The sequence below is a fragment of the Microbacterium sp. USTB-Y genome (genome assembly GCF_023703415.1).
Lineage (GTDB): Bacteria > Actinomycetota > Actinomycetes > Actinomycetales > Microbacteriaceae > Microbacterium.
Genome location: NZ_JAGMTU010000001.1, coordinates 451,981 through 672,767, shown reverse-complemented (window position 1 = coordinate 672,767; position 220,787 = coordinate 451,981). Strand labels below are relative to the sequence as shown.

Annotated in this window: 226 protein-coding genes, 1 tRNA gene and 2 pseudogenes (2 of these 229 only partly in view); 128 read left to right on the top strand and 101 right to left on the bottom strand. The window is 71.1% G+C overall.

Going from position 1 to position 220,787, the window contains the following annotated elements; all coding sequences use genetic code 11:
* On the top strand, positions 1–775 hold the 3' portion of the coding sequence (locus J8G10_RS03150) for a Gfo/Idh/MocA family protein (protein ID WP_251439214.1). The gene continues 350 nt to the left of window position 1, outside the view; the window shows 775 of its 1,125 coding nt (coding positions 351–1,125); its start codon lies beyond the left edge, outside the window; the stop codon is at positions 773–775.
* Positions 776–1,048: 273 nt separating this feature from the next.
* On the opposite strand, the gene J8G10_RS03145 is transcribed toward J8G10_RS03150, so the two are convergent.
* Positions 1,049–1,660 carry a TetR/AcrR family transcriptional regulator gene (locus J8G10_RS03145; protein ID WP_251439212.1) on the bottom strand — a complete coding sequence of 204 codons (612 nt, stop codon included), beginning with the start codon at positions 1,658–1,660 and terminating at the stop codon, positions 1,049–1,051.
* A 154-nt stretch (positions 1,661–1,814) separates the two neighbouring features.
* Between J8G10_RS03145 and J8G10_RS03140 the strand changes: the two genes are divergently transcribed.
* From J8G10_RS03140 to J8G10_RS03130, 3 genes are all read left to right on the top strand, one after another.
* Complete coding sequence (locus J8G10_RS03140) at positions 1,815–2,024, top strand: DUF1653 domain-containing protein (protein WP_251439210.1); 210 nt, start codon at positions 1,815–1,817, stop codon at positions 2,022–2,024.
* Between the two features lie 62 nt (positions 2,025–2,086).
* Complete coding sequence (locus J8G10_RS03135) at positions 2,087–2,500, top strand: DUF1801 domain-containing protein (protein ID WP_251439208.1); 414 nt, start codon at positions 2,087–2,089, stop codon at positions 2,498–2,500.
* Between the two features lie 10 nt (positions 2,501–2,510).
* A complete protein-coding gene (locus J8G10_RS03130) occupies positions 2,511–3,317 on the top strand; it encodes an isocitrate lyase/phosphoenolpyruvate mutase family protein (protein ID WP_251439206.1) in 807 nt (268 codons plus the stop codon).
* Between the two features lie 21 nt (positions 3,318–3,338).
* Here the strand turns inward: J8G10_RS03130 and J8G10_RS03125 are convergent, their stop codons facing one another.
* The 3 genes from J8G10_RS03125 to J8G10_RS03115 are packed head-to-tail and all read right to left on the bottom strand — an operon-like array spanning position 3,339 to position 5,127.
* Positions 3,339–4,307, bottom strand: a complete 969-nt coding sequence (locus tag J8G10_RS03125) for an aldo/keto reductase (RefSeq protein WP_251439204.1) — start codon at positions 4,305–4,307, stop codon at positions 3,339–3,341.
* Positions 4,304–4,681, bottom strand: a complete 378-nt coding sequence (locus tag J8G10_RS03120) for a MerR family transcriptional regulator (protein WP_251439202.1) — start codon at positions 4,679–4,681, stop codon at positions 4,304–4,306. The genes J8G10_RS03125 and J8G10_RS03120 overlap by 4 nt, the downstream gene beginning before the upstream one ends.
* 50 nt (positions 4,682–4,731) lie before the next feature.
* A complete protein-coding gene (locus J8G10_RS03115; RefSeq protein WP_251439200.1) occupies positions 4,732–5,127 on the bottom strand; it encodes a VOC family protein in 396 nt (131 codons plus the stop codon).
* A gap of 162 nt (positions 5,128–5,289) precedes the next feature.
* On the opposite strand from J8G10_RS03115, the gene J8G10_RS03110 reads away from it, so the two are divergent.
* Positions 5,290–6,378: an FUSC family protein gene (locus J8G10_RS03110; RefSeq protein ID WP_251439198.1), complete on the top strand. Its 1,089-nt coding sequence runs from the start codon at positions 5,290–5,292 to the stop codon at positions 6,376–6,378.
* Positions 6,379–6,394: 16 nt separating this feature from the next.
* Here the strand turns inward: J8G10_RS03110 and J8G10_RS03105 are convergent, their stop codons facing one another.
* Positions 6,395–7,414: a hydroxyacid dehydrogenase gene (locus J8G10_RS03105; protein ID WP_251439196.1), complete on the bottom strand. Its 1,020-nt coding sequence runs from the start codon at positions 7,412–7,414 to the stop codon at positions 6,395–6,397.
* A 55-nt stretch (positions 7,415–7,469) separates the two neighbouring features.
* Here J8G10_RS03105 and J8G10_RS03100 point away from each other — a divergent pair, with 55 nt between their 5' ends.
* Positions 7,470–9,470, top strand: coding sequence for a DUF2264 domain-containing protein (locus tag J8G10_RS03100; protein ID WP_251439194.1), 2,001 nt, complete (start codon positions 7,470–7,472; stop codon positions 9,468–9,470).
* 27 nt (positions 9,471–9,497) lie between these two features.
* Here J8G10_RS03100 and J8G10_RS03095 read toward each other — a convergent pair whose 3' ends face one another.
* The 3 genes from J8G10_RS03095 to J8G10_RS03085 form a co-directional block, all read right to left on the bottom strand.
* Positions 9,498–10,328 carry a VOC family protein gene (locus J8G10_RS03095; RefSeq protein WP_251439384.1) on the bottom strand — a complete coding sequence of 277 codons (831 nt, stop codon included), beginning with the start codon at positions 10,326–10,328 and terminating at the stop codon, positions 9,498–9,500.
* 94 nt (positions 10,329–10,422) lie between these two features.
* Complete coding sequence (locus J8G10_RS03090) at positions 10,423–11,697, bottom strand: alpha/beta fold hydrolase (protein ID WP_251439191.1); 1,275 nt, start codon at positions 11,695–11,697, stop codon at positions 10,423–10,425.
* A gap of 78 nt (positions 11,698–11,775) precedes the next feature.
* Complete coding sequence (locus J8G10_RS03085) at positions 11,776–12,513, bottom strand: FadR/GntR family transcriptional regulator (RefSeq protein ID WP_251439189.1); 738 nt, start codon at positions 12,511–12,513, stop codon at positions 11,776–11,778.
* A 136-nt stretch (positions 12,514–12,649) separates the two neighbouring features.
* Between J8G10_RS03085 and J8G10_RS03080 the strand changes: the two genes are divergently transcribed.
* The 3 genes from J8G10_RS03080 to J8G10_RS03070 all read left to right on the top strand — a co-directional run bounded on the left by J8G10_RS03080 (position 12,650) and on the right by J8G10_RS03070 (position 15,523).
* On the top strand, positions 12,650–14,110 hold the full coding sequence (locus J8G10_RS03080) for a GntP family permease (protein WP_251439187.1): 1,461 nt from the start codon (positions 12,650–12,652) through the stop codon (positions 14,108–14,110).
* Positions 14,111–14,124: 14 nt separating this feature from the next.
* Entirely contained in the window at positions 14,125–14,655 is a 531-nt protein-coding gene (locus J8G10_RS03075; protein WP_251439184.1) for a gluconokinase, read from the top strand.
* Between the two features lie 103 nt (positions 14,656–14,758).
* Positions 14,759–15,523: a GntR family transcriptional regulator gene (locus J8G10_RS03070; protein ID WP_251439182.1), complete on the top strand. Its 765-nt coding sequence runs from the start codon at positions 14,759–14,761 to the stop codon at positions 15,521–15,523.
* Between the two features lie 10 nt (positions 15,524–15,533).
* On the opposite strand, the gene J8G10_RS03065 is transcribed toward J8G10_RS03070, so the two are convergent.
* A complete protein-coding gene (locus J8G10_RS03065) occupies positions 15,534–16,385 on the bottom strand; it encodes an SDR family oxidoreductase (protein WP_251439180.1) in 852 nt (283 codons plus the stop codon).
* A 135-nt stretch (positions 16,386–16,520) separates the two neighbouring features.
* Here J8G10_RS03065 and J8G10_RS03060 point away from each other — a divergent pair, with 135 nt between their 5' ends.
* Together J8G10_RS03060 and J8G10_RS03055 are read left to right on the top strand one after the other, a co-directional pair.
* A complete protein-coding gene (locus J8G10_RS03060; RefSeq protein WP_251439178.1) occupies positions 16,521–17,162 on the top strand; it encodes an asparagine synthase in 642 nt (213 codons plus the stop codon).
* Positions 17,163–17,276: 114 nt separating this feature from the next.
* A tRNA-Arg gene (locus J8G10_RS03055) sits at positions 17,277–17,352 on the top strand.
* Here J8G10_RS03055 and J8G10_RS19630 read toward each other — a convergent pair.
* Positions 17,315–17,617 carry a helix-turn-helix transcriptional regulator gene (locus J8G10_RS19630; RefSeq protein WP_374208752.1) on the bottom strand — a complete coding sequence of 101 codons (303 nt, stop codon included), beginning with the start codon at positions 17,615–17,617 and terminating at the stop codon, positions 17,315–17,317. The genes J8G10_RS03055 and J8G10_RS19630 overlap by 38 nt on opposite strands.
* A gap of 639 nt (positions 17,618–18,256) precedes the next feature.
* Between J8G10_RS19630 and J8G10_RS03050 the strand changes: the two genes are divergently transcribed.
* From J8G10_RS03050 to J8G10_RS02960, 19 genes are read left to right on the top strand one after another with little or no spacing between them, the layout of a single operon-like run.
* Positions 18,257–18,622 (top strand): hypothetical protein, encoded by a 366-nt coding sequence (locus tag J8G10_RS03050; RefSeq protein WP_251439170.1) that lies wholly within the window; start codon positions 18,257–18,259, stop codon positions 18,620–18,622.
* Positions 18,619–18,906 carry a hypothetical protein gene (locus J8G10_RS03045; protein WP_251439161.1) on the top strand — a complete coding sequence of 96 codons (288 nt, stop codon included), beginning with the start codon at positions 18,619–18,621 and terminating at the stop codon, positions 18,904–18,906. The genes J8G10_RS03050 and J8G10_RS03045 overlap by 4 nt, the downstream gene beginning before the upstream one ends.
* Positions 18,903–19,223, top strand: a complete 321-nt coding sequence (locus tag J8G10_RS03040; protein WP_251439158.1) for a hypothetical protein — start codon at positions 18,903–18,905, stop codon at positions 19,221–19,223. Before J8G10_RS03045 ends, J8G10_RS03040 begins: the two co-directional genes overlap by 4 nt.
* On the top strand, positions 19,211–20,932 hold the full coding sequence (locus J8G10_RS03035; RefSeq protein WP_251439156.1) for a hypothetical protein: 1,722 nt from the start codon (positions 19,211–19,213) through the stop codon (positions 20,930–20,932). Before J8G10_RS03040 ends, J8G10_RS03035 begins: the two co-directional genes overlap by 13 nt.
* Positions 20,933–20,991: 59 nt before the next feature.
* Positions 20,992–22,074 (top strand): hypothetical protein, encoded by a 1,083-nt coding sequence (locus tag J8G10_RS03030; protein ID WP_251439155.1) that lies wholly within the window; start codon positions 20,992–20,994, stop codon positions 22,072–22,074.
* A complete protein-coding gene (locus tag J8G10_RS03025) occupies positions 22,071–23,669 on the top strand; it encodes a hypothetical protein (RefSeq protein ID WP_251439153.1) in 1,599 nt (532 codons plus the stop codon). Before J8G10_RS03030 ends, J8G10_RS03025 begins: the two co-directional genes overlap by 4 nt.
* A gap of 3 nt (positions 23,670–23,672) precedes the next feature.
* Positions 23,673–24,569, top strand: a complete 897-nt coding sequence (locus J8G10_RS03020) for a collagen-like protein (protein WP_251439388.1) — start codon at positions 23,673–23,675, stop codon at positions 24,567–24,569.
* A gap of 9 nt (positions 24,570–24,578) precedes the next feature.
* A complete protein-coding gene (locus J8G10_RS03015; RefSeq protein ID WP_251439151.1) occupies positions 24,579–24,758 on the top strand; it encodes a hypothetical protein in 180 nt (59 codons plus the stop codon).
* Complete coding sequence (locus J8G10_RS03010; RefSeq protein WP_251439149.1) at positions 24,758–24,952, top strand: hypothetical protein; 195 nt, start codon at positions 24,758–24,760, stop codon at positions 24,950–24,952. The genes J8G10_RS03015 and J8G10_RS03010 overlap by 1 nt, the downstream gene beginning before the upstream one ends.
* Positions 24,949–25,305, top strand: coding sequence for a hypothetical protein (locus J8G10_RS03005; protein ID WP_251439148.1), 357 nt, complete (start codon positions 24,949–24,951; stop codon positions 25,303–25,305). Before J8G10_RS03010 ends, J8G10_RS03005 begins: the two co-directional genes overlap by 4 nt.
* Positions 25,306–25,307: 2 nt before the next feature.
* On the top strand, positions 25,308–25,730 hold the full coding sequence (locus tag J8G10_RS03000) for a hypothetical protein (RefSeq protein WP_251439146.1): 423 nt from the start codon (positions 25,308–25,310) through the stop codon (positions 25,728–25,730).
* Between the two features lie 47 nt (positions 25,731–25,777).
* The gene (locus J8G10_RS02995; protein WP_251439144.1) at positions 25,778–26,284 is read left to right on the top strand and encodes a hypothetical protein; all 507 of its coding nucleotides are present in this window, start codon (positions 25,778–25,780) and stop codon (positions 26,282–26,284) included.
* A gap of 5 nt (positions 26,285–26,289) precedes the next feature.
* On the top strand, positions 26,290–27,558 hold the full coding sequence (locus J8G10_RS02990; RefSeq protein ID WP_251439142.1) for a hypothetical protein: 1,269 nt from the start codon (positions 26,290–26,292) through the stop codon (positions 27,556–27,558).
* Entirely contained in the window at positions 27,555–27,914 is a 360-nt protein-coding gene (locus J8G10_RS02985) for a hypothetical protein (protein ID WP_251439140.1), read from the top strand. Before J8G10_RS02990 ends, J8G10_RS02985 begins: the two co-directional genes overlap by 4 nt.
* Complete coding sequence (locus J8G10_RS02980; RefSeq protein WP_251439138.1) at positions 27,911–29,587, top strand: hypothetical protein; 1,677 nt, start codon at positions 27,911–27,913, stop codon at positions 29,585–29,587. The genes J8G10_RS02985 and J8G10_RS02980 overlap by 4 nt, the downstream gene beginning before the upstream one ends.
* A gap of 14 nt (positions 29,588–29,601) precedes the next feature.
* A complete protein-coding gene (locus J8G10_RS02975; RefSeq protein WP_251439136.1) occupies positions 29,602–29,928 on the top strand; it encodes a hypothetical protein in 327 nt (108 codons plus the stop codon).
* A 1-nt stretch (position 29,929) separates the two neighbouring features.
* Complete coding sequence (locus tag J8G10_RS02970; RefSeq protein ID WP_251439135.1) at positions 29,930–30,601, top strand: hypothetical protein; 672 nt, start codon at positions 29,930–29,932, stop codon at positions 30,599–30,601.
* Entirely contained in the window at positions 30,598–30,810 is a 213-nt protein-coding gene (locus J8G10_RS02965; RefSeq protein WP_251439133.1) for a hypothetical protein, read from the top strand. The genes J8G10_RS02970 and J8G10_RS02965 overlap by 4 nt, the downstream gene beginning before the upstream one ends.
* On the top strand, positions 30,807–31,019 hold the full coding sequence (locus tag J8G10_RS02960; protein WP_251439131.1) for a hypothetical protein: 213 nt from the start codon (positions 30,807–30,809) through the stop codon (positions 31,017–31,019). Before J8G10_RS02965 ends, J8G10_RS02960 begins: the two co-directional genes overlap by 4 nt.
* Here the strand turns inward: J8G10_RS02960 and J8G10_RS02955 are convergent.
* The 7 genes from J8G10_RS02955 to J8G10_RS02925 form a co-directional block, all read right to left on the bottom strand.
* Positions 31,016–31,309, bottom strand: a complete 294-nt coding sequence (locus J8G10_RS02955) for a hypothetical protein (RefSeq protein WP_251439129.1) — start codon at positions 31,307–31,309, stop codon at positions 31,016–31,018. The two genes, J8G10_RS02960 and J8G10_RS02955, sit on opposite strands and share 4 nt — an antisense overlap.
* Positions 31,306–32,031 (bottom strand): tyrosine recombinase XerC, encoded by a 726-nt coding sequence (xerC, locus tag J8G10_RS02950; RefSeq protein ID WP_251439127.1) that lies wholly within the window; start codon positions 32,029–32,031, stop codon positions 31,306–31,308. Before xerC ends, J8G10_RS02955 begins: the two co-directional genes overlap by 4 nt.
* Before the next feature lie 453 nt (positions 32,032–32,484).
* Entirely contained in the window at positions 32,485–32,736 is a 252-nt protein-coding gene (locus J8G10_RS02945) for a hypothetical protein (protein ID WP_251439125.1), read from the bottom strand.
* A 318-nt stretch (positions 32,737–33,054) separates the two neighbouring features.
* Positions 33,055–33,282 carry a hypothetical protein gene (locus J8G10_RS02940; RefSeq protein WP_251439123.1) on the bottom strand — a complete coding sequence of 76 codons (228 nt, stop codon included), beginning with the start codon at positions 33,280–33,282 and terminating at the stop codon, positions 33,055–33,057.
* Positions 33,279–33,539: a hypothetical protein gene (locus J8G10_RS02935; protein ID WP_251439121.1), complete on the bottom strand. Its 261-nt coding sequence runs from the start codon at positions 33,537–33,539 to the stop codon at positions 33,279–33,281. The genes J8G10_RS02940 and J8G10_RS02935 overlap by 4 nt, the downstream gene beginning before the upstream one ends.
* A 244-nt stretch (positions 33,540–33,783) precedes the next feature.
* Positions 33,784–34,176, bottom strand: coding sequence for a hypothetical protein (locus J8G10_RS02930; protein ID WP_251439118.1), 393 nt, complete (start codon positions 34,174–34,176; stop codon positions 33,784–33,786).
* A 58-nt stretch (positions 34,177–34,234) separates the two neighbouring features.
* Positions 34,235–35,113, bottom strand: a complete 879-nt coding sequence (locus tag J8G10_RS02925; protein ID WP_251439116.1) for a LysR family transcriptional regulator — start codon at positions 35,111–35,113, stop codon at positions 34,235–34,237.
* A 102-nt stretch (positions 35,114–35,215) separates the two neighbouring features.
* Here J8G10_RS02925 and J8G10_RS02920 point away from each other — a divergent pair, with 102 nt between their 5' ends.
* The 5 genes from J8G10_RS02920 to J8G10_RS02900 all read left to right on the top strand — a co-directional run bounded on the left by J8G10_RS02920 (position 35,216) and on the right by J8G10_RS02900 (position 42,221).
* Positions 35,216–36,496, top strand: coding sequence for an MFS transporter (locus J8G10_RS02920; RefSeq protein WP_251439114.1), 1,281 nt, complete (start codon positions 35,216–35,218; stop codon positions 36,494–36,496).
* A 72-nt stretch (positions 36,497–36,568) separates the two neighbouring features.
* Positions 36,569–37,831 carry a glycosyltransferase gene (locus J8G10_RS02915; protein WP_374208747.1) on the top strand — a complete coding sequence of 421 codons (1,263 nt, stop codon included), beginning with the start codon at positions 36,569–36,571 and terminating at the stop codon, positions 37,829–37,831.
* On the top strand, positions 37,828–39,906 hold the full coding sequence (locus J8G10_RS02910) for a glycosyltransferase family 39 protein (protein ID WP_251439111.1): 2,079 nt from the start codon (positions 37,828–37,830) through the stop codon (positions 39,904–39,906). Before J8G10_RS02915 ends, J8G10_RS02910 begins: the two co-directional genes overlap by 4 nt.
* Before the next feature lie 18 nt (positions 39,907–39,924).
* A complete protein-coding gene (locus tag J8G10_RS02905; protein ID WP_251439110.1) occupies positions 39,925–40,713 on the top strand; it encodes a response regulator transcription factor in 789 nt (262 codons plus the stop codon).
* The gene (locus tag J8G10_RS02900; protein ID WP_251439109.1) at positions 40,710–42,221 is read left to right on the top strand and encodes a HAMP domain-containing sensor histidine kinase; all 1,512 of its coding nucleotides are present in this window, start codon (positions 40,710–40,712) and stop codon (positions 42,219–42,221) included. The genes J8G10_RS02905 and J8G10_RS02900 overlap by 4 nt, the downstream gene beginning before the upstream one ends.
* 14 nt (positions 42,222–42,235) lie before the next feature.
* Here the strand turns inward: J8G10_RS02900 and J8G10_RS02895 are convergent, their stop codons facing one another.
* From J8G10_RS02895 to eda, 4 genes are read right to left on the bottom strand one after another with little or no spacing between them, the layout of a single operon-like run.
* Positions 42,236–43,387, bottom strand: a complete 1,152-nt coding sequence (locus J8G10_RS02895) for a mannitol-1-phosphate 5-dehydrogenase (protein ID WP_251439108.1) — start codon at positions 43,385–43,387, stop codon at positions 42,236–42,238.
* The gene (locus tag J8G10_RS02890; RefSeq protein ID WP_251439107.1) at positions 43,384–44,337 is read right to left on the bottom strand and encodes a phosphoglycerate dehydrogenase; all 954 of its coding nucleotides are present in this window, start codon (positions 44,335–44,337) and stop codon (positions 43,384–43,386) included. The genes J8G10_RS02895 and J8G10_RS02890 overlap by 4 nt, the downstream gene beginning before the upstream one ends.
* Before the next feature lies 1 nt (position 44,338).
* On the bottom strand, positions 44,339–45,304 hold the full coding sequence (locus J8G10_RS02885; RefSeq protein ID WP_251439105.1) for a shikimate dehydrogenase: 966 nt from the start codon (positions 45,302–45,304) through the stop codon (positions 44,339–44,341).
* A 17-nt stretch (positions 45,305–45,321) separates the two neighbouring features.
* A complete protein-coding gene (gene eda / locus J8G10_RS02880) occupies positions 45,322–45,960 on the bottom strand; it encodes a bifunctional 4-hydroxy-2-oxoglutarate aldolase/2-dehydro-3-deoxy-phosphogluconate aldolase (RefSeq protein WP_251439103.1) in 639 nt (212 codons plus the stop codon).
* Between the two features lie 238 nt (positions 45,961–46,198).
* Between eda and J8G10_RS02875 the strand changes: the two genes are divergently transcribed.
* From J8G10_RS02875 to J8G10_RS02800, 16 genes are all read left to right on the top strand, one after another.
* Positions 46,199–47,089, top strand: coding sequence for a MurR/RpiR family transcriptional regulator (locus J8G10_RS02875; protein WP_251439101.1), 891 nt, complete (start codon positions 46,199–46,201; stop codon positions 47,087–47,089).
* A 273-nt stretch (positions 47,090–47,362) separates the two neighbouring features.
* Positions 47,363–48,406 (top strand): sugar ABC transporter substrate-binding protein, encoded by a 1,044-nt coding sequence (locus J8G10_RS02870; protein ID WP_251439099.1) that lies wholly within the window; start codon positions 47,363–47,365, stop codon positions 48,404–48,406.
* Positions 48,407–48,496: 90 nt separating this feature from the next.
* On the top strand, positions 48,497–49,963 hold the full coding sequence (locus tag J8G10_RS02865; RefSeq protein WP_251439097.1) for a sugar ABC transporter ATP-binding protein: 1,467 nt from the start codon (positions 48,497–48,499) through the stop codon (positions 49,961–49,963).
* Complete coding sequence (locus J8G10_RS02860; protein WP_251439095.1) at positions 49,960–50,952, top strand: ABC transporter permease; 993 nt, start codon at positions 49,960–49,962, stop codon at positions 50,950–50,952. The genes J8G10_RS02865 and J8G10_RS02860 overlap by 4 nt, the downstream gene beginning before the upstream one ends.
* A complete protein-coding gene (locus J8G10_RS02855; protein WP_251439093.1) occupies positions 50,949–51,824 on the top strand; it encodes a sugar phosphate isomerase/epimerase family protein in 876 nt (291 codons plus the stop codon). Before J8G10_RS02860 ends, J8G10_RS02855 begins: the two co-directional genes overlap by 4 nt.
* Positions 51,817–52,701 carry a sugar phosphate isomerase/epimerase gene (locus J8G10_RS02850; RefSeq protein ID WP_251439091.1) on the top strand — a complete coding sequence of 295 codons (885 nt, stop codon included), beginning with the start codon at positions 51,817–51,819 and terminating at the stop codon, positions 52,699–52,701. Before J8G10_RS02855 ends, J8G10_RS02850 begins: the two co-directional genes overlap by 8 nt.
* Positions 52,702–52,704: 3 nt before the next feature.
* Entirely contained in the window at positions 52,705–53,493 is a 789-nt protein-coding gene (locus J8G10_RS02845) for an SDR family NAD(P)-dependent oxidoreductase (protein ID WP_251439089.1), read from the top strand.
* Positions 53,494–53,772: 279 nt separating this feature from the next.
* Positions 53,773–54,822: a substrate-binding domain-containing protein gene (locus J8G10_RS02840; protein ID WP_251439087.1), complete on the top strand. Its 1,050-nt coding sequence runs from the start codon at positions 53,773–53,775 to the stop codon at positions 54,820–54,822.
* The gene (locus J8G10_RS02835) at positions 54,819–55,901 is read left to right on the top strand and encodes an ABC transporter permease (protein WP_251439085.1); all 1,083 of its coding nucleotides are present in this window, start codon (positions 54,819–54,821) and stop codon (positions 55,899–55,901) included. The genes J8G10_RS02840 and J8G10_RS02835 overlap by 4 nt, the downstream gene beginning before the upstream one ends.
* Position 55,902: 1 nt before the next feature.
* Complete coding sequence (locus J8G10_RS02830; protein ID WP_251439383.1) at positions 55,903–56,709, top strand: ATP-binding cassette domain-containing protein; 807 nt, start codon at positions 55,903–55,905, stop codon at positions 56,707–56,709.
* Between the two features lie 195 nt (positions 56,710–56,904).
* The gene (locus J8G10_RS02825) at positions 56,905–57,519 is read left to right on the top strand and encodes a glucose-6-phosphate isomerase family protein (RefSeq protein ID WP_251439083.1); all 615 of its coding nucleotides are present in this window, start codon (positions 56,905–56,907) and stop codon (positions 57,517–57,519) included.
* A 2-nt stretch (positions 57,520–57,521) separates the two neighbouring features.
* Complete coding sequence (locus J8G10_RS02820; protein WP_251439081.1) at positions 57,522–58,577, top strand: zinc-binding dehydrogenase; 1,056 nt, start codon at positions 57,522–57,524, stop codon at positions 58,575–58,577.
* 156 nt (positions 58,578–58,733) lie between these two features.
* A complete protein-coding gene (locus J8G10_RS02815) occupies positions 58,734–59,570 on the top strand; it encodes an SDR family oxidoreductase (RefSeq protein WP_251439080.1) in 837 nt (278 codons plus the stop codon).
* Between the two features lie 2 nt (positions 59,571–59,572).
* The gene (locus tag J8G10_RS02810) at positions 59,573–60,673 is read left to right on the top strand and encodes a galactitol-1-phosphate 5-dehydrogenase (RefSeq protein WP_251439078.1); all 1,101 of its coding nucleotides are present in this window, start codon (positions 59,573–59,575) and stop codon (positions 60,671–60,673) included.
* The gene (locus J8G10_RS02805) at positions 60,670–61,713 is read left to right on the top strand and encodes a zinc-dependent dehydrogenase (protein ID WP_251439076.1); all 1,044 of its coding nucleotides are present in this window, start codon (positions 60,670–60,672) and stop codon (positions 61,711–61,713) included. Before J8G10_RS02810 ends, J8G10_RS02805 begins: the two co-directional genes overlap by 4 nt.
* Positions 61,714–61,784: 71 nt before the next feature.
* Complete coding sequence (locus J8G10_RS02800) at positions 61,785–62,684, top strand: MurR/RpiR family transcriptional regulator (RefSeq protein WP_251439074.1); 900 nt, start codon at positions 61,785–61,787, stop codon at positions 62,682–62,684.
* A 27-nt stretch (positions 62,685–62,711) separates the two neighbouring features.
* On the opposite strand, the gene glpK is transcribed toward J8G10_RS02800, so the two are convergent.
* Positions 62,712–64,211, bottom strand: a complete 1,500-nt coding sequence (gene glpK / locus J8G10_RS02795) for a glycerol kinase GlpK (protein ID WP_251439072.1) — start codon at positions 64,209–64,211, stop codon at positions 62,712–62,714.
* Positions 64,212–64,310: 99 nt separating this feature from the next.
* Between glpK and J8G10_RS02790 the strand changes: the two genes are divergently transcribed.
* Positions 64,311–65,402, top strand: coding sequence for a zinc-binding dehydrogenase (locus J8G10_RS02790; protein WP_251439071.1), 1,092 nt, complete (start codon positions 64,311–64,313; stop codon positions 65,400–65,402).
* A gap of 57 nt (positions 65,403–65,459) precedes the next feature.
* On the opposite strand, the gene J8G10_RS02785 is transcribed toward J8G10_RS02790, so the two are convergent.
* On the bottom strand, positions 65,460–66,161 hold the full coding sequence (locus J8G10_RS02785) for an SDR family NAD(P)-dependent oxidoreductase (RefSeq protein ID WP_251439069.1): 702 nt from the start codon (positions 66,159–66,161) through the stop codon (positions 65,460–65,462).
* 90 nt (positions 66,162–66,251) lie between these two features.
* Between J8G10_RS02785 and J8G10_RS02780 the strand changes: the two genes are divergently transcribed.
* From J8G10_RS02780 to J8G10_RS02735, 10 genes are all read left to right on the top strand, one after another.
* Positions 66,252–67,109: a transketolase gene (locus J8G10_RS02780; protein WP_251439067.1), complete on the top strand. Its 858-nt coding sequence runs from the start codon at positions 66,252–66,254 to the stop codon at positions 67,107–67,109.
* Positions 67,106–68,080, top strand: a complete 975-nt coding sequence (locus J8G10_RS02775; protein WP_251439066.1) for a transketolase family protein — start codon at positions 67,106–67,108, stop codon at positions 68,078–68,080. The genes J8G10_RS02780 and J8G10_RS02775 overlap by 4 nt, the downstream gene beginning before the upstream one ends.
* Positions 68,077–68,604 (top strand): hypothetical protein, encoded by a 528-nt coding sequence (locus J8G10_RS02770; RefSeq protein WP_251439064.1) that lies wholly within the window; start codon positions 68,077–68,079, stop codon positions 68,602–68,604. Before J8G10_RS02775 ends, J8G10_RS02770 begins: the two co-directional genes overlap by 4 nt.
* An 18-nt stretch (positions 68,605–68,622) precedes the next feature.
* Positions 68,623–69,465 (top strand): MBL fold metallo-hydrolase, encoded by an 843-nt coding sequence (locus J8G10_RS02765; RefSeq protein ID WP_251439062.1) that lies wholly within the window; start codon positions 68,623–68,625, stop codon positions 69,463–69,465.
* Positions 69,462–70,379 carry a shikimate dehydrogenase gene (locus tag J8G10_RS02760; RefSeq protein WP_251439061.1) on the top strand — a complete coding sequence of 306 codons (918 nt, stop codon included), beginning with the start codon at positions 69,462–69,464 and terminating at the stop codon, positions 70,377–70,379. Before J8G10_RS02765 ends, J8G10_RS02760 begins: the two co-directional genes overlap by 4 nt.
* Positions 70,380–70,464: 85 nt before the next feature.
* On the top strand, positions 70,465–71,967 hold the full coding sequence (locus tag J8G10_RS02755) for an L-serine ammonia-lyase, iron-sulfur-dependent, subunit alpha (RefSeq protein ID WP_251439059.1): 1,503 nt from the start codon (positions 70,465–70,467) through the stop codon (positions 71,965–71,967).
* A 9-nt stretch (positions 71,968–71,976) separates the two neighbouring features.
* The gene (locus tag J8G10_RS02750) at positions 71,977–72,564 is read left to right on the top strand and encodes a TetR family transcriptional regulator (RefSeq protein WP_251439057.1); all 588 of its coding nucleotides are present in this window, start codon (positions 71,977–71,979) and stop codon (positions 72,562–72,564) included.
* Between the two features lie 66 nt (positions 72,565–72,630).
* Positions 72,631–73,401 carry an ABC transporter ATP-binding protein gene (locus J8G10_RS02745; protein ID WP_251439056.1) on the top strand — a complete coding sequence of 257 codons (771 nt, stop codon included), beginning with the start codon at positions 72,631–72,633 and terminating at the stop codon, positions 73,399–73,401.
* Positions 73,398–74,132: an ABC transporter permease gene (locus J8G10_RS02740; protein WP_251439054.1), complete on the top strand. Its 735-nt coding sequence runs from the start codon at positions 73,398–73,400 to the stop codon at positions 74,130–74,132. Before J8G10_RS02745 ends, J8G10_RS02740 begins: the two co-directional genes overlap by 4 nt.
* 144 nt (positions 74,133–74,276) lie before the next feature.
* On the top strand, positions 74,277–74,966 hold the full coding sequence (locus tag J8G10_RS02735; RefSeq protein ID WP_251439052.1) for an MmpS family transport accessory protein: 690 nt from the start codon (positions 74,277–74,279) through the stop codon (positions 74,964–74,966).
* 110 nt (positions 74,967–75,076) lie between these two features.
* Here the strand turns inward: J8G10_RS02735 and hrpB are convergent, their stop codons facing one another.
* The 4 genes from hrpB to J8G10_RS02715 all read right to left on the bottom strand — a co-directional run bounded on the left by hrpB (position 75,077) and on the right by J8G10_RS02715 (position 81,364).
* Positions 75,077–77,671, bottom strand: a complete 2,595-nt coding sequence (gene hrpB / locus J8G10_RS02730; protein ID WP_251439050.1) for an ATP-dependent helicase HrpB — start codon at positions 77,669–77,671, stop codon at positions 75,077–75,079.
* Between the two features lie 74 nt (positions 77,672–77,745).
* The gene (locus J8G10_RS02725) at positions 77,746–79,329 is read right to left on the bottom strand and encodes an SPFH domain-containing protein (RefSeq protein WP_251439048.1); all 1,584 of its coding nucleotides are present in this window, start codon (positions 79,327–79,329) and stop codon (positions 77,746–77,748) included.
* Between the two features lie 137 nt (positions 79,330–79,466).
* Positions 79,467–80,813 carry an HNH endonuclease signature motif containing protein gene (locus J8G10_RS02720; protein WP_251439046.1) on the bottom strand — a complete coding sequence of 449 codons (1,347 nt, stop codon included), beginning with the start codon at positions 80,811–80,813 and terminating at the stop codon, positions 79,467–79,469.
* Between the two features lie 122 nt (positions 80,814–80,935).
* The gene (locus tag J8G10_RS02715; RefSeq protein ID WP_251439044.1) at positions 80,936–81,364 is read right to left on the bottom strand and encodes a MarR family winged helix-turn-helix transcriptional regulator; all 429 of its coding nucleotides are present in this window, start codon (positions 81,362–81,364) and stop codon (positions 80,936–80,938) included.
* A gap of 361 nt (positions 81,365–81,725) precedes the next feature.
* Between J8G10_RS02715 and J8G10_RS02710 the strand changes: the two genes are divergently transcribed.
* A complete protein-coding gene (locus tag J8G10_RS02710; protein WP_292885744.1) occupies positions 81,726–82,736 on the top strand; it encodes a LacI family DNA-binding transcriptional regulator in 1,011 nt (336 codons plus the stop codon).
* On the opposite strand, the gene J8G10_RS02705 is transcribed toward J8G10_RS02710, so the two are convergent.
* From J8G10_RS02705 to J8G10_RS02685, 5 genes are read right to left on the bottom strand one after another with little or no spacing between them, the layout of a single operon-like run.
* A complete protein-coding gene (locus J8G10_RS02705; protein WP_251439041.1) occupies positions 82,716–83,588 on the bottom strand; it encodes a ribokinase in 873 nt (290 codons plus the stop codon). The two genes, J8G10_RS02710 and J8G10_RS02705, sit on opposite strands and share 21 nt — an antisense overlap.
* A complete protein-coding gene (locus J8G10_RS02700; RefSeq protein ID WP_251439039.1) occupies positions 83,585–84,421 on the bottom strand; it encodes a carbohydrate ABC transporter permease in 837 nt (278 codons plus the stop codon). The genes J8G10_RS02705 and J8G10_RS02700 overlap by 4 nt, the downstream gene beginning before the upstream one ends.
* Positions 84,418–85,326, bottom strand: a complete 909-nt coding sequence (locus J8G10_RS02695; RefSeq protein WP_251439037.1) for a carbohydrate ABC transporter permease — start codon at positions 85,324–85,326, stop codon at positions 84,418–84,420. The genes J8G10_RS02700 and J8G10_RS02695 overlap by 4 nt, the downstream gene beginning before the upstream one ends.
* Before the next feature lie 33 nt (positions 85,327–85,359).
* Positions 85,360–86,661 (bottom strand): ABC transporter substrate-binding protein, encoded by a 1,302-nt coding sequence (locus J8G10_RS02690; RefSeq protein ID WP_251439036.1) that lies wholly within the window; start codon positions 86,659–86,661, stop codon positions 85,360–85,362.
* Between the two features lie 60 nt (positions 86,662–86,721).
* Positions 86,722–87,573, bottom strand: a complete 852-nt coding sequence (locus tag J8G10_RS02685) for a nucleoside hydrolase (protein ID WP_251439382.1) — start codon at positions 87,571–87,573, stop codon at positions 86,722–86,724.
* A 210-nt stretch (positions 87,574–87,783) separates the two neighbouring features.
* Between J8G10_RS02685 and J8G10_RS02680 the strand changes: the two genes are divergently transcribed.
* Positions 87,784–88,827, top strand: coding sequence for a hypothetical protein (locus tag J8G10_RS02680; protein WP_251439034.1), 1,044 nt, complete (start codon positions 87,784–87,786; stop codon positions 88,825–88,827).
* Positions 88,828–88,959: 132 nt separating this feature from the next.
* On the opposite strand, the gene J8G10_RS02675 is transcribed toward J8G10_RS02680, so the two are convergent.
* From J8G10_RS02675 to J8G10_RS02625, 11 genes and pseudogenes are all read right to left on the bottom strand, one after another.
* Positions 88,960–89,409: an SHOCT domain-containing protein gene (locus J8G10_RS02675; protein WP_251439032.1), complete on the bottom strand. Its 450-nt coding sequence runs from the start codon at positions 89,407–89,409 to the stop codon at positions 88,960–88,962.
* The gene (locus tag J8G10_RS02670; RefSeq protein WP_251439031.1) at positions 89,406–89,870 is read right to left on the bottom strand and encodes a universal stress protein; all 465 of its coding nucleotides are present in this window, start codon (positions 89,868–89,870) and stop codon (positions 89,406–89,408) included. The genes J8G10_RS02675 and J8G10_RS02670 overlap by 4 nt, the downstream gene beginning before the upstream one ends.
* A 182-nt stretch (positions 89,871–90,052) precedes the next feature.
* Positions 90,053–90,496 (bottom strand): universal stress protein, encoded by a 444-nt coding sequence (locus J8G10_RS02665; RefSeq protein ID WP_251439029.1) that lies wholly within the window; start codon positions 90,494–90,496, stop codon positions 90,053–90,055.
* A 45-nt stretch (positions 90,497–90,541) separates the two neighbouring features.
* Positions 90,542–91,054 carry a hypothetical protein gene (locus tag J8G10_RS02660; RefSeq protein ID WP_251439027.1) on the bottom strand — a complete coding sequence of 171 codons (513 nt, stop codon included), beginning with the start codon at positions 91,052–91,054 and terminating at the stop codon, positions 90,542–90,544.
* A gap of 33 nt (positions 91,055–91,087) precedes the next feature.
* Positions 91,088–92,035: pseudogene (locus tag J8G10_RS19625) on the bottom strand (zinc-dependent alcohol dehydrogenase); the annotation flags it as partial.
* A 294-nt stretch (positions 92,036–92,329) separates the two neighbouring features.
* A pseudogene (locus J8G10_RS19620) lies at positions 92,330–93,685 on the bottom strand (MBL fold metallo-hydrolase RNA specificity domain-containing protein); the annotation flags it as partial.
* A 63-nt stretch (positions 93,686–93,748) separates the two neighbouring features.
* The gene (locus tag J8G10_RS02645) at positions 93,749–94,657 is read right to left on the bottom strand and encodes a carbamate kinase (RefSeq protein ID WP_251439024.1); all 909 of its coding nucleotides are present in this window, start codon (positions 94,655–94,657) and stop codon (positions 93,749–93,751) included.
* On the bottom strand, positions 94,654–95,685 hold the full coding sequence (gene argF, locus J8G10_RS02640; protein ID WP_251439016.1) for an ornithine carbamoyltransferase: 1,032 nt from the start codon (positions 95,683–95,685) through the stop codon (positions 94,654–94,656). The genes J8G10_RS02645 and argF overlap by 4 nt, the downstream gene beginning before the upstream one ends.
* A complete protein-coding gene (locus J8G10_RS02635; protein WP_251439014.1) occupies positions 95,682–96,953 on the bottom strand; it encodes an arginine deiminase in 1,272 nt (423 codons plus the stop codon). Before J8G10_RS02635 ends, argF begins: the two co-directional genes overlap by 4 nt.
* Positions 96,950–98,368, bottom strand: coding sequence for an amino acid permease (locus tag J8G10_RS02630; RefSeq protein WP_251439013.1), 1,419 nt, complete (start codon positions 98,366–98,368; stop codon positions 96,950–96,952). The genes J8G10_RS02635 and J8G10_RS02630 overlap by 4 nt, the downstream gene beginning before the upstream one ends.
* Positions 98,369–98,449: 81 nt before the next feature.
* Positions 98,450–100,105, bottom strand: a complete 1,656-nt coding sequence (locus tag J8G10_RS02625; RefSeq protein WP_251439011.1) for a GAF domain-containing protein — start codon at positions 100,103–100,105, stop codon at positions 98,450–98,452.
* Positions 100,106–100,228: 123 nt separating this feature from the next.
* Here J8G10_RS02625 and J8G10_RS02620 point away from each other — a divergent pair, with 123 nt between their 5' ends.
* From J8G10_RS02620 to J8G10_RS02610, 3 genes are all read left to right on the top strand, one after another.
* Positions 100,229–100,894 carry a BON domain-containing protein gene (locus J8G10_RS02620; protein WP_251439009.1) on the top strand — a complete coding sequence of 222 codons (666 nt, stop codon included), beginning with the start codon at positions 100,229–100,231 and terminating at the stop codon, positions 100,892–100,894.
* Positions 100,895–100,959: 65 nt separating this feature from the next.
* Positions 100,960–101,595: a phosphoribosyltransferase family protein gene (locus J8G10_RS02615; RefSeq protein WP_251439007.1), complete on the top strand. Its 636-nt coding sequence runs from the start codon at positions 100,960–100,962 to the stop codon at positions 101,593–101,595.
* Complete coding sequence (locus tag J8G10_RS02610; RefSeq protein WP_251439005.1) at positions 101,592–102,887, top strand: erythromycin esterase family protein; 1,296 nt, start codon at positions 101,592–101,594, stop codon at positions 102,885–102,887. The genes J8G10_RS02615 and J8G10_RS02610 overlap by 4 nt, the downstream gene beginning before the upstream one ends.
* Positions 102,888–102,904: 17 nt before the next feature.
* Here J8G10_RS02610 and J8G10_RS02605 read toward each other — a convergent pair whose 3' ends face one another.
* The 6 genes from J8G10_RS02605 to J8G10_RS02580 form a co-directional block, all read right to left on the bottom strand.
* Positions 102,905–103,300 (bottom strand): pyridoxamine 5'-phosphate oxidase family protein, encoded by a 396-nt coding sequence (locus J8G10_RS02605; protein ID WP_251439003.1) that lies wholly within the window; start codon positions 103,298–103,300, stop codon positions 102,905–102,907.
* 107 nt (positions 103,301–103,407) lie between these two features.
* Complete coding sequence (locus J8G10_RS02600) at positions 103,408–104,445, bottom strand: zinc-dependent alcohol dehydrogenase family protein (RefSeq protein WP_251439001.1); 1,038 nt, start codon at positions 104,443–104,445, stop codon at positions 103,408–103,410.
* A gap of 15 nt (positions 104,446–104,460) precedes the next feature.
* Complete coding sequence (locus J8G10_RS02595; RefSeq protein WP_251438999.1) at positions 104,461–104,901, bottom strand: universal stress protein; 441 nt, start codon at positions 104,899–104,901, stop codon at positions 104,461–104,463.
* Positions 104,902–104,954: 53 nt separating this feature from the next.
* Positions 104,955–105,200 carry a BON domain-containing protein gene (locus J8G10_RS02590; protein ID WP_251438997.1) on the bottom strand — a complete coding sequence of 82 codons (246 nt, stop codon included), beginning with the start codon at positions 105,198–105,200 and terminating at the stop codon, positions 104,955–104,957.
* Between the two features lie 50 nt (positions 105,201–105,250).
* Positions 105,251–105,391: a hypothetical protein gene (locus tag J8G10_RS02585; RefSeq protein ID WP_251438995.1), complete on the bottom strand. Its 141-nt coding sequence runs from the start codon at positions 105,389–105,391 to the stop codon at positions 105,251–105,253.
* A complete protein-coding gene (locus tag J8G10_RS02580) occupies positions 105,388–105,858 on the bottom strand; it encodes a universal stress protein (RefSeq protein WP_251438993.1) in 471 nt (156 codons plus the stop codon). Before J8G10_RS02580 ends, J8G10_RS02585 begins: the two co-directional genes overlap by 4 nt.
* Positions 105,859–106,038: 180 nt before the next feature.
* On the opposite strand from J8G10_RS02580, the gene J8G10_RS02575 reads away from it, so the two are divergent.
* Complete coding sequence (locus J8G10_RS02575; protein WP_251438991.1) at positions 106,039–106,785, top strand: SDR family NAD(P)-dependent oxidoreductase; 747 nt, start codon at positions 106,039–106,041, stop codon at positions 106,783–106,785.
* Between the two features lie 52 nt (positions 106,786–106,837).
* On the top strand, positions 106,838–107,479 hold the full coding sequence (locus J8G10_RS02570; RefSeq protein WP_251438989.1) for a response regulator transcription factor: 642 nt from the start codon (positions 106,838–106,840) through the stop codon (positions 107,477–107,479).
* A gap of 17 nt (positions 107,480–107,496) precedes the next feature.
* Here the strand turns inward: J8G10_RS02570 and J8G10_RS02565 are convergent, their stop codons facing one another.
* Positions 107,497–107,937, bottom strand: a complete 441-nt coding sequence (locus J8G10_RS02565; protein WP_251438988.1) for a universal stress protein — start codon at positions 107,935–107,937, stop codon at positions 107,497–107,499.
* A 103-nt stretch (positions 107,938–108,040) separates the two neighbouring features.
* The gene (locus tag J8G10_RS02560; protein ID WP_251438986.1) at positions 108,041–108,682 is read right to left on the bottom strand and encodes a LysE family translocator; all 642 of its coding nucleotides are present in this window, start codon (positions 108,680–108,682) and stop codon (positions 108,041–108,043) included.
* Between the two features lie 82 nt (positions 108,683–108,764).
* Between J8G10_RS02560 and J8G10_RS02555 the strand changes: the two genes are divergently transcribed.
* The 8 genes from J8G10_RS02555 (at position 108,765) to J8G10_RS02520 (ending at position 117,819) form a co-directional block, all read left to right on the top strand.
* Positions 108,765–109,457, top strand: coding sequence for an NAD(P)-binding domain-containing protein (locus J8G10_RS02555; RefSeq protein WP_251438984.1), 693 nt, complete (start codon positions 108,765–108,767; stop codon positions 109,455–109,457).
* Between the two features lie 40 nt (positions 109,458–109,497).
* Positions 109,498–110,139, top strand: coding sequence for a response regulator (locus J8G10_RS02550; RefSeq protein ID WP_251438982.1), 642 nt, complete (start codon positions 109,498–109,500; stop codon positions 110,137–110,139).
* Entirely contained in the window at positions 110,136–111,878 is a 1,743-nt protein-coding gene (locus J8G10_RS02545; protein WP_251438980.1) for a hypothetical protein, read from the top strand. The genes J8G10_RS02550 and J8G10_RS02545 overlap by 4 nt, the downstream gene beginning before the upstream one ends.
* 63 nt (positions 111,879–111,941) lie before the next feature.
* A complete protein-coding gene (locus tag J8G10_RS02540) occupies positions 111,942–112,613 on the top strand; it encodes a GAP family protein (protein WP_251438978.1) in 672 nt (223 codons plus the stop codon).
* Between the two features lie 44 nt (positions 112,614–112,657).
* Entirely contained in the window at positions 112,658–114,244 is a 1,587-nt protein-coding gene (locus J8G10_RS02535) for a carboxylesterase/lipase family protein (protein WP_251438976.1), read from the top strand.
* An 84-nt stretch (positions 114,245–114,328) separates the two neighbouring features.
* Positions 114,329–116,065 carry an amidohydrolase gene (locus J8G10_RS02530; protein WP_251438974.1) on the top strand — a complete coding sequence of 579 codons (1,737 nt, stop codon included), beginning with the start codon at positions 114,329–114,331 and terminating at the stop codon, positions 116,063–116,065.
* Between the two features lie 26 nt (positions 116,066–116,091).
* Positions 116,092–117,615, top strand: a complete 1,524-nt coding sequence (locus tag J8G10_RS02525) for an MFS transporter (protein ID WP_251438973.1) — start codon at positions 116,092–116,094, stop codon at positions 117,613–117,615.
* Between the two features lie 81 nt (positions 117,616–117,696).
* Positions 117,697–117,819 (top strand): universal stress protein, encoded by a 123-nt coding sequence (locus J8G10_RS02520; RefSeq protein ID WP_251438971.1) that lies wholly within the window; start codon positions 117,697–117,699, stop codon positions 117,817–117,819.
* Between the two features lie 18 nt (positions 117,820–117,837).
* Here J8G10_RS02520 and J8G10_RS02515 read toward each other — a convergent pair whose 3' ends face one another.
* From J8G10_RS02515 to J8G10_RS02505, 3 genes are read right to left on the bottom strand one after another with little or no spacing between them, the layout of a single operon-like run.
* Positions 117,838–119,133, bottom strand: coding sequence for an RNA polymerase sigma factor (locus J8G10_RS02515; protein ID WP_251438969.1), 1,296 nt, complete (start codon positions 119,131–119,133; stop codon positions 117,838–117,840).
* The gene (locus tag J8G10_RS02510) at positions 119,130–119,486 is read right to left on the bottom strand and encodes a YciI family protein (RefSeq protein WP_251438967.1); all 357 of its coding nucleotides are present in this window, start codon (positions 119,484–119,486) and stop codon (positions 119,130–119,132) included. The genes J8G10_RS02515 and J8G10_RS02510 overlap by 4 nt, the downstream gene beginning before the upstream one ends.
* 14 nt (positions 119,487–119,500) lie before the next feature.
* Entirely contained in the window at positions 119,501–120,070 is a 570-nt protein-coding gene (locus J8G10_RS02505; protein ID WP_251438965.1) for a dihydrofolate reductase family protein, read from the bottom strand.
* A gap of 347 nt (positions 120,071–120,417) precedes the next feature.
* Here J8G10_RS02505 and J8G10_RS02500 point away from each other — a divergent pair, with 347 nt between their 5' ends.
* Genes J8G10_RS02500 through J8G10_RS02490 form a run of 3 tightly spaced genes read left to right on the top strand, consistent with a single transcriptional unit; the run spans position 120,418 to position 122,229 of the window.
* A complete protein-coding gene (locus J8G10_RS02500) occupies positions 120,418–120,909 on the top strand; it encodes an RNA polymerase sigma factor (protein WP_251438963.1) in 492 nt (163 codons plus the stop codon).
* Entirely contained in the window at positions 120,906–121,529 is a 624-nt protein-coding gene (locus J8G10_RS02495) for a methylated-DNA--[protein]-cysteine S-methyltransferase (protein WP_374208746.1), read from the top strand. Before J8G10_RS02500 ends, J8G10_RS02495 begins: the two co-directional genes overlap by 4 nt.
* A 28-nt stretch (positions 121,530–121,557) precedes the next feature.
* Positions 121,558–122,229: an alpha-ketoglutarate-dependent dioxygenase AlkB gene (locus tag J8G10_RS02490; protein ID WP_251438961.1), complete on the top strand. Its 672-nt coding sequence runs from the start codon at positions 121,558–121,560 to the stop codon at positions 122,227–122,229.
* 95 nt (positions 122,230–122,324) lie between these two features.
* Here the strand turns inward: J8G10_RS02490 and J8G10_RS02485 are convergent, their stop codons facing one another.
* A complete protein-coding gene (locus J8G10_RS02485; protein WP_251438959.1) occupies positions 122,325–122,975 on the bottom strand; it encodes a hypothetical protein in 651 nt (216 codons plus the stop codon).
* A 93-nt stretch (positions 122,976–123,068) separates the two neighbouring features.
* Between J8G10_RS02485 and J8G10_RS02480 the strand changes: the two genes are divergently transcribed.
* Complete coding sequence (locus J8G10_RS02480) at positions 123,069–123,596, top strand: hypothetical protein (RefSeq protein WP_251438958.1); 528 nt, start codon at positions 123,069–123,071, stop codon at positions 123,594–123,596.
* A gap of 460 nt (positions 123,597–124,056) precedes the next feature.
* Here J8G10_RS02480 and J8G10_RS02475 read toward each other — a convergent pair whose 3' ends face one another.
* The 6 genes from J8G10_RS02475 to J8G10_RS02450 all read right to left on the bottom strand — a co-directional run bounded on the left by J8G10_RS02475 (position 124,057) and on the right by J8G10_RS02450 (position 128,127).
* The gene (locus J8G10_RS02475) at positions 124,057–124,335 is read right to left on the bottom strand and encodes a type II toxin-antitoxin system RelE/ParE family toxin (RefSeq protein ID WP_251438956.1); all 279 of its coding nucleotides are present in this window, start codon (positions 124,333–124,335) and stop codon (positions 124,057–124,059) included.
* Positions 124,332–124,601 carry a type II toxin-antitoxin system Phd/YefM family antitoxin gene (locus tag J8G10_RS02470; protein WP_251438954.1) on the bottom strand — a complete coding sequence of 90 codons (270 nt, stop codon included), beginning with the start codon at positions 124,599–124,601 and terminating at the stop codon, positions 124,332–124,334. The genes J8G10_RS02475 and J8G10_RS02470 overlap by 4 nt, the downstream gene beginning before the upstream one ends.
* A gap of 78 nt (positions 124,602–124,679) precedes the next feature.
* Positions 124,680–125,717, bottom strand: coding sequence for a zinc-dependent alcohol dehydrogenase family protein (locus J8G10_RS02465; RefSeq protein ID WP_251438952.1), 1,038 nt, complete (start codon positions 125,715–125,717; stop codon positions 124,680–124,682).
* 67 nt (positions 125,718–125,784) lie between these two features.
* Positions 125,785–126,897 carry an acyl-CoA desaturase gene (locus tag J8G10_RS02460; RefSeq protein WP_251438950.1) on the bottom strand — a complete coding sequence of 371 codons (1,113 nt, stop codon included), beginning with the start codon at positions 126,895–126,897 and terminating at the stop codon, positions 125,785–125,787.
* Positions 126,898–127,027: 130 nt separating this feature from the next.
* Entirely contained in the window at positions 127,028–127,771 is a 744-nt protein-coding gene (locus tag J8G10_RS02455; protein ID WP_251439378.1) for a cation transporter, read from the bottom strand.
* The gene (locus J8G10_RS02450; protein ID WP_251438948.1) at positions 127,768–128,127 is read right to left on the bottom strand and encodes a metalloregulator ArsR/SmtB family transcription factor; all 360 of its coding nucleotides are present in this window, start codon (positions 128,125–128,127) and stop codon (positions 127,768–127,770) included. Before J8G10_RS02450 ends, J8G10_RS02455 begins: the two co-directional genes overlap by 4 nt.
* 205 nt (positions 128,128–128,332) lie before the next feature.
* On the opposite strand from J8G10_RS02450, the gene J8G10_RS02445 reads away from it, so the two are divergent.
* Positions 128,333–129,601, top strand: a complete 1,269-nt coding sequence (locus tag J8G10_RS02445; protein ID WP_251438946.1) for an ammonium transporter — start codon at positions 128,333–128,335, stop codon at positions 129,599–129,601.
* Positions 129,602–129,606: 5 nt separating this feature from the next.
* The gene (locus tag J8G10_RS02440) at positions 129,607–130,209 is read left to right on the top strand and encodes a hypothetical protein (RefSeq protein ID WP_251438945.1); all 603 of its coding nucleotides are present in this window, start codon (positions 129,607–129,609) and stop codon (positions 130,207–130,209) included.
* Between the two features lie 45 nt (positions 130,210–130,254).
* On the opposite strand, the gene J8G10_RS02435 is transcribed toward J8G10_RS02440, so the two are convergent.
* Entirely contained in the window at positions 130,255–131,199 is a 945-nt protein-coding gene (locus J8G10_RS02435) for an endonuclease/exonuclease/phosphatase family protein (protein ID WP_251438943.1), read from the bottom strand.
* Positions 131,200–131,306: 107 nt separating this feature from the next.
* Between J8G10_RS02435 and J8G10_RS02430 the strand changes: the two genes are divergently transcribed.
* Complete coding sequence (locus J8G10_RS02430; RefSeq protein ID WP_251438941.1) at positions 131,307–132,062, top strand: AAA family ATPase; 756 nt, start codon at positions 131,307–131,309, stop codon at positions 132,060–132,062.
* Between the two features lie 252 nt (positions 132,063–132,314).
* Here the strand turns inward: J8G10_RS02430 and J8G10_RS02425 are convergent, their stop codons facing one another.
* Positions 132,315–133,226 (bottom strand): sigma factor-like helix-turn-helix DNA-binding protein, encoded by a 912-nt coding sequence (locus J8G10_RS02425; protein ID WP_251438939.1) that lies wholly within the window; start codon positions 133,224–133,226, stop codon positions 132,315–132,317.
* Positions 133,227–133,260: 34 nt separating this feature from the next.
* Positions 133,261–133,719, bottom strand: a complete 459-nt coding sequence (locus tag J8G10_RS02420) for a carboxymuconolactone decarboxylase family protein (protein WP_251438937.1) — start codon at positions 133,717–133,719, stop codon at positions 133,261–133,263.
* A gap of 347 nt (positions 133,720–134,066) precedes the next feature.
* Between J8G10_RS02420 and J8G10_RS02415 the strand changes: the two genes are divergently transcribed.
* Complete coding sequence (locus J8G10_RS02415) at positions 134,067–134,582, top strand: methylated-DNA--[protein]-cysteine S-methyltransferase (protein ID WP_251438935.1); 516 nt, start codon at positions 134,067–134,069, stop codon at positions 134,580–134,582.
* A 227-nt stretch (positions 134,583–134,809) separates the two neighbouring features.
* Here the strand turns inward: J8G10_RS02415 and J8G10_RS02410 are convergent, their stop codons facing one another.
* Positions 134,810–136,354, bottom strand: coding sequence for a CitMHS family transporter (locus J8G10_RS02410; protein WP_251438933.1), 1,545 nt, complete (start codon positions 136,352–136,354; stop codon positions 134,810–134,812).
* A 147-nt stretch (positions 136,355–136,501) separates the two neighbouring features.
* On the opposite strand from J8G10_RS02410, the gene J8G10_RS02405 reads away from it, so the two are divergent.
* Positions 136,502–138,217 carry a sensor histidine kinase gene (locus J8G10_RS02405; protein WP_251438931.1) on the top strand — a complete coding sequence of 572 codons (1,716 nt, stop codon included), beginning with the start codon at positions 136,502–136,504 and terminating at the stop codon, positions 138,215–138,217.
* Positions 138,214–138,867, top strand: coding sequence for a response regulator (locus tag J8G10_RS02400; protein WP_251438929.1), 654 nt, complete (start codon positions 138,214–138,216; stop codon positions 138,865–138,867). Before J8G10_RS02405 ends, J8G10_RS02400 begins: the two co-directional genes overlap by 4 nt.
* Before the next feature lie 73 nt (positions 138,868–138,940).
* On the opposite strand, the gene J8G10_RS02395 is transcribed toward J8G10_RS02400, so the two are convergent.
* A complete protein-coding gene (locus J8G10_RS02395; protein WP_251438928.1) occupies positions 138,941–139,708 on the bottom strand; it encodes an SDR family NAD(P)-dependent oxidoreductase in 768 nt (255 codons plus the stop codon).
* A gap of 132 nt (positions 139,709–139,840) precedes the next feature.
* Here J8G10_RS02395 and J8G10_RS02390 point away from each other — a divergent pair, with 132 nt between their 5' ends.
* Positions 139,841–141,172, top strand: a complete 1,332-nt coding sequence (locus J8G10_RS02390; RefSeq protein ID WP_251438927.1) for a M20/M25/M40 family metallo-hydrolase — start codon at positions 139,841–139,843, stop codon at positions 141,170–141,172.
* An 85-nt stretch (positions 141,173–141,257) separates the two neighbouring features.
* On the top strand, positions 141,258–142,727 hold the full coding sequence (locus J8G10_RS02385; protein WP_251438926.1) for an MFS transporter: 1,470 nt from the start codon (positions 141,258–141,260) through the stop codon (positions 142,725–142,727).
* 120 nt (positions 142,728–142,847) lie between these two features.
* Here J8G10_RS02385 and J8G10_RS02380 read toward each other — a convergent pair whose 3' ends face one another.
* On the bottom strand, positions 142,848–145,016 hold the full coding sequence (locus J8G10_RS02380; RefSeq protein WP_251438925.1) for an efflux RND transporter permease subunit: 2,169 nt from the start codon (positions 145,014–145,016) through the stop codon (positions 142,848–142,850).
* Between the two features lie 95 nt (positions 145,017–145,111).
* Between J8G10_RS02380 and J8G10_RS02375 the strand changes: the two genes are divergently transcribed.
* Positions 145,112–145,741: a MarR family winged helix-turn-helix transcriptional regulator gene (locus J8G10_RS02375; protein WP_251438924.1), complete on the top strand. Its 630-nt coding sequence runs from the start codon at positions 145,112–145,114 to the stop codon at positions 145,739–145,741.
* 35 nt (positions 145,742–145,776) lie between these two features.
* On the opposite strand, the gene J8G10_RS02370 is transcribed toward J8G10_RS02375, so the two are convergent.
* The 3 genes from J8G10_RS02370 to J8G10_RS02360 form a co-directional block, all read right to left on the bottom strand.
* On the bottom strand, positions 145,777–146,193 hold the full coding sequence (locus J8G10_RS02370) for a VOC family protein (protein WP_251438923.1): 417 nt from the start codon (positions 146,191–146,193) through the stop codon (positions 145,777–145,779).
* Positions 146,194–146,426: 233 nt separating this feature from the next.
* The gene (locus tag J8G10_RS02365) at positions 146,427–146,834 is read right to left on the bottom strand and encodes a VOC family protein (RefSeq protein ID WP_251438922.1); all 408 of its coding nucleotides are present in this window, start codon (positions 146,832–146,834) and stop codon (positions 146,427–146,429) included.
* A gap of 213 nt (positions 146,835–147,047) precedes the next feature.
* Positions 147,048–147,464, bottom strand: coding sequence for a VOC family protein (locus J8G10_RS02360; protein ID WP_251438921.1), 417 nt, complete (start codon positions 147,462–147,464; stop codon positions 147,048–147,050).
* 87 nt (positions 147,465–147,551) lie between these two features.
* Between J8G10_RS02360 and J8G10_RS02355 the strand changes: the two genes are divergently transcribed.
* The gene (locus J8G10_RS02355) at positions 147,552–147,962 is read left to right on the top strand and encodes a Rid family hydrolase (RefSeq protein ID WP_251438920.1); all 411 of its coding nucleotides are present in this window, start codon (positions 147,552–147,554) and stop codon (positions 147,960–147,962) included.
* Between the two features lie 39 nt (positions 147,963–148,001).
* Here the strand turns inward: J8G10_RS02355 and J8G10_RS02350 are convergent, their stop codons facing one another.
* Positions 148,002–148,769: a siderophore-interacting protein gene (locus tag J8G10_RS02350; RefSeq protein ID WP_251438913.1), complete on the bottom strand. Its 768-nt coding sequence runs from the start codon at positions 148,767–148,769 to the stop codon at positions 148,002–148,004.
* A gap of 104 nt (positions 148,770–148,873) precedes the next feature.
* Here J8G10_RS02350 and J8G10_RS02345 point away from each other — a divergent pair, with 104 nt between their 5' ends.
* The 4 genes from J8G10_RS02345 to J8G10_RS02330 are packed head-to-tail and all read left to right on the top strand — an operon-like array spanning position 148,874 to position 152,817.
* A complete protein-coding gene (locus J8G10_RS02345) occupies positions 148,874–149,866 on the top strand; it encodes a siderophore ABC transporter substrate-binding protein (protein WP_251438911.1) in 993 nt (330 codons plus the stop codon).
* 20 nt (positions 149,867–149,886) lie between these two features.
* Positions 149,887–150,894: an ABC transporter permease gene (locus tag J8G10_RS02340; RefSeq protein ID WP_251438909.1), complete on the top strand. Its 1,008-nt coding sequence runs from the start codon at positions 149,887–149,889 to the stop codon at positions 150,892–150,894.
* Positions 150,887–151,936, top strand: coding sequence for an iron chelate uptake ABC transporter family permease subunit (locus tag J8G10_RS02335; RefSeq protein ID WP_251438908.1), 1,050 nt, complete (start codon positions 150,887–150,889; stop codon positions 151,934–151,936). Before J8G10_RS02340 ends, J8G10_RS02335 begins: the two co-directional genes overlap by 8 nt.
* On the top strand, positions 151,933–152,817 hold the full coding sequence (locus tag J8G10_RS02330; protein WP_251438906.1) for an ABC transporter ATP-binding protein: 885 nt from the start codon (positions 151,933–151,935) through the stop codon (positions 152,815–152,817). Before J8G10_RS02335 ends, J8G10_RS02330 begins: the two co-directional genes overlap by 4 nt.
* Before the next feature lie 188 nt (positions 152,818–153,005).
* On the opposite strand, the gene J8G10_RS02325 is transcribed toward J8G10_RS02330, so the two are convergent.
* Both J8G10_RS02325 and J8G10_RS02320 read right to left on the bottom strand, forming a co-directional pair.
* Positions 153,006–153,953: a DNA-3-methyladenine glycosylase gene (locus J8G10_RS02325; RefSeq protein ID WP_251438903.1), complete on the bottom strand. Its 948-nt coding sequence runs from the start codon at positions 153,951–153,953 to the stop codon at positions 153,006–153,008.
* Between the two features lie 184 nt (positions 153,954–154,137).
* Positions 154,138–154,860, bottom strand: coding sequence for a winged helix-turn-helix domain-containing protein (locus J8G10_RS02320; protein ID WP_251438901.1), 723 nt, complete (start codon positions 154,858–154,860; stop codon positions 154,138–154,140).
* Positions 154,861–155,188: 328 nt separating this feature from the next.
* Between J8G10_RS02320 and J8G10_RS02315 the strand changes: the two genes are divergently transcribed.
* From J8G10_RS02315 to J8G10_RS02305, 3 genes are all read left to right on the top strand, one after another.
* Positions 155,189–155,497 carry a GNAT family N-acetyltransferase gene (locus tag J8G10_RS02315; RefSeq protein ID WP_251438899.1) on the top strand — a complete coding sequence of 103 codons (309 nt, stop codon included), beginning with the start codon at positions 155,189–155,191 and terminating at the stop codon, positions 155,495–155,497.
* 130 nt (positions 155,498–155,627) lie between these two features.
* Entirely contained in the window at positions 155,628–156,875 is a 1,248-nt protein-coding gene (locus J8G10_RS02310; RefSeq protein ID WP_251438897.1) for an exonuclease SbcCD subunit D, read from the top strand.
* Positions 156,875–159,898: an AAA family ATPase gene (locus tag J8G10_RS02305; protein WP_251438895.1), complete on the top strand. Its 3,024-nt coding sequence runs from the start codon at positions 156,875–156,877 to the stop codon at positions 159,896–159,898. The genes J8G10_RS02310 and J8G10_RS02305 overlap by 1 nt, the downstream gene beginning before the upstream one ends.
* A 19-nt stretch (positions 159,899–159,917) precedes the next feature.
* Here J8G10_RS02305 and J8G10_RS02300 read toward each other — a convergent pair whose 3' ends face one another.
* The 4 genes from J8G10_RS02300 to J8G10_RS02285 all read right to left on the bottom strand — a co-directional run bounded on the left by J8G10_RS02300 (position 159,918) and on the right by J8G10_RS02285 (position 164,496).
* The gene (locus J8G10_RS02300; protein WP_251438893.1) at positions 159,918–161,072 is read right to left on the bottom strand and encodes a thiolase family protein; all 1,155 of its coding nucleotides are present in this window, start codon (positions 161,070–161,072) and stop codon (positions 159,918–159,920) included.
* Positions 161,073–161,142: 70 nt separating this feature from the next.
* Positions 161,143–162,963 carry a glutamine--fructose-6-phosphate transaminase (isomerizing) gene (glmS, locus tag J8G10_RS02295; RefSeq protein ID WP_251438891.1) on the bottom strand — a complete coding sequence of 607 codons (1,821 nt, stop codon included), beginning with the start codon at positions 162,961–162,963 and terminating at the stop codon, positions 161,143–161,145.
* A 40-nt stretch (positions 162,964–163,003) separates the two neighbouring features.
* Positions 163,004–163,264, bottom strand: a complete 261-nt coding sequence (locus J8G10_RS02290; RefSeq protein WP_251438890.1) for a hypothetical protein — start codon at positions 163,262–163,264, stop codon at positions 163,004–163,006.
* Between the two features lie 74 nt (positions 163,265–163,338).
* A complete protein-coding gene (locus tag J8G10_RS02285; RefSeq protein WP_251438888.1) occupies positions 163,339–164,496 on the bottom strand; it encodes an acyl-CoA dehydrogenase family protein in 1,158 nt (385 codons plus the stop codon).
* A gap of 86 nt (positions 164,497–164,582) precedes the next feature.
* On the opposite strand from J8G10_RS02285, the gene J8G10_RS02280 reads away from it, so the two are divergent.
* Positions 164,583–165,161, top strand: coding sequence for a TetR/AcrR family transcriptional regulator (locus J8G10_RS02280; protein WP_251438886.1), 579 nt, complete (start codon positions 164,583–164,585; stop codon positions 165,159–165,161).
* A 10-nt stretch (positions 165,162–165,171) separates the two neighbouring features.
* Here J8G10_RS02280 and J8G10_RS02275 read toward each other — a convergent pair whose 3' ends face one another.
* A complete protein-coding gene (locus J8G10_RS02275) occupies positions 165,172–165,786 on the bottom strand; it encodes a TetR/AcrR family transcriptional regulator (RefSeq protein ID WP_251438884.1) in 615 nt (204 codons plus the stop codon).
* A gap of 166 nt (positions 165,787–165,952) precedes the next feature.
* Between J8G10_RS02275 and J8G10_RS02270 the strand changes: the two genes are divergently transcribed.
* Both J8G10_RS02270 and J8G10_RS02265 read left to right on the top strand, forming a co-directional pair.
* Positions 165,953–167,425, top strand: a complete 1,473-nt coding sequence (locus J8G10_RS02270; RefSeq protein WP_251438882.1) for an APC family permease — start codon at positions 165,953–165,955, stop codon at positions 167,423–167,425.
* Positions 167,422–168,543 (top strand): P1 family peptidase, encoded by a 1,122-nt coding sequence (locus tag J8G10_RS02265; RefSeq protein ID WP_251438881.1) that lies wholly within the window; start codon positions 167,422–167,424, stop codon positions 168,541–168,543. The genes J8G10_RS02270 and J8G10_RS02265 overlap by 4 nt, the downstream gene beginning before the upstream one ends.
* A gap of 45 nt (positions 168,544–168,588) precedes the next feature.
* Here the strand turns inward: J8G10_RS02265 and J8G10_RS02260 are convergent, their stop codons facing one another.
* The 5 genes from J8G10_RS02260 to J8G10_RS02240 form a co-directional block, all read right to left on the bottom strand.
* On the bottom strand, positions 168,589–169,410 hold the full coding sequence (locus tag J8G10_RS02260) for a CoA ester lyase (protein ID WP_251439376.1): 822 nt from the start codon (positions 169,408–169,410) through the stop codon (positions 168,589–168,591).
* Entirely contained in the window at positions 169,410–169,892 is a 483-nt protein-coding gene (locus tag J8G10_RS02255) for a MaoC family dehydratase (protein ID WP_251438879.1), read from the bottom strand. The genes J8G10_RS02260 and J8G10_RS02255 overlap by 1 nt, the downstream gene beginning before the upstream one ends.
* A complete protein-coding gene (locus tag J8G10_RS02250; protein WP_251438877.1) occupies positions 169,889–171,943 on the bottom strand; it encodes a biotin carboxylase N-terminal domain-containing protein in 2,055 nt (684 codons plus the stop codon). The genes J8G10_RS02255 and J8G10_RS02250 overlap by 4 nt, the downstream gene beginning before the upstream one ends.
* Positions 171,944–171,948: 5 nt before the next feature.
* Positions 171,949–173,583, bottom strand: coding sequence for a carboxyl transferase domain-containing protein (locus tag J8G10_RS02245; RefSeq protein WP_374208745.1), 1,635 nt, complete (start codon positions 173,581–173,583; stop codon positions 171,949–171,951).
* A gap of 134 nt (positions 173,584–173,717) precedes the next feature.
* A complete protein-coding gene (locus J8G10_RS02240) occupies positions 173,718–174,275 on the bottom strand; it encodes a nucleoside phosphorylase (RefSeq protein ID WP_251438874.1) in 558 nt (185 codons plus the stop codon).
* 96 nt (positions 174,276–174,371) lie between these two features.
* Between J8G10_RS02240 and nadE the strand changes: the two genes are divergently transcribed.
* From nadE to J8G10_RS02225, 3 genes are all read left to right on the top strand, one after another.
* Positions 174,372–175,190 (top strand): ammonia-dependent NAD(+) synthetase, encoded by an 819-nt coding sequence (gene nadE / locus J8G10_RS02235; protein ID WP_251438872.1) that lies wholly within the window; start codon positions 174,372–174,374, stop codon positions 175,188–175,190.
* Between the two features lie 114 nt (positions 175,191–175,304).
* The gene (locus J8G10_RS02230) at positions 175,305–179,003 is read left to right on the top strand and encodes a bifunctional RecB family nuclease/DEAD/DEAH box helicase (protein WP_251438867.1); all 3,699 of its coding nucleotides are present in this window, start codon (positions 175,305–175,307) and stop codon (positions 179,001–179,003) included.
* Positions 178,993–179,760 carry a GNAT family N-acetyltransferase gene (locus tag J8G10_RS02225; protein ID WP_251438866.1) on the top strand — a complete coding sequence of 256 codons (768 nt, stop codon included), beginning with the start codon at positions 178,993–178,995 and terminating at the stop codon, positions 179,758–179,760. Before J8G10_RS02230 ends, J8G10_RS02225 begins: the two co-directional genes overlap by 11 nt.
* A 9-nt stretch (positions 179,761–179,769) precedes the next feature.
* Here the strand turns inward: J8G10_RS02225 and upp are convergent, their stop codons facing one another.
* On the bottom strand, positions 179,770–180,402 hold the full coding sequence (gene upp, locus J8G10_RS02220; protein WP_233310171.1) for a uracil phosphoribosyltransferase: 633 nt from the start codon (positions 180,400–180,402) through the stop codon (positions 179,770–179,772).
* A 99-nt stretch (positions 180,403–180,501) separates the two neighbouring features.
* Between upp and J8G10_RS02215 the strand changes: the two genes are divergently transcribed.
* A complete protein-coding gene (locus J8G10_RS02215; RefSeq protein ID WP_251438865.1) occupies positions 180,502–180,972 on the top strand; it encodes a nucleoside deaminase in 471 nt (156 codons plus the stop codon).
* A gap of 152 nt (positions 180,973–181,124) precedes the next feature.
* On the opposite strand, the gene J8G10_RS02210 is transcribed toward J8G10_RS02215, so the two are convergent.
* Together J8G10_RS02210 and J8G10_RS02205 are read right to left on the bottom strand one after the other, a co-directional pair.
* Positions 181,125–182,015, bottom strand: a complete 891-nt coding sequence (locus J8G10_RS02210; protein ID WP_251438864.1) for an alpha/beta hydrolase — start codon at positions 182,013–182,015, stop codon at positions 181,125–181,127.
* A gap of 15 nt (positions 182,016–182,030) precedes the next feature.
* On the bottom strand, positions 182,031–183,002 hold the full coding sequence (locus J8G10_RS02205; protein ID WP_251438863.1) for a cation diffusion facilitator family transporter: 972 nt from the start codon (positions 183,000–183,002) through the stop codon (positions 182,031–182,033).
* Between the two features lie 55 nt (positions 183,003–183,057).
* On the opposite strand from J8G10_RS02205, the gene proC reads away from it, so the two are divergent.
* Positions 183,058–183,894 carry a pyrroline-5-carboxylate reductase gene (gene proC / locus J8G10_RS02200; protein ID WP_251438862.1) on the top strand — a complete coding sequence of 279 codons (837 nt, stop codon included), beginning with the start codon at positions 183,058–183,060 and terminating at the stop codon, positions 183,892–183,894.
* A gap of 135 nt (positions 183,895–184,029) precedes the next feature.
* Here proC and J8G10_RS02195 read toward each other — a convergent pair whose 3' ends face one another.
* The 4 genes from J8G10_RS02195 to J8G10_RS02180 all read right to left on the bottom strand — a co-directional run bounded on the left by J8G10_RS02195 (position 184,030) and on the right by J8G10_RS02180 (position 188,829).
* On the bottom strand, positions 184,030–185,622 hold the full coding sequence (locus J8G10_RS02195) for a hypothetical protein (protein WP_251438861.1): 1,593 nt from the start codon (positions 185,620–185,622) through the stop codon (positions 184,030–184,032).
* Positions 185,604–186,389, bottom strand: a complete 786-nt coding sequence (locus J8G10_RS02190) for an ABC transporter ATP-binding protein (RefSeq protein ID WP_251438860.1) — start codon at positions 186,387–186,389, stop codon at positions 185,604–185,606. The genes J8G10_RS02195 and J8G10_RS02190 overlap by 19 nt, the downstream gene beginning before the upstream one ends.
* A gap of 345 nt (positions 186,390–186,734) precedes the next feature.
* The gene (locus J8G10_RS02185) at positions 186,735–187,406 is read right to left on the bottom strand and encodes a TrkA family potassium uptake protein (RefSeq protein ID WP_251438859.1); all 672 of its coding nucleotides are present in this window, start codon (positions 187,404–187,406) and stop codon (positions 186,735–186,737) included.
* Positions 187,399–188,829, bottom strand: coding sequence for a TrkH family potassium uptake protein (locus tag J8G10_RS02180; protein WP_251438857.1), 1,431 nt, complete (start codon positions 188,827–188,829; stop codon positions 187,399–187,401). The genes J8G10_RS02185 and J8G10_RS02180 overlap by 8 nt, the downstream gene beginning before the upstream one ends.
* Positions 188,830–188,905: 76 nt before the next feature.
* Between J8G10_RS02180 and J8G10_RS02175 the strand changes: the two genes are divergently transcribed.
* The 11 genes from J8G10_RS02175 to J8G10_RS19525 all read left to right on the top strand — a co-directional run bounded on the left by J8G10_RS02175 (position 188,906) and on the right by J8G10_RS19525 (position 197,667).
* On the top strand, positions 188,906–189,328 hold the full coding sequence (locus J8G10_RS02175) for a helix-turn-helix transcriptional regulator (RefSeq protein WP_251438856.1): 423 nt from the start codon (positions 188,906–188,908) through the stop codon (positions 189,326–189,328).
* Between the two features lie 163 nt (positions 189,329–189,491).
* Positions 189,492–189,686, top strand: a complete 195-nt coding sequence (locus J8G10_RS02170; protein ID WP_251438854.1) for a helix-turn-helix domain-containing protein — start codon at positions 189,492–189,494, stop codon at positions 189,684–189,686.
* Positions 189,687–189,819: 133 nt separating this feature from the next.
* Positions 189,820–189,918 carry a 30S ribosomal protein bS22 gene (locus J8G10_RS02165; protein WP_003792170.1) on the top strand — a complete coding sequence of 33 codons (99 nt, stop codon included), beginning with the start codon at positions 189,820–189,822 and terminating at the stop codon, positions 189,916–189,918.
* Positions 189,919–190,079: 161 nt separating this feature from the next.
* Entirely contained in the window at positions 190,080–190,394 is a 315-nt protein-coding gene (locus tag J8G10_RS02160) for a rhodanese-like domain-containing protein (protein ID WP_251438852.1), read from the top strand.
* Positions 190,391–190,660 (top strand): glutaredoxin family protein, encoded by a 270-nt coding sequence (locus J8G10_RS02155; protein WP_251438850.1) that lies wholly within the window; start codon positions 190,391–190,393, stop codon positions 190,658–190,660. The genes J8G10_RS02160 and J8G10_RS02155 overlap by 4 nt, the downstream gene beginning before the upstream one ends.
* Before the next feature lie 118 nt (positions 190,661–190,778).
* A complete protein-coding gene (locus tag J8G10_RS02150; protein WP_251438849.1) occupies positions 190,779–191,081 on the top strand; it encodes a Dabb family protein in 303 nt (100 codons plus the stop codon).
* A gap of 217 nt (positions 191,082–191,298) precedes the next feature.
* Positions 191,299–192,117, top strand: a complete 819-nt coding sequence (locus J8G10_RS02145) for a basic amino acid ABC transporter substrate-binding protein (protein WP_251438848.1) — start codon at positions 191,299–191,301, stop codon at positions 192,115–192,117.
* A 20-nt stretch (positions 192,118–192,137) separates the two neighbouring features.
* Positions 192,138–192,929, top strand: coding sequence for an amino acid ABC transporter permease (locus tag J8G10_RS02140; protein ID WP_251438847.1), 792 nt, complete (start codon positions 192,138–192,140; stop codon positions 192,927–192,929).
* Entirely contained in the window at positions 192,926–193,681 is a 756-nt protein-coding gene (locus tag J8G10_RS02135) for an amino acid ABC transporter ATP-binding protein (RefSeq protein WP_251438846.1), read from the top strand. The genes J8G10_RS02140 and J8G10_RS02135 overlap by 4 nt, the downstream gene beginning before the upstream one ends.
* A gap of 216 nt (positions 193,682–193,897) precedes the next feature.
* The gene (locus J8G10_RS02130) at positions 193,898–195,202 is read left to right on the top strand and encodes an esterase family protein (protein ID WP_251438844.1); all 1,305 of its coding nucleotides are present in this window, start codon (positions 193,898–193,900) and stop codon (positions 195,200–195,202) included.
* A gap of 8 nt (positions 195,203–195,210) precedes the next feature.
* Complete coding sequence (locus tag J8G10_RS19525; protein ID WP_251438842.1) at positions 195,211–197,667, top strand: DUF2156 domain-containing protein; 2,457 nt, start codon at positions 195,211–195,213, stop codon at positions 197,665–197,667.
* A 177-nt stretch (positions 197,668–197,844) separates the two neighbouring features.
* Here J8G10_RS19525 and J8G10_RS02120 read toward each other — a convergent pair whose 3' ends face one another.
* From J8G10_RS02120 to J8G10_RS02105, 4 genes are read right to left on the bottom strand one after another with little or no spacing between them, the layout of a single operon-like run.
* Positions 197,845–198,942, bottom strand: coding sequence for an ABC transporter ATP-binding protein (locus J8G10_RS02120; protein WP_251438841.1), 1,098 nt, complete (start codon positions 198,940–198,942; stop codon positions 197,845–197,847).
* Positions 198,939–199,739 carry an ABC transporter permease subunit gene (locus J8G10_RS02115; RefSeq protein WP_251438839.1) on the bottom strand — a complete coding sequence of 267 codons (801 nt, stop codon included), beginning with the start codon at positions 199,737–199,739 and terminating at the stop codon, positions 198,939–198,941. Before J8G10_RS02115 ends, J8G10_RS02120 begins: the two co-directional genes overlap by 4 nt.
* Complete coding sequence (locus J8G10_RS02110; protein ID WP_374208744.1) at positions 199,736–200,653, bottom strand: ABC transporter permease; 918 nt, start codon at positions 200,651–200,653, stop codon at positions 199,736–199,738. The genes J8G10_RS02115 and J8G10_RS02110 overlap by 4 nt, the downstream gene beginning before the upstream one ends.
* Positions 200,650–201,795 carry an ABC transporter substrate-binding protein gene (locus J8G10_RS02105; RefSeq protein ID WP_251438838.1) on the bottom strand — a complete coding sequence of 382 codons (1,146 nt, stop codon included), beginning with the start codon at positions 201,793–201,795 and terminating at the stop codon, positions 200,650–200,652. Before J8G10_RS02105 ends, J8G10_RS02110 begins: the two co-directional genes overlap by 4 nt.
* A gap of 175 nt (positions 201,796–201,970) precedes the next feature.
* Here J8G10_RS02105 and J8G10_RS02100 point away from each other — a divergent pair, with 175 nt between their 5' ends.
* Positions 201,971–202,423, top strand: a complete 453-nt coding sequence (locus tag J8G10_RS02100) for a hypothetical protein (protein WP_251438836.1) — start codon at positions 201,971–201,973, stop codon at positions 202,421–202,423.
* A gap of 111 nt (positions 202,424–202,534) precedes the next feature.
* On the opposite strand, the gene J8G10_RS02095 is transcribed toward J8G10_RS02100, so the two are convergent.
* The gene (locus J8G10_RS02095; RefSeq protein WP_251438834.1) at positions 202,535–203,059 is read right to left on the bottom strand and encodes a GNAT family N-acetyltransferase; all 525 of its coding nucleotides are present in this window, start codon (positions 203,057–203,059) and stop codon (positions 202,535–202,537) included.
* A 229-nt stretch (positions 203,060–203,288) separates the two neighbouring features.
* Positions 203,289–205,088, bottom strand: coding sequence for an aspartate--tRNA ligase (gene aspS / locus J8G10_RS02090; RefSeq protein ID WP_251438832.1), 1,800 nt, complete (start codon positions 205,086–205,088; stop codon positions 203,289–203,291).
* A gap of 137 nt (positions 205,089–205,225) precedes the next feature.
* Here aspS and J8G10_RS02085 point away from each other — a divergent pair, with 137 nt between their 5' ends.
* Together J8G10_RS02085 and J8G10_RS02080 are read left to right on the top strand one after the other, a co-directional pair.
* Entirely contained in the window at positions 205,226–205,621 is a 396-nt protein-coding gene (locus J8G10_RS02085; protein ID WP_251438830.1) for a DUF5684 domain-containing protein, read from the top strand.
* Positions 205,622–205,640: 19 nt separating this feature from the next.
* Complete coding sequence (locus J8G10_RS02080; RefSeq protein WP_251438828.1) at positions 205,641–206,264, top strand: histidine phosphatase family protein; 624 nt, start codon at positions 205,641–205,643, stop codon at positions 206,262–206,264.
* A 61-nt stretch (positions 206,265–206,325) separates the two neighbouring features.
* On the opposite strand, the gene J8G10_RS02075 is transcribed toward J8G10_RS02080, so the two are convergent.
* The 4 genes from J8G10_RS02075 to J8G10_RS02060 all read right to left on the bottom strand — a co-directional run bounded on the left by J8G10_RS02075 (position 206,326) and on the right by J8G10_RS02060 (position 210,787).
* Positions 206,326–207,573 carry a kynureninase gene (locus J8G10_RS02075; RefSeq protein WP_251438826.1) on the bottom strand — a complete coding sequence of 416 codons (1,248 nt, stop codon included), beginning with the start codon at positions 207,571–207,573 and terminating at the stop codon, positions 206,326–206,328.
* Complete coding sequence (locus tag J8G10_RS02070) at positions 207,570–208,457, bottom strand: hydrolase (protein ID WP_251438825.1); 888 nt, start codon at positions 208,455–208,457, stop codon at positions 207,570–207,572. Before J8G10_RS02070 ends, J8G10_RS02075 begins: the two co-directional genes overlap by 4 nt.
* Positions 208,458–208,460: 3 nt before the next feature.
* The gene (locus J8G10_RS02065) at positions 208,461–209,252 is read right to left on the bottom strand and encodes a tryptophan 2,3-dioxygenase (RefSeq protein WP_251439372.1); all 792 of its coding nucleotides are present in this window, start codon (positions 209,250–209,252) and stop codon (positions 208,461–208,463) included.
* A 236-nt stretch (positions 209,253–209,488) separates the two neighbouring features.
* Positions 209,489–210,787 (bottom strand): HNH endonuclease signature motif containing protein, encoded by a 1,299-nt coding sequence (locus tag J8G10_RS02060; RefSeq protein WP_251438824.1) that lies wholly within the window; start codon positions 210,785–210,787, stop codon positions 209,489–209,491.
* A 273-nt stretch (positions 210,788–211,060) separates the two neighbouring features.
* Here J8G10_RS02060 and J8G10_RS02055 point away from each other — a divergent pair, with 273 nt between their 5' ends.
* Complete coding sequence (locus tag J8G10_RS02055; RefSeq protein ID WP_251438823.1) at positions 211,061–211,957, top strand: EamA family transporter; 897 nt, start codon at positions 211,061–211,063, stop codon at positions 211,955–211,957.
* A 57-nt stretch (positions 211,958–212,014) separates the two neighbouring features.
* Here the strand turns inward: J8G10_RS02055 and J8G10_RS02050 are convergent, their stop codons facing one another.
* Entirely contained in the window at positions 212,015–212,761 is a 747-nt protein-coding gene (locus J8G10_RS02050; RefSeq protein ID WP_251438822.1) for a GntR family transcriptional regulator, read from the bottom strand.
* Between the two features lie 172 nt (positions 212,762–212,933).
* On the opposite strand from J8G10_RS02050, the gene J8G10_RS02045 reads away from it, so the two are divergent.
* From J8G10_RS02045 to J8G10_RS02015, 7 genes are all read left to right on the top strand, one after another.
* The gene (locus tag J8G10_RS02045; protein ID WP_251438820.1) at positions 212,934–213,860 is read left to right on the top strand and encodes a phosphate/phosphite/phosphonate ABC transporter substrate-binding protein; all 927 of its coding nucleotides are present in this window, start codon (positions 212,934–212,936) and stop codon (positions 213,858–213,860) included.
* 178 nt (positions 213,861–214,038) lie between these two features.
* Positions 214,039–214,920 (top strand): phosphonate ABC transporter ATP-binding protein, encoded by an 882-nt coding sequence (phnC, locus tag J8G10_RS02040; protein ID WP_251438818.1) that lies wholly within the window; start codon positions 214,039–214,041, stop codon positions 214,918–214,920.
* Entirely contained in the window at positions 214,917–216,656 is a 1,740-nt protein-coding gene (phnE, locus tag J8G10_RS02035; RefSeq protein ID WP_251438816.1) for a phosphonate ABC transporter, permease protein PhnE, read from the top strand. Before phnC ends, phnE begins: the two co-directional genes overlap by 4 nt.
* Complete coding sequence (locus tag J8G10_RS02030) at positions 216,653–217,918, top strand: TIGR03364 family FAD-dependent oxidoreductase (RefSeq protein WP_251438815.1); 1,266 nt, start codon at positions 216,653–216,655, stop codon at positions 217,916–217,918. The genes phnE and J8G10_RS02030 overlap by 4 nt, the downstream gene beginning before the upstream one ends.
* Complete coding sequence (locus J8G10_RS02025) at positions 217,915–218,685, top strand: phosphonatase-like hydrolase (RefSeq protein WP_251438813.1); 771 nt, start codon at positions 217,915–217,917, stop codon at positions 218,683–218,685. Before J8G10_RS02030 ends, J8G10_RS02025 begins: the two co-directional genes overlap by 4 nt.
* A gap of 1 nt (position 218,686) precedes the next feature.
* Positions 218,687–219,844, top strand: coding sequence for an alcohol dehydrogenase catalytic domain-containing protein (locus J8G10_RS02020; RefSeq protein ID WP_251438812.1), 1,158 nt, complete (start codon positions 218,687–218,689; stop codon positions 219,842–219,844).
* A 122-nt stretch (positions 219,845–219,966) separates the two neighbouring features.
* Positions 219,967–220,787: the 5' portion of a DMT family transporter gene (locus J8G10_RS02015; protein ID WP_251438811.1), read on the top strand. 112 nt of this gene lie beyond the right edge of the window; only the first 821 of its 933 coding nucleotides appear in the window; it begins with the start codon at positions 219,967–219,969; the stop codon falls past the right edge of the window.

Sequence of the window (220,787 nt, the reverse complement as noted above, 5' to 3'; positions counted from 1 at the left end):
GGTCGGCTCGGCACCGGACACGCTGCTCGGCCCAGGGTTCCAGGCCGCCCGGCGGGCGATCGAGAGCGGAGTGATCGGCCGTCCCCTGTTCGCGCAGACGGCCTTCCAGACGCAGGGCCCCGACCTGTGGCACCCGAGCCCCGCGTTCCTCTTCGCCGAGGGCGCCGGCCCGCTGCTCGACATGGGGCCGTACTACTTCTCGGCGCTCGTCAGCCTGCTCGGGCCCGTGGAGAGCGTGGCCGCGGTCGGTACCAAGGCGCGCGAGGAGCGTGAGATCCGGACGGGTCCGAACGCGGGAACCCTGTTCCCCGTGGAGGTTCCGTCGACGATCCAGATCGTCACCGCCTTCGAGCAGGGCGCGCAGGCGCAGAGCCTGCTGAGCTTCGACTCCGCGCTGGAGCGCCACGGCGTCGTCGAGATCCACGGCACCGAGGGCACCATCGTCATCCCGGACCCGAACATGTTCACCGGGCGGATCGCGTATGTGAAGCCGCTCGGCGTGCTGCGGGACGGCATGTCCTTCGAGCAGGAGTGGATCGAGATCTCGCACGAGGACATCGAGATCGGCCGAGGGCTCGGCGCGCTGGACATGGTGCGCGCGATCGCCGCGGGCCGCCCGCACGTCGCGTCGGGCGAGCTCGGCTTCCACGTGCTCGACGTGCTGCTCTCCGCCCAGGAGTCCGCGCGCACGGGCCGCACGGTCGCGGTCGAGAGCACCGTGGGCCCCGTGCCGCTGCTGCCCGAGGGCTTCGACCCGTTCGCGTCCACCCTCTGACGCGGTGGGGCGGCGTGCCGATCGCCGCCGCCCCGCCACGGCTGCCGGGATCCGGGGCTCCAGTCTGTGCGCGAGTCCCGGATCCGCCGGCCTCTGCCCGGTTCCGGTCGGCGCCGCGCGCACAATTCAGGCTGGACGACCGTCGGTGCCGGCCAGAGCCGCATGTTTCCGTGCCGACGTGCTGCCCCGGCCTGAGGGCAGCCTGAGTTGCGCACGGCGACCCGATGCGACATCGTCGGCACGGCTTCTGGATCAGCCGGTGAGACGGTCGCGTCAGCCGGTGACGCCTCCGGACAGCAGGCGGTCGAGCAGGTCGAGAGCCGCCTCGTGATCGACGGTGTCGTCGAGCAGCCACTGGGTCTGCAGGCCGTCGGATGCGGCGATCACGAGAGCGGCGACGAGATCCGGATCCAGGTCGGCGCGCAGTGCGCCCGAGGACTGGAGGATCTGCACCTGCTCCGCCATCGTCGTGCGCAGCCGGCTGAAGCGCTGCGTGATGAACTCCTGCGCGGCGCCGTGCGAGTCCTCGAGCGCCGTCGAGACGAGCGTCGAGTACAGCTGCACGAGACCGGGGATGCTGCGATTGCGCTCCGCCGCGGTGCGCATCGACCGCGCTGGACTGGCCTCCGGCGCGATCGGATGCGTCGCGTCCGTCGCGGTCTCCGAGGCGCGGTACACCTCGACCAGCAGCTCTTCCAGGGATCCGAAGTAGTGCGTCAGCGCCGCGTGCGTGACGCCGACCTCCTGCGCGATCGCGCGCAGGCTGGTCTTCTGCGAGCCCCGTCGCGCGAACACCTCGATCGCCTTGTCGAGGATCTCCTGGCGGCGGGCGATGCCCTTGCGATAGCGGCCGGTGCTGCGGGGCGCTGCGGAGGAATCGGCCATCACCCGATGATACCGACGGACCCTCCGGCCGCCCGAGCTGGTGCGGCCCGCGCCGACGTGGGAGGCTCTCTGATCGGACCTCGTGATCGCCGCCGGCGCCACGGGGAGGTCGCCGGGCGGACCGGCGCAGGACTCGGCGGAGGGATGTGCGCACATGTCGGTCGCACCGGGGATCTACCAGCACTTCAAGGGCGCCCGCTACGAGGTGATCGCCGTCGGGCGGCACAGCGAGACCGAGGAGCAGCTGGTCTTCTACCGCAAGCTCTACGACGACTACAGCCACTGGGCGCGGCCGCTCGCCATGTTCGAGGAGCACGTCGACCGCGACGGCTACAGCGGGCCGAGGTTCATGCGGATCGCCTGAGCCGCCTGCTCTGATCGTGCGACGGCCTGTGCGATGTCGGCGCCGTGCACCATGATGGCACCATGGCCGAGATCAAGACCCAGCCCACGACGGCCGACGTCACGGCGTTCCTCGAGGCGGCGACGCCCGAGCGGCGCCGCCTCGACGGCCTGGCCCTCGCCGAGATCTTCGGCGAGGCGACCGGCGCCGAGCCCGTGCTGTGGGGGCCGACCATGGTCGGCTACGGCACCTACCGCTATCGCGGCGCGAGCAGCGAGGGCGACTGGCCGAAGGTCGCGTTCTCGCCCCGCAAGGCGCAGCTCTCCCTCTACGGACTGAAGGATCTGCCCGAGGGAGCCGCGCTGCTGCCGAGCCTCGGGACCTTCACGGAGGGTCGCGGCTGCGTCTACGTGCGCAAGCTCGATGACATCGACCTCGACGTGCTGCGCCGGCTCATCGCGATCGCGTGGAGCCGTGGCGACGACCCCGAGCGCTGACGGAGACCTCATGACCGAAGACCGGGCATCCGCGTTCCTCGCCCTCCACCACGGCGACGGCTTCGTGCTGCCGAACGCCTGGGATCCGGGATCCGCGCGGATCCTCGCCCAGCTCGGCTTCGCTGCGATCGCGACCACCAGCGCGGGAATCGCCTGGTCGCTCGGCATCCCGGACGGGGGAGCGCTCGACCTCGACACGATGCTCGCCCACACGGCCGCGATCGCCGCGGCGGTCGACCTGCCCGTGTCGGCCGACCTCGAGGCGGGCTACGGGGACACCCCGGAGCAGGTGGGCCGCACCGTCGCCCTGGCTCGCGGCGCCGGAGTGGTCGGCGCCAACCTCGAGGATGCCGCGGGAGGAGCGCTGTTCGGGATCGACGAGGCGGCCGACCGGATCGCCGCGGCGCGGGACGCGGCGCCCCGGGGCGCGTTCGTGCTCAACGCCCGCACCGACGCCTACTTCGTGCCGGGCGTCCACGACCCGTTCGCCGAGACCGTCGCCCGGGCGCAGCGCTTCGTCGAGGCGGGCGCGGACTGCGTGTTCGTGCCCGGGGTAAACGACGAGGGGACCATCGGCCGTCTGGCCGCGGAGATCCCCGTCCCGCTCAACATCGTGGCGGGACTCGCCGCGCACGTCGTCCCGGTGTCGCAGCTCTTCGCCCTCGGCGTCCGGCGGGTGAGCCTGGGCGGCAGCCTCGCCCGCGCCGCCCTCACCGCCCTGGAACGCGCGGGGCGTGAGCTGCTCGACACCGGCACGCTCGGCTTCCTCGACGGAGCCCTGCCCTACGCCGAGGTGCAGCGCCGGTTCGCCGGCTGACGGCGAACCGGCGCCCGGCGCTCAGCGTCCGATGCTCGACATGTCGGCGTAGCGGTCGCCCGCGGCGGACGGAAGCGCCCCGAGTGCCGTGATCTGCTCCGGGGTGAGCACGAGCGCGTCCGCCGCGACGTTCTCCTCGAGGCGGGAGACGCGCTTCGTCCCGGGGATCGGCGCGATGTCGTCGCCCTGGGCGAGCACCCAGGCGAGGGCGACCTGGGCAGGCGTCGCATCGAGCTCGGCGGCCACCCCTTCGACGGCCTCGACGATCCGCAGGTTGGCCTCGAGGTTCTCTCCGGAGAAGCGCGGGTTGCTCCGGCGGAAGTCGCCCGCGTCCAGGGCGTCGGCGGAGCGGATCGCACCGGTGAGGAACCCCCGCCCGAGCGGCGAGTACGGCACGAGGCCGATGCCCAGCTCGCGGAGCACCGGCAGCAGCTGCTCGGCGGGCTCCCGGGTCCACAGCGAGTACTCGGTCTCCAGCGCGGTGACCGGGTGCACCGCGTGCGCACGGCGGAGCGTCTCCTCTCCGGCTTCGGAGAGCCCGTAGTGCAGGATCTTCCCCTCGGCGACGAGCTCGGCCAGAGCCCCCACGGTCTCCTCGATCGGCGTCTGCGGATCCATCCGGTGCTGATAGTAGAGATCGATCCGGTCGGTGCCGAGGCGCTGCAGCGATCCCTCGACCGAGCGGCGCACGTTCTCCGGGCGGCCGTCGAGCCGTCGGCCGCCGTCCGCCCCCGCGAGGATGCCGAACTTCGTGGCGATGACGACGCCGTCGCGCCGGCCTGCGAGCGCACGGCCGACGAGAACCTCGTTCGTGTGCGGGCCGTACATCTCCGCCGTGTCGAGCATGGTGACGCCGAGGTCGAGCGCCCGGTGGATGGTGCGGATGGACTCGGCCTCGTCCGTGTTCGCGCCGGAGTAGAAGGCCGACATCCCCATGCAGCCGAGGCCGAGCCGGCCGACGGAGAGGGTGCCGAGTGTCGCGTGCTTCATGAGAGCCTTTCGGAGTAGAGGGCGATCTTGAGGTCGATGGCGCCGAGGGCGTCGTCCAGCTCCGCTCGCCGGGCCAGCACCGTCTCACGGTGCTCGCGCAGCAGATCGAGCCGGGCCGCGCTCGTGCCGTCGCCGGCACGGGCGAGCTCGACGTAGCGGCGCAGTGTCGCGATCGGCATGGCGGTGGAGCGGAGTTTGCGGAGGAACCCGAGCCAGGCGATGTCGCCGTCGGTGTATCGGCGGCGATCGGATGACACGCGGTCGAGGGGCGTCAGCAGGAGCCCCTCGCGCTCGTAGTAGCGCAGGGTGTGCGCCGTCAGCCCGAGCTCGTGCGCGGCCTCGGAGATCGAGCGCGTCGTGATGGTTTCCGGCATGAGCCCCACGCTACGACTTCGAGTGCACTCGAAGTCAAGACGAGGCGGCGTCAGCCGGCGGCGAGCACCGACAGCACGTTGCCGGCCGGGTCGGTGAACCAGGCGATGTCCGGGCCGCGGCCGGGGGCGCCGTGCGCGATGCCCTTCGCGTCGGTGCCGAAATCCGGATCCGTGTAGATCTTGGTGACCACGCCCCGGGCGTTGAGGTCGTCCACGGCCGCCTCGACGTCATCGACGGGGAAGTTCAGGATCGTGAAGCTCGCGGGCGTGTGGTTCGGCTTGGCGTAGACCAGGATGGATCCGCCCTGCGGCAGCCGGATGTCGAGGAAGCCCATCGCGTTGGTCGTCACCTCCAGACCGAGGGTGTCGCCGTAGAAGGCGCGGGCGGCGTCGATGTCGTCGACGCTGAAGCCGCTGAACGCGTGCGTGGTCTGGAAGCCGGTCATGGCTCCAGCATGCGCCCGCACGAGTCGTGCGTCCAGGCCCGGCGTCCGTCCGCGCGGAACCGCTCCGGATCGACGACGGTCGGGCGCGGGCCGATCCGGTCCAGTACCGTGTCCTGTGTGACTTCGGGAGGATCGGCGGCGCCCGCAGAGGGTCCCGACCGGATGAGCGAGGACGAGGCGCTCTCCGAAGAAGGCCACCTCCGGGTCTGGTTCCGAAGCCTCGTGACGCTCGCGCCGGCCCCTTCGCCGCGCTGGTCGATCGCGCTGCAGGCGGCGCTCTCGATGTTCCTCCCCCTCGGGCTCTTCACCGCTCTGGGCCGCGGCGATCTCGGTCTGCAGGCTGCGGGCGGCGCCTTCGTGGCGACCTACCTCACCGCGGTGGCGCCGGCGACGAGGGCCCGTGCGCTCCCCGTTCTCGGGCTGGCGCTGGTGGCCTGCGCCGCGGCGGGCGTCGCCCTCGCCCCCGTCCCGCTTCTCGCGGCGATCGGACTGGTCGTGGTGACGCTCGTGATCTCCGTGCTGCACTTCGGCTTCCGGCTCGGAGCCCCGGGACCCGTGTTCTTCGTGCTCGCCTATGGCATCGCCACGCACGTGACGGCGGTCGTCGACGGCCGCAGGCACGCGGATCCGCTGCTGTTCCTCATCGCCCTGACGACCGGCGTCGCGATCACCTGCGCCACGGCCGCGGTCTTCGTGCTGGTGCGGCGCGTCGCACGACCGGGGTCCGAGCGGATCGGGCAGTCGATCGAGGGGAGCTTCGCCCTGGGGCCCGACTCGCGCGCGCTGCTCGTGCGCGTGATCGTGGTCGCGGCGATCGGAACGCTGCTCAGCCTGCTGCTCGTGGACGCGGAGCGCGCCTACTGGGCGGTGTGCGCCGGGGTGGCGGTGATCGGCGTGAACGCGGGGCGCCGGGTGGCGTTCATCCGCGGAAGCCAGCGCCTGGTCGGCACCGTGGTGGGAGCGGGCCTCTTCGCCGCCCTCGCCGCGCTGCCCCTGCCCGGGTTTGCGCTGCCCGTCCTGTTCGGCGCGCTGCAGTTCGGCGCCGAGCTCTTCGTGATCCGCAACTACGCGCTCGCCCTCGTCTTCATCACACCGCTCGTGCTGCTGCTGATCGTCTCCACCTCGCCCGCGGGCGGTGCCGGCACGCCCGGCGCCCTCATCGCGGAGCGGGTGGTGGACACGCTCGTCGGCGCGACGCTGGGCGCGCTCTCCGGTTTCGTGCACCCGCGGGCGGACGCCCGGCGCGGCTGAGCAGCCGCTCAGGCGCTCAGGCGCTCAGGCGCAGGCTCTCGGCCGTGATCTCCTCGTGCAGCGGCCGCCCCGCGGCGAAGCGCTCCAGCTCGTCGAGGGCCGCCTCGGTCAGCCGATGCAGCTCATTGCCGAGGGAGCCGGCCAGGTGCGGGGTGACCATGACGTTCGGCAGGCCGTACAGCCCCGAGTCCTCGGGCAGCGGCTCGGGATCGGTCACGTCGAGGATCGCATTGAGGCGGCCGGCGGCGCACTCGCGCACCAGCGCCTCCGTGTCGATGAGGCTGCCGCGGGCGGTGTTGATCACGGTGGCGTGGTCGGGCAGCGCGGACAGCTCGCGCGCGGAGATCATGCGCCGGGTCGAGGGGAGCTCGGGGGCGTGCAGGGAGAGCACGTCCACGCGGGGGAGGAGTTCCTCCAGCGGGACGGGGCGACCGCCGGCGGCGCGCACCTCGTCCGGGTCCGCGAACGGATCCGCCACGAGCACCGTGACCGCGCTGAGCTGCTGCGCCAGTGCGACGACGCGGCGCCCGATGCGGCTGAAGCCGACGACGCCGATCGTCACGCCGAAGTTGCCGAGCCCGCCGAAGCGCGTCAGCGCGGCGTCCCCGTCTCGTCGGGGATCCCTGCCCGCGGCGAGGAAGGGCGCCTTCTTCCCGGCGAGGACGATCGCGGCCAGCGTGAACTCCGCGACCGGCGCCGCGTTCACCTCGGCGACCGCCGCGACGCGGACTCCGCGGCGCCAGAGCTCCTCTGTGACGTGCGGGCGGACGGATCCCGCGCTGTGCAGCATCGCCCGCAGCCGCGGCATCCGATCCAGGCGACCCGCGGTGAGCTGCGGGGCTCCCCAGCCGGTGAGCAGCACCTCGACGCCGGCGAGGCGCTCGCCGAGCGCCGGGTCGTCCAGATCCTCGACGAAGAGCGGTTCCGGCACGCGGGCCAGCGTGCGCAGCCGGGAGAGTTGCTCTTCGCCGAACTGGTTGCCGAACGCCTCTCGGGACATGACGACGAGCGCTTCAGGACGGTGGACGTCGGGCATTCGGATCCGTTCTCTCGCCTGCCGTGGTGCGTGGGAAAGCGTATACCCTGAGCGGGTGACCGACTTCGACCCCGCCCGTCCCGTGCTGCCCCCGGAGGACCGCGTCCTGTCGCCGCACACCGGCTGGACCCGCGCGCACTGGGCGGGGGTGGCCGACCATCTGCTGCTGTCGCTGCGGCCGTACTTCACGCCGACGCGCAGTCAGGTGCGGCTGCCCGGCCCGACCAGCAGCAGCGGCGCCGACAGCGATGGCCTCGAGGGCTTCGCGCGATCGTTCCTGCTGTTCGCCTTCCGGTTCGCCGGCGAGCGCGGCACCGACCCGCACGGCTTCCTGGACTGGTACCGGGACGGACTCGTCGCCGGCACGGATCCGGCGAATCCGGAGCGGTGGATCCTGCCCGCCGCGCAGCCGCAGGCCCAGGTCGAGGCGGCCTCCATCGCCCTCGGGCTGCAGCTCACGCGCCCCTGGCTGTGGGACGCCCTCGACGCGGCGGCGCAGCAGCGCATCGTGGACTGGCTCGCGCTGAATCCGGTGCGCGGGTACCCCGACAACAACTGGCTGTGGTTCCGGATCACGGTCGAGACGTTCCTCGCCTCCGTCGACGGGCCGCACGATCCCGACCGGATCGCGGCCGATCTCGCCCGCATCGAGGACTACTTCCAGACCGACGGCTGGTGGGCCGACGGTGCTCTGCGCAACTACGACTACTACTGCGGCTGGGCGATGCACCTCTACCCGCTGCTCTGGGCCGGATCCGAGGGTTCGGCCGCGTTCGGATCCGGAGCCCTCGCGCCGGTGTTCCGCTCCCGGCTGGCCGATTTCCTCGACGACTACGTCGCGCTCATCGGGGCGGACGGCATGCCGGTGCTGCAGGGGCGCAGCCTCATCTACCGGTTCGCGACCGCGGCGCCGCTGTGGATGGGCGCTCTGTCGGGCGCCGCGCGGCAGTCTCCGGGCTTGCTGCGTCGCGCCGCCTCGGGCGAGCTGCGCGCCTTCGTCGAACGCGGGGCGATCGGCGAGCGGGGGCTGCTCACGATGGGCCTGTTCGGCGAATGGCCGGCGATGGCGCAGAGCTACTCCGGCGCGGGATCGCCCTACTGGGCGTCGAAGGGCTTCCTCGGGCTGCTGCTCCCGGCCGACCACCCGGTCTGGACCGCGGTCGAGGAGCCGCTGCCGATCGAGCAGGACGACGTGCGCCGGGTGATCCGGGCGGCGGGCTGGATCGTCAGCGGCACGGTCTCGGACGGCATCGTGCGGGTGATCAACCACGGCTCCGACCACGCCCTCGAGGGCGATCGCACGGGCGACTCGGCACTCTACGGCCGATTCGGGTACTCCAGCGCGACGCTCCCGCCGCTCACCGGGGCGACGATCGACGACCCGGCCGACAGCATGGTGGGGGCGCTCGATGCGGCGGGACGTTCGACGCACCGCACGGGTTTCGCGCGCGGGCCGATCGGCGACGACGGGACGGCGGCCTACGCCGTTTCCGTGGCCGACGCGCACTGGGTGGACTCGAGCGTCGGCGGGCCGGCGTACGACCACGGGGCGGGACGCGCGGGCCTCGTCACCGACGGCCCCCTGCTCGCGACCGCGAGCGTCGTGCGCGGCTCCTGGGAGGTGCGTGCGACCCGGCGTCTCGCCCGCAGCGGCGCGTCCGCGCAGCCGGTCCCGCTGCGGCTGAGCGGGTGGCCGCTGGCCGGGGCGACCGCCGCGACGGCGGAGATCGAGGCGGGAGCGGTAGCGGCGGAGCTCGACGGCCTGCGCTCGGAGCTGCGGATCCTGCCCTCCGCCGGAGACGATTCGACGATCGCGCGGTCGGCCGCGTCGGTGCACGTCGAGACCGGCACCTCGCCGATCGGGGAGGTCGTCACCGTTCCCCGCGTGGACGTGGCCGGGGTCGCCGAGGGCGACGTCGTCCTGGCGGCGGTGCGCCTGGGGCGCGGGGAGGACCCCGTTCCGAGCGCGGCGATCGCGCCCGCATCGGACGACGCGGTCACGGTGTGCGTGACGTGGCCGGACGGGGCGATCTCGGCGGTGCGCCTGGACGGGTGATCCGGGGCGATCGCCCCCGGCGGCGGGTCAGCCCGGGGTCGTGAGCCGGATCTCGTTCGCCCAGGGGTCTTCGAACGCGAGCGAACGGCCGTCGTCGCGCATCGCGACGCCGTAGTGCTCCATGCGCTCTGCGACGGATCCGATGTCGTCCGCGTCGGGGAGCATGATCTCGACGCGGCCGAGCCCCAGTGCCGGGGTGCGCCGTGAGGCGCCCGCGCTGTTCCAGGTGTTCATCGCCATGTGGTGGTGATAGCCGCCGGCGCTGACGAACAGGGCGGATCCGCCGAGCTCCGCCGTGGTCTCGAACCCGAGGCGCCGCACGTAGAACTCGCGGGCGGACTCGACGTCGCCCACCGAGAGGTGCACGTGCCCGACGACCGCGCCGCCGATCACCGGATCCGCGGTCGCCTCCTCGGTGAGGTGCTCGTCGAGGAAGCCGTTCGGATCCAGGTACAGCGTGTCCATCTCGACCTGACCGTGCGTCCAGCTCCACTGCGTGCGGTCGCGATCCCAGTACAGCTCGACGCCGTTGCCCTCGGGGTCGGTGAAGTAGAACGCCTGGCTCACGAGATGGTCGGCGCTGCCGGTGAACGTGCCAGGCGCACGCCGGGCGACCGAGTACAGCGCGGCGGCGAGGGCCCGCGGCGATTCGAAGAGGATCGCGGTGTGGAACAGCCCGGCCGAACGCGGTGCCGCGTGCTTCAGGGCGGGGCTGTGCTCCAGGATCACCACCGGCGTCGTGCCGCGGCCCAGCACGACCCGGTCGCCGTCGGCCGAGAGCACGCGCAGCGTCACGGCGTCGCGGTAGTAGGCGGTCATGGCGTCGAGGTCGGCGACGAGCAGCGTCACCGCGCCCATCGCGGTGTCGGCGGAGAGCAGGTCGGAGCGGGATGCGGGCACGTTGTATGCAACCGAATGGACCTGGGATCCATTCCTGCCCCGCCGGATCGGGTCACGAGCGCAGCGCGGCCTCCCAGCGGGTGCCCGCGTGGAGCAGCCGGGGCAGTCCCGCCACCAGCCCGCGCCGGGGCAGGGCGCTCATCAGCGCGCTCTCGTCGGGGAGCCGGCGCTGTTCACCGCGGCTCAGGCGCTGCAGTGCGTGCAGCAGCGCGAGCGGGTGGGACTCCAGTGCGCTGTGCCCGTTGTCGATCTCGACGAGCACCGTGTCGGGCGCCGTCTCGGCGACGCGCTGCGCGACCGCGGCCGGCGTGCGCAGGTCGCGGGTGCCGCTGAGCAGCACCGTCGGCCAGTCGAAGCCCGCGGCCGCGGACGGCAGGTCGAACGGCTCACCGGCGAAGCGCGGGAAGCGATCCGCCACGGGTGCGTAGGTGAGTGAGGGGTCGAGGGCGGAGCCGTCGGGATCCGGGCCGAAGCCGAGCTCGCGGAATGCGATCGCACCGACGAGGTCGAACTCGTAGAACCCGGGCACGTGGGCCTCCGATTCCGCCTTGTCGACGTACGCCTCCAGCGCCGCCCACACCGAGGCATGCCCCGAGCCGCCCCGGCCCGCGCGATCGCCGCGGCCCGTCCGATGCGCCCCGTGGAGCCGCTGCCGCAGCAGGGGCTCGAGCAGCTCGGTGCCGCCGAGCTCGTAGGCCGCCCGGAGCACCCCGAGCAGGAGGCGCGGATCCGATCCGTCCTCGAGCAGTTCGCGCACCGAGGCGGCGATCCGCGTGTCCGCCTCGACGAACAGGCCGCGGATCATCGCCCGCTCGGCGTCGCGATCCGCGACGGACTGCAGGGCCGAGTCGAGGAGCATGCCGGCGACACGCTCCGGATGGCGCGCCCCGAAGGCCGCGGCCACGTAGCTGCCGTAGGAGGAGCCGCTGAGGAAGGCGCGGGAGACGCCCTCCTGATCCAGCACCGCCGCCAGGTCGTCGACGACATCGACGACGTGCATCGCTGACAGCGGCAGGCTGCGCCCGTCCAGGTCGGCCCGGGAGAGCCCGACGCCGCGGTGCTCCATCATGATGACGTCGAGCCCGCGCTGCGCGGCCTCGCGCCGGAAGCGGCGGTAGGGGAGCACGGAGCCCAGCCCGGGGCCGCCGGGGATCACGACGATCGGGACGTCCGCGTGCGGGCCGCTGCGCACGTAGGCGACGTCGAAGGCCGGCGCGGCCGACGTCGCGGGCCGGCGCACCCGGCGCACGCCCCGGACCGGGGCGGCGAGCAGTCGCGGCAGCGCGCTCGCCGCGCGGTGCTGCGTGGTGCCGGCCGCTCTGGTCATGGCTCGATTATGCGCGCCCGCGGGTAGGCGGGCGCTGGCGAGCGGCTATCAGCCCGATGAAGAAGGCGCTCCGACGTCTCAGCGATCCGAGGGCCGGTGGCCGGGTGAGGCCATCGCCCCGACGGCGTCGTCGGCCTCGGCGACGATCGCTGCCATCGCCGCAGCCGCCGCGTCGGGATCGCGGGCGGTGATCGCGGCGGCGACGTCCTGGTGCAGGCGCAGGGCCGTCTGGTCCGCCTGCCGGGGCATGAGCGCATGCGCGGTCCGGCCGTGCAGGAGTGCCGCGACCACCTCGGCGAGCCCGGCGAGGTACGGGTTGCGGGAGCCGCGCAGCACGGCGGCGTGGAAGTCGACGTCATGCTGCAGGTAGGCGGACTCGTCGGCGCGGTCGCCGTGCTCGACCATGCCGAGCACGGCCTTCACGAGGGCGGCGCGCTGCGCGGGATCCGCCTGGGTCGCGGCGAGCCGGGCCGCGAGCGGCTCGATCGCGGAGCGCAGCTGGCTCAGCTCGTGCAGGGCGCGGAGCCGATCGGATCCGTCGAGTCGCCAGCGCAGCACCTCGGGGGCGTAGGCGCTCCAGCGCTCGACGGGCAGCACCTCGACGCCCGCGCGGCGCCGCACCTCGACCATGCCCATGGTCTCGAGCACGCGCACCACCTCGCGCATGGCGGAGCGGGAGACGCCGAGCTCGGCGGCGACGTCGGCGGTCAGCAGTCGCATGCCCTGCGGCAGCTCGCCCTCCACGATGCGCATGCCGATCGTGTCGAGCAGCCGGTGGTGCTGCGCGGAGGCGGCCTCGCGGGTTCCCTCACTCATGCCTCCCATTATGGCGTTCGTCGGGCAAAAGATCCGATGTCTCCGAGGAAACAGGGCATATTGCAGCAAGACTCTTGATTAAGTCCTACTTATCCCGTACGCTGAGGCGAAATCCTCCGCCAGACCAAGGAAGCTCATGGCCATGTCGACTCTGCTCGCGTCCGTTCCCGGAGCCCTCGTCTCCGCCGCCGACCCGGTGCCGCCCACGACCACCGCCCCCGAGGGGGTGCTCATCCTCGCAGCCCTGGTGGGCATCGCGACGATCGTGGTGCTCATCACCTGGGTGAAGCTGCATCCGTTCCTCTCGCTCGTGATCGGTGCGATCGTCACCGGCCTCGTCGCCGGCATGTCCGCGACGCAGACGGTCACGAGCTTCTCCAACGGCTTCGGCTCGACCGCCGGCGGCGTCGGCGTGCTCATCGCCCTCGGTGCGATCTACGGCAAGCTCCTCGCCGACTCCGGCGGGGCGGACCGCGTCGTGGACACCCTGATCTCGCGGGCGAGCACCGCGGCCCTGCCCTGGGTGATGGGCCTCGTCGGCGCCCTCATCGGCCTGCCGATGTTCTTCGAGGTCGGACTCGTGCTGCTCGTGCCCGTGATCATCCTGGTCGCGCGCCGCTCCGGGGTGTCGCTCATCAAGATCGCGATCCCCACGCTCGCCGGCCTCTCCGCGATGCACGGCCTGGTGCCCCCGCACCCCGGCCCCCTCGCCGCGATCAGCCTGATCGGCGCCAACCTCGGCCTCACGCTCGCCTTCGGCGTGCTCATCGCGATCCCCACCGTCATCATCGCCGGCCCGCTGTTCGGCCGTCTCGCCGCCCGCTGGGTGGATGTGCCGGTGCCCGCGCTGTTCCAGACCGCGGAGGACGAGGCGCAGCCCGGCGACACCGCGGCGGTCCAGGCCCGCAAGCGCCCGAGCTTCGGTGCGACGCTGTTCAGCATCCTGCTTCCGGTGTTCCTCATGCTGCTGTCCGCGATCGTCGACATCGTCGCGCCGAACGACACCTCGGCGTTCAAGGGCATCGTCGACTTCCTCGGCAAGCCGATGATCGCGCTGCTCATCGCCGTGCTCGTCGGCATGGTCGTGCTGGGCCGCGGCGGCGGCATGAGCGCCGGCCAGGTCGGCGCCTCGGTCTCGTCCTCGCTTCCGGCGATCGCCGGGATCCTGCTCATCGTGGGCGCCGGCGGCGGTTTCAAGCAGGTGCTCGTCGACTCCACGATCGGCACGGTCATCGCCCACGCGATCTCGGGGATCGGCGGATCCTTGCCGATCGTGCTGTTCTTCGCATGGCTCGTCGCGGTGCTGATCCGCATCGCCACCGGATCCGCCACGGTCGCCACGATCACGGCCGCCGGCATCCTGCAGCCGCTCGTGCACGACCTCGGCCTGTCGTCCGCCGGCTCCGCGCTGCTGGTGCTCGCGATCGGCGCCGGATCCGTCTTCCTCTCGCACGTCAACGACGCCGGGTTCTGGCTCATCAAGGAGTACTTCGGCCTCAGCATCCCGCAGACGCTCAAGTCCTGGACGGTCATGGAGTGCCTGATCTCTGTGGTCGGCCTCGCCGGCGCGATGCTCATCGGCGTGTTCGTCGGCTGAGCGGGGAGCGGATCATGACGACGAAGACGACATCGAGGATCCTCGTGGTGATGGGGGTGTCCGGGTCCGGCAAGAGCACCCTCGCGGGGCTCCTGGCCGGGCGGCTGGGCTGGGCGCTGCAGGAGGGCGACGATCTGCACCCCGCGGCGAACGTCGCGAAGATGGAGGCGGGGATCCCGCTCACCGACGACGACCGCTGGCCCTGGCTCGCACTGATCCGCGACTGGATCTCGGCCCGGATCGCGGCGGGCGAGTCCGGGATCGTCACCTGCTCGGCCCTGCGCCGCAGCTACCGGGACATCCTCGCGCTCCCCGGCGTCGAGTTCGTGCACCTGGAGGGCACCCGGCACGATCTCGCCGAGCGCCTCGGCCGCCGGCTCGGGCACTTCATGCCGGCCTCGCTGCTGGACTCGCAGCTGGAGACCCTGGAACCGCTGGGCCCCGACGAGGCCGGCTTCGTCGTCGACGCCGCGCTGCCGGCCCAGGAGGCGGTGCAGCAGGTGCTGGACTGGCTCGATTCGCACGGCGTTCCGACCGGACGGTGAACGCAGGGGCGGGGTGTCGCGGGAGCGCGGCGCCCCGCCCCTGCTTCTCGGCGGACTCGGCCCGGCACCTTGCGGCATTCGGCGACGGTGCCACAATGTCCCCATGGGGAACGCGGCGAGCGTCGAACTGGAATCGGCGAGGGTGGTGCGACTGCTGCGCGACTCGATCCTGTCGGGGCAGCGCCGCTCCGGCGATCGCCTGATCGAGCGCGACATCGCCGATGAGCTCGCGGTGAGCCGGCTGCCGGTGCGGGAGGCGATCCGCCAGCTGCTCAGCGAAGGACTGCTCACCGCCCGTCCGCGATCGTGGGCGGTGGTGCGGCAGTTCACCGAAGCGGATGTGCGCGACATCGCGCAGGTGCGGGACGTGCTCGAGGTGCTCGTGTTCGAGATCGCCGCCCTGCGTCACGATTCCGACGGCCTGGCCAAGGTCGAGGCGGCGCTGGACCGCGAGTTCGCGGCCGCGGGCATCGGCGACGCTGCGGCGGCGCACACGGCGGGGGCGGAGTTCCACCTGATCATGGCCGAGCTCGCCGAGAACGCGACGGTCAACGAGATCCTCGGGATGATGCGCGGGCGGCTCCTGCTGCTGTTCCGGGAGCATGACGACCTCCTGGCGATGGCCGAGGACCATGCGCGCATCTTCGAGTCGTTCGCGGCGCGGGACACGGCCACCCTGCGCCTGCGCGTCCAGCGTCACCTGCGGGCGGGCACCGCGAACGCGCTGCGCAAGCTCGTCGAGTACGACAGGGAGACCACCGCGATCCGCGAGCGGGCGGCCGCAGGGCGTGAGCGCACCTCCGGCGACGAGGTCGTCGCCGTGCGCGACATCTCCCCGGCGGACGGCGTCCCCGTCGCCGGGGAATGAGCGCGTCCGGTCAGCGGGGCGACATCGGGGTGGTGGTGTCGATCGCCTCGCGCAGCGGGTTCCGCATCGGACCCCAGTAGCGCACCGGAGCCAGCCGCACCAGGGCGTCGACCAGGCGGGTCTCCCGCCCGATCAGGGTGCGCGGACGGCGCTGCAGGGTCGCGCGGACGATGCGCTCGGCCGCCTCGGCGGGCTCCATGTGGTACATCGATGCCTGGGCGGCGGCGGCGCGGCCGGCCACCCCCGGATCGATCGCGGCCGCGTAGCGTCCGTGCAGGATGATGCCGGTGCGGACGCCGGCGGGATAGACGGCGCCCACCGTGACCGACGAGCCCTCGAGCTCGTGCATGAGCGCCTCGGAGAAGGCGCGCACGGCGAACTTCGACATCGCGTACGGGATCCGCCCGCCCGGGGAGGCGAGCGCGTAGATGCTCGCGATGTGGGTGACGTGCGCCGCCGGTGCGCGCCGCAACGACGGCAGGAGCGCCTTGGTGATCGACACCGTGCCCCAGAGGTTGATGTCCATCAGCCAGCGCATCTCCTCCATCGTGAGCTGGTCGAGGGATCCGAGCATCGAGGACCCGGCGCAGGTGACGAGCGTCTGCAGTTCGGGGTGCGCCGCCTCGATCTCCGCGCCCGCGGCGGCCACCGCGTCGTCGTCGCGCAGATCGAGCGGGTGCACCGACACGTCGGCCCCGGTCGTGCGCAGTTCGTCGGCAAGTTGCTGCAGGCCCGCGCGGTCGCGGTCGATGAGCGCGAGACGGGCGCCGCGGCGCGCGAGCGCGCGCGCGACTTCGGCGCCGATGCCGTTGGCAGCGCCGGTGATCGCACCGCTGCGGCCTGATGGGTCGAGAACGGGCAACGCTCCTCCTACGGGCTGCGCCCTCGCCTGCGTCGTCGCATGCGTCGGGTGGGCGCAACACTGCTCCCATCCTGCCCCATGGCCCTGCTCTTGCGGAACGGGAACCGGTACGCTCGAAGGGAGGAGGAGGTCGGAGTGGGAAAGAGCGCTGACGCCATCGCCGAGGGCGTGGCGATCGCCACGTCCGCCGCCCGTCTGACCGTCAAGAACCACATCCTCGTGGGCACGATCGCTCAGGGCGGCTCGTTCGACGTCGCCAAGTACATGAACGACGCGCACGAGGCGCTGCTCGCCCTCGCGACCGAGGCGGAGGAGGCGGCCGACCTCGCCAACACGATGCGCAAGCGCGCTCATGGCCGGTACTCGGATCCCCACGGCACCCACGACTATCGCGATCGCGACGTGCGCAATCTGAAGAAGCGGGCCAAGCAGTCCTCCGCCGTGGCCGACCGGCTGCGCGAGATGGCCGACGATCCCGAGGCGCTGCGGTTCCTGGTCGAGGCGGCGCGCGCCGCGGCGTGGAGCGACGTGGCGGGCAACCTGCAGAGCAGGCTCTCGGTCGAGGCGATGCGTCCGGACGAGGATCCCGACTACGAGACCATGCGCGAGGCGCGGATGCAGGCCCTGCGCCTGGTCGACCTGCAGGCGCTGGCGTCGGATCAGCGCGCCAGGAAGAAGAACCGCGAGAAGGCCGACAAGGCGGTGGAGAAGGCGGGCAAGGCCGCCGCGAAGGCGGCGGAGCGCGAGGAGAAGCGCGCCGCCAAGCAGCTGCGCTGAGGTGCGCCACGCCCGGGCGATCCGCTCGGGGGGCGCTCGATTCGCGTTCCGGCCCGCGTCTGGGGTATTGTTGACGAGGCCCGCGAGAGCGGGCGGTCTTGTGAAAGACCGGATGCGCCTGTAGCTCAATGGATAGAGCATCTGACTACGGATCAGAAGGTTGGGGGTTCGAGTCCCTCCAGGCGCACCACACCAGAAAGCCCCGCTTCGGCGGGGCTTTCGTCGTTAACCCCCACGGCGTCAACGAGCGGCTGGAGGGGCTGGCCGGTGATGCGCGCCCAGGCGACGACCTGCGAGAAGTTCGGTTCGCGGGTGCCCCGCTCCCATGCGCTGATCGTCGGACGCGATGCGCCGACGCGCTTACCCATCTGCACCTGGTCCAGGCCTGCCATCTGACGGTAGAGCGCCAGCGTGCCGCCGAGACCGAGGGTGCCGTTCAACGTGATCGTGGTCATGACGTCAGCCTAGCCTGACATTTGAATCAGAAACAAGACACGCCGGTATCAATCCGATTCGCATGCATCGCAATGCACGAATGTGATCGACATGCATCAGAACCGATTCAGGCGAATCACGAACCGCATCCGGGACTCATCACGGACCCCGCAAGGGGATAACCACATACGCGGCTAGGACGCACCACACGACCCCGGGGGAACGGGGCGAGACCCGGGAAGCCTGTAGCCCGTCACCACGTAGGACCGCGAGCAGCAGGAGCGCGACTAAAGGCAGGCCCCGGCGCGCACCCCCGAACTCATCCTGACTGCACATACCGGCACTGGCCGGGCCTCAACAGCCCGGCGTCATGTAACGACCGGGCTGGCTCCGAAGAGCAAGACCCCATCGGCTTGAACCCCTCTGAGAGACACCCCACGCATCGGGGAGATCTCTCAGGGTCAAGCCACTCCCAGAACTTCACCAAAGAGCAGGACCGATGGACCACGTACCTACGCCCTCGGGCTGGTGCCAATGCGGGCACCACAGGGACGACGGACGCCAAGAGAAGAGCGAACCTCGCCGCCTCAACCGCGCTGAAATCCGAGCACTCCTCGCCGAGTACGGACCCGCCTACGAACCGAAAGACAACACCTGACATGAGACTTCTCCACACCAGCATCCTCGCCATCGTTGTCGGTGCGCTCCTCGGCCTCGGATCCGCATTCCTCGACGGGCTCTTCTCTGGCGTCCTTGGCGGGTCGCTCGTGCCGATCCTGTTCGCGTGCGGCGTCGGCTGGGCCGGATCCGGCTACTACCTGTCCATGATCGCGAGGCGAAAGCTCACGCCGGAGGAAGCGGGGGAGCGGGCGATCTATGTAGCGCAGCATGCCGTCGCGATGGCGCTCGCTGGTGAGTGCGTCGCCGCCATCCCACAGCGCAACGGTCACGTCTGCCTCTGTGTCCGCTCGTGGGAGCACATCGGACCGCACCAGTGCGGCATCTGCGAGGAAGTCACACGATGACCACCACCGCCACCAAGCGAGACCGCATCCTCACGACCGCCTACCTCAACAGGCTCACGACGCTGATCGGATCCGCTCACGAACTTCAGGTTGAAGCGATCCGCCTGCGCATGGTCAGCACCACACGGGCGCTCTCGTCCATCACCGCCACACTCGACGGCGCACGATGCCAACTCATCGAGGACGGCCCGTCCTACCTCGACGCCTGCGCAGCGTTCATCAGCGCCGGTGCCGACGCCCTCGCCATCCACGCCGCGAACGTCGGGAAGAACCAGCACCCGTGAGCGCCAAGCACCAGACACCCGAGTACCGGCGCAACGCACGCATCATCCGTGAGCGCGTGCGCTCCGCGTGGCGCGCCGGGCGGGCTGTCTCGTGCTGGCGCTGCCGCGGTGCCATCGCACCCGGCCAGCCGTTCGACGTCGGGCACCTGCCCGGCGCGCTCGGCTCCGCGCTGTCCGACCTTGCACCCGAGCACCGACACAAGACCGGTGCATGCGTCGGCAACCGAGCGGCCGGGGCCAAGCTCGGCGCGGCCATCACCAACGCACGACACACACCAACCATCCCGACCAAGAACGCGACAACATGGCGACTCTGACCGACATCGACTCTTTGAGTGAGGCCGCGACAACTGCCGCCTCCGCTAGCGAAATCCCCCCCCTGGACTGGGCCGGGGAGCAGCTTCCGGAAGCGGTGCGCGATCACCCGCTCCTCGATGCCGCCGCGTGGGATGAGAAGCGCGATGAGGGCCGACGCCCGCTAGACGAGTCGGCCCTCGTCGGCAACTTCCAGGCCCGTGCTGAGTTCCTGGTGGGCGCGTGGATCATCAACGAAATCGTGCCGTCCCGCATCGTCGCGGGCGGGCTCCTCGCGAACCTCCAGCCGCAGATGCTCCGCACGGTCGATGTCATCGGCGTCGGCGCGATCGTGGAGGACGGCCCGGACGACCAGGACGGCGCGGGCTCGTTCCTCAACGCCGTGCTGGAGCCGCGACGCAGCGCGAAGACCACGACGCTGTGGTGCATCCTCCTCGGGCGGTGCTGGATGCGCGCCGTCTACATGGCCGGGTACACGATGCTCACCACCGCGAAGAAAGCGGGGGAGCGATTCAAGCTCGACGTGCGCGACCCCATCACCCGCAAGTGGCGCGACAAGCCGCACCGCGAGAAGGTCATCGGGATCAAGCTCATGGAGTCGAACGGATCCCTCGGCGTCGAGTTCGCGAACGGATCCAAGCTCGCCATCCTCTCCCCGAACGGCGACGACGTGCGCTCCGGTGCGTACGACACGCTCGTGCTCGATGAGGGCGGCGAGGCCGAACCAGAAATGTGGGATGACATCGTGGGCGCCGTCGTCCCGTCCTTCGACACCCGCCCGGGAGCGCAGCTCATCTACGCCGGAACGGGCGGCAAGTACCGCGACGGCTCCCACTTCTGGGCCACGCTCCACGACCCCACCGCGGGTCGGATCCGCTTCGGCGTCCCCGACGACATCGAGGACGCAGACATTCAGACATGGGACCAAGCACGCGCCATCATCGAGGCGCTGCACCCTGGCCTCGACGGCCTCACCAACATGGCCAAGATCGCGAAGAACTTCCCCATCCTCGGCCCCCAGCGATTCGGCATGGAGTACCTGGGCCACTTCGGCCGCGCGGCCGGCAACGATGTCGTGCTCGGCCCCGAGTGGGCCGCGACTCTCCAGCCTGGCGCGGTCCCGGAAGGCGTGACGCCGCTCGCACTCGCGTTCGCCGTGCACCCGTCCGGCCTGTGGACCTCCGTCGCCATCGCCTGGTACATGGCCGACGAGGGCGGCGACCTCGCGCGCACTGCGTGGGTCATGGACGGCGACACCGAAGCCGCGCCACCGCGCGTCGCATTCAAGCTCGTGCACCACCAGGAAGGCAACGCCGGGATGCCCGGCGTGCTCTGGCGACTCTGGAAGCAGACCCGGCTCCCGATCATCCACGACGACAGCCCGCAGGAGAAGGAGATCATCCAGCAGCTCAACCGCCAGGCGCGGCCCCGCCCCCAGGTGACCATGCTCCGGTTCGCTGAGAAGAAGGTCGGAACCACCAAGCTCATCAACGGCCTCAAGCACGGCACCACCCTGCACTGGGCACAGGAACCGCTCGACACCGCCGCAGCGGGGGCCGTGCGACGCCTCTCCGCGGGCGCTGTCCTGTTCGGTGCGCCCGCCACCAACCCCGAGTTCGACGTGACGCCGCTGGAAGCCGCAGCCGCAGCCATCTACAAGCTTCCGGATCCCGGCGTGGGGGAGTCCTTCGCGCCCATCGTTGTGAGCTAGCGACAAAGTTATCCACAGATTTGCGTAGAGACTAGACAAGAAAGGTTAAGGTTGCGGGCATGTCCTGGTTCTCGCGGCTCCTGTTCGGCGCTCCCGGCACGGCCCACAACGTGCTCTCGCCGCTGCCGATCCTCCCCTACGCCCCGAGCCCCGAACTTGCCGCCCTCGTCTACAAGGACATCTACGGCGGATCCGTCGACGACGCCGTGACCCGCGAAGTCGCGATGACCGTCTCCCCGGTCAAGAAGGCCCGCGCCGTCATCGTCGGACGCCTCGCCGACCTCCCCCTCGAACTCGGCACCATGACCGGAACCGAGGGGGAGTTCGTGCCCGACGCGACCCAGCCCGAATGGCTCAGCGACACCGGCACCGTGCAGACCGTCTGGCACCGCACCGCCTGGACCCTGGACGACCTCCTCTTCACCGGCTGGAGCCTCTGGGCCATCGAGCGCGACGGCGACACCATCACCAAGGCCGCGCGCATCCCCCGCGCACACTGGACGTTCTCCGACGAATCCCCGACCGGCGTCTCCGCGAACGGCGCACCCGTCACCGACCCCGGATCCGTGCTCCTCTTCTGCGGGCCCGACGAGGGCCTGCTCATCACCGCCCGCGACACCATCCGCGGATGGCGGTACATGGAGAAAGCCTGGGTCGGACGCGCCCGCAACCCCATCCCGATCATCGTCCTCCACGAGGCCGAAGACAACGGCATCTCGAAGGATGAGGCCCAGGGCTACGTGACGGCGTGGGCGGGCGCTCGCACGAGCGAGAACGGCGCAGTGGGATTCCTTCCCGCCAAGCTCAACCTCGAAGTGCACGGCGACGTGGAGGCCGACCTGTTCGACAAAGGTCGCAACGCCTCCCGCATCGACATCGCCAACCAGGTCAACCTTCCCGTCTCCTACCTCGACGGGTCCACCGCGACCAGCAGCCTCACCTACGTCACCCAGGAAGGCTCCCGGAACCAGGTCGTGGACGACCTGGAGTACTGGCTCGCGCCGTTCGAGCACGCGCTCTCCACGCTCACCCCGGGCAAGAAGGTCCGCGTCAACCGCTCCAACCTCACCGCCGTCCCCAACGACACGTTCGGCGCGAGCACCCGCACCGACGCCCCGACCACCCAGGAGGTACAGGCATGACCGACGCGCAGTTCTCTTACGACCCCGCCACGCGCACGCTCCGCGGGATCCTGCTCCCCTTCGGCGAACGCTCCCGCCCGAACATCACCGGCAACGAGGGTGTCATGTTCTCCGCCGACAGCATCGACCTGCCGCGGGATCCGTCCGTCGTGACCCTCAACCGGAACCACAACCGCTACGACCCGATCGGGCGAGCCACGTTCCTGGAGAAGCGCCGCGAAGGCGTCTACGCCGAGTTCGCCGTCGCGCAGACCGACCAGGGCGACGACTACCTCCGCAACCCCGGCACGCTCCGCAAGCTCTCTGCCGAGGTTGCAGACATGGTGACCGACGCCGCCAACGTCGTCCGCTCCCGCCTCACCGGCGCGGCACTCGCCCCCGCTGGCGCGTTCCCGTCCGCTGGCCTGTTCGCCCTGGAGGAAGACATCGCCGCGAGCGATCAGGCGGCGACGACGAGCGAGCACGTGGAGAACGAGTACACGGACGAGAACGGCATCACCTGGCGACGTGTCATGGACATCGAGACCGAGACCACCGACACCGACGCCGGATCCACCACGACCACCACCATCACCGAGACCACCGAGAACACCGACCAGGCGGGCCAGCCCGTCACCGAAGGAGCATTCGCCATGACCAACATCGTCCCCGACGGCGCAGCAGCCCAGACCGCCCCGAAGCGCACCCTCGACGGCCTGTTCGCCGCCATCGCCCGCCAGGACCCCGACGCCCTCCGCAACTACTCGGACGCGGGCGAGCTGTTCGCCCTGTCCACCATCCAGCAGTCGGGCCCCTCGACCGTCACCATCGGTGCCGACGTGCAGCAGGCCGGCTACCTCGGCGAACTGTGGCTCCGTGCCGCGTACAACCGCCGGTTCGTTCCGCTCGTCGGGAACGCCGCGCTCACCAACTACCAGATGATCGGCTGGACGTGGGACCTCGCCAAGCTCCCCGTCGTCGCGGACTACACCGGCAACACCGACGAGGTGCCCTCCAACGCCGTCGATACCAAGCCCGTCAAGATCGACGCCGCCCGCCTCGCCAACGGCATGCGCCTCGACCGGCGTTACCAGGACTTCAACGATCAGGCAGTGGTCGCGTCGTTCCTCACCCAGCAGACCGAGAGCTACAAGCGCGTCTCCGACGGCAAGGTGCTCGCCGGCCTCAAGGCCGGGGCGACGGTCACCGCCCCCGGCGCGGTCCCCGCAGGCATCCCCAAGGGGCTCGCCGCCCTCGTGGACGGGGCACTCGACGTCATCGCCAACGAGAACCGTCCGAGCTTCGCGCTCATGTCCCCGGAGCTGTGGCGCGACACGATCCTCATGTCCGACAAGGACAAGCTCGCGTTCCTCAACGCCGGGTTCGGGCTGGAAGAGGGCGACCTCGCGTCGTTCCACATCCTCCCCGCGAACGTCGGCACGGGCAAGGTCATCGTCGGAGCGAAGGAGGCCTACACCTACTACGAGCTCTCCGACACGCCCATCCGTGTCGAGGGAGTCGTCCCCGGCAACGGCGCGACCGACGTGGCCGTGTTCGGCTACTGGGCGCAGAACGTCAACAACGCCGCCGCCCTGCGCGTCGTCACCGTCGCCTGAGCCATGGCGCGCTGGTTCACTCACGACGACCCGCAGATCCTCGATCTGTGGCCGGACGCCCCCGATGACCCGCTCATCCTGGAGGCGTATCTCCTCGCCGCCAAGGAAGCAGTCATCGCGTACGGCTCCGGGAGTGCGCCAGCAGCCGGGATCCGTCCCGGCCCTCCCGGCCCCGAAGGGCCAGCCGGACCGGCTGGCCCCCAGGGGGCGGTCGGCCCCGCTGGACCGGCAGGCCCCCAGGGGGCCACTGGCCCGGCTGGTGCGACAGGCGCGACCGGCGCACAGGGTCCGGCTGGCGCGACCGGCGCACAGGGACCAGCAGGCAACCCGACCGCGTTCGAGCTTCGCGGCGTCGGCTTCCCCGAGGGAGCCGTCACCGCCAGCCCCGGCACGTACTACACCGACACCGCCGCAACCAACGGTGCTATCCGGTGGGTCAAGGTGAGCGGCACCGGGGCGACCGGGTGGCGCGTCGTGTACGGCGACACCGGATGGCGCTACCTCGACGCCTCGTTCTTCCCGAACCATCCGAACACCGAGGGTGCGATCCGGCGCGTCGGAGACACCGTCCATCTCGTCGTCACAGTCGGCACCATCGGCTACGGCAAGGTCATCCTGGCGATCCCTGCCGGGTTCGGTGGATCCGGCACAGCGAACGTTGGAGGTTCGGCCAAGGTCGGGCCGATGCACGACAGCCACACGGTGACAAGCGGCAGCAACGGCCCCTCGAACCCGTTCACCTTCACGGGCTCGCAGTGGGTTTTCCACGGCATCAACCTGGGGCCAGACGGATCGGCCATCACGCTCCAGATGCAGGCCACCTGGCAGGTAGGCGACGCCGGAGGCGGCGGCTACGCCTGGCCATCCACTCGCCCCGGCGTCCCCACCCTCAACCCCTGAAAGGAAGTCATGGACCTCGCAACGCTCACCGATGACGACCTCAGCGCACTGCGCTTCGCGGTCGCTGTGGAGCAGGAACGCCGCCAGGCGCTCGCCACCATCCCCGCACAGGTCGCGCAGCTTGCAGCCCGGTTCGTGGACGGCGGCGGCGACCGTGCCGTGATGCTCGACGCGGTTGGGGGTGAGTGATGGACGACGAGGACGACATCCCTGAGGGCTGGCGGCTCGCGCAGATCCTCCAGGCGCAGAACCTCTACAACGCCAACCAGGCGGCCCCGGGCGGCGACTTCGATGGATCCGGGTACGGCGTCACCACGCACCCGCTCGACTGGATGGTCAAGCAGTTGATCCGACCGAAGCAGGCGACGGGAGCGATCGCGTGAGCGTGCGTCAGCAGCTTGCCGACACCCTGCAGGCCGAGTTCCCTAGCCTCCGGGTGATCGCGACCGAGCGCAAGCTCGGCGACGTGAGGGAGCCCACGCTCCTCATCCGGGCGCAGACCATCGACCTGACCGCGGGTGCACCGCTCTCGCACCGGGACGTCGGCCTGCTCCTCACCCTCATCAGCCCGCACCTGGACCTGGACAAGGCCGTCGACCAACTCGATGACCTCGCCCTGTCGCTCCTGGATTGGCTCGACCCGCGCTATCAGCACGACCCGGCGAAGCTCGTCGGCTACGACGCCCGTCTCGCCTACGACATCCCCATCACCATCATCACCAGTAAGGAGGCCTGAACATGGCCAAGATCGCTCTCAAGCCGTACGTGCTCCGGGACTGCACGCTCAACATCAAGAACGGCGCGACCGACGTCGGCGACTACGAGGGCAGCGTGTCCAAGGTCGAACTGGTGCCGACGACCGCCGTCCAGGCGTGGAAGGGCCTCACCCCGTCCGCCGTGTACCAGGACGTCGCGTCGCCCGAATGGGTCGCGAACATCGACTTCGCGCAGGACTTCGAGACCGCGAACAGCCTGAGCCAGTACCTCCTGGCGAACGTCGGCGCGAAGCTCACCATGAAGTTCACGCCCAAGGTCGGCGCGGGGCTCAAGGCCGCGACCGTGACCGTCACGGGCCTCCCGGGCAGCATCGGCGGTTCGGTCGGCGCGTTCGCCACGGCGTCCGTCTCGCTCCCCGTGGACGGTCAGCCGGTCCTCGCGTAGGGCGTCAGGTTCCACCTGACACCGAAATTAGGACGACGGGAGCGGCGATGCGTTTGGACGTGCTGAAGTCGCGAGAACTACTCGCGACGATCTACGCCATCCGGTCTCTGGACAAGACCATCCAAAAGATGATCCGCCAAGAGACCAAGCGCATCGCCGCTCCCGAATGGTCCGAAGCCCTCGGCAAGCGGGCCAACACCGCCCTAGAGCGACAGGTCATCGTCAACACCGCCGTCGTGTCCGTGTCCAACCAGAACGTGCGAGCCCAGTCCGCGAACAAGGGCCGCCCGCTCTCCGGAGGACTCAACCCGAAGACGGACTACCCCGCCGTCGAATGGGGAGCCGACGACGACACGCAGGTATACGAGCGCCGGTCCAAGAAGAGCGGCACACACAAGGTCACCCGGCACACCGCCGCGCAGCTCAAGCGGCGCAGCGCGACCGGCTACGTGTGGGGGCCAACCGTGAAAGAGATGATCCCGCGGCTCGCTCGCCTCTGGGTTCAGACCACCGTTCGCACCATCGCCAACGCCATCAACGGAAAGCAGGAGTAGGGCTCATGGGGCTCAGTATCGACATCGCCGCGAACACGACCGCGGCACAGCGTGGCATCAAGGATCTGTCCAAGACCCTCGATGGCGTCGCTGACGCGCTCGATGACGTGGCCGACGACTCCGACAAGAGCGGAGACCGCGTCGAGCGGTCGTTCCGCGACATGACGAAGGCCGCGCAGGACACGGGCCGCGAGGCCGGGCGGTCGTTCAGCAAGGCCGCGCAGGCGCTCGATGACGTGGAGCGTCAGGCCAAGCGCACCGAACGCGCCGTAGACGACATCGGCGAAGCCAAGGGCTTCGGGAAGATGAAGGACGCGGCGCAGGAGGTCACGCAGGAAGTCGGGCAGAATCTCGGCGAAGCGGTATCCAGCGTGCGCGGCAACCTCGCCGACCTCGGACAAGTCGGACAGGACACCCTGGGCGGGCTCGCCGCGACCATCGCCGGGACCGGTCCTGCCGGGATCGCCGGTGCCGCAGTCATCGCAGCGGGCGCGGTGGGGCTCGGCGTCATGACCGCTGAACTGGAGAACCAGCAGCGCGAAGCGGACGAACTGAGGGATCGACTCCAGGCCGCATACCGCGATGCCTCCGACGCCGGACGTGCCTACCTCGATATCGCGCAGATCATCGCCAACCAGCAAGACCTCATCAACAACCCTGCCCGAGCCGCTGAGTACGCGAAGATTCTCGACACCCAGAAGGCGACCGGTCTGGACATGTCCACGATCCTCAAAGCGAACGCAGGCGACCTCGACGCAATCGCGGTCGTCATGGGCCGGGTGTCCGACGCCAACAAGAGCGCCACCGATGCTGGCGACGAGTTCAACGTGTGGACCCAGAAGACGAACTCGGGACTCCAGGAACTCAACAACTACTGGAAGCTGACCGGCGACACGGCGCGCGGTGCGAACCAGCAGGCGAGCGATTCCGTGAAGTTCACGACCGACCTTCTCCTCGGTCAGATCCAGGCGACCAAGGATGCGGGCGTGGAGATCGATGAGTTCGGGAACAAGCTCGTGACGCTCAAGACCGACCACGGCGACACCAAGATCCTTATCGACGCGCAGACCGGACAGGCATCCCTGGCGGTCGACAAATTCGGCAAGGACACTGACGGCACCATCGACCGCCTGAACGGGCGCGAGGTCGTGCTGCAAGCCCGCGCCGCGATCGATGAGGCGCAGCGAGACATCAACCGATTCATGTCCGACAACGACGGGCGCTCGTTCACCATGTACGGGCGCGTCAAGGTCGATTCGGGGGCCATGCCGTGAGCACCATCACGCACTCGACAGGCACGGTCACGCCCCGGCTCGTTCTCGGCTGGGAGGCGACCCGCCCCGCACGCTCCCTCGTGCACGAAGTGCTCGGGCGGGCTGACCCGGACATCACCCTCCGGCCGGCGGGCGTCCGCTCGGGAACGCTCCGACTCCTGTTCACGACGGGGGCGGAGGCATCCGCAGCGGCAGCAGTGTTCGCTATCGCGCAGACGCTCACGATCACCGACCCCGACGTAGCCCAGGTCGGCATGTCGTTCGTCGTCGCAGAGGGTGACATCGTCGTGCAGCTCGACCCCGAAACACGCCGTCTGTGGACGCTGGACGTGCCCTTCCAGGAGGTCACGCCGTGATCTCCCAGCACGTCTACAGCGCCGTCGTGATCGGGACGCCTGACAAGCCGATCAACCTGACGGGCGGGAGCGTGGCGTTCGACGTGGGCCGCTGGCCGCACGTTACGGCCACCCTGACCGCGAAGGCCGATCCGGCGATTCTCAGTGCTCTCGACCCCCGGGCGGGGTCGCGGGTGCGCATCACCGCTACCGGCACCAGTCCGGCTGGCGTGCAGGGGCCGCGTACGTTCGACCTCGGCGTGCGGTCTCGGCCCCGCTCCTACCGGGACGGGACAGTCACCATCGAACTCGCCTCCGACGAGGCGCTCCTCGCTGACTACCGTCCCGGTGCTGACGACATCACGCCGCTCTCGCTCCAGGGATCCGTGCGCAGCGTCATCAACTACGTGCTCGGGAAGGCGATCCCGGGTGCAGCGCTCCAGGCGAGCCCAGCGCACGACGGCGACCTCACCACCTACACCGACGCCGAGAACGTCTACCGGGATCCCCGCGAGCTCGTCGCGAAGACAGGCGGCGGATGCACGGTCGGCACAACAGGTTCCTGGCCTGGGCTGATCGACGGCGTAGGGCACAACGCGATCCGCCTCTCCGCGCCCGTCGCCGCCGACTCCTACGCCTACCTCCTCGAGCCGGGGAAGGGCCTCAACGGCATGAACGTGGGGGAGACGTGGGTCATCTCCGCGACCGGGCGCGTGGTCACGGCGCAGGGCGGAACGCTGGAGCCGCGCAGGCGGCGGCTCCAGGTACTCATGGACGTCGGCGGCTATATCGGTGTGCAGTCCGACCCGATTCCTGCGGCAGCCGGGAGCGTCGCGCGCGTGTCGGTCGAGGTCACCATCCCCTCGGGGGCGAAGGAACTCTTCGTCCGCGCCTACCACGGCGCGACCTCCGGCGAAATCCTTTGGTCCCAGGTGCGCATGTCTCGCAAGAGCACCGCCCCCGCCCAGGACGACACCACCTACTTCTGGGGTAGCAAGCCCGACACGGCGACCTACGACTACTCCTGGATCGGGGATCCCGACGTGTCCACCTCCAAGCGGCGTGCCGTCATAGACCGCCGCCCCGAACTGCTCGTGTGGCGGGCAGGACAGTCCGCGATGGACTTCCTGCACCCGCTGTTCCAGGCGTTCGGGCTCCGGCTCGTGTGCGACGAACAGCGGCGCTGGACCCTCCGGGACAAGGGGTACGCGGCCCCCGGTGCACTCGCGATCAGGTACGGCGTGAACCTGTGGGACGGGTCCGACACCATCGATCGCGGATCCGACTGGTTCGACGGGTGTGTTGTTCACTACCGCTGGCGTGACTACGACGGCGCACAGCAAGAGCGCGTGGACGCCTACATCCCAGCCGGGGCGAAGCGCGTTGAAGAGGTCACCGTGGAGTCGGCTTACCCCGGCCCCGGCTACGCCGAATACCTGACCGTTCGGGCGCTCCAGCGTGGCCGCGAGGTCACCGTCACGACCGCCCCAGACTGGACCGCCCAGCCCGAGCAAGCGATCAGCATCGTCCTGCCCGACGAACCGGCGCAGTCCGGGACCGTGCAGACGCTCCGCTACGACCTCACCGGCGACGCCATGACCATCACCACACGCACCGCTGACACCCCAGCCGGTGCGATAGCCCTCCTGGGCGGCACCATCGACGCCCTCCCCGGAACCATCGACAGCCTGTAGAAAGGACACGCCTCATGGCAATTGGAGACGCCGCCGTCGCGGCCGGGATGCAGGTCGTCCCCGGCACCGCCCTGGCGAACACCATCGACACCGAGATCAACCTCACCCGCGACTACATCGCCCAGAACGCGGGCACGGTGCGACCCATCGCGAAGGGCGGCACGGGCGGCGCGACGCCCGCCGCCGCACGCACCGCCCTCGGGGCCGCCGACGACAGCGCCGTAGTCCACCGCAGCGGCAGTGCAGATATCCGCCTCGAATGGGTCACCCGCGACGGTGGGCGTATCGAGGTCATCATCAACGGCACGTACGTCGGCGACCTCCGATTCGTGGGGGCCTGACATGGTTACCGATCTGGGCCACGGGCGCGGCTGGGCGTCGGACACCGCCGCCGCATCCATCTTCCGCATCGACAAGCATCTTGGGCGACCCGCCGACATCAACGAGGCGGGCCGCTCCGCAGAGGACGCGAACCGGAACGCGGCAGCCTGGGCGGCCTATCAGGCCGGAACAGGGCCGAAAGCTCCGTACGCGCTCGACGCCGCACACTCCGTGCACTGCACGGGCAACGCCGCCGACTCCGACGACTGGTACAACCCCGACGCCGCAGCCGTCTGGCGGGCGGGCGGCTGGAGGCAGACCGCCCGCTACAACGACGACCGCGACGAGCCCTGGCACGGCGAGCACTTCCCCGAACTCGACACCTACGCCAACGACCCCACAGAAGCACAGGAGGACAACACCATGATGGAAGCGAAACTCATCCGACACCCGAACGGCACGATCTACGTCGTGGACGAGATGGGAGCCGACCACCTCGGCGACTTCAAGACCGCCGACATCGACCTGGGCGAGTTCATCACGGAAGCCGAGAAGATCTTCGGCCCCGTCCAGCAGGTCAACGAGCGCGAGTTCGACGTGCGGGTCGCGATCGCGGATCGGCGGTGGGCGCGCAAGCACGCCGTCATGGTCGCCGATGTCGTCAAGGCGATGCGAGCGGCGGGCAGCGCATGACCGCCACGACACGCGCCGCCCGCACCGACGCCGCCCGTGCCCGTCGCTGGCGCATCGCTCGGCGCTGGATCTACGGCGTCGCCATCGCCGCCGTCCCCATCGCGGTCTATTACAAGCTCATCGCGCCCGAGGCCGCGCCGCTCTTCACGCCGCTCATCCTGGCCCTCTTCATGGTCAAGAAGGACGGTACGCCGGAGAGCACGGAGTGATCCCCGACGTCGTGGCCATCGGGATCCTGACGTTCGCAGGAGTCGTCGTCGCCGCCCTCATCGCGGCGGCGGCGACGCTCGCTGTCCAACTGTTCAAGTGGCAGATCCAGAACCAGCGGCTCTGGGCGTGGAACCGGGCGCTCCAGGATCACATCTACCGGGGGTCGCCACCGCCGCCGCCCGAAGCGCCCCCGGGACTCTTCGACTAGCGGCGAGACTTCTGGGATAGCTCGGGGGTTGTGTGCAAGGCGCGCACACCCCCGAGCACGATCGCTCCGACTGTCGCGAGTGCCGCGAGCATGAACGACGCGTTCTCAAGCAGGCCCAGCGCCCCGAGAAGCTGCACGTCTGGCGCGTACTCCGCACGGACAGCACCCGACCAGAACGCGAACACGACGGCACCTGCGACACCGATGACCGCCAACACGATGAGGACGGTCAGATGATGGAAGGGCGGGAGCTTGTACAGGTGCGCGTCGCGCGGGTCAATCTCGGTCATCCGGCTATCTCCTTGATCGCGTAGAGGCGGCCCGGTGTCTCCGGGACCGAGTAGCCCGCCGCCGCGTACACCGCGGCCCTTCGGCGGGCGTCGCTGGGACGCACATAGCGAACGGTCGTGTTCGGGTTCGCGTGCCCCAGTAGCCCTTGAGCGGTCAGCGTATCGCCCCCGGATGCCTCGTGCACGTTCGTCCCGAAGCTGTGCCGCAGCTTGTGGCCCGTCCACGCGCCCGGGAGAGCGGCCTCCAGAAGCTCACCGACCCGCCTGGGGGACAGGTGCCCGTCAATCGCGCCGGGGAACGCCCAGCCCTCACCGAGCGCCCGCAGATCCAGCGCGAGTCGGGGTGTGAGCGGCACCAGGCGCAGGCGGGATCCCTTGCCGTGCACGAGCAGCGACCAGCCCAGCAGATCCTCACGGATGTCATCCGAGTGCACGAGCGAGATCTCCGCACGGCGCAGGCCCGCGTCGTGCGCCAGGCGCATCATCAGCGCCGTCCGCGGATCCGCCCTCCGCACCGCCTCCTGATACACCGGGGCGGGCACCGGATCCGGGGCGGGCGGCGCAGGCTTGATCAGCGGGAGCCGCTTCGCCGGGTTCGCGTCGATCAGCCCCTCACGCTTCCCCCACCGCCAGAACTCCCGGAACCCGGCGTACCGGCTTCGGCGCGTCTCACTCGCCCACGACTGCGCGGCCGCGTACGCGAGCAACGTCGTGTAGGTCATCTCCCACGGGCCGACACCTACACGCCTCGCCATGTGCTGTAGCTGTTCCCGACGTGCCCGGATCGAGTTGGCGCTCCGGTTCGCCACGATCATCCACGTACCATAAGCCGCGATAGCCTCAGCCCACACCACGGGCACAACGGCAACACTCATTCCTGCTCCTGCTTTGCTGTGACTTCCCCCAGATCGCAGGCTAGGGGTTTGTTCGGGCCGTGATCGAATCGTCATCGATCCGACCTCGACGGACGATCCGGGAGGCAATCGGCAAGGCTGAACAACAGGTCAGCAATCGCCCACAACAACGCCCTCACGATGCACCCCCGCTCGTGCGATCCGCGCTCTCGCATTCGTGCCCGTTCGCGTCGCCCTCGGCGTTATCTCGGAACGCGCGCTCTTCGCCCTCCCAGCCGCAGTCGAAGCACAGCGCCACATGAAAAGTCGCCACATGCGCACTCATCGTTCGCTCCCGTCCGTGCGGTCGGCGTGTTCACAGCGCGGGTCACATGTCCGGTGCACGCCGAGTCCGAGTCGGCATTCCCCGCACTCGTGACGACACCCGGGCTCACACCCGTTCGTGCGGTTCGGCGTGATCGTGAACGCCTCGCACAGGCCGATCGCGAGTACCTCCATCGTCCACGTCTCGCCGGGACCGGCCCAGCGGTCGTACCAGTCCTCCAGCCACGCGGTCAGCTCTTCCTCGCTCATCGTTCACTCCTGTCTGTGATCTCGGCTGTGAGCGTCTGGTGGCACCGGGTGCACCGGAGGTAGACGACATCGGGTGTGCCGGCGAAGGCCGAGTTGAACCCGAGCACGCGCCAGCGGTGGCCGCGCTTCTCGCATCGCGTCAGCATGCTCATCGCTCGCCCTCCAGCCCAACCGTGCGGACCGGGATCCGGTGTGCACACCGGCACTCGACGCGCTTCGAGTAGCGGCCCGTGCATCCTGCGTCGCCCCGGGCGGGGCCGCGGCTCCACGTCTTGTGGTCGGTGTGGTCGCCCTCCGCGCAACGTCGGCAGAGCGGGATCATGCGCTCGCCTCCTCACCAAAGAGGATGCGAGCGGCGTCGGCGTGCAGGATCGCGGCGCCTTCCCAGGACACGCGCCAGCCGGTTCCGAACGGCTCCAGGCGCATCGAGTCGGCCAGCACCTTGCCCGGGTCGATCCCGAGCACAATGGCGATGTCGTGGCCGTGCTGTCGGGCGGAGCGGGGACTCGAACCCCTAACCTTCTGGTTAGTCTCCATGTTGCTCATGCGGGCACCTTCTCGGCGTAGCGAGCGTGCGCGCTCTGGCGAGTGATCCCGAGACCGTCAGCGATGTACTGCCACGAATGGCCGTTGTCGTGCATCCCTCGGGCCGCGTGCGTGATCGCCTCTTCCAGATCGTCACGGACGGACACGAGTTCGCCAAGCTCGAAGTCGTCACCGTTGGCGCAGCGCTCACCAGCCGCCCGAATGATCCTCTTCGCGAACGCCACGTAATCGAGCGTTTCGACCTCGCGACGGCTCACCGTCCCGACCCCTCACGGGTCGGGATTTCGGCGTCAGCTTGGAACTGACACGCAATCTGTGCGAAGGTAGACCGACGCTCCGGCGTCCAGAACGCGCTCGCACGGGCCTTCCTCTGGCGGAATCGCTTCCACGCGACTCCCAACCAGAAGGTTGGGGGTTCGAGTCCCTCCAGGCGCACACTGTGTTGAGACAGTACGGAAGCCCCCTCTTCGGAGGGGGCTTCTTCGTCTCCGGATCCGGCTCTCAGGCCGGCGTGCGCAGCAGCCGGCGCATCCCGCCCCGGGCGAGCATGAGCACCACGATCAGCGCCGTCACCGAGAAGAAGCCGCCCAGCCGCACGGCGTCGCCGAACAGGAGCGCGGTGAGCTCGAGCACCGCGAACTTGCTGCCCGGCATGATGAGCAGGAGCGTGATCACCGCGACGATGCGGGCCGCGACGGTCGGCCCCGAGCGGATCCGCCGGATCACGGCGTTCTTGATCCGCAACACGATCTCCAGGACGATCTTGAGCAGCACCGCCGTGAGCAGGGAGAGCAGGAAGCTCTCCGAGATCACCGCGGGGAAGAGCTGGACGAAGACGCCGAGCACGACGAGATAGACGAGCACGTCCACGAGGTCGATCGGCTGGATCCGCACGCTGTCAGCGTAGCGTCGGCCCGGCGCGCCGGGGCAGCGGCGTCGGCTCTCGTCCCCCTCAGCCCTCGGAGGCGCCCGGGAGCTGGCGTGCCTCGCGGGTGTGCGAGTCGATGATCGCGGTGCTCAGCGCCTCGATCGGCGCCCGCGGTGCGGCGGGGTCGTCGATGAGGGCGAAGTCGAGCGTGTCGAGATGCGGCAGTCCCAGCGCGGCGTCGGCGCGCACGAGGTCCGGGGGCATCATCCCGCCGGGGAAGACGGCGACGCCCAGGCCCGCCCTGACCCCCGCGAGGATCCCGGTGATGTCGCGGACCGTGCACGTCGCCTTCCAGCGTCGTCCCGCGGCCTCGAGTGCGGTGACCGCAGCGGCGCGCGAGTGGCTCGGCCGGGGATACGTCACGAGGGGCACCACCTCGCCCGGATCGAGTCGCAGCGACGGGTGCGCGCCCCAGATCAGCTGCTCGCGCCGGACCACCCTGCCCTCGGCGATCCCCGGCTCCTGTCGCACGTAGACGAGGTCGAGCGCGCCCGCGCGCAGGCGCCGGGCGACGGCCGCCGACTGGCCGACGGTGATCTCCACGTCGATGTGCGGATTCTTCCGGCGGAAGTCGCGCAGGATCCCGGGCAGATGCGTGAGGGCGAGGTCGTCCGCCGTGCCGAAGCGGACCGTCGCCCGTTCGGCGGGGCCGGAGAAGTACGCCTGCGCCTCATCGAGCACCGCGAGGGTGCGACGGGCGAACGCCAGCATCGCCTCGCCGCCGTCGGTGAGGGCGACGCTGTGGGTGTCCCGGGCGATGAGCGAGCGGCCGGTCTGCTCTTCGAGCCGACGCACCCGCTGACTGACCGTGGGCTGGCTGATTCCGAGCTGCCGCCCGGCCTCCGAGAAGCTGCGGTTCTCCGCCACGGCGACGAAGCAGCGCAGCAGATCCGGCTCGAGCATGCGGACTCCCGTCCCTGCGGATCCTGCTCATTCGCAGATCCGATAACAGTTATGTCCCTCATTATCGTGAGTGATCGTGCGATCCTCCGTACCGTTGAGGTCATGTCTTCTGTGTCGGGCGTGGATCATCCGATCACCGAGCCGCTGCCGGTGCTCGCGACCCGACCGACCTTCCGCGCGACCTTCGCGACGCTGCGCGAGGCGAACTTCCGGCTCTACTTCGCCGGCCTCGCGGCGACCTCCGCGGCGGGATGGCTGGCGCGGCTGGCCACGGACTCGCTGATGATCGAGCTCACCGGCGACGTCGGCCTCGTCGCTCTGGTCGTCGCGTCGCAGCTGCTGCCGTCGATCGTCCTCGGACCGTGGGGAGGCGTGCTCAGCGACCGATTCGCACCCCGCCAGACGGTCGTGCTGACCCAGCTCGTCGTGGTGCTGTCGGCGCTGTGCCTGGGCGTGCCGGCGATCCTCGGCACGGCCGGCGTGCCGCTGATCGTCGCCTCCTCGCTCCTGCTCGGCGTCGCGGCGGCGTTCGAGGCGCCGGCTCGCGCGGTGCTGCTCGTGCAGGTCGTCGGCACCCGCGCACTGCCCAACGCGATGAGTCTGAACGCCGCCGTGCAGCAGCTCGCCGGAATACTCGGCGCCCTGCTCACGGCCGGCCTCGTCGCGATCATCGGATCCGGATGGGCGCTCGTGGCGGCGCCGGTCGGGCCGCTCGCGGGCATCGTGATGCTGCTCGGGATCCGGCGCTCCGCGCTGCAGCCCGCGATCAGGGTCGCCGCCCGGCGGGGACAGATCCGCGAGGCCATCCGCTACGTGCAGCGCAAGCCGGAGATCCGCACGGCGCTGCTGCTGATCTCGTCGCTCGCGTTCTTCGCGCTCACGGCCTCGATCCTCATGGCCTGGGCGGCGAACGAGCGCTATGGCCTCGGCACCCTCGGCTACACCCTGTTCCAGACGGCGTCGGCGGTGGGTGCTCTGCTGGGCAGTCTGCTGGCCGCCCGCCGGCGACAGCTGCGACTCCGCGACAGCGCGCTGCTGCTCGCGGGCTCGGGGCTGGTCTGGGCGTGCTCCGGTCTCGCGCCCTTCGCCGGGCTCTTCGTCGTCGGACTGGTCGCGTCGATGCTGATGCGGACGGCGTTCATGATCGGGAACGATTCGCTCACGCAGCTCTCGGCCAACGGCGCGATCCGCGGGCGGGTGGTGTCGCTCTACGTCGCGTGCATGACGGGCATGCAGGCGGCGGGCGCGCTCGCGGCGGGCTGGGCCGTGCACGCGCTCGGCGGCGAGATCACGTTCCTGCTCGCCGGCGGCGCCCCCGCTCTGATCGCGCTGGCTGTCGTGCTGACCTCGAGGAGCAGGCGCGCGCTGCCGGCGTCGGCCTGAGCGGCCGGGTCCTTAGCCATCGCATAGCGGTGCCAAAGCGCCCGTCCCGGGCCGCTTCCGAGCATGGATCCCATGAACCAGGATCCGGCTCTCGACCTCGATGTCGTCGTCCCCGTGCACAACGAGCGGGACACGCTCGAGCAGTGCATCGCGCTGCTGCACGAGCACCTGCGCGCCGAGGAACCGGCGTCCTGGCGGATCACGATCGCCGACAACGCGAGCACCGACGGCACGGCCGAGCTCGCCGATGCGCTCGCTGCGCGGCTGAGCGGCGTGGTCGCGGTGCACCTCACGGAGAAGGGCCGGGGCAGGGCGCTGAAGGCCGTGTGGTCGGAGTCTCCGGCGGCGGTCCTCGTCTATCTCGACGAGGACCTCTCCACGGACCTGCGCGCCCTGCGTCCGCTCGTCGCCCCGCTGCTCAGCGGCCACTCGGATCTCGCGATCGGGTCCCGCCTGGCGAGCGCCTCGCGCATCGTGCGCGGCGGCAAGCGCGAGTTCGTCTCGCGCTCCTACAACCTGCTGCTGCGCGGGGCCTTCGGGGTGCGGTTCAGCGATGCGCAGTGCGGGTTCAAGGCCATCCGCGCCGAGGCCGCGCACCGCCTGCTGCCTCTCGTGGAGGACACCGGCTGGTTCTTCGACACCGAGCTGCTGATCCTCGCCGAGCGCGCGGGGCTGCGGATCCACGAGGTCCCGGTCGACTGGATCGACGACCCGCACAGCTCGGTCGACATCGTCTCGACCGCGACCGCCGATCTGAAGGGGCTGGTCCGCATCGGGCGAGGGCTCGTCGCCGGGCGCATCCCGGTCGACGACGTCTATCGCGACATCGGACGCCATCCCTTCGCGCAGCCGAAGACGCCGCTGATCACCCAGCTCGTCCGCTTCGGGGTCATCGGCGCGCTCTCCACCGTCGCGTACGCGCTGACCTATCTCGTGCTCCAGGTGCCGTTTCCCGCGCAGTGGGCGAACTTCCTCGCGCTGCTGCTCACCGCCATCGCCAACACGGCGGCCAACCGGCGCTTCACCTTCGGCATCCGGGGCCGCACGGGCGCGACGACCCATCATCTCCAGGGGCTGATCGTCTTCGGCATCGCCTGGGCGCTGACCGGCGGATCCCTGATGCTGCTGCACGCCGCGGATCCGCATCCCGGCCCGTTCGCCGAGGTCGGCGTGCTCACCCTCGCGAACCTCGTCGCCACGCTGCTGCGCTTCGCGCTGCTGCGGCTCTGGGTGTTCCGCGACGCCGCACGCCGGCACGATCCGCCCGAGCCCGTCGAGCCGCTGTCCACCCGTCACCACCTCACCGTGCTCACTCAGGAGGCGAACCGCTCATGAACGCATCCGTGGCCGTCGCGCCAGCTCTGCCCGTCCACCCTCCGACCGGTGCGCGTCCCGCGGTCGCGGACGAGGTCTCGGGAACGATCGCCCGAGCCCGCTGGGAGGCGCCCGCGTACGCGGGGGTGCTCCTGCTCACCGGGATCCTCTATCTGTGGAACCTCGCGGCCAGCGGCTGGGCGAACGCCTTCTACTCCGCCGCCGTGCAGGCCGGGACGCAGAACTGGGTGGCGTTCTTCTACGGATCCAGCGACGCGGGCAACTCGATCACGGTCGACAAGCCGCCGGCGAGCCTGTGGGTGATGGAGCTGTCGGCACGCGTGTTCGGCCTCAGCTCGTGGAGCATCCTCGTGCCGCAGGCCCTGATGGGCGTCGCCACGGCCGCGATCCTCCTGTTCACGGTGCGCCGGCGGTTCGGCGCGGCGGCGGCCCTCGTCACGACGGGCGTGTTCGCCCTCACCCCGGTCGCGGCGCTGATGTTCCGCTTCAACAACCCGGACGCGTTGCTGCTCCTGCTGCTCACCGCCGCGGTCGCCCTCACTCTGAGGGCGATCGACCGGGCGCAACTGCGCTGGCTGCTGCTCGCCGGCGTCGCCGTCGGCTTCGGCTTCCTCACGAAGCAGCTGCAGGCGTTCCTCGTCCTGCCGGTACTCGCGGGTGTCTACGTCGTGTTCGCCGGGGCTCCGATCCTGAAGCGGATCGGGCATCTGCTCGCCGCGCTCGGCGCCGTGATCGTGTCGGCGGGGTGGTGGGTCGCCGTGGTCGAGCTCGTCCCCGCCTCGGCCCGCCCCTACATCGGAGGCTCGCAGACGAACAGCTTCCTCGAGCTGACCTTCGGCTACAACGGCCTCGGACGCCTCACCGGGAACGAGACGGGCAGCGTCGGCGGCGGCGGCGGCGGAGCGGGAGGCGGCATGTGGGGATCCACGGGGCTGTTCCGCCTGTTCCAGGACGAGATCGGCGGGCAGATCTCGTGGCTGATCCCGGCCGCGCTCCTGTTGCTGACGGGGGCGCTCGTGCTCATCGGAAGGGCTCCGCGCCGCGATGCGCGGCGGATCGCGATCGTGACGTTCGCGGCATGGCTGCTGGTGACGCTGCTCGCCTTCAGCTTCATGGCGGGGATCTTCCATGCGTACTACACCGTCGCGCTGGCGGCACCGCTCGCGGGGCTGATCGGCACCGCGGGGACCGTGGTCTTCCGCCACCGCGATCGGGTGTGGGTGCGCATCCTGCTCGCCGTCTCGGCGATCGTCACCGCCGCCTGGGCGTGGGTGCTGCTGGAGCGCGCGAGCTCGTGGCTGCCGTGGCTGAAGGTCGTCGTGCTCGCGGTCTCAGCCGCCGCGGCGCTGCTCGTCCTCGTGCCGCCGCGCTCGCGGATCCTCACCGCAGCGACCGCCTCGGCGCTGCTCACGGGCGCGCTGCTCGCCCCGGCGGCGTACACGCTGGAGACCGTCGGAGCGGCGCACTCCGGATCCATCGTCACCGCCGGCCCGTCGGTGCAGGGCACGATGGGCGGGGGCTTCCGCGGCGGCTTCCCCCGGGTCGGCCGAGGCTTCGGCGGCCCGGGTGGCGGCGCGGCCGGCGCGCAGGGCGGCCCGGGCGGGGCGACGAGCGCGAACGGCGGTACGGGCACCGGCCCCGCCGGCGGCACGGGCACCGGCCCCACTGGTGGAACGGGAACCGGGGCGGGCCCCGCCGGGGGAGCGGGCGGGCTGCTCGAGGCCTCGACGGTGAGCGCCGAGCTGAAGACGCTGCTCTCCGCCGACGCCTCCCGCTACACCTGGGTCGCGGCATCGGTCGGATCGCAGACGGCGGCCGGCTATCAGCTCGGCACCGGGTACGCGGTCATGCCCCTCGGCGGGTTCAACGGCAGCGACCCGTCCCCGACCCTCGCGCAGTTCCAGCAGTACGTGGCGAGCGGGAAGATCCACTACTTCATCGCCGGAGGCGGCATGATGGGCGGATCGAGCACCGGCAGCAGGGTCGCGACCCAGATCCAGCAGTGGGTCGAGGCCCACTTCGCGGCCGAGTCGGTCGGCGGCGTGACGGTCTACGACCTGACCGCGCAGAATTGACGACGAGGGGAGCAGATCATGGCCGACATCACGACCGAGTCCGGCGCCACCGCCTCGATGCCGCTCGGGCTGCCGCCGATCGTGCGCGCGGACGGCACCCCGGCGCGGGCGCTCGTGGTCGACGACGAGCGCGCGCTCGCCGCGGCCGTCGGCGATTCGCTCCGCACGGACGGGTGGGAGGTGCGCGTGGAGCACCGCGGGCGCAGCGCGCTCATCGCGGTGCGGGAGTTCCAGCCCGACGTGGTCGTGCTCGACATCATGATGCCCGACATCGACGGACTCGACACGCTCGAGCGGATCCGCGCGATCCGGCCCGAGATCCGGGTGCTGTTCCTCACCGCCCTGGACGGCCACGACGACCGGATCGCCGGGCTGCGCGCGGGCGGCGACGACTACCTCACCAAGCCCTTCGCGATCGCCGAGCTGCAGGCGCGGGTGCGGGTGCTGGCCCGCACGGCGGCGGCGATCGGACGCCCGGCGGACGCGCAGCTGCAGGTCGGCGACCTGTCCGTGGACAAGGCCGCCGCCACCGCCGAGCTCGCAGGGTCCCCGCTCGAGCTCACGCCCACCGAGTTCGAGCTGCTGCTCCTGCTCGCGAACAACGCGGGCAAGGTGCTGCGCCGGCCTCAGATCCTCGAGGCGGTCTGGGGGTACGACTTCGGCACCGAGTCGAACGTGGTCGAGGTGTACGTGTCGAGCCTGCGTCGCAAGCTCGCGCCGTCGACGGCGCTGAGCCTGGAGACCGTGCGGCTGGTCGGCTACGTCCTCCGCGTCGCCGATGCGTCCGCTCCCGGGGGAGGGGCATGAGGCGACCGCGCAGTCTTCGCCTGCAGGTGGTGCTCATCGCGTCGGCCCTCGTCGCCGCGGTGAGCATCGTCGTCGGCGTGGTCGCCGTGGTGTCGCTGCACGACTACATGCTGGGCCAGGTCGATGCGCGCCTCAACGGCGCCGCCGCGCGCGGGGCCGACATCGCCGGCCGCCCGCCCGGATCCACGACGGCGACGCCGGGCCCGACGCCGCCGTCGCCGCGTCCCAGCCGCGACGAGGTCGTGGGCGCCCCCGGGCAGTCCGGGGGGACCATCACCGCCGTCTTCCGGGAGGGGGTGTTCGAGCTCGGCGGCTGGATCTCGGTCGACGGGAAGCGCCACGACCTCACATCCGCCCAGCAGAAGATCCTCGCCGCGCACCTTCCCACCGGATCCGCAGACCGGACCGCACCGGTGACCGTCGACCTCGGCGGCTCGCTCGGCTCCTACCGGGTGGCGTCGCGGACGACGCCCTCCGGCGTCGCGGTGGTGACCGCGCTGCCGCTCGACCTGGTGTCGGCGGCGACGGGGCGGCTGCTGCTCGTGGTGACCCTCGTGGGCATCGTCTGCATCGTGCTGGCCGTCGCGGCGGCCGCCGTGGCGATGGGTCGCGCGCTGCGGCCCCTGCGTCGCGTCGCGCACACCGCCGCGGCCGTGACCGCCGTGCCGCTCGATCGCGGCGAGGTGTGCCTGGCCGAGCGCGTGGACGCCGGCGACATCGCCTCGACGAGCGAGGTGGGCCAGGTCGGCACGGCGCTCAACGACATGCTCGACCACGTCGAGCTCGCCCTCACCCAGCGCGAGGCGAGCGAGTCGACGATGCGCCGGTTCGTCGCCGACGCCAGTCACGAGCTGCGCACCCCGCTGGCCACGATCCGCGCCTATGCGCAGCTGTCCGGTCGCCCGGACACCGAGGAGGCGGAGGTGCGCGGGAACGCCGCCCTCATCGACGGCGAGGGGGTGCGGATGGGGGCGCTCATCGATCAGCTCCTCCTGCTGGCGCGCCTCGATGCGCTGCCCGAGCTCGTGCAGGACGACCTCGACCTGCGGCTCCTCGTCGCCGAGGCGGTGCTCGCGGCGCGCCTCGCCGGACCGGCGCACACCTGGGTCATGGAGTTGGGCGAGGATCCGGCGCTCGTGCGCGGCGACGCCGGGGATCTGCGCCGCGTGCTCGACAACCTGCTCGGCAACGCGCGACTGCACACGCCCGACGGCACGACCGTGCAGGTGCGGCTCGACGAGGTGCGCACCGGGGAGGCGGCCGGGGCAGTGCGCCTCACGGTCGCCGATGACGGTCCCGGACTCCCGGAGAGCGTGCGGGAGAGCGTGTTCGAGCGGTTCGCCCGCGGTGAGACCTCGCGGTCCCGCGACGGCGGGGGCGGCACGGGACTCGGCATGGCGATCGCGCTCGCCGTGGTCGAAGCGCACGGCGGCACGATCGCGGTCGGGCCGGGCCCGGGTGCGACGTTCGTGGTGACGCTGCCGGCCGTCGAGACTCCCCGGCAGTAGCTCCCGGGCGGCGGTCAGTCCGACAGCACCGCCTGCCTCGACGCGACCTGCGCGAGGACCGAGGCGAAGAGGGGATGTCCTTCGTGGAGCCCTGTCACGGACTCGACCACCTCGTCGGCACGCGATGAGCGCAGCATGTCCTGCAAGCGCATGGACTGCGGATCGCGGGGGTCGTCGAAGGCGAACGCGGCTCCGATCGCCGCAACCAGTGCATCCACCGGGAGACCGAACTCGACGGCGGCGGCGGCCGGGCCGATCAGGCGTTCGTGACGGGACAGCTTGCGCAAGGGCTCGCGGCCGACGCGCATCACCGGATCCGGCAGGAGCAGCGGGTTGCGGAACCGCTCGAGGATCCGGGCGCGGTACGTCGCGAGCTCCTCCGGGTCCCATCTGTGCTTGCGGGCCAGCATGGCAGAGGTCTGCGCCATGACATCCGAGACGCGTGCGGAGATCGACGGATCCTGCAACGCAGCGCGGACGTCGGCCGCGCCGATGAGCGCTCCGAAGTAGGCGGCCGTCGCGTGCCCCGTGTTGACCGTATAGAGCTTGCGCTCGATGTACGGGGCGAGGTCGTCCACGAAACCGGCGCCCGGCAGGTTCGGCGGATCGTCGCCGAATGGGGCGCTTTCGATCCTCCACTCGAAGAACGGCTCGACGACGACGTCGACGGCGCCGTCGCCCGGCTGGGAGGGCACCAGACGATCGATCGCCGTGTTGGCGAACACCGCGTTCTGCGGCTCCGCTTCTGCTCCTTCGAGGTCGGCGATCGCGCGGCGCAGCTTGTCGGTGGCTCCGATCGCGTTCTCGCACGCCATGACCTGAAGGGGTGGCAGAGCGCCCGGTCTGGTACGGAGCCCCGCCGCGATCAGCGGCGCGACAGCCGCCAGGGCTGTCGGACCCACGGACGTCGTCACGACATCCGCGGTCTCGATCTCCGCCACCACGGCGCGCGGATCCTCCGCGCTGTCGATCGCGCGGAAGCCCGTCACCACCGTGTCGACGCCGCCGGGGCCGGCCTCGTGCACTGTGTAGCTTCCCGCGGAACGGACCTGTTCGATGAGCGTGCGGGCGACATCGCAGAAGACGATCTCGTACCCGCCGCGATGCAGCACGAGGCCGATCAGACCTCGTCCGATGTTCCCCGCGCCGAAATGGACGGCCTTCATGAGAGGGATCGCGCCGCGGGAGCCGTGTCGGCCGTCAGCGCGGTGATGAGGTTCGTGACCGCCTGCTCGGTCGCACGGCGCACGCTGGCATCGGTGTAGCCGCCGACATGCGGAGTGAGGATCACTCGGGGGTGCGAGAGCAGTGCGTCGAGCACCGGCGGCTCCTGGTCGAACGCATCGACCGCATAGGCGCGCAGCGCACCGTCCTCCAGCGCAGCGAGAACGGCCTCGGGGTCGACCAGGGCGCTGCGGGCGGTGTTCACGAGCACGGTCTGCGGGCGGAGCGATCCGAGCAGCGTGGCGTCGACGAGCGGGCGGCCGTCGGCGCGCGGAGGCGCATGGAGCGTGACGACATCGCATTCCGCGAAGAGGTCGTCGAGCTCGACACCGTCGACGCCCGCCATATCGATCGTGGCGAACGGGTCGTAGGCGAGAACGTTCGCTCCGAAGGCGAGCACGATCCGGGCCACGAGACGTCCGATCGCTCCAAAACCGACGATGCCGACCGTTCTGTCCGCGAGCTCCCGCCCCAGACAGCGTGCCCATCGTCCGTCGTGGAGCGCGCGATCCGCGGCAGGGATGTCGCGCAGTGCGGACAGCATGAGCGCGACGCTGAGCTCCGCGACGCCGCGCGAGTTCGCACCGCGCGCGAGCTCGACCGCGACGCCGTGGGCTCGTGCGGAATCCAGATCGAGGTTCTCCGCCCCCACCCCGTTGCGCGAGATCACCCGGAGGCGATCGGCCGCGTCCAGCACCGTCGCAGGCACCTGCTCGACCCCGCACAGCCAGCCATCGATGCCCGGGACCAGTTCGATGAGCTCCTCGACGTTCGGCAGACGACCGGCCGGGCCCGAAACCAGCTCCCATCCGCGTTCGCGCAGGGGCGCCAGGTCGGCGGCGTCGTCGAGCCCGGAGGCGGTCATGGAGCGCGGGGTGACAAGGATCCGCATGTCAACGCGTCGATTCTGCGAGGGCGACGAGCGCGTCGAACGACGGACCGGAGGGCGGGATCTCGACGTCGAAGACCTCGGCGATCACCTGGGTCCAGCCATGGATGAAGTACACCCAGCCGTCGACCACACGCAGCCCGCGGCTCGGAGCCTGCCGCCGTGCCTGGTCGAGGAACACGAGGTCGCCGCGGTAGTTGAGCTCCCACACGACCCCGTGGCCGGGGAAGACCCCCTCGTCGGTGAGCGGCGAGCCGGGCGCGTCCTTGCCCAGGCCGGTGGCGTTGATGACGAGCGCACCTGCCGGCGCCTCGGCCAGCACGGCATCGTTGTCGGCCGGGACGGGGCAGAGGCGCGTGACGAGCTCGGTGTCGGTGCCCGATGCGGTGTGCACTCGGCGCAGAGTCTCCAGGCGGGCGGCGCTGCGGTTGGTCACGACGATCCGCCGGGGGCGATCGTCGCCGCGCTCCGGGCGCGACAGGTACCAGTCGATCGCGATCGCCGATCCTCCTGCGCCGAACACGATCACATCGGTGTCGACCCGGCGGAAGTGCTCGGCCGGAAGGGCGGCGTCGAGGGCATGCCCGGCAGTGATCGGATCCTTCGCGTGGGCGCGGAAACGCCCGTCCCGCTTCGAGAGGCAGCTCACCTCGTCCATCAGTTCGGCGAGCGGGTCGATCTCGTCGAACAGATCCTTCGCCGCCGCATAGAGGTCGAGCTTGTGCGTGGTGACCAGAGCACCGAGGCTCAGCTCGTCGTGCTTGAGGAAGTCGACCACCGCGCGGTAGTGCTCGGCGGGAGCGTGCAACGCGAGATCGATCCCGACCATCTCCACGTCTCCCAGACCCAGATGCTCCGCCCAAAGCGGAAAGACCCGACGGATCGACGAGCTGCCGGTCGTGACACCGATGAAGTAGAAGGTGGGTTTGCGTGCGGGCTCGAGTGTGTTCCAGGTGAAGGTGAGAGGCATGAGTGCTCCTGTCGGCGTCATGACCGGTCCGCGGCGATGCGCGCGGCCTCGGCGGCGGTGCGGGCGATGGTGGTGAAGTCGCCCGCGGAGATCGCCGGGCGAGGTGCGATCCAGGTGCCGCCGACGGCGAACACGTTCGGCAGGCTGAGGAACTCGGAGAGATTCGCCGGGGTGACTCCGCCAGTCGGCATGAAGGCCACGCCGAGCGAGGAGAACGGGCCCGCGAAGCTGCGCAGCGTCGCGCCGCCTCCGTAGTTCCCGGCCGGGAAGAACTTCAGGCGGCGGTGTCCGTGCGCGGCCGCGTCCAGCACCTCGGACGGAGTGACCACCCCGGGAACATAGGGAAGAGCGCTCTCGGCGGCGGCGTCTGAGAGTCGCGGGCGCCATCCCGGGCTCACACCATAGGCTGCGCCGGCGGCGACCGCGATCGGGATCTGCTCGGGGGACACGATGCTTCCGGCGCCGACGAGGAACCCCTCCACCTCTCCGGAGACCCTGCGCATCGCCTCCAGAGCCGCGTCGGTTCGCAGCGTGATCTCCATCGTGCGGATCCCGCCGGAGGCGAGAGCGCGTGCGAGGGGCACTGCCGAATCCGCATCCTCGATCTCGACGACGGGGATGACGCTGATCTCGGTGACCTGCTCAAGGACGTCCATGTCTCTCCTCGCTCCTGTTCTCACGTCGTTGTCTCAACGAATGGTAGTCAGACTACACAAATATGTCGATAGGAGCCTGAGGAGACGAACCGATGCCAGGAATAGGGGCGGAAAAGGTAGTCTGCCTCCACATCATCGAGGATGCTGTAGGCCTACTACCCTCGAACCTGCGGGGAGATCTCGGCGTCGGCCGAGGGGCGCGCACGCGTCGGCCTGCTTGAGCAGATCGGAGAACGGCATGGCGATCGTCGAGAGCGAGGACCGGGGAGCTCAAGGAGCCTCTGTGCTGGAGCGCCTGTCGGGTGAGCTGACGGGACTGCGCAAGTCGGAGCAGAAGGTTGCCGCGCTGGTCCTGGACAACCCGCACTTCGTAGTCGAATCGCCGATGGCCGTCGTCGCCGAGGCGGCGTCGGTGAGCGAGCCGACGGTGATGCGCTTCAGCACGAGTCTCGGATTCGACGGTTTCCAGTCGTTCAAGCTGGCGCTGGCGCAGGCGCTCGCACTCGGGATCCCCGTCACGCACTCGGCGCTTCGCGCGGACGACGACATCGCGACCGTGTCCCGCAAGACCTTCGATCACAGCATCTCGAGCCTCGACCGCGCGCGTCGGTACCTCGACACCGATGCGCTCGCTGCAGCATCCGACGCAATCCTCGGGGCGACCTCGTTGCTCTTCGTCGGCTACGGCGCGTCGGCGGTGATCGCGAAAGACGCGGAGCAGAAGGCTGCTCTCTTCGGAATCCCCTGCTCGGCGCCGGAGGATCCGCATCAGCAGTTCATGGCGGCGATGACGAACGATCCGGGCACCGTCGTGGTCGCGATCTCCAACACCGGGCGGACGGGGCTCGTGCTCCAGGTCGTCGATCATGCGCGAGAGCGGGGGATGACGGTGATCGGGATCACCGGAGACGAGTCGCCCCTGTCCGAGCGCAGCGACATCTCGCTGATCGTGCGGACCTTCGAGGACACGAACACCGTCACGCCGGCGGTGAGCCGGCTTGCCGCGCTCGTGGTCGTCGACGTCCTTGCGACGGTCGTCGCCATGCGTCGCGGGCCCGCTCATGTCGAAGACATCCGCGCGATGAAGCGTGCGCTGGCGCAGTTCCGGAGCGACGACGAGACTGCCTGACCAGGAGGCCAGGCCCAGCCGTCCGTCATGAGGTGAGGATCGGCCCGCGTCATGAGGGTGTCGTCCGATATCGAAGAATTTTCTTTTATTTAACATTGTGAGACAGAAGCTTCTGTGGCATTCTTCATCCACCGAGGAGATTTCGCCAGTTCGCATGCCTCCTCGTACCCACTCCCGCGCGATCTGCGCACGACTCATCTGGAGGCCCTCATGTCAGCCACTTTCTCGAGGCGTCATTTCATCGCGTCATTCGCACTGTTAGGCACGGGCGTCGTGGCGCTCAGTGCGTGCGGCACCACGAAAGGCGGCACCCCGTCCGGCACCCAGACGCCGGACATCGAGACGCCGACCAAGCCGATCACCTATACGGCTCCTACTGCGCTCGACGCCGGATCGCAGGCCGGCCTGGACACCGTGACGTTCAAGGGCGGGACTCCGAACATCGCATACCTTCCGATGGGCACGGAGTTCAACTACCACGTGGCGCTCTTCGAGGGGCTGAAGACCGTTCCCGGGGCGAAGTCGTTCATGCTCTCCCCCTACTCCGGCAGCGACCAGGCCGCCCAGATCGGAATGCTGCAGGACGTCACCGCTCGCGCCGACGTCGACGCGATCGTGCTCATCAGCTTCGACGAGCACTCGCTCGCGCCGCTCGTCAAGCGCGCCGTCGAGGCAGGCAAGCTCGTCCTGATCGTGAACTCTGACATACCCAACTACCCGACTCCTGTCCACGGCGTCGTCGGCGTCAAGCAGCGCGCGGCGAACAAGGCCCTCGCCAAATGGGCCATCGACTCCGTCGACGGAAAGGCTCGCAAGGTCGGCGTCCTCGACGGCGAGCCGAGCTACCTTGCGACGGAGCGCGCGGGCGGCTTCGAGGACGGCATCGCCGGCAGCGCCTGGAAGATCGTCAGCCGCGTCAACGGCGGGTGGAGCGTCGACAAGGGCAACACGGCCGCCATGGACCTCCTCCAGGCGCACCCTGACATCCAGGTGCTCTTCGCCGCGAACGACTACATGGCCGAAGGTGCCGCGCTTGCCGCCCGAAGCCTCGGCCGCACCGACCTCACGATCCTCGGCTACGACGGAGACACGGCCGCGATCGAGAGCATCGCCAACAACCAGGGCGTCACCGCGACGACGAACACGAGTCCCGTCGAGATGGGGCGCGCCGCCGGTCAGTTCGTCATCGATCTCCTCAACGCGAAGACCGAGGGCGGCTACGTCAACGGGCCGACCGAGATCGTGACGTCGAAGAATGCGCTGTCGATTCTTCGGCACCCGTCCGATCTCTACCCGGCTCCGTCGAAGAAGTACTGAGCCGTGGCAGTCGAGTCGTCGCAGGCAGCGTCGCCCCCGGCCACACCCTTGTGGGAACTGAGGAACATCACGAAGACTTTCCCCGGTGTCGTGGCCAACGACGGCGTGAGTCTCACGCTGACAGCAGGTCGCGTCCACGGCCTTCTCGGCGAGAACGGCTGCGGCAAGTCGACCCTCATCAAGATCCTCTCCGGAGTTCAGAGTCCTGACAGCGGCGAGATCCTGCACAAGGGCAAGGCGATCGCACTGTCGAGCCCGTCCGCCGCCGGCGCCGCGGGCGTCGCCACTGTCTATCAGGAGTTCTCCCTCATTCCCGAAGCCTCGGTCGCGGAGAACATCTTCATGGGGCGTCACCCGCTGCGCTTCGGCGGGTTCGTCGACTGGGCCCGCATCGACCGTGAGGCCGAGAAGATCCTGTCCGAACTCGCCCTGGACATCGATGTCCACGCCAAGGTCGGAAGTCTCTCCGTCGCCGAGCAGCAGCTTGTAGAGGTCGCCAAGGCTCTCGCCCAGGATGCTGAGCTCCTCATCCTCGATGAGCCGACGACGGCGCTCGGCAAGGAGGAGGTCGAGACCCTCCTCGACTTCCTCCGGCGCATGGCCGGCCGCGGTGTCGCGATCCTCTACATCTCGCACCGGCTCGACGAAGTGGTCGCCCTCGTCGACGACTTCACGATCATGAAGGACGGACGAGTGGTGAGCTCGCCCGGGCAGACGCCGAAGGACGTCGAGTCCATCGTCTCGACGATGATCGGCACGGCGCTGGAGGATCAGTTCCCCAAGGAAGACAACGCGACGGAGGAAGTCGTCCTCGAAGCACGTGGTCTGCGCACCCGCCACCGGGTCAGGGACGCGAGCTTCACCCTGCGTAGAGGCGAGGTCCTCGGCCTCGGCGGAGTCATCGGAGCCGGACGCACGGAGATCGCGCGGGCCGTGTTCGGCGTGGACCGTCTCCTCTCCGGCGAGATCATCGTCGACGGCAGACCGTTGCGCATGCGCAATCCCACGGATGCGATCCGCGCCGGCATCGCGCTCGTCCCGGAGAACCGCAAGTCCGAAGGGCTCTTCTTCAACTTCGCCGCCGGCCCCAACATCACAGCAGCCAACATCGCAGGCGTGGCACCCGGTCTGCTTTTCAGCCACAGGCGCGAACGCCAGGTGACGCAGGACTACATCGCGCACCTCGACATCACGAAGAGCGCCGCGACGAAGGCCGTCAACCTCATCTCCGGCGGGAACCAGCAGAAGGTGCTCATCGCGCGCTGGCTCTTCCGCGACGCGCAAGTCGTCATCTTCGATGAACCCACACAGGGGATCGACGTCGGTGCGCGGCTTGCCGTCTACCGCCTCATCAATCGACTGACGAAAGCAGGCAAGTCGGTCATCCTCATCAGCTCGGCCCACGACGAGCTTCTGGGGATGAGCGACCGCGTCGCCCTTGTCCACCACGGCGTCATCACCGATGTGCGCCCCGTCGCTGACGTCTCTCCGGCCGATCTCGTCAGCGCCTCCGAGACGGAGCACGTCTCGGACCGAACGGAAAGTGACCCACTATGAAACGCTCGAGCATCGCCGAATTCCTCGGCCCACTCGCGGCCCTCGCCGTCGTCGTCGCGTTCGTCGCGATCACGACCCCGACCTTCCTCGCCGCAGAGAACTTCCGGAACATCGCGTTGCAGGTGGCGGTCCTGTCGGTCGTCGCGCTCGGTGCCACGGTCGTCATCATCACCGGGGGGATCGATCTCAGCCCGGGGTCCATGATCGCGCTTCTTACGATGGTGCTCGCGATGTCGATCCAGCTCAACGGCCAGCCCCTCTGGCTCGCGATCCTCATCACTGTGGGGCTGGGAGCGCTCTTGGGCGCTCTCAACGGAGGGCTCGTCGCCTATCTGCGGATCCCCTCCTTCATCGTCACGCTTGCCGGGCTCAGCGCCTTCAAGGGCATGGCGCTGATCGTCCCGCCCGGCTCGCCGATCTTCTCGCTCTCCGATGACCTGAGCAACCTGTTCTACGGCACGCTCTTCGGGATCCCCCTTCCGTTCATCTACGTCGTCGTCCTGTACACCGCGGCGACGCTCATGATGAACCGCACGAAGTTCGGGCGCGAGATCTACGCCATCGGCGGCAATCAGGCGGCGGCCCGGCTCTCCGGCATCAAGGTGCAGCGGGTGCGCATGAGCGCCTTCGTGATCGCGGGCATCACCGCAGGCATCGGCGCCGTCCTTCTCGCCGCACGCCTCAACTCCGGTTCGCCGAACTACGGTGCGGGACTCGAGCTGCAGGCGATCGCGGGCGCGGTCGTCGGTGGAGCAAGTCTGGCCGGCGGACGGGGACACGTTCTCAACACCCTCGTCGGGACTCTGATCATCGTCGTCGTCCAGAACGGCCTCAATCTCAATGCCGTGTCGACCTCGGTGCAGTCGATCACCATCGGCGCGATCATCCTGCTCGCCGTCGCCCTCGACATCTGGCGGAACAAGCTGACGTCGCTCCTGCCGTTCTTCAGATCTTCTGGAGCCCAGGCGCAGGTGCGGGAGGCGTCGTGAACACGATCGGAATCCATTCGCTCGTCTTCACCCCGACATGGTCGGAGGAGAGCGTCCGCCCGGTCTTCGAGACCGCCCAGGAGATCGGCTACGACTGGATCGAGTGCCTCATCATGGACGCCGATGACATCGACACCGCCTTCTCCCGGCGCCTCCAGGAGGAGTACGGGATCGGGGTCATCACGACCATGGCGGGCAACCTCGCCGCGGACATGGGCAGCGCCGACCACGAGGTCGTCGCCAGATCCGAGAGGCTCCTCCACCAGTGCCTCGATCACGCCGCCGCCATGGGCTCGCCCTTCATCAGCGGGCCCGGCTTCTCGGCCGTCAACCGCTACACGGAGCCGCCAGCGCCGGCGGCGATGGACCGTGCCATCGAGATCTACGGCCGCGTGGCCGACCGTGCTCGCTCGATGGGTCTGAGAGTCGGCCTCGAAGCCCTCAACCGCTACGAGAGCAACTTCGTCAACACTCTTGGCCAGGCGGCCCGCATCGTCCGTGATGCGGGACCCGACGTCCTCTTCGTCCACGCCGACCTCTTCCACATGCGCATCGAGGAAGGCAAGTTCGCGGATGCCGTCGCGGACGTCGCCGATGTTCTGGGATACGTCCACATCGCCGAGAGCCATCGGGGCGCGCTCGGCACGGGGAACACGGACTGGGCCGACTTCTTCAAGGCTCTCGCGGTCGCCCGCTACACAGGTCCGATCACGTTCGAGAGCTTCTCCCCGGCCGTGCTCGGCCCCGACTGGGCCGGAGCGGTCGCGCTCTGGCGGGACCCGTGGGATGACCCGGCGGGCATCGCACTCTCGGCATACATGCAGATCCGTGACCACATCAACAACACCGCAAGGGAGATCGCAGATGCGTGACGACGCGAGTGCCAATCCGCTGGGCGTCCACATGTTCGTGTTCACGTCACAGTGGGACGAGGAGAACGCGCGCAGGGTGTTCGAGAACGCCGCTCGGGCCGGATACGACAACGTCGAGATCCTCATCCAGGATGTCGAGCGCCACGACAGCGAGCTTGCGCGCCGCATGTCTGAAGAATTCGAGTTGGGAGTGGTCTCCGCCGTCACCGGGACCATCGAGGCGGACCTCGGCAGCAGCGACGCGGCTTCAGTCGCTCGCGGTGAGGCCCGGCTCGTGCGCGCCATCCGGCTTTCGGCGGAGATGGGCGCCACCGCGATGGGCGGCCCCGGATTCTCGGCGATCAACCGCTACGCCGGGCCGGTCTCCCCTGAGGCTTGGGATCGTGTGATCGAGGTCTACTCCCGTGTCGCCGAACATGCCCGGAAAGAGGGCGTTCGCGTCGGTCTCGAACCCCTCAACCGGTACGAGAGCAACTTCATCAACACGCTCGAACAGGCCGCCCACGTCGTGCGCAACGCTGGTCCGGACGCGCTCTTCGTCCACGCCGACATGTTCCACATGTCCATGGAAGAGGGCTCCCTGCCACAGGCGATCGAAGCGTGCGCTGACGTCATCGGCTATGTCCACCTCAGCGACAGCAACCGAGGCCCGCTCGGCGAGGGGAACGTCGACTGGGACGCATTCTTCGGCGCACTGCACCGCGCGAGCTACACGGGGCCCATCACGTTCGAGAGCTTCTCTCCCCAGGTCCTCGGATCGGACTGGGCGGGCGCGCTCGCGATCTGGCGCGACCCGTGGACCGATCCTCTGCGGGTCGCTGCAGACGCCAACGCCTTCATCCGGCGGCACCTCGCTGCCGCGGCCCGGGAGGTGTGAGCGATGGACCTCCGGCTCACCGGACGTACCGCGCTCGTCACCGCCGCCACAGGCGGCCTGGGGCTCGAGATGGCTCGAGCCCTGGCGGCGGAGGGTGCCAGCGTCCACATCAACGGGCGAACCGATACATCGGTTCAGGCCGCAATCGACCTGATCCGCGCAGAGGATCCTCATGCGGATGTCCGCGGCGTCGTCGGCGACTGCGGCACTCGTGAGGGCTGTGCGCACGTCATCGGACAGCTTCCCGACGTCGACATCCTCATCAACAACCTCGGCGTCTATGAGTCGCAGAGCATCCTCGAGTCCACGGACGAAGACTGGCTGCGCCTGTTCGAGATCAACATCCTCTCCGGCATCCGGGTCACCCGGCACTACTTGCCGGGGATGCTCGAGCGCGACCGCGGCAGGGTGCTCTTCATCGCGAGCGAGGCGGCCGTCATGCCCTCCCTGGAGCTGCCGCATTACAGTGCGACGAAGACGATGGAGTTGTCGATCTCGCGGAGCTTCGCGGAGACGACCAAGGACACGCGGGTGACCGTCAACTCCCTCCTGCCCGGTTCCTCCCGCACCGACGGCGTGGCCGCGCTGGTCCAAGAGCTCTATCCGGACGACGGATATGAGCAGGCCGAGCAGCGCTTCATGGCGCAGAATCGGCCGACGTCCCTCCTCGGGCGCCTCATCGACCCTGATGAGATCGCGCAGATCGTCACGTTCCTCGTGAGCGATGCTTCCTCCGCGTTCAACGGTGCGGCGCTGCGTGCAGACGGCGGCATCGTCCGGACCGTCTTCTAGGTCACGGAGCGGGCCACGATCCGGAGTGGCGGACTGCGCCAGAGCGAGCGGCGAGCATCGAGAACATCCGTGCGGTGCAGCGTGCGGGGCACCCGTCCCGCCGTCAGAATGTTGCCTGACTACGGTGAGACGACAAGGTTCGCCTGAAACGTGGTCAATCCGCTTCTATTGACCCAAATCATGTAGTCCTGCTACATTCATGACGTTGACCACGATGGTGAGGGCAAGGGACCCGACCGTTGAGGCACGCCGACACTCGTCAACGGAGAAGGAGTTCACATGCGCGTCACCCGCAGGGCGGCGAGAACCGCCGCCGCGATCGGAGCGATCGCCCTCGCAGCCATCACCATGTCCGCCTGCACGTCCGAGCCCGTCGGCTCGACGGGAACGGGGGCAGCGGGCGAGATCAAGATCGGCTTCATCGTCAAGACCAACTCGAACCCCTTCTGGGTGTTCATGCAGCAGAAGGCGGAGGCGGAGGCGAAGAAGCAGGGTGTCACGCTGATCACCGCTGCGGGCAAGAACGACGGCGACATCGACAGCCAGGTCTCGGCGATCCAGAACATGATCACCAGTGGTGCGAAGGCCATCATCGTCGACCCCAACGACAGTGCTGCGATCATCCCGGCGCTCGAGGCGGCGCAGAAGCAAGGGGTCGCGACCTTCGCCGTGGACACCCAGGTCGATGGCAACAAGGCGGTGTACGGCACCTGGGCGACCGACAACTACCAGGGCGGTGTCCTGCTCGGCAAGTACGTCAAGGCGGCGTTCGGCAAGGACTTCGCCGGACAGGCGCCGCAGATCGCCCTGCTCGACTACCACCGGGGCGTGAGCGTCGGCGACCAGCGTCGCAACGGCTTCCTCGACGGATTCGGCGTGAAGGAGGGCAGCCCCGAGATCGTCGGCGCCCAGGATACCGGTGGCGACCAGAGTCAGGGCCAGCAGGTCATGGAGAACATGCTGCAGAAGGCCCCGGGCATCAACGTCGTGTACAGCATCAACGAGCCGGCCGGGACCGGCGGCGCGACCGCGATCGCCGACGCCGGGAAGACGAACTCGATCCTGCTCGGCTCGATCGACGGCGGATGCGCCGGCGTCGCGTCGGTCAAGAACGGGCAGTTCACCGCAACCGTCATGCAGTTCCCGGCCCGGATGGCCGAGATGTCGATCCAGGCCGCCGTCAAGTACATCAAGGACGGCACGAAGCCCGAGATGCCCGCGTCCGGTTACGTCGACACCGGCACGACGCTCATCACGGACAATGCGGTCGACGGGGTGGAATCCAAGGACACGGCCTGGGGCGAGGCCAACTGCTGGGGCACCAAATGACGACGTCCGATTCGCGTGTCCGCCGCGCTCCGCGCGGCGCGGCGGACGCGCAGGGTTTCTCGGAGGACACCGCGGGCATCCGCGTGCCGGCGCCGCCCAAGAGCGGCGCCGGTGTGAAGGTGCTCGCACTCGCCGCGCGCAATCCGTTCTTCGGTCCCCTCGCCGCCCTTCTCGTGCTCGTCGTGATCTTCTCGTTCACGACGAGCACCTTCCTCAGCGCGCAGAACTTCTCCGTGATCCTGCAGCAGTCGGTCGTCATCGGCACCCTCGCGCTCGGTCAGACGCTGATCATCCTCACCGCGGGGATCGACCTCGCCAATGGGGCGATCCTGGTCGTCGGCGCCCTCGTCATGGCCAAGCTCGCGCAGGGGCAGCCCGCCGGGATGCAGATCCTGATCCTGCTGTGCGGATTCCTGCTGTGCGGTCTGCTGGCCTTCCTCTCCGGTCTCCTGGTCGCGCGGTTCCTCCTGCCGGCGTTCATCGTCACGCTCGGCATGTACACCATGCTCACCGCGGGCGCTCGGCTGTATTCGCAGCAGACCCTCGTGGTGCCGCAGGGCATCCTCACGGTGCTCGGTACCGGCGGATACCTGTTCGGGGTCTTCCAGATCACGGTCGGCGTCTTCGTGGTGATCGCCGCGGTGCTCGTGCTGCACTTCGCGCTCACCAGGACCGCCTGGGGTCGGCATGTCTACGCCGTCGGCGGCAACCCGACCGCCGCGCGTCGGACCGGTATCAACGTGCGTCGTGTTCTGCTCGTGGTCTACCTCGTCGCCGGACTGCTCTACGGCCTGGCCGCCTGGCAGGCCTTCGGCCGCAGCCCGGCGACATCGGCGAACGTCTTCGGAACGGCGAACCTCGACACCATCAGTGCGGTCGTCATCGGCGGCACGTCGTTGTTCGGAGGCCGGGGAACGGTGATCGGCAGCTACTTCGGGACGCTGATCGTGCTCGTCCTGCAGTCCGGTCTCACGCAGATGGGCCTGGATCCGCTGTACCAGCAGGTGCTCACCGGTGCGCTCGTCATCGGCGCCGTGGCCCTGGACCAGTTCACACGGAAGGTGGAGCGACTTGCCTGACATGAACGCCCTGCGGGGCGAGACGGCTGTGGCCGCGAGCGGTGCGCCGCACGATGTCGTGCTCAGGGCGGTGGGCATCCGCAAGCAGTATGGGCACGTCGTCGCGGTGCGCGACAGCGACTTCGAGCTGCGTCGCGGCGAGATCCTGTCGGTGATCGGAGACAACGGCGCGGGCAAGTCCTCGCTGATCAAGGTGCTCTCCGGGGACGTGATCCCCGATGCCGGGCAGATCTACCTCAACGGCGCCGAGGTCGCGTTCAAGAGCCCGAAGGACGCGCAGCGCGCCGGGATCGAGACGGTGTATCAGGATCTCGCCATGGTGCCGGACCTCGACATCGCCTCCAATCTCTACCTCGGCCGCGAGAAGCGATTCTCCGGCGGACTCGGATCGGTGCTGCGGATGCTGGACTCCCGAGCGATGCAGAAGCACGCTCAGCAGAGCCTCGACGATCTCGGCATCTCGACGCTCCAGTCGATCACTCAGCGGGTCGAGACGCTTTCGGGCGGTCAGCGGCAGACGGTCGCGGTCGCCCGTGCGGCGATCTTCGGCACCAACGTCGTGATCATGGACGAGCCGACCGCGGCGCTCGGCGTGCGGGAGACGAAGGGCGTGCTGGACCTCATCCGCAGCATCCGGGACGCCGGTCGCTCGGTCGTGCTCATCAGCCACGACATCCCCTCGGTGTACGAGATCTCGGATCACATCCACATTCACCGTCTCGGGCGGCGCATCGCGCTGCGGACTCCGGCGGATCAGTCGATGAACGACCTCGTGGGCGTGATGACGGGGGCGCTGCCCGCCGACTGAGCGCATCCTCCGGGAGTGCGGAGCACGAAGAGGGGCGGTCCGGTGGACCGCCCCTCTTCGTGCTTCATCTGCGTTGCTCAGAAGAGCAAAAACTCTGTAGAACTACAGAAAACCGCGGCATTCACGAGTCGAGTCTTGCCGAATTCGCGAAATCTTCTCTAAACTTGTAGTCCCACTACATGAAGGAGACCAGTCGTGAGCATCACCCCCGTCGTCGACACGCCCGTCCTGTTGGAGATCGCACAGGGCGGCGGCATCACCGGCCGCAGCCGCCGCTACGAGAAGCGCCTCGGAGATATGGAGGGCGTCTACCGTGACGGCGCCGCATGGGAGGCTGCTGTCTCCGAGCACGGCGCCGATCGTCTCGAGTACTGGGTGGACGATCACCGTTATCAGGAGGGCCCCGGTGCTCTGATCGTCGGCACCAGCACTGTGCTGCCCGGACGCATGGGTGACGAGTTCGCGCTCACCCGCGGACATCTGCACGCGGTCTCGGATCGTGCGGAGCTCTACTACTGCCTCAGCGGGCGCGGCGTGATGCTGATGGACACGCTCGACGGGCAGAGCTCGGCGATCGAGCTCACCCCGGGCAAGGCCGTGGACGTGCCGGGGCACTGGGTCCACCGCAGTGTGAACGTGGGCGACGAGCCGTTCGTCACGCTGTTCTGCTATGCGGCCGATGCGGGGCAGGACTACGCCGTGATCTCGGACGCCGGCGGGATGAAGAACATCGTGGTCGCGGACGGCGACGGGTGGGCGCTGGTGCCCAACCCGGACCACACGGGCTACCGCGTCGTCGATCAGGGCTGATCGTGACCACGGATGCCCTCGGGGGTGAGCTCCCTCTGCGGATGCGCGGCATCCGTCTTCTCGGCGATCGCGCCGTCGAGCTCGTCGATCTCGATGTGCCGGCCCCCGGCCCGGACGAGGCGCTCGTGCGGATCACGATGTCCGCCGTCTGCGGCAGCGACCTTCCGCACTACCGCTCCACGCCGGATGCGCTGGGGCGGCGTGCGGAGATCGTCCCCGGGCACGAACCGGTGGGCGTCGTGCATCGTGGGGTCGCCGGGGGAGTGCCCGCCGGCACGCGGGTGATGGTCTACCACCACAGCGGCGAGGGTCGCTGCGCTCACTGTGCCGCCGGCGAGCCGATGTTCTGCTCCCACCGTCAGACGCTCGGAAACCATCGGCACGGTGCCGACGCGCAATGGCTGGTCGCGCCCGATGCGTCGCTCGTGCCGCTGCCCGACGACATCGACGACGCGATGGCGGCGCTCGTGGCCTGCAACTTCGGCACGGCGATCGCGGGCCTCCGCAAGAGCGGTGCACGCGCGGGGGACCGTGTGGTCGTGACGGGACTCGGCGCGGTCGGGCTCTGCGTCGTGATCGCGGCGGTCGCAGCCGGCTGCCGGGTCATCGGCGTGGATCCGATCGGGGCACGGCGCGCGTTCGCGCAGGAGCTCGGCGCCGACGCGGTCATCGATCCGGTGCAGCAGGATCCGGTGTCGACGATCCGCGGCATCACGGAGGGCGAGGGAGCCGAGGTCGTGATCGAGTGCTCCGCCAATGCGCGTGCGCAGAAGCAGGCCGTGCAGGCGGTGCGCGCGCACGGCACCGTACTCCTGATCGGATCGAACAGCTCGATGGAGTTCGACCCCGGCGTCGATCTGATCCGAAAGGAGGTGCGGATCGCCGGCACGTGGATCTTCAAGCGCTACGAGATCCCCGAGATCTTCCGAGCGGTGCGTCGCCTGCCGGATCTGCGCCGCCTGCTCACGACCCCCTTCCCCTCGGACGACGCGGCGGCGGCCTTCGCTGCGGTCGACGGCGGCGAGTCGCTCGGCAAGGTTCTCATCGCCTGGCGCTGATCGCCGGCACCGGAGGTTGACCGAGATGGCCGCCCTCCAGGGCGGCCATCTCGGCGCATCGAGGGATTTTCCCTATCCTTCATCGAAAAAGAAGAAATTTCTGTTAGAGTAATACTCTCCTCGGAAACAACCTCACACCAACGAGAGGAGCACCCCATGGTGCCCGACTACCTTCCCCGCCCCGGCGACGCGCTTGTCGGAAAGGTCGCGCTGATCACCGGCGCCGCCTCCGGCATCGGCGAGGCCGTCGCCCGCGAGTACGCCGCCAATGGCGCGCGGGTCGCGATGATCGACATCGACGCAGCTCGGCTCGACGAGGTCGTCGCCGACATCCGCGAGCGCGGCGGTGACGTCGTCGGCACCGTGGGCGATGTCGTCTCGGAGGACGATGTGCGTCGCTTCTTCGCCGAGACCGTCGACCGCTGGGGGCGCCTCGACGTGCTCGTCAACAGCGCCGGCCGCGACTCGCTGGCGCCGCCGGTCACCCAGGTCACGCTGGAGGAGTGGAACAAGACCATCGGGCCCAACCTCACCGGAGTCTTCCTCTGCTGCCGTGAGGCCTTCCTCATCATGGAGAAGCAGCCCAGCGGTGGGCGCATCATCAACATGGGGTCCTCGTCGACGCGCGTGGCCTCCGGCCCCGGTCACAGCCCGTACCGCGCGAGCAAGCACGGCATGCTCGGGTTCTCCAAGAACATCCTCCTCGAGGGCGTCGACAAGAACATCGGCGTGACGGTGCTCAACCCGTCCCACGTGCGCACCCCGATGACCGAGATCATCGACAAGGGTCTCTACGACGGCGACCTGCCCGCATACACCGATGGATGGCTCGACGAGAAGGAGATCGCAGAGGGCATCGCCGCCAGTTGCATCGACGTGTCGAACGTCGCCGAGGCGGCGCTGTACATCGCCACCCGCACCCCGGACGTCACGATCCCCACGTTCGCGCTGTACCCGACGCACAAGGCCCACCGCTACGGCATGGAGGTCTGACGATGAAGGCCGCCGTCCTGCACGCGGTGCGCGACATCCGCATCGAAGACGTGCCGATGCCCGAAGCCGTGGGCGTCGCGTCCACTCTCGTCCGTGTCGACGCCGTCGGCGTCTGCGGATCCGATGTGCTCCGGTTCGGAGTGGGAAAGGGGTACGGGTTTCCGCTCGTGCTCGGCCACGAGCTGTCCGCCACCCTCGTCGAGGACTCCCCGTCCGGACGACTCAAGGCGGGCACGCGGGTCGCCGTCTTCCCCTGCATCCCCGACCCTGCCGATCCGATGTCCGAGATCGGCGAGTACACCCTCGGCACGTCGTACGACTACTTCGGATCCCGGCGCGACGGCGGCCTCGAGGAGTACCTCCAGGTGCCGGAGCGCAATCTCTTCCCGCTCCGGGACGACCAGAGCGCGCTCGAAGGGGCGATGGTGGAGCCGGCGGGCGTCGCGCTGCACGCGGTGCGCAAAGCGCCGATCGGTGCGAACGCGGTGGCCCTCGTCATCGGGGCCGGTCCGATCGGGATGTTCGCCGCGCAGTGGCTGCGTGTGCTGGGGGTGACCCGGGTGCTCGTGGCGGACGTCGATGTGCACAAGCGCGCACTCGCAGAGCGGTTGGGTTTCGAGACCATCGACGCGACGGCGGGTCCCACGGACGAACAGGCCGCGGAGCTCACGGGCGGTCGCGGGGTGGACATCGCCGTGGAGGCGAGCGGCCTGGCGCTCACCTTCCTGCAGGCGATCTCGGCCGCGGCGCACTCCGGGCACGTCGTCCTGCTGGGCGATCTGCGCGATGACGCGCTGCTCCCGAAGGAGACGGTGTCGCGGATCCTGCGCCGCGAGCTCGTGCTGCACGGCACCTGGAACGCCAAGATCACGCCGCGCGACGCGAGCGAATGGGACATGGTCATCGCCCATCTCGGACGCGATGTGGTCGCCACCGACCTGGTGAGTCACGTGATCGACTTCGAGGACGCCCAGCAGACGTTCACCGACCTCGTCGAGCGAGCGCACTGGTCGAACAAGACTCTGTTCGCCGTCTCTGCAACCGCGCGTGAAGAGCGCGACGCATTGCTGGGCGCCTCGTTCTCCGCGGGGGTGAACGCATGAAGGCGGCCGTCTTCCGCGCCCCCGGCGTGATCGAGATCGATGACATCCCCGTGCCCGAGATCGGCGCTGACGAGGTGCTGCTGCGCGTACGCGCGGCGAGCATCTGCGGCACGGATCTGCGGATCATGAAGCACGGCCATTTCCGGCTGCCGGCGGGACAGAATCGCGTCCTCGGGCACGAGATCGCAGGCGAGATCGTCAGCGCGGGCGAGCAGGTGGTCGGGTACGGCGTCGGTGATCGCGTGTGCGTCGTGCCGAACGTCGGGTGCGGCCGCTGCAAGCTGTGCCGTCGCGGATTGAACAACCTCTGCCCCGACTACGAGGCGTTCGGCATCACCATGGACGGCGGGTTCGAGGAGTTCATGCGGGTGCCGGCCGCCGCGATCGAGCGAGGCAACCTCGTGCACATCCCGGATGCGCTGTCGTTCGAGGAAGCCGCGATCCTCGAGCCGATGTCGTGCTGCCTGCACGGCCAGCGCAAGGTCGACGTGCAGGCGGACGACGTCGTGGTGATCGTCGGCGCCGGCCCCATCGGGTGCTTCCATGCTCTGCTCGCGAAGCAGCAGGGCGTGGAGACCGTGATCGTGGCGAACACGCGCCAGCCCCGGCTGGAGATCGCGCGACGCATGGGCGCCGACATCACGATCAACGTCTCGGAGCAGGATCTGCGCGATGAGGTGCTGCGGATCACCGGAGGCGAGGGCGCGGATGTGGTCATCACCTGCGTGTCCAAGCCCGAGGTGATCGCCGGCGCGACCGATCTCATCGGACGGCTCGGGAGGATCAATGTGTTCTCCGGGCTCGGAGACCAGGCTCGGCCTCCGATCGATGTCAACGCCCTCCACTATCGCGAGCAGGTCCTCACCGGCACCACGGGATCGAGCGTGCGCGACTACACCGACGTGGTCGCGATGGCGGCCTCCCCCGAGGTCGACCTCTCTCCGGTGATCACGGATCGCTTCGCCGTCGAGGACATCCACGCCGCCATGGCGCAGTCCGCCTCCGGCAACGGCATGAAGTCGGTCGTCCTTTTCGACTGATCCGGCGCCCGATCGGCGCCGGACCCCGCGTCGGCGGGTGGCCCGGCGCCGGTCCGGCCTAGAATCGACCCGTGAAGGGTGAGACCATGGGGACCAATCTGCTCCATCAGATCTCGCGGAAGGCTGCCTCGATGAGCCCCGCCCTGCGTGGCGTGGCCGAGGTGATCCTGGCAGACCCCGAGGGTGCGCAGTCGATGTCGATCACGGGCCTTGCGGGCAAGGCCGGCGTCGCGGACTCGACCGTCTCGCGCTTCCTGCGTGAACTCGATCTCGAGGGCTACAACCAACTGAGGCTCGGGATCGCCCAGGCGATCTACTCGCGCGCGCCGGCGGCCGCCGCGAGCTCGGAGTGGGTCTACGAGGGCATTCTCCGCGACGACGGACAGGCCGCGGTGGCAGAGAAGGTGCTGCACGCCAGCATCGAGGCGCTCACCCGCACGGCGGAGAGGATCGACCCGGAGACGTTGAGCGCCGTCGTGGACCGGATCCATGATGCCGGCTCGCTGTACTTCGCAGCGATGGGCTCCTCCGCCACCGTCGCCGAGAGCGCCGTGCTCCGTTTCACCCGTGCAGGCAAGAGCTGCACGTTCTTCCGGGATCACTCCGCGCAGGCGATGAGCGCCGCCACGGTCAAGCCGACAGATGTCGTGATCGCGATCAGCGACTCGGGCGACTCCCGCGCGGTGATCAACGCGGTGGAGATCGCGCGCCTCCACGGTGCGCACATCGTGGCCCTCACCTCGGGCGTCGATTCTCCTCTTGCGGAGCTGGCGGACACGCTGCTGCTCACGACGGGCGCCGTGGCGAGCTCGGACGTCTACGGCGAGTCCGTCACCTCGAAGTGGGGTCAGCTGCTCGTCATCGACACCCTCTACGCGACCTATGCGACGCGCTTCTTCGACGACACGGAGCCGTATCTGCGGGAGAGCTACCAGTCGGCCATCATGCCGACGCGGGCTGAGAGGCGCTGAGCGCACTCTCCGCCCGCGTCGGAGCGGTCAGTGCTCGGCGAAGTCGCGCGCCCGCTCCACCGACTTTCGCCAGCCCGCGTAGAGATGCTCCCGGGTGTCCTCGTCCATCGCGGGCAGGAAGGTGCGTTCGATCTCGATGCACGCCTGCAGCTGTTCCTGGGAGCTCCAGAAGCCGGTCGCCAGCCCCGCGAGGAAGGCGGCGCCGCGGGCAGTCGACTCGGTGACGATGGGGCGCTGCACCGGCACCCCGAGCTGATCCGCCTGGAACTGCAGATGGAAGTCGTTCGTGGCTGCGCCGCCGTCCACGCGCAGTTCGGGCAAGGGGTTGCCGGACTCCTGCGTCATCGCGTCGATGACATCGCGATAGGAGTAGCTCATCGACTCGAGTGCCGCGCGGATGATGTGCGCCCGTCCGGCGCCGGGCGTGATGCCCATGACACCGGCGCGGGCGTACTGGTCCCAGTGGGGTGACGCGAGCCCCGTGAACGCGGGTACGAAGTACACGCCGGCGGTGTCGGGAACGGACTGCGCGATCGCCGCGGACTCCGAGAGATCCTCGATGATCCGCAGTTCGTCGCGCAACCACTTCATCGCGACGCCGACGGCGAAGAAGACTCCCTCGAGCGCGTATTCCACGCGGCCGTCCAGGCCCCAGGCGATCGTCGTGATCAGGCCCGCGTCGGAGAGCACCGGTGTGATGCCCGTGTTCATCATCACGGAGCCGCCGGTCCCGTACGTGGCCTTGACCGAGCCGGGCGTGAAGCAGGCCTGCCCGAAGAGCGCGGACTGCTGGTCGCCCGATGCGGAGGCCACGGGGATCGCGACTCCGAATCCGGCGGTCTCGCCCGTGGTGCCGTACACCTCGCTGGAGGGGCGCACTTCCGGAAGGATCGAGCGCGGCACGCGCAGCAGCTCGAGGATCCGGTCGTCCCAGTCGAGGTCGTGGATGTTGAAGCACATCGACCGCGATGCGTTGGAGTAGTCGGTCACGTGCCGTGCGCCGTCGGTGAGCTTCCAGATCAACCAGGAGTCGATCGTCCCCGCCAGCAGTTCGCCCCGTTCGGCGCGCTCCCGGGCTCCTTCGACATGGTCGAGGATCCAGGCGATCTTCGTGCCGGAGAAGTAGGTGTCGATCGGCAACCCGGTCGCCGAGCGGATGAGCTCGGCGTACCCGGCGTCGCGGAGATCGTCGCAGGCGGCCGCGGTGCGGCGATCCTGCCAGACCAGTGCATTGTGGATCGGCACGCCGGTCTGCGGGTCCCAGACGACGACCGTCTCGCGCTGATTGGTGATGCCGATCGCGGCGATGTCGGACGCGGGGACGCCGGACTCGGCGAGCACCCGCCGCGCCACGTCGAGCTGCGTCTCCCAGATGACTTCCGCGTCATGTTCGACCCATCCCGGTTCGGGGTAGTGCTGGGGGAACTCGGCCTGGGCGATCCGGGTTATCGAGCCGTCCTCGGCGAACAGGATCGCGCGGACGCTTCCCGTGCCGGCGTCGAGCGCCATGACGTGTGTCGTGCTCATCTTCAGGTCACTTCCTCGTGAGGCAGAATCGAAGTAAATTCTACGGACAATGATAATCTAGAAATGATTACCGGTCTAGTTGACGACGAAGGATTCACGATGCGCGCCGCCGTACTCCATGAGCCCCATGCTCCCCTCGAGGTGCGGGAGGTCGAAACTCCCGCGGAACTCCTGCCGGACGAAGTGCGGGTGAGGACCGCCGCCGTCGGGATCTGCCACTCGGACCTCCATGTGATCCAGGGGCTCGTCGGCCGCCCCATGCCCATCGTCCTCGGTCACGAGGCATCCGGGGTCGTCCTGGAGGTCGGCTCCGCCGTGGACGACGTGCAGGCGGGGGATCACGTGGTCGCGTGCTTCGTCGTGTTCTGCGGCCGATGCCGCATGTGCCGGGCCGGACAGCCGGCCATGTGCCAGGACCGGGAGGCGACCATGCGGGGCGCCGGGCAGGAGCCGCGGCTCAGCATCGACGGGGTCGAGGTGCATCAGTGGACCAACGTCGCCGGTTTCGCCGAGGAGATGGTGCTGCACCGCAACGCCGTCACGGCGATCGACGAGCGCATGCCTCTGGATCTGGCGGCGATGCTGGGGTGCGCCGTGGCGACCGGAGTGGGATCGGCGCGAAAGGTCGCGCGGATCGCGCCCGGGGACGCGGTCGCGGTGATCGGCGCCGGCGGCGTCGGGCTCAACGTGTGCCAGGGTGCTGCGCTGTCGGGCGCCGGCGCGATCATCGCGGTCGACCGCAGTGCGCACCGCCTCGAACTCGCGCGCGCGCGTTTCGGTGCCACCCACACGATCGACGCCTCTGCGGTGACGGACGTGGCCGCCCGTGTGCGGGAGATCGTCGACGGCGGGGCGGACCACGTGTTCGAAGCGGTGGGGGCGCCTGGCCTGGTGGAGGTCGCGCTGGATGCCACGGCCCGAGGAGGGTCGGTATGGGCGATCGGGGTTTTCGGCGACGCGGCCCGCATCGAGTTCTCGGCCGCGCATCTGCACTCGGGGAAGGGCGTGCATGGCGTGCGCGCCGGATCGCTCGAGCCCCAGCGTGACATCCCCCAGCTCGTCGAGGATCATCTGCGCGGCGACCTCGAGCTCGAAGGGCTCGTGGGGGAGAGGATCGCGCTCGCGGACATCAACCGCGGAATCGACGCGCTCGCCGCGGGCACCGGCGCGCGCACTCTCGTCGTCTTCTGAACGGTCCGGCGAGCGGGCGCCGGCGGGCGCGTCGCCCGCCGGCCGCTCGACAGGCTCTCAAGCGATCGAGTAGCCGCCGTCGACGTTGAGGAGTGCGCCGGTGATGTAGCCGGCGTCCTCCGAGACGAGGAAGCGCACGGCGCGAGCGACGTCGTCGGCCTGTCCCCAGCGACCCAAGGGGATCCTGGCGTCGATCGCGGCGCGACGTCCCTGGTCCTCCTGGGCGCGCGTCGACATCGGCGTCTCGATCCAGCCGGGGACGACCGCGTTCGCGCGGACGCCATCGGCGGCATAGCGCACGGCCTGCGATCGGGTGAGGGCCACGATCGCCCCCTTTGATGCGGCGTACCCGGGAGCGTTGGCGGTGCCGAAGTAGCTCCACATGGATGCGAAGTTCACGATCGATCCGCGTCCGGCCGCCAGGTGGGAGCGGAGGAGCTCGGCGGCGGCGAGTGCGGCCGTGACGTTCACGTCCAGCACCGAGGAGAACGTGGCAGGCTCCCACTCTGCGCGATCGCGCAGCACGGCCGCGCAGGTGACGAGAGCGTGCACCGGCCGTTCGTCGCCGACGGCGGACCGCAGTGCGGCGCTGTCCGTGATGTCGGCCCGGGCGAACCGCACGCCCGGGGGCAGCTCCTCGTCGGCGGCCAGGCCGACGGCCAGCACGTCCCAGCCGTCTGCGGCGATCAATGCGCCGATGGCCTTTCCGATCCCGGTTCCCCCGCCCGTGATGACGGCTCGCCTGCGTGCTTCTGACATCCCTGCCTCCTCGAGGTGAATCCGAATCACCGTAGAAATTTCTTCGAAGTCTAATTTGACAGGCGAGAAAACTTCAAACAGGATGATCGCATGCAGACGCAGTCGTCACAGACCCCCGTATCCGATCCGGTGTCGCTCGCGGATCGTGCACGATTCGTGCGAACCGAGACGATCCGTCTCATCGAGATCGCGGGAACGGGGCACTACAGCAGTGTCTTCTCGTGCGCTGAGATCTTCGCCGCCCTCTACTACGCCGTGATGCGCATTGATCCTGCCCGGCCCGACTGGCCGGATCGGGATCGCTTCCTCATGGGCAAGGGGCATGCGGCTGTGGGGCTCTTCCCTGTGCTCGCCGACCTCGGCTTCTTCCCGAAGGAGCTCCTCGACGGATACACCCGACTGGGCAGCCCTCTCGGAGACCACCCCGACATGACCAAGGTGCCGGGCATCGACTTCAGCTCCGGTTCGATCGGACACGCGCTGTCCAACGGGCTCGGCATGGTGCTCGGCGGCCGCTTCCACCAGCGGGACTTCTTCGCGTACGTGATGCTCGGCGACGGCGAGATGCAGGAGGGGCAGGTCTGGGAGGCCGCCCTGTCCGCCGCGCACCACCGGGCAGGTCGCCTCGTGGCGATCGTCGATCGCAACGGATACCAGCTGGACGGCGCCGTCGACGACATCATCGGCATCGAGCCCCTCGCCGACAAATGGCGGGCGTTCGGCTGGGAGGTGCGTGAGATCGACGGGCACGATGCCGACGCGGTGGCGTCGCTGCTGCTCGACCTGCGCGACCGCCCTGCGGATGCGGCCCCGGTCTGCGTGATCGCGCACACGAGGAAGGGCAAAGGAGTGGCCTACATGGAGACAGAGCCGGGCTGGCATCTCGGATACCTCGCGCCCGATGACGCACAGCGTGCGATCGAGGAGATCAGGGGGGAATCCGCATGAGTGCTCCCCTGAACCCGAAGTCGTGGCAGTATCGGGCGCTGAACGAGCTGAACCCCGGCTTGGATCACCTCTCCGCCGGTCTCATCGACCTCGTCGAGCAGGGCCATCCGGTCGTCGCCGGATCAGCGGACCTGCAGTACTCCAACGGCCTCGTGTCCTTCGCGCGGCGGCATCCGGATCGATTCATCCAGTTCGGTATCTCCGAACAGAACATGGTGTCCGCCGCTGCGGGGCTGGCCACCGCCGGAACGATGCCGTTCGTCGCGACCTTCGCGTCGTTCCTCGCCCTCCTGTGCTGCGAGCAGATCCGCATGGACGTGGCGTACACGAAGCTGCCGGTACGCCTCATCGGCCACCACACCGGCATCTCGTTGGGCTTCTACGGCACCAGTCATCACGCGACGGAGGACATCTCCACGATGCGTGCTCTCGCCGGCCTCACGGTCGTGTCGCCGGCCGACGGACCGCAGCTGCGGGCGGCGATCCGGGCGAGCGCTACCTGGCCGGAACCCATCTACTTCCGGATCAGTCGTGGCCGGGACCCTCAGGTGTACGCAGAGGACGTGGAGTTCGAGTTCGGGCGCGCCATCACGCACGGCGAGGGCTCCGACATCACGATCATCGCCTGCGGCACCCAGGTCCATCCGTCCCTTGCGGCCGCCGAGGCACTGCGCGCCGACGGGCTCTCGGTCGGCGTCATCGACATGGCTACGATCAAGCCGCTCGATGCGGACGCGGTGCGCGCCGCGGCGCGGTCCCGCATCGTGCTCACCGTCGAGGAGCACAACATCCTCGGCGGCCTCGGATCCGCGGTGGCGGAAGTGCTCGCCGAGACACCCGGCGGAGCGCGGCTCGTGCGACACGGCATCCGAGACGAGTACAGCCTCATCGCCCCGCCCACCCACCTGTATGCGCACTACGGTCTGGATGCCGCAGGCATCGAGCGGATCGCCCGGGAGTCGCTCGCATGAGTACGCGGCTTCCCGGTAATTGGCATCCGCGCGCGGAGGTGCCGCCCACGGGGCCGGTCGTGCTCCTCGATCTCGACGGTGTGATCGCGGACGCCGAGCACCGGCAGCGCTTCCTGCATCAGGATGAGCCGGACTGGACCGGCTTCTACGCCGGCGTCGGAGCGGACGGGGTGATCGCCGCGGGCCGCGCGCTTGCGGGAGCGGTCGACGGTGGCCTTGCGGTACTCATCCTCACCGGACGTGTCGACGATGTGTCCTCGGCGACGCGCGCCTGGCTGGAGGAGAACCGCATCCGCTGGGACATGCTGATCTGCCGCCCGGCCCAGGAGGACGACGAGGCCCGTCATGCGGTCGACTACAAGCGCGACGAGATCGCGCAGCTGCGCAGGCTCGGTTACGAGCCCGCCCTCGCTGCCGACGACAACCGCAAGATCGTCGCGATGTACGAGCAGGAGGGGATCCCGACCCTCTACGTGCCCAGCGGATACTACGACAACTCGAATCGCTACGACGGCGGCGTCTGATGCCGGAACGGAGATGACATGGTGACCGACACGATCGATCCGCGCTTCCCGCATCCGCCGGGCACCGACGGGGACGTGGTGCTGTGGTGGCTCGGCCAGGCCGGCTTCGCGATCCGGCACGGCGACACTCTGCTGTTTATAGATCCCTACCTGAGCGATGTGCTGGCGGGCAAGTACCGAGGAAAGGTCTTCCCGCACACGCGCATGCAGGAGCCGCCGGTCAACCCGTCGGACGTGGCGGGACTCGATGCGGTCCTGTGCACGCACGGACATACGGATCACATGGACCTCGGTGCGATCCCCTACCTGCAGTCCAGTTCCGACCCGCTCTTCGTCGTGCCTCGCTCGGAGGCGCTCAAGGCCGTCAGCCGTGGCATCCCCGCATCGAGACTGGTCGGACTCGACGCGCAGGAGTCGTTCGCGACACCCGGATACCGGATCACCGCGGTGCCCGCCGCTCACGAGGAGATCGTCGTCGACGGACATGGGCAGAACCTGTTCCTCGGCTATGTGATCGAGATCGGCGGCGTGCGCATCTACCACTCCGGGGACTGCGCGCCGTACGCGGGGCAGCAGGAGCTCATCGCGAAGCTCGGCGTCGATCTCGCGCTGCTGCCGGTGAACGGTCGGGACGCGCATCGCAACGGGAACGGCGTTCCCGGCAACCTCACCCTCGACGAGGCCGTCGCGCTGACCAGGGCGGCCGGCATCCCGGCACTCGTCTGCCACCACTGGGGCATGTTCGAGTTCAACACGGCCGACCCGGAAGAGCTCCGTTCGCGCCTCGCGGACGTCGACGACGTGCGCTGGCGCGTCCCTGTGCTCGGGGCACCGTTCACCGTCTCGGAGATGATCCGATGACGACCACCTTCTCCTTCTTCGGCGTGACCACCACCTCTTCGGCGATCCGCAGGATCTTCCCGCGATGGATGGCCGAACTGGGCATCGACTCGGAGCTGGTCGGACTGGACTTCGCGGTCGACGCGCCCGCCGCCGAATACCGGAAGGCGGTCGAGCGGATCAAGGCCGATCCGCAGTCGGTGGGCGGGCTCATCACGACGCACAAGCTGAATGTCCTGTCGGCGGCCCGGGATCTCTTCGACGAGCTCGATGACGCCGCGGAGCTGCTGAAGGAGACCAGCTGCATCCACAAGGATGGAGCCCGCCTGCTCGGGGCGGCCCTCGATGACCGCACGAGCCTCCTGGGGCTTGATGCCCTGGTCGGAGAGGGATATTGGGACGGCACGCGCGAGCTGGTCATCCTCGGCGCGGGCGGGGCATCGATCGCACTCACCCTGGGACTGCACCGTGCCGCGCGGAGCGGGCGCCCCGTTCCCTCGCGGGTGATCGTGACGGCGCGATCGGAGGCGAGGCTGGACGAGATGCGCTCCCTGCACGCCGAGATCGGCTTCGCGATCCCCACGGAGTACCTCGTCGCCGGAACCTCGACCGAGGCGGACCGGGTGGTCGCCTCCGCGGGCTCGGGATCCGTCATCGTCAACGCGACGGGTATGGGCAAGGACCGGCCCGGTTCCCCGGTGTCGGAGGTAGCTCCGTTCCCGCGCGATGCGGTCGTGTGGGACATGAACTATCGCGGTGAGCTCCGGTTCCTGGCGGATGCGAGATCTCAGCGCAGGGACGATCTGCGCGTGGTCGACGGATGGGACTACTTCGTCTATTCCTGGACGATGGTCGTCGGGGTGGTCTACGGCATCGACATCCCTGCCGCCGGCCCGCTGTTCGATCGGCTCTCCGAACTCGCCCGCGCCGCGTGAGCTCGCGGGAGCGGGCGGCGCCATCCGTCCCGCTCCCGCGTCGGTCGACGGCGACCGGGGCCGCCGCGCGGACTACCCTGGAGGGGTGACTGCGTACGTCTCGGCCTTCGATCTGTTCTCCATCGGTGTGGGACCCTCGAGCTCGCATACCGTGGGGCCGATGCGCGCCGGCGTGGACTTCGCCGCCCGGCTCGCCGCGGACGGCGTGCTGGATCGGGTGTCGCGGGTCACCTGCTCGCTCTACGGATCCCTCGGCGCCACCGGCCTCGGCCACGGTACGCCCGACGCGGTCGTCGCGGGCCTGCGCGGCCTCACCCCCGAGACCTGCGACCCCGCCGACGTGCGCCGCGCCTGGGCGGACTGGACCGACGGATCCTCGCTCGCGCTGAACGGCACGCACGACATCGTCTTCGCGAAGGACGACATCACCTTCGAGCCGCGCACCCGTCTGCCCGGCCACCCCAACGCGATGACGCTGCGCGCGCTCGACGCCGACGGGATCCACCTCGCGCAGGAGACGTACTACTCGATCGGCGGCGGGTTCATCCGTCGCGACGGCGAGGAGTCCGGACGCGCGTTAGAGAAGGCGGCGTTCCCGTTCGCCTATCGCGACGCCGCGTCGCTGCTGGAGCTGTGCGACGAGAACGGGCTCACGATCGCCGAGCTCGCCCGCCGCAACGAGACCGCGCTGCGCAGCGAGGAGGACGTCGCGGCCGGGCTCGACGCGATCTGGAACACGATGGCCGCCTGCGTCGACGCGGGACTGCACGCCGAGGGCACGCTGCCGGGGATCCTGAAGGTCAAGCGCCGCGCGGGGGCGATCCGCGAGCAGCTCGACGAGGTCGAGGCGGAGGGACATCCCGCTGTGCCCGGCGAGTGGCTGGGCGCGTTCGCGCTCGCCGTGAATGAGGAGAACGCGGCGGGAGGGCGGGTCGTGACAGCGCCCACCAACGGCGCCGCCGGGATCCTGCCCGCCGTGGCGATGTACTGGTGGCGGTTCCTCGCCGACTCCGGGCTGGGTGCGGGCAACGCCGTCACGCCCTACGGCGAGCTCGTCGGCAGCGCGCTGCTCGGCTTCGGCGCGGAGGCCTCGCTCGTCGCGGTCGGCGCGATCGAGGATCCCGATGCCCTCGCCGAGGCGAACCGCCGCCGGGGCATCCGCCGGTTCCTGCTCACGGCGACCGCGCTCGGATCCCTGTTCAAGGCGAACGCGTCGATCTCGGGCGCCGAGGGCGGCTGCCAGGCCGAGGTCGGCTCCGCCTGCGCGATGGCGGCGGGCGGGCTCACGGCGGTGATGGGCGGCACCAACCGCCAGATCGAGAACGCCGCGGAGATCGCGATGGAGCACCACCTGGGTCTCACCTGCGACCCCATCGGGGGACTCGTGCAGATCCCCTGCATCGAGCGCAACGCGATCGCCGCGTCGACCGCGGTGACCGCGGCGCGGCTCGCCCTGCGCGGCGACGGGCAGCACTACGTCTCGCTCGACGCCGTGGTGGAGACCATGCGCCAGACCGGGCTGGACATGTCGACGAAGTACAAGGAGACGAGCGAGGGCGGTCTCGCGGTCAACGTCATCGAGTGCTGAGATGAACGCATGACCACGATGCGGCGCCGGGGACGGCCCAAGGGCGAGTCCGGGTCGCGGGGGAGGATCGTGACCGCCGCCGAGCACGAGTTCGGCGAGAACGGCTACGACGGCGCGACGATCCGCGCGATCGCGGGGCGTGCGGGTGTGGACTCGGCCCTCGTGCACCACTACTTCGGCACCAAGGCGGACCTCTTCGCCGAGGTGATCGGGATCCCGCTCCGCCCCGATGTCGACGTGCCCGCGATCCTCGAAGGCCCCAGGGACGAGGTCGGCGAGCGCGTCGTGCGCTACGTGCTCGAGGCCTTCGAGCGCCCCGACGTCCGCCGCCGCGGCGTGACCCTGATCCGCGTCGCGATCGGATCGAAGGCGATGTCCCCGCCGCTGGTCGGCTTCCTCTCGCGTGAGCTCATCGGGCGGATCACCGCGCGGCTGGACACCCCCGACGCCGCCCTGCGCGCGACCCTGGTGGCGTCGCAGATCGCGGGGATGATCGTCACCCGCTACGTCGCGAAACTGCCGCCGATCGCCGATGCCCCCGTGGACGAGCTCGTGGCGCGCATCGGACCGACCCTGCAGCGCTACCTGTTCGACTGAGGGACCCTGCCCTTCGCGCGCAGGTGATCCTTGACCGGCGGAGTCGTCGGATCCATAATTCATCACATGATGAATAACGCGGTGGCGATCGAAGGACTGCGGGTGCGGCGCGGCCGGCACGACGTCTTCGACGGCCTGTCGCTGACGATCCCCCGCGGTGAGGTGACCGGGCTGCTGGGCCCGTCGGGCTGCGGGAAGACGACCCTGATGCGCTCGATCGTCGGCGTGCAGCGCGTGAAGTCCGGCTCCGTCACGGTGCTGGGGGAGGCCGCGGGATCCGCCGCACTGCGCCATCGCGTCGCCTACGGGACGCAGGGCGCGGCCGTGTACGCCGACCTCACGGTCCGGCAGAACCTGCGGTACTTCGCCGCGGTGCTCGGGGTCGGCAGAGCCGAGGCCGACCGTGTCATGGAGCTGGTCGGGCTGACCCCGTACGCCGGACAGCAGGTCGCCGCGCTCAGCGGCGGCCAGGCGAACCGCGTGTCGCTCGGGGCGGCCCTGCTCGGGTCGCCGGAGCTGGTGGTGCTCGACGAGCCCACCGTCGGACTGGATCCGGTGCTGCGGGCCGAGCTGTGGGATCTGTTCCGCGCCATCGCCGAGGCGGGAACGACGCTGGTCGTGTCGAGTCACGTGATGGACGAGGCGCTGCGCTGCGACCGGCTGCTGCTCATGCGCGAGGGGCGGATCGTGTCGGACACGACTCCGGCGGAGCTGCTCGCCGACACCGGAACGACGGATCCGGAGCAGGCCTTCCTCGTGCTCATCGCGCGGGATGCGGAGTCGGAAGCGGCGGCGCATCCGCAGCTGCGCCGGTCGCTGCGCAGGGTCGGATCATGAACGGGCGGCGGCTGTTCGCGACGGCGGGTCGCGTGCTCGCCCAGCTCCGGCACGATCCGCGCTCGATCGCGCTCATGGTGATCGCGCCGAGCCTGCTGGTCGGGCTCTTCGCCTGGCTGTTCACCGACACGAAGGGCGTGTTCGACACCTTCGGCGGGGCGATCCTCGGGCTCTTCCCGTTCATCGTGATGTTCCTCGTGAGCTCGATCACGACGCTGCGCGAACGACGCTCCGGCACGCTGGAGCGACTCATGACGACTCCGCTCGGCAAGGCCGACTTCGTGCTCGGCTATGCGCTGGCGTTCGGGCTCATGGCGGTGATCCAGGCCGTGGTGACGGTCGCGTTCGCGGTGTACGTGTGCGGCCTGACGGTGGACGGCCCCCTCTGGCAGCTGGGTCTGGTGGCGGTGATCGACGCGCTGCTCGGCACCTCTCTGGGGCTGCTCGCGAGCGCCTTCGCGCAGACGGAGTTCCAGGCCGTGCAGTTCATGCCGGTGCTGGTCTTCCCGCAGATCATCCTCGGCGGCCTGTTCATGCCGCGTGACAAGATGCCGGACGCGCTGCACGCGATCTCGGACTGGCTCCCGCTCAGTCACGCGATCGACGCGATCCAGGCCGTGACCGCCGGCACCGACGACGGGGACCTCTGGCGACCGGTGCTGATCGTGGCGGCCTTCGCCGTGGCCTTCCTCGTGCTGGCGCCGCTGACGCTGCGCCGGCGCACGTCGTGACGGATCGGATGACTTCCACTCGCGACCGCCACAGGCCCTGAATCCTCCGAACCTGTGTGGTAGCGTTCAATATCCTTTGAATCTCCCGTAAAGATCCCGGCTTACCCACACAGGAAGCGAACCATGACTTTTCAGCCTCCGATCATGCCCGAGCAGCAGCCTTTTGTGCCGCAGGAACCCCAGAAAACGGGTAGCGGCCTGGGTATCGCGGCCCTGATTCTGGGCATCGTCGCCCTCGTGGGTGCGGTCATCCCCTTCCTGAACTACGTCGCGTGGGTCGTCGGCGTAGTCGGGCTGATCCTCGGCATTATCGCGCTTGTGCAGAAGAACCGACGCAAGGGCGTCGCTGTCGCCGGAACGATCGTCTCGGGCGTCGCGATCATCCTCTCCATCGTGCTTGCGATCGTATACACGGTCGCGTTTGCAAGCGCGGTAAGCAGTGCTGTAGATTCCGCCGCGAGCACGATGCCGAGTTCCGCCCCGCAGCCCAGCGCCGACAGCACGTCGTCCGCCCCGGTGGGCGGGGAATCGACGATCGTCTATGAGATCACCGGCACCATCCCTGGTGCGACCATTACGTACTCAACATTGGACAACGGCTCTGTCCAGTCCGCGACAGCATCAGGTCAGGCGTTGCCCTGGACGAAGACGCTGACGGTCAAGAATGATGGGCTTCTTGACGCCAATGTCTTCTCTGTGAGCGTGGTCGGCGGTGCCGACAGTGGTGACATCGGCTGCAAGATCACTGTCGACGGCAAGGTCGTGTCAGAGCAGACGGCTAGCGGCCAGTTTGCCGTTGCCTCCTGCACCGCTAGCAACCTCGGTGGCAACTAACCGCTGAATTACGCAGTCTCGGGCAGCGGCGATCGCTACCCGAGACTGCATATCTGAAGCGCGTCTCGCCTCGGGCGCGGGAAGTCCCTGAGCACGGTTCAGGGCCTCGCTCATTCCCGTTTCGGCTGCAGGTCGGGCCCCGCCGCGCCGCGTGCCTCGCGCTCCGCCCGGTTCTTCGCGTGACGGGTCGGAGCCGCCTGCCACGGATCCTCCGGCCACGGATGCTTCGGGTAGCGCCCGCGCATCTCGGCGCGCACCTGCGCGTAGGGGCCCGACCAGAACGACGCCAGATCGCCGGTGACGGCGAGCGGCCGTCCCGCGGGGGAGAGCAGGTGGAAGAGCACCGGCACGCGGCCGTCGGCCAGGCGCGGAGTCTCGGCCCACCCGAAGCACTCCTGCAGCTTCACCGCGACCACGGGGCGGGCATCGGGGTCGTCGTGCGGCGGGTAGTCGATCCGGATCCGGGATCCGCTCGGCACCTCCAGGCGCTCGGGGGCGAGCGCGTCGAACTCCGCGGCAGCAGGCCAGGGGAGCAGGCGCCGCAGCGCAGGCGCCAGCTCGACCTTCGCCGTCGGGGTGCCGGCCGCGAGCGCGTCGACCTCCGGGCCGAGCCAGTCGTCGATGCCCGCGAGCAGCGCGGCGTCCGAGACGTCGGGCCACGGGGCACCGAGCACGCGGTGGAGCAGGGCCAGGCGGCGGCGGAGCTGGTCGGCCTGCTCCGACCAGGTGAACACCGCGAGCCCCCGCGCCTGGAGCGCCCGGCGCACCGCGTCGTGCCCCTCGGTGGCCGTCGGGCGCACCGGCGCCGTCGCCCGCACGATCGCTCCGACTCGGCGCTCGCGTCGGGCGGAGACCCGGGCGCCGTCGAGGTCCGCCTCGACGCGGTCGGTGATCAGGGCGGCGGCGGCGCGGTCGACCTGGTCCTCCGTGATCGAGGCCGCGGCGCGGATGACGGCGCCCGACCCCGCGGCCACCCGGCCGGTCGCGCGCGCGACGTCGGCGACGGCCAGCCATTCGGCGCCGGCGAGGGGTCCGCCGACCCCCGCCCGCGTGCCGGAGGCGAGGAGGAACGTCGCCCCCTCCGCGGTGCGCTCGACCCGCCGCGCGATGCGGGAGGGGAAGGCGAGGGCGATCACGAGGCCGACGTCGTCGATGGTGCCCCGCGCGGGGGCGTCGGCGAGGAAGCACTGAAGGCGCGACGCCTCCTGCTCCCATCGGCGGGCGTCCGGTCCGCGACCGTTCCGCAGTGCCGTGATCGCCGCGGCCACATCGCCGTCCGGGACGCGGAGGTCGCCGCTGAGCAGGGCCACCGTCTCGGCCGCGAGCCGGGAGCCGACGACCCCGCTGCCCTCGAGCAGGGCGCGGGCGAGGCGCGGGTCGACCGGGATGCGGGCCAGGGCGCGGCCCTCGGCGGTGACCCGGCCGTCGTCATCGATGGCGCCGAGGTCGTGCAGCACGCCCTGCGCGTCGGCGAGGGCGTCGGCGGGCAGCGGGTCGAGCAGCCGGAGGCCGGCGCCTCCCGGGGCGCCCCAGCAGGCCAGCACGAGCGCGGCGTCGACGAGGTCCGCGGTCGCGATCTCCGGTGCCGGCCGTGCCGGTGCCGCCGCGAACGTCCGCTCATCGAGGCAGCGGATGACCGTGCCCGGACCCTGGCGCGTGGCGCGGCCTGCGCGCTGCACCGCCGAGGCGCGCGATGCTCCGGCGGTCACCAGGCCGCTCATCCCGCGGGCCGCGTCGCGCTGCGGGAACCGGGCGAGCCCGCTGTCGACGACGAGGCGCACCCCCGGGACGGTCAGCGACGACTCCGCGAGGGAGGTGGTGACGACGATGCGGGGCGGATCCGATGCGCGGCGGCCGCGGATCACCGCATCCTGCTCCGCGGCGGGGAGGCGGCCGTGCAGCTCGCGGACGTCGAATCCGCGCGCCTCGTCGTGGAGCCGGCGTGCGATCTCCGAGACCTCGCGAGCCCCGGGCGCGAAGACCAGGACGTCGGCGGATCCGTCTTCGCGGATCAGATCCCGCGCGGCGGCCGCGGCCGTGCGGGCCACGTGGTCGAGGAAGCCGCGCGTGACGCCGCGCTCGTCCAGGCGCGGGCCGGTGCCCGGGGACCAGAGCTCGGTGAGGGGATGAGCGGGGACGGTGTGCTCGACGATCGGCGCCGGGGCGTCCGTGCCCGAGATCACGGCCGCGATCCGCGCGGCGTCGAGGGTCGCCGACATCGCGACGAGGGTGAGGTCGTCGCGCAGCTCGCGCACCTCGCCGAGCAGGCCCAGGAGAAGGTCGGTCTCGAGTGCGCGCTCGTGCACCTCGTCGATGACGACCGCGTCCACGCCGTCGAGTCCGGGGTCGCCGAGCATCCGGCGCAGCAGGACGCCCGCGGTCACGAACTCGACGCGGGTCTCGCCGCTCGCGGCGCGCTCGCCGCGGACGGTGAAGCCGACGCGGGAGCCCAGCGGGGATCCGTCGAGCTGGGCCAGGCGGCGGGCGGCTGCCCGGGCGGCCACCCGGCGCGGCTGGGTCACGATCACCCGGCCTTCGGTGCGGGATGCGAGCAGCGGCGGGACCAGGGTCGTCTTGCCGGTGCCGGGCGGGGCGCTGATGACCACGGCGGTGGAGGCGTCCAGCGCCGCGGAGACGTCGTCGAGCGCGCCGGCGAACGACAACCCTGCACCGATCGTGCGGAGGTCGAAGGCGGCGGACGTCATCGTTCCAGTCTGCCCCGAAACGGGAACGGCGCCCGGATCCGGGGGGATCCGAGCGCCGTTCGCGAGGGCGGGGTCTACTCGGTCGCCTCGTCCGCGTGCGCGGGTGCGGCGTTGCGGACGGCCGGCTGGTGCGGCTCGGCCTGGGCGACGCCCGCGCCGAAGCCGCGGCCGACGGCCTGCCCCTGGATGATGCCGGCGAGGTCGAGCCCGGTCGCGGCGTGCACGCTGTCGAACACGCTGCGGAGGGCCTTGGCGTTGTCGCCGCCGACCACGCTGGACGCGCCGTCGTCGCCGGAGCCGCCGATGATCGACACGTTGCCGATCGTGGAGTAGCCCTTGGCGAACTCCGCCATGATCGACGGCAGCACCTCGAGCACGCGCTGTGAGAGGAACGCCTCCTGGTTCGAGGCGATGGCCTTCGCCTCCGCCTCGACGGCGGCAGCGCGGGCCTCACCCTCGGCGCGGATCGCCTCGGCCTCCGCCGTGGCGCGGACGCGGCGGGCCTCGGCCTCGGCATCGGCCTGGGCGCGCAGCGAGGTGGCCTGACCGGTGGCCTTGGCGACCGCGGCGGCCGCCTCGCCGTCGGCGCGGGCCTTGTCGGACTGCGCCTGCTGCTCGGCGATGCGGGTGGACGCCTCGGCCTGCTTGACCTGCTCGATCGCGGCGGCCTCGGCCGCGCGCTCGCGGGTGTACAGCTCGGCCTGGGCGCGGGTCTCAGCCTCGTAGCGCTGGGCGTCGGCGACGCGCTTGACGTCGGCGTCGAGCTGGGCCTGCTTGTTCTCGGCCTGCTGCTGCAGCACCGCCTGCTCGGACTGCGCGCGGGCGAGCTGCTCGGCCTGCTCGGCCTCGGCGCGGGCCCGGCCGACGCCTGCGGCGGCGTTCGCGGTGTTGGTGTCGAGCGCGGTCTGCTCGACGAGGTTCGCCTCCTGGTTGGCGATGAACTTCTGGTTGATCGCACGGTCGGCGTTGGTCTGCGCGATCTCGGCCGCCTGCCGCTTCGCCTGGATCTCCGGGGCGCCGAGGGACTGGATGTAGCCGACCTTGTCGGTGATGCCCTTGATCTGGAACGAGTCCAGGATGAGGCCCTGCTCGGCGAGCTCCTGCGAGACGTCGGCGGCGATCTGGTCGGAGAACTTCTTCCGTTCGCGCATGAGCTCGACGACCGAGAGCGTGGCGACGATGCCGCGCAGGGCGCCTTCGAGCTGCTCGGTGGTGAACTGCTCGATCGCCTTGTCCTGCGAGGCGAAGCGCTCCGCGGCGCGGCGCACGAAAAGCGGATTCGACCCGATCTTCACGATCGCGACGCCGTCGACGTTGAGGGTGACGTTGTCGAAGGACTGGGCCTCGGCGTTCAACAGCACCTGGCGGGAGCGCAGCGAGATGACCTCGTGCCGCTGCGTGATGGGGTTGACCAGCGACTTGCCGTTCACGATGACCGTGACCGGGGACTCCTCGATCTCGGGGCGCGTGGATCCGTCGGCGGAGACGGTCGTGCGCTGCACCTTCTGCTTGCGGCCGGAGATGACCAGCGCCTCATCGGCCCGGGCGACCTTGATCCAGCTGCGTGCGAGCAGGAGCACCACCAGCAGGACGATGACGACGGCGACGATCGCGACGCCGATGATGATGAGCAACCCGATGAGGGTGGCGGGATCCATATGCACTCCTGTGTTCTCCGGTCGCCCGAGAGGGCGTCATGAACGACTATGCCAGACCCTATGAAACAGCCGGGAACGGCCGGGTCTGCGGGCTGAGCTCAGGCGGCGAGCTCAGGCGGCGAGGTCAGGCGGCGAGGTCAGGCGGCGAGGTCGAAGCGGGCCCTCCCTCCGGCGCGCGGCGTGCGCGCCGGATCCACGTGCGGCGGTGGGATGAACCAGACGCGGCTGTGCCGGCCCTTGCCCTCGATTCGGATCTCCCAGTCGTTATCGTGGATCCGGTGATGGCAGCTCTCGCAGAGCAGGATCCCGTTCTCGAGGTTCGTCGGACCTGCATCGCGTTTCCACCAGCGGATGTGATGGGCGCGGGTCATCGACGGCGGGAGTCCGCACATCGCACAGCCTCCGTCTCGTTCGGCGAGGGCCAGGCGCTGCGTCTTCGTGAAGAACCGGAGCTCCCGGCCGTAGTCGAGGATCTCCCGGTCGGTGCCGAGCACGCACGGGATGACTCCGCCGCTCGCGGCGAGCTGCCGGGTCGTGGCGATGCTCAGGGGGAGGTCGGATCCGTCGACGGTGGCGTAGCCGGTGCCGTCGGTCAGGTCCTTCAGGTCGACGCGGACCACGACGGTCGCGCCCGCGAGGGCGGGCGCCTCGTTCTCGCAACCGAGGGCATGGGCGCAGATCGCGCTCAGTGCTTCGGCACGCAGCGCGGCGACCGAGCGGTGATCGGCATCGGGCGAGCCCGGATCGAGCTGGGTCTTCTGCGCGGCGAACAGCGCCGACACGTAGCCGTTCACCGCGGCGACGATGGGGGCCCCGTGTGCGGCGTCGAAGTCGCCGTCGAGGTGGATCCGACCGTCGCGCTCGAAGATCGACAGCGATTGGCGGGCGCGCTGCTCCTGCTCCCGCGGGGCGACGCCGTCCGGATGCAGCCACGCCTCGGCGCGGGTGACCATACGGCGCACGTCGTCCAGGGACAGACCGGCGGCACGCTCGACGAGCGACTGCTCGGCCTCGGCGGTGCGGACGGGGCCGAGCGCGAAGCGCACCCGGTCGAGGAGGCAGATGATGGCCGCTACGGCCTGGGGGCTCAGGGTGCCGGCGGCCAGGGCGCGCTGAGCTGCGGGATACTTCGCCGGTGTGCGCTCGCCGGTGAGGCCGATACGGGGCGCTGTGGCCTCGCCGACCTTCACCAGGCGGGATGCGTCGCCGGTCGTCGCGCCGGTCGTGGTCGCGATCAGCTGCGCCGCGTTGCGGAACCCGTTCTGCTTCGCCAGCGAATCCGCGCCCAGCTCGGTGCGGGACTCGCGCGCGACGCAGGCCGCGACCTCGGCGAGCATCGCTCCGGAACGCCGGTGCAGCAGCCCGAGCGCCTCCGTCACGGCCACCAACTGGGCCCGGGTGAGGTCGTCGGCATGTTCCGCGCCGTTCCACGCCTCATCGAGACGCTGCAGCGCCTCGTGCAAAGGGTGGAGGTGTTCGGTCATGCCTCGACTCTATGCGGATCCGCGACGACCTTCGTACCTATCTACGAAGTCTGTGGAGAACTCGTCGGAGTGTCCTGCTGTGTGGATCGTGCCGTGCGGGAGCGTCTCTCACGCAGGCCCGCTCAGCGTGCGCGGAGCTTCTCCGCGAGCGTCGTCAGCGTGCGCAGCTCGTCGTCGTCGAGGGTCGACATGCGCTCGGCGATCGAGCGGCCGTGCACCGTCGCCAGCTGACGGAACGCCCGGGTGCCGGCTTCAGTCGCGTGCACGAGCGAGCCGCGCCCGTCGTCGGGGTCGGGGCACTTCTCCAGCAGCCCGCGGGCCACCATCCGGTCCACCAGACGGGAGACGCTCGGCTGGCTGATCAGCATGTTCGCGGTGACCTCGCGCAGGCGCGCGGTGTGGCTCGCGCATCGCGTCACGGTGAGCAGGACGTCGTACTCGGCGGCGGACAGCTCGGCGCCGTCGAAGTCGTTGGACATCTCCGTGAAGATCTCGTGCTGGGCGCGGAAGAGGCTCTCCCAGGCCGAGAGGGCAAGCTTCCGATCGCTCATCGCCTCAGGATATCCGCCGCCGCGGACGTCCGGCGCGAGCATGAGAGAAGGCCGGTCGGAGAGGCTTCCGACCGGCCTTTGTCCCTTGCACCAAGAGTGTCCTGCAATCACATGCGATGAGAGCCACAGCAAACTTTCACCGTGCGATCACTGTATAACGGCGGGGTAACGAAAGCAACGGTTTGGTCACGGTCTGGGTGGATTCATAGGGTCGCCCACCCGAAGATCCGGCCCAGAGCCCGGCTGCAGCATAGGGCTGGTCAGCGACGGAACTCTGTCTATTGGCGAGTCCTTCGGTGTAGGTAGGCTCGGGGCAGAGCTCGAGGAGGCGGCCATCTCAGACGAGGCTTCGATCACGCCCGTGCGTTTTCACGCGACGCGGGCAGATGTCGCACGACGTGCCGGCGTGAGTACTGCCGTCGTCAGCTATGTGGTCAACGGCGGCCCTCGCCCGGTCGCGTCCACGACCCGTGAGCGTGTGCTCGAGGCGATGCGGGATCTGGACTACCGTCCGAACGCCGTGGCCAGGGCGCTGTCGTTGAGGCGGTCGAACGCTGTGGGGCTGATCGTCCCCGACGTCGGGAACACGTACTTCGGTGCCCTGGCGCGAGAACTGTCGGATCAGGCGTTCACCGCGGGCTATGCCCTCGTGCTCGGCGACTCCAGCAACTCGATCGACCGTGAGCGAGCGCAGATCGAATCCCTCGCCAGCCACCAGATCGACGGGCTCATCGTGGTGAGCCTCGACCCTGATTCCGCGGTCGACGTCGGCGGCATACCGATCGTCTACCTCGATCAGCGCAGGCAGACCCAGCAGCGCTCGATCGTCATCGACAACGAAGGCGGCGCCCGTCTCGCCGTGGAGCATCTGCTCTGGCACGGGCGTCGTCGAGTCGCTCATCTCGGCGGCATCCCGGGGAGCCCGGGCGCCGACCGGCGTCGGGCGGGCTGGGAATACGCGCTGCGCTCCGCCCGGGTACCGCTCGAACCTGACATGCTGATCACGACCGAGTTCAGTCGCGCAGCCGGATATGCCGCCGGCGGGACGCTACTCGACGGGGAAAACCGCCCCGATGCCGTGTTCGTGGCGTCGGACGTGCAGGCACTCGGCTTGCTTGCCGCGGCCCGGGAACGTGGCATCCGCGTGCCCGAGGATCTCGCCGTGATCTCCTTCGACGGCACCGAGGACGCGGTCTACAGCGATCCGCCGCTGACGGCGATCGAGCAGCCCATCGCCGAGATCGCCCGCAAGGCGCTGCAGACGACCCTGGACCCCGCGAGCGAGATCGATGACGCCCGGATCCCCGTTCGTCTGGTGATCCGGGCGTCGTGCGGATGTGGGGCGATGGGGTCACCCCGCGGCGGGAACTGACAGGTCCTCCCCGGTCGGATACGACGTCTGCGTGCCAGGCCGCGTGGCCGCATACGCCCCGACCCTGGTGCCGAGTCGCACTGCGTCCTCCAAGGAGTCGCCGTGGGCGAGAGCGGCAGCCAGAGCCCCGGCGAAGGCGTCGCCGCATCCGCTCGTGTCGACCGCGGTGACGCGGGGCGCCGGCACCTTCTGCGGACGACCGCCGCTCGGCCTCTGGATCGCGGCTCCTCGCGCCCCCCGCGTGACGACGATGATCGCGCTGTCGGAGAGCGTTCCTTCAGCGTCTCGCGCCTGGGCGTACTCCTGCTCGTTGACGATCAGGACCAGGCGGGCCTCCCGCACGATCGCGGGGAGGTCGCGATAGGGCGATGGGTTGAGGATGAAGACGGCGTCCTGGCGGAGCGCGGCCTCGGCGGCGGCTTCGACTACCGGATCGCTCACCTCGAAGCCCGCCACGATGATGTCGAAGCCCGAGAGGCGCGACCGCACGTGCTCCGGATCGAGCGCGAGATTGGCTCCGCCGTTGACGACGATGAGGTTCTCCGCACCGTCGTCGACGAGGATGGTGGCTTCCCCCGTCGGATCCGGGACCGTCATGACGCCGGAGGCGTCCACCCCCTGGGTGGCAACGGCGTCGACGAGGAACCGGCCTTCCGCGTCGTCGCCCACCGCGCCAATGAGGCTGACGTCGGCGCCGAGGAGCGCGGCCGCCACGGCCTGGTTCGCTCCCTTCCCTCCCGGTGACAGCGAGCGTCCCGTGGCAGCAGTCGTCTCGCCCGGGGCGGGCAGACGAGGCACCCGCAGCATCCGGTCGACGTTGAGCGACCCGACGACCGCGATCCGGCGGCTCATCCCTTGAGCCCGGTGGTCGAGAGCGACTCCGTGTACTGCTTCTGGAAGAACAGCAGCAGGATCATCGGGATGATGCTCAGCACGAACGATCCGGCGAGGATCTGACCGAGATCGACCGTGAACATCGTGCTGAGGTTCGCCAATGCGATCGGGGCGAGCTGCCTCTCCGGGGAGGTGCCGATCAGCAGTGGCCAGAGATAGGCCGCCCACTGCGAGAGGAAGAGCATCATCGCCGCTCCGATCATCGCCGGCCGCGACAGCGGCAGCACGATGTACCAGAGGGTCGCGAAGCGCCCGAGGCCGTCGACCTCGGCCGCGTCGAGAAGTTCGCCGGGGATCCCGAGGAAGAACTGGCGTAGCACGAAGATGGCGAAGCCGTTCGCGAGAGCCGGGAGGATGAGTCCCGCGTACGAATCGGAGAGCCCCCAGTTCTGGAAGAGCCCGGACAGCGGGATCGCGATCGCGTCGAACGGGACCATGGCGACGAGGATGATGAAGCTGAACACGATCTTCTTGCCCGGGAAGTCGATCGTCGCGAGCGCGTACGCGGCGGGGATCGCGATCGCGAGTCCGAACAGGATGGTCGCTCCCGCCACGATGAAGCTGTTCACGAGGCCAAGCACGAATGGCCCCTGAAGCAGGTTGACATAGTTCGAGAAGTCGCCGCCGATCGGGATGAAGGCAAGCCAGGACAGCGGCGAGGTGTACTTCACGTAGGTGTTGCCTGGCCGGAGTGACGACGCGAAGACCCACCAGAGTGGCAGGAAGACCGCGATCGCGGCGAGAGCCGCCGCGCAGGTGAGGACGATGGTGCCAGTGCGGTTCTTCCTCATGAGTCCTCGTCTCTCAGCATGCGGAACTGAATCGCGACGACGATCGCGAGGATCACCATCAGCACCACCACCTCGGCCTGCCCCACCCCGATGTCGTTGAGAAGGTAGGTGCGGTTGAAGATGTCGTACATGATGAGGTTCGTAGCGCCGTTGGGGCCACCCTTGGTGAGCAGCTGAACGGGCGCGAACAGCAGGAACGAACCCACGGTGCAGGCGATGAGCACGAACGCCATCGGCCGCTTCAGCAGCGGCAGGGTGATGGCGAACAACTTCCGCCACCAGCCCGCGCCGTCGAGAGCAGCCGCCTCATAGAGCGATTCCGGGATGTCCTTGAGCCCGGCGATGATGAAGATCATCCAGTACCCGAGGGCGCCCCAGGTCACCATGATCCCGATGGAGAACGCCGCCTGGTTGGCGGAGGTGAGGAAGGGCTGCGCGGGCAGCCCGAGGCTTTTCAGTATCGCGTTGACGAGGCCGTCGGGTTGGAGGGCGGTGCTCCAGATCAGGGCGACCACGGCTCCAGGCACCGCGGCGGGCACGAAGATCAGCGATCGCCACAGGCCGACGAGCGGGATGTTCTTGACGGTCAGGAGGGCTAGCGCGGTGGCCAGGATCACGATGACCGGGTTCAGGATGAGGTTGAACACCAGCGTGACGAGCAGGGTGGCGTGGAAGCCGGGATCTCCGAACAGATAGCCGTAGTTGGCGAGGCCGTCGAACGCGGAGGTACCGCTTCCGAGCGACGTGTGCTGGAACGACTGCGACACGGCGGCGATGAGGGGGACGACCCGCATGACGATCAGTGCCAGCAGGGCCGGCGTGAGTAGGGCGAAGGCGAGAAGCGTGGCACCGCGGCGCGTGGTGCGGCGACGCGTGCCGGAGGCGGCGACCCGGGGAAGGGTCACCGCCTCCGTCTCAGTGCGAGGTGCGGACATGCGTTACTTCAGCCGACTGATCTGCGCGGAGATGTCGTCTCCGGCCTGCTTCGCGCGCGATGACGGGTCGGAGCCATTGCGGATGTCCGAGAGCATCTGGTTGGTGCCGGGCTCGAACACGCTGTATCCGACGACGTTGGGGCGGTGCACGGCGCTGTTCTGCAGCTCGTACTCCATGATGTCGCCGAACTTCGCCGTCGCTGCTCCGCTGCTCGCGTCGATCGTCTTCACATAGTCGGCGAAGGCCTCCTTGTTCGTCGGAGTGATGCCCGCGACCTCGGCGGACAGGGCGTTCCCCTTCGGATCGATCACCGCATAGCGGAGGAACTTCTTCGCGGCGTCGGCCTGCTTCGACTTCGCGGACAGCGCGATCCCCCAGGAGTCGGTCGAGGTGGCCTTCTTCCCGCCGTCGAAGTACGGTGCCGCCGCGATGCCGAAGTCGATCTTGCCCTGTGCGGCGACGCCGGCGCCCCACGGGCCGGAGATCATGAACGCGGCCTTCCCGGTCTGGAAGAGCGCGCCGTTCTTGTCGTTCGTGATGCCGCGGGGCGAGATGCCGCTGGTGAACAGGTCGTGGTACCAGGTGAGGGCCTTCTGCCATCCCGCATTGGTGAAGTCGACCTTGCCCTCGGCGGAGATCCCGTCGCCTCCGCCCGCGGATGCCGCGACCATCTGGAACTGGTAGTAGCTGTCCCACTGGTCGAACAGGAACGGATACTCGGCGGCGCCGGCATCCTTGACCTTCTGTGCCGCCGCCGTGAGCTCCTCATACGTCCACGGCTTCGACGGGTCGTCGCCCGGTGCGGTCACGCCGGCCTTGTCGAGGATCGACTTGTTGTAATAGAGGAACTGGGAGGTCGTCCAGGGCTCGAGTGCGTATAGCTTGCCATCTACCTCCCGCGCCTGAACCATGTCCTTGCTGACCGCGGCGGCCTCGGCATCCGACCTCAGGTCGCTGATGTCCGCGAGATAGCCGCGCTTCTGCCAGTCGACGATCGCCCCTCCCGCATCGACCACGAACGCGTCGATCCCGCCGCCGCCCTGGCCCATGCGCTGGTTGATCGTCGAGGTGTACTGGGCGTACGGGATGTTGAGCTGCTTGACCATGATGTTCGGATTCGCCTTCTCGAATCCCTTGATGACCTTGTCCCAGGTCGCCGACGGATCGGCATTGGCGAAGGTGATGGTGATCTTTTCGGTGCCGCCGCCACCATCAGCGCCTGCGGAACTGCAGCCGGTGATGGCGAGTGCGGCGGCCAGCGTCAGCGCACCGGCGGCGATGACGCGGTTCGTGCGTGTGGACATTCGGGATACTCCTCTTCGAGTGTTGTGCAAGGGGTTCGGGTGGGAGGGGGAGGGAAGCGATCAGGCCGCGTCTGCGGGGGCCGCGGCGGCGGTGAGGATCCGTCGGACGATCTCATCCTTGACGCCGTCAACGTCCAGATCGGTGACGATCCGGTGCGGCCCCGCCTCGTCGGCGGAGAACATGGTGAGGCCGTCGTCGTCGACCGTGATCCGGCCGCGTGCCGTCTGATAGAGGTCATGGCGGGCCAGTGCGAGGATGGCGACAGGGTCATGCGGCGTGTTGTGGCTTTGATCGGCGAACTCCCAGAACCGGCGCATCTCGGCGCCGATCAGTGCACCGAGCGGACCAGCGGCAGTGATCCGGTCACGATCGTCGGCATACAGGCGCACTCGCTCGGTCTGGTCGAGGCCCACGGCGAGGACCTCGGCGGTCGAGCCGAACACCTCCTGGGCTGCGGTGACGTCGCAGCGGATGTTGTGCTCGACGATGCCCTGCTGGAATTCGCCTCCCATGAGCACGATCTGCCGCACGGAATGGGGCTGCCGCAGCGCCGCCGCGACGTTCGCGAGGGGCGCGATCGCGGCGATCGTCGCCGTGCCGCTCAAGTCGGCGATTGCGTCCCTGCCCTCGGTGAAGACCTGGTCGGCGAGGTCGGAGATGGTCTCACCTTCGTGACCCGGCCACCACACTGGGCGCCCGGACAGAGTCTCGGCGAGCCCGGGAACGATCGGCGGTGCGGCGATTCCGAGCACGGCGTAGACCTTCGCCGCGATCCTGGCACGCAACGCGACGTCCCCGTACGCGGTGACGATCTCGGAGACGGACAGCTCGGGCGAGCCGAGGACCATCGCCAGGGCGAGAAGATCGTCGACGTCGGTGCCGATATCGGTGTCGAGCGCGAACGAAGCCATCGTTTCCACGGGGCCTGCTTCCTTTGATCGAGGCGGAGAGATCTACCCGGGTAGACATGACGACCTTATCCACGGGAAGTGCTTCGGCGCAACATCTTGTTCCCCATGGTCTACCCGGGTAGCATCCACTCCAGCTTCCAGACGTTGGAAGCGGAAGGGACAAAGATGTCGCACCACATCCGTCAGGGATTCACTGGCCGACGCAGGGTCGTGACCATGCTCATCGCCGCCGGGCTTGTCCTCGGCTCGGCGCCCGCCGCGAACGCCAGCCTCACCTGGTCGACGCCCACCCTGGAGTACGATCCGACGACCGTTCAGACGACCGCTTACAGTTACGCGCCCGACCTGGTCCCCGGCACCACCGATCGGATGTGGAGCTGCCAGAGTCGGAGCTCCGGGACCATTCGCGACGACATCTTCGAGACCAGACTCAACGGCTCGACCCAGATCTCTAGTGCATCGGTGCTCGCGGGCAGTGGATCCGGGTGGGACTCGTTTCACAACTGCGACCCTTCCGTCGTCGCCGTGAACGCGACGATCTCCGGCTTCGGTTACAGCTACGCGTTGTTCTACACGGGAAACGACGCCGATTGTTCTTGCCATAACCAGATCGGGGTGGCCTTCTCCTCGTCGCTCGACGGGCCATGGGTGAAGTACCCGAATCCCGTCATCGCCTTCGATTCCTCGAAGGCGACCTCCCTCTGGGGCGAAGGCCAGCCCAGCGTCACGACGATCGATCCCAACGCCGGAACCGTCGTGCTGACCTGGACCTCGGGCTACACCAGCAACCCGGCAGACTCGACGGGGAACTTCGCGCAGGTCAGCTTCGCCACCGGCACCCCCGTCGTCAGCGGCCGGCACACCATTCAGACCACCGGTCTTACTGATCTCAACGGCGCACAGGACTACCTCAACAACTTCGACATCGTCTACTCGACGACCCGGGACACGTTCTACATGATCCGAGAGGCTCACCCGTACCCCTCGACAAGCCCGAACTACATCTCCAGCACGGTCCAGGTCGCAAGCATCCCCGGCGCCGGCATGTGGTCTGGGACGGGATCGTGGACGGTGCAGTCGACTATCGGCAACAGCGTCAGCAGCGCTGCCCGCATCCACAATCCCGGATTCTCACGAACGATCTACGGCACGCTCCCGAACGAAGCGAGTCTCACCGCCCTCTTCACTACCGCGACCCTGGATCCGAACTCGCTCTGGACCTACAAGATCTGGAAGACGAGCTCAACGCTGTGACAACGCGCCCTCCGGCTCGTCCGAGATCGCGTGCGGCTCTTCTGGCCGCCAGGACGCGCTTGATATCGCTGGTTGGGATGATCACAACAGGTCGCCCACCCGAAGCCGCGCCGCCCCCTCCCGCTCGCCCCCTCACGACGCGGCGGGGTGCTGCTTCCAGGTCTCTGCGGCCGGAGCAGGGGCCGGAGAGGAGAGCGCCCGCGCCTTCAGGGTCTCGAACTCGGCCTCGGTGATCGTGCCGTCGTCGCGGAGCGCCTTGGCCCGGGAGATCTCCTCGGCGGGCGTGCTCGCGTGGGGCATCCGGCGCAGGAAGTCGTCGGTGGCGCGCCACCGCTGCTCCGCCTCCCGGTTCGCGCGGGCCTGCATGCCCGGTCCGCGGAAGATCAGGTACGCGAGCAGCGCCACGAGCGGGACGAAGACGAGTCCGATCACCCACAGCGCTTTCGCGACGCCGCCGAGCGTGTGGTCCCGGAACAGGTCGGCGACCACCGCGAACAGCGCGAACAGGTAGGCGGCGAACGCGACGATCGCGAACATCGTCCAGGTCAGCGACCAGAAGCCGTCGTAGCCGTACAGCATCATGACGACACCTCGGTCTCGCTGTCGGCCCGGCCGTCCTGGGGGCGGACGACGAGGACGGGGGAGTGCGCGTGGCGGACGCAGGCGGCGCTGACCGAGCCGAGCAGGAGACCGACGAAACCGCCGTGCCCGCGGTTGCCGACGACGAGCATCTCGCAGCTCCGGCTCATCTCGATCAGCGTCGCCGCCGGCATGCCGCCGACGACGGTGCGCGTCAGGCGAGAGGGCGGGGTGTCGCCGAAGGCGCGGTCGATCGTCGTGGACAGCGTGTCCTCCGCGACGATCTCGGGCGTCCACTCCACCACGAGTTCCGCGCCGGTGATCGACGAGTAGTACCAGGTGGTGACGGCTTCGAGGGGGACGTCGAGCGCGTCCGCGAGGCGGGCGGCGTAGCGCAGGGCCGCGACGGAGGAGTCCGATCCGTCGATGCCGACGATGATCCGGTGGGTGTCGATGGTGTCCATGACCCGAGGCTCCTCCCTGCCGGCGTCCCCCGGCGGGACGAAAGTCACCCGGAGCCGGAGCCGGAGCCGGAGCCGGAGCCAGAGCCGGACTCGGAGCCGGAGCCGGGGTCGAGGCCCGTGGGCGGGCGCGACCGGGCGGCGCGCTCAGCCCTCCGCGTGAGGCTCAGTCCTCCGCGTGAGACTCAGCCCTCCGCGTGAGGAGCATGCGGGCGGACGACGAGGACGGGGGAGTGCGCGTGGCGGACGCAGGCGGCGCTGACCGAGCCGAGCAGGAGGCCGACGAAACCGCCGTGCCCGCGATCGCCGACGACGAGCATCTCGCAGGCCCGGCTCATCTCGATCAGTGTCCGCGCCGGAGGTCCTGCGGCCACGGTGCGGACGAGACGGGCGGGCGGAGCATCTCCGAAGGCGCGGCCGACGGCGTCGGCCAGAGTGTCCTTCGCGTCCTCGTCGGGCGTCCAGTCCATCATGACCCTGGCCTCCGTCGCCGACGAGTAGTGCCAGGTCGTCACGGCCTCCAGCGGCAGGTCCAGGGCGTCGGCGATCCGCGCGGCGTAGCGCAGGGTGGCGACGGAGGAGTCCGATCCGTCGACGCCGACGATGATCCGGTTCGCGATCGTGTCCATGACCCCTACGTTCCCTCGGTGCGCACGCGGACGTCGGGACGAAAGTCACCCCGGTCCGCCCCCGCGATCCGGGCTCGGCTCTGCGCGCTCGGATCGCTTCTCGGCGTCCAGCCGCTCCAGCACCTCCCGCTGCCCGGCGAGCAGGCGCAGCTGCTCCTGCTGCAGATTGGTGAGATAGGTGAGGGTGCGGTGATCCGCCTCCGCCTTCGCATCCTGCTGGGACTGGATGACGTTCTGGCCGACCATGATCACCGGCAGCAGGACGAGCTGCAGGAAGTTCTGCGAGATCCAGGCGATGAGCGTGATCATGCTCGTCGTCACGATCCACGACGGGAACCACGACCTCAGCCCCGGGGAGAACGCGACGAGGATCGCGGGCAGGGAGAGCAGGGAGAGCAGGGCGAACGCGTAGGCCGACCACATGGATCCCATCACGGCCGTGATCCTCACGGCGAGGCGGGTGTTGAAGCGGGTGACGGCCGACGTCGGCGCGGCGCGCAGTTCGGCCGGGTGCACCACGTACGCGTTCGGCGCCGGCCGGCCTCCGTCCGAGCTCATCCCGGCCTCCTGTCGGTCCGCCGTCATCGTGCGTCAGTCCGCGTCCTCGACGTCGAAGTCGAAGACGAGGCGGGCGGGCACGGACCCGTCCAGCACCTCCTGCATCGACGCGGCCGCCGTGGACAGGTCCCGCGTCTGGGCGACGACGGTCGTGCGTCCGAGCGCGTGCAGCCGGAAGACCTCGGCGAGATCCGCCCTGGTGCCGACGATGGATCCGATGATCTCGATGCCGTTCAGCACCGTGTCGAAGACCGGGAACGTCAGGCTGCCGTCCTTCGGCAGGGACACGAGCACGAGCCGCCCGCCGCGGGCGAGGGCCCGGTACGACTGGTCGAACACGGCGGGGGCGACGGCGAGCACGATGCACGCGTCCGCGCCGCCGAGGGCTCTGATCGCCTCCACGGGATCCGACTTCGCGGCGTCGACGACGTGGTCGGCGCCGAGCATCGTGGCGAGCTTCAGCTTCTCCTCGCTCACGTCCACGGCGATCACCTCCGCCCCGACCAGCCGCGCGTACTGGATCGCGAGATGGCCGAGCCCGCCGATCCCGAACACCGCGACGCGCTCGGACGGGGTCACCCGCGCGGCCTTGATCGCCGCATAGGTGGTCACGCCCGCGCAGGTGAGCGGGGCGGCATCGAGGGAGGTCACCGATTCGGGGACGGGCACCGCGAAGCGGGCGTCGACGACCGCGTACTCGGCGTGCGCGCCGTTCACCGCGTACCCGGTGTTCTTCTGCGCGAGGCAGAGGTTCTCGCGCCCGGTCACGCAGTACCGGCAGGATCCGCACGCGGATCCGAGCCAGGCGAGCGCGACCCGCGTGCCGATCGCGGGGGCGGAGACGCCGGCGCCGAGCCCGTCGACGCGGCCGATGCCCTCGTGCCCGGGGATGAAGGGCAGCGACGGCTTGACCGGCCAGTCGCCGTGCGCCGCATGGATGTCGGTGTGACAGAGGCCGCTCATCTCGATGCGCACGAGCACCTGGCCGGGGCCGGGGACGGGCACGGGCACCTCCTGCACCGCGATGGGCTCCGTGAACGACGAGACGACCGCGGCGCGCATCGTCGCGGCCGGCGCCTGCGCCCCGTCCACCGCTGCCGCGGGGGCCGGGGAGGCTGCGGGCGCACGCTCGCCGCGGGCGGCCTCCGCGCCGCGGGCATCCTCCGCACCGCGTGCGTCCTTCGCACCGCGGGCTTCGCCCTCCGCACCGCGGACGGAGGGCTCCGGCGCCGTCGCGCCCTCCGCCGTCGCGCCCTTCGTGCGTCCGAACCCGCCCAGCGGGACGACCTCCTCCAGCCGAGGCACCCGCACGTTCCAGTCGAGATCCCGCCGGATCCGCCGGCGCAGCGCATCCGCGGCCGTAGGCTCCCCGTGCGTGAGGAAGACCTGCGCGGGGGCCTCGGGTGCGGTGCGCATCCACTCGACGATCTGGCCCGCATCCGCGTGCGCCGACATCATCTCGAGCGAGTGCACCTCGGCGAGGATGGGGATGTCCTGCCCGTAGATGCGCAGGGTGCGCTCGCCGCGCTGCAGTGCGTCGCCGCGTGTGCCGCCGGCCTGGAATCCGGTCAGGACGATCGCGTTGCGCGGATCCGGTCCGTACGAGGCGAGGTGGTGCAGGATCCGTCCGCCCTCGAGCATGCCGCTCGCGGAGATGATGATCGCGGGGCCGCCGCGGGTGTTGAGCGCCTTGGAGTCCTCGACGCTGCGCACCAGGGTCGCCGTCTCGTACATGCGGCGGAACTCGTCGGGTGCGATGCGGTGCTCCTCCGGGTGGCGGGCGTACATCTCGGCCGCGCTGACCGCCATGGGGCTGTTCAGGAACAGCGGCACCTGCGGGATCCGCCCGGCGGTGCGCAGACGGCTGAGGTGCAGCAGCAGCGACTCCGCCCGGCCGATCGCGAAGGCGGGCAGCAGCACGACCCCGCCGCGGGCGCAGACCCGGGTGATGATGTCGGCGAGCGCCTCCTCCGCGTCGACGCCGGGGTGCGTCCGGTCGCCGTACGTCGACTCCGCCACGAGGACGTCGGTCGCCTCGAGCGCTCGCGGCGGTCGCATCAGCGGATCGTCGGTGCGCCCGAGATCGCCGGTGAAGTGCACGCGGGTGCCGTCCACCTCCAGCAGCACCTGCGCCGCGCCCAGGATGTGCCCTGCCGGGACGAACGAGACGCGGGCGTCGCCGACCTCGACGACGGCGTCGAACGGATGCGGGGCGAAGTGCTCGAGCGCCGCCATCGCGTCGCTCTCGGTGTACAGGGGCAGAGGGTGCGCATGCTTCGAGCTGTGCCGGCGCTCCGCGTAGGAGGCCTGCTCCTCCTGCAGTCGGCCGCTGTCCGGCAGCACGAGGGTGCTGAGTTCGGCCGTGCCGGTGGTGCTGTGGATCTCGCCGTCGAAGCCGTCGCGCACGAGCGCCGGCAGGTAGCCGGTGTGATCCAGATGCGCGTGCGTGATGACGACGGCGTCGATGCTCGACGGTTCCACGGGGAAGCGCGCCCAGTTACGCTCCCGCAGGGACTTGTACCCCTGGAACAGCCCGCAGTCGATCAGGATCCGGCTCCGTCCCGTGTCGACGAGGTAGCGGGATCCGGTGACCGTGTCGGTCGCTCCGAGGAATGTCAGCGTTGCGCTCATGCAGTGAGACAACACCCCGTGGACCGCCCGGACCGGGACTTTGGTCACCCGGTGAGCCGTCGTTCACGGGCGGGACCGGATCCGGGTGCCGAGGATCCCCGCCACGACGTCCTCCGCATGTTCGAGCGGCCCGATGACCGCTGACCTGCCGGTGGCCAGCGCGAACTCCGACGCCGCATCGACCTTCGGCCCCATCGAGCCCGAAGGCAGATCGAGTGCGGTGGCCGTGGCGGGGGTGAGCTCGGGCAGCACGGTCGCCTCCGGCGATCCGTAGTCGGCGATCACCCCTGGGACGTCGGTGAGGATGGCCAGGAGTTCGGCGTCCAGCTGCTGCGCGATCAGCGCGGCGGTGCGGTCCTTGTCGATGACCGCGTCGATCGTCCGGAGGCCGCCGGCGTCCTCGATGACCGGCACGCCGCCTCCGCCGCCCAGGATCACCGTCCTTCCGGCGCCGAGCAGGGTGCGGGCGTCGTCGAGCTCGAGGATCCTCCTCGGGCGCGGTGAGGGGACGACGCGACGCCACCCGCCGCCGTCGGCGGCGATGCTCCATCCGTGCGTCTTCGCCAGGGCACGTGCCCGGCGCTCGTCGTACACGGCGCCGATGAGCTTCTCGGGGCGGTGCATCTCGGGATCCTCCGGGTCGACGAGGACATGGGTGACGAGGGTGGACACCGGCATGGTCGTCCCGGCGCTGCGCAGGGCCACCTGCAGCAGCGAGCCGATCATGCCCTGGGTCGCCGCGCTGAGCAGCCCCAGCGGGTAGGGTGCGCCGAGCACCGGATCCTCGGCGGACTCGCGTGCGAGGAGCCCCACCTGGGGTCCGTTGCCATGCACCAGCACGAGCTCGTGAGCGTCGGCCAGGCGCGCGAGGGCCGGAGCCACGGCGGCGAGGCGCGCCGACTGCGCGGACGCCTCCGGGCGCTCGCCGCGGTGCAGCAGCGCGTTGCCGCCGAGCGCGACCACCAGCCTCATCGCTCCTCGATCCCCGGCGCACCCTCGGCGAGGCTGTGCAGCATCACGGCGGCGATGGTGTGGCGCCGGTTCTCCGCCTGGTCGAACACCAGGGATGCGGACGAGCGGAACACATCGTCGCTGACCTCCATGCCCTCGAGGCCGGTGAGGCGGAACAGCTGATCGCCCAGCGCCGACCGGCGGTCGTGGGTCGAGGGCAGGCAGTGCAGGAAGCGGACGTCGGGGTTCCCGCTGCGCTCGAGGAGCGGGCGGTCGACGCGATAGGGACGGAGCAGGCGGATCCTGTCCTCCCAGGCGCCGCGGTCCTCGCCCATGCTCAGCCACACGTCGGCGTAGACGAAGTCGGCATCCCTGATCGCGTCGCCGACGTCCTCGGTGATGAGGATCCGTCCTCCGGACTGCGCCGCGCGCTCCTGGGCGATCGCGACGATCCCGGGCTCGGGGGAGAGGGCTCCGGGACAGGCGATCCGCAGATCCATCCCGCGCATCGCCCCGCTGACGAGCAGGCTGTGCACGACGTTGTCCCTGCCGTCGCCCGCGAAGCACACCCGGGCGGGCGGCCCGGCGGGATCATGATGCTCCTCGATCGTGAGCAGATCGGCGAGCGCCTGCGTCGGGTGCCAGGTGTCGGTGAGCGCGTTCCACACGGGCACGCCGGCGTGGTTCGCGAGCGTCTCGACGGAGCCCTGGGCGAAGCCCCGGAACGCGATCGCGTCGTAGTAGCGCCCCAGCACGCGGCCGGTGTCCTCGACGGATTCGCTGTCGCCCAGATGGCTGCTCGCGGGGTCGATGTACGTGCAGTGCGCGCCGAGGGCGTGCGCCGCCGTCTCGAACGCCGCCCTCGTGCGTGTCGAGGGCTTCTCGAACAGCAGCGCGATCAGGCGGCCGGCGAGGTGCGGGGCGAGACCCGTGCGCCCGGCCGCTTTCACCGTGCGGGCCAGGGACAGGAGCGTCTCCACCTCCGCGGCGGACAGGTCGCTGTCCTTGCGGAGGTGACGAGGGGCGTCCGGCGCCGTCGTCGCGTTCACAGCCCGGCCGAATCGCGCTGGATCGGGCACGACATGCATCGGGATCCGCCTCGGCCCCGCCCGAGCTCGCTGCCGCCGATCGTGATCACCTCGATCCCGTTCCGCCGGAGCATCGTGTTGGTCGCGACGTTGCGGTCGTACCCGATCACGACGCCCGGTGCGACGGCGAGGAAGTTGTTCGCGTCGTCCCACTGCTCGCGCTCGGCGGCGCGGGCGTCCTGCTCCGTCGTGAGCAGGCGCAGCCCCTCCACGCCGAGGGTCTCGCCGAGCAGGTGGCGAAGCGGGAGCGCCGGGCCGATCGCCAGACGGTCGTCGCCCTCATCGGGCGAGATCATGTGGCCGTCCAGCCGGGCGGGGTCCAGCGCCGAGGACAGGATGAACGTGCGCTCGTCGAGCATCGTCATGAGGGTGTCGAGGTGCATCATGGCGTGCGCCCGGGGGATCGGGACGGCGATGACGCGACGCGCCTGACCGGAGCGGAAGAGCTCCTGAGCCAGGATCTCCACCGCTGCCGGGGCCGTTCGCTCGCCCATCCCGATGAGGACGACGCCGTGACCGAGCACGTGCACGTCGCCCCCCTCGAGAGGGGCGAGAGTCCGGAGCCCGTCGTCGTAGCGGTTGATCATGGGCTGCCGGAACAGCGGGTGGTAGTCGTAGATGATCCTCGCGTTCTCCGTCTCGCGGGTGCGCGCGGCGCGAGCCATCACGGTCACCGCGACGCCTCGATACACCCAGGCGGAGCTGTCGCGCGGGAACAGGGTGTTCGGCAGCGGCGGGAGCAGGAACCCGCTGTGCTCCCGCGTCTGCCACAGCAGGCTGTCCGTCGGCGCGATCTCGAGCTCGTCGAAGGCGATGCCGCCGATCATCATCTCGGCGAGGGCGGCCGCGGGCTGCGCCTGCAGCCGCTCGCGCACCAGCGGGGCGAGGGCGGGGCCGAAGCGCTCCGGCGTGCAGAGCGTGCCCAGGAGATCCGTCCGTGCGGCCGGGACCGCGAGCGCCTCGGCCAGGAGCGTCTGGAACTCGTGGACGACCACGCCGTGCGAGCGCAGGACCTCCGCGAACGCATCGTGCTCGGCACGGGCGCGCGTGCCCCACAGCACGTCGTCGAAGAGCAGCTCCCGGCAGTTGCCGGGAGTGAGCCGGTCGAGCTCGCGTCCGGGGCGGTGCACGATCACCTGACGGAGGACGCCGACCTCCGAGTGCACGCCGAGCTCGGCCGCGGCGATGCTCTCGCGTACCGGGGACGGGGAGACGGCGGGGACGCTCATGAGCGCGCTCCTCGTGCGATGGACGCGGACAGCTCGGAGGAGTGCGCGTGCTGGACGTCGTCGGGGATCCCGTGCTCCCAGGGATCCGGATCCACGGCGCCGTGACGCCGATGGGACGCCTTCATCCAGATGTACAGCGGAACGCCGAGCAGGAACGCGACAGCGCCGTAGAAGGAGGCCTCCGCGCCCGTGCCGATGAGGGACCAGAACGAGAAGGCGAGCGCGAGCACCGTGACCACGAGATCCCTGCCCAGATGCGGCCAGGAGACCGCGCGAGCCTTGGTGACGAGCCAGTACAGCTGCGCCGCCGCCGAGAAGAGGTAGGGGACCACCACGGTGAAGACCGTCAGCAGCACGACCATCGTGAACACCTGGGCGAAGCTCGTGTATGCGAGGACGGTGAGGGCGGTCGCGAGCACGGTCGAGGAGATGATCCCCACGAGCGGCATCCCGCGGTGCTCGCGCCCGAACACGCTCGGGAAGAGCCCTTCCCGAGCCGCGGCCTGCGGCATCTCGCCCACGATGAAGGTCCAGCCCACCAGGCAGCCGAGTCCCGAGACGATCGCGACGACCGCGATGACCTGCCCCGCCCACGTTCCGGAGAAGATCGCATCCGCGGCGTCGCTGAACGGAGCGGTCGACGTCCGCAGGCGCGCGTTGCTGACGGTGCCGAACACCGCGAGTGTGCCGAGGATGTAGACGATGCCGCTGATCAGGGTGCCGTAGACCGTCGCCCGGGGGACGTTGCGCTTCGGATCGCGTACGCGACCGGCGGCGACCGATGCCGTTTCCATGCCGATGAACGCGAACAGGGCGATGGCTCCTGCGCCGGCCAGAGCCGACCAGCCGTCGGCGCCGGAGGAGTTGAAGGATCCGAAGTTCGCCGGGTTCAGGAAGAACAGCCCGAGCACGGCGATCGCGGCGAGCGGAATGATCTTCAGGACGGTGAAGACCACCTGCGCCCCGCCCATGCTGCGCAGTCCCATCGCGTTGATGGCGACCGGGATCCAGAGGCACGCGACCGCGATGACGATCGACCAGCCGATCTGATGGTCGGTGTTGACGAAGACTTCGACGTAGCCGGTGAGCGCGACGACGATCGCGGCGTTGCCCGCCCACGCGCTCAGCCAGTACGACCACGCGTTGAGGAAGCCCGCGAACTCGCCGAACGCCTCTCTGGCGTAGACGTAGGGTCCGCCGGATCCGGGGACGCGGGCCGTCAGGCGGCCGAAGACGATCGCGAGGGCGATCGCGCCGACCGTGACCAGCACGAAGGCGACGAGGCTGATGGGGCCGTACGCGGCGAGGGCCGAGGGCAGGCCGAAGACGCCGGTGCCGATCACCGAGCCGATGACGAGTGCGGATGCAGCGGGAAGACCGAGCTGCTTCGCCGAGGGGGAAGATGACGTGTCCATGGCCGCGATCGTCGCGCCGCGGACCGGCGCGATCCGGGTCCAAGGTCCCGCGGGGCGCTCTCGACGTCCCGGGAGCAGGTCTCAGGCGGGCAGCGGCACGGACCACCGCACCCGGGTGCCGCCCGCGGTGCGGTTCTCGACGACGCAGCGTCCGCCGTGCCGCTCCGCGCGTGCCTCGAGGTTCGCGGTGCCGCTGCGGGGGGCGTTCTCGGGCAGGCCCACGCCGTCGTCCTCGACGGTCACGACGACGTCGGTCTCCGAGACGAGCACCGCGACGGAGGCCGACTGCGCGCGGGCGTGCCGGGTCACGTTCGCGAGGGACTCCCGGATCACGGCGGTCAGGTCGTCGGCGAGCGCCCCCGTGACGAGGAGGTCGACGGGCCCCGCGAACGTCATCCGCGGTCGCGGCGTCGCGCCCGAGACGAGCGCGAGCAGCCGTCCGCGCAGTCCCGGACCCGTGGTCGCCTGCGTCCGCAGCGCGAAGATCGCGGTGCGGATGTCGGTGATGGTCGCGTCGAGCTCTTCGATGTGCCGTTCCAGCGCCTCGGCCTGGGCGGGGTGCGCCGCCGCGAGGGCCTGGAGACCGAGGGCTGTCGCGAACAGCCGCTGGATCACGTGGTCGTGCAGGTCGCGGGCGATGCGACTGCGGTCCTCGACGAGATCGAGCCGCTGGCGCTGCTCCCTGGCCCGCGCCAGGGATACGGCGATGCCCGCCTGCGAGGCGAAGTCCGAGATCGTGTCGAGCTCCATGCGGGTGTACGTGGAGCTGCTGCGGGAGACGCAGAGCGCACCGACCGCGTCGCCGCCGACGACCAGAGGCACGGCGACCGTGTGCCCGAACGGCCGGACGACGGCGTCCGCCGGATCCGGCAGATGCTCCACGATCAGCCGGCCCTCTTCGATCGCGCGGGCGGCGAGGGCGCCGGCGGCGGGGTAGTGTGTCCCCTCGATGGCGGCGCCGCCCGCGCCGCGCGCGATGTCGATGCGCAGACGGTCGTCGTCACCGGGGGTGATGATCGCGACGAGCTCGGTCGGCACGACGGTGGCCACGGCCTCGGCGACGATCGCGAGGGCATCGCCGGCGTCGGGTGAGAGCAGGGCGGCGGTCACCCCCGACAGCGCGGTGCCCAGTCGCTCGCGCCGGCGGGTCTCCGCGAACAGGCGCGCGTTCTCGATGGCGACACCGGCGGTCGTCGCCAGGGCCTCGATGATCTCCTGATCGTCGTCGGAGAAGAGGTCCTTCTCCGGATCCGTCAGATACAGGTTGCCGAAGGTCCGGCCCCTGATGCGGATCGGCACTCCCAGGAAGGCGTCCATCGGCGGATGGTGCTCCGGGAAGCCGACCGACCGCGGATCGTCCGCGATCCGCGGGATCCGGATGGTCTTCCCCGCCTCGATCACGGCGCCGAGCAGCCCGTGTCCCGTCGGCGGCGCTCCGATCTCCTGCACGACCTCGGAGGGGATGCCCTCGTGGATGAAGCGTTCCAGGAGCCCCTCGTCGTCGATCACGCCGAGGGCGCCGTAGCGGGCGCCGACGAGTTCGATCGCCGCCCCGACGATCCTGCGCAGCACCGCGTCGAGGTCGAGGTCCTCGCTCACCACGCGGGTGGCGCTGAGCAGTGCGCGCAGCCGTCCCTGGGCCGTGAGCACGTGCTGGGCGCGCGACATCAGATCCGCGATGGTCTTCTCGAGCTCCAGCCGCGGCACATCGGGGAACGTGATCGGGTCGTCATCCATGGGCTTCCCAGCGCTTGACGCTTCGAGTGTACGCGCGGCCCGCGGGACTTTCGACCCTCCGGGGGCGCAGCGCCGCGCGGAGGGTGAGAGCGTGCACTCCCGCACCCGACGAAAGGAACTCTCATGGCCATCCACACCGACACCGACCTCGACGTGCAGACGCTCGTGATGGACGAACTCGATTGGACACCCGATGTGGACGCCGCAGGAATCGGCGTCGCCGTGGTGGACGGGATCGTCACCCTCTCGGGCGAGGTCGGCAGCTATGTCGAACGCCTCGCAGCCAAGAAGGCCGCTCGGCGCGTGCGCGGGGTGCGGACCGTCGTCGACGATCTCACCGTGCACCCGAAGTCGGCGTGGCCCGTCACCGAGACCGACGTCGCGAAGGAGGTCGAGCGTGCGCTGCGCGCGGCGAGCAATGTGCCGCAGAGCGTGAAGGCGGACGTGCAGGGGCACAGCGTCACGCTCAGCGGAGAGGTCGACTGGGACTTCCAGCGCCATGCGGCCAAGCGCGCGGTGCAGCACCTGCGGGGCGTCGCGTCGGTCATCAGCAGGATCCAGATCGCCGCACGGCCCTCGGGGACGGATACGGAGGAACGGATCCGCAACGCGCTCACCCGCAACGCCCAGCTCGACGGACAGACGATCCACGTCGCCGTCCACGGGAACAAGGTCACGCTCACCGGAACAGTGAAGTCGTGGACCGAGCGTCAGCAGGCGGGCAACGCCGCCTGGGCATCCCCGCACGTCACCGACGTGGACAACCAGATCATGGTCCGCGCGTTCTGAGCATCGTGCGGGTCCGGGGCGGGCGTGCCCCGGACCCGCGTCCCGGCGGAGCGGAGGAGCGACCCGTGTTCATCGACAGACAGGACGCCGGACGGCGGCTCGGCGCGGCGCTGCGGCACGCCGATGTCCGGGCCTCGATCGTGCTCGGGCTTCCGCGTGGCGGCGTCCCCGTCGCCGCGGAGGTCGCCGCCGCGCTCGACCTGCCGCTCGACGTGATCGTCGTCCGCAAGCTCGGCCTGCCGACGCATCCGGAGGTGGCGATGGGGGCGATCGGCGAAGACGGAGTCCGCCTGCTCGATCCGGGCATGATCCGGGACGCGGGCGTGAGCCGCGCGCAGCTCGACGACGTCGAGAGCCGCGAACGAGAGACCCTGGACCGTCGCGCTCGGCTGTTGCGCGGGGGCGCGGCACGCCGCGACCTGACGGGTCAGGCCGTGCTCATCGTCGACGACGGCATCGCCACCGGGGCCACGGCGTCCGCGGCCTGCCTGGTCGCCCGTCGGCTCGGCGCCGCGCAGGTGGTGGTGGCCGCGCCCGTCGGCGCGCCCGACGCCGCGCGACGCATCGTCGGCGCGGACCGGGTCTTCTGCCTGGAGCAGCCCGAGGACTTCCGGGCCGTCGGCGCCTCGTACCGCCGATTCGATCAGACGACCGACGACGAGGTCGTCCGCCTTCTCGCACGAACAGGGACAGCATCATGACCGCCAGAGACGACCTCATCGACGACATCCGGGACCTCGCCCATCCGCTCGCTCAGGAGGGAGCGCTGGACGGTCTGGTCGACCGGGCACGAGGGCGTCGCTTCGTCGCGATCGGCGAGGCCTCGCACGGCACGGGCGAGTTCTACCGGTGGCGCGCCCTCCTCACCCGTCGGCTGATCGAGGAGGCCGGAATCACCTGGATCGGCGTCGAGGGCGACTGGCCGGACTGCTGGCGGATCGACCGCTGGGTGCGCGGCCTCGCCGAGACCGACCGCGACGCCCGTGGAGTGCTGGCGACCTTCGACCGATGGCCGACCTGGATGTGGGCGAACACCGAGGTCGCCGACTTCCTCGACGGGCTCCGCGAGCTCAACGCCTCCCGCCCGGCCGAGAACAGGGTCGGGTTCTACGGACTCGACGTCTACTCGCTGTGGGATTCGCTGCAGCGGATCATGGCCTGGCTCGCGGTGAACGAACCCGACGCGCTGCCGGTGGCCGCGAGGGCATGGCGGTGCTTCGCACCGTTCGACGAGGACCCGCACCGTTACGCCTGGGGCACCCGGCTGGTGCCGGCCTCCTGCGAGGACGATGTCGTCGAGCTCCTCACCGAGGTGCGCCGCCGTGCGATCGGCGACGGGGAGGAGGCGTTCGATGCGCGCCAGAACGCGTCGATCGTCGTCGAAGCCGAACGCTACTACCGCGAGATGGTGCGGACGGACCGCGGATCCTGGAACATCCGGGACCTGCACATGATGGACACGATCGACCGGCTGGCCGCGCATGAGGGACGGGCGTCCCGCGGGGTGATCTGGGCGCACAACACCCATGTGGGCGATGCGCGCGCCACCAGCATGGCCGCGGCCGGGCTGCTGAACATCGGGCAGCTGCTCCGCGAGCGGCACGGCGCCGACCAGGTGCTGCTCATCGGCATGGCCTCGCACTCCGGCACGGTGACGGCGGCGCGAGAGTGGGGCGTCGCCGAGGAGCGGATGCCGGTTCCGATCGCGCGGGCGGACAGCCACGAGGGACTCCTCCACGACGCGCTCGGCTTTCCCGCGGTCCTCGACTTCGGTGCCGAGCGGACTCGCGCCTGGCTGTCGCACGGCGCCGGTCATCGTGCCATCGGCGTCGTCTACGACCCGGCCCGCGAGCGCGGCAACTACGTCCCGACCGCCATGGGCGCGCGCTACGACGCGCTGCTCTGGTTCGAGCAGACGCACGCCCTCCTGCCCCTTCACCACGAGAGGCGCCCCGAGGAGGTCGAGTACGAGACGGAGCCGACCGGCTTCTGACGCCGCTCGGCGTCCGCTCACTGCGACTCGTGCTTCACGGCCCGGCCCGTCATCCGCGTGATCCGGAACCGCAGCGGCACGTCCCGCTCTCCGCCCGGCCAGGGCGAGACGCGCGCGACGAGCGCCGCGGCCTCCTCCGGTGCGGGGCGGGAGAGCGGTCCGCTCATCAGCACGCTCCAGGCCGCGCGCCCGAGGCTGTCCAGGTGGTCCACTTCGAACGACACGGTCGCGCCCGCGTCGGCGAGGACGCTGAGCGCCCCGTCGGATCCGGTCCGCAGGAGGAGATCGTGCCCGGAGACGGCATAGTTCATCGGGATGATCTCGACCACTCCTTCCCGCACATATCCCGCGCGGCCGACCGTGGTCGCCGTGAGGAGGTCGTAGCAGCGCTGCTCGCTGAGCACGTGGATCATGATCTTCTCCCTTCGGTGGACGGGCTCCCGTCAGCCGCCCTTCCCGCCAGCGTCCCCGATGCGCCGACGCCCGACCGTGACCTTCGTCCCGTCGTCCTCCGCGCCCGTCAGAAGCCGATCACCAGGGAGCCGGCCGCCCGCCCGCTCCGCAGCTCATCGATCGCCGCACCCGTGTCGGCGAACGCATAGCGGGTGACTCTCGGCGTCAGCCGGAGGCTCTGCGCGAGGCGGAGGAATGCGGCGCCGTCGGCGCGCGTGTTCGCGGTGACCGTGCGCAGGTCCCGCTCCTGGAAGAGATCGCGGGCGTAGTCCATGGCGGGGATCGCGGTCATGTGGATCCCGGCCAGCACCACCGTGCCGCCGGGGCGCGTCGCCTCGAGGGCGAGCGGCACGAGCTCTCCGGCCGGCGCGAACACGATCGCCGCATCCACAGGGGTGGGCGGAACGGCCGTCGCATCCCCGACGAACACGGCGCCCACGCGCCGCGCCAGCTCCCGGTTGCGCTCGCCGCGTGTCATCGCGAGCACGCGCGCGCCCTGGGCGATCGCGAGCTGGGCCGTCAGGTGCGCACTGGATCCGAATCCGTAGATCCCCAGATCGCCGCCCGGCGGCAGGTTCGCGCGCGTCAGCGCGCGATAGCCGATGATGCCCGCGCAGAGCAGCGGCGCGATCTCCCTCGGATCGGCGTCCTGCGGCAGCCGGTAGAGGAAGGATTCGGGCGCCGTGAGGTACTCCGCGAATCCGCCGTCGGCATCCCACCCGGTGTACCGCGAGGCGGGGCAGAGGTTCTCGCGCCCCTCTCGGCACCACCGGCAGGTGCCGCAGGTCCGGCGCAGCCACGCGGCCCCGACGCGGTCGCCGGGGTGCAGCGCGCGCACGGCGGATCCTGCCGCGACCACCGTGCCGACGACCTGGTGCCCGGGGACCACCCCGGGGCGGTGCGGCGGGATCTCCCGGTCGATGACGTGCAGGTCGGTGCGGCACACGCCGCACGCCTCCACGGCGATCAGCACCTCGTCCGCTCCGGGGGACGGCACGCGCCGGGTCGTGGACGTCAGGGTTCCGGCGGCATCACCGGTCGCCCACACGCGCATCTCGGCGGAGGGCGCCGGGGCGGGCGCTGCGCGGAGCGAGGATCCGTTCACGCGCCGGCCCGGCTCTCAGCCACGATCCGTCCCGTTGTCGTCGGTGTGCATGATCAGCACGGGGCAGTGCGCGTGCGAGGCGCAGGAGGCGCTCACGGAGCCGAGCAGCAGGCCGGCGAATCCGCCGCGGCCGCGGCTTCCGAGCACGAGCATGCCGGCCGTCTCGCTGAGATCGATCAGCGTCCGTGCGGGCGGCCCGGACAGCACCGTCCGGGTGAGCCCGTCCGGCGGGGCGTCGCCGAACGCGGCGACGACCGACTGATCCAGGATCTGCTGCGCGTCCTGCTCCGGCTGCCATTCGATGACGAGCTCCGCGCCGGTCATGGGCGGGTAGGTCCAGGTCGTGACGGCTTCGAGCGGCGCGTGCAGCGCCTGGGCCAGCCGTGCGGCGTACTTCAGGGCGGCGATGGAGGACGGCGAGCCGTCCACCCCGACGATGATCCGATCCATGTCCATGCGTTCAGCTTCACCGCTGCGGCTGCCCGGACGCGGGACGAAAGTCACATGGCTCAGCCGGGGTCGGAGGACTCGGGTCTGATCCGCAGGTCGTCGACCAGTGCGCGTACGCCGCGCACCCGTCGCACCGCCTCTCGTGCGGCGACCTTCTCGGCCTCCGAGCCGACCTCTCCCGAGAGCGTGACGGCGCCGTCGCGCACGAAGACGCCCACATCGACGGGATCGACGTCGTGAGCCCACTCGAGCTCGTCGGCGATGTCCTCCTTGATGTCGAGGTCCGCCCTGCGCGTCGCGTCCATGCGTCTTCCCCTCGAGTCGCCCGTGGCCGCCGGTCTGCGCCCCGGGGCGTTCACCGGTGCGTCGGCTCCGGCGCGTGCGCCGAGAGCTGAGCGGTGACGAGGTCGGTCAGATCGACCGGGTGCGTGGGCGGAAGCACCACGTCGGAGGGACCGATCGGCGAGCTCGGACGAGGGAACCCGGCGCGGTTCATGATGCACCCGCGGTCGCCGGGGCTTCCGTGCCCTCGGTGCCGTCACGGACGATCAGGACGGGGCAGTGGGCGTACGCGGCGCACGCCGCGGACACCGACCCGAGCAGGAGCCCGGCGAACCCGCCGTGCCCTCGACTGCCCAGCACCAGCATGCCCGCGCATCTGCTCAGCCCGATCAGGACGCCCGCGGCGGGGCCGAGCAGTACGGTCCGCTTCAGCGGCGGCGGCTCGGCGCCGAACGCCTGCTCGACGGCGGCGTCGAGGATGGATCTTGCGTCGTCCTTCGGCGACCACGAAGGCACCAGGTAGGTGTCCGCGAACGGCGGGGAGGACCAGGTGGTGATCGCCTCGAGCGGGGCGCCGAGCGCGTCGGCGATGCGCGCCGCGTACCGTAGCGCGGCGATCGACGACGCGGACCCGTCCACGCCGACGATCACCCGGTCGGCATCAGCGTTCTCATCGTTCATGTCCCCACTGTCCCCGGCCGGATCCAGACCGATCGGGACGAAAGTCATACGGATCGGATCAGATCGGTTCGCCCGCCGCGCGGGCCGCGCGCGGAGGCCGTCGTGCTCCGCGTGACTTTGGTCCCGGCTCCGATGGCGTGCTGCTGCGAGCGTGAGGGGAGGAGATGGGAGAGGACCCTCATGAACGGCAATCGCTTCGCAGAACGCACCATCATCGTGACCGGCGCCGGATCCGGCATCGGACGGGCGACCGCCCTCCGCCTCGCGAGCGAAGGAGCGCGGATCGTCGGCGTCGATGCGTCCCGCACCCGCTTGCAGGATCTCGAGCGCGAGCTCGGAGACCGGGTCGCGACGGTGGACGGCGATCTCCTCCAGCAGCTCACGGCGGATCGTGCGATCGCCGCGGCGCGCGGCAGGATCGACGGGCTGGCCAACGTCGCCGGGATCATGGACGGATTCGAGCCCACGGCCGAGATCGACGACGCGACCTGGGAGCGGGTCATCGGCGTCAACGTCACCGGCATGATGCGGATGACCCGTGCGGTGCTGCCCGCGATGCTCGCCGCCGGTCGGGGCGCGATCGTCAATGTGGGCTCCGAGGCCGGGCAGCGGGGGTCGGCGGCGGGAACGCCGTACACGGTGTCGAAGCACGCGGTGAACGGGTTTACGAAGAGCACGGCGTTCTTCTACACGCCCCGCGGCGTGCGATGCAATGCCGTCGCGCCGGGCCCGGTCGCGACCAACATCGAGGCCGCCTTCCGCTCGACCCTGGCGCAGGAGCGCCTGGGGCCGGTGATGCAGGCGACACTCCCTCCCGTCGCCCAGCCGGAGGCTCTCGCCGCGGCCATCGCGTGGCTGCTCAGCGACGACGCCTCGGATGTGTCCGGAGCGATCATCCCCGTCGACGGAGGGTGGGCGGCCATCTGATCCGGGTGCATGATGGCCTTGGCGAGCATGGACGCGGGGAAGGGGAATCCCGATGAGCAGTGTGTTCCTCGTCGACGATCACGAGATCGTGCGGCAGGGGCTGGCGGGCGTGATCGAGGGTCAGGCCGACCTGACCGTGGCCGGCGAAGCGGGCAGCGCCCGCGATGCGCTCGCGCGGATCGCGGCGACGCAGCCCGATGTGGCGGTCCTCGACGTCCGCCTTCCGGATGGGAACGGGATCGACCTGTGCCGGCAGATCCGGCAGGATCAGCCGCGGGTGCAGTGCCTGATCCTCACGGCCTATGACGACGACGATGCGATGTTCGCGGCGGTGGTGGCGGGTGCGGCCGGCTACCTCCTGAAGAGCGTCCGCGCGGCGGAACTGCTCGAGGCGATCCGCGGCGTCGCGGCGGGCCGGAGGCTGCTGCACCCCAGCGCCGAGCGCACGGCGATGCAGCGGATGCGCGACGCCCCCGGAGAGGATCCGCGTTTCGGATCCCTGGGGCTGCGGGAGCGGCAGATCCTCGCGCTGATCGCGGACGGGCTGACCAATCGGCAGATCGGCGAGCGGCTGGGGCTCGCGGAGAAGACCGTCAAGAACTATGTCTCCGGGCTCCTCAGCAAGCTGGGTCTGGATCACCGCACGCAGGCGGCGGTGTTCGAGATCGAGCGGGGCCGCCACCGCGACGACTAGAGCGCGGCGTCGGAGCCTCAGCCCTCCTGCTTCTCGTGGCGCACGATGAGGACGGGGCAGTGCGCGTGCGCCGCGCAGGCCGCGCTCACGGATCCGAGCAGCAGCCCGGTGAAGCCGCCGCGGCCCCGCGTGCCCAGCACCAGCATCTCCGCATGGCGGCTCTCCGCGATGAGCACGGACGCAGGCGGGCCGGCGACCACCCGGGTCGTCAGGCCGGCCGGACGGCCCTCCGTGAAGGCGCGCGCGATCACCGCGTCGAGATGCGCGGCCGTCTCCTTCTCCGGAGAGCGTCCCGGTGTCGGATACAGGTCGATCAACGCGGCGTAGTCCCAGGTCATGACGGCGCGGATCGGACGACCGAGCGCACCGGCGAGCGTCACGGCGTAGCGGAGGGCGTCGACGGAGGACGCCGATCCGTCGACGCCGACGAGGATCGGAAGGTCAGCGGTGGTGTTCATGCCCTTCACCCTCGCCCGCCGCCCGGGCGGGAGAAGGGACGAAGGTCACATGCGGGCGCGGGAGGAGCGCGCAGAGGGACGAGGATCGCCGTCCGAGCCGGTGCTAGCCCTTGTTGTCCGCGAGCAGCAGCACGCCGCCGAGGCCGATCATCATGCCGCCGCCGGTGCCGCGGACCGCGGCGAGCCGGCGGGGCGACCGTGCGAACCACGACCGCGCCGCCCCGGCGATCAGCGCCCACGTCGCATCGCAGGCGAAGGCGATGACGGTGAAGATCAGTCCCAGGATCATCATCTGCACCGGCACCGAGCCGGCATGGAAGTCGACGAACTGCGGCAGGGCGGCGACGAAGAACACGATGGTCTTGGGGTTGGTGGCGCCGACGACGAACCCCTGCCGCAGCATCGCGAACGTGGACAGGCGGCGCGGACCGGTCTGGGACGCGTCGGCGAAGCCGTCGCGACGGTGGCGGATGGCCTGGATCCCGAGGTAGGCCAGGTAGAGCGCGCCGAGCACCTTGACCGCCGTGAAGAGGGCCACGGACTGGGCGACGATGGATCCCACCCCGAACGCCACGGCGGTGATCGGGACGAGGCTCCCGAGCTCGTTGCCCAGCACGCTCCAGAGCCCGGCGCTGCGACCCCAGGCGAGGGAGCGTCCGATGACGAACAGCACGCTCGGCCCCGGGATGGCGATGAGCACCAGCGAGGTGAGCGTGAAGGCGACGAGGGCTTCGGTGTGCGGCACGTGAAGAACCTAGTGCCCTCGCGGGTCCGGGCGCCAGAGGCCGTCCACCGCGGCGACCGGGGCACCCGGCTACGATGACGCCGTGACCGACGAGACCTCCCGGATCCACACGCTCGGCATCATCGGCGCCGGCCGCATCGGCAGCGTGCTCGCCCGGCTCGCGGTCGCGGCCGGATACCGGGTACTGGTCGCGGGATCGTCGGATGCGGCTCGGATCGCGCGCAGGGCAGGTGCGCTCGGGGCGACGGCCGTCGACGTCCCGGAACTCGCCCGCGAGGCGGATGCCGTGCTCCTCACGCTGCCGCTGCGTCGTCACACCGCGCTGCCGGCGGAGCTGCTGCGCGGCATGCTCGTGATCGACGCCATGAACTACTGGTGGGGGTCGGACGGCCTCCGCGACGACCTCGACGATCCGCGCACATCCACGAGCGAGATCGTGCAGCGGTTCCTGGCGGGCTCCCGCGTCGTTAAGGCGTTCAATCACATGGGCTATCAGGACGTCGAGGACGAGGCCCGCCCCGCACGAGCCCCGGGGCGCAAGGCGATCGCCGTCGCCGGCGAGGACCCGGCGGACGTGGCGCAGGTCGCGCGGCTGGTCGACGACCTCGGGTTCGACCCCGTGGTGGCCGGCGCCCTCGCTGCGGGCATCATGCTGGAACCCGGCGCGGAGGCGTTCGGCGCCGATGTCGACGCGACGGAGCTGCGGGCGATGCTGGAGCGCTTCTGGAGCTCGCAGCGCGGCCTCGTCGTCGCGAGGGCGCGCGGCACGGGATAGCGGTATTCTGCCCGGCCTCCGCCCCAGTAGTCTCTTTCTCGTGAGCACGGAGTGGACGCGTCGGGTCCTCGTCGTGGAAGACCAGTCCGCTCTGCGCGTGCTCCTCTGCGATCTGCTCCAGCGGCACGGGTTCGAGACCGCGGCGGCCGCCGACGCGGCGACGGCGACGCAGCTGTTCACGGAGTTCGACCCCGATGCGCTCCTGACCGACATCGACCTGGGCTCCCGTCCCTCGGGCGCCGAGCTCGCCGCGATGCTCGCCGAGCTCGCGCCGCATCTCGCGATCGTCTTCCTCAGCAGCTATCCGCGCGCCGCCGCCGGCGCCACCGCGATGGGCATCCCGCGCGCCCTGTTCGTCCCGAAGCAGACCCTCGACTCACCGCGGACGCTCATCGACGCGCTCGAGCAGGCGCTGTCGACGCAGCCCGTGCCGGACGCGGGCTCCGTGCTCTCGCGTGAGGGACTCGGCGCCCTCACCCGGCACCAGCTCGACGTGCTGGCGATGATCGCCCGGGGCTGGTCGAACGACCGCATCGCGACGGAGACCGGATCCACCGTGCGCGCCGTCGAGCGATCGATCAGCCGGATCTTCGACAGGCTCGGCGTCACCGGGGATCCCACCGTGAATCCGCGCGTGGCTGCCGCGGCGACCTACCTCGCCGCGTTCGGCCCCTCGCGATGAGAGGCCTTCTCGCCGCGGTGCACGGATCCCTCCGCGGCGGACGCTTCCTCACGATCTGGTCTTTCGTCGCGACCCTGCCCCTCTCCGCGACCGTGATGGCCCCCTTCGGCGCGGGCGTCGATGCGCCCAGCGCCTGGCCGGCGACCGCCGTGACGTGGCTGTGCTTCGCCGGCGCGCTGGGCGTGGTCGCGCTCGTGGAGCGACGCCTGCACCGGCCCCGCGCACGCGTCGTCGCCGTCGTCGTCGGAGTGCTGCTCTGCAGTGGGCTGAGGCCGATCGTGCAGGATCTGTGGACCGCTGCCTCGGAGCTGCCGACGCCGCCGGCCTGGCAGCTCCCGTTCCGCATCGCGACGAACGTCCTGGTGTGGACGGTCGTGCTCGTCGTCGTGGCCGTGCTGGAGGCGGCGTTCCGCGGTCTGCGCAGCACCAACCGGCTGCTCGGCTCCGTCGCCGCCGAACTCGTGCAGGCGGAGGCGCGATCTCGCGACTTCGCCGAACGGGCGCACCGGATCGCCCTCGCGGCGGCCACCCGCCTCCGCGCCGGGATCGTGGCCCTCGGCGCCGACGACGGCACCGCCGCGGCCGTCCGTCGTCTCGGTGCGGAGGGCTTCCGGACGTGGAGCCATCGGCTGCGCGCGCTGGCCGAAGAGCCCGACGGCTCGCCGTCGCCCCAGGACCGGGGCGACGGCGCCGTCCCCGGCCCCGAGACGCGCGGGCGCGGGGCGGGGTACCGGCTGCCCGCGACGGGCGTCGTCGTGCTGCTGTACGGCGCCACGATGCTGCCCTATGCCCTGCGCAGCCAGAGCGCGACCGAGCTGCTGCTCGGCGTCCTCGTGCTCGTCGGCGGCGGACTCGCCATCGACGCGGGATCGCGCTGCCGCGCCCTGGCCCGACGGCGCGGGGCGCGGTCCGCGGCCTTCCTGGCGCTGTCCGCGGTCCTGGGGATCGCGCTCTCGGCCCTCGCGGTCGCGCACGGGGCGCCGGTCGGGACCGCGGTCGTGCCGGCCGTCGTCTACTTCGCGTATGCGCTCTTCGCCGGGCTCTGCGCCGGGGCGCTGCACGCGCAGCGCCGCGAGCGGCGCCGGCTCTCGGGCGCGATCCGGAGCGCGCAGCGGACCGCGCGGGAGGGCACCCGGACGGCGCGGGAAGGACTGCGCCGCTCGGCGGAGCTGCTGCACCGGGACGGGCAGGGCGGCTGCGCCGTGTTCGCCCTGGCCCACCCGGATCCGACCCGGGTCGAGGTCGCCGGACTGCAGCAGGCCCTCGACGAGACGGTCTCGCGGATGGAGGCGATCCTGTCGGCCGGCGGTGCGGCAGGAGATCCCGGTGCGGAGCTGACCGCGCTGTTCGGCACCTGGGGGCGGGTGATGGACCTGCGGGTCGAGGAGTCGGAGGCGGCTCGGACCGCATGCGGCTCGGCCCCCTGGGCGGCGCGCGACGCCTACGACGTCATCGCCGAAGGGCTTCTGAACGCCGTGAAGCACGGCGTCGAGCGCCGCGCCGAGATCTCGCTCGACGTCATCGCCACCGGCGCCGGACCGCACCTGCGGGTGCGGGTGCGGTCGTTCGGGGCCGTGGTTCCCGGCGCGCAGCTGCGACCGGCCTCGCGGATGCGGGACCTCGATGCACGGCTGCTTCGCGCACCCGGCGGGGCCGTCCTGGAGGCCGTCCTCGCCCTGCCGCACAGTGCTGTCGTGTCAGCCGAACATCCTGCGGAGGCCCCTCGGCGGCGACCGTAATATCGGCGGCGGATCACCCGGACGCACCCGCTCCGGGGTCCGCGACGCGAAACGGACGCTCCCGTGAACGACCTGCACGAGCTCATCCCGCTGGCGGTCGGGATGTCGCTGTCCCCGCTCCCGATCGTCGCGATCGTGGCGATCGTGCTCGCACCGCGCGGGCGCAGCTCCGCCCCGGCCTTCACGGCCTCGTTCACGCTGGTCTCCCTCGTGCCGATCGCGATCGGGGCGATCGCCTCCGCGCACGTCTCCGCCGCCACCTCGGGCAGCCGGGTCGTCTCACTCGTGGTGTCGATCCTCGTCGCCGCGGGGTTCGCCGTGTTCGCGGCGCTGAGCTGGCGGTCGCGTCCCCGCAACGGCGAGCCCGCGGTGGCGCCCCGCTGGCTCGCCGCGATCGACGCCGTCACGCCGGCGCGGGCCGCGGGGCTCGGTGTGGTCATGGCAGCCGTGAACTCCAAGAACGTGCCCCTGGGGCTGAAGGGCGGCGCCCTCATCGGCGAGGCCCACCTGCCGGTCTGGGGGAGCGCGGCCCTCTGCCTCGTTCTCGCGCTCGTCGCGTCGTCGCTGCTGATCGTCCCCGCCCTCGTCGAGCTCGGCGGCTCACCCCGCGTCCGCTCCGCGCTGCAGGGTCTGAAGGGGCAGCTGATCGCGCACAACGCGGCGATGATGACGGTCGTGTTCGCGCTGCTCGCCGCCGACGAGGTGGCCCAGATCGTGCACCGGCTCACCAGCTGACCCCCGTTCGTCCCGTCCCCATGACCCCCGAGAGAGAAGGATCCATGTCGCACCAGGAACCCACCCCGTCCGCCGCGTCCGGCGACGCCTCTGCCGTCGTGGCTCCCGCGGGGACCTTCCGGGGCGCCGCCGCCGGCGGCGTCCGCTCCTGGCGGGGCATCCGCTACGCGGTGGCGCCCGTCGGAGGGCTGAGATGGCGGGACCCGATCGCCGCGGAGCCGGTGGAGGGGGAGAGCGATGCCACCGTCTACGGTCCCGCGTGCCCGCAGAGCGCGAACCCGTCGGTACCGCTCGGCGACGACGTGGTGCTCGACGAGGACTGCCTCGTGCTGAACGTGTGGGCTCCCGAAGGGGCGACGGCGCCGCTTCCCGTGATGGTCTGGCTGCACGGCGGCGCGTACACCTTCGGCTCCTCCAGCCAGCCGCTCTTCGACGCGACGTCGCTCGTGCGCACCGGCGACGTGGTCGTGGTGACCGTGAACTACCGGCTCGGGGCGTTCGGGTTCCTCGACCTCGCCGGGCTCCTCCCGCACGGCGGGTTCGACCGCAACCTCGCCCTCAAGGACGTGCTGCTGGCGCTGCGCTGGGTGCAGGACAACGTCGCCTCCTTCGGGGGCGATCCGGATCGGGTGACGGTCTTCGGCGAGTCCGCCGGTGGCGGGCTCGTCACGACGCTGCTCGCCACCCCTTCCGCCGCGGGGCTCTTCCATCGCGCGATCGCGCAGTCGTCTCCCGCCTCGAGCATGTACGGCGTCGACCGTGCGCGCGACGTGGCGGAGCGCTTCGCCGCCGAGCTGGGCATCGATCCCTCGGATCCGTCCGCCGCGGACGCGCTGCGCGCGGTGCCGGCGGAGGACGTCGTGACGGCCGGCATGGCCGTCTACGCCGCCATCCCCGGTGTCGCCCCCGGAACCCTGGCCTTCGCCCCGGTCGTCGACGGCGCCCTCCTCCCCGAGGCCCCGGTCACGGTGCTGCACGACGGCCGGGGGCTCCCGGTGCCCCTCATGATCGGGACGAACAAGGACGAGGCCGCCCTCTTCAAGTTCATGAAGTCGCCGCTGATCCCGATCACGGACGACCGGATCCGTCAGATGTTCGCGGACATGGCCGCCGACAACCCCGGCCTCGACATGCCCTCGGCCGCCCAGGTGCAGACCGCCTACGAGGACGTCCGGCAGCGCGCGATGGGACTCGGAATCGCCCGGGACATCGGCTTCCGCATGCCGACGCTGTGGATCGCCGAAGGGCACAGCGCGGTCTCCGACGTCTGGCTGTACCGCTTCGACCACGCCGCGCCCTTCCTGCGGCTGATCGGTCTCGGCGCCACCCACGCCACCGAGCTCCCCTACCTGTGGGGCAACCTGAGCGGCGGACCGAAGGATCCGACGTTCCGCCTCGGCGGGCGCCGCGTCGCCGAGGCGATCTCCGCGCGCATGCAGCAGCGGTGGACCGCGTTCGCGCACGGCCGCAATCCGGACGCGGCCGACGCGCCGGCGTGGCCCGCGTACTCCGTCGACGGCGCGGGCGGCACCCGGGCGACTCTCGTGATCGAACGTCAGGACGCGATCGTCGACGACCTCGACGGTGCGCTGCGCCCCGCCTGGGGCGACCAGGTCCTCGACTTCCGCTGATCGGCCGGCCGGCGCATCCGCCCGGCGACATCTCCCGCATCTCCTCCCGTTCTCTCCGGCACCCTCCCCACCCCTAGGAGCCTCATGTCCGACGACTGCCTCGCCGCCCTCCCCGCGAGCCGCGCCCACCTGTCCTCCGCGATCTCCGCCGCCGGCCATGGGATCACGCCCGCGCACTACGCCGCCGACTCCGCCGCCGGATCCGCGGCCGACCTGCTCGTCGTCGGCCGCATCTCGACGGGCGATCCGCTGGCGCCGGCGGCCGAGGCGATGGCCGTGTCCGGCGGGCGCATCATCGCGCTCGGATCCGCCGCCGACCTCGACGGGCTGACCGGCCCCGCCACGACCGTCCTGTCGCCCGACGGCGTGGTCATCCCCGGCCTCATCGAGCCGCACGCCCACATCTGGGTGTCGCTCATGACGCTGGACTGGACCGACGTCTCCCACGTCGCCTGCCCCGGGTTCGACGACGTGATCGCCGCCCTGAAGGTCGCGGCCGCCACGACGGCACCCGGCCAGTACGTGCTCGCCAAGCTCTTCGACCCCAGCCTCTATCCGGGCGAGCCCGCGCTCACCCGGGACATGCTCGACCGCGTCGCGGCCGATCGTCCCGTTGTCGTGCTCAACGCGTCGATGCACTTCGCCTACGCCAACAGCGCCGCGCTCGCCGCGGCGAACATCTCCGACGACACGCCGGCGCCCGCCGGCGGCACGCTCGAGAAGATCGACGGGCGCCTGACCGGGATCGTCGGCGAGGCGCCGGCCGTGACGATGCTGCTGGCGGGCCTGCCACGCCCCGACGCCGCCGATGTCGCGCGCGGCGTCCGCCGGCTCCTCACGGAGTTCGCGAGCCAGGGCGTCACCTCGGTCCGGGAGGCGATGACGGGCACCCTCGCCGGAGTCAGCGAGATCGCGCTGCTGCACCAGCTCAACGGCGCGCGGCGGCTGCCCGCCCGGGTCTCCACCGCGCAGTTCTCGGCGCTCGACGGATACAAGACGCCCGCCGAGGTCGCCGCCGCCTGGAAGGCCGCGGGCGTGACGCCGTTCAGCGGGGACGAGATGGTCCGCGCCGACGCGTGGAAGCTCGTCGCCGACGGATCCAACCAGGGCCGCTCCGGCTACTTCCTGCAGCCGTACCTCGGCGAGACCGCGGGAGGTCACGCGAACTGGACTCCCGAGGGGCTGCGCCAGGCGATGCGCGCGGGGCTCGCCGACGGGTGGCAGCTGATGATCCACACCAACGGCGACGCCGCGGTCGAGCTCGCGCTGGAGGCCGCGGAGGAGCTCCTGCCCGGCACCGATCCGCACCTGCGGCACCGCTTCGAGCACGCCTCCGTGACGACCGACGATCAGCTCGCGCGGATGGCCTCCGCGGGGATCTCGCCGAGCTTCCTGATGGACCACGTCTACTACTGGGGTGCCGCGTTCCGCGACACGATCCTCGGCGCCGACCGCGCCGCGCGCCTGGACCGCGTGGCCTCCGCCTACCGGGCGGGGCTGCGTCCGAGCCTGCACTCGGACTACAACGTGACGAAGGTGCACCCGCTGCACAGCGCGCAGACGGCGGTGCTGCGCCGCCTCGAGGCGGACGGGTCGGTGCTCGGTCCCGACGAGTGCGCCACGCCCGCGCAGGCGCTCGCGGCGATCACCGCCCACGCCGCCTGGCAAATCCACGCCGACGACCGCGGAGTCCTGCGCCCCGGCATGCGGGCCGATTTCGCCGTCGTCGACGCGGACCCGTGGACGACCGATCCGGCGGGCTGGGACGGGATCGACGTGCACGCCACCTACATCGACGGCGCCGTCGCCTTCTCCTCCTGACCCCTCGCGCAGAGAGCCCCCACGACATGAACGACACCGCCACCACCGACGTCCGCCGCACCGCGTCACGCCTCGCCGTCCCCCTCCTGGGCGTGCTGGCCGCCGTCCAGGGCGCCGCCCCCAACATCGCCGCGACCGCGCTCGTCGGCGCCAGCCGCGGCCTCGACATGGTCGGGGGCCAGCAGGCGCTCGGCGCATCGATGCAGACCCTCGCGATCGCGGCCTCCGTCATCACGACGGGACTGCTCGCCGACCGGATCGGGCGCCGCAGGATGCTCGTCGCGGCGCTTCTGGCGAGCATCGCGGGTCAGGTCCTCGTCGCCGTCGCCCCGACCGCGCTCGTCTACATCGTCGGGCAGGCGGTCTCCGGCATCGGGCTCGGAGCCGTGTACGCCGCCGCCTTCGCGTACATCCAGGTGCTCGCGGCCCCCGGCCGGCTCCCCGCGGCCGTCGCCGCGTTCGCCGCCGTCGCCGGGGCCGCCGGCGTCGTGTTCACCTTCTCCGGCGGACTCCTCGCCGGCGCGGACTGGCGCCTCGCCTTCCTGCTCGTCCCCGTGCTCTCGGCTCTCGCCGTCCCGGCGGTCCTGATGCTGCTCCCCGCGGTCGCGCCGAGCGTCACGGAGCGGCGCGACGTGTGGGGGCAGCTCCTGCTCATGGCAGGGATGGTGGTCTTCCTGTACGGCGTCTCGCAGCTGGCCTCGTCGCTGACGAACCCGGTCACCTGGGCCGTGATGGCCGCCGGGATCCTGCTGCTGGCCGCCTTCGCGTGGTCGCAGACGCGCGTGCGCCACCCGTTCTTCCCGGTGTTCCTCTTCCGGCGCCCGCTCTTCCTCGGTGCTCTGTGCGCGGGGTTCGTCTTCAACTTCGGCGTCGCCGCGGCCTTCCTCCAGCTCACGAACCTCTGGCAGTACGTGCTCGGGCTCACCCCCGCCGCGGTCGCGGTCTGGCAGCTGCCGGTGTCGGTCACGTCGATCGTCGGAGCGGTGATCCTCGGGCGCCTGATGACCCGCGGGATGACCCCGCAGGCCTCCCTGCTGCTGGGCGGGCTGCTCGCCGCGGCCGGCTTCGTCGCCGCCGCCCTCGCGCGGAACGTCGACACCCCGCTCGCCTTCGTACCCGCGGGCGTGCTCGTCGCGTTCGGCGTCACCGCGGCGTCGCTCCCATACGGCACGCTGATCCTCAGCGAGGCCCCCGCGGAGTTCTACGGCCCCGTCACGAGCGCGCGCACCACCTTCGGGCAGCTCTTCTACTCGCTCGGCACCGCGCTGTCGACGGTCGCGGTCACCCAGCTCACGATCTCCGGCATCACCGTGCGCCTGCACGCTGCCGGGATGTCGGCCTCCGATGTCGCGTCGGCGCTGGGCAGCATCGGGGCCTATGCGAAGGACGGCAGGCGCCCCGCGCCGCAGGTGTTCGAGGCCGCGACGGCCGCCTACCGCGACGGGTTCGGGGTGCTGATGACCGCGATCGCCGTGCTCGCCGCGATCGTGGCGCTCATCGGCGCACGACTGATCGCACGGGGAGGACGCTCCGGGACCGCCGCCGCATGACCTCGCGACACGGTCCCTATCCAGGACCCTGTTCCCCTCCCGCACCGGCGTTCCCTCTCGGTACACGCGGATCCCGTCAGCGTGGTGGGGTCGAGCGGCCTGAACCCGCTCGCCCGGGTCTTCCTCGGATCCCACGGTGCGAAGATCGTGCGCAACGCCGGCGTTCCGGTGCTCGTGGTGCCGCGCTCCGCGGCATGGCCCTGAGGTCGTCGGGCCTGCCGCTCAACGGGCCCCGGGTCTCGCGGCACGGTCGAGCAGGAGCGCCTGCTCGGCCGTGTTCGCGGTGAGCCTGGCGGCCCGTTCGAGCTCCCGGCCCGCCTCCGCCGTCCGCCCGAGCCGCAGCAGCAGGTCGCCGCGCACGGCGTGCAGCAGGTGGTAGTCGTCGATCGTCCCGCCTGCGACGACCGCATCGACGAGCTCGAGTCCCGCCGCGGGGCCGTGCAGCTCGGCCACGGCGACCGCACGATTGAGCTCGACGATCGGCGAGGGGAACCGCGCGGCGAGCACGGCGTAGAGGCCCGCGATCCGTCGCCAGTCGGTCTGCGGCTGCGTCGGCGCCATCGCGTGCGCGGCGGCGATCGCCGCCTGCAGCGCATACCGGCCGGGCGGCCGCCCGCGATCGCGGGCGAGCGTGTGGGCGCGGGCGAGGGCGGCATAGCCGCGCCGGATCAGCAGGCGGTCCCACCGGGTGCGGTCCTGGTCGCGCAGCAGCACGGGGCGTCCGGCAGGGTCGTATCGGGCGCGCAGCCGGGACGCCTGCAGTTCGAGCAGCGCCGCGAGGCCCGCGACCTCCGGTTCGGCGGGGAGCAACCCGCTGAGGACGCGCGCGAGCCGCAGCGCCTCGGTGCAGAGATCGATCCGCATCCAGTCGTCCCCGGCCGTCGCCGCGTACCCCTCGTTGAACACGAGATAGACGACCTCGAGCACGGCATCGAGACGCTCGGCGAGCTCCGCACCGCTCGGCACCTCGTAGGGGATGCGCTCGTCCCGGATGATCTTCTTCGCGCGCGAGATGCGGCGCACGATCGTCGGGGTGGCGGTCACGTACGCCCGGGCGATCTCGTCGGTCGTCAGCCCGCCGACCATGCGCAGCGTGAGCGCGACCTGCGAGGCGCGGGGGAGCGCCGGATGGCAGGCCGTGAACAGCATCCGCAGCAGGTCGTCGGAGATCTCCTCGTCGACGGCCGCGGCGGGATCGGACGAGCCCGCGTCGAGGGAGGAGAGGATCTCGCCCTCCAGCAGCGGCAGCTTGCGGGCGAGCGTCGAATCCCGGCGGATCCGGTCGATCGCCCGCCGCTTCGCCGTGACGGTGAGCCACGCGCCGGGATTGGCCGGCACGCCGTCGCGGGGCCACTGCTCCAGCGCCGCGACGTGGGCGTCCTGCGCCAGATCCTCGGCCAGGGTCATGTCGCCCACGAGGCGCGTCAGCACGGCCACGAGCTGCGGCCATTCGATCCGCCACGCCGCGTCGACCGCGCGCGGGACCGCGCGGTCGACGGGCGGGTCGGACGCCGTCATTCGCCGTCGAGCTCGCGCAGCTCGAGGGCCATCGTCCACTCGGGGCCGTGGATGCGCAGGAACCGCGTGCCCCATTCGACGGCCTCGTCGCGGGTCCGCGTCTGCAGCAGGCAGTAGCCGCCCACCATCTCCTTCGACTCGGTGAACGGCCCGTCGACGACGGTCACGGCCCCTCCGGCGAGCCGGAGCACGGCTCCTTCCTCGGGCGGGCGGAGACCGGCCGTGTCCAGGAGCACGCCCGCCTTGGTCATCTCCTCGAGCAGGTGGCCCATCTCCTCCTCGAGCCGGGAGTCGGGCGCCCAGTCGGCGGGCAGTTCGTCGATGTCGGGACGGATCAGCAGCAGGTATCGCATGGTCCGATCCTCTCTCAGGCCACGCCGTAGCGCAGGTAGGTCGCACCGGCCGCGAACGAGCGGGACTCCTCGAGCCTCAGGTCGAGCTCGGTGCCCGCGGGGAACAGCGGCGTGCCGCCGCCGATCACGACCGGGTGCACGACGACGCGGAACTCGTCGATCAGGCCCAGCTCGAGGAAGGAGTGCACGAGCTTCGGGCTCGCGTAGATCGCGATCGTCCCCCCGGCCTGCTCCTTCAGGGCGCCGAACTCCTCGGCGAGGTTCCCGCGCACGAGCCGGGTGTTGTTCCAGTCGGCCGACTCGAGCGTGGTCGACACCACGATCTTCTCGACCGCGTTGACCCACTCCGCGTGCTCGCGCTCCACCGGCGTGCTCTCCGCGGTCGGCTGGGTGCTCCAGTACCCGTACATCCCGAGATAGGTCTCCCGGCCGTAGACGGGCAGGTCGAAGTCCTCCTGGATGTGCTGCGCGTAGGCGGAGAGCTCCGCGTCGTACGCGCGGTTCGTCCACTCGAACCCCATCCCCTTGCCGCTGGACACGTACCCGTCGAGCGTCATGTGCTCGAATGCCACGATCTTCCGCATCTTCCTGTCCTTCCGTCGCGGGGCCGCCTTCCGGCCCCTTCACCTGTTCCGTCGAACGAGGCCGTCGGATCCGGACACACGGGCGGGAATCTCTCCTCTCGCGGGCGGGCGCGTCGCCTCCGGTGACCGGCGACGGCGCGACCGAACTCAGGCTGGATCTCACACAGGCCCCGGTTCTGCGGGTGAAATCGGCCGCGGGCACGGATCCGGCCTGAATTGCGTCGGGCGCGGGGAGCCGCACCGCGAAGCGGTCGGGCGGATTCCGGATCCGATCTCACGTTTCGGCCGTGGTGTGCGTCTTCAGAGCAGAGACGGATACCAAGACGAGAGACTTCAGGGGGAGGGACATGAGACAGCCGTTCGAAGCAGTGGTGCAACAGCACGGGGTCACGGTGTTGCGCGTCTGCCGGTCCCTGCTCGGGATCCACGACGCCGACGACGCCTGGTCGGAGACATTCCTCGCCGCGATGCGCGCCTACCCGGGGCTCCCTGAGGCGGCGAACGTCGAGGCGTGGCTCGTGACGATCGCCCGCCGCAAGTCGATCGACGTGCACCGGGCGGCCCGGCGCGCTCCGCTGCCGGTCGAGGAGCTGCCAGACGCACCGAGTGTGCTCGGCATCCCCGGCGCGGGGGACGACGACCTGTGGGCGAGCGTCGCGGCGCTTCCGGGCAGGCAGCGGCAGGCGATCACCTACCGGTACCTCGCCGGGATGTCGTACGCCGAGATCGCGACGATCCTCGGCGGGACGGTCGAGGCGGCGCGCCGCGCCGCCGCCGACGGCATGAAGACCCTCAGAAGGACCTATCCGGGCGTGAACCAGGAGGGAGCAAGACCATGAACGACCTGACGCACATCCCCGACGCCGACGCGGTCGGCGTCGGGCCGGCGTCCATCGACTCCGGCACGATGGCTGCGCTGCATCGTCGGCTGGAGGCCGCGGCGCAGGCGGAAGGCCTCGTCGACGTCGCCTACACGACCGTCGACAGCCCGGTCGGGCCGCTGCTGCTCGCGGCGACCCCGCGGGGGCTCGTCCGCGTCGCCTATGCGATCGAGGACCACGACCGCGTGCTCGAAGACCTCGCGGTGCGGCTCAGCCCGCGCGTGCTCCGGGCGCCGAAGCGGCTCGACGCCGCCGCCCGCGAGCTCGACGAGTACTTCTCCCGCACCCGGGAGCGGTTCGACGTGGAGCTGGATCTGTCGCTCTCGCGCGGCTTCCGCCGGCTGGTGCAGCAGCATCTGCCGGAGATCGGATACGGGCAGACCCGCAGCTACCGGCAGATGGCCGAGCTCGTCGGCAATCCGAAGGCGGTGCGCGCCGTCGGCACCGCCTGCGCCACCAACCCGCTTCCCGTCGTCGTGCCGTGCCACAGGGTCCTGCGCACCGACGGCACGCTGGGCGGGTACATCGGAGGGCTCGAGGCGAAGACCGCCCTGCTCGCGCTGGAGGCCGCGGCATGAGCACCGGGACGGCCGAGGGGTGCGCGGCATGACGCTGTTCACTCCCGACATGGAGGCGCCCCGGGGCCCGGAACGTCCCGGCCCCGGCGCCGTCCTGCTCCCGGGCTGGCTGACGCTCGATCAGCAGCAGTGGATCGTCGCCCGCTTCCGCGAATGGACGGCCGGGCCCGTGCCGATCCGGGCCGCGAAGGTCCGCGGCCACGAGATGTCCGTGCGCACCGTCTGTCTCGGCTGGCACTGGCAGCCGTACCGCTACACGCGGGAGGCGACGGATGTGAACGGCGAGCGCGTGCTGCCGTTCCCCGACTGGATGGTGCGTTTGGGGCGCCGGGCGGTGGCCGATACGGGCCACTCGGATGAACAGGTGGCCGCGTACACCCCCGACACCGCGCTGGCGAACTTCTACGACGACGCCGCGCGCATGGGCATGCACCAGGACAGGGACGAGAAGTCCCTCGCCCCGATCGTGTCGCTGTCGATCGGCGACACCTGCACGTTCCGGTTCGGCAACACCGAGAACCGCGGCAGACCGTACACCGATCTGTCGCTGCGCTCGGGCGACCTCTTCGTCTTCGGTGGCGCATCGCGGCTCGCCTATCACGGCGTCACCCGGGTGCATCCCTCCACCGCGCCCGAGGGATGCGGCCTCGACAGCGGCCGCATCAACATCACCATGCGGATGACGGGACTCTCCGGCTGACCGTGGTCGGGCCCGGGGCGGCGGAGCTGGCCGAGGGCGGGCCGCCGGGGCTGACCGTGGCCGGGCCCGGCCGCCGGTGCTGACCCGCGCCGGCGTCAGTCCAGCGGGCGGCTCACGCCGAGCAGCAGGGCGGGAAGGGTGTGGCGCACGTAGCTCGACTCCGGGAACGACTTCTCGTTGCCGCCGGACAGGATCCACGACTCGAAGGAGCGCTCGTAGGTCAGGATCACGACCCGCACGCCCAGCGCGGGCTGCCACTCGAAGCGGCGGCCGATCCGCGCGAGCAGCAGCTCGAAGGCCTCGAGGAGTGCGGGAAGGAACGCGCGCTCCGACTCGATCACGTCCTCGCTGCGCGCTCCGGTCGACGCCGCGAGCTGTCGTTCGCGGAGCCGGATCGTGAGCGAGCTCCAGTCGAGGGGACGCGCGCGGGCGAGCGCGGCGGAGATCGCGACCTCCGGCGCCTCGTCCGGATGCTCGTCCGGATCGAAGGACTCGGCCGCCGAGCGCACGCGCTGGGCGCACTCCTCGAGCAGCTCGTGATCGACGGCGTGCAGGAGATCGCGATCGCCCGGGAACAGCGTCCGGAAGGCGCCGTCGCCCAGGCCGGTTTCACGGCGCAGCTGGGCGGTCAGCGCCGGAAGGGATCCGTCCCAGGTCGGGAGCATGATCCGCGCCAGGGTGATCACGCGGGCGCGGCTCTGCCGGCGCGATGCGTTCACGCGCGACGAGTGCTCTTCGGTTGCCATCTCGGATCCGTCCTCTCCTTGATCGAGGGTAGCGGCGTCCGGTATGCCCGAGGTCCGGCCCCGGGGCGTCGGCGGCTGCGAGAGGATGGTGCGGTGAGCTACGACGCGGAGGAGACCGTCTTCGCACAGGCGGGACGGCGGATCCGGCTCGAGACGAACGCGCAGTTCGACGCGCTGGTCGGAGCGTTCGAGGCCGCGGTCCCCGCGCTGCCGGAGGAGCAGGCCCTGGCCGAGGTGCGCGGCGGCGACTGGGCGGGGTTCGTGCGCGGGCTGCAGTGGGAGGCGCCGAGCGGGTTCGTCCGGGTCTGGACGTCGCGCCCCGATGCGCTCATGCAGCACGCCGGCGGCGGTGCCCGCAGCGCGGTCTGGCTGATCGCTCACCACGGGATCGCCGCGCGGCTGTTCCGGCACGACCCCGGCACGATGCTCTACACGCCGCTGCGCATCGAGATGCACACCTCCGCCGCCGCGGGCACCACGCTGAGCTTCGAGGCGCCCGGCGCGCGGCTCGCCGGCTTCGGCGTCAACAAGATCACGCAGGCCGGCGCCGAGCTCGACCGCGCCCTCGGCGACCTCATCGAGGAGATCGGGCTGCCCCGCCCGGCCGCGCTGCGGCGCTGACCCGTGCGGGCCGCCCTCGAGGGTTCCCGCGGCTCCGCGAGCCGGCGCTCACCTCCGGCGAGACCGACCTCGCGGTGATCCACTCCTCTTCGAACGCGCCGCGCGGGCTGCCCGAGGGGGTGGACAGCCACCCGATCCATGAGGAGCCGGTGTGGATCGCGATGCGCGCCGACGACCCGGCGCTGCACGCCGTCGTCGACCTCGCCGAGCACGACGGGGTGGTGCCCGCTCGCGGGCTGTGCGCCCCGCGTCCGTGCCGACGCGCAGCATCGCCGCGGTGCGTCGGAGCGCCCTGCGCGACGACCCGGCGCTGGACCGCGTTCAGGGAGTCCTCGCGAGCGCCGCGGCGCGCCGACCCCTCGAGGTCGATCCGCGGCCTGCCGGCGGAACGCGAAGGGACTGAACGCGACCCGGTGCGCGGCGACGAGATCGGTGCGGCTCCGGGGAGCGAGAGAACAGGTCACTGCCTCCGGTAGACGTCGGCGCGGTGGGCGATCCGCAGCACGTAGACGACCCGGGCGGGCTCGTCGACGCGGACGACCACGCGGTACGCGATGCCGACATATCCGCTCCGCTGGCCCTCGAGCTCGGAACCCAGAGGTTTCGTCACGCGGAGAGGGTTCTCGGTGAGCGGCCCCTCGAGGAACCGGAGCACGGCATCGGCGAACTTCGGTTCCAGGCGGGCGAGCGCGCGGAGTGCCGGGCTCGTGATCCGGACATCGAAGGGATTCGAGGTCACCGGCGCCCCAGTTGCGCACGCACCTCGGCGAGGCTGAGCGTGCGCCCTTCGGCGATGTCGTCGTCAGCCTCGGCGACCTCCGTCGCGTGATGCGGATCCGACAGCAGCAGCAGCGTCTCCTGCAGCGATGCGAGGTCGTCGAATGAGATCATCACGACCGAGGGGCGGCCATGCCGGGTGATGGTCACCGCGTCGTGGGTGTTGTCGATCGACTCGACGAGCTGCGACAGTTTGTCCTTCGCTTCACTGACAGAGATCGTGCGCATGCTTCGAGGATAGCCGAGATTCAGGCCAGAATGCCGGCCAATACTTCGGCCCTTCTCTGCCTCCTGCGCGGAACGCGATCAGCGCCGCGGATCCACCATCGTCATTCCCGCGACCGTCGCCCGGTCGAAGGCGGGCAGCAGCGCCGCGGCCTCTTCGAGGCCGATGGTGCGTTCGATGAGGCGCTGCGGGGCCAGACGCCCCTCGCCGATCAGCGCCATCATTGCGGGATAGTCGGCTGCGGCCATGCCGTGGCTGCCGAGCAGGTCGAGCTCCCAGCCGATCACGCGGTCCATGGGCACGCGGGGATGTCCGTCGACCGGGGGGAGCAGGCCGATCTGCACGTGCCTGCCGCGCCGGCGCAGCGAGTGGATCGCGTCGGCGAGGGTCTGCTCGCTGCCGACCGCATCCACGGAGATCTGGCTGCCTCCGCCGGTCAGCGCGGCGACGGCGGCCGGGAGGTCTGTGCCGTCGGCGAGCAGTGCGTGCTCGGCTCCGACCTCGCGCGCCACGGCGAGCGCTTCGGGATTGCGGTCGACGGCGATCACCCGTGCGCCGAGCGCCCGCGCGATCATCACCGTGCTCAGGCCGACTCCGCCGGCCCCGACGACCGTGACCCACTCGCCCTCGCGTACCCTGGCGCGGCCCACGACGGCGCGGAAGGCCGTGGCGAACCGGCAGCCGAGGCTCGCCGCCGTGGCGAAGTCGACGTCGTCGGGAACGGCGACGAGGTTCACGTCGGCGGCATGGAGGGCGACGACCTCGGCGAAGGAGCCCCAGTGCGTGAAGCCGGGCTGCTGCTGATCGGGGCACACCTGAGCGTTGCCGGAGAGACACCACTCGCAGCGCCCGCAGCCGCACACGAACGGCACGGTCACGCGGTCGCCGATCCGCCAGCGCGCGACCTGCGGCCCGACGGCGACGACGACGCCCGCGAGCTCGTGCCCCGGCACATGAGGGAGGGCGATGTCGTCGTGCCCGGCCCAGGCGTGCCAGTCGCTCCGGCACATCCCCGTGGCCGAGACCTGCACGAGAACGCCGTCTGCGGGAACCTGCGGTTCCGGGACCTCTCGCACCTCGGGCTGGGATCGGACCGCATCGAAGACGACTGCACGCATGCCCTCATCCTGTCAGGCTCGCGTGCGGCGCCGGGGGCTCGCCCGAGCGGACGCGGCCTGACGCTGCTCAGGCCCGCCGGTACGCCGAGGCCATCGGGCAGTCGAACGGATCCCGCGCGGCCAGGCCCACCCGGTTCAGGTAGTCGATGACGATCGCGTAGGAGCGCCAGAGCGAGGTCTCGGTGTAGGGCACGTCGTGCGTGGCGCAGTAGTCGCGGACGATCTCGCGGGCCCGGCCCAGGTGCAGCCGCGACATGTTCGGGAAGAGGTGGTGCTCGACCTGGTGGTTCAGACCGCCCATCAGCACGGTCGCCCACCAGCCGCCGCGGATGTTGCGCGACGTGCGCACCTGCTTGCTGAAGAAATCCAGCCGTGCGTCCGGCGCGATCACGGCCATCCCCTTGTGGTTGGGGGCGAACGACGCCCCCATGTAGACGCCGAAGACCGCCAGCATCACTCCGAGGAAGGCGAACGCCATGCCGAGCGGGAGCAGCAGGAAGATCGGGGTCAGCACCAGCGCGAAGCGCGCGGCGACCATGCCGATCTCCGCCCAGCGGGCCTTCACCGGTCCGCGGCCGACGAGGTGCCGGAAGCTGAGGACGTGGAGGTTCAGGCCCTCCAGGGTCAGCAGCGGGAAGAAGAGCCAGCCCTGCCGCAGCGTGATCAGCCGTCGGAGCCCGCGGGCCTGGACCGCGTCCTCCTCCAGGAAGGAGATCGTGTCGACCTCGATGTCGGGATCCTTGCCGACCCGGTTCGGGTTGGCGTGATGCCGGCTGTGCTTGGAGTCCCACCAGGAGTAGCTCATGCCGACGACCGCGGCCAGCACGCGTGCCAGCCGGTCGTTCGCGGGCCCGGTGGAGAGGATCTGCCGATGCGCGGCCTCGTGCGCGAGGAAGGCGACCTGGGTGAACAGGATCCCGAGCGCTGCGGCCATGAGCAGCTGGAACCAGCTGTCGCCGAGCAGCACGAATCCGGTGGCGACCCCGGCGAAGGCGACCGTGATCGCGGCCCCGACCATCGCATAGAACCAGGGCGTCCGCCGCAGCAGGCCGGTCTCCCGCACCACCTGGGACACCTCGACGAAGGCGCGGGCGACCGGAGGGAAATCCCCCTGCCTGGCGTACGTCTGCCGGACGGGGCCGAGGCGGGAGGAGGGAGTGCCGACGGATGCGAGGGTCATGCGCGCCTAACGGGTCTCGGCCGGAGCCGGGGGGCGGAAGCCAAGGGCGGGCGCCGATCGCTGGTGCTCACGCTACGCGGGGGCATATGCGTCATGGCGCATGGGTCGCGGCGCAGGCTGCGGGCATTCCTCAGTCGCGCGGGCGCCCGGGTGGCAGGGTGAGCCCCACGGACCCTTTCGGGGCGGATCCGGCGGGACGCGCACAGCAGCCGTCGTCGCACGGCTCGGGATCCCGCTCGCCGGTCAGCGCGGACAGGGGCGTCGCGCAGCAGGCGTCGCCGCGCCACGCCTCGATGCCCTCGCGCACGGCGAAGCCCGCGATCACGAGCGCGGCGACGGAGTCCGCCCAGGCCCAGCCGAGCAGGCTGTTCAGGAGCAGCCCGGCCAGGAGTGCGGCGGACAGGTACGAGCAGATCAGCGTCTGCTTCGAGTCGGCGATCGCGGACGCGGATCCCAGCTCGCGCCCGGTGCGTCGCTCGAACCAGCTGAGGAAAGGCATCACCACCAGGCTGAGGGCGGCGAGCGCGATGCCGATCGGCGAGTGCGCGGCCTCCCGGAGCCCGAACAGGGAGAGCCCGGCATCCACGACCACGTACGCGGCGAGGCCGAAGAAGGAGATCGCGATGATCCGCAGGGCGGCCTTCTCGCGCCTCTGCGGATCCGGCGCGGCGAACTGCCAGGCCACCGCGGCGGCGGAGAGCACCTCGACGATCGAGTCCAGCCCGAACCCGATCAGCGCCGCGGAGGACGCCGCGCCTCCGGCCGCCAAGGCGATGACCGCCTCGACGACGTTCCAGGTGATGGTGATCGCGACCACGATCCGGATGCGCCGGCGCAGCACCGCGACACGGCCGGGCGCGACCGCGAGCGTCATGAGGCGGAGCCCGTCGCGCAGCAGCCGGGGACGGTGCAGGCCGGATCGAGACACGGCACGTCCTCGTCGACGGCGAGCGTGGTCTCCACCAGCGCGGTGAGCGCGGCGGCGAGATGCGGGTCGGCGATCTCGTAGCGCGTCCGGCGTCCCTCCGGCTCGGCGACGACGATGCCGCAGCCGCGCAGGCACGACAGGTGGTTCGACACGTTCGTGCGGGTGAGGTCGAGATCCCGCGCGAGCTGCGCGGGGTAGCCGGCCGCCTCGAGGAGCGAGAGGAGGATCCGGGAGCGCGTGGGGTCGGCCAGGGCCCGGCCGAGCCGGTTCATGACGTCCACTCGAGTCGCGATGGTCAGCACATGCTGACTATACAGCGAACGCTGACCAATCTTGTCCGCGGTCCTTACGCGGCGCACCGGGGGGCGGGATTTACCGCATGTTCACAGCGGGCGCGCCCGGCGAAACGCCCCGGAAACATAGCGCGCGTCGGCCCGAAACGCGCCGGTGGGAGTCTGACTCCACCCGACGCTGCAGGAGCGTTCTCACTGAGAGAGGAGCGGACCCATGGATCAGGGGAATACCGCCTTCGTTTTGATCTGTGCAGCCCTCGTGCTGCTCATGACGCCAGGTCTGGCGTTCTTCTACGGCGGCCTCGTCAAGGCCAAGAGCGTCATCAGCATGATGATGCTGAGCTTCGGTGCGATCGGCCTCATCGGCGTGCTGTGGGTCATCTACGGCTACGCGATCGCCTTCCCCGGCAACCACGGCACGGTCGCGCCGTGGGCCATCGACTGGTCGTCGATCGGGCTCTCCAACCTGCTCGAGGTCCCCAAGGACGCCGCCTACCCGCCGCTCGCGTTCGTCGCCTTCCAGGCCACCTTCGCGATCATCACGGTCGCCCTCATCTCCGGCGCCATCGCCGACCGCGCGAAGTTCGGATCCTGGATGGTCTTCGCCGCCATCTGGGCGACCGTCGTCTACTTCCCCGTCGCGAGCTGGGTCTTCAACTTCGGCCTCAACAAGGACGGCTCCTTCGCCTACGGCGGCTGGGTCACGCACGGCCTGCAGGACATGCTGGGGGTCGGTGCGATCGACTTCGCGGGCGGTACCGCGGTGCACATCAACGCGGGAGCCGCAGCCCTCGCCCTCGCTCTCGTGCTCGGCAAGCGCCTCGGCTTCCAGAAGGGCGCCGACGTGCCCCACAACCCGCCGTTCGTGCTGCTGGGCGCGGGCCTGCTGTGGTTCGGCTGGTTCGGGTTCAACGCCGGCTCCGAGCTCGCCGCCGACGGCACGGCCGCCGTCGCCTTCGTGAACACGATCGCCGCCCCCGCCGCCGCGCTGCTGAGCTGGCTGCTGATGGAGAAGATCCGCAACGGCAAGCCGACCTCGGTCGGGGCCGCCTCCGGTGCGGTCGCCGGCCTCGTCGCCATCACGCCGGCCTGCGCATCGCTGACGCCGATCTGGGCGGTCGTGCTCGGACTCCTCGCGGGCGTCGTCTGCCAGCTCGCGATCGATCTGAAGTTCAAGCTCGGCTTCGACGACTCCCTCGACGTGGTCGGCATCCATCTCGTCGGCGGCATCATCGGCACGCTCTACCTCGGCGTCTTCGCCAACGGCACGGGACTCATCTACAGCGGCAGCTTCGCGCAGCTCGCGGCGCAGGCGCTCGCGGCCGGCGCGGTGCTGGTGTACTCCTTCGTCCTGGCCTACGGCATCGGGTTCGTGATCGAGAAGACCCTCGGCTTCCGTGTGAAGGACGAGGACGAGATCGCGGGCCTCGACACCGTGGTGCACGGCGAAGAGGGCTACGTCCTCACCGGCGCGAAGGCCTGAACCCGGTGGCTGCGACGACCTTCGCTCCGGGGCCGGCCCCGACCAGGCTCACGCGCCTGCGGGACCTGCCCCGGCGAGGGCTCGTCGCGGGCGGCGGGCACGTGCGCGAGATCTGCGGCACCTGGGGCGCCAACGGCGAGCTGCACTGGATGCTGCAGCTCGTCGAGCTGCGCGGACCGGAAGGGATCCTGCACCTGCCGCCGGATGCGGCGCATGTGCTGGCCGGAATCGGCGGGCCGCAGGTCGGGATCGGGCCGGGAGCCGCCGTGGGCCTCCGCAAGGAGCGGGTGATGCACTACGCCGGGGCCTTCCTCGAGCTGCACCGCCCCCGGCTGCGCGCGGCGGAGCTCAGCCGCGTGCTGGTGCTGTCCTCGGTGCCGGCGCGCGCGACTCCGTCGCTGGTGTTCTCCGATCTGCACGGCACGACCCCGTTGCCCGCCGACGTGCGCGCGCTGGTCGTGCGATCGGGAAGGGTGAGCGCAGGAGGCAGCACCGCGACGGCGATGGAGGCGCTGGTGCTGCCGGATGAGACGAGGGGCGACGGCGCGGTCGTCCCCGGACCCGGGGCCGTCGCCGACGACGCCCGGGTCCTCCTGGTCGTCGGCTGACGGCCGCGGGCGGATCCGATCCCTGCGGATCCGCCCGCGAGGCGATCAGCCCCGCAACGCGGCGATGATGGCGAGGTGGTCGCTGCGTCCGGCCGTGGTGGTCTTCGCCGCCGCCTCGGCGAAGCCGCGCTGGAAGACGTGGTCGATCCGCACGGCGGGGAACGAGGCGGGCCAGGTGAACGACGGCGCGAGACCGCCGAAGCGCGCCTCGCCGAGTTCGCGGGAGATCGACGCGAGTGCCGGATCCGTCGAGACGGCGTTGAAGTCGCCGAGCGCGACGACGCGCGGGGTGCGGTCATCGCGGATCCGCTCGCCCAGCGCGGACAGCATGCCGTCGCGTGCGCTCTGCGCGCCGGGGCGCAGCGATGCGGCGTGCACGACGTAGACGCTCACCGGTCCGCTCGGCGCTTCCACGGTCACCCGCAGGGCCCGCTTCCACCCCAGCCCGAGGTCGAGCGCCTCCTGATCGACGATCGGGTACCTGCTCCACACGCCCACGGTGCCCACGCGGTACGCGTGCGGGTAGGCGTCGGCGAGCTCGTCCGCGATCGCCGCACCCGAGTCGGCGTCCAGCTCGGTGAACGCGAGGAGCTGCGCCCCGTCGGCGGCCAGTGTCCGCGCCGAGGCCGCCCCGGTGCCGGATCCGGCCTCGACGTTCTGCGTGGCGACGAGCAGTCCGTCTCCCGCTCCGGGGCCGCCCTGCCAGGGCACGGGCAGGAACCCCCACAGTGCGACGGTCCAGGCCACGACCGGGACCGCGGCGATCCAGGCGGTCCGCGGACGCACGAGCAGCGCGCCGACCACCAGAGGGACGAGCGCGAACCCGAGCCAGGGGAGCACGACGGCGATCGCGGTGCCGAGCGGGCCGGGGACCGCGCCGAGCAGCACGATCGCCACCAGCGCGACGGCGGTCACCAGCAGCGCGACGATCGCGCCCCGGCGGGGTGCGGTGCGCCGGGCCCGGACCGGATCCCTCGTCGCCTGGCTCATGGAACCATCCTTCCGGCATCGATCTGGGGATCGGCTGACGGCGCCGATGCCGCGGTGTCGGCGGGCGCACGCAGAATGGATCCGACCCCGATCGTGCGAGGAGCGTCATGGATCCGTTCTGGAACGCGGGCAGCCGGCGACGCCGGCAGCAGCCGGTCGTCGCCGTGCACCCGGCGGACGACGCCCCGGGGCTGGGCGGGGACTGGCCGCGGAACATCCCCGCCGTCGCCCAGGTGCTGCGGGACGGCATCGAGCTGGATCCCGGCATCACGTTCCTCGTGGGCGAGAACGGCAGCGGCAAATCGACCATCGTGGAGGGCATCGCGATCGCGTACGGGCTGTCGCCCGAGGGCGGATCCCGGCAGGCGCGGCATCGCACCCGGCCCACGGAGTCGCCGCTGTCGGACTGGCTCCGGATCCAGCGCGGCGTCGGAGCCGACCGGTGGGGCTTCTTCCTGCGCGCCGAGACGATGCACTCCTTCTACACCTACCTCGAGGAGAACCCGTCGACGGGTCTGCCCGACGTGCCGTTCCACGAGATGAGCCACGGCGAGTCGTTCCTCGCGCTGCTCGGATCCCGGTTCAAGGACCCGGGGTTCTACTGCCTCGACGAACCCGAGGCGGCGCTCTCGTTCTCGTCGACGCTGAGCCTCATCGCCGTGCTGCGCCGCATCGCCGACGAGGGCGGTCAGGTGCTCTGCGCCACGCACTCGCCCGTGCTCGCCGCGCTTCCCGGGGCCACGATCCTCGAGGTCGGCGCGTGGGGCCTCCGCCCGGCGGCCTGGGAGGATCTGGAGCTCGTGCAGCACTGGCGCTCGTTCCTCGACGCGCCTGCGCGGTACACCCGGCACCTGCTCGACTGAGCGGGTGCCGCCGGGGCTGGGGGGCGGGCTCCGCCAGGGGCTGGGCGGCTCGTTCTCTCGCCGCGTGTGACGATCAGCACAGGGTGTGACGATCGGCACACGTGTTGACCTGGATCCGTGTGCTGATCGGCGCGAGGTGTGCTGATCGTCACAGCCGAGCCGAGCCGAGCCGAGCCGAGCCGAGCCGAGCCGAACCGGCACCGGGGGTCGGCGGCCGGACGCGGCGGTGTCCGGGAGGGGCGCCGGGCGCGGTCAGAACGCCCGGGTGAGCTTCTCCGGGTTGCACACCTGGCGGAGCCCGTGGATGAGTCCGTCGTCGCCGAACTCGAGCGTGAGCACGTCGGTGCGGTCGGGGCGCAGGAACGCGATCGCCGGCTCGCCGTTGACGTCGAGCCGCTGCACGGAGAAGGGCAGCGCGGGGTCGGCGATCGCCTTCTGCAGCACGCCGACGAGGAAGCGCCGCACATGATCGGCGCCGAAGATCGGGTTGCGTGCGGCGCTGACCCTGCCGCCCCCGTCGTTCCAGAGGATCGCGTCGTCCGCGAGCAGGGCGAGCACCCCCGAGACGTCGCCGTGCTCGACGGCGACGAGCAGCGCGCCGAGGGCCGCGGGATCCGCCGCGCGGGTCGTCGCCGGGTCGTCCGCAAGGCGCAGCCGGCGCTCGCCGCGCGAGATGAGCTGCCGCACCGCGGCCGGCGTCCGCTCCAGGATCCGCCCGATCTCCCCGGCCGTCATGCCGAACGCGCGGTGCAGGACGACGGCCGCACGCGCGTCGGGCGCCAGTTGCTCCGCCATGTGCAGCAGGGCGAGGGAGAGCAGTTCCCGGTCGGCGACCGCGTCCTCGGGCAGCCGCGAGGTCGCGACGGGCTCCGGCAGCCACGGGCCGACGTACTCCTCCCGCACGGCGGCGAGGGCGCGCACCCGATCGATCGAGCGCCGCACGCACACGGTCGTGAGCCACGCGGGCCACGACCGCACGCGTCCTGCGGACCCGGATCCGGAGGGCTCGGATCCCTCGCTGCGCTCCTGCTGCAGGGCCTCGATCGCGACTTCGGACACGACGTCCTCGGCGTGACCGTAGTCGCCGAGCATGCGGTAGGCGATGCCGATCAGGCGCCCCCGCTCGGCCTGCCACGCGCGGGTGGCGGGCGAGATGAGGGTCATGCGCTCACGGTACCGTCCTGGCGTCGCACCGCGCTCACACGATCGGGTGCTTGCCGTCGATCGGCGGCGCCATGCGGGTGGCGATCGCGACGCGGTTCCACACGTTGATCGTGCAGATCGCCAGCACGAGGGCGCCGAGCTCGCCCTCGTCGAAGTGCTGCGCCGCCGTATCCCAGATCTCGTCCGTCACGGTGTCGGGTCCGAGCCGCGTGACCGCGTCGGTCAGCGCGAGCGCGGCGAGCTCCTTCTCCTCGAAGAAGCCCTGGGCGTGCTGCCAGGCGCCCACCGCGTGCAGGGTGCGCTGCGGGATCCCGCGCCTGGCGCCCTCGGTCGCGTGCATGTCGACGCAGAACCCGCATCCGTTGAGGATCGAGGCGCGCAGCTTGATCAGCTCGTACAGCCGGGGCTCCACGCTCTTGCGGGAGTACGCCTCCAGTCCGAGCACCGCGGCGTAGCCGAGCTTGTTGGTGCGGCCCATGTCGATCCTGGTCATCGTCGTTCCTCTCGTCGCCGGCGCCGGCGACGGATCTCGTCGCCAGGCGTGCGGCTCTCATCAGGGATGTCGGATCCGGGCGCGGAAGTGTGACAGGGGTCGCTGACCGCCGTGGATCCGGGCCGGGCGGATCCGGGCCGGGCGGATCCGGGCCGGGCTGATCCGGGTCCCGGCGACGATCCGCGGGCCGTCACGATCAGCACACGGTGCGACGATCAGCACACGCGTTGACGGGGATCCGTGTGCCGACCGTCACGGCGTGTGCTGATCGTCACATCCCGGGGCGAGGCAGCCGGGACCGGGCGGATCCGCGCCGTGGTGTCGGGGCCCGGGCGTACGATCGCCGGGTGAGCTTCTCCGGTTCGATCGCGACGCCCGTGGGGCTGCTCGAGGTGCACAGCGACGGCATCGCGGTGCGGCGGGTGACGTGGCCGCGCCCGGGGTACGGAGCGCCCGCGGCTGCCGGTGCGACCGGGGGAGCGGCGCGGGATCCGCTGCTCGCCGAGGCGCTCGCCCAGCTCGAGGCGTACTTCGCCGGCGCGCTCTCGGCCTTCGACGTGCCGTTCGATCTCGGGGCGCAGCCCGACGTCACGAACGCGGTGCTGCACGCGCTGTACGACGGCGTCCGGCATGGCGAGACCGTCACCTACGGCGAGCTCGCCGAGCGCAGCGGCACCTCCGTTCCCGCGCGCGCGATCGGATCCATCATGGGGGCCAACCCGATCCCGATCATCGTGCCCTGTCACCGCGTGGTCGCGAGCGACGGACTCGGCGGCTACTCCGGCGGGACCCCGGGCGAGGGGCTGCGCACGAAGCGCTGGCTGCTGGAGCACGAGGGGGCGCTGCCGCAGGCGCTGTTCTGAGACCGGCGTCCTGTGCCCGGGCACGTCGCACTCCCCGGCTGCCACGGCGGCGCCGGATTCGTCCCCGGCGGACCGGATCCCCGTCCGGGCCGTGACGATCAGCACACGATGCGACGATCAGCACACGGATTCTTCGGATCCGTGTGCTGATCGTCACGGGCTGTGCTGATCGTCGCAGCCTGGGCGTCAGTGCGGGTGTCAGCGCAGGGCGTCCCGGCCGGAGGAGCTCACTGTGCGACGAAGAACGGGATCGCGCCGGTGAGGATCCCGACGGCGAGCATCACGAGCGAGACCACGAGAGCGCGCCACAGCACCTTGCGGTGGTGGTCGCCCAGGTTCACGCTCGCGAGCGACACGAGCAGCAGGATCGCGGGAACGAGCGGGCTCTGCAGGTGCACGGGCTGGCCGGTGATCGACGCGCGGGCCATCTCGACCGGGTCGATGCCGAAGTGCGCGGCGCTCTGCGACAGCACCGGCAGGATCCCGAAGTAGAACGCGTCGTTCGACATGAAGAACGTGAACGGGATCGACAGGACGCCCGTGATCGGCGCGAGGAACGGGCCGAGCGACGACGGCAGCACGTTCGTGATCCAGTTCGCCATCGCGTCGACCATGCCGGTGCCGGTCAGGACGCCGACGAGCACGCCGGCCGCGATCACCATCGACACCACGCCGACGATGCTCGGCGCATGGGCGACGATCTCGGACGCCTGGTCCTTGAGCTTGCGGAAGTTCACGAGCAGCGCCACCGCGGCGCCGACCATGAACACGTAGGGCAGCGGCATGATGTCGATCACGAGGAGCACCATGACGGCGACGGTGAGCACCAGGTTGAACCAGATCAGGCGCGGCCGCAGGGTCGCGCGGTTCGGGTCGAGCATGGTGTCCGCCATCGCCGTGTCGGCCGGGTCGACGCCCACCGCGGCGACCGGTCCGTGGCCGCCGGCGACGGTGACGATGTTGCCGGTGCGCAGCGACGCACGGGCGCCCGGCTTGGCGTCGGCGCCCCGGAAGATGGCCGGCACGGCGGCGAGCAGTCCGCCGTCGGCGGTGCCGGTCAGGCGGCTCTCGTCGAGAGCGCCGAGGCGGCGCCGCTCCTGCAGGCCGAGCATCCAGGCGAACCCGAGCGCGACGACCAGTCCCACGCCCAGCGAGGGGAGCATCGGCACGAACACGTCGGTCGGCTGCAGCCCCAGCGCCGTGGCCGCGCGCACCGTGGGACCGCCCCACGGCACGATGTTGAGCGTGCCGTTCATGAGGCCCGCGACGCAGGTGAGCACCACGGGGCTCATGCCCAGGCGCAGGTAGATCGGCAGCATCGCCGAGGTCGTGATGATGAAGGTCGTGGATCCGTCTCCGTCCAGCGACACGGCGCCGGCGAGCAGCGCCGTGCCGATGACGACCTTGGCCGGGTCGTCGCCCAGCACGCGGGTGATCACCCGGATGAGCGGGTCGAACAGGCCGACGTCGATCATGATGCCGAAGAACATGATCGCGAACATCAGCAGCGCCGCGGTCGGGGCCATCTTGCCGATCGAGTCGAGGATCATGTCGCCGAGTCCCAGCCCTGCGCCGGCGAAGAGCCCGAACACCGTGGGCACGAGGATGAGCGCGACCATGGGGGTGAGGCGCTTGGTCATGATCAGGGTCATGAAGACCAGCACCATCGTGAAGCCGAGGATCACGAGCACCCATTCCGGGGGCGCGAACGCGATGTCGTAGGAGGGCTTGTCGTCGGCCGCGGCGAGCAGGCCGGTGAGAACCGTGGTCATGAGGTGACTCCTTCGTCATCCGTCTGTCGTCGTCGACGGACTCCGCCGAGACTAGGGAGGGCGCGCGCAGCGGATCCGATATCCCGCATTCCCGTGCGTTGTGCGCGTAGCGTGACTTCTGCGCATATTGCTCAACGAGGAGGACGGATGCCCCGCCGACGCCGGATGCGGTTCGCCACGCGGACGCTGCTGCTGCAGTTCGCGACGGTCGTCCTCGTCGTGGCGCTGTGCACCGGCGTCTATCTGGTCCTGGCCGCCCAGCAGCTGCGCGCCGAAGCCGAGTCCTCCGCGCTGGGGATCGCCCGCACCCTGGCCGAGGACCCGGAGATCCGCACGGCCGTCGAGACCGCATCCGACGACCCGGGCACCCCGCGGGCCGAAGAGCTGCGGGACGGCTCCCTGCAGCGCATCGCGACCGCCACGGCCGCCCGCACCGGAGCGCTGTTCGTCGTCATCGCCGACGATCACGGGATCCGGCTCGCGCACCCGGATCCGGCTCGCCTGGGCGAAGAGGTGAGCACGCCGTTCCAGCGGGTGCTGGCGGGGCACGAGGTGGTCGAATGGGACACCGGCACCCTCGGCGAATCGGCGCGCGCCAAGGTCCCGGTGCGCGACGCCGCCGGAACGCCGGTCGGAGAGGTCAGCGTCGGCTTCGCGCGCGCGGGGGTGTTCGACGACCTGCCGCCGCTGCTCGCGGTCATCGGCCTGGCGGCGGCCGGGTCTCTGCTGCTCGCGGGGATCGGTGCGCTGCTGCTGCGCCGGCGGTGGGAGCGGCTCACCCTCGGGGTGCAGCCGGAGGAGCTCGTCGCCCTCGTCCAGAACCAGACGGCGGTGCTGAACGGGGTGGACGACGGCGTGCTCGCGATCGACGCCGAGGGGATCGTGCGGGTGTGCAACGCCGCCGCCGAGCGCCTCCTCGCGGTCCGGCAGGCGGTCGGCCGCCCTCTGGCCGGGATCGGGCTGCCCGATGCGGTGCGCGACGCCGTCTCGGGCGGACGCGCGCTGTCGGAGGCGGTGCTCGGCGACCGGGTGCTCTACCTCGACACGCGGCCCGTGGAGCGGGACGGCCGGCCCCTCGGCACGGTGGCGGTGATCCGCGACCGCACCGAGCTCGTCGCGCTGTCGGAGCGGCTGGAGACCGTGCGGACCATGACGGCCGCGCTGCGCGTGCAGCGGCACGAGTTCGCGAACCGGATCCACGTCGCCGCGGGACTGCTCGACGCCGCCCGCGTGCAGGAGGCGCGCGACTTCCTCGCCGAGCTCGCCGAGCGCGGTTCCGTCGACTTCCCCGTCCCCGGCATCGCCCGGCTCCGGGATCCCTTCCTGCGGTCGTTCCTCGGGGCGAAGGCGCTCGAGGCGAGCGAGCGCGGGGTGACGCTGCGCATCGCGGAGGACACCCAGCTGCTCGGGGCGGTGGGCGAGGCCGAGGACGTCGCGGCGGTGCTCGGCAACCTCGTGGACAACGCCGTGGGCGCCGCGGTCGCGGGCGTCGCCCCGCGCTGGGTCGAGGTCGGCGCGTTCGACGATCGCGACGCGCTCGTCGTCACCGTGGCCGATTCCGGAGCCGGCCTCGACGGCCGGACCGAGGCCGGATCCGCGGACGGGAACCGGGCGGGCACGGCGGGCTCTGCTGACGCCGATGGCGTGCCCGACGAGGCCGGCCCGGTGCACGGGCACGGCCTGGGCCTGCCGCTGTCGCGGGAGATCGCACGGCGCGGAGGCGGCGACCTGTGGGTCATCGACCGCGGCGGCGACGACCACGGCGCGGTCTTCGCGGCGCGGCTCGTCGGCGTCGTCGCCGCACCCGGCACCGCGCCGCACGACCGGGCGGAGACCGGCCGGCCCCAGGAGGAGGACAGATGACGGACCCCATCCGCACGCTCGTGCTCGACGACGACTTCCGCGTCGGCCGGCTGCATCAGGCGATCGTCGAGGAGCACGCCGGCTACCTGGCGCTGGAGCCGGTGCGCACGATCGCCGAGGCCAGGGCGGCCGTCCGCGATCTCGCACCGGATCTGATCCTCGCGGACGTGTACCTGCCCGACGGCGACGGGATCGGGCTCGTCCGCGAGGCGGGGGTCGACGCGATCCACATCTCCGCCGCCGACGACGCGGCCACCGTGCGGCGCGCGCTGCGCTCGGGTGCGCACGCCTATCTGATCAAGCCGTTCGAGCGGCGCACCCTGGCCGCCGCGCTGGACCGCTACGCGCGCTACCGCAACCTGCTCGCGGGTGACCGCGCGGTGCAGCAGAAGGAGCTGGACCGCGCGCTCGCGATCCTGCACGGGTCGGCGGACCAGGTCTCGACCTCGCGCTCGGCGACCGAGCAGCTCGTGCTCGCGGCGCTCGGGGAGGACGAGGCGTCGGCGGCCGAGATCGGCGAGCGCGTCGGGATCTCGCGGGCGACGGCGCAGCGGCACCTCGCGGCGCTCGCCGAGCGCGACGCCGTCGAGGTGCGGCTCCGCTATGGCGCCGCCGGGCGCCCGGAGCACCGCTATACGGTGCGGCGCTGAGCGGCACGGCACGGCACGGCAGGGCATCCGGTAGCGGGCACGGCTCCGCTGCGGCCGGTCGCGAGCCGGTGGGTCAGCCGCGGCCGAAGAGCGCGCCGCCGTTCACCTGCAGGATCTGGCCCGTGGTCCAGCCTCCCTCGGGGCCGGCGAGGTACGAGACCGCCCCCGCGACCTCGTCGGGCGTGCCGGCGCGGTTCATCGGCACCTGGGCCAGCCGGGACGCGACGATGTCCGGTGTGCGCCGGCCGTCCCAGAAGCCGGTGTCGGGCACGTAGCCCGGCGCCACGGCGTTCACCGTGACGCCCTCGGGGGCGAGGTCGGCGGCGAGGCCCATCATCCAGCCGTGGATCGCCGCCTTGGCCGCGCCGTAGCCGTTCGCGCCGCGCAGCGCGGCGATCGAGCTGATCGAGATGATGCGTCCGCCCGGACGGACGAGGCGTGGCAGCAGGGCCTCGGTGAGCAGCACCGCGGTCAGCACGTTCAGCCGCAGGTTCGCCTCGTAGTTCGCGGCGATGCCGGCGAGCCCCTCGCCGCGATCCAGGACGTTGCCGCCGGCGTTGTTGAGCAGCACGGCGACGGATCCCTCGACCTCGGCCGCGGCCCGCTCGACCTGGGCGGGATCCTGCAGATCGGCCGCGATCGTCCGCACGGCGGCTGCCGGCGTCTGCTCGCGGATCCGTGCGGACGCGGCGTCGAGCACGGCGGTGCGGCGCCCGATCAGCGTCAGGTCGAAGCCGTCCCGGGCCAGCCGCAGCGCCGAGGCGAGGCCGATGCCGGTACCGCCTCCGCTGACGACGGCGAGCGGACGGGGGGATCCGGGGAACGACGACGGGGTGCTCATGGATCCAGCCTAGGTCGCCGACCCGCGACCGGTCCGGTCCGGACCCTGCGGGCGGGGAGGGCTCTGCCGTCAGTCCGCCCCGCGCAGCCGGCTCCCCGTGACGGGGCGCTCGCCGCGGATAGCATGGCCACGATGAACGACGTGCCCCCGATCGCCGCGCGGCTGAGCCGGATGATCCAGCTGCCGACCGTGTCCGCCGAGCTGAAGACGCGCGGAACCGCGCCGTTCGAGGACTTCGTGGCCCTCCTCGCCGAGCTCTATCCCCGCGTGCACTCCGACCTCGTGCTCGAGCGGCACACCGAGTTCGGACTGCTCTACCGCTGGGCCGGACGCCGGGAGGCGGTCGACGGACCGCTCGTGCTCATGGCGCACTACGACGTCGTCCCCGTGGACGAGTCCGATGACTGGACCCATCCGCCGTTCGCCGGGGTGATCGAGAACGGATCCGTCTACGGGCGCGGCGCGCTCGATGACAAGGGCCCGCTCGTCGTCATCCTGGACGCGGTGGAGAACCTCCTCGCCGAGGGGTTCGTCCCGGCCCGCGACGTGTACCTGTCCTTCGGGGGCAACGAGGAGACCTACGGGTCCGCGGCCATCGCCATCGCCGCCGCGTTCCAGGAGCGCGGCATCGTGCCATGGCTGGTCGTGGACGAGGGCGGTGCGGTCGTGGACGCCCCGCTGCCGTTCGTTCCGGGCCGGGCCGCGATGATCGGCGTGGGGGAGAAGGGCGTCATGACGGTGCGCCTGACGGCGCGCGGCGACGGCGGGCACGCCTCCGCCCCGCCGAACCGCACCGCGGTGCGCCGCATCGCGCGGGCGGTGGAGCGGCTCGGGCCCGGCACGTTCCGTCCCCGCACGCCGCAGGCCGTCTCCCGCATGCTCACGCAGCTCGCGGGCTCCGCCACCGGGCCCGCGCGGCTGCTGCTGCGCGTCCTCGGTGCGCTCCCGCCGCTGTCGGCGCGCGTGTTCGCCGCGCTGGGCGGCGAGGCGGCGGCCCTCGTGCGCACGACCGTGGCGCCCACGATGCAGTCCGGCGGCACGGCGGCGAACGTGCTGCCGTCGCAGGCGACGGCGACGGTGAATCTGCGCATCGCCCTCGGCGAGACGGTGCAGAGCGCGGCGGCGCGGGTGCGCCGGCGCATCGCGGATCCGCGGGTCTCGGTCGAGGTGCTCGAGGGCAGCGACCCCTCGCCCGAATCACCCACGGACAACGCGCCGTTCGCGCTGCTCGCCGACGCGCTCGCCGTCTCGCACCCCGGCGTGCCCGCTGTGCCGTACGTGATGATGGCGGCGACCGACTCCCGTCACTTCCACCGCTTCGCGCCGGCCGTCTACCGGTTCGCCCCGCTGGAGATGTCGAACGCGCAGCGCGCCGCGATCCACGGCGTCGACGAGAGCGTCGAGATCGCGGCGCTCGAGCGCGGGGAGCGGTTCCACCGGGCGCTCATCGAGCGGTTACAGTGAGCTGACCCGTTCGCGGTCGCCGCGCCCGCCGAGGCGACCGTGTCAGCTCCCGCCACCCCGGCGTGAGACCCCTGAAGGAGCCGCGATGTCGCGCACCGTCACCGGAGCGGCCCTGGCCGCCGTCGTCGGATTCCTCGCCTTCGTCGAGTTCACCAGCGGCGTGCTGCAGGGCTACTACACGCCCATGCTGACCGACATCGCGCGGCATCTGCAGATCCACGACGCCGACGTGAACTGGTTCGAGGGCGCGCAGCTGATGCTGTCCGCCCTCGTGGTGCCCTCCTTCGCGAAGCTCGGCGACATGTTCGGCCGCAAGCGCATGCTGCTCGTCTCCACGGCGATCACGGCGGTCGCGGCGTTCGTGCTGCCGTTCACGAGCACCTTCGGCGTCTACCTCGTCGCCTGGGCGTTCATGGGTTTCTACGTGGTCTGGCTGCCGCTCGAGATCGCGCTCATCTGGTCGCGCGCACGGCGCAGCGAGGGCAGCTCGGCGATCACGGCGAAGGCGGCGGGGATCCTCGTCGCCTCCCTCGAGGGCGGGGCGATCATCGGCGCGCTGGCGGGCGGGGCGCTCGTCGACAAGTTGCCGCTGCCGGTCGTGCTGCTGGTGCCCGCGTTCCTCATCGCCGCCTGCTTCTTCGTCATCCTGTTCGGGGTGAAGGAATCGCCCGAGAAGACCGGGGGAGTGTTCGACACGGTCGGGCTCGTGCTCATCTCCCTCGCGCTCATCGGCCTCACCGGCGGGCTCAGCCTGCTGCGGCTGCCCGGCGGCGTCGCGAACCCGCTGTCCTGGATCGTCATCGTCGTCGGTCTCGCCCTCGTCGTGCCGTTCGCCCTCTGGGAGCTGCGGCAGTCGGATCCGCTCATCGACGTGCGGATGTTCCGCAGCCCGGCGCTCGGACCGGTGTTCCTCACGGCGGGCCTCTTCGGCGTCAGCGTGCTCGGCGCGCAGGCCCCGCTGTCGACGTTCGCCCGCACGGATCCGAGCGCCTACGGCTACGGCCTCGGCACCACCGGCTTCCAGACCTCGCTCATCATCGGGCTCTACCTCATCGCGATGATCGGGGGCGCGCTGCTGTTCCCCGTCGTGGCCCGCCTCGCCACTCCCCGGATCACCCTGATCGGCGCCTCGCTGCTGGTGGCGATCGGGTTCCTGCTGTTCCTGCCGTTCCACGGCGCCTACCTGCAGGTCGTCGCGAACATGATGATCGCCGGGATCGGATCCGGAGCCCTCGTGGCCGCCCTGCCCGCCGCGGCGGCCTCGGCTGCCCCGCACACGCAGACCGGTGTCGCGACCGGGCTCACCAACTCCGTGAAGACCGTGGGCGGCGCGATCGCATCGTGCGTGTTCGGCATCGCGCTGATGCACGCGGTCGCCGGCGGCGCGGGAGGCGGCGAAGGCACCGCGGGATCGTTCTCCGGCTACGTCACCGTCTGGATCGTGTGCGGCGTGACGGCGCTCGCCGCGGCGGTGCTGCTGCTGTTCGTGCCGAAGCAGGCCTTCACGGACCGCGCCGGCCAGCCCCAGGACGACGCGGGGGTGGCCGCAGGCTGACGCCCCGGGGTCGTTGAGCGAGGACGCCGTAGGCGACCGAGACGAAACGCGGTTCCTCGACGATCGCCGCGTTTCGTCTCGCGCGCTTCGCGTGCTCGCTCAACGACCCCGAGGGAGGTCCTAGCGGTCGCCGCGGGACAGCCGCGACGGCCACCACACGGCCCGGCCGACATCGTGCACGAGGGCGGGCACGAGCAGCGAGCGCACCACGAAGGTGTCCAGCAGCACGCCGAACGCGACGATGAAGGCGAGCTGGGCGAGGAACAGGATCGGGATCACCGCGAGCGCCGCGAACGTCGTCGCGAGCACGAGCCCCGCCGAGGTGATCACCCCGCCGGTGATCGCGAGTCCGCGCCGCACGCCCTCCCGGGTGCCGTGCGTGCGGGACTCCTCGCGCACCCTCGTCATGAGGAAGATGTTGTAGTCGATCCCGAGCGCGACGAGGAAGACGAAGCCGTAGAGCGGAACGGCCGGATCCGCGCCGGGGAAGTGGAAGATCCCGTTGAACACGAGCGCGGACACGCCCATCGCGGTGCCGAAGGAGAGCACGGTGGTGACGATCAGCAGCACCGGGGCGACGATCGCGCGCAGCAGCAGCATCAGGATCAGCATGATCACGACGAGGATCACCGGGATGATCAGCGTGCGGTCCCGCAGGGAGGCGTCGTCGGTGTCCACGGCCGTCGCGGTCACTCCGCCGACCAGGGCGCCCGTGCCGTCGAGCGAGGAGCGCAGCCGCCGCACGGTGTCCTCCGCGGTGGCGGAGTCCGCGGCCGCGGTGAGCGTGCCCTGCAGCAGCACGTCCCCGTCGATCACCGTCGGGTCAGGCGCCGGAGTGCCCGGCCTCCCCACCGGCTGGATGCCGTCCGCGGTCACCGGCGCGGTGCCGCTCACCGAGTCCTTCGCGGTCACGGTGACGCCGTCGATGCCCTTGTCGGCGAGCAGCACGTCCGCCGTGCGCTGCAGAGAGTCCTTCGCGACGAGGACCTGGACGGGACTGCCGGATCCGCCGGGGAAGTGCGCACCCAGCGCCTTCTGCCCGTCGCGCGCCTGAGAGGAGCCGAGCACGAGGTCGGACTGCGGCACGCCGGAGGCGTCGAGCTGCAGCACGCCGAACGTCCCGATCACGAGCACCAGCGTCGTCGCGATCCAGATGATCCGCGAACGACGGCGGATGAGCTCGGAGAGCCGCGCCCACACGCCACCGGCGGGCAGGCCGTCCTCCGCGGCGACGGCCTCGGGGTCGAAGCGCGGACGACGCGGCCAGAACGCGGCCCGGCCGAACGCCATGAGCAGGGCGGGCAGCAGGGTGAGCGCCGAGAGCATCGCGAACACGATCCCGATCGCCGCGACCGGGCCGAGCGCACTGTTCGACCGGAGGTCGCTCAGCAGCAGGCACAGCAGACCGGCGATCACCGTGCCGCCGGAGGCCAGGATCGGCTCGAACGCCCCCTTCCAGGCCAGGAGCACGGCTCGGCCGCGATCGTGCTCGATCCGCAGCGCCTCGCGGAACCGCGACACGAACAGCAGCGCGTAGTCGGTCGCCGCGCCGATCACGAGGATGAACAGGATTCCCTGGGTCTGCCCGCTGAGCAGCAGCACGCCCCACTTCGCGAGCCACCACACCAGCAGGAGCGCCGTGCACAGGGCGAACATGCTCGTCGCGAGCACGACGACCGGCAGCAGCAGGGAGCGGTAGACGAGCACGAGGATGACCAGCACCGCCGCGAGGGCGACGCCCAGCAGGATCCCGTCGATTCCGGCGAACGCGGCGACGAGGTCGGCGCTGAAGCCGGCGGGCCCGGTCACGTACACCGTCACCCCCGCCGGGGCCGCCTCGTCGAGGTGGGTGCGGATCTCGGACACGACGTCGCCCAGTTCGGCGTCGGAGCGGATCGGCACGAACGCCTGCATCGCCTTCCCGTCCTCGGAGGGGAGGGCGGGGGAGATGTCGTCGCCGACGCCGGCGATGTCCGTCGTGGCCGCCACCGCATCCGACAGCGTCGTGAGCTGCGCGTCGGTGAGCTTCGCGTCCGACACCGCCACGATGATCGCGGGGATCTGGTCGGATCCGGCGAACCGGGTCTGCAGCTCCTGCACCCGTGCGGAGTCGGAGGACGACGGGAGGTAGGCGGTGCGATCGTTCGAGGAGACCTCGTCGACCTTCCCGAACAGCGGGCCGCCGAACGACGCGGCGGCCAGCCAGCCCAGGATGATCAGGGCCGGCAACAGGATCCGCAGCGTTCGGCGGGTGCGCTGCGGGCGGGTGGCGTGCTGCGGGGCGGTCATCGTGGATCCTTCCGTCTCCGGAAGAGTAGATCGAATTCGCTAGCTTGGCAAGTAATACCCCTGGCGTGAAAAGAGATCGACTGTACGATGACGGAATGACCGATCGACGCGACGAAGCCGAGGAGCGCCCGGTCGCGCCCCGCGGCGGAGCGTCGACGGGGGACGGCGTCGAGGTCGCCGCCGTCTACGACATCGAGGCGAGCGACCCGACGGGGATGCTCCTCGATCGCGGTGGCGTCGACGAGAACGCGATTCGTCAGATCACCCGCCTGATGACCGCCCTCGGCGAGCTGCGCGATGCGGAGCAGCGCCTGGCCGAGGCGTCACGCCGGTACATGAGGCTGAACGAGACCGACATGCGGGCGCTGCACTACCTCATCGTGTGCGCGAACACGGGCGCGGTCGCGACGCCGGGCGGCATCGCCCAGCATCTCAGCATCTCGACCGCATCGACGACGAAACTGCTGGATCGGCTCGAGCGGGCGGGGCACGTCACCCGCGCCGCCCACCCGACGGACCGGCGGGCGCTCGCGATCTCGATCGCTCCCGAGACCCAGCGGGCGGCGATGGAGACGGTCGGACGGCAGCAGGCGCGCCGCTTCCACTCCGCGGCGCGCCTGACCGAGGCGGAACGGGACGTCGTCATCCGGTTCCTGCAGGACATGACCCACGAGCTCCGGCTCGACGGCGTCGAGTGGGCGCTCCCGGACGCCGACGACCACTGACCCCGGACGCCGCCGGGGTCGGCGATCGGCGGGGCTCAGGCCTGGCTCTGTCCGGCGGAGAACATCCAGTCGACGCCGAAGCGGTCGGTGAGCATGCCGAACTGGTCGCCCCACGGCGCCGGGCCGAACTCCTGGGTGACGGTCGCCCCGTCTGCGAGCTTGTCCCACGCGGCGCGGATCTCGGCCTCGTCGGTGCCGCTCAGCGAGACGGAGACGCCCTGCGGTGCCTTGTACTCGAAGTGCGCGGGGGTGTCGGACGCCATCAGCACGAGGCCGCCGGGGGTGGTCAGCATCGAGTGCATGACCAGCGCCTGCTCGGCCTCGTCCTGGACCATGCCGGGCATGTCGCCGAAGGTCATCACCTGCAGGTCGCCGCCGAGGGCCTGCTGGTAGAACTCCATCGCGGCACGGGCATCGCCGCGGAACGAGATGTACGGGTTGAGGATGGTCATGGTGGTGCCTCCCTGCTCGGGTCTGCGGCACCGCACCGGCGCCGCACTCAGTCTGAGCCCGACCTCCGACATCGGCAACGGTGTGTCGTGGATCGGCTCTCGCCGAGTCGCCTTCCGGCTCGATCCTTCGAGCGCGGCGGCGGTTCCCTCCGGGCCGGCCGTGGCGGCCTCGCCCGGCTCGAGGCCCGAGGTCCGTCAGGATCCGGGGCCCGAGGCCCGTCAGGATCCGGGGATCAATCCGCGTCCCGCGGCGGGTTGTGCAGGATCTCGAGGCGGATGCCGTTGTCGTCCTCGACGAAGGACGCGTAGTAGCGCGCGGTGAAGCGCGGATACTCCTTGGGCTCCCGCACGGGCGTCCAGCCGGCGCCGAGGGCGATCGCGTGCAGACGGTCGACCTCGGCGCGCGAGTCGACGGCGAACGCGAGGTGCTGCCAGCCGACGCGGCCGTGCTCGTGCGGGCCGTCCGCGTTCTCGCGGGCGGGGTAGAGCAGGATCTCGGGCTGGCCGTCCTGGCGCCAGTAGGCGTGGTCCTCGGCGTCGTACGCCCGGGTGTAGCCCAGGGCGGTCAGCACCGGATGGAACTGCGCCGAGGCGCTGGGGACGTGGTCGACGCTGATGCCGAGGTGATCGAGAGAAGCCATGCCCCCAGCATCGCGGACGCCGCCGACATCGGCCAGCGGCTCGTGCCGCCGAGCCTCACCCGGCTGACGGCACGGGTTGCCGACCACTGCACGGGTTGGCGACGACTGCACGGGTTGGCGACGACTGCACGGGTCGTTCGCGCGAAGAAGCCGTGCATTCGGCAGGATCGGGTGCGTCCGGGGAGCGCCGTGGCCCGCAGCCGAGCATGCCGCTCAGTCTTCGACGGGCTCCCGCGGCGGGTTGTGCACGAACTCGAGCCGGATCCCGTTGTCGTCCTCGACGAACGAGGCGTAGTACCGGTCGGAGAAGCGCGTGAAGACCTTCGGCGCCCGCACCGTCGTCCACCCCGCGCCGACCGCGACCGCGTGCAGCCGCTCCACCTCCGCGCGCGAGTCCACGCCGAACGCGAGGTGCTGCCACCCGATCCGGCCGTACCGATGCGGCTCGCCTCCGGGTTCCGGCGCGCGGTAGAGGATCAGCTCGACGTCGTCCTCGCGGTACCAGGCGATGCCGCCCTCCATCTCGCCGTCCTCCGCGATGCAGCCCAGCGCCGTGAGCACGGGATCCCACTGGGCGAACGCCCGGTCGAGGTCTTCCACGGTGAGGCCGAGGTGATCGATGAGGGGCATGCGTCCAGTCTGCCCGATGCGTTCGGCGCGGCAGGCTGCGGACGCGGTTGCGCACCCGATCCTCCGGGCGTGCGACAGACTGTCGCCATGACCGCCGTCACCCTCGTCCGTGCCGCCGAGCTGTCCGACGTCGCGCAGTACGCGTACGCCGCGACCGCGCCGCAGAACGCGCGGCTGATCTTCCTCGCCGGCGCCTGCCCGATCGAGCAGGACGGCTCCACGGCGGCGGTCGGCGACCATGCCGGCCAGGCGAGGAAGTGCATCGAGAACCTCGAGACCGCGCTCGCCGCGGCCGGAGCGGTGCTCACCGACGTGATCAGCACCCGCGTGCTCGTCGCTTCGACCGACCGCGCGGAGCTGAGGACGGCGTGGGCGGTCGTGCGCGATGCCTTCGGCGCTCACGAGGTGCCGAGCACCCTGATGGGCGTCACTGTGCTGGGCTACGACGACCAGCTCGTCGAGATCGAAGCCGTGGCCGCCGTCGTCGACAGGGCCTGAGTCGCCCGCGGTGCGGATGACGCGGTCCCGAGGCGCGGCTCAGTGCGGGGCGTGGTACTCGGCCTCGCCGCGCTTCCAGTAGCCCTTCACGACGGCCTTGGCCGGGTCCACGCCCCAGCGCTCGAGCAGGGCGCGGCCCGGCTTCACGATCGACGACTCTGCGGCGACGAAGACGAACGGGGCCGTACCCGGGCGGTCCTCCGCGACGAGCGACTCCAGGAACGCGGCGAGCGCGGTGCCGGCGGGGGCGCTGCCCCGATGGATCCACTCGACGGGCACGGCGGCGTCGAGCGCGAGCTCGTGCTCGGGCCCGCGCACCTCGATCGCGATGCGGGCCGGGGCGCCGGCGGGGATCCGCGCGGCGAATCGTCGGATCGCGGGGATCGCGGTCTCGTCGCCGGCGAGCAGCCAGCCGTCGGGCTCGCCCTCCAGGACCATCGAGCCACGGGGTCCGCCGACCCCGACGGTCGAGCCCAGGGGAGCGTTCGCCGCCCAGGGGGCGGCGATGCCCTGATCGCCGTGCACGGCGAACTCGACATCGAGCCAGTCCTCGCCCCAGACGAGCGGCGTGTACTCGCGGCTCGGCGCGGCGCGCAGCTCCTCGACCGAGTCGGCCGGGCGATCGGCGAAGAACAGTCGCATGTGGTCGTCCGCGCCCAGCGAATCGAAGCCGGCGAGGTCGGATCCGGTGAGGCGCACGCGCACGAAATCGGGGGCGATCCACTCGCGGGAGGCGAGGGTCAGGGTGCGGAAGCGCAGTTCGAGGGGGCGACGCTCCAGGGCGAAGCCGGATTTCGCGTTGGTCATAAGGTAAGGCTAACCTGTGTGAGACCTCAGGTTGAAGTTAGGTAAACCTAACCTTTCTCCCCGGGTCATTCACACAGCACATCCCGCAGAACAGGAGCATCTCCATGTCCGTGCCTCGGATCCTCACCGCCACCGCGCTCGGCCTCGCCGCCGTCGTCGCCCTAGCCGGCTGCGCCTCCGGCCCCGCTTCCGCGCCCACGGAGAGCGCGAAGGCGAGCACCGTGACCGTCGAGGACAACAACGGGAAGCACACGATCGCCACGCCGCCGGCGTCGGTCGTCGCCACCGACAACCGCACGTTCCAGACGCTCGCGGACTGGGGCATCCCGGTCACCGCCGCGGCGGTGTCCCTCATGCCGGAGACGGTCTCCTACGTCAAGGACAAGAGCATCGTCGACCTCGGCACCCACATGGAGCCCGACCTCGAGGCGGTCGTCGCCGTGGCGCCGGACGTCATCGTCAACGGGCAGCGCTTCACCCAGCACCACGACAAGCTCGCCGCCCTTGTCCCCGATGCGACGATCCTCGAGCTCGACCCGCGCGACGGCAAGCCGTTCGACGCAGAGCTGAAGCGTCAGGTGACGGTGCTGGGCGAGGTCTTCGGCAAGCAGAAGGAGGCGAAGAAGCTGGTCTCCGACTTCGAGGCGGCCGCGGAGCGCGCCAAGAAGGCCTACGACGGATCCGGCGTGATGGCGGTCACCACCTCGGGCGGCAAGATCGGCTACCTCGCGCCGACCGTCGGCCGCACCCTCGGCCCGGTGTTCGACATCCTCGGTCTCAAGCCCGCCCTGCAGGTGGAGGGCGCGGACGACAACCACAAGGGCGACGACATCTCGGTCGAGGCGATCGCCGCGTCGAACCCGTCCTGGATCCTCGTGATGGACCGCGACGCGGTGTTCGCGAAGGACGACCCCTCCTACGTGCAGGCCGCCGACATCCTGGAGAAGAACCAGGCGCTCGCCTCGGTCACCGCGATCCAGCAGAAGCACGTCGTCTACATGCCCACCGACACCTACCTCAACGAGGGCATCCAGACGTACACGACGTTCCTGAACTCCTTCGCCGACGCTCTGGAGAAGAGCGCGAAGAAGAGCTGACCCGACGCAGGAGAAAGCGCATGCTGACTCTTCGCCCGCGCGCGACGGCCGGCCGGACCCTGCGTCCGGTCGGCCGTCGGGCGCGGCTCTTCGACCCCGCGCTGCTCGTCGGAGCCGTCGTCGTCGCGGGCCTGCTGGTCCTGTCGCTGTTCGTCGGCGTCTACGACGTGACCGGATCCGCCGACGGCGCAGAGATGTTCGCGATCACGCGCATCCCGCGCACGACCGCGCTCGTGCTCGCGGGCGCCTCGATGGCGATGGCGGGCCTCGTGATGCAGATGCTCACGCAGAACCGCTTCGTCGAGCCGACCACCACCGGCACGACGGAGTGGGCCGGGCTCGGCCTGCTCGCTGTCTCGATCCTCGTCCCGCATCCGAGCATCCCGCTGCGCATGCTCGGAGCGGTCCTCTGCGCCTTCGCCGGCACCCTGGTGTTCTTCGCGTTCCTGCGCCGGGTGTCGCTGCGCTCGTCGCTCATCGTGCCGATCGTCGGGATCATGCTGGGCGCGGTGGTCGGATCCGTCTCGACCTATCTCGCTCTCGCGACCGACACGCTGCAGACGCTCGGGGTGTGGTTCGCCGGCAGCTTCACGTCGGTGCTGCGCGGGCAGTACGAGCTGCTCTGGATCGTGGCGGTCGTCGGGGTGGTCGTCTTCGTCGTCGCCGACCGCTTCACGCTCGCGGGGCTGGGTGAGGAGATCGCGACGAACGCCGGCCTGAACCACGGCCGGGTCGTGCTGCTCGGCACGGTGCTCATCGCCGCGACCACGGGCATGGTGACCGTGGTCGTCGGCAACCTGCCCTTCGTGGGACTCATCGTGCCGAACGTGGTGTCGATGATCCGCGGCGACGACCTGCGCAGCAACCTGCCCTGGGTGTGCCTGCTGGGCGTGGGCCTCGTCACCGTGTGCGACCTCATCGGACGCACGATCATCATGCCGTTCGAGGTGCCGGTGTCGCTGGTGCTGGGCCTCGTCGGAGCCGCGGTGTTCATCGTGCTGATCCTGAGGCAGCGTCCCCGTGGCTGAGGTGCTGGCCGCCGCCCCGGCGCGAACCGCAGCGGCGGGAGGGCGCACGTCGGGTGCGTTCCCGACCGCGGGGGCGAGGCGACGGTACGTCCTGGTGGTCGCCGTGCTCACCCTGCTCGCCGCGGCGTCGCTGATCGGGCTGCTCGTGCACGGCAACCCCGTGCCGTTCGGCACCGCCGGCTTCTGGCGCATCGTTCAGCTGCGGGTCACGAGCGTGCTGGTGATCCTGGTGGTCGCGATCGCGCAGGCCACGGCGACCGTGGCGTTCCAGACGGCGGCGAACAACCGCATCGTGACCCCCTCGATCATGGGCTTCGAGTCGCTCTACACGGCGGTGCAGACCACGGCCGTGTTCGTCCTCGGCGCGGCCGGGGTCACCGCGCTCCAGGGCGTCCCGCAGTTCGCGCTGCAGGTCGTGCTGATGACCGGGTTCGCCGTCGCGCTCTACGGATGGCTGCTCTCGGGGCGGCGCGGGAGCATGCACGTGATGCTGCTGATCGGGATCGTGATCGGCGGCGGGCTCGGCGCGGTGTCGACGTTCATGCAGCGGCTGCTGACCCCGAGCGAGTTCGACGTGCTCGCCGCCCGTCTGTTCGGCAGCGTGGCGAACGCCGACGCGTCCTACCTGCCGCTCGCGATCCCGCTGTGCCTCGCCGCGTCCACGCTGCTGTTCACGCGTGCGCGCCGGCTGAACGTGCTGGCGCTGGGCCCCGACGCCGCCAACGCCCTGGGCGTCGGCCATCGCCGCGAGCAGCTCCGGGTGCTGCTCCTCGTCGCCGTGCTGATGGCCACCTCGACCGCGCTGGTCGGGCCGATGACGTTCCTCGGCTTCCTCGTGGCGACCCTCGCGTACCAATGGGCTGACACCCACGACCACCGGCTCGTGCTTCCCGTGGCGGTGCTCACCGCCGTCGTCGTGCTGGGCGGCGCGTACTTCGTGCTGAAGCACGTCTTCTCGGCGCAGGGAGCCGTCTCCATCATCATCGAGCTGGTCGGCGGATCCGTCTTCCTGCTCGTCCTCCTCAGGAAGGGCCGTCTATGAACGCCGCCGACGGAACCGCGAGACCGAATCCGGCTCCCGAGACCGACGATGAGATCGTGGGTCTCGGGACGCGGGTTCGGTCTCGCGAGCATGCGAAGCGCGCCGGCGCGTCCGGATCCGGACCCGGGATCTCGATCGCGGGGGTGCGCAAGCGCTACGGCGACGAGGTCGCGATCGGCCCGGTCGACCTGGAGATCCCGGCCGGGGGCGTGACCGCGCTGATCGGCCCGAACGGCGCCGGGAAGTCGACGCTGCTCACGATGATCGGGCGGCTGCTCGGGATGGACGAGGGATCCATCCGGATCTCGGGCTTCGACGTGGGCACCACGCGGTCGAAGGACCTTGCCACGGTCGTGTCGATCCTGCGCCAGGAGAACCACTTCGTCACCCGGCTCACCGTGCGCCAGCTCGTGGGCTTCGGCCGGTTCCCGCACTCGCGCGGTCGGATCACGCGCGCGGACGAGGAGGTCGTGAGCAGGGCGATCGACTTCCTCGAACTGGGCGAGCTGGAGAAGCGCTACCTGGACGAGCTCTCCGGAGGGCAGCGGCAGCGCGCCTATGTCGCGATGGTGCTCGCGCAGGACACGGGAACCGTGCTGCTGGACGAACCGCTCAACAACCTCGACATGAAGCACGCCGTGCGCATGATGCGGCACCTGCAGCGCATCTCGGACGAGCTCGGCAAGAGCGTCGTCGTGGTGCTGCACGACATCAACTTCGCCGCCCGCTACGCCGACCGGATCTGCGCCATGAAGGACGGCGAGGTCGTCGCGTTCGGCCCTGTCGCCGACATCATGCGCGGCGACGTGCTCACCGACGTGTTCGAGACCCCCGTCAGCGTGATCGACGGGCCGGACGGGCCGCTCGCCGTCTGGCACTGAGCCGTCCTGACGCCGAGGTCAGCGGGCGACAGCCGCTGCGCTCCCTGGCGTGCGACGATCAGCACACCTCGTCGCGATCGGCACACGGATCCGGCGCTCTCCTGCGCTGATCGTCACAGCGTGTGCCGATCGTCGCAGGACCGGGCGACGGGCGCAGCGCGGGATCAGGAAGGCACGCGGGCCCGAGGTCAGCGGGTGCGGTGGTCCTCGGGAGCGAGGCGCGGGCCGCGGCGGGGCTCGGCCGCGCCGCTCAGACGGATGAGCCGCACGACCCGCTGCCGGTGGCCGGCCCACGGCGCGAGCAGCGCCAGCATGCCGTCGTCGTCGGTCCGATGACCGGTGAGCGCGAAGCCGACCTCGTGGGCGAGGTGGTAGTCGCCCACGCTCACGGCGTCGGGATCGCCGAGGGCGCGGATCCGGGTCTCGGCGGCGGTCCAGGGCCCGATCCCGGGCAGGCTCGTCAGCGCGGCGTCGCGGGCGGCGCCGTCGCCGGCGGCGAGCACGGCACGTTCGAGGCTGGGCGCGCGCTCGGCCGCCCGCACGAGGGTGCGGGACTGCGGCGGCTGCACGCCCGCGCGATGCCAGGCCCAGGAGGGGATCCGGCGCCAGCCCTCGGCATCGGGGGCGACCGTCATCGGGCGCGGGACGGGGCCCGGCGCAGGGTCGCCGAAGCGCGTGACGAGCAGGCGCCAGGCGCCGTACGCCTGCAGGCCGGTGACCTTCTGCTCGAGGATCACGCCGCTGAGCGCGTCGAACACGGCGCCGGTGCGCGTGAGGCGCAGACCGGGGTTGCGCCGCGCGGTCGCGGCGATCAGGGGATGCGCGGACGGGTCGAACCCGTCCGGGTCGTCGAGTGCTCCGCACAGTGCGGGCAGGAGGTCGAGGGCGGCGTCGGCCCCGGGCCCCCAGGCGCTCGCGCGCACCTCGCCCGACGCCGGTCGCAGCGCGAGCGTGGCGATCCCGGCGGCCGTGCGCAGCGCGAGCCAGATCACGGATCCGTCGCGGACGACCGTGGGGTCCTTCGGCCCGCGCCGCAGGATGCCGACCGTCTCGTGCAGATCGAGCGGCGCGCGCGGGCGGTACGAGGTCTCCCGCATCGTCCACGCACGCGGGGCGGGATCCGCGGCGAGGGTCATGGGAACACCCTAGATCCGGCGGCCGACAGGGGCGCTCAGGATCCGGATCCTCGGGGCGTTCGCCGATCGCGCCGGGGCCGTCGAGCGCACGAGAAGTCGCCGAGTGCACCGGACCTCTGCGTCGAAAAGCCGTGCGGTCGTCAGGATCCCGTGCGGTCGGCGGGATCCCGCGGGACCGGTGGGTTCAGAACCGGTCGGGGGAGGGGGTGCCCACGCCGTAGCGGATCGCGACGTCGGCGTGGCGGTCGAAGCGGTAGCCGACGCCGCGGACGGTGCGCACGATGTCCTCGTAGCGGCCGAGCTTGGCGCGCAGCCGGCGCACGTGCACGTCGATGGTGCGCTCTCCGGGGGCCTCCTCGTCGGAGGTCTGCCACAGCGCGCCGACGAGCTCGCTGCGCTCGATCGTCGAGCCCTCGCGCAGCACGAGGTACTGCAGCAGCTCGAACTCCTTGTACGTGAACGCGGCCGAGTCGCCGTCGATCAGCACGCGCTTGCGGGAGATGTCGACGACGACGCCGCCGCCGTCCTCCGGCTCGCGCTCCTCGGCCTCCGCCTTGGAGCGGGCGATCGCGCCGGGCTCGTGCAGCGCGAGGCGCACGACGTCGAGGTCGCGCCCGCCGGTGCCCTGCGGGGCGAGGGCGACCGTGGCGTGGGTCTCGGCGTCGGGGGCCAGCTCGGCGAGGGTGCGGCGCAGCGCGTCGACGAGCAGCGGGAGGCTCACGCCGTTCGTGGCGGCCTTGAGCTCGTCGATGCCGACGTAGAGGGCGAAGCCGCGCGGCGAGCGGGCCGGCGGGGCGTCGACCGCGGGGGCCGGGGCGTCGATCTGGGTGCGCGGCACGGCGTGCAGACGCGGGGCGGCGACGGGGGCGGCGGTGACGGGACGCTCGAGGAGGGCGGTGTTCGACATGATGATGGGTCCTTGAAAGGAAGGAGTCGGTCGGAGACTCGGAGAGTGTTGCGAAGAGACCGGCGAGCCGGAGGAACGAGCACGCGGATGGGTGCTCGAGACTCAGCCCGCGAAGATCACGACGAGCGAGTCAGACAGAGTTCTGTGGCTTCAGCGACACATTCGGCAACACATGCCAACGCAACCGGGCATCATCATCCCGGTCGTCCCGTTCGCCTCCTGGGCGGACATGGGGCGTGCGTTGGTGGTCATGGGGCCGATTATTACCGACGGTGACCAACAATGTCAAAACGAGCCGCCTCCGCGCGTCGGCGGTTAGCGTGGGACGGTGGCGATCTCTTCAGACTCGGATCGGTTCGTGCTCACCCGCGAGGACGACGCGTCGCGCTACACGCTCACGCGCGACGGCGTGCTGGTGAGCGTGCTCGACTACCGTGACGACGGGCGCACCATGGCGCTGACGAGGGCCTTCACGATCCCGTCTTTCCGCGGATCCGGCTATGCCGCGGTGCTCGTCGCGAGGGCCGTCGACGACATCGCGCACCGCGGCGACCGACGCATCGACGCGGTCTGCTGGTACGTCGCGGACTGGTTCGACGCGCATCCCGAGCGGGCCGATCTGCTGCGCGTGCGCTGAGCCCTATCGCCCCGCGCGGCGTGTGTGACGTTGTGTTACGCGGACGGCTTCGACCCGTCGTCGCGGCTCTGCTGCCGCCTCCCGGCACGCCTCGGGCGCAATGTCGGACCCCGTCCGTAGCGTTGAGGGCATGAAGATCCTGCACACCTCGGACTGGCACATCGGCCGGACCTTCCACGGGCACGCCACCCTGGAAGCGCTCGCCGAGGTGCTCGCCGCGCTGGTCGCGCAGGTGCGGGAGAACGACGTCGACGTGGTCGTCGTCGCCGGCGACGTGTTCGACTCGGCGACCCCGTCCGCCCCCGCCTACACGCTGCTCACCGATACGCTCGTCGCCCTGCACGCCACGGGCGCGCGGGTGATCGTGACCAGCGGCAACCACGACTCCGCGGCCCGGCTGGGCTTCCAGGCGCGACTGCTGCGCGAGGGGATCCATGTCGTCACGGATCCGACCGGCATCGGCGAGCCGATCACGATCGAGGACGCGGACGGACCCGTGCGGTTCTTCGGCATCCCGTACCTCGAGCCCGCGATCGTCCGACAGCATGCCGCCTTCCAGAAGCCCGCCTTCCAGAAGCCCGCCTTCCAGAAGCCCGCCCTTCAGAAGCCCGCGTCGCCGCAGCCTGCCGGCGCGACCGAGGACGACGGGCGGCCGCTGCGCACGCAGGCGCAGACGCTCGCGCGCGCGATGGGCCTCGTGCGCGCCGGGATGGCGGAGCACCCCGGCCGCGCGGTCGTGATCGCGCACTGCTTCGCCGCCGGTGTCGACGCGACCACGGGGCTCGAACGCGAGATCCGCCAGGGCGGCATCGACATGGTGCCGGTGTCGCTGTTCGAGGGCGTCGACTACGTGGCGCTCGGGCACATCCACGGGCGGCAGGCGCTCACCGATCGGGTGCGGTACGCCGGGGCGCCCCTGCACTACAGCTTCGGCGAGCAGCACAAGCCCCGCGGCTCGTGGCTCATCGAGCTCGCGGCGGACGGCGCCGTTGACGCGCGATGGCTGGAGCTGCCCGTGCCGCGCCGGCTCGTGACGCTGACCGGATCCTTCGCGGACATCCTCTCGCCGGAGAACGTCGCGGCGCACGCCGACGACTGGGTGTGCGCGGTCTACACCGACGACCTGCCGCAGACCGAGCCCATGCGCCGCCTGCGCGAGAGGTTCCCGTTCTGCGCGCTCGTGCAGCACGAGCCCCTGCGCACGGCCGCGGTCGAGGAGCGCTCCTACACCGAACGGCTGCGCACCGCGGCGACCGACGAGGAGCGCATCGACGGCTTCCTCGCCCATGTGCGCGGCGGCGCCGGGGCGAGCCCGCAGGAGCAGGAGCTGATTCGCGAGGTGCTCGACGACCGCACGCGGGCGGAGGCGCTCGTCTAGTGCAGCTGCATCGTCTCGAGATCGAGGGCTTCGGCCCGTTCCTGCGGCGTCAGACGATCGACTTCGACGCGTTCGCCGCGGACGGCGTCTTCCTGATCGGCGGTCGCACGGGGGCGGGCAAGTCGAGCATCCTCGATGCGGTCTGCTTCGGTCTCTACGGCAACGTGCCCCGCTACGAGGGCGGTGAGAAGCGCCTGCGCAGCGATCACTGCGAACCCGCGGATCCGACCGAGGTCGTCGTGGAGTTCAGCACCGTCTCCGGCCGATACCGGGTCACGCGCTCGCCCGAGTACCAGCGCCCCGCCAAGCGCGGCGGCGGTCTGACCAAACAGGCGTCGGCGGTGGCGCTCGACGAGCTCGTCGGCGGGGAGTGGATCGGCCGGGCCGCGCGCGAGGTCGACGTCGCGCACGCGCTCGACGAGATCCTGCAGCTGAACCTCCAGCAGTTCCTCCAGGTGATCCTGCTCGCGCAGGGGCGGTTCGCGCGGTTCCTGCTCGCCGACAGCCGGGAACGCCAGTCGCTGCTGCGGCGTCTCTTCGGCACCGGCCGGTTCGAGGACTATCAGAATCGTTTCGACGACCGCCGTCGCGCGTCGGAGCAGGCGCTCGGCGCGGGTCGGGCGAGCGTGAGCGCTCGCGTCGAGCAGGCCGAGAAGCTCGTCGCGGAGAACGGGCTGCAGGGCGCCGATCAGAGCGGCCTCGAGGGGGAAGCGGACCCTCCGGGGGGCGAGTCTGCGGCCTCCTCGCTCGACGAGCGGCTGGAGGCCCTGGGCCGGGCCAGGGCGCGGGCCGACTACCGCGAGGAGCAGCGCCGTCAGGAGCGCGACCTCGCCGAGGCCGCCCACCGCGCGGCGACCGCCGCGCTCGCCTCGGCCCGTGAGGAGAAGCAGGCGCAGACGGAGCGGGATCGTGCCCGCGCCGCGCTCGTCGTGCTCGACGCCGCCGCCGACCGGATCGCCGCGGATCGGCGCACGCTCGACGACGCCCGGGCTGCGGAGGCGCTGCGCCCTGTGCTGAGCGCGGCGGAGCGCACCGCCGCCGCCTCGGCCGCTGCGACCGCCGCGGAGGCCGCGGCCCGCGACTCCTGGCGGGCGTGCACCGCGGCCGATGCCGAGGCGCCGGACGGCTCCGCCGCGGATGCGCTGCGCACCTGGGCCTCCGACCTCACCCGATCCAGCGGCGCCTGGCAGCAGGCGGCCGAGGCGGAGGCGCAGCTCGATGCGCACGAGGCCGCGGTGACGGCCGGGGCACGCGAGGCCGAGGCGATCGCCGGGGAGCAGGAGCTCCGCGATCGGGAACGCGCGGCGCTGCCCGAGGCGATCGAGGCGCTGACCGCGGAGCGCGACGCCCTGCGGCGGCGGGCCGACCGCCGGGCCGACCTCGATGCCGTGGTGGCACAGGCCGAAGCCCGACTGCAGGGCGCCCGGGACGTCGCCGCGCTCACCGAGGCGCGGAACGACGCGGAGCGGACCGTCGCCGATCGTGAGCAGGAGGCCGCAGCCGCCTTCGCGCACGCCGCGGACCTGCGGCGCCGTCGCGATGCGGGGATGGCGGGGGAGCTCGCCGAGGCTCTGCGCCCGGGCGAGGCCTGCAGCGTCTGCGGATCCACGGAGCACCCGGCCCCGGCCGTGCACGCGGATCCGGTCTCGCAGGGCGACGTCGCCGAGGCCACGGAAGCGCGGGAGCGCGCCGCCGAGCTCGTGCGCGCGGCCACGAAGGCGCTGGCCGCACGGGACGCCGACCTGGCCGCCGCCACCGTACGCGCCGACGGGCGCACGGTGGAGACGGCGGAGTCCGAGCTCGCGGCGGCGCGCGCGGAGCGGGATGCCGCCGCTGCCGCGGAGACGGCCCGTGCGGACGCGGACCAGCGCCTCGTCGAGCTGCGGAGCTCTGCCGACCGCCTCGAGACGACGATCGCCGGGCTGTCCGCCCGTCACGCGGAGGCGAATGAGCGCCTCGCCCTTGCCCGTCAGGTGCTCGCCTCCGCCCAGGAGTCCGTCGCACAGGCGCGGGGCGCCTTCACCACCGTCGCCGCGCGGCTCGACGACGCGGCCGTCCGCATCGCCGCCGCGCAGGCGCTCGCGGCGGCGATCGCGGAGCGCGAATCCCGGTCCGAGGCGGCCTCGGTCGCGCGTGCCGAGCAGCAGGAGGCGTTGATCGCGTCGCCCTTCGACGACGCGACGGCCGTCGGAGCCGCGCTGCGCAGCCCCGCGGATCAGGCCGCGCTCGAGGAGCGGATCACGGCGCACGCGGCCGAGCGCACGAAGGAGCGGGCGATCCTGCTCGACCTGGAGCTGCGCACTCTTCCCGACGAGCCGATCGACCTCGCGCCGTACGAGCGCGCAGAGGCCGAGGCGCGCGCGGCCTGGACGACGGCGGTGGATGAGGCGAGCAGATCCCGCGTCACCGCCGCACAGCTCGGATCCCTGATCGAGTCCGCCGCGGCCGAGCACGCGCGCGGCGCCGCAGCGGCGCAGGAGCACGAGGTCCTGCAGCAGCTCGCAGACGCCGTCGCCGGTCGCGGGGCAAACACGTATCGGATGAACCTGGAGACCTTCGTGCTCGCCGCCGAGCTCGAGGAGATCGTCGCGGCCGCGAATCTGCGCCTCGCGGACATGTCCTCCGGGCGCTACCAGCTGCAGCACAGCGACGCCCGCGCCGCGCGCGGCGCCGCATCCGGCCTCGGCATCGTGGTGTTCGACGCGTTCACCGGCCAGACCCGGCCCGCCCAGTCGCTCTCCGGCGGCGAGACGTTCCTCGGCTCGCTCGCCCTCGCCCTCGGGCTGGCGGAGGTCGTCACCGCCCGTGCGGGCGGCATCCAGCTTGACACCCTGTTCATCGACGAGGGCTTCGGATCCCTCGACGGGGAGACGCTCGACGTGGCCATGCGCACGCTCGACGAGCTGCGCGCGGGTGGCCGCACGGTCGGCGTCATCAGCCACGTCGAGGCGATGCAGGAGCAGATCCCGGCGCAGATCACCGTCCGCACGACCCCCGACGGGCCGAGCGTGATCGAGTCCTGAGCCGCCGCGTACCTGCCGCTCAGACCAGTTCGTACACCGTCGCGTTCGCCATACCGCCGCCCTCGCACATCGTCTGCAGGCCGTAGCGGATCCCGCTCTGGCGCATGTGGTGCAGCAGGGTCGTCGCGAGGCGCGCGCCGGATCCGCCGAGGGGGTGCCCGAGGGCGATCGCCCCGCCGCGCGGGTTGACGAGGGCGGGATCCGCTCCGGTCTCCTCGAGCCAGGCGAGCACGACCGGGGCGAAGGCCTCGTTCACCTCGAAGGCGCCGATGTCGCCGATGCCGAGGCCCGCCCGCTCGAGCACCTTCGCCGTCGCCGGGATGGGCCCGGTGAGCATGAGGATCGGATCCGATCCGACGACCGCGACGCTGTGCACGCGGGCGAGGGGGACCAGCCCGAGCTCGGCGGCGCGGGCGCTCGTCATCATGAGCACGGCGGCCGCGCCGTCGGAGATCTGCGAGGCGCTGCCGGCGGTCACCACCCCGCCCTCGAGGAACGGCGTCGGGAGCGTCGCCAGCCGTTCGACCGAGGAGTCGGCGCGGATGCCCTGATCGGTCGTGACCATTCCCGTGGCCGTCTCCACGGGGACGATCTCGTCCGCGAACAGTCCGGCAGCGGTCGCCGCCGCCGCCCGCTGGTGCGAGCGCACCGAGAACTCGTCGAGGTCGGTGCGCGTGAGGCCCCACTTCTGCGCGATGAGCTCGGCCCCCACACCCTGGTTGCCCAGATCCGGATAGCGCTCGTGCATGAGCGGACCGTAGGGGTCCTGACCCACGACGCTGGAGAACATCGGCACGCGGGACATGACCTCGACGCCACCCGCGACCACGATGTCGGCGTAGCCGGCGATGATCGCGGCGGCGGCGCTCTGGATCGCCTGCTGCGACGAGCCGCACTGCCGGTCGATGGTCATTCCCGGCACCTGCTCGGGCAATCCTGCGGCGAGGGCGGCGTTGCGCCCCACGTTGAAGGACTGCTCCCCGACCTGCGACACGCAGCCCCAGATCACGTCGTCGACGAGATCCGGATCCACTCCGGTCTCGGCGAGCACCGCACGGATCGGGTGGGTGGAGAGGTCGACCGGGTGCACGCCGCTGAAGACCCCGCGCTCGGGCTTGCCGATCCCGACCGCGGTGCGGCGCGCGGCGACGATGACCGCGTCTCTGCTGCTCATGGATCCATTGTCCCTCCGCGCGCGCCGGCGCGGTTCCCTCGGGGTGGTGCGCTCGCGCAGCGACCCGGGCTCACTCCACGGTGACCGACTTCGCGAGGTTGCGCGGCTTGTCGACGTCGTGCCCCAGCAGCACCGCGGCGTGGTAGGCGAGCAGCTGGGTCGGGACGGTCAGCAGGATCGGATCCAGCTCGGGCTCGTTCTTCGGCACGACGATCGTGCGCACGTCGAGGTGCGCGAGATCGACACCCGGGTGCGTGATCGCGATGAGCGGCCCCTTGCGCGCGAGGATCTGCTCGGCGGCGGCGAGGTTGCGGTCGGTCAGCTCGTCCTCCGGGATTACCGCGACCGTCGGCATGTGCGGGTCGATGAGGGCGAGCGGGCCGTGCTTGAGCTCGCTCGCCTGATACGCCTCCGCGTGGATGTAGCTGATCTCCTTGAGCTTCTGCGCGCCCTCCCGCGCGACCGGGAACCCCCGCACGCGGCCGATGTAGAACGCGCTCTGCGCCTTCGCGACCTCTTCGGCGACGACGGAGATCCGCTCGGCGCCGTCGAGGATCTCCCGGATCTGCTCCGGGATGCGCTGCAGGCCGCGCAGGATGCGCTGGCCGTCCGCGTGGGAGAGATCGTGGAGCCGTCCCAGGTGCAGCGCGAGCAGCGCGAAGGACAGCGCCATGTTCGTGAGCGCCTTGGTCGAGGCGACGGAGATCTCCGGTCCCGCGTGCAGGTAGATGCCGCCGTCGACCGTGCGGGCGATGGTCGAGCCCACGACGTTGACCACGCCGATCACGCGTCCGCCCTTGCGCTTGATCTCCTCGACGGCGAAGGCCGTGTCGGCGGTCTCGCCGCTCTGGCTCACCGCGACGTAGAGCGTGTCCGACTCGATGATCGGCTGGCGGTACCGGAACTCCGACGCGGCCTCCGCGTCGGCCGGGATGCGCGCGAGGTCCTCGATGAGCTGGGCGCCCAGCTGGCCCACGTAGTACGCGGATCCGCAGCCGAGGATCTTGATCCGGCGGAAGCCGCGCAGCTCCCGCGGGTCGAGTCCCAGGCCGTCCAGGCGGGCGGTGGCGAACTTCTCGTCCAGCCGGCCGCGCAGCACGGTGGCGGCGGCCTCGGGCTGCTCGTGGATCTCCTTGAGCATGTAGTGCTGGTAGCCGCTGAGCTCGAGGTCCTCGGCGGCGACGCTGATCTCGACCGGCTCCGAGCTGGTCGGGCTGTTGCCGCGGTCGAAGGTCCGGAATCCGGTCGCCGTCACGGTCGCCAGCTCGCCGTCGTTGAGGTGCACGACCTGGTTGGTGTGCCGCACGAGGGCGGCCACGTCGCTGGCCACGAGCATCTCCTTGTCACCGATGCCGATGATCAGCGGGGATCCGCTGCGGGCGAGGACGATCCGCTCCGGGTGCTGCTCGTCCAGCACCGCGAGGGCGTAGGTGCCGGTGATCCGGGCGAGGGCCGCGAGCACGGCCTCCTCGAGGGTCGGCGCGTCGGACTGCGCGATGAGGTGGGCGATGACCTCGGTGTCGGTGTCGCTGCTCAGCTCGACGCCGGACTGCGCGAGCTGGGCGCGCAGGGCTGCCGCGTTGTCGACGATGCCGTTGTGCACCACGCTGATCCGGCCGTCCTGGCTGCGCTGCGGGTGCGCGTTCCGCTCGACCGCGGGGCCGTGCGTCGCCCAGCGGGTGTGACCGATGCCCGCGGTGCCGGTGAGGCGCTTGGGGAGCGCGGCCTCGAGCTCGCGCACCCGGCCGACCCGGCGCACCGAGGTGGTGCCCTTGCTCCCGAGCACGGCGATGCCGGCCGAGTCGTAGCCGCGGTACTCGAGGCGCGTGAGGCCTTCGACGAGGACGGGCGCGGCGGCCTGGTGGCCGATGTATCCGACGATTCCGCACATGATGGAGCTCCTCAGGAGGGGGAAGGGGACGGGGACGCGCTCAGCCGTAGACGATGCGGCGCAGCTGCCGCTCGGAGAGCTCCGGAGCCGCGACGCGACGGTCGCGCAGCTCCGCGGCGATGAGGGCGAAGGCCTCCGCGTTGCGCGTGCCGTAGAGCTGGAGCTCGGCGTGGCGGCGCCGCACGAAGGCTTCGACGGTCTCGTCGTACCAGGCGAGCACGTCGTCGACGACCCGCGCGGCGACGCTCGCCGGCAGACCGGTCGATGCCGCGATCCGCTGGATCAGGTCATCGTCGGTCATGTCACGAGTATGCGGATCCGGAGCCGGAACGACAAGAATCTGCCCGAATTCGGGCAGGAACTATCCTCTCGGTGTCAGAGTCCGAGGCTGCGGGCGATGAGCATGAGCTGCACCTCGGTCGTGCCCTCGCCGACTTCGAGGATCTTCGAGTCGCGGTAGTGGCGGGCCACCCGGTACTCGTTCATGAAGCCGTTGCCGCCGAACACCTGGGTGGCGTCGCGGGCGTTGTCCATCGCGGCCTCGCCGGCGACGAGCTTCGCGATCGCGGCCTCCTGCTTGAACGGCTTGCCGGCGAGCAGGAGCGCCGCCGCGTGGTAGTACGCGCGGCGGGCCACCTGGGCGCGCGCCTCCATGCGGGCGATCTTGAAGGCGATCGCCTGGTGACCGCCGATGTGCGTGCCGAACGCCTGACGCTCCTTGGCGTAGCGCACCGCGTCGTCGACGCAGCCCTGGGCCGCGCCGACCGCGAGGGCGGCGATGGCGATCCGGCCCTCGTCGAGGATCCGCAGGAAGTTGGCGTAGCCGCGGCCGCGCTCGCCGAGCAGGTTCTCCGCGGGCACCCGCACGTCCTGGAACGAGAGCGCGTGCGTGTCCGAGGCGTTCCAGCCGACCTTGTCATAGGGCGGGGCGACATCGAAGCCCGGCGTGCCCGAGGGCACGATGATCGTGGAGATCTCCTTGCCGCGCTCGGTCTCGCCCGTGACCGCGGTGACCGTGACGAACGCGGTGATGTCGGTGCCCGAGTTGGTGATGAACTGCTTCGAGCCGTTGACGACCCACTCCGGGCCGTCGAGTCGCGCGGTCGTCCGCGTGCGGCCCGCGTCGCTGCCGGCGTCGGGCTCGGTCAGGCCGAACGCGCCGAGGGCGGTGCCGGCCGCGAGCGAGGGCAGCCAGCGCTGCTTCTGCTCCTCGGTGCCGAAGCGGAAGATCGGCATGGCGCCGAGCGAGACGCCTGCCTCGAGCGTGATGGCGACGCTCTGATCGACCTTCGCGAGCTCCTCGAGCGCGAGGCAGAGGGCGAAGTAGTCGCCGCCCATGCCGCCGTACTCCTCGGGGAAGGGCAGTCCGAACAGGCCCATCTCGGCCATGCCGGCGACGACCTCGTAGGGGAAGCTGTGCTCGCGGTCGTGCTGCGCCGAGACCGGCGCCACCACCTGCTCGGCGAAGTCGCGGACGGTCGCCGCGAGCTCGCGGTACTCCTCGGGAAGCTCCGACGGGATCGCTTCGGACATGGATCCGCTCCTCAGTGAACGATCGATAACTGAAACAAAGGTTAGCGGGCGTTCACTCGACTGTCCAGGATCGATATCCTTGCCGGATGACCACCGCAAGGGCGCAGGGGAAGGCGCGTACCCGGCAGCGCTTCCTCGATGCCGCGGCGCATCTCTTCGCGGACCGCGGCTTCCACGCGGTCTCGATCGGCGAGCTCGGCACCGCCGTCGGGGTCAGCGGCCCCGCGCTCTACCGCCATTTCGCGAGCAAGGACGCGATGCTCGAGGAGATCCTGCTCGGGACGAGCGAGTTCCTCCTGCGGGGCGGGCAGGACATCCTGGCGGCGACGCCCGGATCCGATCGGGAGCTGCTCGACGCGCTGATCGACTTCCACCTGACGTTCGCGCTGACCCATCGGGACGTGATCCGGGTGCAGGATCGCGAGCTGGGCACGCTGCCGGCCGCGGCGAACCGGCAGGTGCGCAAACTGCAGCGGCAGTATCTGACCCTGTGGTCCGAGGTCGTCGCGCGGCTCCGCCCCGAGGTCGCCCCCGCCGATCGGCAGGTGACGATGCACGCGGTGTTCGGCCTGCTGAACTCGACCGCGCACAACACGGTCGCGGGCTCCGCGAACGAGCGCAGGATCCTCACGGAGGCCGCGCGGCAGGTGCTGCTCGGCGCCTGAGGGCCGGGACTCAGCGGCGCAGCGACAGCTCGGCGCAGCCGGTGACGATGCGGGCGTAGCCGAGCACGAGCTCGCGGGCGCGCCGCGGGCCCGCCGACCGGTTGCCGCTGATGATGTGCAGCTCGTAGGCGTCCTCCAGCGAGACGAAGTTCTGCGCCAGATCGATGATGGGCCCGGCGAGGCGGAAGTGCCCCTGCGCGACGCCGAGCTGCAGCGTGGCGAAGTAGAGCGCCACCTGCCGGTCGTACAGGGCCTGCAGCAGCGGGCCCATCGCGGCGCTGCCGCGGCGGAACAGATCGATGTCGTGCATCGCGATGACGAGGGCGTCGTCCTCGCTCTTCGGAATGCCCGCGTCGATCATCACGGCGAGCTGCTCGCGGGCGTCGTCGATGTCGGCCAGCGCCTGCAGGCGGGTCGTGTAGAACCGGTCGCACGCCCAGGTGTACACGTCGTTGATGAGCTGGTCGAGATCGTTGAAGTGGTAGTGCACCGTGCCCGTCGACACGCCGGCGCGCTCGGCGACGTCCTGGATGCGGAGGTTCGCGATGCCGCGGTCGCGGATCGCGTCGAGGGTCGCGAGGATCAGCTGATCGCGACGCTCCGGAGTCTTCTTCGCGCTTGCCATGCGCCCATCCTTGCAGGGCGACGGGGTCGGCCGGCATGTCCTGTACGGATCCGCCTGTCCGATACGCAGTTGACTCGCCAGTCAGAAAATTGAGTTCAAGGATTGACTTAACAGGTGATCTGTTTTTGACTGAGCCGTCAGTTGTCCACAGACGGAAGGCTCGATGATGAGCGATGGACTGCAGGAAGAGCTCGGCGAGGCCGCCGGCGCGAGGGGGGCGAAGGCTCCGGGGATCGTCCCCGACGCCGGGAAGTACGAACAGCAGCTCTCCCGGGGGCTGACCTTCAAGGAGAACATCCTGATCACGCTGTCGGCGGTGACGCCCGCGTCGAGCGTGTTCATCATCGTGCCGGCGATCATCAACGGCATCGGCGGGGCCTCGGCCCTCGCCTTCCTCATCGGCGCCCTCGTCGGCGTCTTCGTCGCGCTCTGCTATGCCGAGCTCTCCAGCGCGTTCCCGATCACGGGCGGCGAGTACGCGTTCGTCGCGCGCACGCTCGGCAAGCCCTGGGGCTTCGGCCTCTTCCTGCTGAACCTGGTCAGCGGCGTGCTCATCATCGGCGTGATCGCCTCGGGTGCGGGCCAGTACCTCGGCGTCCTCTCGAACGCGCTCGGCGGCGGTTGGGTCGGGATCGTCGTGATCCTGGTGACCACCGTGATCGCGTGCCTCGGGATCAAGACCAACGCGTGGGTCACCGGTGTCTTCCTCATCCTGGAGATCGGTGCGCTGGTCGTGCTCACGGTCGTCGGCTTCCTGCACGTGAGCCAGCCGATCTCGACGCTGTGGACCGTGACCACGAGCGGCCCGGGCGGCGCGCTCGTCAGCGCCTCCGCCGGACTCGTGGTCTCGTACACCGCGACCGCGCTGTTCGCGTTCAACGGCTACGGCGCCGCCGTCTACTACGCCGAGGAGACGAAGAACGCGCGCTCCACGATCGGACGGGCGATCCTGTGGTCGCTCGTCATCGCCGTGGTCGCCGAGATCGTCCCCACCATCGCCGTGCTGCTCGGGTCGAAGGATCTGGCCGCCCTCGTCGCCTCTCCCGCCCCGATGACCCAGTTCCTCACCGAGCGCGCCGGTCCGGTCGTCAACACCCTGGTCAGCGTCGGCATCGCGATCGCCGTGATCAACGCCGTGCTCGCGATCATCCTGCAGTTCGGGCGCACCCTGTTCTCCTCCGCGCGCGACCGCTCCTGGCCCGACGCCATCAACCGTCCGCTGGGCCGGATCCACCCGAGGCTGCGCACCCCCGTGGTCGCGACGATCATCGTCGGAGTGATCGCGGCGCTCTGCCTCTGGCTCGTCCCGTTCTCCGTGCTGCTGGTCGCGACGAGCGCCGGCATCGTCATCCTCTACGCCCTCGTCGGCCTCGCCGCGTTCGTCGGACGGATCAACCACACCACCGACGCCGCCGAGTACCGGATGCCGATGTGGCCCGTCGCGCCGATCCTGATGACCCTCGCGACCCTCGGGATCCTCGTGATGAGCCTCATCGCCGACTGGATGCCGGTCGCGGTCGCCGTCGGGATCTTCGCCGTCGGCCTGCTCTACTACGCGCTCTATCTGCGCGGGAAGCCGGACCGCTGGACGCTGCCGCTGCCCGCCGACGAGGAGCTCGAGGACGAGGTGCGCGGATGAGCCGGGACCGCGCGCGCGACCTCGGACTGATCCGCGGGGGTGTTCCCGGCCGGGACAACGCCATCACCGACGTCCCGGGCGTCGAGGTCGGCTACCGCACGCTCATCGAGGACCGCGGGCCGGTGGCCGTGCGCACGGGGGTCACCGCGATCCTGCCGCGCGGGCGGGCCGGCGCGGCGGATCCGGTGGCCGCTGGGGTGCACTCCCTGAACGGCAACGGCGAGATGACCGGATCCGTGTGGATCGCGGAATCCGGCAGCCTCGGCAGCCCGGTGCTGATCACCAACACGCACTCGGTCGGGGCCGCGCACGAGGGCGCGATCCGCTGGATGCTCGACGCCGTCCCCGGGGCGGCGGACCAGTGGCTCCTGCCGGTCGTCGCGGAGACCTGGGACGGGCGGCTCAACGACATCAACGGGCTGAACGTCCGGCCGGAGCACGCCGTGGGCGCGCTGGAGGCGGCGCGACCCGGGCCCGTGGACGAGGGGGCGGTCGGCGGCGGCACGGGCATGATCTGCTACGGCTTCAAGGGCGGATCCGGCACGGCGTCGCGCCGGGTGGCGCTGGGCGACGCCGAGTACACGGTCGGGGTGTTCCTGCAGGCGAACTTCGGCGAGATGTCGGAGCTGACCGTGCAGGGCGTGCGCATCGGGCCGGTGCTCAAGGCCGAGGCGTCCGCGGCGGCGGGGCCGTCCGCGGCGGTCGCGCCCGTCCCGCCGCCGCAGGGGGCGGGCAGCGTGATCGTGGTCGTGGCGACCGATGCGCCGCTGCTGCCGGGGCAGTGCACGGCGATGGCGCGGCGCGTCTCGCTCGGCCTCGCCCGCACGGGGACCGCGGGCTCGCACTTCTCCGGCGACATCTTCCTCGCCTTCTCGACGGCGAACGCGGGAGCGCTCGCGAGCCGCTTCCCCGCCGAGGAGGAGGCGGTCGTGCTCGACGACCTGCGCGCCGTGCCCTGGGGGCGGATGGACGCGCTCTACACCGCCGTGGTCGAGGCGACCGAAGAGGCCGTGCTCAACGTGCTGGTCGCGGGCGAGGACATGGTCGGCCACAAGCAGAGCGTCTCGGGCCTGCCGATCGAGCGGGTGCGGGAGCTGCTGGCGGGGCGAGCGGGGTAGGGCTGCGGGCGGTCCTGCGCTCCGGGCGACGTCCGTCCGGACGTCCTACCGGCCGAGGATCGCCCTGGCCTGGCGGAGCACGGGCTCGTCGACCATGCGCCCCTCGAAGCGGAACACCCCGGGCCGCAGCGCGGCCTCGGCGAGGACGCGCTCGGCCCAGTCCGTCTCCGCGGGGGTGGGCGCGTAGGCCCCGCGGATCACCGCCGCCTGGCCGGGGTGGATGCAGGCCGTCGCGTCGAAGCCGCTCGCGGCGGCGTCGAGCGCCTCGGCGCGGAGCCCCTCGACGTCGGCGATGTCGAGGTGGACGGAGTCGACCGCGGCACGCCCCGCCGCCTTCGCCGCGAGCAGCACGCGGGAGCGGGCGTGCCGGGCGACGTCGCGGTAGCCGCCGGGATCCCGTTCGCCCTGACCGAACCGGCTGGATCGGCCGGACATGCTCGCGATGAGGTCCTCCGCACCCCACATCAGCCCGATCGCGGCCGGGTGCGCGGCGATCTCCTCGGCGTGGACCACCCCGCGTGCGGTCTCGCACAGGGCCAGGACCCGATGGCCCGCGGCGTGCAGGGCGTCGAGGTCGGCGGCGGACTCGGCCTTGGCGAGCATCGCGGTGCGATAGCCGGTACCGGCGAGGGCGGCCAGGTCGAGCGCGTGATCCGCCGTTCCCGCCGGGTTCACCCGGACGATCGTGCGCTCCGGATCCAGCGCCGAGGCGGCGACGCGCTCGCGGGCGGCGGGCTTGTCGGCGGGGGCGACCGCGTCCTCGAGATCGAGGATCACGGTGTCGGCCGCCGCGAGCGCCTTCTCGTAGCGGTCGTCGCGGTCCGCCGGGCAGAACAGCAGGGCGGGGCCGTGCAGGATCCCGGACATCAGGCGGGATCCGTCGGCAGGCACCGCATGAGCGTGGAACGGGTCGCGAGCGCGACGACCGTGCCGTCCTGAGTGCGCATGGTGTGCGCGAACTCGACGATCCCCTGTCCGGGGCGCGACGACGAGAGCCGCTTCGAGACGATGCGCGTCTCGGCGTAGAGCGTGTCGCCGACGCGCACCGGGGCCGGGAACGAGACCTCCGAGAAGCCGAGGTTCGCCACGATCGTTCCCATCGTGAGCTGCGCGACCGAGAGCCCGACCAGCGTGGAGAGCGTGAACATGCTGTTCACGAGGCGCTCGCCGAACTCCGTGCCTGCGCTCCACGCCGCATCCAGGTGCAGCGCCTGGGTGTTCATGGTCAGCGTGGTGAAGAGGACGTTGTCGGCCTCGGTGACGGTACGGCCGGGGCGGTGCAGGTAGACCGCATCCTCCTCGAACTCCTCGAAGTACAGCCCGCGCTGTTCGATGCGCTTCTCGGTCACGTCCCCGCTCCTTCCGCTCCCTGTGCCTCGCCGGGCTCGCCGGCCGGAGGAGCCGGCTCGATCACGGCGAGCGTCTGCCCGCGCGCCACGGTGTCGCCCTGCGCGGCGTGCAGCGCGACGGTGCCGGCGACCCCGGCGCGCAGCACGTGCTCCATCTTCATGGCCTCGACCACGAGCACCGGATCCCCCTCCTCGACGTGCGCCCCGTCCTCGACGTGCACGAGCACCACCGTGCCCGGCATCGGCGAGTCGAGATGCGGCACGCTCGCCGCCTCGGCGGCCCCGCCGCGTGCGGCCCGCTCGACCGAGACGTCGAAGACGGCGCCCGCGTGCGCGACCGCGACCCGGCCGGCGCCGGCCCGGAGCGCCGCGACCGTGCGCGTCACGCCGTCGATCGTGATCGTGCGGCGCAGGTCGCCCGCATCGCGGATCGCGGCGGGGACCGGGGCGGATGCGTCGACGGCGACCGCGAGGGAGGACCCGGATCCCGTCACGAGCACCTCGGCGCGGCGCTCGCCGCAGACCAGGGCGTAGCGCCGGGGGGCGGGCGGCCCGAGCCGCCAGCCGTCGCGGCGCGCCCAGGGGCCGCTCGGGACGTGGCCGGCGCCGGTCCCGGGGGATCCGTCCAGGAGCAGCGCCGCCTCCGCGAGCACCCGCTCGTCCGCCGCCGCGAAGGCGAGGTCGTCGAACCGCCGTGCGATCAGGCCGGTGTCGAGCTCGCCGGCGGCGACCTCGGGCAGCTCCAGCAGTGCCCGCACGAACTCGACGTTCGTGGGGAAGCCGAAGACCGCGGTCTCGTCGAGCGCGCGCACGAGCCGCCGCCGCGCCTCGTCGCGGTCGGCGCCCGTCGCGATGATCTTCGCGAGCATCGGGTCGTAGTCGATCGAGACGTCCAGGCCGTCCTCGATCGCCGTGTCGACGCGGATCCCCTCCCCGGCGGGATGGATCACGCGCGTGACGCGCCCGCCGGTCGGCAGGAACCCGGCGGCCGGATCCTCCGCGTACACCCGCGCCTCGATCGAATGCCCGCGCAGCACGACGTCGTCCTGCGCGAAGGCGAGCCGCTCGCCGGCCGCGATGAGCAGCTGCTGCTCGACGAGATCGAGTCCGGTGACCTGCTCGGTCACCGGGTGCTCGACCTGCAGGCGCGTGTTCATCTCCATGAAGAAGAACTCGTCCGGCCGCGTCGCCTCGACGATGAACTCGACCGTGCCGGCGCCCTGGTAGTCGACGCTGCGCGCGGTCTCGCACGCGGCGGCGCCGATCGCGGCGCGGGTCGCCGCGTCGAGCAAGGGAGAGGGCGCCTCCTCGATGACCTTCTGGTGCCGCCGCTGCAGCGAACACTCGCGCTCGCCGAGGTGCACCACGCTCCCGTGCGCATCGGCGAGGACCTGGACCTCGATGTGCCGCGGCGTGCTGAGGTAGCGCTCCAGGAACAGCGCGTCGTCGCCGAAGCTCGCGGCGGCCTCGCGGCGGGCCGCGGCGATCGCGTCGGCGAGGTGCGCCGCGTCGGCGACCACGTGCATGCCCTTGCCGCCGCCGCCTGCCGAGGGCTTGATGAGCAGCGGGTAGCCGATCCCCGCGGCCGCGTCGATGAGGTCGGCGTCGGTGAGGCCCGGCCGGGCGATCCCGGGCACCGTCGGGACGTCGCGCTCGGCCACGGCGAGTTTTGCCGTGATCTTGTCGCCCATCGTGCGGATCGCCTCCGCGGTTGGGCCGATGAACACGATCCCCGCCGCGTCGCACGCCTCGGCGAACGCCGCGTTCTCGGCGAGGAAGCCGTACCCGGGGTGGATCGCCTGGGCTCCGGTGGACCGGGCGGCGGCGATCACGGCGTCGATCGACAGGTAGCTCTGCGCCGCGGGGGCCGGGCCGATCCGCACCGCGACGTCCGCGAGCGCGACGTGGCGGGATCCGGCGTCGGCGTCGCTGTACACGGCGACCGAGCGGATGCCGAGCCGGCGCAGCGTCGCGATGACCCGGCAGGCGATCTCGCCGCGGTTGGCGATGAGGACGGTGTCGAACACTCCGACAGGCTCAGTGCGGCGCATCTCACTCACATCCGGAAGATTCCGTAGCCGGGCGCCTCGGTCGAGGGCGCCCGCGTCACGACGTCGAGCGCGAGGCCCAACACGTCGCGGGTCTGACCGGGCTCGATGATCCCGTCGTCCCAGAGTCGGGCGGTGGAGTAGTACGGGCTGCCCTGCTCCTCGTAGGCGGCGCGGATCGGGGCCTGGAACTCCGCCTCCTCCGCGGCCGACCAGGATCCGCCCGCGGCCTCGATCTGATCGCGGCGCACGGTCGACAGCACCGATGCGGCCTGCGGTCCGCCCATGACCGAGACGCGCGCGCCCGGCCAGAGCCAGAGGAAGCGGGGGGAGTACGCCCGTCCGCACATCGAGTAGGTGCCGGCGCCGAAGGATCCGCCGACGACGACCGTGAGCTTCGGCACCGAGGCCGTCGCGACCGCGTTGACCATCTTCGCGCCGTGCTTCGCGATGCCGTTCGCCTCGTACTCCCGGCCCACCATGAACCCGGTGATGTTCTGCAGGAAGACCAGCGGGGTGCGGCGCTGCTCGCAGAGCTGGATGAAGTGCGCGCCCTTGAGCGCCGACTCTCCGAACAGCACGCCGTTGTTCGCGATGATCCCGACGCGGTGCCCGTGGATCCGCGCGAACGCGGTCACCAGCGTCGTGCCGTACTCGGGCTTGAACTCGGTGAACTCGCCGCCGTCGACGATGCCGCGGATGATCGCGCGGGCGTCGTAGGGGACGGTGAGCTCGACCGGGACGACGTCGAGCAGGTCGACCGGGGGCGGATCCGCGATCGCGGCGGACGGCCCTTCGAGCCCTTCGCGAGCACCCCGGGGCCAGGCCTCGGGATCCGCGGGCGCCGGCGACGGCGGCAGGGTGGCGACGATGTCGCGGACGATGCGCAGCGCGTCCTCGTCGTCTTCGGCGAGATGGTCGGCGACGCCGGAGATCCGGGTGTGCACCTCGCCGCCCCCGAGATCCTCCGCGGAGACGACCTCGCCCGTCGCCGCCTTCACGAGCGGCGGTCCGCCGAGGAAGATCGTGCCCTGGTTCCGCACGATCACCGTCTCATCGCTCATCGCCGGCACGTAGGCGCCGCCGGCGGTCGACGAGCCCATCACCGCGGAGATCTGCGGGATGCCGTCGCGGGACATCCTGGCCTGGTTGTAGAAGATGCGGCCGAAGTGGTCGCGATCGGGGAACACCTCGTCCTGCATCGGCAGGAACGCGCCGCCCGAGTCGACGAGGTACACGCAGGGCAGCCGGTTCTCCGCGGCGATCTCCTGCGCGCGCAGGTGCTTCTTGACCGTGATCGGGTAGTAGGTGCCGCCCTTGACCGTGGCGTCGTTCGCGACGACCATGACGTGCCGGCCGTGGATCAGGCCGATCCCCGCGATCACGCCGCCGGACGGGGCGTCGCCGCCGTAGAGCCCGTAGCCCGCGAGGGGCGCGACCTCCAGGAACGGGCTGCCGGTGTCGAGCAGGTGGTCCACCCGGTCCCGGGCGAGCAGCTTGCCGCGCTCGGTGTGCCGGATCCGGGACTTCTCCGGTCCGCCGAGGGCGGCCTCGGCGCGACGCGCGCGCAGTTCGTCGACCAGCTCCCGGTAGGTCGGAGCCGGGGCGCTCGGCGCGGATGAATCGGACACAGCACCCTCCATTGGGCGACGACGGGACGTGATTCAGATTAGCGAGCGTTAACTGAAATGTCCACGGGTGCTCCGGGCGTCCGATGCGCGCCGGGTCCGTGCGCGATCGACGGAGTCTCGCACCGTCGCGACCGCGCCGACCGGGTTCAGACCCCGTACTCGTCCCGGATCCGGTCGCGCAGCTGCACGCTGCAGGCGGCGACGGTCTCGTCCCAGACGGTGGTCGCGCCGTCCTGGGCGGTGTCGGAGATCGCGCGCAGCACGCGGATCGGAACGCCGAACTGGTCGGCGACCCAGACGTAGGCGTAGGTCTCCATGTCCACGAGCACGCCGCCGAGGCCCCGGATCCGCTCGACGACCGCGACGTCGTCGACGAAGCTGTCGCCGGTCGCGATGATCAGCCCGTCGCGCCCTGTCGCGACGCGCGGCGGCAGGGAGACGTGCTGCCCGACGACCCCGTCCAGATCCTGGACGTCGTGCTGGATCGCCGCGGTGATCTCGTAGACGCCTCCGGGAAGCTCCGGATCCACGCCGCCGGCGGTGCCGACGACGACGATCTCCTCGTACCCGGCCGCATCCAGCGCACGCGTGAGGCCGTAGGCGGCCTTGAGCTTGCCCGGGCCCGTGACGAGGCGCTCGAAGCCCTCCAGCGACTCGGGGAAGGCCTGCAGTTCGGACGCGAGGGCGGCGACGAGGAGTCTCATGCCTCCATCCTCGCAGGCGCGGCACAGGCGGGCGGCGGCGTTCACACGCAGGAAACGTGGCCGTTGGATACTGGATCCCACGACCGAAGGAGCAGCATGACCCTGCAGCAGGACATCGCCACAGACCTCGGGGTGCGCCCCGACGTCGACCCCGCGGCGGAGATCGATCGCCGGATCGGCTTCCTCGTCGACTACCTCCGGCACACCGGCGCCAAGGGGTACGTGCTGGGGATCTCGGGCGGGCAGGACTCGACGCTCGCCGGCCGGCTCGCGCAGCTCGCCGTCGAGAGGGTGCGCGCCGAAGGGGGCGAGGCGACGTTCATCGCGGTGCGCCTGCCCTACCGGGTGCAGCACGACGCCGACGACGCGAGCGCGGCGATGGCGTTCATCGCCGCCGACGAGGGGGTCGAGGTCAACATCGAGCACGGCGTCGACGGTCTGGAGAACGACCTCGAGGCGGCCGGCCTGGAGGACGTCGCCGACTTCCACCGCGGCAACATCAAGGCGCGCCTGCGGATGGTCACCCAGTACGCGATCGCCGGGCAGCGCGGCCTGCTCGTGATCGGCACGGACCACGCCGCCGAGGCGGTGACCGGGTTCTTCACGAAGTTCGGCGACGGCGCATGCGACCTCACGCCGCTCGCCGGACTGACCAAGAGGCAGGGCAGGGCCCTGCTGCTCGCGCTCGGCGCCCCGGACCGCCTGGCCTACAAGGTGCCCACCGCCGACCTCCTCGACGGGACGCCGGGCCGCGCCGACGAGGACGAGCTGGGACTGACCTACGAGCAGATCGACGACTTCCTGGAGGGGCGAGAGATCGCCGCCGACGTGGCGCAGCGCATCGAGGCGCGCTACCTCGCGACCTCGCACAAGCGCCGTCAGCCGGTCACCCCCGACGACACCTGGTGGCGCTGAGCCGGGCCGTGGTCCTCCGTCGCGCCGACGGGAACCTGATCGGGTGATGTCCGCGGCCCCGTCTAGGGTCGAAGCGACGGCCTGATCGGCCGCCACCCGAAGACAGGAGCCCTCGTGCGCGTGATCACCCCCTCCGGATCCGACCGGAAGCGCGTGATCTGGAGTGCCACGGATCTGAAGCTCGCGGCGGAGTGCGAGTTCGCCTGGGCCCGGTCGCTGGATGCGAAGCTCGGGCGCATCGACGCCGTCGAGGATCCGGAGGATGCGACCCTCGCCCGGGCCGCCGCCCTGGGGGATGCGCACGAGCTCGTGGTGCTGGACGACGATGTGGCGCGGTACGGGAGGTCGGTCGACGGCGGACCCGGCGTGGTCGAGCTGCCCAAGGTGTCTTCGACCGATGCGGAGGGGCTCGCCGGCGTCGTCGCCGACACGATCGGCGCGTTGCGGTCGGAGGCGACGGTGATCTATCAGGCCGCCTTCTCCACGCCCGAGTTCGTGGGATTCGCCGACTTCCTCCTCCGCGACCCCGACGGGCGCTGGCGCGTGCAGGACTCCAAGCTCGCCCGCACCGCCCGCGCCACGGCGCTCATGCAGCTGGCGGCCTATGTCGACCAGCTCGACCGGCTGGGCATCCCGCGGTCGGACGAGGTCGATCTGATCCTCGGCGATCACCGCATCTCGACGCACGCCGTGCGCGACGTGCTGCCGCTGTTCCACGTGCGCCGGGCCCGGCTCCGGGCCCTCATCGCGGACCGCGGCATCGAGCAGGGCGCCGCCGGCGCGCCGCTCGCCTGGGGCGATGACCGTGGCGACCTGCAGGTCGTGGCCTGCGGGCGCTGCGCGACGTGCGAGATCGAGGTCGTCGCGCATCGGGATCTGCTGCTCGTCGCCCGCATGCGGCCGGTGCAGCGCGCTCGCCTCCGCGCCGCGGGCATCGCGACGATCGACGACCTCGCCGCGGCCGGATCCGCGCCCGACGGGATGAGCTCCGAGACGTTCGAGGCGTTGCGCGCCCAGGCCCGGCTGCAGCTCGCGGCGATGGCCGCCGAGAGCGCCGCCGCGCAGCCGGGAACGGAGGACGCGCACCCCGTGCCGCCGTTCGAGGTCGTCTCCGCGGCGGCGATCGGCATGATGCCGCGCCCCAGCCGGGGCGACCTGTTCTTCGACTTCGAGGGCGACCCGCTCTACACCGAACCGGGCCGCGGAGGGCATGCGGCCGACGGGCGCTGGGGGCTGGACTACCTCTTCGGCTGGGTCGACGACGCGGAGCAGTACTCCGCGCTGTGGGCGCACGACTTCGCGGCGGAGAAGCAGGCGCTGCTCGACTTCCTCGACTTCGTGGCCGTGCGCCGGGCGGCGCATCCCGACATGCACATCTACCACTACGCGCCCTACGAGACGTCCCATCTGCAGAACATGGCGGAGCGGTACGGGGTCGGCGAGGCCGACGTGGACCGCCTGCTGCGCGAGGGCGTCTTCGTCGATCTGTATCCGCTGGTGCTGCGCACGGTGCGGATCGGATCCCGGTCGTACTCGATCAAGAAGCTCGAGCCGCTGTACATGGGAGAGGAGGTGCGCACCAGCGACGTGCAGAAGGGCGACGACTCGATCGTGCAGTACGTGCAGGCGCGGGGGCTCGCCGCCGCCGGCCGCACGGCCGAGGCCGACGCGATCCTCGCGGACCTGGCCGACTACAACCGCTACGACTGCGTCTCGACCCGGCGGCTGCGCAATTGGCTCGTGGGGCTCGCCCGGGAGGCCGGGGTGCTGCCCGCCCCTCCCGACGAGCCCGAGACGCGCGCCTACGAGCCCGCACCGCTCTCGCTCGCGCTGCAGGCCGAGGGGCACCGCGTGCAGGAGGCCGCGCGAGAGGCGGGGCTGACCGGCACCGAGCTCGAGCAGGCCGGGCAGCCGCACCGGGTCGCGGCCGCCGCGATCGACTACTTCCCCCGGGAGGCGAAGAGCTTCTGGATCTCGCACTTCCAGCGTCTGCGCGAGCCGGTGACCCTGTGGGAGTCCACGCGCGACGTGCTGCGGGTGGATCCGGGGCGTTCGGCGGTCGTGCAGGACTGGGGGCAGGAGGAGGGCGCCCGCGCGGTCACCCGTCTCATCGACCTGCACGGCGAGCTCGCCCCCGGCAGCACGCTCGGCGTCGGCGGCAGTCCGTTCGCGCTGTACGCGTCGCCGCCGCCGTTCTTCGGAGAGTTCCCCTCGCGCGTGATCCACGTTCCGCACGAGGTCGAGATCGTCGAGGTGCGCGACGACGGATACCGGATCCGCGAGCGCTCGATCGGCGGGCAGACGTGGGACGAGCTGCCGCTCGCGCTCACGCCCGCCGCCCCGCCCCGCGTGAACTCGCTGCAGGCGACGATCGAGGAGTGGTCGGCGGCCGTGCTCGACGCCGCGCCCGCGTTCCCGCACGACGCCGCGACGGACGTCCTGCTGCGAGCGGTGCCGCGCACGGCGTCGGGGGCGCCGATCCCCGCGATGGACGGCGATGCCGCCGAGACGGGGGAACCGCGCCGGGAGGCCGCCGACGTGATCGTGCGGGGGGTGCTCGACCTCGATCGCAGCTACCTGGCCGTGCAGGGCCCTCCGGGGACGGGCAAGACCTTCACGGCGGCGCGGGTGATCGCCCGGCTCGTGAACGAGCACGGCTACCGGATCGGCGTGGTCGCCCAGTCGCATGCGATCGTGGAGCACCTGCTCGACCGGGTCGTCGCCGCGGGGGTCGCGCCGGCGCAGGTCGCCAAGGCGCCGAAGGATCCGGAGGCGGATCCCGTGTTCACGCCGATCCGCAAGGACGGGATGGCGGGGTATCTCGCCGAGCAGCACGCCGCCGGACTCGGCTGCGTCGTGGGCGGGACCGCCTGGGACTTCTCGAACACCCGGCGTGTGCAGCGCGGGGAGCTGGATCTGCTCGTCGTCGACGAAGCGGGCCAGTTCTCCCTCGCCTCGACGATCGCCGTGGCCGCGTCCGCGCAGCGCCTCCTCCTGCTCGGCGATCCGCAGCAGCTCCCGCAGGTGAGCCAGGGCACGCACCCCGAGCCGGTGGACACCTCGGCCCTGGGGTGGGTCATGCACGATCGGGCCGTCATCGACCCGGCGCACGGATCCTTCCTCGCGCGGTCCTGGCGCATGCACCCCGCCGTGGCGGATCCCGTGTCGCACCTCTCCTACGCGGGGGCGCTCGCCTCCGCGCCGGGTGCCGAGCTGCGCACGGTCGAGGGGCTGGAGCCCGGGCTGCACGTGCGGCCGATCCGGCACCGCGGCAACGCCACGCAGTCGCCCGAAGAGGCGGCCGAGGTGGTGCGCATCGTCGGCGAGCTGGTCGGACGCGCCTACGTCGACGGGATGGTCGCCGCGGCTCCCCGGCCCCTCGAGGAGACGGACATCATCGTCGTCGCGCCGTACAACGCCCAGAAGCAGCTCATCCTCGATGAGCTCGCGGCCGCGGGATTCCCGGATGTGGCCGTGGGCACGGTCGACAACTTCCAGGGCCGGGAGGCCGTGGTCTCGATCACCTCGCTCGCGGCATCGAGCGGCCGCGACGCCCCGCGCGGACCGGAGTTCCTGCTGCTGCAGAACCGGCTCAACGTGGCGATCTCGCGAGCGATGGTGGCCGCCTTCCTGGTGCACTCGCCCGCCCTGCTGGACGACCTGCCGTGGACCCCGGAGGGCGTGGCGCGCCTGAGCGCGTTCGCTCACCTCGTCGGGGCGGATCGGGAGGAGCATCCCGCGGCCGACGAGGCCGGGGCTGCCGTGGGCGGCCTCGTCACGACCGGAGCGCAGGGATCAGCCGGTGCACTCTGAGGCCGAGATCGCCCGCGCATCCGCGGCCTGGGTCTGGTTCCCGCGCGACAGCGAGCAGGAGAGGTCCGAGCTGCAGCTGGTCCGCTACCCGTCGCGGTTCGGCGGCGGCGTCCGCGGATCGCAGGTCGCGTCGGCCCTGGACCCGGCTGAGGTGCTGGATCTCGCGGTCGCGCGCACGCGCGCCTGGGGGGAGGGACGGGTCGTGTTCTGGACGAACGCGGCCGACAGTCCCGACCTGGAGGACGAGCTGCGCCGACGCGGCGCCGTGCACGACGACACGGTGACCGTGTTCGCCCGCCCGATCCCGGGAGAGCCGATCCCGGTGCCCGACGACATCGACACCGTGATCGTGCGGACTCTCGCAGACGTGCGTGACGTGGATGAGGTGAGCGTCCCGGTGTGGGACCAGCTCCCCCTGGACGAACAGGGGCTCGCCGAGCAGCTCGACGAGGTGACGGCGGAGCTCGCGACCGGGACCGGCGCCAGGGTGCTGGCCCGCATCGACGGCCGCCCGGCCGGCACCGCCGGCTGCACGATCGCCGACGGCTTCCTGCGGCTCTGGGGTGCGGCGACGCTGCCCGGCTTCCGCGGCCGGGGCGCGTATCGCGCCGTGCTCGCCGAACGGCTGCGCCTCGGTGCGGAACTCGGTGCGACCACCGCGCTCGTCAAGGGGCGGGTCGCGACCTCGGCTCCGATCCTGGCGCGCTGCGGGTTCGTCCCTTACGGCGAGGACCGCTCCTACGTGCTGACGGTATGACGGCGGGACTCAGACCGTGCCGTACAGGCGGTCGCCGGCGTCGCCGAGGCCGGGCACGATGTAGCCCTTCTCGTTGAGGCGCTCGTCGAGGGCGCCCAGCACGAGCGTGACGTTGCGGTCACCCACGAGGCTCTCGATCGCGGCGACGCCCTCCGGCGTGCCCAGCAGGCAGATCGCCGTGACGTCGTCGGCGCCGCGGTCGAAGAGGAACTGGATCGCGGCGGCGAGCGATCCGCCGGTCGCGAGCATCGGGTCGATCGCGAAGCACTGGCGTCCGCTGAGGTCATCGGGCAGCCGCTCGGCATAGGTCGTCGGCTCGAAGGTCTCCTCGTCGCGGACCATGCCGAGGAAGCCGACCTCGGCGGTCGGGAGCAGCTTGACCAGGCCTTCGAGCATGCCGAGTCCGGCGCGCAGGATCGGCACGACGATCGGCCGCGGCTCCGAGATCTTCACGCCCATCGTCGTCGTGACCGGGGTGGTGATCTCGATCGGGCTCACCCGCACGTTGCGCGTCGCCTCGTAGGCGAGCAGCGTCACGAGCTCCTCGGTGAGCTGGCGGAACACCGGCGACGGGGTGCGCGCGTCGCGCAGCACCGACAGCTTGTGGGTGATCAGGGGGTGGTCGGCCACGTGAACGCGCATGATTACAGGGTACTGGCGTTTCCGGTTCCGTCGATCGGCAGGGCCGGCCCGCCCCGACCGGCGGAGTGATGCGCCCGGACCGAGCCCTAGGCTGGGCGCATGGCAGATCCGGATCCGCGGGCGGCGGAGGCGACGGCGATGGACCGTGCGCTCGTGCTCGCGGCCGAGGCCGCCGCGGCGGGGGAGATCCCGGTCGGCGCCGTCGTCCTGGACGGAGAGGGGCGGATCCTCGGTGAGGGCCGCAACGACCGGGAGGAGACGGCCGATCCCACCGGTCATGCCGAGATCGTCGCCCTGCGGGCCGCGGCAGCGGCCGGCGGATCCTGGAACCTCGCCGGCTGCACGCTGGTCGTCACGATGGAGCCGTGCGTGATGTGCGCCGGCGCCATCCTGCAGTCCCGGATCGGTCGGGTCGTGTTCGGCGCCTGGGACGACAAGGCGGGTGCCGCGGGTTCGCTGTACGACGTGCTGCGCGACCGTCGGCTGCCGTACCGCGCCGAGGTCGTCGGCGGGGTCCGCGAAGCCGAGGCCGCCGATCAGCTGCGCGCGTTCTTCGCCGAGCGGCGCTGAAGCGAGCGGAGCGGGCGCTTTTCGGGGTCGTCGAGCGACGACGGCGGAGCCGACCGAGAGAAACGCGGTTCTCGCGATTCTCGCGGATCGCCGCGTTTCGTCTCGCTCGCTTCGCGTGCTCGCTCAACGACCCCGGTAGGGGTTCTGCGGGCTCAGCGACCCCGGGGCCGGGCCGCGAGGCGCGCGAGGCGCTCCACCGCGAAGAGGTAGGCCTGGGCGCGACGGTCGAAGTAGCCGCGGTGCCGCACGCCGCGCTCGTCGACCTCCGTGCGGGAGGCATGGCCCTCGGTCGCCTCGCCGGTCTCGTCGCCGGCTCCGGGGATCGGGCCGCCGTCCGACGAGTACACGATCGCGCCCTCGATGTCCCGCGGGTCGACCGGGTGCGCCCCGAGCCGGCCTAGGGGAGCCGTGGCGTCGCTCGAGGCCTCGGTCGCGTAGAACGAGAACGACCGCGCCGACACGGCGTCGGCCACGGCGTCGGCGGCCATCCGCGTCATCCCCGCCGAGGCGATCGAGAACGCCATCGACACGGGTCCCGCCCCGTCCAGCAGGACGAGTTCGCCGAACAGCGTCGACGAGTAGGAGTACGCGAGCACCGCGATCCGGGCGGCCGGATGCTCATGGTGCAGGTGCACAAGATCGCCCGCCAGGCGCGCGGCGCCCACGGTGGCGTGCCTCGTCGCCAGGGCGGACAGGTGCGTGCCGGAGTCGTAGCCGAACCAGGCGACGGTCGCGATCCGCCCCGATCCGCCGCGCAACAGGCTCGCACGGATCGTGTCGGCGCAGAGCGCCTGCGTGATCTCCGCCCACGCGGGGAACGCGGCGAGGTCGGTGTCGATGCCGTGCAGCACGACGGCGATGAGATCGGACGCACCGAGGTCGCCGAACGCGACGGCGGCGCGCGGCTCCTCGCCCTCGAAGAACAGCGAGATCAGCCGGGCCTGCGGATCCGCCTGCAGGACGTCCCGGACGTGCTGCAGCTTCTGCCGCGCATCGGCCGACAGCGACGGGTCGCCCAGCGCCTCGGCGAGCGGGTCGACCATGATGGATCCGCGCGGTCAGTCCGCCGAGCGCAGCACGAAGGCGTCGGTGGAGGGCGAGGGATCCAGCGCAGGCCGGTAGATGTCCGGCTCGAGGTAGATGACCCGTGCCGCAGGCACGGCCGCGCGGATGCGGCTCTCGATCGCGTCGATGTCATCGGCCGCGGCGCGGACGGTCTTGTCCGAGGTGAGCGCGATCTTGGCGGCGACGAGCAGTTCGTCGGGGCCGAGGTAGAGGGTCTTGATGTGGATGAGCTTCTCGACCTCGTCGCCCGCGTGGATCGCGTCCACGATGCGGTCGTGGTCCGCGTCGTTCGCTCCCTCGCCGACGAGCAGGCTCTTCGTCTCGACGCCGAGCACGATCGCGATGAGCACGAGCAGCAGGCCGATCATCAGGGTGCCCAGGGCGTCGAAGACCGGGTTGTGCGTGATGAGCGTGAGGCCGACCCCGAGCAGGGCGAACAGCAGACCGGCCAGGGCGCCGGTGTCCTCGAGCAGCACGACGGGCAGCTCGGGCGCCTTCGCGCGACGGATGAACGAGATCCACGACTGCCCGGCCGGGCGCACGTGGTTGCTCTCCTTGATCGCGGTGCGCAGGGAGAACGACTCGAGCACGATCGAGACGATGAGCACGGCGAGCGGCAGCCACCACCAGGTGCGGTCGATCTCGTGAGGTTCGATGAGCTTCTGCACGCCCTCGTAGATCGCGAAGACACCGCCGACCGAGAACAGGATGATCGACACGACGAAGGCGTAGACGTAGCGCTCGCGGCCGTACCCGAACGGGTGTTCGCGGTCGGCGCGTCGCTGGGCCTTGCGCCCGCCGAGCATGAGCAGCAGCTGGTTGCCGGAGTCGGCGACCGAGTGGATGGCCTCGGCGAGCATCGACGCGGATCCGGAGAGCAGCCAGGCGATGAGCTTCGCGAGGGCGATGCCCATGTTCGCGAGGAACGCCGCCAGGATCGCCTTGCCGCCACCGGATGCACTCATGCCACGAGTCTAAAGCGGCCGCGTGCGATGCGCCGCCGCCTCGTAGGATGGCGGCATGGTCGAAGCGCTCCCCTCTGTCGCGTTCCTCGGTGCCGGAGCGATGGGGGGTGCGATCCTGCGCGGCGTCGTCGCGAGCGGGATCCCCGTCGACGGTGGCATCACCGCCACCAATCGCACCGCGGCGCGCGCGGCCGAGCTCGACGGGCTCGCGGGCGTGCGCTCGATCGCGCTCGAGCAGGAGACGTCCGGCAACGCGGTCGCCGCCTCGGCACGCATCGTCGTGGTCGGCGTGAAGCCCGCGATGGTGCCGGACCTGCTCGACGAGATCGCCCCGCATCTGCGCGAGGACGCGATCGTGGTGAGCATCGCCGCCGGTGTCACGCTGGCGACGTTCGCCGCGCACCTGCCCGCCGGGACGCGCGTGCTGCGCTCGATGCCGAACACCCCCGCCACCGTGGGCCGTGCGGTCACCGGCCTCGCCGCGGCCGCGGACGTCACCCCGGAGGAGCGCGCGCTCGTGCGCCGCCTGTTCGAGACCGTCGGATCCGTGATCGAGGTCGAGGAGTCGCAGATCGATCCGCTCTCCACGATCTCCGGATCCGGTCCCGCCTATGTGTTCCTGCTGATCGAGGAGCTCACGAAGGCCGCGATCGGCAAGGGCTTCGCCGAGTCGGAGGCCCGCCTCATGGCCGAGCAGACGTTCATCGGCGCCACCGCCCTGCTCGAGGCCTCGGGCGAGGACCCCGCCGAGCTGCGCCGCCGCGTGACGAGCCCGAAGGGCACGACCGAGCGCGCCGTCGCGGTGCTGCAGGAGGCCGACCTCGCCGCGCTGTTCGCCCGGGCCACCGACGCCGCTCTCGCCCGGGCTCGCGAGCTCGCCGCCGGCGTCTGAGCGGGCGCGCACGGCGGCGACCGACGCGAGACACCGCTTCCCGCTTGAGACACCGCTTCCCGCTTGAGACACCGCGACAGGCGCGATGTCTCAAGCGGAACGCGGTGTCTCACGGATCCGCCGTGAGACGCTCGCTCAGCCCTCGCTCGAGACCTCGGCGAGCACCTCGGGCCAGCGGCGGTCCAGGATCCTGCCGCCCAGGGTCGTCCCCGCCCAGATCGCCAGCCCGCCGAACAGCAGCGCGCAGGCGAGGCTCAGCCAGCCGAGCCAGGGCGTCCAGATCGCGGCGATCGCGAGCCCGAACGCCGGGCCGCCGATGATGAGGCTCAGCGGCGCGATGATGAGCATCGCGAGCATCGACTGCACGCCGCCCGAGGACCCGCGTCCGAACGGGTTCGCCTCCGGCGCCGGGGCGCGACCGGGCAGGAACGCGCCCGTCCAGACGCCGCCGGCGGCCGAGACGGCACCCAGCCCGAGGGCGGCGCCGAGGCTCGCCGGCACGAGATCCATGCGCCCGGCCAGCATGCTCGCCGCCACGCACAGCACGACGGTGATTGGGACGGCGATGATGCCGAACCCGAGCACGCGCCCCGCCCGGTCCGCCCTCCCCGGCACGCCCGTGTGGATGTGCAGGGCGATCGCATCGTTGTCGTAGGCGATCCCCAGCTGCAGGACCGTGCCGATGAGCAGGGCGTTGATCGCGGGGACGAGGATCGTTCCGTCGCTGAGCGCGAAGGATCCCGTGCCCCGTCCGTTCATGAGCGCCATCCCGATCAGCAGCGCCGGCAGCAGCAGCATCATCACGGTGTTGATGACCTGACGCGGATCGCGGCGCGCGTAGCGCATGGTGCGGGCGGCGATCGCGCCCACGGCGGACGCCGGCAGGATGCGGTCCAGCAGGCCGCCGGAGCGCACCCGCCCGCCGCCGCGGCTCTGGACCGGGGCGACCAGGCGCGCGGCGAGCAGTCCGCGCGCGGCGAACCACAGCGCGACCACGCACGCCAGCGCGACCAGCAGGCGCAGTCCCGCACCCGCGAGGTCGCCGGCCGCGAGCGCCGCGGAGACGCCGAACACGGCGCCCAGCGGCGTCCACCCCGCGGCGTCGGCGATCACCGGCAGGAGCGCGGAGGGATCGGAGAGCTGGGCGAACGCGCGGATCATCACGTTGATGAGCAGCCCCGAGCAGGCCACCACGAGCACCGCCACCGTGACCACCAGATCCCGCATCCGCCGGCCCGCCAGCCAGCCTGCGAGCAGGCCGCTGACCACGCGAGCGCCCAGCACGCAGGTGGCGAGCGCGACCGGGATCAGCACCACGGCGGAGATCAGGGCGAGCGGGCTCACCGACCAGCCCACGAGCATGAGCAGCAGGGCAAGGGTCGTGCCGATGCCGCCGATCGTGGTGATCCCGGCGACCACGAGCCCCGGCAGCAGGGAGCGCGCCGTGACCGGCAGCAGCGCGAACCGCTCGGGCGCGAGCGTGTCGTCGGCGCTGACCACGATCGATCCGATCCACCACACCAGCACGATCGCGGATCCCACGACCACGAGCGTGCGCACCGCGGCGTCGGGGGCGGCGATGCGCAGGGCCACCAGCCCGGCCGCGAGGGCGGCGAGCAGCCCCAGCGCCACCATCGCGGACACGATGACCGAGACGATCAGCCACGGGTTGCGGCCGAACTGGTGCCCCAGCTGCCGCCAGCGCAGTCCTACGAGGAGCGCAACCATGCGAGCGTCTCCGATCCGAGCTCGTGTGCGCCGACCAGGGAGAGGAAGCGCTGCTGCAGGGTCTCGCCGGCGCGCACCTCGTCGAGGGTGCCGTTGGCGAGCAGCCGGCCCTCGGCGACGATCGCGACGCGGTCGCACAGCGACTCCACCAGCTCCATCACGTGGCTGGAGAGCACCACGGTGCCGCCTCCGGCCACGAACGAGCGCAGGATCTGCCGGATGGTCTCGCCCGAGACCGGGTCGACCGCCTCGAGCGGCTCGTCCAGGATCAGCAGCCGGGGAGCGTGGATGAGCGCGCACGCGAGCCCGATCTTCTTGCGCATGCCGGCGGAGTAGTCGACCACGAGGGTGGTGCCGGCGTCGGCGAGTCCGAGCGCCGCGAGCAGCTCGCCGGCGCGGGCGGTGACGTCCGCCTCGCTCATGCCGCGGAGCAGGCCGGTGTAGCGCAGCAGCTCGGCGCCGGTGAGGCGGTCGAGCATCCGCACGCCGTCGGGGAGCACCCCCATGCGCCCCTTCGCGGCCGCGGGATCCCGCCAGACGTCCGCGCCCAGCACCTGCGCCGAGCCCGCGTCGGGGCGCAGCAGGCCGGTGGTCATCGCGAGGGTCGTGGTCTTGCCCGCGCCGTTCGGGCCGAGCAGCCCCAGCATGGATCCGGCGGGGACGTCGAGCCAGAGGTCGTCGACGGCGACCTTCTGCCCGAACTGCTTGCGCAGGCCCTGCAGCGAGAGCACCGGTGGTGCGGCGGTGGGGGCGGTGGAGTCGATCATGCCTCCATCCGACCATGCCGTCAGAGTTCGCGGTATCCGCCGCGAGGCGGATATCCCCGCCGCGCACCCTCCTCTCCCGCGCGCTCCCCGCCGCGCACCCTCCCTCCCTCCCGCGCGCTCCCCTCCCGCGCGCTCCCCTACCGCGCCCTCCCTCCCGCGAAACCGATCCTGCATCCCGAGACAGCGGATGAGAACGTCGGTCTCGGGACGAGAGTTCGGTTTCGCGGTCGCCGGAGGGGCCCGCGGGAGGGGGCGCGGCGGAGGGGGCGCGGCGGAGGGGCAGCGCGGCGGGAGGGGGCGCGGCGCCGAGAGGGGGCGCGGCGAGGCGGAGGGGATCGGAGGGCGTCAGCGGTCCAGCGAGGAGAACCGCTCGATGTCGCTGTTCGTGCCGGAGACGATGACGAGGTCGTGGTTCGTGACCACGGTGTCGGCCTCGGCGTAGCGGAACGGCTTGCCCGGGCTCTTCACCCCGACCACGGTCACGTTGTACTTGCTGCGCACGCCGGACTGGTTCAGCGGCACGCCCCGGATGAACTTGGGCGGGTACATCTTGGCCAGCGCGAAGTCGTCGTCGAAGCGGATGAAGTCGAGCATGCGCCCGCTGACGAGGTGCGCGACGCGCTCCCCGGCCTCGCGCTCGGGGTACACCACGTGGTTGGCGCCCACGCGGGCGAGGATCTTTCCGTGCGACTGCGAGACCGCCTTCGCCCAGATCTGCGGCACCTTGAGATCGACGAGGTTGGCCGTGATGAGCACCGAGGCCTCGATGGACGAGCCGACCGCGACCACGGCGACCTGGAAGTCCTGGGCGCCGATCTGGCGCAGGGCGTCGATGTTGCGGGTGTCGGCCTGGACCGCGTGCGTGACGCGCTCCGACCACTTCTGCACGAGTTCGAGGTTGGTGTCGATCGCGAGCACCTCGCGGTCGAGCCGGTCCAGCTCGCCGGCGCACGCGGCGCCGAACCGGCCGAGCCCGATCACGAGCACCGGAGCGTCGTTGCGCAGCACTTCAACCAACGATGGGCCTTTCCACGGGCAGCGAGTAGAGCTGCGTCCGGCTGGTCGCGGCCACGGCCGCGGCCAGAGTCACTGTACCAACGCGCCCCATGAAGATCGTGGCGGCGAGGATGTAGGTCGCGGGATCCGGGAGGTTCCCGGTGACGCCGGTGGACAGTCCCACCGTGCCGAACGCGGAGACCACGTCGAAGAGCACCTCGTCCACGGAGAACTTCGTGATCTGGCTGATCGCGATGGTCGAGACCGCGACGATCGTGGCCCCCCACGCGACGACGCTGAGCGCGACGCGCTGCACGTCGGAGGGGATCCGGCGGCCGAACGCCTGCACGGAGGGCCGGCCCTTGGCCTCGCTGACCACGGCCAGCGCGAGCACGGCGAGGGTCGTGACCTTGATGCCGCCCGCGGTGGACGCGGAGCCGCCGCCGACGAACATGAGCATCGACGCGGCCAGCATCGAGGATCCGTTCAGATCGCCCATGTCCACGACGTTGAAGCCGCCCGAGCGCGTCATGGCGGAGAGGAAGAACGCCTGGAACGTCGTGTCGCCGGCGTCCATGGATCCGAAGGTCTTCGGGTTGTCGAACTCGAGGAGCAGGAACACCGCGGCGCCGATGACGAAGAGCACGACCGTGGTGATGATCGTGAGCTTGCTGTGCAGCGACCACCGTCGCACGTGCCAGCGCTGGCGGGCGAGGGTGTAGATCACGGGGAAGCCGAGGCTGCCGAGGAAGACCCCGAGCATGAGCACCGTGAGCACGTAGTAGTTCTGCGCGAACGGCGCGAGGCCGCCCGGGTTCGGGGTGAACCCGGTGTTCGTGAACGCCATCGCGGAGTAGAACGGCGCCTCCCAGAGGGCCGTCACCGGATCCACGCCCGCGGTGAGCAGGGCGGGGTAGAGCAGCACCATGAGGCCGGCCTCGATCGCGAATGCCGAGATCGCCACCGTGCGCAGCAGCGCGCCGACCTCGCCGAGGCGCACGGTCTGGCTCTCGTTCACCGGACCGCCGTGCGCGCGCATCGGGTTGGTGTCGCCGGCGGCGATGAGCTTGGCGCGCAGGCCGAGGCGCTTGGAGATCACCAGGCCCATCACACTCGCGAGCGTCAGCACGCCGAGGCCGCCGATGTTGACCCCGACGAAGATCACGCCGAGGCCGAAGCCCGACCAGTGCGTCGCCATGTCGACGGTGGACAGGCCCGTGACGCAGATCGTGGAGACGGCGGTGAAGAGTGCGTCGGCGAGCGGGGTCACGGTGCGATCCGCGCTCGCGATGGGCAGTGAGAGCAGCGCGGTGGTGATCAGGATGAGCGCCGAGAACACGACGATCGCGAATCGAGACGGGGAGGACGTCGTGAGGGTCTTGACGATCCGGACCGTGTGGCGGGCGATCTCGGAGAAGGATCGCGCGGGGATGCTGCGCGCCATGGTGCGGCCCCTCCGATCCTCCGTCCGCCAAGCCTTCGTCATGGTACTCCGCCTTCGGCGCGGCTACTGTGAAGGCATGACCGACATCTTCGACGTGATCGCCGACGGCACGAGACGGGACATCCTTCAGCTCCTGCGCCAGCGGTCCGAAGAAGGGGATGCGGGCACCAGCGTGACCCAGATCGTGAGCGAGCTCGGGATCAGCCAGCCGACGGTCTCGAAGCACCTCAAGGTGCTGCGCGACGCGGAGCTGGTCACCGTCCGTGAGGACGGACAGCGTCGGTTCTACAGCATCGAGGCGGCGCCGCTGGAAGAGGTGGACGACTGGCTCGTGCCGTTCCTCGCCGACGCCTACGGCGACTCGGCCCCCGACATCTCCGGCCTCGCCGCCGTGCCGCCGCTGCCGGACGGCGCCGCGCACGCGGCCGAGGTCGTCGGCCGCGCCGCGGCCAGTGCCAAGCACGTCGTGCAGACGGCGCTCAAGCGGCTCGGGGCCTGATCCGACTGGCCGGGAGGCGGCCGAGCGGATCGCGTGGTCCGGAACAGGCCGAGCATCGGTGGGTCACAGCTGTCACACGGGTTTACAGCCGTCTCCATCAGCCCCTACAGTTGTCGCATCCCGCCGCACAGGGCGTGCCGCGGGCCGAGGGGGGTAGATGGGGATGCCCGAACCGCTTCCGGATGTGCGCTTCCTGACGGTCGCCGAGGTGGCCGCGATCATGCGCGTGTCCAAGATGACGGTGTACCGGCTGGTGCACGCGGGCGAACTGCCGGCGATCCGCTTCGGACGCAGTTACCGCGTGCCCGAGTCCGCGGTCACGGCGGCGCTGCACAACCCGGTCGCCGATGCCGGCTGACGTCCGAGGGGCTCCCGCACGCGATGCGTCGGGCGACCGCGGCGCGGTGCGCTAGACTGTTCCGAGGCATTTTTCCATGCCCCGATCCCGGGCGTCGTGTGCGACGCCCAGCCCCTGACGTAGTGAGGTTTCCGTGGGTTCTGTCATCAAGAAGCGCCGCAAGCGCATGGCGAAGAAGAAGCACCGCAAGCTGCTTCGCAAGACTCGCCACCAGCGCCGCAACAAGAAGTAAGCGGCTGCGCCGATACGGCCGGTCAGTCATCGACCGGAGGTCGTTGACGCGCAAGTCACTGAGCGCCCCCGATCGTTCCGATCGCCGGGGCGCTTCGTGCATTCCGGGCCCGGGGCGACCCGACGCGCCGGCGCGCCGCCGGGTCTGGAAGAATCGGATCCATGAAGACGATCACCGTCGCCCAGCTGGCCGAGCGCGCCGACACGCCCCTCATCGACGTGCGCGAGCGCAGTGAGTTCGCCTCGGGCCACGTGCCCGGCGCCGTGAACCTGCCCATGTCGGAGATCGGCGATCTGCTGCACGAGCTGCCCGACGGCGCCTTCGACGTCATCTGCCAGCTCGGCGGACGCTCGGCGCGCGTCGTCGAGGCGCTTGAGGCGCGCGGCTACGACGTCACGAACGTCGAGGGCGGCACGGCAGAGTGGATCGCCGAGGGGCGCGAGGTCGAGTTCCCGGCGGAGGATCCCCGGCCGTGATCGCACTGACCCTGATCGGCAAGCCCGACTGCCATCTCTGCGAGGTGGCCTCGGACGTGGTCGACGCGGTCGTCGCGGAGCTGCCGGACGCGCTCGCCGAGGACATGGAGATCACCGAGCTCTCCATCCTCGACGACCCGGCGCTGTACGAGAAGTACTGGGAGAAGATCCCGGTCCTGCTCATCGACGGCGAGGTGCACGGCCACTGGCGGATCTCGCCCGACCGGCTGCGCGAGGCGCTCGCCGCGCGGGCGGACGCTCGCTGAGAGCACCGAGGCACCCGGGATCCGCGGATCCGGGACCACGGGCGGGAGCCGCGAGCGGAGGGCGCGTCGGCGAGCGCGCAAGGACAGCAGAGAGACAGCGAAGAGGAAGAGTGCAGCGATGGCCCTGCGGCATGTGGTGACCTGGAAGATGGCGACCGAGGATCCGGCGCAGCGCGCCGAGCACGCGGCGGGGATCGTCGCGCGGCTGCAGGGGCTCGTCGGCGTCGTGCCGTCGATCCGTGCGCTGTCGACCGGGGTGAACGCGCTCGAGATCGACGGGAACTGGGACGTCACGCTCGTCGCGGACTTCGACGACGCCGCGGGCCTCGACGCCTATCAGGTGCACCCGGCGCACCAGGAGGTCGTCGGCTACGTGCGCTCGGTCGCGGGCGGACGCTCCGCCGTGGACTTCGAGATCTGATCCCTGTCGCGGGATCTCGGAGGCAGCGTCTCGGATCCCAGATGATCCGCCGGGCGTGCCGCTGCCGCGGAGGCGCGGGATTCCGCGGCGACGGGCGCGCCGATACCGAACCGAGACACCCGGGCGCCCCGTTCCGTTACCCGGCAGTAACACGAGCGTGTCAAGATTGTCGGCAACCCGCACCAGGACGCCCGCGTCCTCGACACAGGAGTCGCACATGGAACGTCGCTCGAAGCTCGCCTACGGACTCGCCCTCGCGGCGGCCGCCACCCTCACCCTCGCCGGGTGCTCGACCGGGGCGTCGTCCGACCCGACCGCGAGCGCGGCCGGGGGCACGGACTACGGCCTGATCACCGCCGGCACCCTCACGGTCTGCTCGGACATCCCCTACAAGCCCTTCGAGTACGAGGAGACGGCCGGCTCCGGCCAGTACACCGGCTTCGACGTCGACCTGCTCACCGCGATCGGCGACAAGCTCGGCCTCAAGACGCAGTTCCAGGTCACGAACTTCGACACGCTGCAGTCGGGCACCGCGCTGCTCGCCGGACAGTGCGACATGGGCGCCTCGGCGATGACCATCACCGAGGACCGCAAGAAGAACATCGACTTCTCCGACGGCTACTACGACTCGCTGCAGTCGCTGCTGGTGAAGACCTCCTCCGGCATCAAGGACATCAACGGCCTGAGCGGCAAGAACGTCGGCGTGCAGCAGGGCACGACCGGAGAGAACTACGCGAAGGAGCACGCCAAGGGCGCGAACCTCGTGCAGTTCTCCGACGACGGCGTGCTGTGGCCGGCGCTGCAGGGCGGTCAGGTCGACGCGATCCTGCAGGACCTCCCGGTCAACGTGCAGCACGAGAAGGACGACCCCTCCTACAAGGTCGTCGAGACCTACAAGACCGACGAGCAGTACGGCTTCGCGTTCGCGAAGGGCAAGAACGAGGCCCTGCGCAAGGCGGTCAACGAGCAGCTGAAGGCGCTCAAGGACAACGGCGAGTACCAGAAGATCTACGACAAGTACTTCACCGCGAAGTGACCGAGGTCTGATCAACGCCGATGGCCCTGAAGAAACGGACCCGCACGCGGGTCTATCACTACACCGTCTACGCGGTGATCATCGCGCTCATCATCTGGGCCGTGATCGCCACCGACTGGCCCACGGTCGCGAAGCAGTTCGCGAATCCCGAGGTCGCCATGAAGCTGCTCCCGGGCATCATCACGGTCGGCTTGAAGAACACCGTCCTCTTCACGATCTACTCGTTCTTCGGCGGCTTGATCCTCGCGGTCGTGCTCGCCCTGATGAAGCTGAGCGACATCCCGCCGTTCCGCTGGGCGGCGACCGTGTGGATCGAGTTCTTCCGCGGCATCCCCGCGCTGATCACGATCTTCGGCTTCGGGATCATGCTGCCGATCGCGACGAAGGTCACGATCCCCGGGGCGCCGGTGGGCGCCGCGGTGCTCGGCCTCATCGTGGTGTCGTCGGCCTATATGGCCGAGACGATCCGCGCGGGGATCCAGGCGGTGCCGAAGGGACAGACGGAGGCCGCACGATCGCTGGGCATGTCCTCCGGCCGCACGATGTTCTTCATCGTGCTGCCGCAGGGCTTCCGGATCATCATCCCGCCGCTCACGAACGAGTTCGTGCTGCTGCTCAAGGACACCTCGCTGTTCTTCGTGATCGGTGCGACCCCGCTCACCTATGAGCTGACGACCTTCGCCCGCAACGGGCTGTCCACCTATGCGAACGCCACGCCGCTGGTCATGGCGGCGCTGCTGTACCTGATCGTGACGCTGCCGTTGACGCGGCTGACGGCCTGGCTCGAGCGACGGATGGCGAGGGAACGATGAGCACCGACCTGATCAATCTGAGCGCCCCCGCGATCGACATCCAGGGCCTCGTCAAGCACTACGGCGACAACGAGGTGCTCAAGGGCATCGACCTGACGGTGAACGCCGGCGAGGTCGTCTGCGTGATCGGCCCCTCCGGATCCGGCAAGTCGACGCTCCTGCGCTCGGTGAACATGCTCGAGGAGCCGACCGGCGGGAAGATCGTGATCGAGGGGATCGACATCACGGATCCCGACATCGACATCGATCGGGTGCGCGCGCGCATCGGCATGGTGTTCCAGAGCTTCAACCTGTTCCCGCACATGAGCGTGCTGGGCAATCTCACGATCGCCCAGCGTCAGGTGAAGAAGCGCGGCAAGGCCGAGGCGGAGAGGGTCGCCCAGGAGATGCTGGAGCGGGTGGGCATGGGCCACAAGGCCGACGCCTACCCGAGCCACCTCTCCGGCGGTCAGCAGCAGCGCGTGGCGATCGCGCGCTCGCTGTGCATGAATCCCGACATGATGCTCTTCGACGAGCCGACCTCGGCGCTCGACCCCGAGCTCGTGGGCGAGGTGCTGCAGGTCATGCGCACGCTCGCCGACGAGGGCATGACGATGATGGTCGTCACCCACGAGATGGGCTTCGCCCGGGAGGTCGGCTCTCGGCTGATCTTCATGGACGGCGGGCACATCCTCGAGGAGGGCGACCCCCGCGAGGTGCTGGCCAACCCCCAGCACCAGCGCACGAAGGACTTCCTGGCGCGCGTGCTCTGACGCCGCCGAGCGGAGCCCCGAGCCCGCCGGCGCATCCGGACTCCTGTCCCGGTGCGCCGGCGGGCTCGTCGCGTCGGCGGGGGATCTTATCCGGGGCCGCGCCGTGTTCATAGGCTCCTCCAAGCTCCGGCAAAGCGCGCGTACCGATGACGCCGAGCGGGCACCGATTACGATGAGTGGTCGCCACCGCCCGGGGGCGGGAGAGCGAAGGTCCCCATGCTGCGCTGGCTGCTGGAGCTCGACCTCGTCGACGGCCCGGTGCCGTGGACGATCTGGATCCTCGCCGCCGCCGGCGCGGTCGCGCTGCTGATCCGTCCGCTGCGGCGGCGCTGGATCGTGCGGGCCGGGATCGGGATCCTGCTCGGGGCGCTCGTGGGATGGTTCCTGGTGGTGTGGGCCGACGTGACCAAGGCGTTCGAGCTGCCGATGCCTCCGGATGTGAAGTGGTGGACCACGGGCGGATTCGCCCTGCTGGGCCTGTCTATCGTGAGCCTCTGGCGGTCGCGCTGGTGGCAGAAGGCGATCGGGATCCTCACCATCATCACCTCCATCCTGTCGATGTTCCTCGGCATCAACCTGGCCTTCGGGCTGGATCGCTCCCTCGGCGAGATCCTCGGGGTGAACACCCTGGCCTCGGCCGGAGGGTTCGCCGCGCCCCTGACGACCCCCGCCCCGACGACGCCGCTCTCCGAGACATGGCACGCACCGGCGGGCATGCGCAAGAGCGGGGAGACGCGGGTGCTCTCCGGCGACCTCAAGATCCCGTCGACGGTCGGGTTCGTCCCCCGGGACGCGAGCATCTACCTTCCCCCCGCCGCGCTCGTCAAGGATCCGCCGGCGCTGCCGGTGATGGTGCTCATGATGGGCCTTCCCGGCAGCCCTAACCCGCGCGCCGTCGCGGGGGTGCTCAACGGCTTCGCCGCCAAGCACCAGGGCCTCGCGCCGATCGTCATCGTCGCCGACCAGCTGGGCTCGCAGACGCAGAACCCCGGCTGCGTGGACTCGAAGGCGTTCGGCGGCGTCGAGACCTACTTCAACACCGACATCCCGAACTGGATCCGCACGCATCTGCGGGTGCTTCCCGATGCGAAGGACTGGACGATCGCGGGCTACTCGAACGGCGGCGCCTGTTCCTTCATCTACGGCGCCCGTCACCCCGAGATCTGGGGGAACATCGCCAACACCTCCGGCGAGCCGTGGGCCGGCTTCGCCGACCCCGCCTCGGTGCTCAAGCCGGTGTACGGAGGAGACCAGGCCGCGTTCGACGCGAACAAGCCCGAGGCGATCCTCCGGGAGCACCCCGGTGCATACGCCGACCACTGGGCGGTCTTCTCCGCCGGGGCGCTGGACAAGAAGTACGGGCCGGCGAACCGGACCTCGGCCGATCTGGCCGAGGCGGCGGGATTCCGCACGACCTTCCATCTCATCCCGAACGCGACGCACAGCGGACCCGGTCTGTACGGAGGCCTCGCCGAGGCGTTCTCGGTACTGTATCCCCGGTGGGGATTGGCGGCAGGATGAGGATCTCGGTGGCACAGACTGCGGGCGCCGTTTCGCGCCGCGTCGCCGGCTACGTCCGGCGGCATCCGTTCGCCGTGGCGCTGAGCGCCCTGCTCGTGATCACGGGCCTGTCCTTCGGCACGCTGTGGGGGCGGCACCCCGCAGGACTCGGCGTCAGCCCCCTCGTGCTCGGCAGGGAGCGGCAGTGGTGGACGCCGCTCACGGCGCTGCTCGTCCCGAACTCCTGGGGCGGGCTGCTGCTGTCGGTGCTGCTCGCGCTCACCCTGCTCGCCTATGCGGAGCGCCTCATGGGCACGCGACGGGTCATGATGTCGTTCCTCGTGACCGGGGTGCTGGGCGTGCTGCTCGGCGTCGGGATCCAGTCCCTGGCCTGGTCCTGGGGGCAGGTGTGGGCGCGCGTCGACTCCCGCGGCGTGGTGTTCGACCCCGCGATCGGCATCCTCGGCGCGATCCTGGCCGGCAGCGCCTTCGCCCCCGCGCTCTACCGGCGCCGGATCCGCCTGATCGGTCTCTCGCTGCTGGTCACGTTCACGCTCTACGGCGGTGACGCGGACAGCGTGTACCGGCTCCTCGCCGCCCTGACCGGTCTGCTCCTGGGGCTGCTGCTCACGAGCGGCGCCCCACGCCCCGTCGTCTATCGAAGCTCCTTCGGGGAGACCAGGACGCTGATCGCCGCGATGGTCGCGGTCACCGGCCTCGGCCCCCTGATCGTGCTGCTCACCGGTGTCGGGATCGGGCCCCTCGCACCCGTCGTGGCGGGCCTGCGCGGCGTCGACATCTCGGGCATCACCGACGCGTGCGCACGCAACAACGCCTCCGCCCACTGCGTCGCGGGCGTCACGACCGCCTTCGCCGCCGGCACCGGCGTGGTGCTCATGAGCCTGGTGCCGCTGCTGCTCAGCCTCATCGCGGCATGGGGGCTGCGATCCGGGCGCCGGGCCGCCTGGTTCCTCGCGATCGGCGTGAACACGGTGATGGCGCTGCTCACGGGCATCAGCCTGGTGGTGCGCTCGATCCGGAACCCGACCGACGTGGTCGAGATCGATCGGCAGTTCCCCGGATTCTCGGTGCTCGCGATCCTCGTCCCGGTGGGCATGTGCATCCTGCTGGCGATCACGCACCGCCGGTTCGCCGTGCGCGCGTCGCGTGTCGCCGTCCGGCGGTTCGCGGTGACCATCGGCATCGCGTTCGCGGTGCTGGCGACGACGAACATGATCCTGGTGACGGTGGTCTCGCACTCGCCGTCGTTCTGGTCGTCGCTCGCGACCACGCTGCGCCGCTTCCTGCCCACGATCATCGGCCATCCGGGCGGCCACAGCCCGCTCACCGGGCTCGCCCTGGTGCTGCACCGCGACGTCGGCGCACTGTTCTGGATCATCTTCGCCCTCGCTCTGCTCCCGCTGCTGCGGGCCCGTTCGCGCAGCACCGCCGACGAGGCGGAGCGCTTCCGCACCCAGCTCCGCGAGACGGACGGCGGCACCCTCGGCTTCCTCGGCACCTGGGAGGGCAACGAGCACTGGTTCACGGCGGACGGCCGGGGTGCGGTCGCGTACCGGGTGGTGAACGACATCGCGATCGCCGTGGGCGATCCCGTCTGCACCCCGGGCGACGCGGCGCAGACCGTGCGGGGATTCCTCGACTTCTGCGACGCGAACGCGTGGACGCCGGTCTTCTACAGCACGCACGACGAGTTCGTGCCGACCTTCCGCGCGCTGGGGTGGCGGAGCATCTCGGTCGCCGAGGAGACCGTGGTGCCGCTCGATCGCTTCGAGCTCACCGGCAAGGTGTGGACGAAGGTCCGCCAGCCGTACAACCGCGGCCAGCGCGACGGCCTCACCACCCTCTGGACGACCTGGGAGCAGCTGCCGGCGGGGCTCGTGGCCCAGCTCGACGCGCTCAGCGAGCAGTGGATCGCCGAGAAGGCGCTGCCCGAGATGCGGTTCACGCTGGGCGGCGTCGAGGAGCTGAAGGATCCCGACGTCGAGATCCTCCTCGCGATCGGCCCCGAGGGAGAGCTGCAGGCGGTGACCAGCTGGATGCCGGTGTGGCGCGAGGGCGAGCTGATCGGACGCACCCTGGACTTCATGCGCCGCGCGGACGGGGCCATGCCGGGCGTGATGGAGTTCGCGATCGCCTCGGCGGCCCTGCACATGAAGGAGCAGGGACTCGCGGTGATGAGCCTGTCCGGCGCTCCGCTCGCGCAGACCGTGGAGGCGGATGCCGACGCGGACCGCGATACGATCACCCGCCTGCTGGGCTGGCTCAGCCGCGTGCTGGAGCCCGCGTACGGGTTCGCCTCGCTGCTGCGCTACAAGGGGAAGTTCAACCCGGAGTACCGGCCCATGCACCTGTTCTACGCCGACAACGGGCAGCTGCCCGCGATCGGCCTCGCGATCGGCCGCGCCTACCTGCCCGACGCATCGCCCGCCGAGTACGTCGCGCTGGCCCGGTCGCTGGCCGGCTGAGACCCGCTCACCGCCGTCGTCATCCGCGTCGCGCCTGAACCCGTGCAGGGCGGTGGCCTTCCCGTCGCAGAAAGTGTCGCTGTCGTCCGCTCGGAACGACACTTTCTGCGACGGGAGCAGACCGCATCCGCCCTCTCCGACGCTCCGGTGGCACGCGGAGCGGACGGGACGGTGCGGCTAGGCCGCGGTCCCGCCCCGGCGCACCGCCACGGGCTCGGCGTCGACCGCGAGCCCGACCCGGTCGCCGTACGCGGGACGGATCCGTGCGGCGTGCTGCACGCGCACCAGCGCGCCGTCCTCGGTGCGCACGAGCGTGCGCCGCATGCTGCCGAGGAACATACTCTCCTCGACGGATCCGGTCACCGCCGCGTCGGAGGCATCCACCAGGCGCACGTTCTCGGGGCGCAGCAGCACGTCGACCTCGCCGGTCGCGGGCGTCTGCAGCGGGAGGTCGGTGCCCCAGACGCGCACGCTTGCGCCGTCGGCGATCCCTCGGACCACACTGGAGAGCCCGACGAACGCGGCGACGTGCGCGGTCGCCGGACGCAGATACAGCTCCTCGGGGGTGCCGATCTGGTCGATCCTGCCCGCATCCATCACGGCGATCCGGTCGGAGACGCTGAGCGCCTCCTCCTGGTCGTGGGTGACGAAGACCGTGGTGATCCCGAGCCGCAGCTGGAGCCGGCGGATCTCGTCCCGCAGCTGCACGCGCACCTTCGCGTCGAGGGCGGACAGCGGCTCGTCCAGCAGCAGCACCCGAGGCTCGGTGACGAGGGCGCGGGCCAGGGCGACGCGCTGCTGCTGCCCGCCGGAGAGCTGATGCGGGAACTTGTCGGCGTGGGCCTCGAGCCCCACCAGGGCGAGCGCGTCGAGCGCCCGCGTGCGCGCCTCGGCGGTGGGCACCTTGCGCCGGCGAAGTCCGAACGCGGTGTTGTCGACGACGCGCAGGTGCGGGAACAGCGAGTACGACTGGAAAACCATGCCCAGATCGCGCTTGTTCGTGGGGACGCCGGAGACGTCCTTCCCGCCGAGCAGCACGGCTCCGCCGTCGGCGCTCTCGAGCCCCGCGAGCACGCGCAGCAGCGTGGTCTTGCCGCATCCCGACGGTCCGAGGAGCGAGACGAACTCGCCGGGCGCGATGTCGAGGTCGATGCCGTGCAGCACCGTCGTGCGGCCGTAGCTCTTCACGATGCCGTCGAACTGCACGCGCGTGCCGTCGGCGCGATCGGCGAGCAGGGAGTTGTCCGCCGTGCGGGGGAGCGCGGTGTCGCTCATGAGTCGGCCTTTCCGGAGCGGCCGCGCGCGGCGCGTCCGATGATGAGGAGCAGGAGGAAGCTGAAGGTGAGGGCCATCAGGGCGAACATCGCCGGCGCCCAGCCGTCCTGCTTCTGCACGACGACGAGCGCGGTCTGCAGCACCTCCCGGTTCAGCAGGGAGGCGATCGTGTACTCGCCGAGCACGACGGCGATCGACAGCAGGGACGCGGCGAGGAGGCCCTGGCGCAGGTTCGGCGCCAGCACGCGCAGCACGACCGTGAACCAGCCGGCGCCCAGCGAGCGGGCCGCCTCGGCGAGGGTCGTCAGATCGACGGCGTCGATCGAGGCCTGGATGGAGCGGTAGGCGAACGGCAGCACGGTGATGCCGTAGGCGAACGCGAGCGTCCAGGCGCCGGTGCCGAGCGAGCGCCCGATCTGCAGGTAGATCGGGGTGAGGCCGACGACCAGCACGATCGCGGGGATCGAGATGGGCAGCAGCACCGCGAACTCGAACACGGGGCGCAGGCGGGGGAAGCGCAGGTTGACGAGGATCATCGTCGGCGCGAGGAGCAGCAGCACGATGAGCACCGTCACGACCGCGAGGATCAGCGAGTTGCCGAGGCCCGTCCAGATCGGCTGATAGACCGAGGCCTGGGCCGGATCCCCCAGAGCCGCCCAGTGCGCGACGGTGAAGGCGCCGGTGTCGGGGGCGCGGAAGGTGTACGCGAGCGTCGCCGCCAGCGGGATCAGGAAGAATAGCCCGACCACGATCCCGATGATCCATCGGGTCGCGGCGGAGGGGCCGAGCCGGTTCACGACTGCCACCTCGCCGCTCTGCGCGCCACCAGGGAGTACAGCCACATCACGATCCCGACGACGACGATCATGCCGAGCGCGAGGGCTCCGGCGAGGTTCTCCCGGCCCAGCACGGTCTCGCTCGTGAGCGCGGCGCGGATCTGCAGGGGCACGATCTGGGCGCCCTGGCTGGCGAGGGCGGCCGCGGTCGCGTAGGACGAGAAGGCGTTCGCGAACAGCAGGAGGAAGCTCGCCAGGAAGGCGGGGGCGAGCACCGGGATCCCGATCCGCAGCCAGAAGCTCGCGCGCGTGCCGCCGAGGGTGAGGTTGGCCTCGGCCCACTGCGGCTTGAGCGCCGAGAGCGCCGGCATGAACGTGATGACCATGAGCGGGATCTGGAAGTAGAGGTAGGGCAGGATCAGTCCGGGCAGCTCGTAGATCCACGGGCCCTGGGCGTAGAGGGAGATCCCGACGTCCTTGAGGAGCTGGGTGATCACGCCCTGCAGGCCGATCGAGGCGATGAACATGAAGGCGAGCATCACGCCGCCGGTCTGGGCGAGGACGCCAGAGGCGGCATCCACGACCGTGCGCACCGCGCCGGCGGGATTCATGTCGAGGAGCGCGTAGCAGACCAGCGCGCCGGCGATCGCTCCGATCGCGGCGGTGAGCAGCGAGAGGCCCGCAGAGTTCGCGAACGTGAGGAGCACGGTGGGATCCCCGAGCGCGGAGAGGTTGCTCCAGGTGAAGGATCCGTCCCGGGTGAAGAACCCGGTCGCCACGGCCAGCAGCGTGGGCAGGGCGAGGAAGATCAGCAGGTAGGCGGCGAACGGCACCAGGCCGACGGCCGCGAGGACGGACGACCCGCGCCGGGCCGAAGCACGAGGCTTCGACCCGGCGCGGGGTGCGGCCGGAGCCGCGGTGGCGGTGGAGGTCACTGGACCGCCGCTGCCCACTTCTCGCCGAGCAGCTTGCCGGCTGCGGTGCTCTGCGCCTCGGTCGGCACGACGGTCTCCTTGGGGGCGGCGGGCAGCGCGGCCGCGAGGGTCTTGTCGATCGTCCCGGCCTTGGTCATGGCGTCCGCGCGGACCGGGCGGGCGCCGCCCTTCAGCCACAGGTTCTGGCCCTCGTCGCTGTAGAGGAACTCCTGCCAGAGGCGCGCGGCGGCCGGGTGCGGGGCCGCCTTGTTGATCGCCTGGTTGTAGTAGCCCGCGTAGCCGGTGCCCGGAAGCACGACCGTCTTCCAGTTCTTGTTGTCCTTGACGTGCGCGGCGTTCAGGTAGTCCCAGTCGAAGACGACGGGGGTCTCGCCGCTCGCGACCGTCGCCGTCGTCACGTCGACCTTGAGCAGGTTGCCGGCCTTCTGCAGATCGGCGAAGAAGTCGACGCCCTTCTGGTAGTCGTCCAGCGTTCCACCGGACTGCACCGTGGCGAGGCCGACCGCGGCGAAAGCGGCGCCCGCCTGGGTGGGGTCGCCGTTGAGCGCCACGGCGCCCTTGTACTCGGACTTCTTGAGGTCGGCGAGCGTCTTGGGCTCGGGGAACTTCGAGGAGTCGTAGCCGATCGACATGTACCCGCCGTAGTCGCCGGTGAACAGGCCCGTCTTCTCCTTGAGGTTCTCGGGGATGTCCTCCCACGTCGAGACCTTGTAGGCGGCGAACTTGTCGGTGTTCTGCAGCGTGACGGTGAGACCGAGGTCGAAGACGTCGGGAGCCGTGTCGAGCCCCTCGTTGGTCTTCGCCGCCTGGATCTCCTCGGCGCTGGACGCGTCGGGGGAGGCCTCGTTGATCGTGATCTTCGGGTACTTCTTCTTGAACGCGTCGAGGATCTCGCCGTAGTTGGCCCAGTCGTGGGGCAGCGCGATCACGTTGAGCTTGCCCTCGGCCTCGGCCGCCTTCTCGAGGTCGGCCAGGGTTCCGAAGTCCTTGAGGGACGTGGCGGTGGCGGCCTTGGCGCCGGTGCCGGCGGAGCCGCTGGGGTCGGCCGAAGCGGATCCGGAGCAGGCGGAGAGCAGGAGCGCGGCGCTGGCGGCCAGCGCGATGCCGGCGCCGATGCGCGCACGACGGGTGCTGATGGGCATGATTTCCTCTCGGTGTCCGGCGCGGGCGCCGGTTCGGGTCGAGAGGGAATGTACGGCGGCCGGGTTACCGGCATCACGGAGACGGATGAACGCGTCGTGAACGGCGGGGATCCGATCCGCCTCGCCCGCGCGCCGGCGGCTTCCGTCGTGGTGTCCTGGCTGGTTGGATCGGAGTATGGATCTTCCCGACGTGATCGAGCTCGACGGCGCCACCCTCATCCGCATCGATGCGCCGGAGGATGTCGCCTGCTGGACCGCGGGCGTCGAGGGGGGCGACGGCGGATGGACGGTGAGCATCGTCGTCGAGCCGGCCGAGGCGCCGAGCGCGGAGGCGACGGAGACGGCGCAGGGCGTGGTGGACGAGTTCGGCGCGCTCAGCGAGGCCGCCATCCGCTATCTGGTCGAGGAGCTGCAGGATCCGGGACTGTCCGCGGCGGATCGGGCGCTGCTCGCGGCCGAGGAGCCGCCGTTCGGCGCTCCGGAGGCGGTGGTCTGGCAGGACGGCACCTGGATGATGCGCTTCGCCGAGAGCGGCCTGGAGATCGGCGAGGAGTACGGCATCGGCGTGATGTTCGCCGGCCGCACCCCTGTCGCGATCGAGGACCTGTCGGACCCCGACGAGGTCTGAGCGGTCCGAGCCGTGGTCGTTGAGCGAGCACGGCCGCAGGCCGCGCGAGACGAGACGCGGTGATGCTGCGCGATTGCCGCGTTTCGTCTCAGTCGCCTTCGGCGTCTTCGCTCAACGACCCCGGGGGGCGGGCGCGGCGTACTTGAAGCCGCGATGGGAGCCGGTGAATCCGAGCCGCTCGTAGAAGCGATGCGCGTCCAGCCGCTGAGCGTCCGACGTGAGCTGAACGAGGGGGCTGCCCAGCTCGGCGGTCGCGACGTCCATCACCCACCGCATCAGCGCGGATCCGACGCCGCCCGAGCGCAGCTGCGAGCTCACCCGCACGGCCTCGACCAGCAGGCGGGTGGATCCCTGACGGGACATCCCGGGGATGCGCGTGAGTTGGAAGGTGCCGACCACCGTCCCGTCGTGCTCGGCGACGAGCAGATCGTTGGATCCGTCGGCCAGCACCGACTCCAGGCCCGCCCGGTAGGCGGGGAGGTCGTCGTCGGAGGCGGTGTCACCGCGCGCCGCGCTGATCGCGTCGTCGGCGAGCAGCGTGACGATCGCAGCGGTGTCGTCGGGACGAGCACGGCGCAGGGTCACGACACCGATCCCGGTCTGGATCGGCACGGGCAGGGTGAGGTCGGCGAGCATGTCTCGATCCTGTCACGGGCGAGCGGCGGGTGCCGCGTGGATCCGGCGTGCGGCGCGGACCCGGCGTGCCGCACGGACCCGGCGGGCCGCACGGACCCGGCGGGCCGCACGGACCCGGCGGGCGCCGCTCTGTCCGCTTCGCACGGAGAAAAGCGCTTCGCTCGGACGGAATCGCGGAATCCATCCGAGCGAAGCGCACATCTCCGAGCCTGGCGCCCGGTGCGGGGCCTTAGGCCTGGGCGGGCGCGGGCTCCTCGTCGGCCTCCGCGACGGCGTCGACGCCGGCCTCCTTGCGCTGCTCCGCGGTGATCGGGGCGGGCGCTGCGGTGAGCGGGTCGAAGCCGTTGCCGGTCTTCGGGAATGCGATGACCTCGCGGATCGACTCGGTCTTGGAGAGGTGCTGCAGCACGCGGTCCATGCCGAGCGCGATGCCGCCGTGCGGGGGAGCGCCGAACTTGAACGCGTCGAGCAGGAAGCCGAACTGCTCCTGGGCGACCTCGTCCGAGATGCCCATGACCTCGAAGACGCGCTTCTGCACGTCCTCGCGGTGGATGCGGATGGATCCGCCGCCGAGCTCGGAGCCGTTGCAGACGATGTCGTACGCGTAGGCGAGAGCGGATCCGGGGTCGGTGTCGAAGGTCGCCTCGAACTCCGGCTTGGGGCCGGTGAAGGCGTGGTGCACGGCGGTCCAGGCGCCGGCGCCGACGGCGACGTCGCCCGAGGCGACGGCGTCGGCCGCCGGCTCGAACATCGGGGCGTCGACGACCCAGGTGAACGCGAACACGTCGGGGTCGAGCAGACCCAGACGGCGCCCGATCTCGACGCGCGCGGCCCCGAGCAGGGCGCGGGAGTCCTTCGCGGATCCGGCGGCGAAGAACGCGCAGTCGCCCGGTGCCGCGCCGACGAGCGCGGCGAGACCCGCCTGCTCCGTCTCGCTGAGGTTCTTCGCGACGGGTCCGCCGAGCGTGCCGTCCTCGTTGAACAGGACGTACGCGAGCCCGCGGGCGCCGCGCTGCTTGGCCCAGTCCTGCCAGGCGTCGAGGGTCTTGCGCGGCTGCGAGGCGCCGCCGGGCATGACGACCGCGCCCACGTAGTCGGCCTGGAACACGCGGAACGTGGTCTCGGAGAAGTAGTCGGTCGCCTCGACGAGCTCGAGCCCGAAGCGCAGGTCGGGCTTGTCGGATCCGTACTTCGCCATCGCGTCCGCATAGGTCATGCGCGGCAGCGGCGTCTCCACCTCGACGCCGATGGTGGCCCACATCGCGCGGATGACGGCCTCCATCATCTCGATGACGTCCTCCTGATCGACGAAGGCCATCTCGATGTCGAGCTGGGTGAACTCGGGCTGACGGTCGGCGCGGAAGTCCTCGTCCCGGTAGCAGCGCGCGATCTGGAAGTACTTCTCGACGCCGCCGACCATGAGCAGCTGCTTGAACAGCTGCGGGCTCTGCGGCAGGGCGTACCAGCTGCCGGGGTGCAGGCGCGCGGGCACGACGAAGTCACGGGCGCCCTCGGGGGTGGAGCGGGTGAGGGTCGGGGTCTCCACCTCGGTGAACTCGCGCTCGTGCAGCACGTCGCGCAGCGCCTTGTAGACCTTCGAGCGCAGCTGCAGCGGCGCGATCGAGGCCGGGCGGCGCAGGTCGAGGTAGCGGTGCTTGAAGCGCACGTCCTCGCCGACCGGGTCGGCCTCGGCGAGGCCCGAGGACACCTGGAAGGGCAGCGGCGCCGACTCGTTGAGCACGACGACGTCCTGCACCACGATCTCGATCTCGCCGGAAGGCAGGTTCGGGTTCTCGTTGCCCGCAGGGCGGCGCGAGACCTCGCCGGTCACCTGCAGCACGAACTCGCTGCGCAGCGGGCGCGCCGTCTCCTCGTCGCGGATCACCACCTGGGCGATGCCGGTGGCATCGCGCAGATCGATGAAGGCGACTCCTCCGTGGTCACGACGGCGATCGACCCACCCCGCGAGGGTGACGGTCTGACCGATGTGCTCGGCTCGCAGTGAGCCTGCCGTGTGGGTGCGAAGCACGGATTACGCCTCCAACTAGGGAAAAGGGATCCCCGTCATTCTACGGGGACGGGCCGGATGCCTCGTGGGGAGGCGATGCGGATCACTAGACTCGCGGCAGCACCACCCCTCGACCGATCCCCTGGAAGGCGCTCCCCATGCACATCCTCCCCACCGAAGACCCCACCGACGCGGCCGGCAACATCTACGCGGGGCTGTTCTCCGGCACCACCAGCATCTTCGCGCTGATCTTCTACGTCATCGTCGTGATCGCGCTGTGGAAGGTCTTCACCAAGGCCGGACACCCCGGGATCCTCGCCATCATCCCGATCGTCAACCTCATCTTCCTGATCAAGATCGCCGGGATGAGCGGCTGGTTCGTGCTGCTCTACCTCATCCCGATCGTCAACATCGTCATGTCGATCATCGTGGCGATCAAGCTGGGCAAGAACTTCGGCAAGGGCGGGGTCTTCTCGTTCTTCCTGCTGTGGCTGTTCTCGTTCATCGGCTACTTCATCATCGGGTTCGGATCCGCCCAGTACCGTCGCGTCTGAGCGAGGACCTCGCATACCGATGGCCGCGGAAAGACTGCACCTCGTCCGGCACGGCGAGGTCTTCAACCCCGACCACGTGCTCTACGGGCGTCTTCCCGGCTATCACCTGAGCGAGGCCGGTCGGCGGATGGCGCAGGCCGCCGCCGACCACCTCGCCGGGCTGGACCGGCCCGTCTCGGCGCTGCGCTGCTCGCCGCTCGAGCGCACCCAGGAGTCGGCGGAGCCCTTCACGGCCGCCTTCGGCCTCGCGCCACGGCTCGATGATCGCATCATCGAGCCGTGGAACGTGTTCGAGGGCACGCGGATGCGCCGTGCCCTGATGAACCCCTGGAACTGGCGGCACCTGCGCCGTCCGTCCGTGCCGAGCTGGGGCGAGCCCTACGCGTCGATCGCGGACCGGATGCGCGCCGCGATGGACGAGGCCTGGCACGAGGCGCCCGGTGGCGACGTGGTGTTCGTGTCGCACCAGGCGCCGATCTGGATCACGCACCTGTCGGTCGCCGGGCTCCCGCTGCGGCACGATCCCCGCACGCGGCGCTGCGCGCTGTCGAGCATCACCTCGTTCGAGCGCGTCGGCGACGTGTGGCGCGAGGTCGACTACGCCGAGCCTGCCCCGGCCGGCATCGACCTCGGCGCGGTCTGAGGCCCCGCTTATCGAGTCGTCCCCCTCACCACGGCCTATGGCTCGTGGTGAGGGGGACGACTCAATGCGTGAGCGCGTCGCGCACGGCGATGACCCCGAGCAGGGTCTCCTCGTGCGAGGTGCTCAGCGGGGACAGGCCGAGCCGGATCCCGTCGGGGAACCGGAAGTCGGGGATGACCCCCTCGCCCCAGAGCTCCTGCGTGACCGCCTGGAAGTCGGGGTGGCCGATCGTGACGTGGCCGCCGCGCAGGGCGCTGTCGCGCGGGCTGAGCAGCCGCACGCCGAGCGGGACGAGGAGCTCGTCCGCGGCGCGCACCGCGAAGTCGGTGAGCGAGACCGACTTCGTGCGCACCGCCTCGATGCCCGCCTCGGCGATGAGATCGAGCATCGCCTGCATGGCGAGCATGCTCGTCACCGGCGGCGTGCCGCTGAGCAGCTGCCGGATGCCCGGGGTCGGCGCGTACTGCGGGCCCATCGCGAAGATGTCGGCGGCGCTCCACCAGCCCTGGATCGGCTGACGGATGTGCGGCTGCAGGTCGCGGCGCACGTAGGCGAAGGCCGGGGAGCCGGGTCCGCCGTTGAGGTACTTGTACGTGCAGCCGACGGCCAGATCGGCGCCGCTGTCGTCGAGCCGCACCGGGACGGATCCCGCCGAGTGGCACAGGTCCCAGAGGATCAGGCCGCCCGCCTCGTGCACCTGCGCCGTGATCGCCGCCATGTCCGCCAGGGCGCCGGAACGATAGTCGACGTGGCTGAGCACGACCAGCGCGGTGCGCTGCGACAGCACCGGCGCGAGGTCGTCGACCGTGACGCCGTGCACCGGATCCGGCTGCACCCACACGAGCTCCATGCCCAGCTCGGCCGCGACGCCCGCGGCGATGAAGCGATCGGTCGGGAAGTTGCCCTCTTCGATCACGATCTCGGTGCGCCCCTCGCCGGCCGCCGCGGCACCCGCGCGGATGAGCTTGTAGAGCACCACGCTCGTCGAGTCCGCGACGATCGTCTGCCCGGCGGCGGCGCCCAGGGCGACCTCGGCGATCCGGTCGCCCAGCCGCTCCGGCAGGTCCATCCACTGCTCGTCCCAGGAGCGGATGAGGCGCGTGCCCCAGTCCTCGCGGACGAATGCCGCGAGCCGCTCCGGGACGACGGCGAGCGGCCGCCCCAGCGAGTTGCCGTCGAGGTACGCCTGCACGCCCGGCGCCTCCACGAACGCGTCGAGGTGCGCCCGCAGCGGATCGGCGGCGTCGAGGGCGCGCGCCGCCGCGAGCAGCTCCGCGGTGGTGTCGGCGGGGGCGGTGGGGTCGCTCATCGGGTGCCTTCCGTTTCGGCGGGTTCGAGGGAGACGGGTTCGAGGTGGACGGGTTCGACGTCGAACGGGTCGGCGTCGCGGGCGGGGAGGAGGAACCGCCGGCCGGCGGTCGCCGCGACGGGCACCAGCGCGCGGATCAGCGCGGCGCCGCGGATGCCGGCCTCGCGCAGCGCGCCGACCTCGGCGGGGTTCAGATCGACCGGGGTGTCGCCGTTGCCCATGTCCGTGCCGTAGCGCACGGTGCCGCCGTGCGCGTGGAAGCGGCGCACGTTGTCGATCGCGATCTCGCGCGCCTCGCCCTCGTGGATGCCGAGAGTGGAGATCCAGGCGATCCGTCCCGCCTGGCGGGCCACCTCGTCATCGCTCAGCCGCTCGGTGAAGGGGGCGTGCGCGAGGGCGCGGACGCCCAGCCGCGGCATCCGCTGGGCCTCGCCCGGCCCCTCGGCGTGCGCGACGACCGGGAGCCCCGCCTCGTCGGCGGCGCGGACGATGCCGGCCACGAGCTCGTCGCTGAAGACCGGCCCCGCCGTGCTGTTGCTGGCGATCTTGATGACGGAGGCTCCGGCCGCCTTCATCTCGGCGACGGCGGCGACGGCGCCGTCGAGGTCGTCCAGTTCGCGCACGGATCCGGCGGGCGCCCAGGAGCGATCCGAGGGGTAGCCGCCGGTGGGGGTCAGGAACGCGCCCGCGTAGGAGATCGCGATGCCGTGCGGGTCATGACCGAAGCGCTCCGAGACCGCGCCGGCGATCCGCGCGATCTGCACCGGATCCGACCCGAGGTCGAGTCCGCGCCCGAGCCTGCTGGATTCGAGCAGGCCGACGTCCACGAGCTGCAGGTGCACGTGGTGATCGGTGAACCCGCCGATGGAGAGGGCTTCCGCCATCGGTCACCGCCCGATCTCGGTGCGCACCGCGTACAGCTCGGGGAAGAAGGTGAGATCGAGGGCGCGCTGCAGGAAGTCGACCCCGCTGGATCCGCCGGTGCCGACCTTGCGGCCGATCGTGCGCGTGACGGTGCGCAGATGCCGGAAGCGCCAGAACTGGAAGTTGTCCTCGACGTCGACGAGCTCCTCGCACGCCTCGTACAGGTCCCAGTGCTCGTGCGGGTTCTCGTAGATCGCGGTGAGCACCGGCACGAGCGACTCGTGCATGCGATACGGCTGCCGCACGTCGCGCTCGAGGATCTCGGCGGGGACCGGCAGCCCCCGTCGCGCGGCGAGCCGGAGGAACTCGTCGTAGAGCGTCGGGCGCTCCCACTCCGCGGTCAGCATCGCGAGGTTCTCGGCGTGATCGCGGAACGCCCCGAGCATCCGCTCGTTCTTGTTGCCGAGGGCGAACTCGACGGCGCGGTACTGCACCGACTGGAAGCCGGAGGAGTTGCCGAGGTCGCCGCGGAACTCCGCATACTCGGTGGGGGTCAGGGTGGCGAGCACCGACCACTGCTGGGTGAGCACCTCCTGGATGTGCTTCACCCGGGCCATGTGCTTGAGCGCCGACCGCAGGTCGTCCTCGGCGAGCCGGTCGCGGGCGGTGCCGAGCTCGTGCAGCACGAGCTTGAGCCACAGCTCGGTGGTCTGGTGCTGGATGATGAACAGCATCTCGTCGTGGTGCTGCGGCACGCTGACCGGATGCTGTGCGCCGAGGAGCCGGTCCAGGTCGAGATAGGAGCCGTAGGTCATCCGATCCTTCAGATCGGTGACGATGCCCTCTTCGAGCGCGCGTTCGTTGTCCGCCACCGGCGACCTCCTCGTCGTGTACGTCTCCAGTATTTCATCGGCGCTTCGGAAGCGTCTGTGATCGGAGCCATCGCCCCGCCCCCTGATCCGTCTCGCTGCACGTGCCATCGGCTGCGCGAGTGTGCAGGCGAGGACCTCCGCCCGTGTTCGTTCTCGCCCGCGCTTGTCTCCGCCTGCGGTCATGCGGCGGCCGTGCGGGCGGAGTCCTCTTCGGGCGTGTCCTGCGCCACGAACATGACCCGCGGCGGCGGCGCGTCCGAGTACTCGACGCCGGCGGGGGTCGTCCAGACGATGGTCCCGTCCCGGCGCTGGCGCGCGGTCCAGCGCCACCTCGCGTCGACGTCCGGGTGCTTGAGGGCATGGTGGGTGGCGCAGAGGCACGCGAGGTTGGTGATCGCGGTGGGGCCGCCGCGGGCGTGGTCGTAGGTGTGATCGATCTCGCACCTGCGCGCGGGTCTGCGGCAGCCAGGGAACCGGCAGGTGCGATCTCGGGCGCGGAGATGGCGCCGCATCGCCGCGGTCGGCTGATAGGCGGTGGTGCGGGTGATCATCCCCGCGTCGTCGAGGTGCAGTCGTCGCCAGGAGGCGGCGGACGCGGCGAGGTCGCGCGCGAGGTCGGCGTCTGCCGGGCCGTGGGCGTCGAGCTCGGCGAGGCGGTCGTCGATCCCCGCGAGGGTGGCGGCGCTGACGGTGACCTGCACCGTCGGGCGGATGCTCTCGAGGATGTCGGCGTCGTGGTCGACGCGGCCGGTGAGGAGGCGCAGCAGGATCCGGTCGCAGCGCACCTGATCCAGGGTGCGTGCGTCGCCCAGCGGATCGGGGTCCGCGCCGTCCTGCTTCGCCGCGCGGAGGATCGCATGGCCCTCCTGCGTGACCAGGTCGTACGCGGAGTGGATGAGCACAGCGGGGCCCGTGACGTGCAGGCTCGCCTGTCCGCGGCCCTCGTCGGTCACCGTGACGAGCCGCTGATCCTGTGCGCGGTCGTGCTGCTCCTGCACGGTCGCGGGCGCGAGGGCGGCGACGACGCTCTCGGCGAAGGCCTTCGTGCGCGCGCGGGTCTCCGCGGAGGCGTAGGGGACGACCGCCGTCTCGTAGGCGGCCGCCACGGCATCGTCCCCGGCGGGGAGATCGCGCGCGGCCTCGACGATCACGTCGGCGTGCGCCAGCGTGAGCGCACCGACGGCGAGGGCTTCACGCGTGCCAGGGAGGCGCTCCTGCAGGGTGTGCGCATTGGCGAGCTGCTTCGCAGCGGCGTAGGCGGTGATGCGCAGCCCCGCGGAGAGCTCGCTGATCATGGATCGTTCGGCCTGCTCGAAACCGTCCTGCCCCGGACGGATCTCATCGAGGAGCAGCCGCACCCGTTCGGCCAGTCTCTCCGCCTTCCTGGCCTGCAGCCGGGAGATCTCGCGGTCGATCTGCGCGCACTCCTCGACCAGCGCCGCGCTAGGGCGAAGCGTGTGGTCGAGGGCGGGTTCCATGCTTCCAACCTAGAACGCAGCATCGATGCTGGAGAGGGGAAGAGGGGATCTGTGGACAACCGGTTTCGCACATCCGTATGACGGATCGAATCGCGGGTTCACGGGGTCGCGCGGGCGTCGCTAGGCTGTCCCGTGACAGCGCCTAGGGTTCCGGGGTCCGCCCGACTGGTCCGAGCGGCGCCACGTCGGGCCTTCGTGGGCCCGACGTCATCTGAACGGACAAAAGCCTGGAGGAACCACGTCCGTCGCGCCCGCGCCGGACCGAAGGTTCCCATGTCGCTCGTCGCTCTCGTCCTCGTCTTCTCCGCCGCCATCGCTCACGCGGGCTGGAACGTGCTCGCGCACGGCGTCAGCCGCGCCGGCTACCCGTTCCTGTGGTGGGGCGCCGTCTCCAGCACGCTCGTCTGGATCGGCGTCGTGCCGTTCACCGGCGGCATCGGCACGGGGGACGTCGGCGGCTTCGTGCTGGGCGTGCTGGTCTCGAGCGTGCTGCACGTGACCTACATGGTCGTGCTGCAGCACGGCTACCGCGTCGGCAACCTCTCGACCGTGTACGCGACGGCGCGCGGGACGGGGCCGTTCCTCTCGGTCATCATCGCGATGACCCTGTTCGGCGAGCGGCCCGCGCCGGTCGCCCTCGTCGGCGTCGCGGTCGTGATCATCGGGATCGTGGCTATTGGCTTCGTGGACCGGGCGGGCTCTCCGGCCCCGGCGATCCCGGATCCGCTGCCGGCACCCGGACGACGCCGCATCGACCCGGGGCTGCTCTTCGGCCTCCTCACCGGAGTCACGATCGCCGTCTACACGATCTGGGACGCCTTCGTGGTGCGGGCGCACGGCCTCTCGCCTGTCGCGTTCATGGTCGGCACCGCCGCGATGCAGATCCCGTTCTACTCGTTCGCGGTGCGCGGGCGCTGGGCGGCGCTCGCCGCGTTCGGACGCCTCGAATGGCGCCGGATCCTGGCCTTCGGGATCCTCTCGCCGCTCTCGTACATCCTCGTGCTGCAGGCGATCCGCATCGCTCCCGTGGCGCTCGTCGCGCCGCTGCGCGAGGTGAGCGTGGTGCTGGTGAGCCTGTTCGGGGCGTTCGTGCTGCGCGAGGGGCGCCCGGCCTGGCGGGTGGGGGCCGCGGCGATCGTCGTGGCCGGGATCGCGCTGCTGGCGGTGTGAGCGCGCTGCCCCGGGACCCGGGGGTCGTCAGGGGTGCGCGGGCCCGCGGCGGACGGCTCAGCCGCCCACGGCGCGCAGGTACTGCCCGTCGGAGGAGATGCCGGATCCGGAGACCGTGAACCGCACGATGCGGGAGAGATAGCGGTCCTCGCTGGCCTCGAAGATGCGCCCGTCGGCGTCGCGCGAGGTGCGGCTGAGGCGCAGGATCGGGGCGCCAGGAACGACCTCCAGCAGCGCCGCATCCTGCTCGTCCGCGGCGACGGCGTCGATCTCGTGCTGCAGGCCCACGATCGGGTGGCCCTGCGATGCCAGGAATTCGGTGATCGAGATCGCATCGGTGTCGACGCTGAACAGCAGGCGGCCGACCTCTTCCGTGTAGAAGAGCCGCTCGAGCATCGTGGGGCGGTCGTCGAGGAAGCGCAGCCGCACGACGCTCACGATGGTGTCATCGGGATCCACCCCGAGGGCCTGAGCCTTCTCGGGTCCGGCTCGGCGCAGGCTCAGCTCCTGGGTGCGGGCGCCCGGGCGGGCGCCGAGCTCGCGGGCCCAGCGCGTGAACGGCACCGACACGTCCACGGCCTGGGTCGCCTTGCGCTCCACGACGCGCGCGGGCCTTCCGCGCGCGGTTTCGATGAGCCCCTCGGCGCGGAGCGCGGCCAGCGCGTTGCGGATCGGGCCCCGCGAGGTGCTCCAGCGCTCGGCGAGCTCCGCTTCCGTCGGCACCGCGTCGCCGGGGCGGAGGCGGCCGGAGGCGATCCGGGCGCGCAGGTCGTCGGCGATCTGGGTGTAGACAACCTCGGGCACATAGGCATACTACTTCGTCGCCTCGGTGAGCGCACCCTCGTTCCAGCAGTGTTCATGCAGGCGAATCGCGGGTGAACAGTCGAGGAACAGTGCCGAGGTAGGTATACATCTCGGCCGCGAGCTTGAGAGAGTCTTCGAGGATCCCCTCCGCACCAGAACCCGAAAGGTCCTCATGAAGCTTCGCGCTCTCACCGTCGCAGCCGGCGCCGCCGTGCTCGCCCTCGGCCTCGCCGCATGCTCCGGCGCCGCCGGCGCCGCCACCGGCACCGACGCGCCCGCTGCCGCGAACGGCGGCTACGCCGTCGACGCGAACACCCTCGTCTTCGGCGTCGTGCCCGACTCGGTCGACACCCAGACCAACTACCAGCCCCTCATGGACTACATCGCCAAGGAGACCGGCAAGAAGGTCGAGTACCACGAGTCCACCGACTACGCGGCGCTCATCGAGGCGGCCGTCGCCGGCAAGGTCGACGTCGCCTCCTTCTCCGGCTTCACCTACATCACGGCCACCAACGCCGGCGCGAAGCTCACCCCGATCTCCTCGATCGTCACCAAGCAGGGGCAGGAGCCGGGCTACTACTCCGAGGCGATCGTGCCGAAGGGCTCCTCGATCACCTCCATCAAGGACTTCAAGGGCAAGAAGGTCTGCTTCGTCGACCCGTCCTCGACCTCGGGCTACCTGTTCCCGAGCTACAACCTGCTCAAGGACGGCATCGACCCCAAGACGGACGTCACCCCGGTCTTCGCAGGCAAGCACGACGTCAGCGTGCAGAAGGTCGGCGAGGGCACGGAGTGCGAGGCGGGCTTCGCCGAGGACTCCGAGGTCGCCAAGAGCGACAAGGTCACCGTCGTCGACAAGACGATGGTCCCCGGTGCTCCGCTGGTCTACAGCTCGGCGCTGCCGAAGGAGACCGCCGACAAGGTCGTGACCGCCCTCAAGGAGGTCACCATCGACGACATCGTCAAGGCCGGCATCAAGGGCGCGGACAGCGACGCCTTCAAGGCCACCTTCTACGCGACCAAGCCGGTCGACGACAAGTACTACGACATCATCCGCGACATCTGCGACAAGACCAAGGCCGACCAGTGCAAGAAGTGATCTGACCGATCACGCCCCCGAACGGGGTCGTCGAGCGACACGTCGACTCGCGCTGCTCGTTCGGTGCAGGTCTTCGCGAGACGGAACGCGGTCGGATGCGAGAGCACCGCGTTCCGTCTCGGTCGCCGTTCCCGCGTCCTCGCTCGACGACCCCGTACACACCCAGGAGCGCAACATCATGAGCACGGCAACCACGGAGCCGGTCATCCGCCTCTCCGGCGTCACCAAGCGGTTCGGCGCCACCACCGCCCTCACGGGCGCCGACCTGGAGGTCGCGCGCGGCGAGATCGTCGTGCTCCTCGGTCTGTCCGGATCCGGCAAGTCGACGCTGCTGCGCCACCTCGACGGCCTCGAGACCCCGACCTCCGGCACCGTCGAGGTGCTCGGATCGGCCGTCCCGACGCTGAAGGGGAAGGCGCTGCGCGGCCTCCGCAGCCGGGTCGGCTTCATCTTCCAGCAGTTCGAGCTGGTGCCCTCGCTGACCGTGCTGGAGAACGTGCTGACCGGATCCCTCTCGTCCGTGCGCGGTCCGCGCCTCGGGCTCTGGGGCTATTCCAGGGATGCGAAGCTGCGCGCCCTCGGCCACCTCGAGCGGGTGGGCCTGCTGGAGCGCGCCTACCAGCGCAGCGACACCCTCTCCGGCGGCCAGCAGCAGCGCGTCGCGATCGCCCGCGCGCTCATGCAGCGCCCCGAGATCCTGCTCGCCGACGAGCCCGTCGCCTCGCTCGACCCGGAGTCGAGCGACCAGGTCATGGCGCTCATCCGCGAGATCGCCGCGGACCAGGGCCTCACCGTGGTGTGCAGCCTGCACCAGGTCGACCTCGCGATCAGCTGGGCGGACCGCATCGTCGGGCTGCGCCACGGCGAGGTCGTCCTGAACACCTCCACCACCGGCCTCAGCAAGGCCGAGGTCATGGAGATCTACGGCCGGGTCGCCACCACCACGGCCGACCTCACCGCCGTGACCACAGAGCTCATCGCGCAGGGCATCGCGACGCCCGCCGACGCGGCGACAGGCGCGGCGGCCGTGGGGTCGGCCGCCGCCGGGGCGCAGGCATGACCGCGGTCGCCTCCCCGCGCCGCGAGGGCTACGTCGGCGGCCTGCTGTCCCGGGCGCCGCGGCCCCGGATCTCCCCGGAGCGCATCGCCGCATCGCTCACGCTCGTCGTGCTCGCCGGGCTCGGCGTCGCCTCGCTCGTGCAGAGCGGCTTCTCGCTCTCCGGCGTCCTGTCGAGCTGGGGCAACGCGCAGCGCTTCATGACCCGCGTGGGAGCCCTGACCTTCCCTGCGCCCCTCGACCTGCTCTGGCTGATCGCACTCACGGTCGGGCTGGTGCTGGTCGGCACGCTCGTCGCCGCCGCGCTCTCGGTGCCGATCGCCTACCTCGCCGCGGCGAACACCACGCCCGGACCGGTCTGGCGCGGCATCGCCCGCTTCATCGGCGTGCTCACCCGCTCGATCCCCGACGTCGTGCTGGCCATGGCGTTCGTGCTGATGTTCTCGCTGGGGACCCTCCCCGGCATCCTCGCGATCGGGATCCACTCGATCGGCATGATCTCGAAGATGTTCGCCGACGCCATCGAGCAGATCGACGAGGGGCCGCGCCTTGCGATCCGCGCAGCCGGGGGCACGAAGCTGCAGCAGTTCACCGCGGGCGTCCTCCCGCAGGTGCTGCCCAGCTGGGTCGCGACCGTCCTGCACCGCAACGACATCAACCTGCGCGGCAGCGTCGTCCTCGGCTACGTCGGCGTCGCGGGCCTGGGCCTGGAGATGTCCTACGCGTTCAAGGCGCTCAACTACGGACGCGGTCTCGGGATCGCCCTCGTGATCTTCGTGCTCTGCGTCGTCATGGAGATCGTCTCCAGCGCCGTGCGCGGGGCGATGCTCGGCGAGACCGCGCAGACGCGCTCGTGGATCGACCGGATCCTGCATCCGCGTCTGGGCCGGCGCGCCGGTGCCGTGAGCGCCACGGTCCCCGCTGCGAAGCCGGCCTGGGCGGCGACGCCGGAGACCGCCGTGCGGCGCCCCTGGACCCGCGAGCGCCGCCGCAACGCGATCGCCGGCGGGATCGCCGTCGCGATCGTGATCGGCAGCCTCCTCGTGTGCCGGATCCAGTGGAGCGATCTCATCACGGTGTGGGCGAGGATCCCCGAGACCGCGGCGAAGTTCTGGCCGCCCGACTTCGGCAACTACGACACCGCCGTCATGCTCGGCGCCATGCGCGACACGATCGCGATCGCGCTCGCCGCCACCGTGCTGACCCTGCTGCCCTCGCTGCTGCTCGGATCCTTCGCGGCGCGCAACGTCGCCCCGAACGGCACGGTGCGTGGCATCGCCCGGTTCCTGCTCGTCGGCATCCGCGGGATCCCGGAGCTCATCCTCGCGATCGTGCTCATCGTCGTCACCGGCCTCGGCCCCACGGCGGGCATCGTGGCCCTCGCGATCGGCGGCATCGGGCTGCTCGGGAAGCTCGTGGCGGACTCGTTCGAGGAGGTCGACCGGGGACCCGAGCGGGCCCTCCGCGCCGTCGGCGCGACGCGGCTCCAGACCTACACGGCCGCGACCGTGCCGCAGGGCACCCGCGCGCTCATCGGGCACAGCTTCTACATGCTCGACACCAACATCCGCGCGGCGACGATCCTCGGCATCGTCGGCGGCGGCGGCGTGGGCTACTACCTGCTGAACGCCGGCCAGGGCTCGCGCTATGAGGTGGTCACGGCGATCGTGCTGATGATCCTCGCCACGGTGCTCGTGGTCGAGGGCCTCGCGATGTGGATGCGGAGGGTGTTCCGATGACGGCTTCTTCCCCCGACCGGTTCGACGTCGCGATCGTCGGATCCGGCATCGTCGGCCTCGGCGCGGCGTACGCGGCCGTGCGGCGAGGGCTGCGCGTCGTGGTCGTGGACCGCACCGAGCGCCCCGTGGGCGCGACGATCCGCAACTTCGGACACCTCTGCATCGGCGCGCAGGACGGCCCCGCGCGCGCCTACGGCGAGGCGTCCCGCGGGATCTGGCTCCGCCTCGCGGCAGAGGCCGGATTCTGGGCCCGGGAGAGCGGCACCCTCGTCGTCGCCCGGGCGGAGGACGAGCGGGCGCTGCTGGAGGAGGCCGCTCGCGCCGAGGCCGGGGCCGAGGCCGGAGGCGGCATCCGTCTGCTCTCGCCCGCCGAGGTGACCGCGCTTGCCCCGGTGCGCCCCGACGTCGTGCACGGCGGCGCGCTCGTGGCGGGCGACCTGCAGGTGAACCCGCGGGAGGCCGCCGGCGCGATCGTGCGGCACCTCGCGGCGCTCGGCGTCGAGTTCCGCTTCCGCACCGCGGTCGCCGAGGTCGGCACGGGGCTCGTGCGCACGACCCGCGGCGACATCGCGGCGAGCGACGTGGTCGTGGCCGTGAACCACGACGTCGATCAGCTGCTGCCCGCCCTCGCCGAGCGCGCGGGCGTGATCCGCTGCGCGCTGGACATGATGCGCGTCGCGGCCGATCTCGCCGCGCCGCTGCAGGCGCCCCTGCTCACCGGCTGGTCGCTCGTGCGGTACCGCCGGTTCGCCGGCCTCGGCACGGCGACGGTGCTGCGCGAGCGGCTGCACGCCGAGCGCCCGGAGCTTGCCGCACTCGATCTGAACCAGATGTACACGCAGCTCCCTGACGGCACGCTGCTGCTCGGCGACTCGCACCACAAGGCGGTGCAGCCCGATCCGTTCCAGCCCGAGGCCGCGTTCGACGCGTTCCTCGCCGAGGCGCGTGAGCTCTTCGACATCGGCGGGATCCGCGTGATCGAGCGCTGGCAGGGCGTGTACGCCGCCGCGGGGGAGGAGTTCCTCATCGAGGAGGCCGCCCCGCGGGTGCTCGCGCTCGCCGCGACCACGGGCATCGGCATGACCACGGGTCTCGGTCTCGCCGAGATCGAGACCGCCCGCGCGTTCGGCTGGGCCGGATCCGGATCCGGGTCAGACGACACCGGCAGGTCCGTCGCGGACGCCGCACAGAACCCCGCCATCGTCGGCGGCGCAGGAACGACCGCCACCGTCGGCGGCATCGCACAGGAGGAGAACGCATGAACCCGCACACCCCGATCGAACTGGTCGTGCTCGACATGGCAGGCACCACCGTGCTCGACGACGGCATCGTGGAGCAGGCGTTCCAGCGCGCCGCCGAGCGCACCGGGGTCGCTTCCCGGATCGGCGGGGACGCGGCGCTGCAGTACGTGCGCGACACCATGGGGCAGTCGAAGATCGACGTGTTCACGCACCTCGCCGACGGGGATGTCGAGACGGCGGAGCGCGCCACCGCGCAGTTCGAGGCCGCCTACGCCGAGATCGTGGCGGAGCAGGGCGTGACCGGGATCCTCGGTGCGGCCGACGCCATCCGGGCGCTGCGGGCCGCGGGCCTGAAGGTCTGGCTGACCACGGGGTTCGCCCCGGTCACCCGTGACGCGCTCCTGGATGCTCTAGGCTGGCGCGACCTCGTCGACGGGGTGCTCAGCCCGGTCGACGCGGGCCGCGGCCGCCCGGCTCCCGACCTCGTGCTCACCGCGCTGCTGCGCGCCGGCGCGTCGTCGGTGCAGGCCGTGGCCGTCGCCGGCGACACCGTGAGCGACGTGCAGTCGGGCCGCCGCGCCGGTGCGGGCTTCGTGGCCGGGGTGCTGACCGGTGCGCACGATGCCGCCGCGCTCGCGGCCGCGGGTCCGGACGCCGTGCTGCCCGACGTCACCGCGCTCGCCGCCGCGCTCGTCGAACGCGGGCTCGTGCCCGGCCTCGCGGCGGAGCCCCCGGCATCCGCCACGCTCGCGCCGGAGCCCGCCGTCGCGCCGATCGCGGCCGGCTGACATGCGCGCGGCGCTGGTCCGCCCCGCCGAAGAGGTGCACCGGCACGACGTGCCGCTGCGGCCCTCCGCCGTCGCCATGGCCTGGCTCGGCGTCGGGCTGCCGCACGAGGTGCTCGCCGTGCCGGGCGTCGCCCTGGCCCCGCACGACGTGCTCGTCGCGGTGGAGATGTCGACGATCTGCGGATCCGACATCCACACCGTGCAGGGACGCCGGCATGCGCCCACGCCCCTCGTCCTCGGGCACGAGAGCGTGGGCCGCATCATCGCGATCGGCGACGAGGGCGCGCGCGCCGTGGACGGTGGGGAGCTGCACGTCGGCGACCGTGTGGTGTGGTCGGTCACGGTCTCGTGCGGACACTGCGACCGCTGCCTCGTCGGCCTGACCCAGAAGTGCCGCACGCTCGCGAAGTACGGCCACGCGCGCATCGAGCCGCGCTGGGAGCTCACCGGCGGGTTCGCCGGACACGTGCACCTGCGGGCCGGTACCGCGATCGTGCGGGTGCCGGAGGCGCTGCCGGCCGCCGCCCTCGCCCCGGTCTCGTGCGCGACGGCGACCGCGTGGGCCGGGATCGCCCGGGGCGCGGCGCTGCGCGGGCTAGGACGGCCGGATCCGTTCCCCACGGCTGCGGAGGACGCGGCCGTGCTCGCGTGCGAACGCGTGCTCGTGCTCGGTGCCGGGCTGGTCGGGCTGACCGCCGCGGTGATCGGGGCGGACCTGGGCGGACAGGTGCGGATCGCGGATCCCGATCCCGCGCGCCGGGCGTTCGCCGAGCGCTTCGGCCTCACCGCGCTCGCCCCGGAGGACGTCGCCGAGGAGGGCGCCGACCTGGTGATCGAGGCCTCGGGGCATGCCGTGCGCGCCGCGCTCGACGCCGTCGACGTGGGCGGTGCGGTGGTGCTGCTGGGCAGCGTGTTCCCGGCGGATCCGGTGCCGCTCGACGCCGAGCGCATCGTGCGCGGTCTCGTCGCGGTCGCCGGGGTGCACAACTACACCGGGGCCGAGCTGCACGCCGCCGCCGCCTTCATGGCGGGGCCCGGGCGCGCGCACCCGTTCGCCGACGCCGTGAGCGCCGTGCATCCGCTCGCGGCGGTCGACGGCGCGCTGGCGGAGGCGGGGGCGCCCGGCGCTCCGCTGCGGGTCGGGCTCACCCCGCGCTGAGCGCGGTCCGCGGGGCGCCTCGCGCCATGCCCCGCGAGCCGGCTCGGGCCGCGTACCGGGAACGTCCGCGACGCGTCCGTGCCCGCGACGCATCCCCGTCCAGGCCGTGCCAGGCTTGAGGGGTGAACTCCCAGGAACCGCGGCAGCAGCCCGCTCTCGGTGTGCTGCTGGTCGTCGGATCCTGCCTGTCGCTGCCCTTCGGCGCGGCCGTCGCGACCACGATCTTCCCGCAGCTCGGCTCCTGGGGCGTCACCGGGCTGCGCGTGCTCATCGCCGCGATCGTGGTGCTCGTCATCGCGCGCCCGCGCCTGCGTCGATGGAACCGGGCGCAGTGGACCGCCGCCCTCCTGTTCGGCGTCTCGATCGCCGCGATGAACGGCACCTACTACGCCGCCATCGACCGTATTCCGCTCGGGCCCGCGGTCGCGATCGAGTTCCTCGGCCCACTCGTGCTGGCGGCGGTGCTGACCCGGCGCCTCGCCGACGCGGTCTGGGTGGGGATCGCTCTGCTCGGCATGGCGCTGCTCGGGCTCGACGGGCTCACGGGAGCGGCGGCGCTGGATCCCTGGGGCGTGCTGTTCGCGCTCATCGCGGCCGCGTTCTGGGTGATGTACATCCGGATGAGCACGCGCGTGGGCGCGCTCACCACGGGAACCGAGGGCCTCGCGGTCGCGCTCGCGGTCGGTGCCGTGCTGCTGCTGCCCTTCGGGGTGCCCGCGGCCGTGACCGCGGTCGCGGATCCCCGCGTGCTGGGACTGGCCGCGCTCACCGCGCTGCTCGCCTCGGTCATCCCCTACATCCTCGAGCTCGCGGCACTGCGCCGCCTGCCGCAGCGGATCTTCGGGATCCTGCTCAGCCTCGAGCCGGTCTTCGCGACGCTCGCCGGGCTGCTCGTCCTGGGGCAGCAGGCCTCGCCGCTGCGGCTCGCCGCGATCGCGCTGGT

Excerpts from the sequence above, each read along its gene's own strand:
- J8G10_RS03145 (WP_251439212.1), bottom strand. The coding sequence starts at position 1,660 with ATGGCCGATTCCTCCGCAGCGCCCCGCAGCACCGGCCGCTATCGCAAG.
- J8G10_RS03140 (WP_251439210.1), top strand. The coding sequence starts at position 1,815 with ATGTCGGTCGCACCGGGGATCTACCAGCACTTCAAGGGCGCCCGCTAC.
- J8G10_RS03135 (WP_251439208.1), top strand. The coding sequence starts at position 2,087 with ATGGCCGAGATCAAGACCCAGCCCACGACGGCCGACGTCACGGCGTTC.
- J8G10_RS03130 (WP_251439206.1), top strand. The coding sequence starts at position 2,511 with ATGACCGAAGACCGGGCATCCGCGTTCCTCGCCCTCCACCACGGCGAC.
- J8G10_RS03125 (WP_251439204.1), bottom strand. The coding sequence starts at position 4,307 with ATGAAGCACGCGACACTCGGCACCCTCTCCGTCGGCCGGCTCGGCCTC.
- J8G10_RS03120 (WP_251439202.1), bottom strand. The coding sequence starts at position 4,681 with ATGCCGGAAACCATCACGACGCGCTCGATCTCCGAGGCCGCGCACGAG.
- J8G10_RS03115 (WP_251439200.1), bottom strand. The coding sequence starts at position 5,127 with ATGACCGGCTTCCAGACCACGCACGCGTTCAGCGGCTTCAGCGTCGAC.
- J8G10_RS03110 (WP_251439198.1), top strand. The coding sequence starts at position 5,290 with ATGAGCGAGGACGAGGCGCTCTCCGAAGAAGGCCACCTCCGGGTCTGG.
- J8G10_RS03105 (WP_251439196.1), bottom strand. The coding sequence starts at position 7,414 with ATGCCCGACGTCCACCGTCCTGAAGCGCTCGTCGTCATGTCCCGAGAG.
- J8G10_RS03095 (WP_251439384.1), bottom strand. The coding sequence starts at position 10,328 with ATGGGCGCGGTGACGCTGCTCGTCGCCGACCTCGACGCCATGACCGCC.
- J8G10_RS03090 (WP_251439191.1), bottom strand. The coding sequence starts at position 11,697 with ATGACCAGAGCGGCCGGCACCACGCAGCACCGCGCGGCGAGCGCGCTG.
- J8G10_RS03085 (WP_251439189.1), bottom strand. The coding sequence starts at position 12,513 with ATGAGTGAGGGAACCCGCGAGGCCGCCTCCGCGCAGCACCACCGGCTG.
- J8G10_RS03080 (WP_251439187.1), top strand. The coding sequence starts at position 12,650 with ATGGCCATGTCGACTCTGCTCGCGTCCGTTCCCGGAGCCCTCGTCTCC.
- J8G10_RS03075 (WP_251439184.1), top strand. The coding sequence starts at position 14,125 with ATGACGACGAAGACGACATCGAGGATCCTCGTGGTGATGGGGGTGTCC.
- J8G10_RS03070 (WP_251439182.1), top strand. The coding sequence starts at position 14,759 with ATGGGGAACGCGGCGAGCGTCGAACTGGAATCGGCGAGGGTGGTGCGA.
- J8G10_RS19630 (WP_374208752.1), bottom strand. The coding sequence starts at position 17,617 with ATGACCACGATCACGTTGAACGGCACCCTCGGTCTCGGCGGCACGCTG.
- J8G10_RS03050 (WP_251439170.1), top strand. The coding sequence starts at position 18,257 with ATGAGACTTCTCCACACCAGCATCCTCGCCATCGTTGTCGGTGCGCTC.
- J8G10_RS03045 (WP_251439161.1), top strand. The coding sequence starts at position 18,619 with ATGACCACCACCGCCACCAAGCGAGACCGCATCCTCACGACCGCCTAC.
- J8G10_RS03035 (WP_251439156.1), top strand. The coding sequence starts at position 19,211 with ATGGCGACTCTGACCGACATCGACTCTTTGAGTGAGGCCGCGACAACT.
- J8G10_RS03030 (WP_251439155.1), top strand. The coding sequence starts at position 20,992 with ATGTCCTGGTTCTCGCGGCTCCTGTTCGGCGCTCCCGGCACGGCCCAC.
- J8G10_RS03025 (WP_251439153.1), top strand. The coding sequence starts at position 22,071 with ATGACCGACGCGCAGTTCTCTTACGACCCCGCCACGCGCACGCTCCGC.
- J8G10_RS03020 (WP_251439388.1), top strand. The coding sequence starts at position 23,673 with ATGGCGCGCTGGTTCACTCACGACGACCCGCAGATCCTCGATCTGTGG.
- J8G10_RS03015 (WP_251439151.1), top strand. The coding sequence starts at position 24,579 with ATGGACCTCGCAACGCTCACCGATGACGACCTCAGCGCACTGCGCTTC.
- J8G10_RS03010 (WP_251439149.1), top strand. The coding sequence starts at position 24,758 with ATGGACGACGAGGACGACATCCCTGAGGGCTGGCGGCTCGCGCAGATC.
- J8G10_RS03000 (WP_251439146.1), top strand. The coding sequence starts at position 25,308 with ATGGCCAAGATCGCTCTCAAGCCGTACGTGCTCCGGGACTGCACGCTC.
- J8G10_RS02995 (WP_251439144.1), top strand. The coding sequence starts at position 25,778 with ATGCGTTTGGACGTGCTGAAGTCGCGAGAACTACTCGCGACGATCTAC.
- J8G10_RS02990 (WP_251439142.1), top strand. The coding sequence starts at position 26,290 with ATGGGGCTCAGTATCGACATCGCCGCGAACACGACCGCGGCACAGCGT.
- J8G10_RS02975 (WP_251439136.1), top strand. The coding sequence starts at position 29,602 with ATGGCAATTGGAGACGCCGCCGTCGCGGCCGGGATGCAGGTCGTCCCC.
- J8G10_RS02970 (WP_251439135.1), top strand. The coding sequence starts at position 29,930 with ATGGTTACCGATCTGGGCCACGGGCGCGGCTGGGCGTCGGACACCGCC.
- J8G10_RS02965 (WP_251439133.1), top strand. The coding sequence starts at position 30,598 with ATGACCGCCACGACACGCGCCGCCCGCACCGACGCCGCCCGTGCCCGT.
- J8G10_RS02955 (WP_251439129.1), bottom strand. The coding sequence starts at position 31,309 with ATGACCGAGATTGACCCGCGCGACGCGCACCTGTACAAGCTCCCGCCC.
- xerC (WP_251439127.1), bottom strand. The coding sequence starts at position 32,031 with ATGACCTACACGACGTTGCTCGCGTACGCGGCCGCGCAGTCGTGGGCG.
- J8G10_RS02945 (WP_251439125.1), bottom strand. The coding sequence starts at position 32,736 with ATGAGCGAGGAAGAGCTGACCGCGTGGCTGGAGGACTGGTACGACCGC.
- J8G10_RS02940 (WP_251439123.1), bottom strand. The coding sequence starts at position 33,282 with ATGAGCAACATGGAGACTAACCAGAAGGTTAGGGGTTCGAGTCCCCGC.
- J8G10_RS02925 (WP_251439116.1), bottom strand. The coding sequence starts at position 35,113 with ATGCTCGAGCCGGATCTGCTGCGCTGCTTCGTCGCCGTGGCGGAGAAC.
- J8G10_RS02920 (WP_251439114.1), top strand. The coding sequence starts at position 35,216 with ATGTCTTCTGTGTCGGGCGTGGATCATCCGATCACCGAGCCGCTGCCG.
- J8G10_RS02915 (WP_374208747.1), top strand. The coding sequence starts at position 36,569 with ATGAACCAGGATCCGGCTCTCGACCTCGATGTCGTCGTCCCCGTGCAC.
- J8G10_RS02910 (WP_251439111.1), top strand. The coding sequence starts at position 37,828 with ATGAACGCATCCGTGGCCGTCGCGCCAGCTCTGCCCGTCCACCCTCCG.
- J8G10_RS02905 (WP_251439110.1), top strand. The coding sequence starts at position 39,925 with ATGGCCGACATCACGACCGAGTCCGGCGCCACCGCCTCGATGCCGCTC.
- J8G10_RS02900 (WP_251439109.1), top strand. The coding sequence starts at position 40,710 with ATGAGGCGACCGCGCAGTCTTCGCCTGCAGGTGGTGCTCATCGCGTCG.
- J8G10_RS02895 (WP_251439108.1), bottom strand. The coding sequence starts at position 43,387 with ATGAAGGCCGTCCATTTCGGCGCGGGGAACATCGGACGAGGTCTGATC.
- J8G10_RS02890 (WP_251439107.1), bottom strand. The coding sequence starts at position 44,337 with ATGCGGATCCTTGTCACCCCGCGCTCCATGACCGCCTCCGGGCTCGAC.
- J8G10_RS02885 (WP_251439105.1), bottom strand. The coding sequence starts at position 45,304 with ATGCCTCTCACCTTCACCTGGAACACACTCGAGCCCGCACGCAAACCC.
- eda (WP_251439103.1), bottom strand. The coding sequence starts at position 45,960 with ATGGACGTCCTTGAGCAGGTCACCGAGATCAGCGTCATCCCCGTCGTC.
- J8G10_RS02875 (WP_251439101.1), top strand. The coding sequence starts at position 46,199 with ATGGCGATCGTCGAGAGCGAGGACCGGGGAGCTCAAGGAGCCTCTGTG.
- J8G10_RS02860 (WP_251439095.1), top strand. The coding sequence starts at position 49,960 with ATGAAACGCTCGAGCATCGCCGAATTCCTCGGCCCACTCGCGGCCCTC.
- J8G10_RS02850 (WP_251439091.1), top strand. The coding sequence starts at position 51,817 with ATGCGTGACGACGCGAGTGCCAATCCGCTGGGCGTCCACATGTTCGTG.
- J8G10_RS02845 (WP_251439089.1), top strand. The coding sequence starts at position 52,705 with ATGGACCTCCGGCTCACCGGACGTACCGCGCTCGTCACCGCCGCCACA.
- J8G10_RS02840 (WP_251439087.1), top strand. The coding sequence starts at position 53,773 with ATGCGCGTCACCCGCAGGGCGGCGAGAACCGCCGCCGCGATCGGAGCG.
- J8G10_RS02835 (WP_251439085.1), top strand. The coding sequence starts at position 54,819 with ATGACGACGTCCGATTCGCGTGTCCGCCGCGCTCCGCGCGGCGCGGCG.
- J8G10_RS02830 (WP_251439383.1), top strand. The coding sequence starts at position 55,903 with ATGAACGCCCTGCGGGGCGAGACGGCTGTGGCCGCGAGCGGTGCGCCG.
- J8G10_RS02815 (WP_251439080.1), top strand. The coding sequence starts at position 58,734 with ATGGTGCCCGACTACCTTCCCCGCCCCGGCGACGCGCTTGTCGGAAAG.
- J8G10_RS02810 (WP_251439078.1), top strand. The coding sequence starts at position 59,573 with ATGAAGGCCGCCGTCCTGCACGCGGTGCGCGACATCCGCATCGAAGAC.
- J8G10_RS02805 (WP_251439076.1), top strand. The coding sequence starts at position 60,670 with ATGAAGGCGGCCGTCTTCCGCGCCCCCGGCGTGATCGAGATCGATGAC.
- glpK (WP_251439072.1), bottom strand. The coding sequence starts at position 64,211 with ATGAGCACGACACACGTCATGGCGCTCGACGCCGGCACGGGAAGCGTC.
- J8G10_RS02790 (WP_251439071.1), top strand. The coding sequence starts at position 64,311 with ATGCGCGCCGCCGTACTCCATGAGCCCCATGCTCCCCTCGAGGTGCGG.
- J8G10_RS02785 (WP_251439069.1), bottom strand. The coding sequence starts at position 66,161 with ATGTCAGAAGCACGCAGGCGAGCCGTCATCACGGGCGGGGGAACCGGG.
- J8G10_RS02780 (WP_251439067.1), top strand. The coding sequence starts at position 66,252 with ATGCAGACGCAGTCGTCACAGACCCCCGTATCCGATCCGGTGTCGCTC.
- J8G10_RS02775 (WP_251439066.1), top strand. The coding sequence starts at position 67,106 with ATGAGTGCTCCCCTGAACCCGAAGTCGTGGCAGTATCGGGCGCTGAAC.
- J8G10_RS02770 (WP_251439064.1), top strand. The coding sequence starts at position 68,077 with ATGAGTACGCGGCTTCCCGGTAATTGGCATCCGCGCGCGGAGGTGCCG.
- J8G10_RS02765 (WP_251439062.1), top strand. The coding sequence starts at position 68,623 with ATGGTGACCGACACGATCGATCCGCGCTTCCCGCATCCGCCGGGCACC.
- J8G10_RS02760 (WP_251439061.1), top strand. The coding sequence starts at position 69,462 with ATGACGACCACCTTCTCCTTCTTCGGCGTGACCACCACCTCTTCGGCG.
- J8G10_RS02750 (WP_251439057.1), top strand. The coding sequence starts at position 71,977 with ATGACCACGATGCGGCGCCGGGGACGGCCCAAGGGCGAGTCCGGGTCG.
- J8G10_RS02745 (WP_251439056.1), top strand. The coding sequence starts at position 72,631 with ATGATGAATAACGCGGTGGCGATCGAAGGACTGCGGGTGCGGCGCGGC.
- J8G10_RS02740 (WP_251439054.1), top strand. The coding sequence starts at position 73,398 with ATGAACGGGCGGCGGCTGTTCGCGACGGCGGGTCGCGTGCTCGCCCAG.
- J8G10_RS02735 (WP_251439052.1), top strand. The coding sequence starts at position 74,277 with ATGCCCGAGCAGCAGCCTTTTGTGCCGCAGGAACCCCAGAAAACGGGT.
- hrpB (WP_251439050.1), bottom strand. The coding sequence starts at position 77,671 with ATGACGTCCGCCGCCTTCGACCTCCGCACGATCGGTGCAGGGTTGTCG.
- J8G10_RS02725 (WP_251439048.1), bottom strand. The coding sequence starts at position 79,329 with ATGGATCCCGCCACCCTCATCGGGTTGCTCATCATCATCGGCGTCGCG.
- J8G10_RS02720 (WP_251439046.1), bottom strand. The coding sequence starts at position 80,813 with ATGACCGAACACCTCCACCCTTTGCACGAGGCGCTGCAGCGTCTCGAT.
- J8G10_RS02715 (WP_251439044.1), bottom strand. The coding sequence starts at position 81,364 with ATGAGCGATCGGAAGCTTGCCCTCTCGGCCTGGGAGAGCCTCTTCCGC.
- J8G10_RS02705 (WP_251439041.1), bottom strand. The coding sequence starts at position 83,588 with ATGAGCCGCCGGATCGCGGTCGTCGGGTCGCTCAACGTCGACCGGATG.
- J8G10_RS02700 (WP_251439039.1), bottom strand. The coding sequence starts at position 84,421 with ATGAGGAAGAACCGCACTGGCACCATCGTCCTCACCTGCGCGGCGGCT.
- J8G10_RS02690 (WP_251439036.1), bottom strand. The coding sequence starts at position 86,661 with ATGTCCACACGCACGAACCGCGTCATCGCCGCCGGTGCGCTGACGCTG.
- J8G10_RS02685 (WP_251439382.1), bottom strand. The coding sequence starts at position 87,573 with ATGGCTTCGTTCGCGCTCGACACCGATATCGGCACCGACGTCGACGAT.
- J8G10_RS02675 (WP_251439032.1), bottom strand. The coding sequence starts at position 89,409 with ATGATGCTGTACGGCTACGACGGCTTCTGGTCGCTGACCTGGACGATG.
- J8G10_RS02670 (WP_251439031.1), bottom strand. The coding sequence starts at position 89,870 with ATGGACACCATCGACACCCACCGGATCATCGTCGGCATCGACGGATCG.
- J8G10_RS02665 (WP_251439029.1), bottom strand. The coding sequence starts at position 90,496 with ATGGACACGATCGCGAACCGGATCATCGTCGGCGTCGACGGATCGGAC.
- J8G10_RS02660 (WP_251439027.1), bottom strand. The coding sequence starts at position 91,054 with ATGAGCTCGGACGGAGGCCGGCCGGCGCCGAACGCGTACGTGGTGCAC.
- J8G10_RS02645 (WP_251439024.1), bottom strand. The coding sequence starts at position 94,657 with ATGAGGCTGGTGGTCGCGCTCGGCGGCAACGCGCTGCTGCACCGCGGC.
- J8G10_RS02635 (WP_251439014.1), bottom strand. The coding sequence starts at position 96,953 with ATGAGCGTCCCCGCCGTCTCCCCGTCCCCGGTACGCGAGAGCATCGCC.
- J8G10_RS02630 (WP_251439013.1), bottom strand. The coding sequence starts at position 98,368 with ATGGACACGTCATCTTCCCCCTCGGCGAAGCAGCTCGGTCTTCCCGCT.
- J8G10_RS02625 (WP_251439011.1), bottom strand. The coding sequence starts at position 100,105 with ATGGATGACGACCCGATCACGTTCCCCGATGTGCCGCGGCTGGAGCTC.
- J8G10_RS02620 (WP_251439009.1), top strand. The coding sequence starts at position 100,229 with ATGGCCATCCACACCGACACCGACCTCGACGTGCAGACGCTCGTGATG.
- J8G10_RS02610 (WP_251439005.1), top strand. The coding sequence starts at position 101,592 with ATGACCGCCAGAGACGACCTCATCGACGACATCCGGGACCTCGCCCAT.
- J8G10_RS02605 (WP_251439003.1), bottom strand. The coding sequence starts at position 103,300 with ATGATCCACGTGCTCAGCGAGCAGCGCTGCTACGACCTCCTCACGGCG.
- J8G10_RS02595 (WP_251438999.1), bottom strand. The coding sequence starts at position 104,901 with ATGGACATGGATCGGATCATCGTCGGGGTGGACGGCTCGCCGTCCTCC.
- J8G10_RS02590 (WP_251438997.1), bottom strand. The coding sequence starts at position 105,200 with ATGGACGCGACGCGCAGGGCGGACCTCGACATCAAGGAGGACATCGCC.
- J8G10_RS02585 (WP_251438995.1), bottom strand. The coding sequence starts at position 105,391 with ATGAACCGCGCCGGGTTCCCTCGTCCGAGCTCGCCGATCGGTCCCTCC.
- J8G10_RS02580 (WP_251438993.1), bottom strand. The coding sequence starts at position 105,858 with ATGAACGATGAGAACGCTGATGCCGACCGGGTGATCGTCGGCGTGGAC.
- J8G10_RS02575 (WP_251438991.1), top strand. The coding sequence starts at position 106,039 with ATGAACGGCAATCGCTTCGCAGAACGCACCATCATCGTGACCGGCGCC.
- J8G10_RS02570 (WP_251438989.1), top strand. The coding sequence starts at position 106,838 with ATGAGCAGTGTGTTCCTCGTCGACGATCACGAGATCGTGCGGCAGGGG.
- J8G10_RS02565 (WP_251438988.1), bottom strand. The coding sequence starts at position 107,937 with ATGAACACCACCGCTGACCTTCCGATCCTCGTCGGCGTCGACGGATCG.
- J8G10_RS02545 (WP_251438980.1), top strand. The coding sequence starts at position 110,136 with ATGAGAGGCCTTCTCGCCGCGGTGCACGGATCCCTCCGCGGCGGACGC.
- J8G10_RS02535 (WP_251438976.1), top strand. The coding sequence starts at position 112,658 with ATGTCGCACCAGGAACCCACCCCGTCCGCCGCGTCCGGCGACGCCTCT.
- J8G10_RS02530 (WP_251438974.1), top strand. The coding sequence starts at position 114,329 with ATGTCCGACGACTGCCTCGCCGCCCTCCCCGCGAGCCGCGCCCACCTG.
- J8G10_RS02525 (WP_251438973.1), top strand. The coding sequence starts at position 116,092 with ATGAACGACACCGCCACCACCGACGTCCGCCGCACCGCGTCACGCCTC.
- J8G10_RS02515 (WP_251438969.1), bottom strand. The coding sequence starts at position 119,133 with ATGACGGCGTCCGACCCGCCCGTCGACCGCGCGGTCCCGCGCGCGGTC.
- J8G10_RS02510 (WP_251438967.1), bottom strand. The coding sequence starts at position 119,486 with ATGCGATACCTGCTGCTGATCCGTCCCGACATCGACGAACTGCCCGCC.
- J8G10_RS02505 (WP_251438965.1), bottom strand. The coding sequence starts at position 120,070 with ATGCGGAAGATCGTGGCATTCGAGCACATGACGCTCGACGGGTACGTG.
- J8G10_RS02500 (WP_251438963.1), top strand. The coding sequence starts at position 120,418 with ATGAGACAGCCGTTCGAAGCAGTGGTGCAACAGCACGGGGTCACGGTG.
- J8G10_RS02495 (WP_374208746.1), top strand. The coding sequence starts at position 120,906 with ATGAACGACCTGACGCACATCCCCGACGCCGACGCGGTCGGCGTCGGG.
- J8G10_RS02490 (WP_251438961.1), top strand. The coding sequence starts at position 121,558 with ATGACGCTGTTCACTCCCGACATGGAGGCGCCCCGGGGCCCGGAACGT.
- J8G10_RS02485 (WP_251438959.1), bottom strand. The coding sequence starts at position 122,975 with ATGGCAACCGAAGAGCACTCGTCGCGCGTGAACGCATCGCGCCGGCAG.
- J8G10_RS02470 (WP_251438954.1), bottom strand. The coding sequence starts at position 124,601 with ATGCGCACGATCTCTGTCAGTGAAGCGAAGGACAAACTGTCGCAGCTC.
- J8G10_RS02465 (WP_251438952.1), bottom strand. The coding sequence starts at position 125,717 with ATGCGTGCAGTCGTCTTCGATGCGGTCCGATCCCAGCCCGAGGTGCGA.
- J8G10_RS02460 (WP_251438950.1), bottom strand. The coding sequence starts at position 126,897 with ATGACCCTCGCATCCGTCGGCACTCCCTCCTCCCGCCTCGGCCCCGTC.
- J8G10_RS02455 (WP_251439378.1), bottom strand. The coding sequence starts at position 127,771 with ATGACGCTCGCGGTCGCGCCCGGCCGTGTCGCGGTGCTGCGCCGGCGC.
- J8G10_RS02445 (WP_251438946.1), top strand. The coding sequence starts at position 128,333 with ATGGATCAGGGGAATACCGCCTTCGTTTTGATCTGTGCAGCCCTCGTG.
- J8G10_RS02435 (WP_251438943.1), bottom strand. The coding sequence starts at position 131,199 with ATGAGCCAGGCGACGAGGGATCCGGTCCGGGCCCGGCGCACCGCACCC.
- J8G10_RS02430 (WP_251438941.1), top strand. The coding sequence starts at position 131,307 with ATGGATCCGTTCTGGAACGCGGGCAGCCGGCGACGCCGGCAGCAGCCG.
- J8G10_RS02425 (WP_251438939.1), bottom strand. The coding sequence starts at position 133,226 with ATGACCCTCATCTCGCCCGCCACCCGCGCGTGGCAGGCCGAGCGGGGG.
- J8G10_RS02420 (WP_251438937.1), bottom strand. The coding sequence starts at position 133,719 with ATGACCAGGATCGACATGGGCCGCACCAACAAGCTCGGCTACGCCGCG.
- J8G10_RS02410 (WP_251438933.1), bottom strand. The coding sequence starts at position 136,354 with ATGACCACGGTTCTCACCGGCCTGCTCGCCGCGGCCGACGACAAGCCC.
- J8G10_RS02405 (WP_251438931.1), top strand. The coding sequence starts at position 136,502 with ATGCCCCGCCGACGCCGGATGCGGTTCGCCACGCGGACGCTGCTGCTG.
- J8G10_RS02400 (WP_251438929.1), top strand. The coding sequence starts at position 138,214 with ATGACGGACCCCATCCGCACGCTCGTGCTCGACGACGACTTCCGCGTC.
- J8G10_RS02395 (WP_251438928.1), bottom strand. The coding sequence starts at position 139,708 with ATGAGCACCCCGTCGTCGTTCCCCGGATCCCCCCGTCCGCTCGCCGTC.
- J8G10_RS02390 (WP_251438927.1), top strand. The coding sequence starts at position 139,841 with ATGAACGACGTGCCCCCGATCGCCGCGCGGCTGAGCCGGATGATCCAG.
- J8G10_RS02385 (WP_251438926.1), top strand. The coding sequence starts at position 141,258 with ATGTCGCGCACCGTCACCGGAGCGGCCCTGGCCGCCGTCGTCGGATTC.
- J8G10_RS02380 (WP_251438925.1), bottom strand. The coding sequence starts at position 145,016 with ATGACCGCCCCGCAGCACGCCACCCGCCCGCAGCGCACCCGCCGAACG.
- J8G10_RS02375 (WP_251438924.1), top strand. The coding sequence starts at position 145,112 with ATGACCGATCGACGCGACGAAGCCGAGGAGCGCCCGGTCGCGCCCCGC.
- J8G10_RS02370 (WP_251438923.1), bottom strand. The coding sequence starts at position 146,193 with ATGACCATCCTCAACCCGTACATCTCGTTCCGCGGCGATGCCCGTGCC.
- J8G10_RS02365 (WP_251438922.1), bottom strand. The coding sequence starts at position 146,834 with ATGGCTTCTCTCGATCACCTCGGCATCAGCGTCGACCACGTCCCCAGC.
- J8G10_RS02360 (WP_251438921.1), bottom strand. The coding sequence starts at position 147,464 with ATGCCCCTCATCGATCACCTCGGCCTCACCGTGGAAGACCTCGACCGG.
- J8G10_RS02355 (WP_251438920.1), top strand. The coding sequence starts at position 147,552 with ATGACCGCCGTCACCCTCGTCCGTGCCGCCGAGCTGTCCGACGTCGCG.
- J8G10_RS02350 (WP_251438913.1), bottom strand. The coding sequence starts at position 148,769 with ATGACCAACGCGAAATCCGGCTTCGCCCTGGAGCGTCGCCCCCTCGAA.
- J8G10_RS02345 (WP_251438911.1), top strand. The coding sequence starts at position 148,874 with ATGTCCGTGCCTCGGATCCTCACCGCCACCGCGCTCGGCCTCGCCGCC.
- J8G10_RS02340 (WP_251438909.1), top strand. The coding sequence starts at position 149,887 with ATGCTGACTCTTCGCCCGCGCGCGACGGCCGGCCGGACCCTGCGTCCG.
- J8G10_RS02330 (WP_251438906.1), top strand. The coding sequence starts at position 151,933 with ATGAACGCCGCCGACGGAACCGCGAGACCGAATCCGGCTCCCGAGACC.
- J8G10_RS02325 (WP_251438903.1), bottom strand. The coding sequence starts at position 153,953 with ATGACCCTCGCCGCGGATCCCGCCCCGCGTGCGTGGACGATGCGGGAG.
- J8G10_RS02320 (WP_251438901.1), bottom strand. The coding sequence starts at position 154,860 with ATGTCGAACACCGCCCTCCTCGAGCGTCCCGTCACCGCCGCCCCCGTC.
- J8G10_RS02310 (WP_251438897.1), top strand. The coding sequence starts at position 155,628 with ATGAAGATCCTGCACACCTCGGACTGGCACATCGGCCGGACCTTCCAC.
- J8G10_RS02300 (WP_251438893.1), bottom strand. The coding sequence starts at position 161,072 with ATGAGCAGCAGAGACGCGGTCATCGTCGCCGCGCGCCGCACCGCGGTC.
- glmS (WP_251438891.1), bottom strand. The coding sequence starts at position 162,963 with ATGTGCGGAATCGTCGGATACATCGGCCACCAGGCCGCCGCGCCCGTC.
- J8G10_RS02290 (WP_251438890.1), bottom strand. The coding sequence starts at position 163,264 with ATGACCGACGATGACCTGATCCAGCGGATCGCGGCATCGACCGGTCTG.
- J8G10_RS02285 (WP_251438888.1), bottom strand. The coding sequence starts at position 164,496 with ATGTCCGAAGCGATCCCGTCGGAGCTTCCCGAGGAGTACCGCGAGCTC.
- J8G10_RS02280 (WP_251438886.1), top strand. The coding sequence starts at position 164,583 with ATGACCACCGCAAGGGCGCAGGGGAAGGCGCGTACCCGGCAGCGCTTC.
- J8G10_RS02275 (WP_251438884.1), bottom strand. The coding sequence starts at position 165,786 with ATGGCAAGCGCGAAGAAGACTCCGGAGCGTCGCGATCAGCTGATCCTC.
- J8G10_RS02270 (WP_251438882.1), top strand. The coding sequence starts at position 165,953 with ATGAGCGATGGACTGCAGGAAGAGCTCGGCGAGGCCGCCGGCGCGAGG.
- J8G10_RS02265 (WP_251438881.1), top strand. The coding sequence starts at position 167,422 with ATGAGCCGGGACCGCGCGCGCGACCTCGGACTGATCCGCGGGGGTGTT.
- J8G10_RS02260 (WP_251439376.1), bottom strand. The coding sequence starts at position 169,410 with ATGTCCGGGATCCTGCACGGCCCCGCCCTGCTGTTCTGCCCGGCGGAC.
- J8G10_RS02250 (WP_251438877.1), bottom strand. The coding sequence starts at position 171,943 with ATGCGCCGCACTGAGCCTGTCGGAGTGTTCGACACCGTCCTCATCGCC.
- J8G10_RS02245 (WP_374208745.1), bottom strand. The coding sequence starts at position 173,583 with ATGGAGGGTGCTGTGTCCGATTCATCCGCGCCGAGCGCCCCGGCTCCG.
- J8G10_RS02240 (WP_251438874.1), bottom strand. The coding sequence starts at position 174,275 with ATGAGACTCCTCGTCGCCGCCCTCGCGTCCGAACTGCAGGCCTTCCCC.
- nadE (WP_251438872.1), top strand. The coding sequence starts at position 174,372 with ATGACCCTGCAGCAGGACATCGCCACAGACCTCGGGGTGCGCCCCGAC.
- upp (WP_233310171.1), bottom strand. The coding sequence starts at position 180,402 with ATGCGCGTTCACGTGGCCGACCACCCCCTGATCACCCACAAGCTGTCG.
- J8G10_RS02215 (WP_251438865.1), top strand. The coding sequence starts at position 180,502 with ATGGCAGATCCGGATCCGCGGGCGGCGGAGGCGACGGCGATGGACCGT.
- J8G10_RS02210 (WP_251438864.1), bottom strand. The coding sequence starts at position 182,015 with ATGGTCGACCCGCTCGCCGAGGCGCTGGGCGACCCGTCGCTGTCGGCC.
- J8G10_RS02205 (WP_251438863.1), bottom strand. The coding sequence starts at position 183,002 with ATGAGTGCATCCGGTGGCGGCAAGGCGATCCTGGCGGCGTTCCTCGCG.
- proC (WP_251438862.1), top strand. The coding sequence starts at position 183,058 with ATGGTCGAAGCGCTCCCCTCTGTCGCGTTCCTCGGTGCCGGAGCGATG.
- J8G10_RS02195 (WP_251438861.1), bottom strand. The coding sequence starts at position 185,622 with ATGGTTGCGCTCCTCGTAGGACTGCGCTGGCGGCAGCTGGGGCACCAG.
- J8G10_RS02190 (WP_251438860.1), bottom strand. The coding sequence starts at position 186,389 with ATGATCGACTCCACCGCCCCCACCGCCGCACCACCGGTGCTCTCGCTG.
- J8G10_RS02180 (WP_251438857.1), bottom strand. The coding sequence starts at position 188,829 with ATGGCGCGCAGCATCCCCGCGCGATCCTTCTCCGAGATCGCCCGCCAC.
- J8G10_RS02175 (WP_251438856.1), top strand. The coding sequence starts at position 188,906 with ATGACCGACATCTTCGACGTGATCGCCGACGGCACGAGACGGGACATC.
- J8G10_RS02170 (WP_251438854.1), top strand. The coding sequence starts at position 189,492 with ATGCCCGAACCGCTTCCGGATGTGCGCTTCCTGACGGTCGCCGAGGTG.
- J8G10_RS02160 (WP_251438852.1), top strand. The coding sequence starts at position 190,080 with ATGAAGACGATCACCGTCGCCCAGCTGGCCGAGCGCGCCGACACGCCC.
- J8G10_RS02150 (WP_251438849.1), top strand. The coding sequence starts at position 190,779 with ATGGCCCTGCGGCATGTGGTGACCTGGAAGATGGCGACCGAGGATCCG.
- J8G10_RS02145 (WP_251438848.1), top strand. The coding sequence starts at position 191,299 with ATGGAACGTCGCTCGAAGCTCGCCTACGGACTCGCCCTCGCGGCGGCC.
- J8G10_RS02140 (WP_251438847.1), top strand. The coding sequence starts at position 192,138 with ATGGCCCTGAAGAAACGGACCCGCACGCGGGTCTATCACTACACCGTC.
- J8G10_RS02135 (WP_251438846.1), top strand. The coding sequence starts at position 192,926 with ATGAGCACCGACCTGATCAATCTGAGCGCCCCCGCGATCGACATCCAG.
- J8G10_RS02130 (WP_251438844.1), top strand. The coding sequence starts at position 193,898 with ATGCTGCGCTGGCTGCTGGAGCTCGACCTCGTCGACGGCCCGGTGCCG.
- J8G10_RS02120 (WP_251438841.1), bottom strand. The coding sequence starts at position 198,942 with ATGAGCGACACCGCGCTCCCCCGCACGGCGGACAACTCCCTGCTCGCC.
- J8G10_RS02105 (WP_251438838.1), bottom strand. The coding sequence starts at position 201,795 with ATGCCCATCAGCACCCGTCGTGCGCGCATCGGCGCCGGCATCGCGCTG.
- J8G10_RS02100 (WP_251438836.1), top strand. The coding sequence starts at position 201,971 with ATGGATCTTCCCGACGTGATCGAGCTCGACGGCGCCACCCTCATCCGC.
- J8G10_RS02095 (WP_251438834.1), bottom strand. The coding sequence starts at position 203,059 with ATGCTCGCCGACCTCACCCTGCCCGTGCCGATCCAGACCGGGATCGGT.
- J8G10_RS02085 (WP_251438830.1), top strand. The coding sequence starts at position 205,226 with ATGCACATCCTCCCCACCGAAGACCCCACCGACGCGGCCGGCAACATC.
- J8G10_RS02080 (WP_251438828.1), top strand. The coding sequence starts at position 205,641 with ATGGCCGCGGAAAGACTGCACCTCGTCCGGCACGGCGAGGTCTTCAAC.
- J8G10_RS02075 (WP_251438826.1), bottom strand. The coding sequence starts at position 207,573 with ATGAGCGACCCCACCGCCCCCGCCGACACCACCGCGGAGCTGCTCGCG.
- J8G10_RS02070 (WP_251438825.1), bottom strand. The coding sequence starts at position 208,457 with ATGGCGGAAGCCCTCTCCATCGGCGGGTTCACCGATCACCACGTGCAC.
- J8G10_RS02065 (WP_251439372.1), bottom strand. The coding sequence starts at position 209,252 with ATGACCTACGGCTCCTATCTCGACCTGGACCGGCTCCTCGGCGCACAG.
- J8G10_RS02060 (WP_251438824.1), bottom strand. The coding sequence starts at position 210,787 with ATGGAACCCGCCCTCGACCACACGCTTCGCCCTAGCGCGGCGCTGGTC.
- J8G10_RS02055 (WP_251438823.1), top strand. The coding sequence starts at position 211,061 with ATGTCGCTCGTCGCTCTCGTCCTCGTCTTCTCCGCCGCCATCGCTCAC.
- J8G10_RS02045 (WP_251438820.1), top strand. The coding sequence starts at position 212,934 with ATGAAGCTTCGCGCTCTCACCGTCGCAGCCGGCGCCGCCGTGCTCGCC.
- phnC (WP_251438818.1), top strand. The coding sequence starts at position 214,039 with ATGAGCACGGCAACCACGGAGCCGGTCATCCGCCTCTCCGGCGTCACC.
- phnE (WP_251438816.1), top strand. The coding sequence starts at position 214,917 with ATGACCGCGGTCGCCTCCCCGCGCCGCGAGGGCTACGTCGGCGGCCTG.
- J8G10_RS02030 (WP_251438815.1), top strand. The coding sequence starts at position 216,653 with ATGACGGCTTCTTCCCCCGACCGGTTCGACGTCGCGATCGTCGGATCC.
- J8G10_RS02025 (WP_251438813.1), top strand. The coding sequence starts at position 217,915 with ATGAACCCGCACACCCCGATCGAACTGGTCGTGCTCGACATGGCAGGC.
- J8G10_RS02020 (WP_251438812.1), top strand. The coding sequence starts at position 218,687 with ATGCGCGCGGCGCTGGTCCGCCCCGCCGAAGAGGTGCACCGGCACGAC.